Consider the following 221618-nt stretch of genomic DNA (forward strand, 5'->3'; position numbering starts at 1 on the left):
CGCGTCGCCGCCCCGGGCGTGACCATCGTCGACGACGGCACCCTGGAAGGCCGCCGCGGCTCGCTCACCATCGACGACGAAGGCACCCCGACCCGGTGCACGACGCTGATCGAGGACGGCATCCTGGTCGGCTACATGCAGGACACGCTCAATGCGCGCCTGATGGGCGTGGCGCCCACCGGCAACGGCCGCCGCGAATCGTTCGCGCACCTGACCATGCCGCGCATGACCAACACCTACATGCGCGCCGGCAGCCACGACCCGCAGGAAATGATCCGCTCGGTGAAGAAGGGCCTGTACGCGGTCAACTTCGGTGGCGGCCAGGTCGACATCACCAGCGGCAAGTACGTGTTCTCGGCGACCGAGGCCTACCTGATCGAGGACGGCCGGATCACCGCCCCGGTCAAGGGCGCGACATTGATCGGCAATGGCCCGGAAACCATGCAGAAGGTGCGTATGGTCGGCAACGACCTGGCGCTGGACGAAGGCGTGGGCATCTGCGGCAAGGACGGCCAGAGCGTACCGGTCGGCGTCGGCCAGCCGTCGCTGCTGATCGACGGGCTCACCGTGGGCGGCACCCAGGCCTGAGCCGTGGCGTGGTGGCTACCGCGCCGCCCTAGCCGTTGTACATGTAGATCACCCGTTGCCGCGCCGGGTCGATGACGATCACCCCGCTGCGGCCGATGGCGTAGTAGCTGCCGGGGGTGGAGATGGCCTGCTGCACCGCGCCCCAGACCCGGGCGTCGATGGTGATGCAGAAGCCGCCCTCGTCCTGCGCGCAATGGCGGGTGACATGGCGGCGCGCGTCTTCGTCGAGCGGCGTCTCATGCCACGGTCCGTAGCGGCCGCGGGTACGCGGGTCGTCGAGGCGCAGCGGCATGTCCGGCAACCCGCGCAGGTAGCCGATGCCGTGCTGCCGCAGCGCCTGCGCCGCACGCGGTGGCAGCGGGAAGACGCGGATGCCGGTCTCGTTGTCGCCGGGCAGGGCGAGCAGCGGCAGCCCCCAGCGCTGTTCCTTGCGGTAGGCGATGTCGTGCACGTCCAGCTGCCAGGGCACCACGGCCAGATAGGCGCTGCGCAGCTTGAGCTGGACGCCGGCGGCCAGCGCCAGCGGCGGCAGCAGCAGCGCGCAGGCCAGCGCCAGCGCGAAGGTGCGCCGCGAGCAGCGGCGGTGGATGGCCGACAGGCCGGCAATGGCGACCCCGGTGGTGCCCAGCAGCGCGGCCGTGCCCAGGCACAGCCCGCCGAGCACGCTGCCGTAGAACCCCGCCAGCGCGGACCGCAGCAGTAGCCCGAGGCCGGCCAGCAGCATCGCCGCCAGCAGCATGGCCAGGGCCCATTCGCGGCGCATGTCAGGCGGTCGGCTGGTCCGTGTCGTCGGCCTCGTCCGCGGCCGGCTCGGCATCGGCGCCGGCCAGGGCCGGCAGCATCAGCTCGCGCAGCGCCTGGTAGATCTCGCGGTACGCGCGCGGCGGCTTGTTGCGGGCCTTCTCCGCCAGCGCATTGCGGACCAGGGTGCGCAGGGCCTGGCGGTCGGCATCCGGGTACTCGTCCAGCAGCTCGGCCAGGGCGGCGTCGCCCTCGGCCAGCAGCCGCTCGCGCCAGCGCTCGATGCGGTGCATCAGCGCCACCGCGCGCTTGGAAGTCTCGCTGTTGGCTTCCATCGCGTCGCGGATGGCGTCCAGGGTGGCGTCATCCTCGCGGCGCATCTGCTTGGCCAGGAACGCCAGCTGGCGCTTGCGCGCGCCATGCGAGGTGATGCGCTTGCTGTATTCGATGTGCTCCAGCAGGTCGGCGGGGATCGGCAGGCGCGCCAGTTGCGCGGCCGTCAGTTCCACCAGCTTCTCGCCCAGCGCCAGTACTTCCAGCGCCTCGCGCCGGTTCTGGCTGCGGCTCTCGCTGAAAAATTCGCCGGTCTCTTCGTCGCGTCCGCGCATTGCCTTGTTACTCGATTAAAGTTGATCCGTTGTGCCCCTCTGCCACCGGGGAGAGGGGGGAGGGCATGGGCAAAGTCCCGCGATGCCGGGTGGCATGGGGCCTGGCCCGTACCCGCATCCGGCGCTTCACGCCACCTTCCCCGGCCGGGGAAGGAAACGGCCGGCTCCGGCCTGATTCGTTGAAAGGATAAAGCATTGAACACCATCACCACCGGAACCTTCGCCGCCGACGACAGCCTGCAGCGGCTCGAACACCTGGCCGGCATCTCGCAGCGGCTGCTGGACAAGGCCCGCGCGCTGGGCGCCAGCCAGGCCGAGGTCAGCTGCAGCGAGGACCGCGGGCTGGACGTGAATGTCCGCCTGGGCGAAGTGGAAACGGTCGAGTCCACCCACGACCGCGGTATCGCCGTCACCGTGTATTTTGGCCAGCGCAAGGGCAGCGCCAGCACCGCCGACCTGCAGGACGGCAGCCTGGAGGCGACCGTGGCCCAGGCCTGCGCCATCGCCCGCCACACCGAGGACGATGCGGCCGCGGGCCTGGCCGACGCGGCGCTGATGGCGCGCGACTTCCCCGACCTGGACACCTGGCACCCGTGGGCGCTGGACGCGCATGACGCGGTGGAACTTGCCCTGGCCTGCGAAGCGGCCGGGCGTGGTGCCGATCCGCGCATCGCCAATTCCGATGGCGCCTCGGTGGCCACCGCGCAGAGCCTGTCGGTCTACGCCAACTCGCATGGCTTCATCGGCCGCGAACGCAGCAGCCACCATTCCATCGGCTGTGCGCTGATCGCCGGGCAGGGCGACGGCATGCAGCGCGACGGCTGGTACAGCAGCGCCATCGCCCGTGCCGACCTGCAGGACCCGGAGGCCATCGGCCGCCGCGCGGCCGAGCGCACCCTGGCACGGCTGCAGCCGCGCTCGCTGGCGACCGGGCAGGTGCCGGTGCTGTTCGCCGCGGAAGTGGCGCGCTCGCTGATCGGCCATCTATTGTCGGCCGTTTCCGGCGGCGCGCTGTACCGGCGCGCCAGCTTCCTGCTCGACAGTGCCGGGACGCGGTTGTTCCCGGAGTGGTTCGCCATCGACGAGCGGCCGCGGCTGCGCCGTGGCCTGCGCTCGAGCGCGTTCGACGGCGAGGGCGTGGCCACGCGCGATTCGGCGCTGGTCAGCGGCGGCGTGCTGCAGCGTTACATCCTGGGCAGCTATTCGGCGCGCCGGCTGGGCCTGCAGACCACGGCCAACGCCGGCGGCGTGCACAACCTGGCGGTCGCGGCCAATGCCGGCGACCTGCGCTCCATGCTCTCGGGTATGGGCAGCGGCCTGCTGGTCACCGAGCTGATGGGCCAGGGGGTCAACGGCGTGACCGGCGACTACTCGCGCGGCGCCAGCGGTTTCTGGATCGAGAGTGGCCAGATCGCCTGGCCGGTCGACGGCATCACCATCGCAGGCAATCTGAAACAGATGTTCGCCAGCATCGAGGCGGTGGGCAATGACGTCGACCCGCGTTCACATATCTCGACAGGATCGATCCTAGTCGGGACAATGACGGTCGCGGGCGACGAGTGACGTAATTCTTCGGCTGCCGCCGCTGCGGGGCACTCCGGAGGACCGCGGATGACAGCACCCCACACATTCCACAGACCAAGGTAAAGGGAAACACCATGAGCGATTACGAGAACAGCACTCCGCCGGCGGCAGGTTCCGACGACAACACCATGGCCATGCTGGTGCACCTGTCGGGCATCATCCTGGGCTTCATCGTGCCGCTGATCATGTGGCTGGTGAACAAGGACAACCCGCAGAAGTCGTTCCTCACCGACCAGTCCAAGGAAGCGCTGAACTTCCAGCTTACGCTGCTGGGCATCTACATCGTCGGCACCATCCTGTCGATCATCCTGATCGGCGCGCTGATCAACCTGGCCGCCTGGATCGCCTGCATCGTGCTGAGCATCGTCGCGGGTCTGGCGGCCAACAAGGGCCAGGCGTACCGCTATCCGTTCGCGATCCGCCTGATCAAGTAATCCGGCGGCAGCATGCGGCAGCGAAAAGGCCCGGGATTCCCGGGCCTTTTCCGTTGCGGGGGTGCATGTGGCCGGACGCGTGCGGCGCGTGCCCGCTGGGGCCTCAATGCGAGCGCCGGATCGCCAGCTCGGCCAGGGCCGACAGTGCGTTGGCACCTGCACCGAACGGTGCCAGCGCGTCATGCATGTCGACCGCCAGCGCTTCCAGCCGTGCCTTGGTGCCGTCCATGCCCAGCAGTGCCGGGAAGGTGGACTTGTCCTGCGCCGCGTCCTTGCCGGCCGTCTTGCCCAGCTGCTCGGAGCTGGCCTCGACGTCGAGGATGTCGTCGCGCACCTGGAAGGCCAGGCCCAGCGCGTCGGCGAAGCCGTCCAGCCGTGCCAGCTCGGCATCGCCGGCGCCACCGCACAGTGCGCCCATGCGCACCGCGGCGCGGATCAGCGCGCCGGTCTTGAGCGCGTGCATGCGTTCCAGGCCGGACAATGGCTGCCGGCGGCCGGTGGCGTCGATGTCCAGTGCCTGCCCACCGCACATGCCGGCCGCGCCGGACGCGGTGGCCAGGGTGCGCAGGCAGGCCACCGCCAGCGCCGGTGGCAGCGGAGCGTCGGCAAGCAGCTCGAAGGCGCGGGTCTGCAGCGCATCGCCGGCCAGGATCGCGGTGGCCTCGTCGAACGCGACGTGGGTGGTGGGACGGCCACGGCGCAGCGCGTCGTCGTCCATCGCCGGCAGGTCGTCGTGCACCAGCGAATAGGCATGGATCAGCTCGACCGCGCTGGCCGGTGCGTCGAGCAGCGCCGGGTCGGCGGCGAACAGGTGGCCGGCGGCGCGCACCAGCAGCGGCCGCATGCGCTTGCCGCCGCCCAGCACGGCGTAGCGCATGGCCTGGTGCAGGCGCTGCGGCGCGGCGTCGGGGTCGGGCAGGGCGGCGTGCAGGTGCTGTTCGGTACGTTCGATCCAGCCGGCGAACAGGGCCTCAGTCGACATCGCCGGCCTGTTCGAACGGTTCGGCCTTCTCCGGCTGCGCCGGATCGGTGAGCAGGCGTACGCGCAGTTCCGCCTGCTCCAGCGCCTGCTGGCACTGGCGGTACAGGCCGACGCCGCGCTCGTAGGCGGCCAGCGACTGTTCCAGGCTCAACTCGCCGGTTTCCATCTTCTGCACCAGCTGCTCCAGCTCTTCCAGCGACTGCTCGAAGTGGGCGACCGGCGAGGTCTCGTTGGGGGACTTCTTGGGCATGGGGGAAGTGTGAGCGGCGGGCGCTGACGGGTCAATTCGCGCTGCCCGGGGGCTGCCAGCGCAGCTGCGCGCGGCGGGACTGCAGCCAGTCCCGCAACGGTGCGGCGACGATGCCGTCGCCGGCGGCGAGCACCTGCGTGCCGTCGCACAGCAGCGGCAGCTGCGGGCGCAGCCACGGCGGGATGTCCGACGCCTGCAGGCGGTGCTTGAGCAGGTGCGAATGGGCGCGGCCGGGCAGGCGGATGCGCTCGCCGCCCCGGCGCTGGCGCACCTGCAGCGGCGCGTCGAAGCCGGGCGCGCCATGCAGCGCCAGTACCCCGCCATCGGGCAGCGGCAGCGGTGTGCGGCCGTCCCAATCGGCCTGCCAGCCGTCGGGCCAGGGCGGGTACACGGCGGCGACCTGCAGGCGGTCGCGCCAGCGCACGATGCGCGCCTGCTGCCAGCGGAACTCCGCCTGCCGGTCATGGCCGGCGCCGAGCAGGTCGTGCTGGATGCGGGCCACGCCATGGCCCGGCAGCGGTGGCAGACCGCATTGCCGCGCCCACAGGCGCAGCACGCGGGCGCAGGCGGGCGCCGGCAGCGCCGCCAGCGCGGCGACCGACAGCGCGTGGCCGTCATCGCCATCACGGCAGGCGTGCAGCCATCGTTCGTCCTGCGCCTGCAGCAGGGTCGTGGCCTCGCCGGCGAGCGCTGCGCTGCGCGCGAACACGGCGGCCGCGTCGGGCCAGCGCGTGGCCAGCAGCGGCATCACCGCGTTGCGAAGGAAGTTGCGGTCGAAGGCGTCCTCGCCGTTGCTGGGGTCGTCGATCCACGGCAGGCCGTGCCGGCGCGCATGCGCTTCCAGTGCGGCACGCGGAACGCGCAATAGCGGCCGCCACAGCTGGCCGGCGCCGAACTCGCGGTATTCGCGCATCGCCGCCAGTCCCTCCACCCCCGAGCCGCGCAGGGCGCGCAGCAGGAAGGTCTCGGCCTGGTCGTCGCGGTGGTGCGCCAGCGCCAGCCGTTCGCCCGCCTGCAGCAGGCCGGCGAACGCCGCGTGGCGGGCGCGGCGCGCGGCGGCTTCCAGGCCTTCGCCGGCCGCCACGTCCACCTGCACGTGCACCACCCGCAGCGGCACCTGCCATTGATCGCAGACGCGCTGGCAGTGTGCGGCCCAGGCGTCGGCGGCGGGCTGCAGCCCGTGGTGCACGTGCACGGCGCGCAGGCCAAGCGCGCGCGCCGCCGGGGCGTGCGCCAGCAGGTGCAGCAGCACGGTCGAGTCCAGCCCGCCGCTGAAACCGACCAGCACGGGCGTGGTGAGGTCCGGTAGCGGTGGCAGGGCGGATTCCATCGGCGCCATTGTAGGAGGCGCACCGATGAGGGGGCGCAGGTCCATCCCGCTGCCATGCACGTCGGGCGACGGACGCGCGGGCGGGCGCCGTCCGCTACGGGGAATCGGGCAGCGCGTTGCCCTGCCGGTCGATGCGCAAGCGCGTGCCGCCGACGATGTCCGTGTGGCCGCCGGCGTCTGCCGCGCCTTCGCGGCAGCCGTCGCAGACCTCGACGCTGCGGTTCCGGAAGGGGAAGCCCCCGTCGAAACGCGCGGCGAAGGCCGGCTGCAGGGGGGGCGTAGTAGTCGATCCGGCCGTCCACGCGCGCGGACCAGGCCTTGGGCGAAGTAGTCCGGGCCGTTGTCGCAGGTGATGACCGGCAGGTGGGCGCCGTCGCGGCGCACGTAATAGCATTGGCTGCCGGCCTGCAGCGCGGCCAGTCCGCTTTCGTCGAAGCGTAGCCGTGCCCGTGCGCCGGCACTGGGCGCGAGCGCGCCCGGCGCCGTCTGCGTGCAGCCGGGCAGTACCTCCAGGCGCTGGGTGTCGCGACGATGGCAGGCCTCCCCCGCGCAGGCCAGGGCGGGCAGCAGGGCCAGCGACAGCAGTGCCGCCGCTGGCCCCGACACGTGCCGTCGCGCGTGGTTTACGGCGCCTTGCGTTCGAACTTCGCCGGCTGCGGCAGTTCCACCGGCACGCCCTGCGCGTCGCAGGTACCCTGTTCACACAGGCGCTCGCGCAGGCGCGGGGTGGCCTGCACGATCAGGTGGTAGATGGCGTTCTGCTCCAGCGTGCCGCGCACCGCGGTGCTGCCGGGGCCGCGCGCCCAGATGCCGACGTCCTCGCCGCCGTGCGATTCGGCCTTGGCCGGGACCAGCGCTTCCTGCATGTAGTCCGGGTGCTCGGTGTCGACGTGGGTCAGGTCGGGGCGGCCGCGCGCCGGCTCGTAGCTGCTGGGCGCGTGCGGGAAGGTCTTGGGGCCTGCCGGCTGGCGGTTGCTGGCGCCGGTGTAGCCGGGACCGTTGGCATAGCTGAGCGTGGTGTAGGGCAGGCCGGTGGCGTCGCGCGCCAGGTCGAGGCCGCCGGCACCGTCCTCGCCGCCCTTATCCTTGACCTTGCCCAGGATCGGGTTGCCGCGCGCCGGGTAGCCGACGAAGTTGAGCGTGTGCGAATGGTCGGCGGTGACGATGATCAGGGTGTCATCGGCCGAGGTCGCTTCGGCCGCCGCGCGCACCGCGTCGGACAGGGCGATGGTGTCGCCCAGTGCGCGCGCCGCATTGCCGCTGTGGTTGGCGTGGTCGATGCGCGCGCCCTCCACCATCAGCACATAGCCTTCCGGATGCCGGGACAGGTTGGCGATGGCCGCGCGGGTCAGCTCGGCCAGCGACGGCTCGCCGGCGGGGTCGCGGGCGCGGTCGTGCTCGTACTGCATGTGGTCCGGCTCGAACAGGCCCAGCAGCGCCGGGGCATCGGCCGCGGCCTTGAGCTGCGCGGCATTCCACACGTAGGCGCCCTGCGGGTGCGCGGCCTGCCATTCGGCCACCAGGTTGCGGCCGTCCAGGCGCAGGCCGACCTTGTCGGCATACTCCGGATCCTGCTCGTTGACGGTGGTGAACTGGCCGCGGCCGCCGCCCAGCGCGACCAGCGGGCCACGGCCGTAGCGCGTGGTCGACAGCAACTGCTGGGCGATGTCCACGCAGCCGGCGGCGCGGGCCGCTTCGGGCACGTCGGTGTCGTTCTCCCAGTTGCGGTCGGGCGAATGCGCGTAGGTCGCCGCCGGGGTGGCGTGGGTCAGGCGCGCGGTGGACACCACGCCGGTGGCCATGCCGGCGCTGTCGGCCAGCTGCAGCCAGGTCAGCGCATGCTTGCCCAGGCTGTCGGCGCAGTCGCTGCGGCTGCCGGCGCTGACGCCAATGGCGCCCATGTGGGTCTTCACGCCCGTGGTGATGGCGGTCATGGTGCCGGCCGAGTCCGGCGTCTGCGAGTCGGTGTTGTAGGTCTTGCTGAAGGCGGTCGCCGGGAAGCGCTCCCAGGACAGCAGGTTCTCCTCGCCCGGGTTGCCGTGGCGCTGGCCCTCGAGGATGCGCGCGGCTGCCACGGTGGTCAGGCTCATGCCGTCGCCCAGGAACAGGATCACGTTCTTCGCCTTGCCGGCCATGGCGCCATTGCCGGCCGCCTGCGCGGCGCCGGCGCGGTACCACCATTGCGGCGTCTCGCCCTGTGGGTGGCTGACCGCCGGCACCTCGACGGCGAGGGCCTGCGGCGCGCGGGGCGCGGCGGTGCTGGCGCAGGCGCCGAGCAGCAGGGTGGACAGGGCGGCGAGCAGGGAAGGGGCGTGGCGCATGCGATCGACCATGAATCCGGAACAGGCCGCCATTATGACGATCCTGAAAAGGCATGCCGATGACACGCAGCTTTTCCGCGCTGGCGTCGTGCCGCCCGCGGGCTTGCGCTATCGTGCCGGTTCCTGAAAAAGTCCCCGGATTCCCCTATGAAGCTGGTTTCTGCCTGGTTGCGGATTCCGTTCTGGCAGCGCGTGGCAGGCGGCTTCGTGCTTGGCGCGCTGGCCGGCTGGGCGCTGGGCCCGGCCGCCGAGCTCTGGTTCGGCCCGCTGGGCGAGCTGTACGTCACCCTGATCAAGATGATCGCCGTGCCGCTGGTGTTCTTCGCGGTGATCAGCGCCATCGGCTCGCTGCACGGGCAGAAATCGGTGGTGGCGCTGGGCGGGCGCACCTTCCTGTGGTTCATCATCACCGCGGCGCTGGCGGTATGCGTCGGGCTGGGCGTTGGCACGCTGATGCAGCCGGGCACCGGCGGCCTGAGCCTGGCCATGGACAGCGCCTATACCCCGCGCGACGTGCCGTCGGTGGCCAAGGTGCTGATGGACGTGGTGCCGTCCAACGTGTTCTATGCGCTGTCGGGCATCGGCACCAAGGTCAATGCCGCCGGCGAGACCGTGCTGGCCGCCGGGCGTGGCTCGATCCTGCCGGTGATCTTCTTCGCCGGCCTGCTCGGCTTCGCCATGGTCAAGCTCGGCGACAAGGTCGGCGAGGCGCGCAGGCTCACCGGGCAGCTGAGCGAGGTCATGATCCAGGTCACCCGCTTCGTGCTGGAGATGACCCCGCTGGGCACCTTCGGCCTGATCGCCGGCCTGGTCGGCAGTTATGGCTTCGAGAAGCTGCTGCCGCTGGGCAGTTTCGTGCTGGCGCTGTACGTGGCCTGCGCGTTGCACATCCTGGTGGTCTACAGCGGCCTGCTGCTCGTCCACGGGCTGAACCCGATCAAGTTCTTCCGCGGTGCCGCGCCGGGCATGCAGGTGGCGTTCGTGGCCTCGTCGAGCTTTGCGGCGATGCCGGCGGCGATGCGCTCGATCACCGCCAACCTGGGCGTCAACAAGGACTACGCGTCGTTCGCGGTGCCGCTGGGCGCGAGCATCAAGATGGACGGCTGCGGGGCGATCTACCCGGCGCTGTGCGCGGTGTTCATCGCCCAGTACACCGGGGTGCCGCTGACCCCGGAGCAGTACGTGGTGGTGCTGATCGCTTCGGTGCTGGGCAGCTTCGGCACCGCCGGCGTGCCGGGTACGGCGGTGGTCATGGCCACCGTGGTGCTGAGCGCGGCCAACCTGCCGCTGGAGACCATCGGCTACCTGTACGCCATCGACCGCGTGCTGGACATGATGCGCACCATGACCAACGTCACCGGGCAGATGGTGGTGCCGGTGATCGTGGCCAAGGAAACCGGGCTGCTGGACCGGCAGGTCTACGACGCCCCGGTCCGTCCCGGCGTCGGGGTGGACTGACCGCCCGTCGCCGGGGCCTGCCCGGGGACGGCCATCCGCGCGAGGCGGGTGCATCATGGGGGCGGCGGCCATCCGGCCCGTCCATGACAACGAAAGGAGTCGCTCCATGATGCTGCAACGAATGCTCCTGCTGGCCGGCTGCGCGCTGGCCGGCACGGCCGCTGCCGCCGACGCCGACCAGTGGCGGGTGCCGGTGGCGGTCGAGAAACTCGACAACGGCCTGACCGTGCTGGTGTCCGAGGACCACAGCGCGCCGGTGGTCGGGATCAGCGTGGTCTACCGCGTCGGCATGCGCCTGGAACCGCGCAACCGCACCGGCTTCGCGCACCTGTTCGAGCACCTGATGTTCCAGGGCACGCCGCAGGCGCGCAAGGGCGTGTTCGACAGCGTGATCACCGGCGGCGGCGGCCGCAACAACGGCTCCACCCGCGCCGATTTCACCAACTACATCGAGACCGCGCCGGTCTCGGCGCTGGAGCCGATGCTGTGGCTGGAAGCGGACCGCATGCGCACGCTGGACTTCAACCCGGAAACGCTGAAGAACCAGCAGGACGTGGTCAAGGAGGAGATCCGCAACAACGTCCAGAACCAGCCCTATGGCGGCTTCATGTGGATCGACATCGGCCAGCACGCGTTCTCCAAGTGGGAGAACAACCATGACGGCTACGGCAGCTTCCACGACCTGGAGAACGCCAGCCTCGATGACGTGCGCGCCTTCCACCGCGATTACTACGGCCCCAACAACGCGGTGCTGTCCATCGCCGGCGACGTCACCCCGGAACAGGGCTTCGCCCTGGCCAAACGCTACTTCGGCGACATCCCGGCGCGGCCGACGCCGCCGCGGCCGGATTACACCGAAGGCCTCAATACCCGCGAGGTCCGCCTGCAGCAGTCCGATGCGCTGGCGCAGGTGCCGGCGCTGGCGGTGGGCTGGAAGATGCCCGACCGCGGCAGCCGCGACCAGGCGCCGATGGCGGTGCTGGGCGCGCTGCTGGCCAATGGCGAGGCTTCGCGCCTGCACCAGGGCCTGGTCAAGGAGCGCCAGCTGGCGTTGAACGTCGACTCGCTCTATGGCCTGACCAGTGCCTGGGAGTACGACGGTCCCACCCTGTTCGTGGTGTTCGCCATGTACAAGCCCGACCACGATGCCGACGCGGTGTTGTCCGGGATCGACGCGGAGATCGCCCGGGTCGCCAGCGAGGGCGTGGACGCAGCCACGCTGGCGCGGGTCAAGACCCAGTTGCTGGCGCAGTGGTACGACGGCCTGGAAATGTTCCTGGACCGCGCCGACGCGCTGGCCAAGCTGCAGGCGCTGTGGGGCGATGCCCAGGTGGTCAACCGGATCCCGGGATGGATCGAAGCGGTGGACGCCGCCGACGTACAGCGCGCCGCGCGCACCTACCTGACCACCGCCAACCGCACCGTCATCGACCGCAAGCCGGCGGCGATGCTGGCCCCCGCCGCGCAGAAGTGAGGACACCGCCATGATCAAGCCGATACCCTGCCTGCTCGCGATGGGCCTGGCCCTGTCGCTCGCCCCGACCGGCGCGGGCGCCGCCCCCGCGGCGCTGCCCGCCGGCCTGCCGGACTATGCCGCCGACAAACCGCTGCCGGTGCCCGAAATATCGCGCAGGACCCTGGCCAATGGCCTGGAAGTGTGGGTCGTGCCCCGCAACGGGCTGCCGCGCGTGGACTACGTGCTGGCCATGCGCGGTGCCGGGCTGGCCGCCGATGCCGCCGCCACGCCCGGCTTCGCCACCGTGCTGGCGCGGCTGTTGAGCGCCGGCACCCAGGCGCACGACGCGCGCCAGATCGCCGAGCTGGCCCAGGGCATGGGCGGCAGCGTCAGCGCCGTCGCCAGCGTCGACGGCCTGCTGCTGAGCGGCTCTGCACTGGCCTCGCAGGCCAAGCCGATGCTGGCGCTGCTCGCCGAAGTCGCCCGTACCCCGGCCTTCGCCGACAACGAAGTGGAACTGGCCCGGGCCAATGCCGCCCAGGAGCTGAAGGCGGCCGAGGCGCAGCCGGGCTTCCGTGCCTCGCGCGCGCTGTTGCAGGCGGTCTACGGCGACCACCCGTATGCGCGCAGGCAGCTCGACCACGCCACCTTGCCGGCCCTGACCCCGGCCGCGCTCAAGCACGAACACGCGCGTCGCTTCCACCCCGGGCATGGCCTGCTGGTGATCACCGGCCGGATCGACGCTGCGACCGCGTTCGCCGAGGCCGAGCGTGCCTTCGGCGACTGGCGGGGGCAGGGCGATGCGGTCGCCGACACCGCGCCCGCGCCGCGCCAGGCCCCGGCGCAACGCACGATACTGCCGCGCCCGGGCAGCGTGCAGTCGACATTCCGGATCGGGCGCCCGGCCATCGCCGCCACCGACCCGGACTACGTGCCGCTGCAACTGGCCAGCACCGTGCTGGGCAGTGGCATCAGCAGCCGCCTCAACCAGAACCTGCGCGAGGAAAAGGGCTACACCTACGGTGCCGGCGCGGGCCTGGCGGCGCTGCGCGCCGGCGGCAACCTGGTGGCGTCGGCCGACGTGCGCAACGAGGTCACCGGCGCGTCCCTGCACGAGTTCATGAAGGAGTTCGACCGGCTGGGCAAGGAGCCGGTACCGGCCGCCGAACTGGAATCGACCAAGCGCTATGTCGCCGGCGGCTACCTGATCAGCAACCAGTTGCAGGCCGCGGTGGCCGGCACCCTGGCCAGCAACTGGCTCGCCGGGCTGCCGCCGGAGTTCCTGGGCCAGTACGTGGGCAGGATCCGTGCGGTGGACGCGGCGGCACTGCAGGCGGTGGCCGCGCGTTACTACGCACCGGACACGCTATCGGTGATCGTGGTCGGTGACCGCGACGCGGTCGCACCGCAGCTGGAGCCGTTCGGCCCGTTCGGCGTCGAGCAGCGCTGAGGCACCCCATCCGGGCCGGAGCGACTCCGGCCCGGAGACACGGCGGCCAGGTGGCTGGCGCCATCCGGGGACAGGCATGAAAAAAGCCGCGGCGGAGCCGCGGCTTTCGATGAGCCAGCGCGGCGCGCCGGTTACAGGTCCAGGCGGCGCGCCTGCATGAACTTGTCGCCCCAGTAACCGCTGAGCAGGGTGTCGGTGCGCACGTCCTTGCCGGTGCTCGGCGCATGCAGGAAGCGGCCTTCGCCGACGTAGATGCCGACATGATCGACGCGGCCCTTGCGGCCGAAGAACACCAGGTCGCCGGCGACCAGCGCCGAACGGTCCTTGATCAGCTCGTTGCTGGCCTGGCTGGCCATCTCGCGCGACACCCGCGGCAGCTCGATGCCCAGCGCGGTGCGGAACACGTAGCCGACCAGGCCGCTGCAGTCGAAACCGGCGTCCGGCGAGGTGCCGCCCCAGCGGTACGGGGTGCCCAGCAGGGTCATGGCGCGGCGCAGGATCGACTGCACCTTGCCGTCGCTGTCGTTGGCCAGCGCCGTGTCGGTGGCGCCGGCCACGCTCTTGGATGCGTCGTAGGCCGAGAGCAGGCGGCCGAGGTCGCCGGCGAACATCGCCGAGCGGTCCATCAGCGGAATGGTGTCGTTGGCGGCCAGGTGCGGGAGCAGGGCGGCCAGGGTCGCGGTGGCGGCGGCGTCGGCCTTGCTGCGCTGGGTGTCGGGCTTGGCCGCGGCCGGGCGGGCGGCGGGCTCGGCATCGGTAGCGCTCTGGGCGAGCGCCGGCATGGCGGTGATGGCCAGGACCGCGGCGCACAGCAGCCGGCGGAAGGCGGGGATTCGGTGACCGGGTTGACCCGGATGGGACGGATTTTCGTTCGTCACGCGGCAGTCACGGGAAAAAGCGATGGGCGATCATGCCCTGTGAAAAGTGTGCGTAGGTACAAATTTCGTTAAATTTTCATTATTTCCTATGACTTTTTTCACACTTCAATGCAGCACGCGCTTGGCGCCGGTGTAGTGGTCGCGCCAGTACGGGCCTTCCAGATGGTCCAGCCGCACCGTGCCACCGGTGCTCGGCGCATGCACGAAACGCCCCTCGCCGACATAGATGCCGACGTGCCAGACGTTGCCCTTGTCGCCGAAGAACACCAGGTCGCCGGCCGCCAGCTGCCGCGGCTCGATGCGGGGCCCCTGCACGGCGGCCAGCTCGCGCGAGGTGCGCGGCAGGTTCAGCGCCAGCATGTCGCGGTAGACATAGCTGACCAGCCCGCTGCAGTCGAAACCCGATTCGGGCGTGTTGCCGCCATAACGGTACGGCGTACCGACCAGCCCCAGCGCCCGCATCAGCACCGACGAGGCCGCGGCCGGATCGGCCGGGGTCACCTGTGGCCAGGCATGGCTGGCCGGGGGCGGGGCGGGGCGCCTGGCGGGCGCATGGCCGCAGGCGGCGAGAACCGAGGCCGCGGCGAGCAGGGCCGGCAGCCGCCAGCGGCGGTACCGGAAAACTGGCGTGATGTGCATGGAGCCCGGATAATGCGCCACCTCAAGACGGCTGCCATGATGGCCGCCTCCCCGTCGGCCGGCAAGGCCGTCCCAACGTCTGCCAGCGGGCAGCCACTGAAGAGTTGCGCATGAAGATCGAAAAAGACCGCGTCGTCCGTTTCCACTACACCGTTTCCGAAGTCGGCCAGGCGCCGATCGAAAGCTCCCGCGAGCGTGGTGAGCCGCTGGCGATCCTGATCGGCCACGGCAACATCATCCCGGGCCTGGAGGCGGCGATGATGGACAAGGAGGCCGGCGAGAGCTTCGGCGTGGACGTGAAGTCGGCCGACGCCTACGGCGAACGCCGCGAGGGCCTGACCCAGCGCGTGCCGAAAAAGCACTTCGGCAACACCCGCCTGGTGCCGGGCCAGCAGGTGATCCTGCAGACCAACTTCGGCCCGCGCGCGGTCACCGTCGAGAAGGTCGGCATGACCGTGGTCGACGTCGACCTGAACCACCCGATGGCCGGCAAGGACCTGCACTTCGACGTGGAGATCGTCGAAGTCCGCGAGGCCAACGAAGAAGAAGTGCAGCACGGCCACGTGCATGGCGACGGTGGCCACCACCACTGATCGTCCGACCGGCGATTCCGCAGCGAACGGCCCGCCCTGTGCGGGCCGTTTCGTTTTCCGGCGCCGCGGACGGTGGCCGTGGCCGCATGCTCTAATCGCCGGTCCATCCACGGGGGAACCACGGACGTGTCCAACGCCACTTTCCAGCCGATCGCGCCGGACGAGCGCATCGCCACGCTCGATGTCCTGCGTGGCTTGGCGCTGCTGGGCATCCTGCTGATGAACATGGAGGCCTTCGTCGGCCCGCTGGACCTGTCCACCAGTGGCATCGACCCGCACTGGCAGGGCGTGGACCGCTGGGCGGACGCCTTCGTCTACATCTTCGTGCAGGGCAAGTTCTTCACCCTGTTCTCGCTGCTGTTCGGCGCCGGCTTCGCGGTGATGGCGCAGCGCGCCGAGGTTGCCGGGCGCGATTTCACCCGCTTCTACCTGCGCCGCAGCCTCGGCCTGCTGGGCATCGGCCTGGTGCATGCGCTGCTGCTGTGGTCCGGCGACATCCTGGTCGCCTACGCGCTGTTGTCGTTCCTGTTGCTGGCCTTCCGCGACGCGCCGCGTGCCTGGCTGCCGGCAATGGGCGTGCTGGCCTACCTGGCGGCGGTCGGGCTGATGCTGCTGCTGGGCGCGCTGATGCTGCTGGTGCCGGCCGACACCACGGCCGCGCAGGCGACCCACGCGCAGGCCGCGATCGAGGCCCAGCGACAGGCCTACGGGCACGGCACCTATGGCCAGGCGGTGCTGCAACGGCTGCGCGATTTCGGCGCATCGCTGGGCGCGCTGCTGGTGGTGGGGCCGCAGGTGCTGGGCATGTTCCTGATCGGCAGCTGGTTCGCGCGCAGCGGCGCCATCGCCGATCCCGAGGCGCACCGGCGGCTGTTCGCGTGGCTGCGCTGGGGCGCGCTGCCGCTGGGCCTTGCGCTGATGCTGGCCTGTGCCTGGTACCAGCCGTGGCTGGCGCCGGGGCGTTTCGACCTGCGTTCGGCCGCGGCCTACGGCGGCACCGCGGTGGCCGGCCTGCTGATGTGCCTAGGCTACCTGGCCTGGGGCGTGCGCTGGAGCCACGCGCTGCGCGGGCTGGCCCCGGCCGGGCGCATGGCGCTGAGCAATTACCTGGGGCAGTCGCTGGTATGCACGCTGCTGTTCTACGGCTATGGGCTGGGCGGTTTCGAGCAGATGGGACGCGTGTGGCAACTGCTGTTCGCGGTGGCGCTGTTCGCGGTGCAGCTGCTGCTGAGCCGGGTCTGGTTGCGCCATTTCCGTTTCGGGCCGATGGAATGGCTGTGGCGTGCGATCACCTACTGGCGGTTGCCGCCCCTGCGCCGCGATCCGGCCGACGCGCGTCCGCGGTAGCCGCGCCGCGGGCGACCACGCCCGGCTGCGCACGCTGCCCGCGCGTTGCCTGATGCCCGCCCGGCGGCGTCGGTGGCGCATGGTCCCGGCCGCGTGGATCGGTTTCGCCGGGGCATTTACAGGCCGGCAACGGCACGGCATGGCATGCTCGGGGCCCGCATGGACAACAGGAGTGGACGCGCAATGACCGACCTCATCAGCGGGCATGTGGCGGTGATCGAAACCGCATCCCGGCGCATGGGAGCGGCGCGGTGAGCGGGCAGTCATTCGATCTGGTCGTGCTCGGCGGTGGCTCCGGCGGGCTGGCCGCGTCGTTCCGTGCCGCGTCGCACGGCGCGAAGGTGGCGATGCTGGAACCGGCGTTGCTGGGCGGTACCTGCGTCAATGTCGGTTGCGTGCCGAAGAAGGCCATGTGGCTGGCGGCCGACCTCGCCGAGCGCATCGCGCTGGCCTCGGCGCTGGGCTTCGACGTGCCAGCGGCGCCGCGCCTGTCATGGCCGCGGCTGCTGCAGCGCCGGCAGCAGTACATCGATGGCATCCATGCCAGCTACCGGCAGCGGCTGCAGGACAGCGGCGTGGTGCACATCGCGCAGCGCGGCCGCCTGCGCGACGCCCGCACCGTGGAATGCGAGGACGGCACCCGGCTGCACGCCGGACATATCGTCATCGCCACCGGCTCGCATGCGTTGAAGCCGGACCTGCCCGGTGCCGGGCTGGGCGGGATCTCGGACGATTTCTTCGCCCTGCGGGCGGCACCGGCGCGGGTGGCCATCGTCGGTGGCGGCTACATCGCGGTAGAACTGGCCGGCGTGCTGCATGGCCTGGGCAGCGAGGTGACGCTGCTGGTGCGCGGCAAGGAGCTGCTGTCGCAGTTCGACGCCGAGATGACGGCGCAGTTGGTGCAGAACCTGCGCCAGCAGGGCATCACGGTGCGGTTCGGGTGCCAGTTGCAGGCCCTGGAGCGGCGCGCGGGCGGCATCCACGCGCGCCTGCGGGACGGTGCCGCAGACGCGCTGTTCGACACCGTCCTGTTCGCCACCGGCCGTGCCCCGAGCACCCGCGGGCTGGGGCTGGAGACCGCCGGGGTGGCGCTGGACGACAACGGCGCCATCGTGGTCGATGCGTTCCAGGACACCTCCGTGCCCGGCATCAGCGCGATCGGCGACGTCACCGCGCAGGCGATGCTGACGCCGGTGGCGGTCGCCGCCGCGCGCCGGCTGATGGACCGCCTGTACGGCGGCCAGCCGGAGGCGCGGCTGGACTACGACAACATCCCCAGCGTGGTGTTCTCGCACCCGCCGCTGGGCAGCGTCGGCTTGAGCGAGGCGCAGGCACGCGGGCGCTTCGACACCGTCACCACGTACCACAGCCGCTTCCGGCCGATGCTGCAGGCGCTCGGCGAGGGCCAGACCCGTTCGCTGTTCAAGATGGTCTGCGTCGGCGCGGACGAGAAGGTCGTCGGCATCCACCTGCTGGGCGAGGGCGCCGACGAGATCCTGCAGGGCTTCGCGGTGGCGCTCAAGGCCGGGGTGACCCGCCGGCAGATGGCCGACACCGTGGCGATCCACCCGACCTCGGCCGAGGAAGTGGTGCTGATGCGCTGAGCGCGCCGCAGGCGGGATAATGCCGGGCTCATCTCCCCCGGATGCGGTCATCCCGTGAATGCTCCCCCCAGCGGCGCCGCTGCGGCGCCGCCGCCGGCGCCGGTCGCTTCGTCGCTGCCGACCACGTCGCGGCGCCTGCTTGCCAGCGGCCTGCTGCTGGCCGGCGTGGGCGCCATCGCCGCATCCGGCAAGGCGGTGATCGTCAAGCTGGCCTACCGCCACGGTGCCGATGCGACCACGCTGCTGGCGCTGCGCATGCTGGTCGCGCTGCCGTTCTTCGTGACCATGGGTGCGTGGGCCGCGCGCCGGGCGCCGGCGCTGTCGCGCGGCGACCTGGGGCGGGTGGCGCTGCTGGGCTTCAGCGGCTATTACCTGTCCAGCTACCTGGATTTCTTGGGGCTGCAGTACATCAGCGCCACGCTGGAGCGGCTGATCCTGTACCTGAGCCCGACCCTGGTGGTGCTGATCGCGCTGCTGGTGCTGCGGCAGCGGCCGACGCGGCTGCAGGTGCTGGCGTTGCTGGTCAGTTACCTGGGCGTGCTGCTGGCCTTCGGCCACGACATCCAGCTCGATGGCCGGCGCACGCTGCTCGGCGCGGCGCTGGTGTTCGCCAGCGCGCTCAGCTACGCGGTCTACCTGTTCGGCAGCGGCCAGGCGGTGGCGCGGATCGGTGCGGTGCGCCTGACCGCCTACGCCAGCACCGTGGCCTGCGTGCTGTGCATCGGCCAGTACCTGTTGTTGCAGCCACTGGCGGCGCTCGGCAGGCAGCCGCCGCCGGTGTACTGGCTGTCGCTGCTCAACGGCACTGTGTGCACGGTGCTGCCGGTGCTGGCGATCATGCTCGGGGTCAAGCGCATCGGTTCCTCGCTGGCCGCGCAGGTGAGTATGCTGGGCCCGGTCTCCACCATTGTGCTGAGCGTATGGCTGCTGGACGAACCGATGGGCCCGTGGCAGGGCGCCGGCACCGTGCTGGTGCTGCTGGGCGTGCTGCTGGTGGGCAGCGGCGTGGCCCGCAGGCGGTGAGCGCGGCGACCGATGCGGCGGCGGCACAGGCACGCATCCTGGCGGTGATCCGCGCCATCCCGCGCGGGCAGGTGATGGGCTACGGCGAGGTCGCGGCCAAGGCCGGGCTGCCGGGCCGCGCGCGGCTGGTGGCGCGGCTGCTCGGCGGCAACGGCGACCGGACCCTGCCGTGGCACCGGGTACTGCGTTCGGATGGGCGCATCGCCCTGCCCGAGGGGTCGGCCGGCTGGCGCGAGCAGGCCCAACGCCTGCGCGCCGAGGGCGTGGTGGTCGAGAACGGCCGGGTCCGGCGCGCACGGCCGCCGCCCGACCTGGATGCCCGGATCTGGGGGCCTGCCTGAAGCAGGAACGGGTAAAGAAGCGCGGGGAACCAGGACACCGCGGCCGGTTTCAAGTGAGCGGATCAAGCGCGCAGCCGACAGCCGGCACCCGCCTATATATCTGGAACAAAGCCCCCTGAGTCAGGGGGCGGCCGCGAAGCGGCGGGGGTCTGGAAGCACGAGATGGGGCCCACGGTTTGCGTTGCAAGCCGTGGGGCGTCAGCGCGAAGGCGATGACGCATTCCCCCTGAGTCAGGGGGCGGCCGCGAAGCGGCGGGGGTCTGGAAGCACGAGCTGGGGTCCGCGGTTTGCGTTGCAAACCGTGGGGCGTCAGCGCGAAGGCGATGACGCATTCCCCCTGAGTCAGCGGGCGGCCGCGAAGCAGCGGGGGTCTGGAAGCGCGAGCTGGGGCCCGCGGTTTGCGTTGCAAACCGTGGGGCGTCAGCGCGAAGGCGATGACGCATTCCCCCTGAGTCAGGGGGCGGCCGCGAAGCGGCGGGGGTCTGGAAGCACGAAATGGGGCCCGCGGTTTGCGTCGCAAACCGTGGGGCGTCAGCGCGAAGGCGATGGCGCATCAGCGAAGGTGGCGGCGCGTCCCCGGCTATCATGGCGGAAGTTCCCAAGGATGCCGCCATGTTTCCCCGATTGCCCACCGTCACCAAGGCGCTGCTGATCGCCAACGTCGTGCTGTTCATTCTGCAGCAGCCGTTCCTGCTGGGGATGGAAACGTTCGAGCCGTTCATGTTGTGGCCGCTCAATACCGGTGGCTTCGACCCGTTCTCGCCCGGGCAGAACTTCCAGCCCTGGCAACTGCTGACCTATGGCTTCCTGCATGGCGGTTTCACCCACTTGTTGTTCAACATGCTGGCGCTGTACATGTTCGGCGCACCGCTGGAGCTGACCTGGGGCGAGAAGCGCTTTGCCACGTATTACCTGGTGTGCGTGGCCGGCGCCGGCCTGTGCCAGCTGCTGGTGGCGGCGCTGATCGGCGAGGGCGGCCCGGTGCTGGGCGCGTCCGGTGGCGTGTTCGGCCTGCTGCTGGCGTTCGGCATGCTGTTCCCGAACCAGCGGGTGATGCTGCTGTTCCCGCCGATTCCGATGAAGGCGCGCACCTTCGTCATCGTGTTCGGCGCCATCGAACTGATGCTGGGGTTCACCGGCTGGCAGCCGGGGGTGGCGCATTTCGCGCACCTGGGCGGCATGCTGTTCGGCTGGCTGCTGATCCGCTACTGGCGTGGGCAGCCGCCGTTCAACCGCCGCGGTGGTGGCGGCCGTCCCAACCACCTGCGCCGGGTGAAGTGACGCGCGGCGCGCGTCACGCGTAGGTGCCGGGCTTGCCCGGCACAGGGCTGTCCAGGCGAGGCGTCATCCAGGGGTCATGCGCGGCGAGCCCCGCCTCTACCGGGCAGGAAACAAAAAAGGCGCGGAAATCCGCGCCTTTTTCGTGGGTCGAGGAGGGCGTCAGCGCCAGATCCGGATCTGCTCCGCGTCGGTGCGCTGCATCGGCTGGCCGGGCTTGCACTGGAACGCCGCGCCGAAGGCCGGCAGGTTGGCCAGCGGGCCGTTGGTACGCCAGCGGCCCGGCGCACGCGGTTCGGCGCCCAGCCGCTGCACCGCCTCGTTGGGCGAGAGCTGCTGCGGCCACAGCGATGCCCAGGCGCGGAAGAAGGCCTGGCGGTCGGCCGGGCTGGCGTCCGGCTGCGCGGCGGCGAACGCCTCCCAGGCGATCTCCACGCCGGAGATGTCGGCCATGTTCTCGTCGCGGGTCAGTTCGCCGTTGACCTTGGCGTCCTTCACCCCCGGGAACGGGTAAGCGCCGTATTGCGTGGCGACGCGGTTGCCGATCAGGGTCCAGGCGCTCTTGTCCGCCGGCGTCCACCAGCTGCGCAGCTCGCCTTTCGCGTCGACCAGCGCGCCCTTGGCGTCGATCGCGCGGCTGATCTCATGCGCGACCAGGCCGCCGTAGGCGCCGAACTTGCCCGGCAGGCCGTCGGCATCGGTGAAGATCGGCCCCTGCAGCGCGGCGGCGGTGACGATCAGGCGGTTCTGCGCCAGGTCATAGGACAGCGCTGGCTGCTGCGGCAGCACGTCCCAGCGGCGGTCGGCGTTGCCCTTGCCGATGCGCTTCATTTCCTGGGCATGGCGCCAGGTTGAGGCGATCAGCATGTTGCCGCCGAAGCTGCCACGGCCCATCGGCTGCACGGTGTAGTCGAGGTCGCGCAGCGGCTTGCCGATCTCGATCTTCAGCGCGGCCAGCTTGGCCTCGGCCTCGCTCCTGGCCTCGGCGCTCATCCAGGTGCTGCGCTTGACCGCGGCGATCTGCGCTTCACGGATCTGGTCGACCATCAGCCCGGCCTGGCGCAGCGCGTCGCGGCTGACATGGGCGGCGGCGTATTCATGGCCCAGCATCGGGCCGGCGGCGACGTTGATCGCGTCGAGCACCTGTTCCCAGCGCGCCGGCGCGATGGCCTGGCCGCGCAGCACGCGGCCGCGGAACTCGAATTCCGCGTCGCGGTAGGCCTTGGACAGGTACGGCGCCATGGCATCGCCCACGCGCCAGCGCAGGTAGGCCTTCCACTGCTCGGCCGGCAGCCGGGTGATCATGCCGTTGAGCTGCTGGAACAGCGCCGGATCGGACAGCGACACCAGGTCGTCGTTGACGCCCTGCGCCTTGAGGAACGCGTCCAGTTGCAGGTTGCGGTAGCGCCTGTTCAGGTCCTTGGTGGAGACCGGCGCGTAGTTGTTGAACGGGTTGTTGATGCCGGCCAGCGGCTGCGCGTTGCGCGCCAGTTCGGTCTCCAGCTGGATCACCAGCGCCGACTCGGCGTCGAGCCTGTTGGCCGGGGTACCGGTCAGCGCCAGGATCTGCTTCACGTAGGCGCGGTAGCGACCCATCAGCGCCACCGTGTCGGCGTCGGTGCGGGTGTAGAAGGCCGGGTCGGGCAGGCCCATACCGCCCTGCATGAAGTAGCCGATGTGGCGGTCCAGCGCCTTGAGGTCGACGTCCGGGGCGAAGTTGAACGCCACCGGGATGCCGACCTGGTGCAGCGCGGCGATCGAGGCGGGGATGTCCTTCGCTTTCTTGATCGCATTGATGCGGCCCAGCAGCGGCGCGATCGGCTTGGAGCCGTCGGCTTCCACCGCGGCTTCGTCCAGGCCGCTGGCCCAGAAATCGCCCAGCAGCTTCTGCACGTTGCCCTGCGGCGCGGTCATCGCGCGTTCCAGCAGCTGGCGCTGCTGGGTGCGGGCGTTGTCGGCCAGTTGCCCCAGCGCGGTGACGGCGCCGACCTGCGGGACCGGATTGGCCTTGAGCCAGTCTGCGTTGGCCTGCTCGTAGAAGTCGGTGCAGGCGGGGCTGACCGCGGGCGCGCGCGGGGCAGCCTTCTTGCGCGCGGCATCGGCGCCAGGCGCCGACAGCGCGGCGGCCACGCCAAAGGCCAGTGCCAGGGAAAGCGGGCGGAGGGTGGGCATGTGCAGCGGATCCGTCGAGGACTGAAAGTGGGCGGAGTTTAGCAGCGGGCGGCGCAGACGGAGGAGCGTGCCACGCCACCAGTGCAGGCAGGCGCCGCGGTTGCGTCGGCGCCGCGCGCGTGGCGCCTTCGTGCGTGCGCGGCGCGTGGAAAAACGAAAGGCCCGGGAAATCCCGGGCCTTCGTTGGCTGGCGCGTGGTGCGCTGGCCGATTACCAGATCACCACCTGCTTGTCGCCGGTGCGGACCATCGGCGAGCCGGCCTTGCACTGGAACGCGGCGGCGAAGGTCGGCAGGTTCGACGGCGCACCCATGGCGCGGAACTGCGCCGGGGCGTGCGGGTCGGTGGCCAGGCGGACCTTGGCGTTCTCCGGGGTGTACTTGGTGCGCCACACGGTGGCCCAGTTGAAGAAGAAGCGCTGGTCGCGGGTGAAACCGTCGATCTTCGGGTCTTCCTTGCCGGCGCTGGCCTTCTGCAGGGCGTCGTAGGCAGTGGCCAGGCCGCCGAGGTCGGCGATGTTCTCGCCCAGGGTCAGCGAGCCGTTGACGTTCTGGTCGCCCACCTTGTACTCGTCGAACTGCTTGACCAGCTTGCCGGTCAGGCTGGAGAAGCCCTTGGCGTCGGCCTCGGTCCACCAGTTCTCGAAGTTGCCGGTCGGCCCGAAGCGGCTGCCCTGGTCGTCGTAGCCGTGGGTCATCTCATGGCCGATCACCGCGCCGATGCCGCCGTAGTTGAGCGCGTCGTCGGCCTTCGGGTCGAAGAACGGCGGCTGCAGGATGGCGGCCGGGAACACGATCTCGTTCTGCAGCGGGTTGTAGTAGGCATTGACCGTCTGCGGGGTCATGCCCCACTCGGTCTTGTCGACGGGCTGGCCGATCTTGGACAACGCGAACTTGTAGTTGAAGGCGTTGGCGGCGCGGATGTTGCCCAGGTAGTCGTCGTGCCTGGTCTGCAGGCCGCTCCAGTCGCGCCACTTGTCCGGGTAGCCGATCTTCGGGGTGAAGGTCTCCCACTTGGCGATGGCCTTGGCTTTGGTCTCGGCGCTCATCCACGGCAGGTTCTGGATGCGGTCCTTCAGCGCCGCGGCCAGGTTCTTCACCAGTTCTTCCATCTTGGCCTTGGCTTCCGGCGAGAAGGCGACCTTGACGTACATCTGGCCGAAGGCTTCGCCGGCGTCGTTCTCGATGGTCCCCAGCACGCGCTTCCAGCGCGGCTTGATTTCCTTCTGGCCGTTGAGTTCCTTGCCGTAGAACGCGTAGTTCTCCTGCACGAACGCATCGCTCAGGTACGGCGAGGCGCCATCGACGGTGTGGAAGCGCAGGTAGGCGCGCCATGCGGCCGGGTCGGTGTCGCCCAGCATCTTGCTCACTTCCTGGTGGAAGCCGGGGATGGCCAGCGAGAACTTCTCCGGCGCGGCGATGCCCTGCGCCTCGAAGAACTTGCTCCAGCTGAAGTTCGGGGTCAGCTTGTCGGCGTCGGCCACGGTGACCGGGTTGTAGTACAGCGAGACATCGCGCGACAGCTCGACGCTGGACTTGGAGGCCTTGGCCAGGCGGGTCTCGAACTTGACCACGTCCTCGGCCTGCTTGGCGGCGTCGGCCGCGGCCACGCCCGACAGTTCCAGCACCTTGGCCACGTGCGCCTGGTAGGCCTTGAGCTTGTCGGCCTTCTTCGCGTCGGTGTAGTAGGTGCTGTCCGGCAGGCCCAGGCCGCCCTGGCTGGCGTAGGCCATGTTCATCGACGAGTTCTTGAAGTCCGCTTCGGGGCCGAAGCCGAACAGCACGTTCTCGCCCTTGGCGGCGCTGGTGCGCAGGTAGTTGGCGATGGCGTCCTTGTCGGCCAGCGCGTCGATGGCCTCCAGGTCGGCCTTCAGCGGGGTGATGCCCAGCGCGTTGATCTTGGCTTCGTCCATGCCCGAGGCCCAGAAGTCGCCGACGATCTTCTCCACGCCGGTCGCGTTCTTCATCGCCGCGGCCTGTTCGGCCAGCTGGTGCTGCACGGCGACCGAGCGCTCGTCGAGGATGGTGAAGGCGCCCCAGCTGGTGCGGTCGCCCGGGATCTCGTTGGCGCTGAGCCACTTGTCGTTGACGTAGCCGCCGAAGTCGGTGCAGGCGTCCTTGCTGGGATCCAGGTCGGCCACGCTGAAGGCGTTGTAGGCCGGCAGCTTGGACTCGTCCAGCTTCAGTTCGGCGGCGGCCTCGGGGGCCGGCGCGGTGGCGGCCGCGGCCGGGGCTTCTTCTTTCTTGCAGCCGACCAGCGCGGCCGAGACGGCCAGGGTCAGCAGGAGAATCTGGGGTTTGCGAACGATCACAGGAGGCCTCCGGGCCGGATTCGGTGCATGGGTGAGACCCCGATCACGGGGCGTGCGCAGAAGATACGCCTGTAACCGTTGCCGAAAGGGTGTCGAAGGTCATGCCGGTCGCCGGGTCCGGCGGCTGCCGCGGAGTGATATACAGGGTGGATGACAGACAACGCTTCGCGGCAGTGGGATGCGGTCCTGGTCGGCGGCGGCCACAACGGACTGGTGTGCGCGGCCTACCTGGCCAGGGCCGGCAAACGGGTACTGGTGCTGGAGCGGCGCGAGGTGGTCGGCGGCGCCGCGGTCACCGAGGAATTCCACCCCGGCTTCCGCAATTCGGTGGCGTCCTACACGGTGTCGCTGCTGCAGCCGCGGGTGATCGAGGACCTGCAGCTCGAGCGCCATGGCCTGCGCGTGGTGCCGCGGCGGATCAACAATTTCCTGCCGCTGCCCGGCGGCCGCTACCTGCTGGCCGGCGGCGGGCGCACCGGCCTGGAAGTGGCGAAGTTCTCCGCCCGCGATGCCGAACGCCTGCCGGCCTACGAGCAGCGCCTGGAGATCTTCGCCGACGTGCTGCGCGCGGTGGCGCTGCAGCCGCCGCCGAACGTGACCGGCGGCGGCTGGCTGCATGCGCTGCCGGAACTGTGGAAGGCCGGCCAGCTGGGGCGGCGCCTGCAGGGCCTGGACATCGCCTTGAAACAGGAATTGCTGGACCTGTTCACCCTGTCCGCGGCCGAATACCTGGACCGCTGGTTCGAAAGCGAACCGATCAAGGCGCTGTTCGGCTTCGACGGCATCGTCGGCAACTACGCCAGCCCGTATGCGCCGGGCACCGCCTACGTGCTGCTGCACCACGTGTTCGGGCAGAGCAACGGGGTCAAGGGCGCCTGGGGCCATGCCATCGGCGGCATGGGCGCCATCACCCAGGCGATGGCGCGTTCGGCGATCGAGGCCGGCGCCGTGATCCGCACCGGCGCCGGCGTGGAGCGGGTGCTGGTGGAAGGAGGGCGGGCGACCGGCGTGGTGATGGGGAGCGGCGAGGTGATCCCCGCCCGCGCGGTGGTCGCCAACGTGAATCCAAAACTGCTGTACGAGCGGTTGCTGGAACCGGCGGACGTGCCCCCGGCCACCCGCGAGCGGATGGCGAACTGGCGCTGCGGTTCGGGCACGTTCCGCATGAACGTGGCGCTGTCGCGGCTGCCCGATTTCAGCGTGCTGCCGGGGCAGGGCGACCATCTCACCGCCGGCATCATCATCGCCCCGAGCCTGGACTACATGGACCGTGCCTGGCAGGACGCGCGCCGCCACGGCTGGTCGCGCGAGCCGGTGGTGGAGATGCTCATTCCCAGCACGCTGGACGATTCGCTGGCGCCACCGGGCCAGCACGTCGCCAGCCTGTTCTGCCAGCACGTGGCACCGCAGCTGCCGGACGGGCGCAGCTGGGACGACCACCGCGAGGAGGTGGCCGACCTGATGATCGCCACCGTCGAGCGCCACGCCCCCGGCTTCGCCGCCTCGGTGCTGGGCCGGCAGATCCTCAGCCCGCTGGACCTGGAACGCACCTTCGGCCTGGTGGGTGGCGACATCTTCCACGGCGCGCTGAGCCTCAACCAGCTGTTCAGCGCGAGGCCGATGCTGGGCCAGGCCAACTACCGCGGCGCGATCCCCGGGCTGTACCTGTGCGGTTCCGGCACCCATCCCGGCGGCGGCGTGACCGGGGCGCCGGGGCATAATGCGGCGCGGGAGATACTTCGGGGGCGCTGATGATATGCGCATGTAGGCCACGTTATATGGCGATGGATTTTTTCAGGTGATTTGATGAACCAGCAGGTGGTAGAGCTTTACCGGCAGGCCGTGGCGGCGCTGAACAGGAAAGAATGGCGGCAGGCATGGGCGATAGCACAGCGTGTTCTTGAAATGTCTGGAGAGCATGGCGGGGTACATTTTGTTGCTGGTGTGGCGGCAATGGAACTGGGGCAGATGCCGGCTGCTGTTGTTCACTTGCGGCGTGCGACCCAGCTCAGTCCTGGGCGTGCTGACTATGCGACACAGATGGCGCGGCTATTGGTCTCGTTGCGTGCTTTCCAGGAGGCGCACAGCTACGCGGACCATGCGGCACGACTTGAACCAGATGATGCCTATACGCTGGATACGTTGGGCGTCGTCTTTACTCGTATCAACGAGCATGCACGTGCGTTGGCGTTGTTTGAAAAAGCGGTGCTCATGGTGCCGGATGAGGCCACGTTTCGTTACAACTATGGAACGTCACTGCTCTTTTCCGGTCGAGCCGAAGAGGCGGAGGCCGAGTACAGGGAGTGCCTTGAGTTGGCGCCGGGTTATTGGCGTGCCTATACCTCGCTGGCGAATGTCAAACGTTGGGGGAGTGGTTGCAATAATATCTCTCTGTACGAGCGGGTAGCCAAGGCCGCAGAGCGGAGTGCGGAAGGATGTTTGTATGTAAATCTTGCATTGGCTAAGGAGCAGGAGGATGTCGGTGATTATCCCGCTGCCTTTGCCAGTTATGTTCGGGCAAAGAGCTCACAGAAAGCGCTCCGTAACTATGTTTCTGAAGCCGATCTGAAATTGTTCGAGGGGTTGCAAAAAGCATTTGACGGCGTTGACGATTTCGAGGGCGGGGCGGATTGTGATGAGCCGATCTTTGTGCTGGGTATGCCACGCAGCGGAACCACGCTGGTAGAGCGGATTATTTCCAGTCATCCTGATGTCTACTCGGCTGGTGAGTTGCAGAATTTCCCGATGATGGTCAAGCGCCTTTCGGGCACTAGGACCAATGCGGTCACTGATGTAGCGACGCTGACAGCGATTGACAGTATGGACTGGAAGGCCTTGGGAGAGGGCTATGTCAAATCGACGCTGCCCGGGACGGCTGGGGCGCGTCGATTCGTCGACAAGCTGCCCCATAATTTTCTATATGTCGGGCACATTGCGAAGGCCTTGCCCAAGGCGCGGATAATCCTGTTGCGGCGTGACCCTGTCGATACATGCCTGAGTAATTTCAGGCAGCTTTTCTCCCTGAGTTCTTCCGTCTATGACTATTCTTTTGATCTGCTGGACACCGGGCGCTACTACTTGATGTTTGATCGGTTGATGGACTACTGGTGCCAACGGCTTGGGGAGCGCGTACTGGTCGTCCGCTATGAGAAGCTGGTCGAGCAGCAGGAGAGTGAGACGCGCAGGATCATCGGATTCTGTGGCTTGGAATGGACGGATGCCTGCTTGCGCTTCGAGGAGAACAGCGCGCCAGTGGCAACTGCCAGCGTCGTGCAGGTGCGCTCCAAATTGACCAGGGAGTACATGGGGCGTTGGCAGCGTTATGGTGAGGCCATTGATCCATTGCGGCAGCTGCTGGAGATGGCGGATGTGACGTAAGTCGCTTCCTGCTTTTGCTGGAATGACTTGCAGCACCAAACATGGTGGGAATTATTTGTCAGTGCTGCTTCTTCCATGGATTGGCCTCCCCCGTAGGCGGTGGCTAGTTATTCCCATGCAAGCCGGGTGGCAGTTCGTCCTGCAAGGTGCCGAGTATGTGTTGGGCGATGATCCTGCGTTGTCATCGAGCAGTTCCGTTGCCTGTGGCAGGTTGATCCATTGGGTACGCGCTTTCCTGCAAAAAGCGCCAAATCAAATCTCGTTAGGGCTGGAATGAAAAAGGCCCCGTCACGCGGACGGGGCCTTTTTGAAGGTGGTGCAGTTAATTACTTGTTGCCGAATGCATAACGCATTTCGATGTAATAGGCACGGCCATATACGTCGAAGTTGTACGAGTTGTACGGCGCACTCGAGGTGCCAGGGTACGAGAAGTCATACGGCGGCATCTTGTTGAATACGTTGTTGACCATGAGCGACAGGTCCATGCCGTCGAACAGACGGTAGGAGACGCTGGCGTTGTGGCGGCTGTATGAGCCGAACTTCTGCGCCCTGTTGCCGGCGTAACCCTTGTCGCTGATGGTTGCCGCGTAGTTCGGCGTCGCATCGAACCAGTTGACATACCACGTCGCGGAGAAGTCGCCCTTCTGCCAGGTCAGCGAGCCGTCCGCCTTGCGCTTCGGATCCGCACTCCAGTAGGGATCGTTGAGCAGGTCGGCGTAGCTGTCTTCGGCATACTGCTGGTACTTGTGGCGCAGCTTCTGGGTGAAGCTGGTACGCAAGTTCAGGTCGCCCCAACTGCCGAAATCGTAGCCGTAATTGAACGATGCGTTGATGGCTTCCAACTGCTGGTTGGAGACGTTGATCTTGGGCGTATAGATCGACGTAATCATACCCGCGGCGTTGCGAGTAACCTGCGACAGGGTGCTCTGGCACAGCGGCGAGTTGATGTCATCGATGCCGGTACGGCAGCGATAATCCTGCAGGGACAGGCCGTTGGCGCTCTGCTGGGTGACTTCATCGCTGATGTCCCAGTTGAAGTAGTCAACGGTCAGGGCCATGCGGTCGACCGGCGACCAGACCACGCCGGCACTCCACACATCAGCATTGATCGGCTTCAGGCCCACGTTGCCAGACTGGGTGCCAAAGAACTGGCGATTGGAAAGGGCCGCGGGGCAGGCATCGATATTGTCCGGGCCGAAACCGATCTTCGAGCACTGATAGTAGTCAGGGACGGAGCTGTAATAGCCGCTATTGCCCTGGTACAGATCGGAGAGTGTCGGGGCACGGAAGGCAGTGCCGTACTTGCCGCGAACCAGCAGCGAATCGAACGGGCGATACTCGAAGCTCACGGCGTAGGTCGGCTTGTCGATGGTGCGGCTTCCGGCCTTGAATGCATCATAGCGGCCCGACAGCGAGATGGTCAGGGGCTCCCAGATCGGCAGGCGCAGCTCGGATGTCACGGCATAGCGGTCACGGTCACCGCCGCCAGCAACGGACGTCTGGCCCCAGATGGAACCATCCAGGTAGCCGGGGTCCGGGTTGTAGTCCCACTTCTGCTTGCCGAATTCCGCAACAACGGCCAGTCCGGCATCGCCACCCGGCAGGGTGAAAAGCGTACCGTTGGTCACCTGGGCGCGGATCATGCTATCCGAGGTTTTGCTCTTGGTAATGGCGCGGCCGGTGAAGCTGGCGAATTCCTCGGCAGTAATGGGCCGGTAGAACGCCGCGTAGTTCGGAGTGAAGACCGGATATGCATCGTAGTACGGGTCCAGGCCCTGCTGCGGGCCAAGTACACGGTTGATGAAGAAGTTGTCCGCTGCCTCGGCATAACGAACGAAGCTGTTTTCATCCAGCTTGTACTCGGTGTAGGTGCCGCCGAGGTCGTAATCCCAGTTCGAGCCGCCGAACACGCCCTTGGCGCCGAACGTCACGCGCAACGACTTGCTCTTGTCGCGGGACATGGTGTTGTTGAATCCACCTGGGCCCATTTCTTCCGGAGCGAAGGCGCGCTGCAAATTCAGCAGATCGTCCAGGTTCGGGTCGTAGAAATAGCCGAAATCGGCACCAGTGCCCCACCAGAGATAGCCCGAACCGGAGTGGTACTTGACCTGGTCGTAGCTGTAGAGCGCATCGGCGTACAACTGCATGTTGTCATTGACGTCGAACGTGCCATGGATATAGGCCTGCGTCGAAGTCTTCTCGTTCATGATCGTGCGGTAGCCAGCGGTGTTAAACGAGCCGCAATACTTGCCATCGCCGAATCCAGGGCGGTTCTGCAGGCCCTCGGTTCCACCGAACAGGCCCGTCACGTTCTGGCAGTTGTTCGGGTCAAGGAATTTGTAGCTGGTGAAGGGGCTGTAGACGAGAAAATCACGGCTCGCCAGCGCGGGCGAATAACCATTCGGATTGAACTGCTTGGTCAGATCGCGCTGATACCCCCAGATCGGGTCGCGCTCCTCATGCTGGATGCCGCCAAGGACGCTGACCCGGCCGTCGGCCGAAGTCCAGCCATCGGCGATGCTGGCACGGAAGCTGCCGCCGCCGCCTTCTGAGTAGCCGCCGCCACGGATCGTGAATACCGCACCATCCATAGACTTTTTCAGGATGACATTGATAACGCCGGCGATAGCGTCTGAACCATAGAGCGAAGACTGGCCGCCCGGCAGGATCTCGATGCGCTCGATCAGGTCGACCGGAATGCCGCTGATGTTGTTGAAGGTGTCGCTGCCGTTGTACAGCGCCGGGTAGTTGGACATGGGGCGGCCGTCAATCAGGTATTTGACGTAGCCCGGCGGCAGGCCGAAGAGGCTGACGGTTTCAGCGCCCTGGGTAAAAGATGCGGAGGTCTGGGCGCCCTGAACGCCACCCGTCGACATGGAGTTCTTCTGCAGCACCTCAGTGACCGAGCTGAAGCCACGCGCCTTGATGTCCTCGGCACTGATGACGGTCACCGGGGTGGCGGTCTCAATCTGGGTCTGTGGGATCAGCGAGCCCGTTACCGTGACCTTATCGAGCGTTTTAGCGGCAGGCGTGTCGTCCTGGGCCATTGCTGCGGCTGGAACAAGAAGCGCGGTCAGCAAAGCGCTGGTCAGCGTGCTGCGCTTGAAGGAGTTCGTGTTACGGGTCTTCACTTATGTATCCCCTGCGTGGCTGAAAGTGACTGCCTGGCTTGGGGGGCCCGGTGAGGGTCATATCCAGACCCTCGAGCCCGACGAAGCTGAGCGTAACCGGACTTTAACGAAGAGTTGGTGCAATTGCACTCTATGTCTCAATGTTTCAGTGCTGGCCCTGTTGGTGGGTCATGCGTTCTTCTTAAGTTATTGATTTTTTTAATTTTTGCGCAATATTGTGTGGGTGGACCTGCTGGGCGACAGAGGGGCGAGGGCAGCCGGCGCGCTATAGTTGACGCATTTTTCAGCGTAGAGGTTTGCTGGTGAGTCAGTCCATTCGTGCAGGTGCCCACCGCGTCCAGAAGGGCCTTTCGCCCCATCCCCGCATCCGCAACGTCATCGCCGTGGGTTCCGGCAAGGGCGGGGTCGGCAAGTCGACGACGGCGGTTAACCTGGCTGTGGCGCTGCAGCAACTGGGCGCGCGGGTGGGGGTGCTGGATGCCGACATCTACGGGCCCAGCATGCCGGCGATGCTGGGGCTCAGCGGGCGCCCGGAGAGCCCGGACAACAAGTCGATCGAGCCGATGCGGGCGTTCGGGGTGGAGACCATGTCGATCGGGTTCCTGGTCGATCAGGACTCACCGATGATCTGGCGCGGGCCGATGGCCACGTCGGCGCTGACCCAGCTGTTCAACGACACCCGCTGGGACGACCTGGACTACCTGCTGGTCGACCTGCCGCCGGGCACCGGCGACATCCAGCTGACCCTGGCGCAGAAGATCCCGGTGGCCGGCGCGGTGATCGTGACCACGCCGCAGGACATCGCCACCCTGGACGCGCGCAAGGCGCTGAAGATGTTCGAGAAGGTCGAAGTGCCGGTGCTGGGCATCATCGAGAACATGGCGGTGCATACCTGCTCCAGCTGCGGCCACGTCGAGCACCTGTTCGGCGCAGGCGGCGGCCAGCGCATGGCCGCCCAGTACGGGGTGCCGCTGCTGGGCTCGCTGCCGCTGGAGATCGGCATCCGCGAGCAGGGCGACGCCGGCACGCCGATCGTGGCGGCGGCGCCTGATTCGGCGGCCGCCAAAGCCTATGTGGCCGCGGCGCGGCGCATGGTCGAGGAGCTGGGCAAGCGCCCGCGGGCGGGCATTCCCATCGTTTCCTCGCTGGTCTGAGCCGGCGGCCGCTACCACCCCCGGGCGCCATGCCAGGCGCCGGGCTTGGGCTAGAATCGCCCTCCCTCCGGCCCGCGGGCCGGGTTCCATCGCCACCAGGAACGTCGAATGAGCATCAAGAGTGACCGCTGGATCCGCCGCATGTCCGAGCAGCACGGCATGATCGAGCCGTACGAAGCCGGGCAGGTCAAGCAGCTTGATGGCCAGCGCATCGTCAGCTACGGCACCTCCAGCTACGGCTATGACGTGCGCTGTTCGCGCGAATTCAAGGTGTTCACCAACATCAACTCGACCATCGTCGACCCCAAGCACTTCGACCCGAAGAGCTTCGTCGACATCGAGGCCGACGAGTGCATCATCCCGCCGAACTCGTTCGCGCTGGCGCGCACGGTGGAGTATTTCCGCATCCCGCGCGACACGCTGGTGGTGTGCCTGGGCAAGAGCACCTATGCGCGCTGCGGGATCATCGTCAACGTGACCCCGCTGGAGCCGGAGTGGGAAGGTCACGTGACCCTGGAGTTCTCCAACACCACGCCGCTGCCGGCACGCATCTATGCCAACGAGGGCGTGGCGCAGATGCTGTTCTTCCAGGCCGACAAGGACGATGTCTGCGAGACGTCCTACCGCGATCGCGGCGGCAAGTACCAGGGCCAGACCGGGGTGACCCTGCCGCGTACCTGAGCGGGGGACTGCGGCAGACGAAAAGGGCGCGGAATTCCGCGCCCTTCGTGTTTGCGTCGGCGGCCCGGGCCTACTTGCCGCGCCCGAACAGCATGCCGATGCCCACGGCCACCAGGATGGCCGGCCACCAGGTGGCCAGCATCGAGCCGATGTTGCCGTTGATCCAGCCCAGGTTCTTGGCCAGGAAGAACAGGCCGACGACGATCAGGATCAGGGCGGCGATCAGGTTGGAGCGCATCGACTTGCGGGTCCTTGGTTGAAGTGGTGGCTATCGTAGCCGCTGGCGCCAGATTTCGACACGCTCGGCCAGTACCCCCGGGTCGAAGCGCTGTGCCGGGCCGCTGCCCCAGACCGGTCCGGGCCAGGCGGCATCGCCCTCATGGCGGCCGACCAGGTGGATGTGCAGCTGCGGCACGATGTTGCCGAGCGCGCCGATGTTGAGCTTGGTGACGTTGGGCTTCTGCTTCAGGTGGCGGGAGACCTGGTTGATCTCGGCCAGCAGCAGCCGCTGCTGGTTGCCGTCCAGGTCGATCCACTCGCTGGCGCCGGCGACGCGCGGCACCAGCACGACCCAGGGGAAGCGGTCGTCGTTCATCAGCCGGATCTGGGACAGCGGGCCGTCGGCGATCAGCACGCTGTCGGCGGCAAGGCGGGTGTCAAGCTCGAAATCGGACGTCACAACGTCGGTCATCGCAGGTTCTCGCTGAGGAAGGCCAGGGTGCGTTCGCGCGCCAGCGCGGCGCTCGGAGCGTGGTAGTGCGCGCCGACCTCGCGGTTGAAGGCGTGGCCGGCCGGGTACACGTATACCTGCATCGACGGTTGCTTTTCACGGTGCGCTGCAACGGCGGCCGCCGGGATCGAGGGGTCCTGCGCGCCGAAATGGAAGATCGCCGGGGCCTTGAACGGCGCATCCAGGAACGGCACGTTGCGTGCGCCGTAATAGCTGGCCGAGGGCAGGCCCAGCCGCTGCGCGGCGAGCAGGGCGATAGTGCCGCCCCAGCAGTAGCCCACGGTCCCGACCTTGCCGTGCCCGGCCAGGGCGTGCGCGGCGGCATCCACGATATCGACGGCGCGGTCCACGCCCAGCGCGTCCACCAGCGCCCTGCCGCGGGCGGTGCCGGCGGCGTCGTAGTCCAGCTCGAGCCCCGGTTCGATCGGGTCGAAGAAGGAGGGGGCCAGCACCGCGTAGCCCTCGGCTGCGTACTGCTCGGCGACATGGCGGATATGGGCGTTGGCGCCGAAGATCTCCTGGATCACCACCAGCCCGGCGCGCGCGGGGGCGTCGGGCAGGGCCTGCCAGGCGCGTACCGGGCCATGGGCGGTTGTGAGGGTGATCCAGTGGTTCATGGGAGGGCTCCGTGGCGCACGCGGGAATGATTCCCGCCGATGTTAAGGCCACTGCCGGGTAGTGCCGGCACCCGGCCGGTATAATCGCCGCCCTCACGGCCCCGCGGCCATTCCGGCCCCGGCCTTCCAGAACCGCCAGACCCCATGTCCCAGCTGAACCCCAAAGTCGGCTTCGTCAGCCTTGGCTGCCCGAAGGCCCTCGTCGATTCCGAGCGCATCCTCACCCAGTTGCGGGTGGAGGGCTACGACATCGTGCCGTCCTACGACTCGGCCGACGTGGTGGTGGTCAACACCTGCGGCTTCATCGATTCGGCCGTGGCCGAATCGCTGGACGCCATCGGCGAGGCGATGAACGAGAACGGCAAGGTCATCGTCACCGGCTGCCTGGGCAAGAAGTCGGAGATGATCCGCGAGCAGTACCCGGACGTGCTGTCGGTGTCCGGGCCGCAGGATTACGCCAGCGTGATGGACGCGGTGCATGCCGCGCTGCCGCCCAGGCACGACCCGTTCGTGGACCTGGTGCCGGACTACGGCATCAAGCTGACCCCGCGCCACTATGCGTACCTGAAGATTTCCGAAGGCTGCAACCACCGCTGCAGCTTCTGCATCATCCCGTCGATGCGCGGCGACCTGGTCTCGCGCCCGGTGGAGGACGTGCTGCGCGAGGCCGAGCGGCTGGTGAAGGGCGGCGTGCGCGAACTGCTGGTGGTGTCGCAGGACACCTCGGCCTACGGCGTGGACCGCAAGTACGCGCCGGGCACCTGGCGCGGCAGGGAATACGCCACGCGCATGAAGGCGCTGTGCGAGGGGCTGTCCGAGCTGGACGCCTGGACCCGCCTGCACTACGTCTACCCGTATCCGCACGTGGACGATGTCGTGCCGCTGATGGCCGAGGGCCGCATCCTGCCGTACCTGGACATCCCGTTCCAGCACGCCAGCCCGCGCATCCTCAAGCTGATGAAGCGCCCGGGCGCGGTCGACAAGACCCTGGAGCGGGTACTGCGCTGGCGCCAGATCTGCCCGGACATCACCGTGCGTTCGACCTTCATCGTCGGTTTCCCGGGCGAGACGGAAGCCGAGTTCGAGCAGCTGCTCGAGTTCCTCGACGCCGCCCAGCTCGACCGCGTCGGTGCATTCGCCTATTCGCCGGTGGAAGGCGCCACCGCCAACGAGCTGCCCGACCCGGTGCCGGAAGACGTCAAGCAGGAGCGCCTGGCCCGCTTCATGGAAAAGCAGGCCGCCATCTCCGCGGCCAGGCTGGAAGCGAAGGTCGGCAGCGTGCAGCAATGCCTGGTGGACGCCATCGAGGACGGCATCGCGGTGGCGCGCTCCCGGGCGGACGCGCCGGAGATCGACGGTCTGGTGCATATCCAGAATGCCGATGCAGCGGGGCTGCGCGTGGGCGATTTCGTCGACGTGGAGATCACCGACAGCGACGAGCATGACCTGTTCGGCGACGCCCGGATCAAACCCGCCACGACGCCGTTCGATCTCAAGGTACTGTGACCGGCCAGCCGGGAGGCGGGGGCGGTGGCGCGGACGGCACCGGCGCGGCACCCGGGCGGCGCCGTTTCATCGCGCCGTCGCGTGTGCAGGTCGATCCGGCGTGCTTCCGGCATCCGCTGTTCGATGGATATGCCGCCCATCGCGGATGGATGACCGCCGCAGAGTGGCCCGGGATCGACGCACTCAACGCTTTGCTGCCGGCGCACGGGCCGCGCTTCGTCGTGCAGGACGAGGCGCTGCTGGCCGATGGCCTGCACTACGAAACGCGCATCGCCACGCAGGGGCGCATCGCCACCCGCCCGGAGAACTGGCACGACCTGTTCAACGCACTGGTCTGGGCACGTTACCCGGCGATCAAGTCGGCGCTCAACGCGCGCCAGTGCCTGCATGTCGCCGCGATGGGGCCGCAGCGGCGCAACCGCGCGCAGCAGGCGCTGACCCAGTTCGACGAATGCGGGGTGATCGTGCGCATTGCCGATCCGGGGCTGCTGCCGCTGTGGGATGGCCATCACTGGCATGCGCTGTTCGCCGCGCTGGCCGCGCGCTGGCAGGACGGTGGCATCGGCGTGGCCGCGGTGATCGGGCACGCGCTGATGGAGCAGGCACTGGTGCCCGGGCGGCGCCTGGTCGGGCGCTGCGTGGTGGTGCACGGCGCGGACGATGCGGCCTGCGTGGCGCGCGTGGCCGGGGCGCTGGCAGCTGGCGAGATCCTCGGCGATCCGCTGCAGCTGCGTCCGCTGCCGCTGGCCGGTGTGCCCGGCTGGCAGCTGCGGCAGGACGATGCCCTCTACGCCGAAGCCGGCTATTTCCGGCCGTTGCGCGAAGGGCGCACATACCCCGCGCCGCTGCGCTGAAGCGATCCGGGTTCGCCGGCCATGACCGGTGCGCCCCGCTTTGCGCGGGATGCCGTGCCGACGTGCCGGCCCGGCGGCCTGGCCGGCGCGAAGCCGCAGGCGGGGATGGGCGGCTCGCACCCGCCGCTGTGGGGCATCACCCGGCGGCGTAGTCGATGCCGATGATGGCGAACCCCTGCCGCCCGCCCGGCAGTTCCACTTCGAATTCGTCGTCGATGCGCTTTTTCAGCAGCGCACGGGCCAGCGGCGAATCGATGCTGATCCAGCCGGCGGTCGCATCGGTTTCATCCGGGCCGACGATGCGGTAGACGTGGACCTGGCCGGACTGGACGTTCTCCAGTTCCACCGTGGCGCCGAAGAACACCGCGTCGGGGTCGCTGGGGCGGGTGTCGACCACGCGCAGCGCTTGCAGGCGCTTGCTCAAATAACGCACGCGGCGGTCGATCTCGCCCAGCTGCTTCTTGCGGTAGGTGTACTCGGCGTTCTCCGAGCGGTCGCCCTCGGCCGCCGCGGCCGCCAGCGCCTTGACCACCTCGGGTCGCCGCTGCCGCCACAGCTCATCCAGCTCGGCCTTCAGCCGCGCATGCCCCTGGGCGGTGATCAGGGCGGTACTTTTTTCTGCAGGGGGGCGCCAGCGGCTCATTGCGATGGAACATCGGGAAGACCGGGCGCATGGTAGCCGCGCACGCTTGCGCCAGGCCAATCGATGGCTGACGTCGCGGCACTTCGATGGAGCGCGGGCACGCCGTGCAAGCTGCCCACGGCGGCCACGCCGCCGGGTTGGGGCGCTTGCCGAGCGCGGCGTGACCCGCGGTGGCACAGGCATCCGGCGACGTCCGCCAGCGGGCGCCGTGGCGGTCGCGGATACCGGTCAGCGCTTGCCGCCGAAAATCCCGCCGAGGATGCCGCGCACGATCTGGTTGCCCAGCTTGGTGCCGACCGTGCGCGTGGTCTGTTTGGCCATGGTCTCGATCATGCCCTGGCGGCGCTTGGTACCGAAGATGGCGTCCTTGATGGCCTGGCCGAAGCCGCCTTCCTGGCTGTCGTCCTGCTCGCGGGTGCGCGCCGCCGGCGCCTTGGCCTGGTCGGCGGCCTGTTGCGCGCGACGCGCCAGGATCTCGGCCGCCGATTCGCGGTTGACCGCGGTGTCATAGCGGCTGCCGACCGGGCTGCCGGCGCGGACCTGGGCGCGCTCGGCGTCGGTGATCGCGCCCATGCGGCAGCGTGGCGGCGCCACCAGGGTCTTCTGCACCGGCGCGGGCACCCCCTTGTCCTGCAGGGTGGACACCAGCGCCTCGCCGGTGCCCAGCTGCGACAGCGTGGCGACCACGTCCAGCTTCGGGTTCGGGACGAAGGTCTCCGCCGCGGTCTTGACCGCCTTCTGGTCGCGTGGAGTGAAGGCGCGCAGCGCGTGCTGCACGCGGTTGCCGAGCTGGCCAAGGATGTTGGCCGGCACGTCATCGGGGAACTGCGAGCAGAAATACACGCCCACGCCCTTGGAGCGGATCAGCCGCACCACCTGCTCGATGCGCTGCACCAGGGCGGGCGGGGCATCGTCGAACAGCAGGTGCGCCTCGTCGAAGATGAAGACCAGCTTCGGCTTCTCCAGGTCGCCCACTTCCGGCAGTTTCTCGAACAGTTCGGACAGCAGCCACAGCAGGAAGGTCGAATACAGGCGCGGCTTGAGGATCAGCTGCGCCGCGGCGAGGATGCCGATCACGCCGCGGCCGTCGTGGTTGACGCGCATGATGTCGGCCAGTTCCAGCGCCGGTTCGCCGAAGAACCCTTCGCCGCCGTCCTGCGACAGGCGCAGCAGCGCACGCTGGATCGCCGCCACCGACTGTGCGCTGACCAGCCCGTACTCGGTGGACACGTCCTTGCGCTCCTCGGCCACCAGGTTGAGCAGGGCGCGCAGGTCGTCCAGGTCGAGCAGCAGCAGGCCGCGGTCGTCGGCCAGCTTGAACACGATGTCGAGCACCCCGGCCTGGGTGTCGTTGAGCTCCAGGATGCGCGCCAGCAGGGTCGGGCCCATCTCGCTGACCGTGGTCCGCACCGGGTGGCCGAGCTGGCCGTACAGGTCCCAGAACACCACCGGGCTGGCGGCCGGGGCGTAGCCGGGCACGCCGATGTCGGCGGCGCGCTGGGCCAGCTTCTCGCCGCCGTCGCCGGGCACGGCCAGGCCGGCCACGTCGCCCTTCACGTCGGCCAGGAACACCGGCACGCCCAGCCGCGAGAAGCCCTCGGCCAGGGTCATCAGCGTCACTGTCTTGCCGGTGCCGGTGGCGCCGGCCACCAGGCCATGGCGGTTGCCGAAGCGCGGAAGCAGGGTGACGGCGATGTCGTCGGTGATGCCCTTGCCGATCAGGATGGGGTCCATGCAGTGCTCCCGGGTGTTCGTGGGGGTGATTCTAGCTGCCGACTGTATCGCCTGGCCGTTCCGGTTGCCGGGCAGCGAGGCCGGCGGCTACCCTGCCAGCCTTTCCGCCCGTAAAGCCGCTGATGCCTGCTTCCGTTCCGTCCTTCCGTCGTTGCTCGCTGCTGGTCGCCGCCTCGCTGCTGATCGCCATTCCCACCGCGCACGCGCAGCGCGTGTCCGCCCGCGACAAGGCCCGGGTCGAGGCGATCGAACAGCGCATGGCCGCGGCTGAGAAGCGTTATGCGGATGCCCTGCTGCTGGTTGCCAACGCCGACCCCAAGGGCACCGCCGAGGGCAATGCCGCGCTGGAGGACATGGAGGACGTCATCAATGCCTGCATCGGCCAGAAGGGCTGCCAGGTGGGCAACCTGCTGTCCACCTACAAGCGGCTGCTGAAGAAGCAGGCCGACGACAGCGCCGGCGACAGCGCCGACGAGGCCGGCGATACGCTCGAGGCCGATCCCGACCACGTCGGTCCGCTGGTCGCCGACGTGCCCGAGGCCGCGCGCGCGGCGGCACTGCTCAACGACCACCGCCACGCCTTCGATGAGATGGTCGAATACAACCCGGCCATCCAGGCCGGCATCCGCCGCTGGCTGACCGACATGCGCCCGGCGCTGCTGACCAGCTACGAGAACTACATGAACCTGCGCGCGGTGATGTGGCCGGAGTGGGAAAAGCGCGGCCTGCCCGAGGCGCTGCTGTTCGGCATCATGGCCAAGGAGTCCAACGGCCGCGTGCACGCCTCCTCGCGCGCCGGCGCGGCGGGGCTGATGCAGTTCATGCCGGCCACCGGCCGCCGCTTCGGCCTCGGCCCGGACGGCAGCGGTTTCGATACCCGGTTCGACGCGCGCAGCGCCGCCGAGGCCAGCGCCTCCTACATGAACGAGCGCATGGGCCAGCTCAACCGCAACATCGAGCTGGCGCTGGCTGCCTACAACGGCGGCGAGGGCCGCGCGCAGCGGGTGTTCAACCAGGGCGGCGGGCAGGGCTTCTGGACCGATTCGATCTACAACCAGTTCCCGGGCGAGACCAAGGACTACGTGCCGATGGTGATCGCCGCGGCGTGGATCTTCCTGCACCCGCAGCAGTACGGCGTCGAGTTCCCCAAGGTCAACGCGCAGCCGGCGACGATCCGCCTGGCCAGGTCCACCACGATCTACGAGCTGACCATCTGCCTGGGCAGCGCCGGTACCCGCGACGGCTACATGCGCGTGCTGCGCAACCTCAACCCGCGCTACGAGGCCGATGGCTGGATTCCCGCCGGCACCACCATCAACGCCACCACCCGCATCGCCGGGCTGTACAACCGGCATTGCGTGAACGGGCCGCGCGCGGACCTGGCGCGGGCATTGATCACCGCCGACGTGAATGCCGCGATCAAGCGGCCGCAGGCCGCCAGCTACACCGGCAACGTGGCGGTGGGCGACGTGCAGGCGATGCAGGCGGCCGCGCCTGCCGCCACCGCGCCGGTCGCCCCGGCACGCCCGGCACGGCGGCCCGCCGCGCGCAGTTACAAGGTCGCCAAGGGCGACACCCTGGGCCGCATCGCCGCGCGCTTCCAGTGCGAGCTGCCGGCGCTGGCGCGCGCCAACGGGCTGCGCGCCCCGGCCTATGCGATCAAGCCCGGGCAGGCGCTGAAGCTGGAAGGCTGCGACCGCTGAACGCGGCGGGCGCACGGCGGCGGTTTCGCCGCCGCGGGTTTTTCGTTACAACGGGGTAACCCTTTACGCAGGCGACGACATGGCCACCACGCCCGACGATCTGGAACTGGAGCGCCTCGCCGCCCGCATCGGTGAGCGCCTGCGCGCCGCGCGCGACCGCGTGGTCACCGCCGAGAGCTGCACCGGCGGCTGGATCGCCAAGGCCATGACCGGCGTGGCCGGCTCCTCGGACTGGTTCGACAGCGGCATGGTGGCCTACAGCTACGAAGCCAAGCAGGCGCTGCTGGGCGTGCGTCCGCAGACGCTGGAAAGCCAGGGCGCGGTGAGCCGCGAGACGGTGATCGAGATGGTTTCGGGTGCGCTGGTGCATTCCGGCGCCAGCGTCGCCGTGGCCGTCACCGGCATCGCCGGGCCCGGCGGCGGCAGCGCCGACAAGCCGGTCGGCACGGTATGGATCGGCTGGAAGCGGCGTGGCGGTTACACCCATGCCGAGCGCTTCCACTTCGACGGCGACCGCGAGGCGGTGCGGCGGCAGACCGTGGCGCGCGCGCTGGAGGGGCTGGAGGCCCTGCTGTGATGGCTGGCCGGCGGCTCCCCTGTGGAGGGCGCGGCTGATGTGGGAGGCGCTGGGCACCGTGCGCGACCTGGGGCGGCTGCAGGAGATCGCCGCGGTCCTGATCCGTTATGGCTTCGGCGACGTGGTCCGCCGCGTCGGCCTGGCCGACGTCCTGCAGCGCGCCGGGCGCCTGCTGCACTGGAACGATTCCGGCCAGATGCTGCAGATGTCCGCGCCGGTGCGGGTGCGGCGGGCGATGGAGGAACTCGGCCCGACCTTCGTCAAGCTGGGGCAGGTACTGGCCACGCGCGTGGACCTGTTCCCGCCGGAATGGATCGACCAGTTCAGCGAGCTGCAGAACGCGGTGCCGGCGCTGCCGTACGACCAGGTGCGCGGGCAGCTCGAGGCCGACCTTGGCGAGCCACCGGAGCAGGCCTTCGCCCGCCTGGAGCAGCGGCCGATGGCCGCCGCGTCGCTGGCGCAGGCACACCGGGCCTGGCTGCACGACGGCACCCCGGTGGTGTTGAAGGTGCGCCGGCCCGGCATGCGCGACGTGGTCGAGGCCGACCTGCGCCTGCTGGCGCGGCTGGCCGAGATCATCGAGGCGCGCCTGCCTGACCTGCGCCGCTACCGGCCTTCGGAAGTGGTGCAGCAGTTCACCCGGTCGCTGCGGCGCGAGTTGGACTTCGCCGCCGAATGCCGCAATGCCGAGCGCATCGCCGGCAACTTCGCCGGCCATCCGGAAGTGCTGATCCCGCGCGTGCACTGGCAATGGACCTGCGAAAGCCTGAACGTGCAGGACTTCGTCGACGGTATTCCCGGACGCGACCTGCAGGCCGTCGATGCCGCCGGCCTGGACCGCGTGGCGCTGGCGCATACCGGCGCGGCGATCATCCTCAAGATGGTGCTGGACGACGGCTGCTTCCACGCCGACCCGCACCCGGGCAACATCTTCTACCTGCGCGATGGGCGCATCGGCATCATCGATTTCGGCATGGTCGGGCGGCTGTCCGAGCAGCGCCGCTTCCAGGTCGCGAGGCTGCTGCACGGGCTGGTGACCCAGGATCCCGAGGCGGTGACCGACGTGCTGCTGGAGTGGGCCGGTGGCGTGGAAGTCGACGAATCGCGCCTGCAGCAGGACCTGGGCAGTTTCGTCGACCAGTACCGCGGGGTGCCGCTCAAGGACCTGCGCATCGGCCTGATGCTGGGTGACGTGACCGCACTGCTGCGCCAGTACGGGCTGACCCTGCCGGCCGACCTGGCGCTGATGATCAAGACCTTCCTGACCCTGGAAGGCATGGGCCGGCAACTGGACCCGGATTTCGACATGGCCGGCGCCGCGCGCCCGTTCCTGGAGCGGATCATGCGCCGCCGTTACGCGCCGCGCGCGGTGCTGCGGCGTGGCCGTCGCAGCCTGCTCGGCGCGCTGGACCTGGCCGGCGACCTGCCGCGCGACATGCGCCGCCTGCTGCAGGCCGCACGCCGCGGGCGCATGCGCCTGATGGTGGACACGCCGGGACTGAAGGGCTTCGGCGACCAGGTCAACCGCGCCGCCAACCGCCTCACCGTGGGCATCGTCACCGCCGCGCTGATCATCGGCTCGTCCATCGTCATGAACAGCATCGGCAGCGGCAGCAACCGCTGGCTGCTGGCGCTGGGCGTGGCCGGTTTCCTCGGCGCCGGGCTGTGCGGAGTGTGGATCCTGTTCTCGATCTGGCGCAGCGGCAGGCGCTCCTAGCGGGCCGACGACCGCGTACGGCAAGGGCCGGGAGCCGGCCTGGTGGCCTGGCCGCCAGGCACTTGCGATGGCTTTCGTTAGTAGTAATACTACTAACCATGGACCTGACCCAGACCCAGCAGGCGATCCTGCAGATGATCGCCGAGCGCATCGACAGCGAGGGCATGCCGCCCTCGCAGACCGAGATCGCCCGCGCTTTCGGCTTCAAGGGGGTGCGCTCGGCGCAATATCACCTGGATGCACTGGAAGCGGCCGGCGCCATCGAGCGGGTACCGGGCCGGGCACGGGGCATCCGCCTGGTGCGGCCCGCCGGTGACGACGAACCGGCGGTGACGGTCGCGGCGATGGCCGAGGACCCGGTGCTGCGCCTGCCGGTACTGGGGCGGGTCGCCGCCGGCCTGCCGATCGGCGCGGACATCGGCTCGGGGGCGGACGATTTCGTGGTGCTCGACAAGGTGTTCTTCTCGCCGGCGCCGGACTACCTGCTGAAGGTTCAGGGCGATTCGATGATCGACGAAGGCATCTTCGATGGCGACCTGATCGGCGTGCACCGTACCCGTGACGCGCGGTCCGGGCAGATCGTGGTGGCGCGCATCGACGACGAGATCACGGTCAAGCTGCTCAAGGTCGGCAAGGACCGCATCCGCCTGCTGCCGCGTAATCCGGACTATGCGCCCATCGAGGTGCTGCCGGACCAGGACTTCGCCATCGAAGGCCTGTATTGCGGGCTGTTGAGGCCGAACCGGTGACCGCATTTCTCCCATCGCAGGGGCGATGGTTTTCCTACGGGCGGCAGGTGCCGGCGCGGCTGCCGGTATCCTTCCCGTCCCGATAATCTGGCCGCCCGCACTCGTCTCAGCCTGTGCGATACGCCCCCGCTACAGTGGACCCATGACGAAATCCATGACATCAACGACGAGGAAGACCCCGATGGACGATAACAAGAAGCGCGCGCTCGCTGCCGCCCTGGGCCAGATCGAAAAGCAGTTCGGCAAGGGGTCGGTGATGCGCATGGGCGACCGCGTGGTCGAGCCTGTCGAGGCGATTCCCACCGGTTCGCTGATGCTGGACATCGCGCTGGGCATCGGCGGCCTGCCCAAGGGCCGCGTGGTCGAGATCTACGGCCCGGAGTCCTCGGGCAAGACCACCCTGACCCTGCAGGCCATCGCCGAATGCCAGAAGCAGGGCGGTACCGCCGCCTTCATCGACGCCGAGCATGCGCTGGACCCGATCTACGCCGCCAAGCTGGGCGTGAACGTGGATGACCTGCTGCTGTCGCAGCCGGATACCGGCGAGCAGGCGCTGGAGATCGCCGACATGCTGGTGCGTTCGGGCTCGGTGGACATCTTGGTGATCGACTCGGTCGCCGCGCTCACCCCCAAGGCTGAAATCGAAGGCGAGATGGGCGACCAGCTGCCCGGCCTGCAGGCGCGACTGATGAGCCAGGCGCTGCGCAAGCTCACCGGCAACATCAAGCGCTCCAACACCCTGGTGATCTTCATCAACCAGCTGCGCATGAAGATCGGCGTGATGATGCCCGGCCAGAGCCCGGAAACCACCACCGGTGGCAACGCGCTGAAGTTCTACGCCTCGGTGCGCCTGGACATCCGCCGCATCGGCTCGATCAAGAAGGGCGACGAGATCATCGGCAACCAGACCAAGATCAAGGTGGTCAAGAACAAGCTGGCGCCCCCGTTCAAGCAGGTGGTCACCGAGATCCTGTACGGCGAAGGCATCAGCCGCGAGGGCGAGCTGATCGACATGGGCGTGGACGCCAAGCTCGTGGAGAAGGCCGGCGCCTGGTACAGCTACGGCGACGAACGCATCGGCCAGGGCAAGGACAACGCCCGTGGTTACCTGCGCGACAACCCGCAGGTGGCAGCCAGGCTGGAGGCCGAGCTGCGCGAGAAGTTCCAGCCCGCCGACGCCGCGCGCGATGCCGGCGACGACGCGGACGAGGAATGATTTTCCCGCGGGGACGGGCGGCGCATCGTCAGTGACGTCGACCCGTCCCCGCGGTTTCATGGAGGTAAAGGGATGCTCCGCAGCAGGGTTGCCAGCAGGTAGGTACGGGGCATGCCCCGTACGCGCGCGATGGCAGGTAACGCAATGAACGACAGCGAAGATCGGCCTGGCCGCCGCAGCCGGCGGCCACGTGAACAGACGCCGCTGCAGCGCGCACTTGGGCTGCTGGTGCGGCGGGAACATTCGCGCAAGGAGTTGGGGCGCAAGCTCAAGGCCCGCGGGGTGGACGCCGACGCGGTGGACGCCGCGGTGGCGCGGCTGGCCGAGGAAGGCTGGCAGGACGACACCCGGTTCGCGGAGGCCCTGGTGCGCAACCGCACCGGCAGCGGCTACGGCCCCCTGCACATCCGTGCCGAGCTGGGCACCCACGGCCTGGACAGCGAGGCGATCGAGGCCGCACTGGCTACCTTCGAGGGCGATTGGGCAGCGCTGGCCAGGGACCTGGTCTGCCGCCGTTTTGGTCCGGACGGGCCGCTGGACCTGGCCCAGCGGCGCAAGGCCGCGGACATGCTGGCCCGGCGCGGCTTCGACGGCGGCTGCATCCGCGCCGCTACCCGCTACGATCCTGAGGACTGACGCGACCGGGCCTGATACCCTTTCAGGGTTTCGGCTGTCCCGGGTCCACGCACCGCGTGGGGTGCCGGCTGCCGCCAGCCCGCCTATCGCCAGTCCTCATGAATACACCCGTCAAGTTCACTACCTCTCAGATCCGCGCCGACTTCCTCGACTTCTTCAAGGGGAAGGGCCACACCATCGTGCCGTCGGCGCCGCTGGTGCCGGGCAACGACCCGACCCTGCTGTTCACCAACTCCGGCATGGTGCAGTTCAAGGATGTGTTCCTGGGCGCCGAAAAGCGCAGCTATGTCCGTGCGGCCGATGTGCAGCGCTGCCTGCGTGCCGGCGGCAAACACAACGACCTCGACTCGGTCGGTTACACCGCCCGCCACCACACCTTCTTCGAGATGCTGGGCAACTGGTCCTTCGGTGACTACTTCAAGAAGGACGCGATTGCGTGGGCGTGGGAACTGCTGACCCAGGTCTGGAAGCTGCCGGCCGAGCGCCTGCTGGTCACCGTCTACCACAACGACGACGAGGCCTACGCGCTGTGGCGCGACATGATCGGCGTGCCGGAAGACCGCATCGTGCGCATCGGCGACAACAAGGGCGCGCCGTACGCCTCCGACAATTTCTGGCAGATGGCCGATACCGGCCCGTGCGGCCCGTGCACCGAGATCTTCTTCGACCATGGCGAGCACATCGCCGGTGGCCCGCCGGGCTCGCCGGACGAGGACGGCGACCGTTTCATCGAGATCTGGAACCTGGTGTTCATGCAGTTCGACCGCCAGCCGGACGGCACCCTGGTGCCGCTGCCGGCGCCGTGCGTCGACACCGGCATGGGCCTGGAGCGCCTGGCGGCGATCCTGCAGCACGTGCACACCAACTACGAGATCGACCTGTTCCAGGCGCTGATCCGCAAGGCCGCCGAGCTGACCGGCACCGCGGACCTGGAGAACAAGTCGCTGCGCGTGATCGCCGACCACATCCGTGCCTGTTCGTACCTGATCGTCGATGGCGTGCTGCCGTCCAACGAAGGCCGCGGCTATGTGCTGCGCCGGATCATCCGCCGCGCCCTGCGCCATGGCTGGATGCTGGGTGTGCGCCAGCCTTTCTTCCACAAGCTGGTGCCGACTCTGGTCGAGCAGATGGGCGAGGCCTACCCCGAGCTGCCGGCCGCCGCCACCACGGTGCACAAGGCACTGCTGGCCGAGGAAGAGCGTTTCGCCGAGACGCTGGACGCGGGCATGAAGATCTTCGACGACGTCGCCGCCCGGGTCGGCGATGGCGTCATTCCCGGTGTCGACGCCTTCCGCCTGTACGACACCTACGGTTTCCCGGTCGACCTGACCGCCGACATCGCCCGCGAACGCGGCATGACGGTGGACATGGCCGGCTTTGACAGTGCCATGGAGCACCAGCGCGAGATGGCGCGTGCCGCCGGCAAGTTCGGCGGTGGCGTGACCCTGCCCGCCGAACTGGTCGCGACGCTGTCGCCCACCGTGTTCCTGGGTTACGACCAGCAGCAGGCGGAGGGCCTCAAGGTCGTCGCCCTGCTCAAGGGGGGGCGCCCGGTGGAGGAGGTGCAGGCTGGCGACGAGGTGATAGTGTTCACCGACAGGACGCCGTTCTATGCCGAATCCGGCGGCCAGGTTGGCGATACCGGCATGCTGTCCGGCAATGGCGTAGCGCTCGCGGTTTCCGATACGCAGAAATTCGCCGGCCAGTTCCACGGCCACGTCGGTACCGTGGAGCAGGGCACGATCAAGCTCGGCGACGTCCTCGCCGGCGCAATCGATGCCGCCCGTCGCAGTGCCACCATCCTCAACCACTCCGCCACCCACCTGCTGCATGCCGCGCTGCGCGAAGTGCTGGGCAGCCATGTGCAGCAGAAGGGCTCGCTGGTGGCGCCGGACCGCCTGCGCTTCGACTTCTCCCACTTCCAGCCGATCAGCAGCGACGAGCTGGCGCTCATCGAGCGCAAGGTCAACGAGCAGGTCCGTGCCAACAACGCGGCCGAAGTGCACCACATGGGCATGCAGGAAGCGCTGGATTTCGGGGCGATGGCGCTGTTCGGCGAGAAGTACGGCGAGAACGTGCGCGTGTTGAAGATGGGCGACTACTCGACCGAATTGTGCGGCGGCACCCACGTGTCGCGCACCGGCGACATCGGCCTGTTCAAGATCACCGCCGAGGGCGGTGTCTCGTCCGGCGTGCGCCGCATCGAGGCGGTGACCGGGCAGGGGGCGCTGGACCACGTGGACGCCGAGGAGGCGCGCCTGGCCGAGGCCGCGAGCCTGCTGGGCGGGGCGGCGGCCGATGTGGTGGACAAGATCCGCCAGCTCGGCGAACGGCAGAAGAAGCTCGAGCGCGAGCTGGAGGCCCTCAAGGCCAAGCTGGCCTCCGGCGCGACCGCCGACCTCGGGGCCTCGGCGGTCGAGATCGGCGGCGTGAAGGTGCTGGCCGCGCGCCTGGAGGGCTTCGACGCCAAGGCGCTGCGCGAGGCGATGGACCGGCTCAAGCAGCAGCTGGGCGACGCGGTGATCCTGCTGGCGGGCGCCCAGGACGGCAAGGCCTCCCTGGTCGCGGGCGTGAATGGCTCGGCAATGGGCAGAGTCAAGGCCGGGGAACTGTTGTCCCATGTCGCCGGTCAGATCGGGGGCAAGGGCGGTGGTCGTCCCGATCTGGCACAGGGTGGCGGTGAAGACGGTCCCAGGCTGGTTGCCGCGCTCGACGGCGTGCTGGAATGGATCAAGCCACACTTGGCATGAACGTAGGCAGCCGCGCGCCTTGAAGGCGCCTGCTGCCTGCCATTAACATTGGGAGTCTTTTCCCTTTGTCGTGGGGCGCAGGTTCTTGGCGCGCCAATGCCGGTGGGAAACCCCCACCGGTTCCATGGAGACTCGCACAATGTTGATCCTGACTCGCCGTGTAGGCGAAACCCTGATGATTGGTGACTCGGTCAGCGTGACCGTGCTCGGCGTCAAGGGCAACCAGGTACGTATCGGTATCACCGCGCCCAAGGACGTGGCGGTGCACCGTGAGGAAATTTTCCAGCGTATCCAGCGCGGCGACGAGCCGGCTGCACAGGGAAGTGAAGAAACTTCCGAATAAGGGTTTACCTTTCACCCCGTTAAACGGTATTCTTCGCGCCCTGCCACGGAACACGCGGCAGGGCGAAAGAAAACGGAGTGATGCCCGAGAGGCCGAAGGGGCTCCCCTGCTAAGGGAGTATAGGGTCAAAAGCTCTATCGAGGGTTCGAATCCCTCTCACTCCGCCAGTTGAAGAACGTCTGCAAGCCCCGGGTTTGCGGACGTTTTTCGTTTCCGGGGCATGCCTGAGCGGGCCGCGATGCAAGCCACGGGCCAGGCATGACTGGAAGATGTCCGCCGGAGCACGCGCAGGTGACGCATCGCGCCACATCGCGTACCATGGCCGCTGTCGAGCATCGTCCACGCCGCATCGCGGATGCGGGCGATCAGTACGGAAGAATTCTTGAAGAAATCGGGGGTGCACTGGTTTCGACGGGGGTTGTGAAGTCGCTTGGCGCATGCCGAGGGGGTAGCTTTCCTCGTAAATCCAGCTGCACAACTCATAGTTGCCAACGACGACAACTACGCTCTGGCCGCTTAAGGCCTAAGCCCCGAAACAGCTTGTGTCCGTGCTCGCTGCGTAGGGTCATCATCACGGAATCGCATGGGGTGGCTGCCCGTCAGCCCCAAGCTAGATAAAGCGGGCTGGTTCTGGGATGCGCTTTGCGCGCCGTGCTGTTCCGGGGCGAGATACAACGGCGAGCTAAGCATGTAGTGCCGGGGATGGAGTGCCTTCGGACGGCGGTTCAATTCCGCCCACCTCCACCATAAACCGGGCCGAATCGGTCCGAATCAGGCCGGGAACCCAGCGGTATCAAGGGTTCCCGGCCTTTTTTGTGTCCTAAGCAGTCCGACCCGATCCGTTTCAATCCGTGCGACGGTGGGGGTACAAAGTGGGGTACCGGGGGCCATACCCCGAACTGATACCCCCAGCCATGCCCTTGTCAGACGCCGCCATCCGCCGCGCCAAGCCCGCCGACAAGCCCCAGAAGCTGTCGGACGGGGGCGGGTTGTACCTGCTCGTGCAGCCCACAGGAGGGCGCTACTGGCGGTTGAAGTACCGCTTCGGCGGGAAGGAGAAGCTTCTGGCGGTCGGTGTGTACCCGGACGTTCCGCTTGCCCTCGCCAGGCAGCGCCGCGACGAGGCTCGGCAGCTCCTGGCCAAGGGCGTCGATCCCGGGGAGCATCGCAAGGCCGTCGCCGCGGCGCGCGCCGAACTGGGCGCCAACACATTCGAGGTGATCGCCCGGGAGTGGCTGGGGAAGCGAGACTGGGTGGAGTCGTACCGCGTGAAGGTCGAAGCGTGGTTCGCCAATGACGTGTTCCCGTGGATCGGGAGCCGGCCCGCGGCCCAGTTGGAGGCGCCAGACTTCCTGGCTGTCGCGCGGCGCGTGGAGAAGCGCGGAGCGATCGAGTCGGCTCATCGGATCATGCAGAACTGCGGCCAGGTCATGCGCTACGCGATCGCCACAGGCCGAGCGGTGCGCAACCCCGTGGCCGACCTCAAGGGTGCGCTGGCGCCGGCACCCGATAACAACTTCGCCGCGGTGACCGACCCCAAGGAGCTCGGGCCACTGCTGCGGGCGATGCATGGCTACCGGGGAACTCCGATTGTCCAGGCGGCGCTGCAGCTGGCTCCCATGGTGTTCCTCCGCCCCGGGGAGCTACGCATGGCGCAATGGCGGGAATTCGACCTTCAAGAGCGCACCTGGACGATCCCAGCAGAGCGCATGAAGATGCGTCGCCCTCACACGGTCCCCCTGTCGGACCAGGCCATGGCAGTGCTGGCCGAGCTTCAACCCCTGACTTCGCGGAGCAGCTACGTGTTCCCGTCCGCGCGGTCACGAGACCGACCGATGTCGAGCAATGCTGTGTTGGCTGCCCTGCGACGGATGGGCTACGAGGTTGGGACGGTAACCGGGCATGGCTTCCGTGCGACGGCCCGAACAATTCTGGACGAGGTGCTGGGGTTCCGGCCGGACATCATCGAGCACCAGCTGGCACACGAGGTGAAAGACCCGAACGGGCGCTCCTACAACCGCACCGCACACCTGGCTGAGCGCCGGAGAATGATGCAGGTGTGGGCGGATTACCTGGACACGCTGAGGGGTCAGGCGGCCTGACCCCGTTTCTCCATCCTGGCGATGATCCAGGCATCGATCTCTGACTCCACCCAGGCCACGGATCCGCCCACGGGAATGGACGCGGGAAAACCATCGGTGGAGATGAGCTTGTACAGGGTCGACTTGCTGATGCCGACCTTCTTCAGCACGTCATCGCGCCGCAGGAGCTGCAGTTCGCTCATCGGCTACCTCCATTGCGTTGCAGGTTGGGGCGCTTGAACGGCGCCATGACCTTGTGGGCCTCGGCCTTGTCGCCGGCGGCCAGGTGGAACAGGGCGAGCGCGCGGGCCTCCCACAGGCGGCAGGTGCGCGGTGGCGCCCGCTCCAGGTCGACGCCAGACATACCGGCCAGCTGCCGGGCATGGTGCTGGATCTCGGCGAAGTCACGCATCGCTCGCCTCCTGCGGGCTGTCCGCTTCCTCTCCGCAGTCCGCGTCGCACCATGGCTCGCCGCACAGCGGGCAGCCGATCTCCTCTACCAATTCCGGCGCGCAGTTGTGGCAGGCATGTTCGCCGCCATACCACCCACCGCAACCAGACCAGCAGAAGCCTTGGCCACAGGTCTTGCAGATGCCTGCATCGCTCAGGTCCAGCGGCTCGTCGCACACGGCGCACAGTCCGATTGGCATATCACCGGCCATCCTTCACCCCCTGCGGGCGGGCCGCTCGAGCGCGCGGACGCATGGCAGAATGCCGCCCAATCCACAGGGGGACCAGGGAATGAGCATGCTGGATGGAGTGAGCCAGTGCTGGTGGTTGGGCAAGCAGTGCGTTGCCGACTGGGATGGCTGGGGTGCCGCGGTCGCCTTCCTCGGGGTAGTCGCTACCTCTGTCCTTGGGTTCTTTACATACCGCCTTGGCGTCGCAGCCAAGAATGCGAGTCAGGATGCTTTGGCCATTTCCGAAGCGAATCACAAGATTCAGGAGAGTGATCGGCGACGTGAAGCGCGCGTGATCCTTCAGTTCTTGCGTGGGGAGTTCATCTGGACCGCGGCGAGGATCGAGCGCTTTTGTGAAACTCTGGAAGCCGAGCAAATTGGCACGGACAGTCTTGATGACAGCCAGAGGATGAAGCTTGCCGAGATGGTTAGGTTTCTGGAAATGCCAGAAACCCAGTCCCTTATGTCTCGCCTCCACGTGCTCGACGATGCGAACGGAATGCTCCTTGCTCGAGTGCTTGGAGACTCGCGGGCTCACTACCGTGCCTTCGCGAAGTTCATTGACCCCGCCTTCGATCCGCCGGTGCACATGTACTTGGGGGGATTTAAGGCCGATGCCCTCCAGCTGTCTGAGGATCTTCGAAGACTCGCTGGCGTGTCGATTGCGCAACGGCCGGTAGAGATTGGATCGGCATAGTGCTCTGTACGAATAGCTAGCCACCGGGCACCCCCGCGCCGTGGCTGTTGGTCTGCGCCGCGTCCCGAGCGGCACGGAGTCGGTCCACCAGGTCGTCGGTAAGCTCGCCGTCCGCATCCGCGCGTTCGACCGCAGTCGCCGCTTCGACCAACGCGGCCAGAACTGCATCCCGCGCCTCGCTGCCGTCCTTGGGGCTGTCCAACCCACAGATGCACTCGGCACTTGAGGGCTGGGCATTGCAATAGTGCGCATGCAGCGGCTCGGCGGCGTCGCCCTTGGGGCTGGCGTCGAGTAGGGCCGCATGTAGCTTGCGGGCAACGCTTTCAGCATCGTGGGAGCACAGCATCTGGCACAGGAGCGGCATTGCGACCTTGCGGAACGCTTGAAGACCGATCCCCGGCGCTGCGGGGGTGCTGGCCGCGGCAGCCCTGGCAAGGATTCGGAACGCCTCGCGCGCGGTCTCCTTTTCCGCGATCTGCAGCGGGTCATGCTCGTCGGGCCACCGGGCGTTTGCGTATGCGCGCAGCGCGTCGCCAGGGAGAACTCCGGTCCTCTGCCACGCGAGAATTTCCTTGCAGCGCTCGATCAGATCGGCCGGCGCTGCGGTGACGGGGGCCGCGAACAACTGCGTGCCGGCATCGACGTTCTTGTGCCAACGCAGCTTGTAGTTGCGATGGTAGCTGCCGTTGGTGAAGCTCTCGACCGTCGCCACCGCCTCCTGCGCTGCGGTGACGGGGGCGGCGTAGAGCTTGCGCGCATCCGCAGGGCGGCTTGCCGTCACAACGTCGAAAGCCGCGCGGTCGCATTCTTTCCACGGCTCGCCGATGCCTCGACGCACCTGATACGCCGCCTCCTGCGCGGCGGCGGGCTGAGTAGTCAAGTTTTGCTTGACTACTGGCGAGGGCTGGGCATCCAGTGCGGCGGGCTGGGCTCCCAGCACTCTCGCGGCGGCAGCGCACAAAGCCATCATGCGTACCGTCGTCGTGTTCCCGGTCGCGGCGTCCTGCAGTCCTGCTATCAAGCTCTGCTGCTCGTTGTGTGCGTTCATGCGGCTTGCTCCATGGCGGCCAGGTCGATCTCGTCCACGCGGTCGCGCAGCTGGCGCTTGGCGTGGCGCAGGACCTTGGCGATGTAGGTGGGATCGGCGGTGGTGAAGAAGGTCCGGGCCTCCATGTGCAGCGCGCCTCGGTGGTCGCGGCGGAACAGGCGGTAGGTCACCGCGGATCCGTCGTCAGTCGGGAAGCGGCCCCAGCTGAGGCCTTCATTGCGCTTCGGCGCGCGGCGGGTGAAGTGGCGGTTCACGGCTTCACCTCCGCCGGCAGCAGCTTCTGCTGGTGCATATGCTCGATGACCGTCTGCCCATTCGGCAGCAGAATGTGGGATAGGAACGCGGCTTCGAACGTCAGCATCCCGATTTCGATGGCCGTGACCTGGCCCTTCACCCAGTCGCGGAGGATTGAGTAGACGGCGATGCCGCCGATCTTCAGCGCCTTGGCTTCGTGGTCCGCCCTGGTTCCGCGTGTCCTGCTGGTGAACGGGTGTGCCCTCAGCCATGCCACGGCGTAGCCCTTCGCACTGGCGCGAAGTTGCACCTGCCGGCCGTGATGCTCGAACTGAACGAACAACTCGCCGGTCTCGTAGTCCTCGCCGGTGGCGAACCGCTGGCAGCCGAACGCGCGCAGCATCTTCTGGATTTCGCCGATGGCCTTGTCGCCGCTGGTGGCGTTCTCGTAGGGCAAGTTCACGCTGCCTTCCTCCACTTCGTAGCCAGGGAATCCCACGTCAGCGGGTGCGGGCGCTTCTTGATCCGCTGGTAGGCGGCGTCGGGCGAGATGCCCAGCCGGCGCGCAATCTGGGCTGTCGTGCAGAGCTGTCCCTCGACCACGTGCGCGTACAGCGCAGCCCGGGCGGTACCGCCGCGGCGCGATCCGGCGCGGCTCTCTTCGGGTTGGAAGGTGACGGTGCCCATCAGGCGGCCTCCGGCATGCGGCGCAGCTCGTCAACGATCTTCTCCACGTCCAGGTCGGCCGCCTTGATCGCGGCGCGAAGCTCGGCGATGGCCGCCTCGTCGCGCTCCACGCGCGTGATGGCCAGCTGCAGGCGGTCGGGGAAGCGCGGGTCGTAGCTCACCGCGTCCACCCAGGGCGCGCCGACGACCAGCATCTGGTGCTGCAGCTGCCAGCGGTACTCGACCGCATGCGCGCCGGTGCGCAGGGCTTCCACGTGCTTCTGCATGCTGGCCGGGCACTTGATCTCAACCAGTCCGTCGCCCACCAGCCCATCGGGGCTGCACCCGGTGTTCGGGAGCTCGCTGCACAGCACGAAGCCGGCTTCCTCGACGGCGCGGCCGGTGATGAAGCTGTAGGCGTCCCGCGCCTCGGCCTCCAGTTCGATGCCCCGATCCATCGCCGAGTTGCGGTAGGTCTCCACCGGTTGGCCGGTCAGGCGCTCAACGGCCAGTAGCGCGAGCAGGTTGGCCCGGGACGCGCTCGGGCCGGACTTCGTGCGGGCCATCAGGTCAGCGGCGCGCGAAGCGGTGAACATGCCGCAGCGCGCCAGCATCCAGTCCTGCGATTCCTGAGCCTCGTTCGCCTTCATGCCTTGACCTCCTTCGCCCGGGCGGCCCACAGGGCGCGGATCTGGCGCATGGCCGGAGCAGGGATGCCGGTTTTGGTGCGCAGGTCCGCGGCGATCCGGTCCAGGTCATCCTTGTCCAGGGCGTCCTTGATCGCGTCCGCCCAGCTGGTGATGTCGAAGCCGGTGGAGGCGGTGAAGGCGTCGTCGTCCTCGCCGTGGCTGGTGAGGTTGAGCAGCGCGCCGGCGGTGTACCGCTTGCCGTAGCTCACGCTGGAGGCCACCGCCTGCACAGCGTTCTTGTTGCCGCTAGGGTCGGCCGGCAGCTTGATCGTGGTTTCCTCCCGGTGGCCGCCCTTGTGCGACAGGACGCCGGTGACGGCAATACCGTCGGAGAAGTCGGTGCGGAATGAGAGGGCAAAGCCGAACTGCTTCATGATCGGCTTGATCGCGGCGTTGATGTCCTCCCACAGGGCGTAGGTGTAGCGCCCCGCAGCGTTGCCGCGCTCGCCGATGCTGGGCAGGGCGTCCTGCATCTCGGCCAGGTCCGCGGCGAAGTCGGCGGCGGCCTGGCGCTGCTGGATGCGCTCGTGCATCTGCATCAGGCGCTCCATCTTCTCGATGTCGCAGTTCGGGTCGGCCGCTGCGCGCGAGATGACGGAAAGGATGGTCGCGCCCTCATTCCGGGGCTGCGGGTAGTTTTCGGGTGCGGCTGCGACTACAGCGTTCATCGATAGCTCCTGCCGGCGTTGCCGGCGTTGCGGGAATAAGTGCCGGGATTGCCCGCCCGGCCGGGGTGCGGAACTGAGGGGATGGCAGTTCCGCGGGTGCCGCCCGAGGGGAGCGGGCGGCAGGGGGATCAGCGGGTGTCGCGCTTGCGCTGCTCGGGGAAGCTGCGCGGGCGGATGAAGTCGGTGCGGCGACGGGTGAGCCGGCGATGCTCACGGCGGCAGGCGCGGACGATCAGCACCAGCAGCCAGAGGCACAGGAGAGCCAGAGGCAGCACGAAGGAGTCGGCGCGCACAATTACGGCGCGGCGGGCCATGTCGGCGAAGAACACCAGCGCCGCGGTGTAGAGGGCGAGGCGGATCACGGCTGCACCTGCACTGCGCACCACAGCGCGGTCAGGTACATGGCGGTCATTGCCGAGTAGCCGAGCGCGGCCCATGCGAGGCGCTTCATGCGGCACCTCGCTTGGCCTTGCTAACGTAGTAGTCCAGCCGCGTGGCTTTTGCGTTCTTGTTTGCTGCAAACGCATTCGCTTCGACTCGCGTGTCGAAAACGGCAACTGGGTACGGAACGTTGAAGGCGCAGGGGGAAGTGGTGACAGCCATCACGACGTAGACGGTGCTCATCCCATCGCTCCCAGCAGCAGAGCGAATCCAGCACCAGCGACAAACGCCAGCACAGCGATGACGACCATGTCGCGCGCGGTTTGCTTCGCCGCGGTTTTGAGGGCTTGTTCGAAGCTCATGCCGCGGCCTCCACCTGGCGAGCGATAGCTCGCTGTGCACCCCACACCCGGAAGTCCATCGCTTCCTCGTGGTATGCCTGCGCATGAGCCAGCATGGTGCGGAATCCGTTCATCGCGGCGTGGTCGCCACGGTCGCCGCGCTCCTGGATCTCGCGGACAACGCCGGCCATCTGCACGCACAGCTTGTAGCCGGCGATCTCGTCCAACTTGGCGAAGAAGTCAGCCTGCTGGCTAGCGTCCATCTCCCAGAACACCTCGGCCAACTCGGCCGGGCCGAGGTCCACGCTGGTCATCACGTCGATAGCGCTCATGCCGCAGCCTCCGGAGCGAACCGCGATTCGCTGTTCGCCGCTGCCTCGGCAAGGTCGCGCAGGTACACCGACCGGCTGGCCGACGCCTCGCGGGCAACCGCGGCGATCTTGTCGATCACAGGCTGGGGCAGGGATTCCAGGTCGGACCCAAGGATCTTCCCGGTCGGGGGGATACGGTCGCCAATGTCCGCGAACATCGACTCGATGCCGGCATAGGCGCCCTCGCTCAGGGTCCCGGACATCCACTGGTCCGCCTCGGCGACCTTCGCCGGGTTTGCCCGGTACTGCTCGATCAGGGCGTCAATGCGCTCGGCAAGCGCTTCGCCATCCTCAGACGGCGCCTGGTCGTCGTAGGCCCGCTGTGCGGACCGGCTCATCGTCTGGTGCTGCAGTGCCATCCCAGTCTCCAAGCCCCTCCGGGTATCCGGGTGTCGTGGGGCGTCGGAGCAAGTAAATCATCGTTGACCGATGTCGGTCAACAATAATTTACTGTTTCGATGCGCCAAGCCTGAATGACTAACATCCCGTTCAGAAATGTAAGGCCCTCATCCTGATTTCACTGAATTGGTTACGATGCGTTCTACGGGGTGTGCCCTTTATGGGATCGTTACCATGTTTCGGTAACTATTTTTTAGTTACACTAAGTCAACGGAGCACGACTGGATGTCGAAGCACGACAAGACCTTGGAGAGGATGCGGCGGCGGCCCCCGCCATCCGATGTGAGTTGGGACGCGATGGCCGCATTGCTTGAGAGCCTCGGATACAGGCCGCTGAAGGCGGGAAAGACAGGGGGATCTCGGCGCAAGTTCTACAACAAAGAAAAGGATGCTCTGATTTGTTGTCATGAGCCCCATTCACCGGCCAAAGTTGACAAAGGCTGCGTGGCAGATGTGGTAGATCACCTAACAACGTATGGCTTCATAAAGGACGTTGAACAAAAATGAACATCATCAAGTACGCCGGCTACGAAGGGACTGCAGAGCTGGATCTTGAACTTGGCGTGTGCAGAGGAAAGATCCTGTTCATTGATGACCTGGTCACGTATCAGGCTGACACACCGAAGGCGATTGAGACTGCCTTCAAGGAAGCTGTTGACGACTACGTGGAGACATGTAAGGAGCTTGGTCGTCAGCCCCAGAAGCCTTTGAGTGGGGTCTTCCAAGTTCGTGTTGGGGCTAATTTGCACAAGATGGCCCGCTTGCGCGCGACAGCTGATGGGGTCACTTTGAATGAAGTTGTGTCCGCGGCTCTTGATTGCTATGTGAATGGGACAAGCCACGTCACCAACAATCATAGCTATCAGCACATCACGGTTGCTGACGCTGACACCTTTGCGCTCTACACCGCGTCGATCGCTACCAATAAGGCAATCAAGGGAGCACTGACCAGTGTCATCCACTAAGGCTCCTGAGATGTCTAGTTCTTTGCCCAGCAACATGGCTACGAGCATCTATTCGATCAAAGAGCTTGGCAGCCTGATCGCCGAAAGCAACGATTTGGATTCGGGGAAGTATGAAGTTGTCATTGAGTTCAAGCTTGGCAGCATCCAGCTTGGTGATGAAAAGCAGATAGATGCGGCAACAGTTCCTGCTATGGCTGTCGGCATCGGTGGAGTTGGGCTCAGGCCTTTCTCTGGAAATGACGATGGAGCTTTCATCATCGACCATGTGAAGAAAGCCAAGGCGAAGAATCCAAAATAGATCTGCAGAGCCCCGCTTCGGCGGGGCTTCTTGTTGCCTGTCGTAAATTGGGATGCCGCTGACGAAAAGCCCGGCCGTAGCGGGGCGCAGGTCAGCTCACTGGCAGTGCATCTTCCAAGCAAGCCCCGGTCTCGGCGGCATCGACATAGCCATGCATGCGGTCAAGCAGGTCGTCTAGCTGCGGGCCTGTCAGGTCAGACAGGTAGGGCGCGCCCTTGGTCATCAGGAAGTGGGTGACCGCGATCTGCCAGCCGTGCGTATTTGCGATCACCATGATCTTGTGCATCTTCCAGGCGCGCTCGGAGACGTCGACGGGCTGGTGAGCCGACCAGTCGGGTAGTCGAGTGGGGGAGCCCTCTGCCGAGTCCTCGATCGACTCCCTCACAAGCGTGAGTCGCGGCGACGCTCCACGTTCTGCATGCAGCTCAGCGCTTCTTGCCGCCAGCCTTTTTGCCAGTTCCTCGAACTTGGTCTTCCCCATCCTTTGCCCTCCTCACCCTCTCTTCCAGAATCTTGGTGAGGTCGATGACGTTGGCGCCCGTCACGGGCTTTCCGAACTCGATCACGACCTCATAGGCCGCCTCGAGCATGATGGGATCCTCCACGAAGTCTGGTGGGTCACCAACTTCCTGTAGGTACTTCCTCAGCACGACGACGGTCCCGGCCATGATGTCGAAGTCGGGTCGCTGAGGTTGAGACTCTTCAGAGCCGGCGGAAGAAGCGGCCGCCGAGGCTTCCTTGGGCAACTTGCCGGACGTAATCCACTCCATCCGCACCTGGAAGTGACTGGCCCAGCGCTGGATGTACTCGGGGTTCGGCTTCTTGTTCAGGCCGTTCTCCAGGCGCCAGACGTACTGCTTCGTCGTGCCAGCAATCGCGCCGAACTCCGGCTGTCCAAGGTTGTGCTCGAGCCGCAGCTCTTTGAGTCGGTCGCCGATCATGTCAAGCATGATTGACTGAATACGGTAAATGATGGTTGACGGCCATCGGTAAACGATGATTTACTGACTGCATGGACATGACCAAGCAGGCAGTCAAAGCGGCCCTCGGATTCCAGAAGGACACCGAGCTGGCCACCTTCTTCCAGACCACGAAGCAAGCCGTCGGAAACTGGCCCGACGACGAGCCGCTGCCCGAAGGTCGACAGTGGCAAGCGAGAGCGCTCCGCCCGGACCTGTTCCCTGCGCCCGCGAAGGGCGAGGCGGCCTAGTGTTCGCCTTCGCTCAACAGCCTGGCGAGCTCCTTCTCCAGGGCAGCGACCAGATGCGCAGCCATCGCGTAGTGGTGGTCGCTGCGACCTTTCCAGCTGTCCCTCTCGGCCTTGGCTCGTTCCAGCCTCGCCAGTGCCGCGTCGATCTGTTCGGAGGTGGCCATGTCTGAGAAGACCTCGGATCGGTTGCTCACGGCCCATGGCCGCATGTTGGAGTGGTGCGCCGCCAATGGCGGGGTGCCTGCCGGCTATGCAGAGGATGCCATGGCCGAGATCGGTTTCTGGGCCTTGGTCGAGCAGCGTACCAATGCCGAGTTCGCGGCGGCGATGTTCGCCCAGTGGCAGCAGACGCAGCTGGCACGTGAAGGGGTGGCAGCCTGACATGGCCACGTCAGCGCCCCGGGAACGGCACGACCACGCCGGGCCGGGTGGGGCGCTGCCTTTCGCGCTTCGGGATGAAGCGCACGGACACCCGATCACCGCGGCGGCTGATGGCGTAGAGCCGGCCGCACATGCGCTGCAGCACTACGACGTTCTGCGGGCACTTCTCCACTGACTCCACGCGGCTCGGTCCTTCGGGGCTGGGCCTTTATTTCGACCTGATGAGCCTGTCCCACGCAGTCCCACGCGGTGGGACCACCGAGGAAACCACCATGGCGGACCACCAACTGCCCCTGTTCTACGAGACCTACGAGGACGCCATCCGCGACTGCGTTACCGCCTTGGGCGGGAACAAGGTCGTGGGCTCGACGCTCTGGCCGGCCATGCCGGCGGACGAGGCCGGCCGGAAGCTGGCGCACTGCCTGAACCCCGACAAGCGCGAGAAGCTGGACCTGGGCGAGCTGCGGCTGATCCGCCGTGCCGCGCGCAAGGCCGGCGTGCACATCCTGGCGCACTACGAGGCCCGGGACGCGGGCTACACCGAGCCGCAGCCGCTGAACCCTGAGGACGAGGCCGCCCAGCTGCAGCGCGAGTTCATCGCCGCGGTGAAGGGGCTGGAGGCACTACAGGGCCGCATGGCGCGGCTGGGCGGGGTGGCGGCATGAGGCACATGACCGATCCCCTGGAAAGGGCCATCTGGCTGGTCCAGCAGCGCTGGCACATCGCCGGCTGCCTGCAGCTGCTGCGGGGTGCTGGCCATGCGTGACTACGCCAAGGTGATGCCCACCTTCTGGACGGGCGAGACCGGCAAGGCGATCCGCCGAAGGGGTCCGGAAGGGGTCATCTGCGCTCTGTACCTGATGTCCTCGCCAGCCTCGAACATGCTGGGCCTGTACTACCAGCCCATCCTCTACATGGCTCACGAGACCGGGCTAGGGGTCGAAAGGGCCTCCGAAGGGCTGAAGGTGTGCATCGAAGAGGGCCTTTGTAGCTATGACGAAGGGTCCGAGTTCGTGTGGGTACACGAGATGGCTACCTTCCAGATTGGCAAGGGTTTGAAGGCCTCGGACAACCGTTGTGTGGGCGTGCAGCGGGACTACGACAGCCTGCCGGACAACCCGTTCCTCGGTGCCTTCTTCGACCGCTACAAGGCCGATTTCCACCTGACGCGCAGAAGGGGTTCGGAAGGGCCTTCCCGACCCCTTTCAAGCCAAGAGCAGGAACAGGAGCAGGAACAGGAAGAAGAGCAATCCTCACTTCGTTCGGATTCGCAGCCGCCGGCCGACGCCGTCGACCTGCTGCCGGACGCCCCGCAAGCCGCAACCGTGCATCCGCACCCTGGCGGCAAGACGGCCGAGATCGTCCTGGCTGCCTACCACCAGCTGCTGCCGAGCTGCCAGCGCATCGTGGTGCTGAACCCGAAGCGCCAGCGGCGGGTGCTGGCCGCGGACAAGCTCGCCCGCCAGCTGTGCCGGCAGTTGGGCTGGGAGTACGACGCCACGGCCTTCTGGCAGGCCTACTTCGAGCAGTGCGCCGCTGACCCGTGGCTGCGCGGCGACGTGCCGAACCCGAACAATCCGCGGTGGAAGCAGAACCTGGACGTGCTGCTGGCCGAGGACCGCTTCGCGCAGATCATGGACCAGGCCGTGACCGCGCTGGGGGATGCGGCATGACCGCGCCGATCGACACCCAGGGCGAGCTGGAGCGGATGGCGGCTCTGTACGCCGGCGCCAAGGCGTCCCCGGCGCCGCAGGGCGCCCGTGTTCCCCCGCACAGCATCGACGCCGAGCAGGCCGTGCTGGGCGGCCTGATGTTGGTGGCGCGGGCCTGGTGGAACGTGGCGGACGTGGTGACGGCCGAGGACTTCTACCGCCGTGACCACCAGCTGATTTTCCGGGCCATCGCCGAGTTGGCCGCCAAGGAGCAGCCATTCGACGCGGTGACCATCGGCGAGTGGTTCGAGTCTCGCGGCAAGCTGGATCAGGTGGGCGAGGGTGCCTACCTGCTGGAGCTGGCCAGCACCACGCCGTCGGCGGCGAACATCCGGGCCTATGCCGAGATCGTGGCCGACAAGGCCAGGCTGCGGCAGCTGATCGAGGTTGGCACGGCCATGGTGAACGATGGGTTCGCCCCGGACGGCCGCAGCAGCGTGGAGCTGGTGGGCGAGGCACAGAGCCGTATTGGCGGCCTGCTGGACAGCGAGCCGTGCGAGCTGGAGTCGGTCGCGCCTGTGATGCAGCGGGTCTACGACCGCCTATCCGAGCGCGCCACGGCCGGCACCCAGGTGCATGGGCTGTCCACGGGCATCACGGACCTGGACGCACTGCTGGGCGGCCTGCAGCCGGGCGGGCTGTACGTCCTGGCAGCACGCCCGAAGATGGGCAAGACCACCTTGGCGCAGAACATCGCCGAGTGGGTGGCGCTGCAGCAGCACAAGGCCGTGGCGGTCTTCAGCTTCGAGATGCAGCCCGAGGAACTGGGCGATCGCATGCTGGCGAGTATCGGCGGGATCGACGGCCAGCGGATCCGATCGGGCGAGCTGGACGACAACGACTGGAGCAACGTCACCCGCGCAATGAAGCGTCTGCGCGAGGCCGCCATCTTCGTGAGCCGGCCGCGCAATGCTCGCGTGGAGCATGTGGTCGCGCAGGTGCGCCGGCAGCATGCCCGCAACCCGCTGGGCCTGGTGGTGATCGACTACCTGCAGCTGATGACCGTGGTGGGAGACAACCGTGCGGCCGGCATCGGCGAGATCACCCGGGCGCTGAAGCTGATGGCGGCCGAGTTGAAGGTGCCGGTGCTGCTGCTGTCCCAGCTCAACCGGGACCTGGAGAAGCGGCCCGACAAGCGCCCCATCGTCTCGGACCTGCGCGACTCCGGCTCCATCGAGCAGGACGCCGACGCGGTGGTGTTCATCTACCGCGACGAGATCTACGACCGGCACACCCGCTACCGCGGCACGGCCGAGCTGATCGTGGGCATCCAGCGCAATGGCCCGTCCGGCGACGTGCGTGTGCTGTACCAGCCCGAGCAGTTCCGGTTCTCGAACCTGCCGGAGTACTGGCAGCCGGCGCCCATCGCCACCACGCCCGACAAGCCCGCGAAGGCGGCCGGCTTCGGCCGGATGAAGACCACGGCTGCTGCGGCAAGGGCAGGTGACCAATGAGTACCTTCATCCTCCGGGCCGAGAACGCCAGGGACCGCATGGCCGCGGCCTGGCGCTTTGCCTGCCAGTACCTGGAGCTCGGCCGGGCCGTCCGCGTCGAGGTCAAGGAGTGCAAGTCCACCCGTAGCCTGGAGCAGAACGCGATGCTCCACGCCATCTGCGAGGACATCGCCCAGCAGCGGCAGTGGGCCGGCCGCTGGATCGACAAGGAAGGCTGGAAGCGCCTGCTGGTCGACGCCTGGGCGCGCACCGAGAGCCGACAGCAGGGCGACATCGTGCCATCACTGGACGGCGCGAGCGTGGTGAACCTGGCCGTGCAGACCCGGACGATGTCCGTGGGCGACATGGCGGACCTGATCACCTTCGCGCAGGCCTGGGCCGTGGACAACGGCGTGCGGCTCAACGAGCCGCGGTATCGGGACTACGGCGAGCAGCCGCGGAGGGTGGCATGAAGCGCGGACGTTCCACTGGCAACCCTACGGTCGCCCAGCAGCAGCGTATGGACGCGATCCGCGAGATCGGCTGCATCGTCGCGCACTCGCTGGGCCTCGGGCATGTCCCCTGCGAGGTCCACCACCTGACCATCGGCGGCAAGCACGGCGCCAAGCGACGCGGCCACGACTTCACCGTGGGCCTGAACCTCTGGAGCCACCGCGGCGAGCCCTTCGGCGGCATGTCGGCCGAGACCTGCGAACGCCTGTTCGGCCCTTCTTACGCCAAGCAGCCCCGCCGGTTCCGGCAGGAGATCGGCAGCGACGACTACCTGCTGGACCTGCAGAACACCCTGATCGAGAAGCACACGAAGGAGGGCCGCCCATGGGCAGCATGAGCGAGAACGAAACCAAGCCGGTGGTGGTGGACCACACTGTTGCGGCGCAAGTTGCCTGCGAATCGCACGGAGAGGGCTACGGCATCGATTGGATTTGGCATCACGACGGCATTGGCCTATTGCACCCGCAATCCGCCATCGACCGCCTGACCGCAGAGCGGGATGCAACTTTGGCGGATGCGAGACGGCTTCGTAGCGTGATCGACTACGCGCTCGCGCAACACAACTATGGTGCTCATCCTCGGCAGAATCACTGGGCGGCAAAGGCAATGAGTGAGCTTGCCGCCATGGACGCCGCGCGCTTGGAGCGTGGGGCATGACCGCTCTACGCCTGACCTTTGGCATAGACCCGGGCCTGACCGGTGCGATCGTGACCCTGCTGGACGGGGTGGCCGGCCCGATGATCGACATGCCCACCCGGCGTGTGGATGGCTGGGGCGAGATCGACGCCCGGGCCCTGGCCACCTTCATTCGCGAGCAGCGCAGTGCGCACCCCGGCGCCTACGTGTCGGCCTGCGTCGAGAAGGTTGGCGCCATGCCGGGCGACGGCGGTACAAGCGCCTTCAGGTTTGGCGAGACCAGCGGCGGTATCCGTTTCACGCTCGACGTACTGGGCGTGCCGTACACCCGCGCCATCCCGGCGGTGTGGAAGCGTCAGTTCGCCCTGATTGGCAAGGAGAAGGACGCGGCGCGGCAGCTGGCTATCCAGCGGTTCCCTGAGGCCGCCCACATGCTGACCAGAAAGAAGGACAACGGGCGGGCTGATGCCCTGCTGATCGCGCTGTACGCGGACCAGCGCATGGCCAGCGGGGTGGCCGCTTGACCGACGCAACGGCCCGCATGTGGAAGCGCTACCGAGCCCGGGTTCGCCGCCATGGGCGCTGCTCGGTGTGCCAGTTCCGTGAGCTGAGCGACGGGGTGTTCCACTGCCGGCGCCAGCCGGACCGGCAGGGTGCGTGCGACATCGACGGTCGCCTGCCGGCGTTCCGATTGGACGACGAGGTCCTGGACGAGCTGCGAGATGCGTAGAGCGGGAGGATGCGATGGCCACTTCGAACCACGACACCAACCGAGACCCCACGCCGCGTAGGCAGGTGGAGCGCCGCATCAAGCCGGCCTTCTGCCTGGATGACTGTGCCACGGTGCAGGAGTTGGCCCAGCGGCTCCAGAAGCGCATCCGCCAGACGCTCTACGCCCGAGGGGCCGGCACGGTGGTGGCCATCAACAGCCAGGCCGAGGTCTACCTGCTCATGGCGGGGGAGGCCAGGACCGAACGCTTCTACGCCGAGCAGTACGACTGGGTGATGGGCACCTATGCGGAGTTGCCGATGGGCGGGGGCAATGCGGCGGTCCCTGACCTGCACGCCCTGGAAGAGGACATCCGCTTCCACCTGCCGGCATGGGCACTGGACGATGAGCCTGCCCAGTTGGACCAGGGAGCCGAGCGGCCCGTGCAGCTCCAGCTCCCGTTCCCTCCGTTGCATGAGATGGCCGCTGCCGCGTAATGGCGGCATGAGCGACCGCCAGACGCCCAACACCATCGATCCGTATCTCGAAGCGCCGGCCGGGGCGCTCTCTGCAGTACCGGCCCGACCAGCGGGCAGGTGTCGACAACAGCCCGCAGCCGACACGGAAGAGGCCGCGTGCGGCCGGCCGGGGGGCATGACCCTCGGTGACGCCATGACTTCCGGGAATCGGCGATCCACCACATCGGGAGGCTGAGCCCATGACGGGACTCACCCCCAAGCAGGAGGCGTTCTGCCAGCGGTACCTGGAGAGCGGCAACGCCAGCGAGGCCTACCGGCAGTGCTACAGCGCCGAGAAGGCCAAGCCCGAGACCATCAACCGCTCGGCGAAGGAGCTGCTGGACAACCCCAAGATCGCCGCAAGGCTTGATGAGCTCCGTGGGGTGGCACTGGCCGCACATGGGGTGACCATCGCCAGCCTGGTCGCCGAGCTGGAAGAGGCGCGCCAGGTGGCCAAGAAGCGGGAGCAGGGCGCCGCGATGGTCCAAGCAACCATGGGCAAGGCAAAGCTGGCCGGCCTGGACGAGGGCGAGAAGGACGACGACGACTTGCCACCACCGGTTGCCGTGACGGTCAACGTGGTCAGTGGGCGAAAGCGTGCCGACGCTCAATGAGCCCCAGGCGGCGTTCCTCCAGCTGCCGCACAAGTTCCGGGCGTTCGTAGGGGGCTTTGGCTCGGGCAAGACCTGGGTGGGGTGCGGGTCACTGTGCCGCCATGCCTGGGAGTTCCCGCGGATCCCCACGGGGTACTTCGCGCCCAGCTACCCGCAGATCCGCGACATCTTCTACCCGACGATCGAAGAGGTGGCCTTCGACTGGGGCCTGCGAGCGCAGATCAACCAGTCGAACAAGGAGGTGCACCTGTACGCCGGCCGGCAGTACCGCGGCACGGCCATCTGCCGGTCGATGGACAACCCGGCCAGCATCGTGGGCTTCAAGATCGGCCGCGGTCTGGTGGATGAGATCGACACGCTGAAGAAGCGGAAGGCACATGACGCCTGGCGGAAGATCATCGCCCGCCTGCGCGTGAAGGCGCCCGGCCTGCAGAACGGGATCGATGTGACGACGACGCCCGAGGGCTTCAACTTCGTCTACGAGCAGTTCGAGCAGATCCCGGGGCAGGAGCCGGCCAAGGCCGAGCTGTACGGCAAGGTCCACGCCAGCACCTACGACAACGAGATCAACCTGCCGGACGACTACATCGAGTCCCTGTTCGAGACGTACCCGGCGCAGCTGGTGAAGGCCTACATCAACGGCCTGTTCGTCAACCTGACCAGCGGCTCGGTGTACGCGGCCTACGACCGCAAGCTCAACGGCACCCTGGCCACGATCAGCGACGACGACCGGCTCCACGTGGGCATGGACTTCAACGTGATGAACATGACGGCCATCGTCTGCGTGATCCGGGCCGGCCAGCCGCTGGCGCTGGAAGAGTTCACCGGCGTCAGGGACACCCCGGCCATGATCGTGGCGCTGCGCGAGCGGTTCGGCGATCGGCGCATCGCGGTCTACCCCGACGCCAGCGGGGAGAGCTCGCACACCAACAACGCCAGCGTGTCCGACCTGGGGCTGTTGCGGGCGGCCGGGTTCGTCGTCCGGGTGCCGCCGGCCAACCCTCGCATCCGCGCTCGCGTGGTGAGCGTCAACGCGATGCTCTGCAATGCCAGGGGCGTGCGCCGCCTGCGGGTGAACCCGGTGGGCTGCCCCAAGTTGACCGAGGCGCTGGAGAAGCAGGCCTACGACGCCAACGGCATGCCGGACAAGACCACGGGCTTCGATCACCCTCCGGACGCACTGGGCTACTTCATCCACAGCCGGTTCCCGGCCATTGCCAGCGCAAGGGCGCCGACCTCCGTTGAACGGGGTCGGGTCATCACGCCTTATAGCCGCCAATGGCTCGAGCACAACGGCGAGGCAGCCGACGCGATGGAACGGAAGAGGAAGATGCTATGACCGGTCCAGGCGACCAGCTGGCCCAGGCGATCGAAGCAGACGAGATGGAGCAGGCGGAAGCCGAGCGCCGCGCTGCTGCCCAGATGGAGGAAGAGGGCGCGGTCAAGGCCTGGCTGAAGCGGATCGAGGAAGCACGCGAGTTCGACAAGGGCGCCCGGGAGGGCTACGCCAAGGACCGCACCTACTGCCAGGAGCAGGCCAACACCGACGTGTACGACGTGCGCGTGCCGATCGCCGGTACCTACGTCGGCATCCTGACCACGTTCCTGTATGCCCGTGACCCTGAGGTCAGCGTGGAGTTGGCCGAGGCCGTCTCACCGCGCATCAAGCAGGAGGCCAAGGCCTTCGCCACCACGCTGGAGATCGTCGTCGGCAGGCTCTGGAAGAAGGGCAAGCTGAAGGCCGCGGCCGACCCGCTGGTTCGCTCGGGCCTGAGCGTGGCAATCGGCTGGCTCAAGGCCGCGTGGCACCGGGAGACGGGCAGCAACCCGGCCCTGCAGCAGGAGATTGCCGGGCTGCGCTCCAGCCTGGCGGCGATCAGCCAGCTCCAGAGCGCCCTGGCCGAGGGCATGGTGGGCGACGACTCCGCGCAGCGCGCAGAGCTCGAGCAGCGCCTGCAGCAGGCCGAGGACGAGGCCGAGCGCATCATCTTCAACGCCCTGTGCATCGACTTCGTGCGGGCAGAGGACATCCAGGTGGCGCCCGAGTGCGCGTGCCTGCAGCAGTACGTGGACAGTCCGTGGATCGCACAACGCTTGTTCATGCCGATGGACAAGGCCAAGGCAGCGTACCCCGAGGTCGCCGACGTGCTGGGATCGGCAACGGCCTACTTCCGCATTCCGGGCAAGGCTGCAGACGGTGCGGGCTTCGGCGGTGCGGCCAGGGGCGACCAGGCTGACGCATTCTCCAAGGGGCCGGCCGGTGCCACTGACACCAGCAAGGCCTGCGTCTGCGTGTGGGAGGTGTGGAACAAGGAGACGGGGCACGTCATCACCCTGGCCGAGGGCTGCCCGCGCTACCTGCGCCAGCCGTTCAAGCCCGAGCAGCGGACCACGCGCTTCTACCCGTTCTTCAGCTGGGCCGTGATCTGGAACGACGGCGCACGCCACCCACAGTCCCTGGTCGATCGCTCGCGCTCGCTGCTGGACGAGTACAACCGCACGCGTACCAACTACCGGACCCACCGCAGCCGCGCGATCCCGAAAACCGGCTTCGATCGTGGAGCCCTGGACCCGCACGACGCCAAGAAGCTCGAAGGCGCAGTGGTGAGCGAGATGGTGGGGCTGGACCTGCAGGGCCAGCGTCCGGACCAGGTGGTGTTCCCGATCAGCTACAACCAGATCGACCCGGCGCTCTACGACACCCAGCAGATCCGCGCGGAGCTGGAGATGATCTGGGGTGTGCAGGAGGCGCTGTCCTCCAGCATCCAGACCGCCAAGACCGCGACCGAGGCCGACATCCAGCAGCAGGGCACGGAGTCTCGCATCGGCTACGCACGCGACAGCCTGGACGAGATGCTCTCCGAGCTGGCCGTCTATACCGCCGAGCTGGCGGTTTCACCCAACGGGCTGACGCAGGACGAGGCGGCGAACTGGGCCGGCGCCGATGCGCTGTGGTTCAACGTCCCCGAGCCGGAGATGCTGGACATGGTGGTGCAGGTGGACATCCGGGCGGGCTCGTCCGGCAAGCCGGCCACGGCCCTGCGCCAGCAGCAGTGGTCGATCCTGCTGCCGCAGCTGCAGCAGTCCGCCATCCAGATCGGTCAGATGCGCGGCTCGTCGCCGTTGGACATCGCCAACTGCCTCGAGCAGCTGGCCGTGGAGACGGTGAAGCGCGCCGGCGATACCAGCATCGACCCGTACAGCTTCATTCCGCAGGCGCCGGCACCGGTTGACCCTGCGCTCGATCCGATGGGTGGTGCCGCCATTGATCCGGCGATGGCTGCCGGTGCCGCCGACGGTGAGCCGCCGATCGATCCCGCAATGCTCGACCCGGCTGCGATGACGCCGCCGGCAATCACCCCTGTTTGACCCCACACGCCGCCAGCGAGGACACACACGTGCGTATTGACCAGAACGAACCCGACACCACCGCCATCGAGGATGACGGCGCTGCCGCCGCTGCCGCCCAGGCCGCGGCGACCGTCGCCAGCAACGACGGCAACCCCAACACCGAGGCGCTGGACGCCTTCAGCCAGGGCGTGGAGAAGGCCCGCGAGCAGGAAGTGCTGGAGGACGGTGGCGCGCCGGCTGCCGCCGCCGAAGGGGCGGCTGCAGACACCGCGGCTGCCGCTGATGGAGGCGCTGCCGCTGCCGGCGCTGGTGCACCTGGCGCCGAGGGCGGGGAGGGGGGTGAGCCGGACCCGGCGGCTGCAGCTGCCGCTGCGGAGGCTGCGAACCAGCCCGATGCGATCGACGCCGAGATCAAGGACCTGGGCATTTCGAACGAGCGTACCCAGAAGCGCTTCCGCGAACTGAGCGAGCGCGCGGCTGAGGCCGAGACGCTGCGACCGGACGCCGAGCGCGGCCGGCAGTGGGAGGAAACGATCAAGTCCACCGGTGCCGATCCGCAGCAGATGGGCAACGCGCTGAACTACCTCGCGGCGATCAACTCGCGCGACCCGGCGGCGATGGCGCAGGCCTACGACTTCATGCAGCAGGAAATGGCCTGGTTGGCGAAGGAGCTGGGCCGGCCGGCACCGGGCTACGACCCGCTGGCCGAGTATCCCGAGCTGGCCAAGCAGGTGGCCGACGGCGACATGACCAAGGCGGCAGCGGAAGAGCTGATCCGCACCCGTCGCGCTTCGGCCCTCCAGCAGGACAGCCAGCAGCGCCAGCGGCAGGCCATGGAGCAGTCGCACGCTGCCACCCAGGCGCAGGAGCAGGCGATGCAGGACGTGCAGGCGCTGGGCGCCCAGTTGCGTGCCGCCGACCCGCAGCACTTCGACGCCAAGTTCAAGGCCATCCAGCCCATGGTGGCGGTCATCCAGGACAGCCTGCCGCCCCAGCAGTGGGCCGTGGCGATCCAGAAGGCCTACCTGGCCGCACCCGCTCAGGTGGCACCTCCCGTGCAGCGCCAGCCGGCAGCGGCGCCCAACAACCCGGCCCGCGCCACTGGCGTGGACCTCAGCAAGGCCCCGACGAAGGAGAACGCCTTCGACTTCGGGGTGCAGCTGGCCAAGACGCAGGGCCGCTGATCCACCGTTGACTGACGTGCCGGCTGGCGCATATTGCGATCCAGCCGGCCAAAGCCGGCATCGCGAGTGACGTAAGCCGGGTTCGCCGCCGGTAGCGCTGAAACGAGAGTCGCGCCCTCGGAACGCGAGAGACCACGCCCATTCGGGCTTCCTCTTTCCCTCCGAGGTGCGATATGCCTTTGACTCCCGCCCAGTTGGCGTCCGGCGCCAACTACCAGATGCAGTCCTATGCGACTGACGACCCGATCGACCAGTTCACCAGCGAGCGTCCGCTGGCCAAGTGGCTGATCGAAAAGAAGACCGAGACGGTCTTCGGCAACGGCATCTTCAACGAGAAGGTGCGCTTCACCAACGACAGCAACTACCAGAACTACTCCGGCGATGACCAGGTCACGTTCAACCGGAAGGACACGGTGCGCCTTGCGCCGTTCCAGCACTACGAGGCCCACGACGGCTTCAGCCTCAACGAGACCGAGCTGGCCAACAACGGCATCATCCTGACCGACGACAAGTCGGCGCAGATGACCGATGCCGAGAAGATCCAGATCGTGGACAAGCTGCAGGAAGGCTGGACCACGCTGAAGGACGGCTTCCAGGAGAACTGGGACCGCGAGGTCCACCTCGACGGCTCGGCGAACCCGAAGGCCGTGCCGGGCCTGGACGCGCTGGTCAGCACCACCCCGAACGCCGGCGTCATCGGTGGCATCGATGCGTCGACCACCCCGTGGTGGCGCAACTGGGCGGTGATGGGGATCAGCACGGCCACGGCCGGCAACCTGATCTCCACGCTGGAGACCCTGTGGCGTCAGACGATCACCTACGGCAAGTTGGGCAACCCCGACTTCATCGTCGTGGGCTCGGCGATGTACGACGCCATCCAGGCCGACGCGCTGAAGGTCATGGGGCGCCAGATCAACCTGGGCCAGGCGTCCACCGGCGGCGTGACGCTGGACCCGAGCACCAAGGCGCTGGCGTTCAAGGGAGTGCCGGTGGTGTGGGATCCGACCTTCGATGCCCTGGACGAAGAGCTGGGTGCGATCACGTATCCGTGGAAGAAGCGCGGCTACTTCCTCAACAGCAAGGCCCTGCGCCTGCGCCCGGTCAAGGGCCGCTGGATGATCCGCCGCACCCCGCCGCGCGTGTACGACCGCTACACGTACTACTTCGGCCTGACCGCGGACTACGGCCTGACCTGCCGCAAGCGCAACTCGAACGCGGTTTTCAGCATCGCCTGATCACCCCCAACGTGCCGGCGGGGTCCGCCTCGCCGGCCAGGAGAAAGAAATGCCGAACACCATCACCGTACAGGGCACGAACATCGTGGCCCTGAAGAAGACCCCGCTGCTGGGCGGGGAGGGGCGCGAAGGGCTGGCCCATCTTGGCGGCAACGCCTCGGTCAGCAGCGGCGTGCTGCTGCAGGGCCACCCCGGTCTGGCCAGTGGTGCCACCCCGGCCAGCGGCGACGCGGGCTGGGTCACGCTGCTGAGCGCGACCGCGACGCAGGGTCCGGTGGTCGAGATCGCCGACCTGCCGAAGTTCGTCAAGCTGGGTGCCGCTGCCACGGGCCCCATCACCCTGGAGGGCGTGCAGTAATGGCCAAGTCCATCATCCTCACCTTCGTCACGCTCCTGATCGACCGTGACGCCAGCACCAAGCTCCCGACCACCGTGCCGGAGTTCGAACAGCCCATCCTCGAAGAGATCTACGGCGAGGAGCTGGTAACCGAGCTGGAGTCCAAGGAAATGCAGGTCGAAGACTTCGACGTCGGCGCTGCATTCGCCGGCCTGGTCAAGAAGTACGGCGGCAATGCCGACTCCGACGCGGCCCGCGCCCGCTACTTCAACCGTCAGCGGGACCTGGAGAGGTTCATCGACAGCCGCCAGCCGTCGAGTGCCAAGGCCGCGGCGAAGGCCACGACCACTGCACCGGCCAAGACTGCTGCCGAGAAGAGGGCGGAGAAGAACGCTGCCAAGGCCGCGGCGAAGGCTGCCGAGGACGCGGCGGTGGCTACCGACTTCACCGAGCTGCTGGCCGGCGATGTGGCCTCCATCACCGAGAAGCTGAAGGACCTGAGCGATGCGGACCTGGTTGCCATCGAGGCGGCGGAAGCCGAAGGGCAGGGCCGTGAAGATCTGCTGGCCGCGATCGATGACGAGAGCGAGTCCCGCAAGCAGTAACCCGACCCGCTGGCGGCGGTGACGGCGGCCGGCCGGGGGCAACTCCGGCCGGCCATTTCAGTATCTGGAGGGAACATGGCGACGTGGACAACCAATGAAATCGCGGTCGATGACTTCGTGCTGCTCGCATCGGGCATCGCCGACAAGGCGTGGTGGCGATACCTGCCCGAATTCGATGGAGAGCTCCCGGAGGGCAGCTACATCCACCAGATCCTCGGCAGCGCGGCGTTGCGCCTGGACCCGATCTCGGAGGCAGATGTCGACATCTCCGTGGGTATCAGGACGGCCGTGGGCGGGAATCCGGTAATCGCGACGCTTTCGCCTGGTCAGTCCGGGACCTTCCCATTCGACCAGACCCTCAACCCGGTAGTCGGGCCGCTGGGGGAGTGGGACACGGTCGTGATCGTCAAGGAGCAGCCTGTCGGTGGCGGTACTCCTGTTGTCCGGCTGGAGGTGACGGGCATGCGGGTGCGCTTCGTCATTTCCGACGAGCCGCCGGGTCCCGGCCCTGATCCCGAGCCGGAGGGCCCCACGGCCTACAACTGCGCATGCGACGACGACTACCCGCGCACCACGCTGAAGCAGATGCGTGGCCGCATTGCAACGCGGCTCGGCTTTGCCACCCAGGTCGCGATGGGCGCTCTTCCGCCTGGCATGGCTGAGCTGCTGGACGACTTCATCCGCAATGCCCAGGAGATGCTCTACCGCCGTTACCCGGTATTCCGGATGGAGCGGTTCTACGCATGGGAGATGCAGCCGGGCGTTCGGTTCTACGATTTCTCGGCCAACGAGGACGCATGCCAGAAGCGCATGGATCCCCGCATGGTCACCTGGGTGGGCATTTCCCAGGGCGATCTGTGCTGGCGTCCCTTGGCCTGCGGGATCGATCCGGTGATGTATGGCAGTCCCGGTCCGGGCATCCCCACGCACTACGAGGTCCGGCAGTGCATCGAGGTGTGGCCTGCGCCGGTCGACGGCACGTGGGTCCTGCGGATCAAGGGGCACTTCGGGCTGTTGCCGTTGGACAGTGAGGGCGACGAGACCACCATCGATCCCGAAGCGATCTTTCTGCAGGCCCTGGCCAATGCCAAGGCGCACTACGGCCAACCCGACGCTGGCAACTACGCCGCGCAGGCGACGGCCTACGTGCGCAGCCTCATTGCCGGCTCCCATCACACCCGGCGGTACATCCCGGGGAACGCCGTGGTGCCGCCTGCCGTGCGTCCCGTGATGAAGGAGAGCTGAGATGCGCAGTCAAGCACTGACGACGGTCAAGGCCGGCATCACGCGCCTGCGCGACAAGGGTGGGGCGTCCGCTGACTCGCTCTATGACCTCCTGAACGGCTACGTCACCGCGGCGCGCACGATCCACAGCCGGCCTGGCACCCGGATCGACGTCGTGCTTCCTCCGGGCACGAAGGGGCTGGTCTGGTTCCAGGGCAAGTTCGTCGTGTTCTCGCATCAGGTGATCGATCCTGAGGACGAGCGCGTGGAGGTGGAGGTGATTCGCCACCCGGAGGTCGCGGAGATGCCCATCCGCGACATCCACTTCGCGCTCCCCTTCCTTGGCTATCTGTATGTGGTCGCCGAGTTCGCCGACAGGCTGGTGCGGCACTACTGGCTGGAGAAGGGCGAGATCTGGCAGCCGAACCACGTCTACCTGCCTGGCACGTTGGTGCGGCCGACAAAGGGAAACGGCATGGCCTATCGCGTCGAATCGGACCGCGCCGGCTATGAGCCGTGGGCACCGAACGTGGCCCGTGCGCTGGGCGATATCGTCGTTCCCACGGTCGACAACGGCTTCCGCTACGTCGTCACCGAGACGGTGGGTGAAACCCCGAGGTCCGGAACGGCCGAGCCCGAGTGGCCGACCAACTCTGGCGAGACCGTGGTGGAAGACGTGAGCAACCGGAAGCCCTACGGCGTTGATTCGCAGACCCAGACGCCGAACACCAACGTCCCGCCGGCCGTTAAGGACCGCTACGGGCGTGGCTCGAACTCCGACACGGCCAACAGCGAGGTGCAGTAATGGCATATCCCGTCTGGAGCGCCGGTACCCTCTACCAGCCCGGCGACATCGTCGTTCCGATCACCGCGCCGGCGCCCACCGCCACCGCGGTCGCAAACGGGGACTTCAGTTCCGGTTCGGCCTCCTGGGACTTCACCGGCTCAGCCTTCTACTCCGAACACGTCTCCAAGGGGGGCTGGCGCACCTATGTGGAGCTGCCGGGAAACCAGGCGTCCGGCGGCGCGCTCAACCAGACCAAGCTGGTCGTGCCCGTCGGCAAGAAGATCACCGCGGCATGTCTGATCGATCAGGGGGCATCGGCTGCCGGCGCCACCCGCGGCTGGGTCGAGATCCATTGGTTCAGCGCATCGGAGGTGCTGCTGCGGATCGACAAGGGCAACCAGGTCGACAGTGGGGCCGGCGGCGCTGTCCATCGATCCACCTGCGAGTCCACTTGCCCGGACGGTGCGGCCTACTGCCGAGCCGGGATCGAGCTGTGGTCGGTTGCCGACCACAACCATGCGATCTGGGGTGGGAACCTCTGGGTCGAGGGCACTTTCGCCGGCATCCCTGCCGATCTGGCCTACAAGGCTGTCCAGCCCGAGTCGGGCTTCTCCGACGCCAGCGAGCCGGCCTGGCCGCCGGTCCTTGGCCAGCAGGTGGTCGACAACGAGGTCATCTGGGAGGCGATCGCGGCCACCCGCGTCGTGTGGACCGCCGAGCCGCTGTACGTGAGCGGCGCGACGGAACCGCAGTGGCCGGAGGTGGAGGGCGGCATGGTCAAGGACGGGACCGTAACGCTGAGGGCCGTGTCCAGGCGCGTGGAGGATCCGAACTGTCCGAACACCAAGATCGTGGCGATCGCCGCATCCAAGGTCTTCTGCGGGGACGATGACATCGTGCGCTACTCGGCGACCGTCAACCCGCTGGATTGGTCGACCGACAACGATGCTGGCTACCTGCCCACCGGGCTGCAGAACTACGGGTCGAACCCGGTCACGGCCATGGGGCTCTACCGCGGCAACCTGATCGTGTTCAACGCCGAGGCCTTCCAGCTCTGGCAGGTGGACGAGGACCCGGCCAACATGGCGCTGCTGGACGCGTTGCCGATGGGCAGCACCGAGCACCACGCCATCGCGCCGGTGTCCAACGACCTGTTCTTCCTGGCCTCCCAGGGCGTTCGCACGGTTGGAATCGCTGCCAGCAGCACGAACTTCCAGGCCGGCGACGTCGGCATGCCGGTGGACACCCTGGTCCAAGATTTCGCGCAGTCTCATGACAAGGAGCCTGCTGCCCTGTACTTCCCCGCGATGGGGCAGTACTGGCTGATGTTCGCCACCGGTGGGGCACAGCCGCCCGAGCCTCCGCCGCCGCCACCACCCGCCCAGGTTGCCCGCATGTTCGCGGTTGCTCCGGCCAACGATCCCGTGGCGGGCACGCCTGTCCGCGTGAATCAGGAGGGCGTTGTCGATACCGAGTTCGACGTTCTGGTGAACAGCGGCCTCAATCTGTGCGAGGCACACGAGGTCATCCAGAGTGGCGACTACTACCTGTTCGCCGGCAACTTCCGCATCGACACGAGCCTCTACAACTTCATCACCACGGACAAGTTCGGTCGCATCATCAATGTGCTGGGCGCGCAGGGAGGCGGGCTCGCCAACTACGCCATCAACACCGGCAAGGGGCTGGCACTGACGACCCCAGACGGCGACCGCAACATCATCAATCACTGCGGGGTTTCGCCAGCCGACGGCAGGATCATCCAGTTGATGTCGGACAAAGAGATTCCGTGGCCTCTCAGTGGCCCGGATGGCACCTTCCTGTTCAGTCAGGTCTCGACCTTCTTTCGGGAGCGAGTGCTGCCAAGCGGCGAGATTGAGAGAGCGTTCCTCCACATTGACTTCCCTTGGATCGGCGTGCCGCAGTGGAGTGTCCATGTAATGCCCGCATACGATGGCTGGGTAGGTCCATGGCAGAGGCTTCCAGACGATCGCGCGATTCGTGGCGTCAATTCCGGTGGGGATACCAGCGTCGTGATCTACACGTTCATGGGGGGAGCCGTCAGCAGTTCGTTCTTCCTGCCTGGCATCACGACGCCAGTACAGGCATTCGCAATCGACATTCCGCGTGACTGGCTCTACTTCGCCTTCGCACTTGACGCTGCAGTGGATGCAGCGACCTTGTGGCGTGTGGGCCGAGTCGGGCTCTCCGACCGTGTTCTCGACACGGAGTTCACCTTCAACTCGATCCAGGGCGAGGCCGACATTCCCGAGGGCTATCGAGAGATCCTGGGCATTGAGGTCGAGAGCGGGAGCATCGTGGTGCGGCGGAAGGCCCCGCAGCCCTACGTGAGCGCGCGCCCCGACGAGCAAGGGGGATTCAACGCGGAGTACACGTTTTCGGCGCCGGCCGGCTCGTCCGGCTGCTACGCGGTGGTCGACGCTAGGACGTCCGAGCCGCTCACCATGAGCACTGTCCTTGCCGACGATGGAACCTACGATCCGGGGGCGACCTCGATCCTCGTCTACTCGATGACGAAGCTGGGCAGCGTCGGCGCATGGTCGAGATACCAGCTGCCGTTTGCCACGGACGATTGGGCCATTGCGGGAAACTCGCTGTACCTGCGCTCGGGGGACTTCATTCACCGCCTGGATGGCTCTGTGGTGGGCGATGAGGTCGGTGTTCCCGGCGAGGTGTGGCAGTTCGAGATCGTGCCGTTCCCTGGGGTGATTCAATGGCCGTGGCTGGAGTTCGGACAGCCAGGGGTGACGAAGATGCTGTACGGCTTCGACATCGTTGGCCAGGGGGAGGTGTCGGTCTCCTTCGGCATCGACCAGAGCAACGGCGGCCTGTTCACGCCGGGCTATGCCGTCCCGGCGGACACGGTGCCGGGAATGGTGATCCCGATGCCGTTGGCCGCCCCGTCGCTGTCGGTGAAGCTGACCTACGACGGCAGCGAACCCTGGCAGTGGAACGCGCTGGGCCTGTACCTCCAGGACCTGCGCGGCATGTCCTGACTCCGTTGAACCCCCTCCGGCGGGCAGCAGCATAGGTCCATGCTGCCCGCTCGCCTTCCCTCGAACATCGTCCCCTGCCGTCCGGCGCATCTGGTGTTCCTTTCGGACCGGATGCGCGCGGACGAGCAGGCGCAGTTCCTGGCCGTCACGGGCCTGGCTGAGTTCTCGCCGGACGTTGCTGCGGCGTTCTTCATCGAGACGGCGCAGAAGTCGCAGGGGTTCGCCTTCACCGTCCTGCAGGGCGACAACCTGCCCGCCGCCGCGGGCGGCTTCCAGCCGGCGGGTGCCGGCGTGTGGCAGGCCTGGATGGTCGGCACCGAGGACGGCTGGGCCCAGCAGTGGCGCGCCATGACCAAGGCCACGCGCTGGCTCATGGATCGGCTGTATGAGGCGGGCGCGCATCGTCTGCAGACCAGCGCCCTCACCACCCGGGAGAAGGCCGTGGAGTGGTTCGAGCGGTCGCTGGGATTCCGGCCGGAGGGCGTCTGGCGCCACTTCGGTGTGCGGGGCGAGGACATCGCCCATTTCTCGAAGCTGAGGGGTGAGTAATGGGCGCCGGTGGCGGTTCCAACAAGGCAGCACAGCAGGCGGCCCAGCAGGAAGGGTTGCGGCAGGCCAACATCAACCGTTCGATGCAGCAGATCAACCAGATCTACGGCAGCCCGCAGCGGGAGGCCGACATCAACGACTTCCTGTCGGCCAGCCGCAGCTTCTACCGGCAGAACCTGGACCGGCAGCACGACGCGGCGGATCGCAGCCTCCGCTTCGCAATGGCGCGCAACGGGCTGACCGGCGGCTCGGCGTCCGTCGACGCGAACCGGCAGCTGGGCCAGGACTACCAGCAGGGCATCCTTACCGCCGATCGACTGGCGCAGAGCGCGGCCAACGAGCTGCGCAACGCCGACGAGACCAGCCGGATGAACCTGATCCAGCTGGCGCAGACGGGCGCGGACATGACCACCGGCGCGAACAACGCCGCGCTGTCGCTGCGCAACAACCTGGCTGGCGCACGCTCGCAGCTCAACGCCGACGCGCTGGGCGAACTGTTCTCGGGCGTCGGGACCATCGCCAAGGCCAGCCGTGACCAGGCGGAAACGCGCCGGGCAAACCGGGACTTCTACAACCTGTACTACTCGCCGGGCTTCGGCTACGGCGCTGGGGGCCGCTGATGGGTACTGAGGCTATTTGGGTTCCGCTGGCGCTCACGGCACTGAGCGCGGGCGCGAACTACTACAACACCCGGCAGACGCAGAAGAAGCAGGACAACATCGTGGCCGGCCAGATCCGGCAGCAGGGCGTCCGGCAGCAGGAAGCCGATCAGGCGATCGCCGAGGCCATGCGCGAGCGCGCGGCGCAAGGCGCGGAGAACGAGCGCGCCGCCATCGGCAGCCAGTATCTCGACCAGGTGCGCGCGGCTCAGGCCAACGCACAGCGCGGGTTGGGCCAGGTGGGGCAGGTGAGCCGTGCGTACCAGGTCGACGCCAACAACGCTGCCCTGGGCATCGGCGACTACGGCGCCAAGACCGCAGGCCTGATGGCCCGCATCGACGCGCCCACCCAGCAGCGCCAGCGCGAGGGCATCGCCGACTCCCGTGTGGCCATGGACTTGGACCAGATCGGCCGCCGGAGCCGCGCAGACGACTACCTGGCCCAACTGCGCCTGCGCGGCGTCCAGCGCAATCCGTGGATCGACTTGGCGTCGTCGCTGATGGGCGCGGGCGCCGGCTTCGCTGCGCAGTCCGGTGGCGGCCAGAGCCTTGCCGGCATCCAGACGCAGGCCAAGGCGGGTGCCGACTTCGGCGCCGCCAACAACGCATTGAATCGCCAGCTGCAGGCGAAGTGGGGGCTGATGAATGGCTGACCTGAGCCGATTGATCCAGGGCGGTATGGACCTGGCCAGCGCGTTCGGCCGGGGCGACAGCGCCTACAGCCGATCGATGACCGATGCCGCGCGCATGGAAGGGCTGGTCCTCGATGCTGCCAAGAAGCGCGAAGAGATGATGGCTCGCCGCGGTCTGGGCAGCGCCATCCAGGCGCTGGGCGGCAGCCCGGATCTGGCCACCCTGTTCGCCGCAGGCGTCGACCCGACCAAGCTCTCCGGCTACCAGGGCGACATGCAGGAGCAGGGCTTCCGGTCCGATGCGGCCTCTCGCGCCGCCGCGGGAGACTGGGACAGGGCCAACGCGGCGTTGATGGGCGTCGCCAACGGTCCGCAGCAGCTGGCCACCGTGGAAGGTCAGAACCTGCTGGCCAACCGGTTCCTGGCCGGCGCCAACGGCGTCACCACCACCGAGCAGGGCCGCGCCAGCATGGCGGCCGACGCCGCACGCGCCCGTGCTTCCGATGCCTCGGCGGCGAGCAGCTACGCCAGCGCCGCACGGACCCGCCAGGCCACTGGCATCGACGCTGCCGAGTTCGGCCTGAAGCGGTCGGGACAGTGGAACCCGGGCGGGGCGTCTGCGGCAGGCTCGAAGCCGCTGCCGGTGGGCGCTCTGAAGGAGCTGCTGAACGTCGAGGACGCGCTGGGCTCTACCGAGGTGATGAACGACATCATCCAGAAGCACACCGGACGCATCCAGGACGGGAGCCTGAGCATTTCTCCCGCCGGCGCGATGCTGGGCAAGGTCAGAACGTCGCTTGGCTTCTCCACGCCGAACGACGTGGCGCTCACGGAGTGGGATGCCGACAAGACCAAGATCGTCAACGAGTCGCTCCGACTCAATAAGGGTGTGCAGACCGAGGGCGACGCCCAGCGTGCAGCGAACGAGCTCATGAGCGCGAACGACGCGGCCACCGCGGCGCGCGCCCTCCAGCGCCTGGCTGAGATCAACCGCCGTGCGGTGGACCTGCAGCAGCGCAAGGCCGGCATGATCCGGGGCAACTACGGGCAGGCACCGGTTGGTGACACTACCGGGCAGCCATCGCTGAGTGGCGCCTTCAGTGGTGGCCCGACTGGCAGGGCTCCGGCTGTCGGCACGATCGAAGGCGGCTACCGCTTCCGCGGTGGCAACCCGTCCGATCCCAGTAGCTGGGAGAAGCTGTAATGGCTGGTCCGTGGGAGAAGTACCAGCAGCCCGGGCTGCAGCCTGGCCCGGCCGCCCAGGAAGGGCCGTGGTCGAGGTATGCCACTGAGGCGCCAGCCGCCGCCCCGCAGGCCGAGCCGGAGTACCGAGCCACCGACGAGATGAGCGGGCTCGATCGGTTCCGTGCGGGTATAGGCAAGGGCTTAGTGGACACGGGCGAGGGCGTTGTCCAGGCGGTGGTCGACCAAGCCAGCCGGCCCATTCCCGCGCTGGCCGACATCTTCGCCAACATCAACCCCGAGGCGGCATCGCAGGCAAAGGAGATCCTGCTGCGTCCCCAGCAGGCCATGCGCGAGCATGTGGCCGAGCGTCGGATGATCGATGCGGATCTGGCGAGCACCGGTGCAGGGAAGTTTGGCGAGTTGGTGGGAGCCTTTGCAGGATCCGCCCCGGTAGGGGGCGTTGGAGTAGCTGCTCGCGGCGTTGGCGCAGCGCGAGCCATCGGCCAGAGTGCATTGGCCGGCGCCTTCCAGAGCGGCCTGCAGCCAGTGGTGAGCGATGAGGAGCGGATTAAGAACAGCGCTCTCGGTGCTGCGTTCGGCGGCGGCCTGTCCGCTCTCGGTCGTGGCGCGATGCGGGTGGCCGAAGAGGTCCTCCCCTCCAACTTCCTCGCCAGGACCATGAACTACTTCGGCGAGCGGGCCAATCGGCAGCCCTACGCGCAGGAAAGCGAGGCACTGGCAGCACGGACCGGCATCGACTTCACGCCAGGCATGGTCTCTGGCGGGAAGGCGCAGACGGCGATGGAGAACATGGCCCGCCAGTCCGTGTTCTCGGCCGATACCGCATTCAAGGCGGACGAGCGGATCGCCACCCAGGCCGTCCAGTACGTCCGGCGAGTGATGGACCGGATCAGCCAGGACAACCTGTCTCCCCAGAGCATCGGCGAGGGCATCCAGAAGACCGTCCGCGATGCCGTGGAGAAGATCGCCACCAGCCGGGAGCAGATGGCCGCCCGACAGTTCGGCGCCATCCGGAACCTGGTTGGCGACAAGCCGGTGGTGGACTACTCGGCCACCAAGAAGGCGCTGAACGACATCATCGGCGAATACGGCGATGTGATCGGCAGCGACGCCGGCAAGATCCGTGCGCAGGCACAGAGTCTGCTGGACGAGATCGTGCAGAAGGGCGATGGTGTCTCGCTCGATGCGGCGCGTAGGGCGCGCGGCTTCTACGGTGCCGCGGCCCGCGGGAAATCCAACCTGTTCGAGAACGTCAGCCCCGACCTCAACCGGAGGCTCGCGGCCAAGATGTACGGGGCAATCTCTGACGATCTCGATGCCGCCGCCGGACGGATCGATGAGCTGGCCGGATTCGGGCAGAACATGCCCGTCCAGGATGGCGTCCAGGCTATGCGCCCCAGCGAGCTGCTGAAGCAGGCCAACGACGATTACCGGCGCCACTCGCAGCTTCTGGAGGCCGTGAAGAACAGCCCGCTGAAGCGGCTGCTGGGCGACGAGTTCAACGTGGACGACTTCATGACCGTCAACACGCTGCCACCTGAGACCGTGATCGCCCGAATGGGGTCCATGAAGCCGACCGAGTTGAACCTGGTCCGCGACTTCATGGAGAAGAACGCCCCGGACACCTGGCAGCAGTACAAGCGCATGCTGCTGGACGATGCGCTGGCCGCCGCCGAGACGGTTCCGACTTCTGGTGGCGCGAACTCGCTACCGTTCAACGCGAGCGGGTTCATTCGAGCCATCGGTGGCGACAAGCCAGAGAAGATCGAGAAGCTGCGCGCCATCTTCAACCCAAAGGAGATGCCCGAGGTTCTGGATGCCATGCAGGCGGCCCGCCGCTTGGGGGACAAGTTCGGTGCAAATTTCAGCGGCACCGGGCCCTACGCTGAGGTGTCGCAGGCTGCGCAGAGCTTCGTGGACTCGATCAAGAACATGAGCATCCGGGGGATCGCCGGTGCGGCCTCGCCGGTCATAGGCTTGAATGGCGTGGCGAGGATGATGCTCAACTCGGACGGCCGGAAGGCCTTGATTGAGCTGGCGAAGCTCCCGCCAGGCGCGAAGCGGGCAAACGATCTCGCCGCGTATCTGGCCAGTGTGGCCGCGGTCAGCACCAGCGAGAAGGAGCCCTTGGAGATCAGCGTGGAGGGTGGAACACCCGGGGCAGCGCCGACCGAGGAAGAGCTACAGGCGCTCCGCGCTCGGAACGCCGGTCAGTGACGGTAGCGGCGGGTGTGCCACCACCCGCCAACCGACAGCGTGAGCAGGATGACCAGCAGGGCGGCCACACAGCACAGCGCCCACGCGCCGATAGCTGGGAGAATCCAATCAGCTGCATTTCCGTAGGTACGCATTCGCACGGCTGCCATGGCAGGGACGCCGATGCTGATGATCCCTACCCATCGCCGCGCCCAGTAGCCGAACTTGGCCTGGACATACTGGCCCACGGTGGTGGGGACGATCTCGGCGTCTTGGATAGGGGCAGGCGTGACCATGGCTTCTTAGTAGCACACGCCGGCCGCTGACGAAACCGCATCCTCATATTCATCCGCCGCGTACCTGGCTGCACGGGCCTGTCTCGAGCAGTCGTCAGCCAGATCGCCCCAAGAGGCGCACTTTGCGAGGTTGTTTGCTGCGTCGGCCAGTTCTCGTGCCTTGTCAGCGGCGATTTGGCATTCGTGACGGCCGTACTCCTGGCGCGGGACGGATACTGCCCTCGAGGCGGCCGAAGTTGGAGGTGGGAGCATGGGCCACGCAATGAGGATCGCGCTAACCCACTCTTTCGGAGGAAGGGACTGCTGAATCTCCCGAATCCGCGGTTGGATCATTGCGAACTTGCTATCAAAGTCTGGATCTGATTCCCTAAGGCGCCTGCCTAGTTCTTGAACCGCAGCGAGGGCCGCTTCTTCATCCGTAGGCTGCGCATACGCCGCTCCGTGCCCGATGCTCTCCCGGGCAATGCCAGCAGGGTTGGAATAGTCGGATTGAGGGCTGCCGTAGTTCCGCCAGCCAGATGAAGCGGAGGGTTGAGGTGCGGGCATTACGGCGGGGCTTGGAGCAACGTACGTAGGCGCTATATAGGTGCTCGATCGAGTCGGCCACCCGAGCCTATAGGGGTCTACCGTTCCAGTCTTCCCCGTGTATGGGTTGTAGTTCCCGCGCGTCGAGTAGTTGTCGAGCTTGCTGGAGTTGGGAGCCGACCGATAGTGCGGCGCCACGTAGGTTCCGTCCTTCCGGGTGTACCCCCTGACACGTACTCCGCCAGCTTCAGCCAAAGAAGCGAACAGCATGGCGCAGAGCGCCAGCAGCAAAGCTATGACCTTCATCCCGGAGGTCCCCCCATCCCTAGACCCGGCAACCCTACCACCAGGGCGGCGGGGAGGGCAGCGGGGCCGGTCTGCCCGGCGCTCACCCGGGCTGTGCGCCGGCTATAGGTGGCGCTGACCCGGGGTCAGTGCCGGGAGAAGCTGGTGTTCCTCTTCCCCCTGTAAAGGGGGCGTGACTCGACTGGAACTGGCGGGATATGATCCGCCCGCCCAGGACGGGCTTAACAGGGGGACATTGATGAGTGACGAAAAGGTGCCGGAGGGGAAAGTTGCCATAAGGCACGAGCGTGTCGCTGGCTACAGAACCGAGTTCATAACCGGCGGCTCGGTGGCCGGCCCGTTACAGGACGGGTTCTTCCGGATGACGCTCTTCCGCGACGCCATACCGCCATTGACCGAGATCTTCGATGCCTTGCCCGATGATCCCGACTCTGTTGACATGAGCAAGTCCAAGCCCGTGAAAGTCCAGTTGTTTCGCGAGGATGTATTCACGCTGGTCCTTCCTCCCGAAATTGCTTTGAAGATGGGACAGGACCTTATTGAACGGGCGAATTCGGTCTTGACGAAGGCTTGACATGAGCGTGGATTGTGATTTGGGACAGACTGTTTCAGTCGATTCTTATTCGCCATTCACAGTCAATGCACTGGTGGGCGTTACCATCGGAGGCGTCAGAAAAGTAACGATTACCCACAGCATTGGTGGACAGTCGACTGAGCTGACGAGCCTTAGTAGTGGCGATCCTCCAGCAGGGGGAAATATGGAAAAACTGAACGAAATCGACGGTAGGCTTCGAGTCGTCGAGCAGGCTGTAACGCGCATTGATGAACGTCTCAAGCACATGCCGACTACAGTCATGGCGTGGGGGATGGTCGCTGCGTTGGCGTGCGCAGTGTGGGCAATTGTTACGTTGGCCGGTCCAAGTGTTGTTGCGACTGCTGTAAAGGCGCAGCTGATTGAGCAAGCAGAGAAGGCATCTGCATCCCCACCCGGTAAGTAGCTTCCATTACAAGGGCCCCGCTTCGGCGGGGCTTTTCTTTGCCCGTTGAACCCACTTCCCGCTGCCCCAGCATGTCCGAAACGGAACGGGGCAGGGCATGAAAGATCAGGCGGCGGAAGCAACGATTGCGGCGGTGGCGCAGAAGGTCGCCTACGGCGGCGGGGGCGTTGCGGCCTTTGGCGGGCTGACGGCGAACGAGATTGCCGCGTTCGGCGGCCTGTTCATCGCCTTCCTGGGCCTGCTGGTGCAGGTCTACTTCAAGGTCCTGGACAACCGCCGGAAGAGTGAGCTGCACAAGCTGATGCTCTCCGGCCGCCGGTTCGACCCGGTGCAGGGGGACTCCGATGACTGACGCCAAGACCAAGGTGGTTGGCGGAGGCGTCGCCGCGGTGGCGCTGGCGGGTGTCCTCGCCTTGGCGGCCCCGCTGATCCAGAAGTGGGAGGGCGTCCGCTACGAACCCTACCGTGACAGCGTCGGGGTGCTGACCGTCTGCTACGGGCACACCAAGACCGTGCAGGCCGGCAAGCGGTACACCCGTGCCGAGTGCGACGCGCTGCTGGCACAGGACATGGCCGAGGCGAACGGGTACGTCCGCCGGTGCATGGGCGTGCCGATGCTGCGGCATGTCGAGGCGGCCCTGACGAGTGCGGCCTTCAACCTGGGCCCGAAGGTCGTCTGCGGCTCGACCCTGCAGCGCAAGGCCCAGGCCAACGACTGGCCGGGGGCGTGTGCGGAGCTTGGCCGATGGAACAAGGCCGGCGGCCGCGAGCTCCGTGGGCTGACCCTGCGGCGGGGCGATGAGCGCGCGATGTGCGAGGGGCCGCAGTGAACCGGGTCTACGCCGCTGCCGCCGCCCTGCTCGTCGGGCTGTCCTTCTGGGCGGGCTGGGAATGGCGCGACCGCTCCGCCGACCTGGCCCAGAGCCGGCAGGCCACCAAGCAGGCCCAGGCCGAGACCAAGGCCGTAGAAACCGCTCGCAGCGCCGAGCACCAGCAGGCCGACACCTTGGCCACCATCGGAGAGACCCATGAACAAGCCCGCGCCGCGGCCCCGGCCGTCGCTGATGCTGTTGTTGCTGACCTGCGTGCTGGCAATCTCCGGCTGCGCGACGGCTGGGCGAGCTGCGAAACCCAGCGTCTGTCCGACGCCAGTGCCGCCGCCCGCGAACGTGATGCGGCCGCCCAGCGCCGAGCGGAATTTGCGGGAGCTGTTGTTCGAGTCGGCCGCGACGCAGACGACCAGCTCGCGGCTTGCCAAGCCGTAATCCGGGCCTACGTGGCGCAGTGATGGCCGGGACGAAGATCAAGCTGAAGGACCAGCTCGGGCGCGTTGTCCGGGTCGGCGGCGATGGCACCAACGGGGCAACCGTCGGCAAGAATCTGCGCTGGCCGGACGGCTCTCTGGTCCAGGAGTCTCAGATCCGCAACTCCGGCGGCCAGGCCGGCGGGAGCTCGGGCAGCAGTACCGGTGGCTCCACGGGCGGCATCGCGTCGACCGTCTGGAGGCTTGTCCGCGAGGTGCCGGCGAACCTGCAGAAGCTGGCCGCTCTGGTGGGGGCGGGGCTGGCCGTGCGCGGGAGCGATGGGACTTGGCACCAGCGATCGATCGCTGCCGGCGAGGGCATCCAGGTCGAGAACGCCGACGGCGCCGCCGGTGATCCGGTCGTCTCGCTGGCACCTCTGGTTCGCCCTGCTGCGGCCACGGTATCGGCCCTGCGGCTGGTCTCGGAGGGCGCCGATGGCGTCCGCCACCTGGATCCCACCGACGCGGCGTCGGTCGCCGGGATGCTGGGCGTATCGATCACCGCGGGCGATGCAGGGGCCGCGATCAGCATCAAGGCCGGCGGATCGATCGACGACGCTGGCTGGTCATGGTCCCCCGGGTTCGTGTTCGCCGGACCCAACGGCGCGCTTACCCAGGTCCCGCCGGCCACCGGCTGGGAAATCGTGGTCGGGTACGCCCCTTCGCCGACCCGCCTGAACCTCACTTTCGATGAGCCAGTGAAGCTGGCATAGGAGCACGCAAATGGTGGACAAGGTCCTCTATCGGAACGCCGGCGAGACCAAGCAGTACACGCCGATTACCGCGTCGGCCGGTGCTGGCGACGCCGGCAAGATCCCGGCCCTGGGCAGCGACGGCAAGCTGGATCCGTCGATGTACGACCCGGGCGCAGATCCCAGCGAGCCGATCACCGCCAGCGAGGCGATCGGCGCCGGCAAGTTCTACAACCGCTTCTCCGACGGCGGGGTCCTCAAGGCGCGCCTGGCCGACAACTCCAACGCGCGCCCGGCCCACGGCTTCGTGCGTGAGTCCATCGCCGCGGATGCAGAAGGGACGGGCTACCCGCTCGACTCGGTCAACGACGCGCTCACCGGCCTGACCGTCGGGACCAACTATTACCTGGGCACTGCCGGGGGCGTCATCGCAGTGCCCCTGGACGCGGCGGACGCCGGCAACACCGGCAAGATCGACCAGAAGCTGGGCATGGCCAAGAGCGCCACGGAGCTGGTCACGGACGACTACGACTACGTGGTGCTGTAAATGGCCGAGCGTCGCCCCTTGGTCCGCATCAACGGCCAGAGCGTGCAGCTTCCAATGGGCGACTTCCTGCCGCACCGGCCGCTGTACCCCAAGACGTACGTTGGCACGACCAGCGGCACGTTCACGCTTCCGGCAACCGCGCTTCCGGCGGTAGATGCGCTGGCCGTTGGGGGCGGTAGCGGCGGGCACACCAATGGCGGCAACGGTGGGAACACCACGATCTCGGATGCCCTCGGCAACGTGCTCCTGGAAGCCGAGGGGGGCGCGGTCAACCGGCCTGGCCGCGGTGGTGGAGTCGGCGCATACCAAGGGACGGCCAATGCAACGTCTGGCGGCGCTCCAGCGCAGCGCGGCGTCATGGGTTTCAGCAGCGGTGGCGGCGTGGGCAACTGGACGGCTGCCGGCAGTGGGTTGAGCGCCACCAATGCCGCCGCTGGCACCGGTGACGGGGGTGGGGGCAACCCTGGCGCCACGTCACGAGGTGGATGCGGGGGCGGGGTGGCCAAGAAGACCCTCTCCCTTACCCCGGGAGCCACCTACACGCACGCTATCGGGAGTGGGGGAACCGCTGGAACATCGGCCGGCGCCGGCGGTTCGGGTCGAGTGGAGTATCAGTACTGGGACACTGTGCCATGAGTCGCATCGCGCTGATCCGTGGCGGAAGGGTCGCCAACGTCATCGAGGCAGAGCTTGCGTTCGCGCAGACGCTGCCGGGCTACGACCACGTGATGGAGGCCGGGGGCGCCGGCCCTGGCTGGCTTCTGATCGATGGCGTGCTCGTGCACCCCGCGCAGGTCGGGTCAGAAGACCTGGCGGAGGCGAAACGCCGGCTCCGCGAACGTGCCACCGCGCTGCGCTGGGAGCACGAAACCGGCGGAATCACGGTCGGCGGGGTGCGGGTGCTGACCGGAATCGAGGACCAGAATCGGATCGCCACCGCCTTGATCGGTGCGCCGGCCACGCTTGATTTCAAGGCGGAGAGTGGTTGGGTGACGCTCACCCTGGCCGACCTGCAGGGCATCGCCGACGCGATCACCACCCACGTGCAGGCGTGCTTCAGCGCTGAGCGCGCGCACCATGAAGAAATTGGTCGAATTTCCTCCATGGAAGCGGCGAAGGCCTACGATGTTGACGCCGGGTGGCCAACTTCCTAACGACGATATGGGCGAGCCGTGGTGGCGTTTGGAATTTTCGCCCGTAATGGTGAGAGTAGAAGGGCGAGGCCCACGCATCGTTTTGCTAGCAAGGCGCTTGGAGCAAGATCGCTCGCGGCAGCACTCCCATCCGCTCCGCCACGCCCGCAAATTCGTTTACTACGTCAACCTTCGCACCCGCATTTCGTTGGGACGCCGTATGCAGCAGCTTCTGATACACCTGCCAGAAGCCGGGCCCGTTCCCGTGAAGCCGGTATGCCGCCTGCAGCTGAAGCCATTCTTCGTTCGTCAGGTATTCCGCGCTGTATCCCATATCAGGCTCCTTGCCGCCTTCCCCCGCAGGTCGAACTTAAGTCGAACACGCGGGGGTGGGAGTGAAGGTGTCGTGATCGGCTCGTATGCCGTGCGTAAACGGTCCCGGCAACTTGCATGGTGGGGTCGGAGCGGAAGTGTCCGCAGCGCAGCCGCCTAGGGGATTTACGGATTCACGTAGGAGCCGGTTCGGCACGGTCGCTTGTTCGACCAACGAAAGTCCCGAAGTGCGACGGAGAACACACGGAAGCCTGGCCATGTGCGCCGGATTCGCGCAGCGACAAGGGCCTACTCCGATAGCGCGGTGCTGGGTTCGCTGACATTTCGTGGACCTCGGGCCGGTTACTGTGAGCCGGCCAGCACCAGCGCGCCGACTGACAGTCCAGGCCAAACCCCGCCGGGCTCCCGCATGGACGTGGGGGCAGCTGGCGCCCATGGACCTCACCGGGACGTGGTTCGCTACGTGCGCGGAGAGCGCTTGCCGGAGACGTGGCCGTGGTCCCGTACGTGCCACCGCCACGGGAGGTCGACCGCTTTGCTGATGCCGATGCGGGGGCTCACCACGGGGTCCACCGGTGGCGGTGTGCCGTCGCTCACGATGGAGACGCCCCGGTCCATGGTGACAAGGTCGGCACCGTCGAACGAGCGATCCAGGCCCATGGCCTGAGAGAGCTTCCCCGGCCCGCTGGCCAGGTCGCGGTCGCGCTTGGCGGCAGCCCGAGCCTCCCGCATCAGGTCAAGACCCGAGAGCGGCTCGGCGGCCCGCAGAAGCACGCCCGCGCCATCGTCAACGTCGCCACACACCGCATTGCTGCCCCAATGGATGCCGTAGGAGAAGTAGACGTACAGGTGGCCAGGCGGGCCGAACATCGTCGCATTCCGGGCGGTCTTGCCGCGGTGCGAATGGGCGGCGGGGTCTTCACTGCCCGCGTAGGCCTCAACCTCGACTATGCGGGCAGCTCTCCCGTCAGCGCGCACGAGAATCTTGTTCAGCAGTTCAGGCGCTACCGCGGTGGGATGCCTCCGGTAGAACTCGCGGGGCAGCGGGGACCAGGGCTCACCCATTGATGCCGGCACGGTCGACCATCTCTCGCAGGCGGTCGAGCACGTACTCCTGCTGGTCATCGCGGACGTCTTCACAGAGTCGGTCCGTCCGGTCCTCAAACTCCCGGTAGAACGTGTTCATGTCCAGGCGGAGCCTGGGTATCTCTGCTTCGATTTCCGCTAGCCGGTTCTCGATCTCCTGTTGGCTCAACATGGCAACCTCAAATGAAGCCTTGCAGGCTGGTCTGGACACGCAGGGTGACCAGCCACGACGCAATCAGCTCATGGATCGCGTGCTCGTCCTCCGGATACCGGCCGATGAGGCGGTCCTCGATCGCTCCCAGGACTGCATCCAGCTCTGGGCCGGGACCATGCTCGGACACCGCATGCCGCAGCTCGTTGAATGCCAGGTCGTAGTCGGCCTGCTGGCTATTCATGGCCTTCCTCCGTCTCCACCGCCCCCACCGAGTGCATGATCGCCACCACCTCGTTGTGGAAATAGTCGGCATCGTTCGCCGAAATGCGGTGCTCCAAGGCCTCGGCCTCGCCGGCGATGGCATCGGCCAGGTCTGCTGCAGGCAGTTCCTGGGCAATTCGGGCGGCCTGGTTCCGCAGGCCTTGGAGCAGCTCATCGAGCTGTGAACGGGTCAGGTGGGTCATGGCATCGATCCTACGGCGGTGGCGTTATCCTCCGGTCAACACCGGAGGCTCCCATGTGCTACTCAGCCCAGATCGAAGCGGCATACACCAAGTTCGTTCGCAAGTTCGGTGCTGTGCTCGACAAGAAGGCGTTCGCCAAGATGTGGTTGCGCGACGAGGGGAAGGAGCGCAGGCCCAAGACGCCGCGGGCGCTGGACCTGTCGTTCCTGGCCTCGGACGACCCCGACGTGGCTGGGATAGCGCAGGAGATTCGCCAATGGGACGCCGAGGACGTCGCACAGCTTGAGACCGAGCTGTTCCGCCAGGCCAAGCGCCTGGCCGATGCTGAGCGGAAGCTGGCCACCAAGCCGACCAAGACCGCGGAGAACGAGAAGCGCATCGCCGGCAACAAGATCGAGCAGATCAAGGGGCGGATCGCTGACCTGAAGCGGGCGCGGCCTGAAGCCAAGGACTCGCGAATGTTCCCCGGGTACTACTGCCCGGTCCTGGTGAGCGAGGGCGGCCGGCTGGTGGTCAAGCCCATGCGCTACCAATGCCGCCTGGCTGGCAAGCCGGCCTTCTACGACACCAAGTTCCCGGGCACCTACAACGCCCGCCGGGACAGCCTGGAGAAGTTCTGGGCGCCTGCCTTCGGCCGAACCCACGGCCTGATCGTGGCCGACCGCTTCTACGAGCACGTCGAGGTCGACGGAGAGAACCGCGTGCTCGAGTTCGCCCCCCGGACCGGGGAGCAGATGCTGATCGCCTGCCTGTGGTCCCACTGGACAGACCCGAAGGGGCAGGAGCCCGACCTGCTGAGCTTCGCCGCGGTCACGGACGACCCGGAGCCGGAGGTCGCCGCGGCCGGCCATGACCGGACGATCATCAACATCAAGCCCGAGCACGTCGACGCCTGGCTCAATCCGGACCCTGCGAACCTGCAGGCCCTGTACGCCATCTTCGATGACAAGCGGCACCCCTACTACGAGCACCGCATCGCTGCGTAGCTGGCCCAGCTTTACCGCCGCCTTCGCGGCTTCCTCGCCGGAACCTGGAACGGCAATGTCTGCGGCTCAGTGGGTGGCTGGGGCACGAGGGGCGATCCAACTCCAAGCCCGTCGTACTGGGCCACGATCTGGTCCCGCCACTTCGCTGCCCATGCGTTGATGAAGCGGGTGGCAGCCTCCCCGTCGCGGTGAGACTTCCGGGTCAGGTTTCTGGTGCCCACGTTGCGCGTCGACAGGGCCACAGGGCCATCTGGGTCCACCATGGCGATCATGTGCCGGCCGTACTGCAGCGCCTTGGTCTGCCCGACGTGGGGGCGCCAGTGGAACTCAGGGGGGAGGGCGGGGGTGTCCATGGCGGCATGGTGCGCGCCGCCCCGATCACGGCGTGAGACGGTTGCGCATTTTGCGCTGCGGCGCATGGTCGATTCTTGTGACTTTTATGTTGCAACTATTTGATGGATATGAATTTTATGGACCTTCTCGCCGTAAGGGCATACCGTCTGGCCACCAATCGATAGTCAGGAGCGGATATGTCCACCCCAGTGGAGCAACGTAAGGTTGAGAGCAGGTTTGATGCGGACTACTGGATCACAGTGGCCAAGCGTGAAGGAAAGACCCTTCGGGACTTGGATGGCTTCATTGCTACGACCCTGTGGGCGCCGGGTTTGAAGGAATACTTCGTCCAACGGGCCACGGAGGAGCTCGCCCCCGATTGATGCTTGCTCGTGAGCACCGATCCCTGGGGGTACGGATGGGGGTATATACGGCCACTTCGACCATGCGACTGCAGTTAAATCAATGAGTTGAAGTGCGAAGATCGTAGAGCCCACCTCCACCATCTGTAGAGCCCAGCCTTCATCGGCTGGGCTTTTCTTTTTGCGCCCGCCGACGCGCTCCCGGAGCGTGCGTCGCAGGCCTGCGCAAGGGCGCTGCGTGCAGCCTGCAGTCCGTCGCGTGTGGCCGTGATGCCGTGAGGCCCAATCGCGCGACGGGCGTGATCGGGCGCGGTTCCCGCGTCGTCGCATCGCCAATCAAGGCGGCTGGCACCCGGTATCCGCGGCTGGGGTGATCGCCATCTTCCGCGACTGCCCAGGAGCCACTGGAGGGCATCTATCAGGAGATACGCCCGCGCAGGGGTGCTTGTGCTGACGCCGCCTGCGCCAGCTGTGCGGCATGCACGCCGTTCTCCTAGCCTTGCAGGTGTGCCGGCTGCGCTGATGCGCAAGTCGGTGGTGCCAGCAGGCACGGTTCGCGGCCGGCAGCGGCATGCGATGCCAGCGGCCCCGCGTCGCTGGCGGCAATGCCGGAAAGCGGGGGCGCTTCCATCGCTGGTGGTCAGATCACGCGCGGCGTGCCGCACAGGGCGCTGACGCATGCGGGCGTCGCCCGGCGCGCGGTGCTGTCATACCCGCGCGATGCCGGGCCCAGCAGGGCGGGCAGGGCCGTCTGCGTGGGCAGGCGGGCGGCTGGGCCGCCGCCGTGCTCAGGCGTTGCGGTTGTGGGCGCGCAGGGCGCGCTGCTTCTCGCGGGCCCAGTCGCGGTCCTTGGCCGCATCGCGCTTGTCATGCGCCTGCTTGCCCTTGGCCAGTGCGATTTCCAGCTTGATGCGGTTCTTGCTCCAGTACATCGCGGTCGGCACCAGGGTGTAGCCGTCGCGCTCCACCCGGCCGATGAGCTTGTCGATCTCGCGCCGGTGCAACAGCAGCTTGCGCTGGCGCCGGTCCTCCGGGACGGTATGGGTCGATGCCTGGATCAACGGTGTGATCTGCGCGCCGATCAGGAAGATCTCGCCGTCCTTCACGTAGGCGTAGGCGTCGGTCATGTTGCCGCGCCCGGCGCGGATGGCCTTGATCTCCCACCCCTGCAGCACCAGCCCGGCCTCGAAGCGTTCTTCCAGGTGGTACTCGTGGCGCGCGCGCTTGTTGAGCGCGATGGTTTTGTCGGCCTGCGCGTTCTTTGCTTTATCCTTACCGGGTTTCTTGCTCATTTCCGTATTGTCTCCGATTCGGAGGCTTTCCGAACATCCGTCCGTATCCCGCATGCCTATCATCCGCCGCAGCGCCCTGGTCGAACAGCCGGCCGAGCGCATGTTCGACCTGGTCAACGACGTTGCCGCCTATCCGCGGCGTTTCCGCTGGTGCGAGGCGGCGCAGATCCTGGAAGCGGGCCCGGAGCGGCTGGTGGCCCGCCTCGACCTGGGGCTGGGCTCCTTCCGCACCTGGTTCATGACCGAGAACACCCTGCAGCGCCCGGGCAGCATCGACATGCAGCTGAAGGACGGCCCGTTCAAGCGCCTGCATGGCCGCTGGCAGTTCCAGCCATTGTCCGACGCCGCCTGCAAGGTGAGCCTGGAGCTCGAGTTCGAGCCGACCTCGCGCCTGCTCGGGCCGGCGCTGGCGCTGGGCTTCCAGGGCCTGGCCGACCGCATGGTCAACGATTTCGTGCGCGTGGCCGAGCAGGGGGGCTGAGGCGTGCGGGTGGAGGTGGTGCTGGCCTGGCCGGAGCGCTACCTGCGGCGCGAGCTGGTATTGCCCGAGGGGGCGACGGTGGCCGACGCGGTGGCGGCGGCGCTCGATCCCGGTGGTCAATCCCGGGCGGTGGCCGTGCATGGCGTGCTGGCGCGGCCGCAGCAGTTGCTGCAGGACGGTGACCGCGTCGAGCTGCTCAGGCCGTTGTTGGCCGACCCCAAAGAAAATCGCCGCCGGCGGGCGCGCGGCGGCGATTGATCCGGTGCGCGGTGGCGGGCGTCAGCGGCCGCCGCGCTTCTTCTTGTCCTTGGCCAGGTTGGGGCCGAACTGGCGCACGCTGCGCTTGGCCAGTTCGCCGTCCTCGTTGGGGAAGTAGTCGCCTTCCCAGCGGGTGACCCGGTCGTTCTCGAAGAACACGGTGAAGTTCTTCACCTCGGTCCTGCCCAGGCGGTTGACGCGCTGGCTGGAGGTGTAATCCCAACGCTGGGCGTGGAACGGGTCGGGGATGGACGGCGTTCCAAGCAGCGCGTTGACCTGCTGCTTGCTCTGGCCCACCTGCAGCTGTGCGACGGACTTTTCTTGCAGCAGGTTGCCCTGGTAGATGGGCTGCTTGTAGATGATGCCGCACCCGGTGGTGGACAGGGCGACAACGGCGATCAGCAGGAGGTTGCGCATTGGGACGGGCGAATGAGGAAATCCCGGCGATGATACACTCCCCGGCACCCAGCGCGATCTGACCGGAGGCAACTGGCGTCAAACCGCCAATGAACACGATGGCCATGGAATCCAACGACCTGCGCAAAGTCGGCCTCAAGGTGACGCATCCGCGGATGCGCATCCTGGCGCTGCTCGAGCAGAACACCCCCCACCACCACCTGACCGCCGAGGACATCTACCGGCAGCTGCTCGACTGCGGCGACGAGATCGGCCTGGCGACGGTCTATCGCGTGCTGACCCAGTTCGAGGCGGCCGGCCTGGTGCTCAAGCACAATTTCGAGGGCGGGCAGGCGGTCTACGAGCTGGACCGGGGTGGCCATCACGACCATATGGTGGACGTGGATACCGGCAAGATCATCGAGTTCGAGAGCCGCGAGATCGAGGAACTGCAGAAACGGATCGCGGCCGAGCACGGCTACGAACTGGAAGAGCATTCGCTCGTGCTCTACGTGCGCAAGAAGCGCCGCTGAGCAGCCATTGGGCGCCCGTACCTGACGACACCGGCCTTGTGCCGGTGTCGTCGTTTCAGCGGGTCTGCGCCTCCTCCCGCACCCGGGGCGGGGAAGGGCATGCAGGGGCAGCGCCGGGGCGTGACGCCCGGCGGCTGCGCTGGCCTGCACCGGCCCGGTAGCGGCAGCGAGGCGGCCGCTGTCAGGTGGGTCAGGCCCGGCGGCGCGGATGGGGCCCGTGCGGCGGGTCCCGGCCCTGGCCCGGCAGTGCCGTGCCGGGCCGGCTCAGGCCTCGGAGGCCTCGGCGAGCAGTTTGCGGGCCGCGGCGCGGGCTTCCTTGCTGACTTCGGCGCCGCCGAGCATGCGTGCCAGCTCTTCCTCGCGGCCCTTGGCATCGAGCAGTTCCACCGCGCTCTGGGTCATGCCTTCCACCGGCGCCTTGCTGACCCGGTAATGGGCATGGCCCTTGGAAGCGACCTGCGGCAGGTGGGTCACGCACAACACCTGGCGGCGCTCGCCCAGGGCGCGCAGCTTCTTGCCGACGATATCGGCCACGGCACCGCCGATCCCCGAATCAACCTCGTCGAACACCATGGTCGGTACCGCATCCAGGCCCAGTGCCGCCACTTCGATGGCCAGCGAGATGCGCGACAGTTCGCCGCCGGAGGCGACTTTGCGCAGCGCCCTGGGCGGCTGCCCGGCGTTGGCGGCGACCAGGAATTCGACCCGTTCGGCGCCATTCGGGTCCGGGCGCGGCTGCGGCTGCGGTTCCAGCTCGATCAGGAACTGGCCGCCGCCCATGCCGAGCTCGCCGATCAGCGCGGTGGTGGTGTCCGACAGCGCGCTGGCCGCGGTGGCGCGGCTGGCGGTGAGCACGGCGGCCTGCGCCTGCCAGTGCGCGGCCGCCTTGTCGATCTCGCCCGCCAGTTGCGACAGCCGCGCGTCGGCGCCGCGCAGTTGTTCCAGCTCCGCGGCGATGCGCTCGCGGGTGGCCGCCAGCTCCTCCATCGACACCCGGTGCTTGCGTGCCAGGTCGTGCAGGCGGCCGAGCCGGCGCTCGATGTCCTCGAACGCCTCCGGGTCGCTGTCCAGATCGTCCTGCACCCGGTCCAGCTGGGCCAGCGCCTCGTGCAGCTGGATGCCGGCGGCGTCGAGCATGCCGTCGATCTCGCCCAGCCGCGGGTCGTGCTGGCTGACCCGCGACAGTTCGTGCCGCACCTGTTGCAGCAGGCCGAGCAGGGACGGGCCATCGTCGCCGTTGAGCGCGCCGCCGGCGTACTGGCAGGCTTCGATCAGCGCGGTGGAATGCGCCTGGCGGCGGTGGCTGGCGGCCAGCGCCGCCACCGCGGCCGGTTCCAGTTCCTCGCGCTGCAGTTCGCCCAACTGGTGCTCCAGGAAGGCGATGCGGTCGGAGACGTCGCCCTGCTGCGACAGCGCGTCGCGCTCGTCGACCAGCGCCTGCCAGCGGCTGCTGGCGGCGCGTACCGCGGCGCGCTCGGCGTCGTTGCGGGCATAGGCGTCGAGCAGCGCCAGCTGGCTGGGGCGCGACAGCAGCGCCTGCTGTTCGTGCTGGCCATGGATCTCGACCAGGAAGGCGGCCAGTTCGGCCAGCTGTGACACCGGTACCGGGCGACCGTTGATGAAGGCGCGCGAGCCGCCGTCGGCGCGGATCACCCGGCGCAGCTGGCACTGGTCCTCGTCGTCCAGTTCGTTGTCCTGCAGCCAGCGGCGGGCCGGGGCGCCGTCGTCCAGGTCGAATTCGGCCGAAAGCTCGGCCCGGCTGGCGCCGTGGCGGACGACGCCGCTGTCGGCGCGCAGCCCGGACAGGAAGCCCAGGGCGTCGACCATCAGCGACTTGCCGGCGCCGGTCTCGCCGGAAACCACGGTCATGCCTGGCCCGAACTCCAGTTCGGTGGCGCGGACGACGGCGAAATCCTTGATCGAAAGATGTCTGAGCATGGTCGGCAGAAGATGGGGCCGCGCAAAACTAGCATGTGCATGCGGCGGGTCAATCCGGGAAGGGCGCTCCGGGCGCCACATTAATGCGCGGCCGTCGCACCGGATGAGCCGGAACCTTGAAACCCGGGGGGCAGCCCACATACGGGGGAGCAGGCAGGCGGCAGAACGACCGCCAGGGAACCGGAAATGAACCAAGACCACCCCGAATTCGAGACCGACAACAGCGCCGACGGCATGGCCGCGGCGCAGGACGCGCAGGTCCAGGCGCTGCGCGCCGAGATCGAGCAGCTCAAGGGCGAGTCGCTGCGCGAGCGCGCCGACCTGGAAAACCAGCGCAAGCGCGTGGCGCGCGACATCGAACAGGCGCGCAAGTTCGCCAACGAGAAGCTGCTGGGCGAGCTGCTGCCGGTGTTCGACAGCCTGGACGCGGGGCTGGCCGCCGCCGGCAGCGAGCCCAGCCCGCTGCGCGAAGGGCTGGAGCTGACCTACAAGCAACTGCTCAAGGTCGCTGCCGACAACGGCCTGACCCTGCTCGACCCGGTGGGCCAGGCCTTCAATCCCGAGCATCACCAGGCCATCAGCCAGGTCGACGCGCCGGCCGGGATGGCCCCGGGCGCGGTGGTGACCGTGTTCCAGAAGGGCTACCTGCTCAACGAGCGCCTGCTGCGGCCGGCGCTGGTGGTGGTGGCCCGGGTCGACTGACCCCGGCCGGCTGGCCGCCGCCTTAACGCCGGCGGCCAGCGGCAAACAGCGTTCCGGGGGTGGCTTGAATGTCATCCGGCCATCCCCCACATCCCATTCATACCCGGCGGCTGCCGGCACACGAATCCTCAGGAGTCCCCCATGGGCAAGATCATTGGTATCGACCTCGGCACCACCAACTCGTGCGTGGCGATCATGGACGGCGGCAAGGCCCGCGTCATCGAGAACTCGGAAGGCGACCGCACCACGCCTTCCATCGTCGCCTACACCAAGGACGGCGAAGTGCTGGTGGGCGCCTCGGCCAAGCGCCAGGCCGTCACCAATCCGAAGAACACCTTCTACGCGGTGAAGCGCCTGATCGGCCGCAAGTTCACCGACGGCGAGGTGCAGAAGGACATCGCCCACGTGCCGTACGGCATCCTGGCCCATGACAACGGCGACGCCTGGGTGCAGACCAGCGACGGCCGCAAGATGGCGCCGCAGGAAATCTCCGCCAAGGTGCTGGAAAAGATGAAGAAGACCGCCGAGGACTTCCTCGGCGAGAAGGTCACCGAGGCGGTCATCACCGTGCCGGCGTACTTCAACGACAGCCAGCGCCAGGCGACCAAGGACGCCGGCCGCATCGCCGGCCTGGACGTCAAGCGCATCATCAACGAGCCGACCGCGGCTGCGCTGGCCTATGGCCTGGACAAGGGCGACAACAAGGACCGCAAGATCGTCGTCTACGACCTGGGCGGCGGCACCTTCGACGTGTCGATCATCGAGATCGCCAACGTCGACGGCGAGAAGCAGTTCGAAGTGCTGGCCACCAACGGTGACACCTTCCTCGGCGGCGAGGACTTCGACAACCGCGTCATCGAGTACCTGGTCGACGAGTTCAACAAGGACCAGGGCATCGACCTGCGCAAGGACCCGCTGGCCCTGCAGCGCCTGAAGGACGCGGCCGAGCGCGCCAAGATCGAGCTGTCCAGCGCGCAGCAGACCGAGGTGAACCTGCCGTACGTCACCGCCGACGCGTCCGGTCCGAAGCACCTGAACATCAAGCTGACCCGCGCCAAGCTGGAAGCGCTGGTGGAAGACCTGATCAAGAAGTCGATCGAGCCGTGCCGCACCGCGCTGAACGATGCCGGCCTGCGTTCGAGCGATATCCACGAGGTGATCCTGGTCGGCGGCCAGACCCGCATGCCGAAGGTGCAGCAGGCCGTGGCCGAGTTCTTCGGCAAGGAGCCGCGCAAGGACGTCAACCCGGACGAGGCCGTGGCGCTGGGCGCCGCGATCCAGGGCGGCGTGCTGGCCGGCGACGTCAAGGACGTGCTGCTGCTGGACGTGACCCCGCTGTCGCTGGGCATCGAGACCCTGGGTGGCGTGTTCACCAAGATCATCGAGAAGAACACCACCATCCCGACCAAGGCCTCGCAGGTGTTCTCCACCGCCGAGGACAACCAGTCGGCGGTGACCGTGCACGTGCTGCAGGGCGAGCGCGAACAGGCCCGCTACAACAAGTCGCTGGCCAAGTTCGACCTGACCGGCATCGAACCGGCGCCGCGCGGCCTGCCGCAGGTCGAGGTGTCCTTCGACATCGACGCCAACGGCATCCTGCACGTCTCGGCCAAGGACAAGAAGACCAACAAGGAGCAGAAGGTCGAGATCAAGGCCGGCTCGGGCCTGTCCGAGGACGAGATCAACCGGATGGTCGCCGACGCCGAGGCGCACCGCGAGGAAGACAAGAAGTTCCAGGAGCTGGTGCAGGCGCGCAACCAGGCCGACGGCCTGATCCACGCCACCCGCAGCGCCATCACCGAGCACGGCAGCAAGGTCGGCGGCGATGTCATCGGCAAGGTGGAGGCGGCCCTGGCCGACCTGGAAACCGCGATGAAGGGCGACGACAAGGCGCAGATCGAGGCGCGTTCCAAGGCGCTGGAGGAAGCCGGCCAGTCGCTGTACGCCGCCGCTTCGGCCGGCGAGCAGGGTGGCCCGGCCCCGGGTGCCGGTGCGGCCGGCCCGTCGAACGACGACGTGGTCGATGCCGAGTTCACCGAGGTCAAGGACGACAAGAAGTCCTGACGTCCGGTGCCCCTCTCCCTGCGCGGAGAGGGGCCGGGGTGAGGGTTCGGGACCGCATCGCGGTCCCGGGCCCTTGTCGCATCCACGAACCCCCGCCCCAGCCCTCCCCTGGAGGGGGAGGGAGAGGTAGAGCATGAGCAAGCGCGATTACTACGAAGTACTGGGTGTCTCCCGCGACGCCGGCGACGAGGAACTGAAGAAGGCCTACCGTCGCTGCGCGATGAAGCACCACCCGGACCGCAACCCGGGCGATGCCGCGGCCGAAGCCGCCTTCAAGGAGTGCAAGGAGGCCTACGAGGTCCTGTCCGACGGCAACAAGCGGCGCATGTACGACGCCCACGGCCACGCCGCGTTCGAACACGGCATGGGCGGCATGGGCGGCGGTCCCGGTGGCCCGGACATGGGCGACATCTTCGGCGACATCTTCGGCAACATCTTCGGCGGGGGCGGCGGCGCCCGCCAGGCGCGTCGCGGCGCCGACATCGGCTACGTGATGGAGCTGGACCTGGAGGAAGCGGTGGCCGGCGTGGAACGGCGCATCGAAATCCCGACCTTGGTCGAGTGCGGCGACTGCGACGGCAGCGGTTCGGAGGACGGCAAGGTCGAGACCTGCAACGTCTGCGGCGGTCGTGGCCAGGTGCGCATGCAGCGCGGCATCTTCGCCATGCAGCAGGCCTGCCACAACTGCGGCGGCCGCGGCCAGATCGTCGCCCGCCCGTGCAGGACCTGCCATGGCAATGGCCGCGTCGAGGAAGACAAGGTGCTGTCGGTCAAAGTGCCGGCTGGCGTCGATACCGGCGACCGCATCCGCCTGCAGGGCGAGGGCGAGGCCGGTCCGGCCGGTACCCCGCCGGGCGACCTCTACGTGGAAGTGCGCGTGCGCGAGCACCCGATCTTCACCCGCGACGGCGACGACCTGCACTGCGAAGTGCCGATCCGCATTTCGCAGGCGGCGCTGGGCGACGCCGTGCGCGTGGCCACGCTGGGCGGCGAGGCGGAGATCCGCATTCCCGCCGAGACCCAGACCGGCAAACTGTTCCGCCTGCGCGGCAAGGGCGTGCGCTCGGTGCGCAGCCGTACCGAGGGCGACCTATACTGCCGCATCGTGGTGGAGACGCCGGTCAACCTGACCGCCGAGCAGCGCCGGCTGCTGGAGCAGTTCGAGGCCACCTTCAGTGGCGAGGAGGCGCGCAAGCACTCGCCCAAGTCGGCCACTTTCCTGGACGGCGTCAAGGGCTTCTGGGACCGTATGACCTCGTCCTGACCCGGCGCGATCGCTGCAATGCCATGACCAGGCCGCAGTCCGCTGCGGCTTCGTCGTTTCCGGCATTTGGTTGCGTGCGCATCCATGCCGCCGGCCACCGTTTGTGCAGGCGTAGAATGCGGCGATGAACGACGTCGACCACAGCCATCTCGTGCACGGTCGCCGGCAACGCCCGGACGGGCCTTCGCCGGTGGACGTGATTTCCGTACAGTCGCAGCTGGTCTACGGCCATGCCGGCAACAGCGCAGCGGTGCCGCCGCTGCGCGCGCTGGGCCTGCGCGTGGCGGAGATTCCCACCACCCTGCTCAGCAACGCGCCGTTCTACGCGACGCTGCGCGGCCGCGTGCTGCCGGCGGACTGGTTCGCCGAACTGCTGCAGGGAGCCAGCGAGCGCGGCCTGCCGCAGCGCGCCGGCGCGCTGGTGTCCGGTTATTTCGGCAGCGTGGCCAACGGCGCGGCGTTCGCCGACTGGCTGGACACGGTGCTGCCCGCCTGCCCGGACCTGCGCTACTGCCTGGACCCGGTGATCGGCGATACCCACACCGGTCCCTATGTCGAGCCGGGGCTGGAGCGCATCTTCGCCGAGCGGTTGCTGCCGCATGCCTGGCTGGTCACCCCCAATGCCTTCGAACTGGGCCGCCTGACCGGCATGCCGGCGCTACGCCAGGACGACGCCATCGCCGCTTCGCGCGTGCTGCTTGAACGCGGCCCGCAGTGGGTGATCGCGCATTCGGTGTCCGGCGTGCCGGGCGAACTGGTGACCCTGGCGATCGGCCGCGACGAGGTCTGGCGCTGGGCCTCGCCGCACCTGCCGGTGGACGTGGCCGGCACCGGCGATGTGCTGATGTCGCTGCTGGTGGCGTTCCTGCTCAAGGGCCATCGCTTCGACGACGCGGTGGGGCGCGCCATCGCCGGCGTACATGCCGCGCTGGAAGCGACGCTGGCGCACGGCGTGGAGGAATTCGACGTATTGGCGGCGGCGCCGGCGGCACTGGGTACGCCGCACCGGTTCCGCGCCGAGCGGCTGGCGTGAGCGCGGCGCAGGCGCCGGTCGTCGGCATCGTCGGCAGCGGCGGCGCCTATGGCCGCTGGCTGCGCGGGTTTTTCCAGGCACGCATGGGGCTGGAGGTGATCGGCCACGATCCGGTCGACGCCGCCTCGCAGACGCCCGAACAGCTGCTCGAGCGCGCCGACGTGCTGTTGTTCTCGGCGCCGATCCGGCATACGCCGGCCCTGATCGACGAGTACGTACGGCGCTCGGGCGGGCGCGAACGCGGCAGGCTGTGGCTGGACGTGACCTCGATCAAGAGCGCACCGATGGCGGCGATGCTGCGCTCGCAGGCCTCCGTGGCCGGGCTGCATCCGATGACCGCGCCGCCCAAGGCGCCCACGCTCAAGGGCCGGGTGATGGTGGTGTGCGAGGCGCGCGTGGCCGCGTGCTGGCAGCCCTGGCTGGAACGGCTGTATGCCGCGCTGGAGGCCGAGTGCGTGCCGGCCACGCCCGAGCACCACGACCGGGTGATGGCGCTGGTGCAGGCGCTGGTACATGCCAGCCACCTGGCCCAGGCCGGCGTGCTGCGCAGCTACGCGCCGCTGCTTGGCGAACTGCAGGCGCTGATGCCGTACCGCTCGACCGCATTCGAACTGGATGCGGCGGTGATCTCGCGCATCCTGTCGCTCAACCCGGCGATCTACGAGGACATCCAGTTCGGCAACCCGCACGCGGGCGAGGTGCTGGACCGCATGCTGGAGCAGCTGCGGCAGCTGCGCGCGCAGCTGGCCGACGGCAGCGATGCGGCGCGGGCGGCCTTCCGCAGCCAGTTCCTGGACGACAACCGCCAGGCGGTGGGCGAGCAGGTGCTGCGCGATGGCAATTACAGCTTCGAGCGCCTGGGCTACCTGCTGGCCGACCTCACCGACACGCGCGCGATGAGCGTGCACCTGCCCGAGGATCGTGCCGGTTCGCTGCGCGAGCTGCTGCACATTTTCGAACGGCACGGCATCAGCCTGTCCTCGATCCATTCCTCGCGTACGCCTGCGGGCGAGGTGCATTTCCGCATCGGCTTCGCCCAGCGCTATGCGCCGGACCTGCTGGACGCGGCCGCGCGCGAGATCGACCACACCGGCATCGGCCGGGTACTGCAGCACTGAACGTGCGTCATCCACAGCGGGTGTGGATGACCTGCGCACAAGCCTGTGGATGAATGCCGGCAGCCGTTGTGGCGCAAGGCTGTCAAGATGGATGGCGAATTTTTGGCCGGCGCGCATCGGCGATCCGGGGAAAGCACCGGTTGCGGTCGCATCGCCGGCAGCACCGCTCCGCCAGGCGTTGTCGGCGGTGTCCCGCGCATTCATCCACAGCGGGTGTGGATGACCTGCGCACAAGCCTGTGGATGAACGCCGGCAGCCGTTGCGGCGCAAGGCTGTCAAGATGGCTGGTCAATTATTCGCCAGCTGGATGCGCGCACCGGCGGTGATGCCGGCGCGTGTGGCGACAAGGCCGGCGCACGCACGGAAATCGTGCGCGCGGGTGCCCGCCGGTTGTTCAGATGTGCAGCCGCACCTGTCCGTCGAGCGTGACGAATTCGCGCGCGTTGCGCCGCAGGTGGCGGCCATCGTCCAGTTCATAGCGCGGCGTGGTATCGCCGTTGCCGGCGCTGCCGGGCTCGGGAACGAACTCGATGATGATGCGGCTCTCGCCGTTGCTGTCGGTGGCGGGGAACTGACGGAACGACATCGGCAACCTCCTGCGTGGCATGCAACCCGGTACGTCCGGGCCAGCCTGCATCGGCGCGCGTTAGCGTGGCGTCGTCAGTCGATGAACTGCAGCCGCGCCAGTTCCGCGTACAGGCCGCCCTCACGCAGCAACTGCGCGTGGGTACCCTGCGCCACGATGCGGCCGTGGTCCATCACCACGATGCGGTCGGCCTTGAGCACGGTGGCCAGGCGGTGCGCGATCACTAGCGTGGTGCGGCCGGCCATCAGCCGTTCCAGCGCCTGCTGCACCGCGCGTTCGCTCTGCGCGTCCAGCGCGCTGGTGGCTTCGTCCAGCAGCAGGATCGGCGCGTCCTTGAGCAGGGCGCGGGCGATGGCGATGCGCTGCTGCTGGCCGCCGGACAGGCGCGCGCCGCGCTCGCCGAGCTCGCTGGCGTAGCCCTCGGGCAGGGCACGGATGAAATCGTCGGCCTCGGCGGCGCGGGCGGCGGCATGCACTTCCTCGTCGCTGGCCTGCAGGCGTCCGTAGCGGATGTTGTCGGCGGCACTGGAGGCGAACAGCGCCGGTTGCTGCGGCACCAGCGCGATCCGTTCGCGCAGCGCGGTCGGTTCGGCCTGGCGCAGGTCGATGCCATCGACGCTGATGGTTCCCGCCTCGGGATCGTGGAAACGCAGCAGCAGCGACAGCACCGTGCTCTTGCCGGCCCCGGAGGGGCCGACCAGCGCCACGGTCTCGCCCGGCCGCACGTGCAGGGTGAAGCCGTCCAGCGCCGGCTGCCCGGGGCGCTGCGGGTAGTGGAAGACCACGTCCTGGAAGCGGATATCGCCGCGCAGCGGCGTGGGCAGCGCCAGCGGCGCGGGCGGCGCGCTGACGCCCGGGCGTTCCTGCAGCAGTTCGGCGATGCGGCCCATGCCGCCGGCGGCACGCTGCAGTTCATTCCACACCTCGGCCAGTGCGCCTACCGAGCCGCCGCCGATCAGCGCGTAGAACACGAACTGGCCCAGCTCGCCCTTGCTGATGCGCCCGGCGATCACGTCATGCGCGCCCGACCACAGCACCAGCACCACCGCGCCGAACACCAGGGTGATGACGATGGCGGTGACCAGCGACTGGGTGCGGATGCGTCCGCGCGCGGTGGCCACCGCTACCGCCACCGCGTCGGCGAAGCGGCCGGTTTCGTAGCCTTCGCGCGCATGCGCCTGCACCGTGCGGACCGCGCCCAGGGTTTCGCTGGCGAGGTTGTTGGCATCGGCGACGCGGTCCTGGCTGGCGCGCGAGGCCTTTTCCAGCCGGCGTGCGCCGAGGATGATCGGCAGGACCGCCAGCGGGATGCCGACCAGGGTGAACGCCGCCAGCCGCGGGCTGGTGACGAACAGCATGGCCACGCTGCCGACCACCGTCACGGTGCTGCGCAGCGCCACCGACATGCTGCTGCCGACCACGCTGCGCAGCAGTTCGCTGTCGGCGGACAACCGCGAGACCAGTTCGCCGCTGCGGTTGCGGTCATGGAACTGCGCGTCCAGCGCGATCAGGTGCGCGTAGAGCTGGCGCCGGAGGTCGGCCACCACTTTTTCGCCCAGCAGCGACACGAAGAAGAAGCGCGCGGCGCTCGCCACCGCCAGCACCACCACCACCGCGAACACCAGCAGGAATACCTGGTCGATGTTGCTGCCGTTGCTGAAGCCGTCGTCGATCATGCGCCGGAACGCGACCGGGAAGCTCAGCGTGGCCACCGAAGCCACCGCCAGCGCCGCCAGCCAGGCGGTGAACAGCGCCATGTGGCGGCGCACGAACGGCCACAGCGCCCGCAGCGTGCCCAGCCGTGCCTTGGCGGAAGAAGAGGGAGCGGTGGCGGTATCGGTCATGGGCGTGGCAGTGGAAAAAGGAAGGGCGGTGCCGGCGTCAGCCGCCGGCGTCGAGCCAGCGCACCCTGTCACGGGTGGCGTCGCGCAGATGGGTTTTCAAGCCGTCCACCCGCTCGGCGGGCAGTTCGATGGCCAGTTGCGCGCCATGCTCGTCGAATTCCTCGCCGAGCTTGTCCGCCGCATGCGCGGCCAACTGCGCATGCACGGTGCCCAGCTCGGCGAACGGGCACGCCAGCCGCAGCCTGCGCATCGCCACCAGCGGCAGGCGCGGCGCCAGCCGCAGGCATTCGGCGGCGGTGCCGCCGTAGGCGCGCACCAGCCCACCGGCGCCGAGCTTGATGCCGCCGTACCAGCGGGTCACCACCACCACGACACGGTCGTAGCCCTGGCCATCGATCGCCGCCAGGATCGGGCGACCGGCGGTACCGGCGGGCTCGCCGTCGTCGCTGGAACGGTATTCGTTGCCGCAGCGGTAGGCCCAGCAGTTGTGGGTGGCGTCGGCCACCGAGACCGTGCTGACGAAGGACAGTGCATCGGCCGCATTGCCGATCGGCATGGCCTGGGCAAGAAAACGGCTGTGCTTGATCTCCAGCAGGTGGCTGGCGGGTGCGGCGAGGGTGTCGGGCATCGCCCACATTCTAGGCCGCCGGGCAATCATTTGCCGGACGGGACCGGGCCCGCGCGCGGCAACCGCCGGCGGGATGCCGCTCAGTCGCCCAGCAACGGCCGCAGGTCGCGCGGGATACGGGCTTCCGGATAGACCTGCATGAAACGCTCCAGGCTGGCACGTGCGTTGTCCAGGTCACCGTCGGCACGCCGCGCGCGGATGCGCTGCAGCCATTGCCGACGCGGCAGGCGCGCGTCCCCGTCGATGGCGGCCGACGCGGCGGGCACGACCTCCGCTGCGGTCGGTTCGGGCCGCCTGGCGGCGGACGCCTGGACCGGCGCAGCCGCGCGTGCGTCCTGGGGGGGCGAATGCAGACGCAGTTCGGCTTGCACCGCGGCCTGCTCCGCCGCGGCGGCGGGTTCCAGCGCGTAGCTGGACGCCGTGGGGCCAACCCGCGATGCCGTGGCAGTGGCAGGGGCAGGCGCAGGCGCGGCGGGTGCCGGCGGCGGCGAAGGCGGCGGAGGCGGCACGGAGGCGACCGGCGCGCGCGCCGCTGCCGGTGCGGCCCGCGCGGGCGCTGCTGCTTTCCGTGCGTGGCTGTCGACAGGGGCCTGGCTTGGCGGTGGCGCTGCCATGGGGGCGGGAATGGACGGCGGCGGCGGGGGCGATGCCGCCGCGTCGCGCGCCTCCGTGGCGGCCATCGGCGCCGGTACCACCGCCGCGGGCAGCGGTGGTGGCGTGGGCCGCAGCTGCCAGGCCAGGCCGACAACCAGCACCAGCGACGCGGCGGCGGCGAGCGAGGACACCAGGCCGCGGCGCCAGCCGCGTCGTGCCGGGCGCGCGCCGGTAGTGAAAGTGGCCGGGGGCGCGGACGGCCGCGGCGCCGGTTCCGACCCGGCCGGTTCGCGCGCGAGCGCGGCGATGGCCGCGTCGATCCGCGCCGACGGCGCGATGCCCGCGGCGGGACGGCCCAGCAGCCGTGCCAGTTCGCGCTCTTCGGGAGTCAGGGGTTCGGACCTGTTCATTCGCTCAACCTCGCGCGCAGCTTGTCCATCGCATAGCGCAGCCGCGACTTGACGGTTTCCCGGCCCACGCCGGTGATCTGCCCGATCTCCTCCAGGCTCAGTTCCTGCTCCAGGCGCAGGATCAGGACTTCCTGCTGCTCCTGCGGCAACTCGGCCATGGCCTGGCGCAGCCGCAGCCGTTCGTCCTGTTCGTGGGCCAGCAGTTCCGGGGTGCAGGCATCGGCCAGGCGCGCGGTGCGCTGTTCGGCATCGTCCGGGGCGGCGGGCCGGTGCCGCGCTGCGCGCCAGTGGTCGTTCAGGCGGTTGTGGGCGATGCGGAACAGCCAGGTGGCGAAGCTCGCCTCCGGCTTCCAGCGCGAGCGGGCCAGGATCATCCGCTGCCATACGTCCTGGAACAGCTCCTCGGCCAACGCGCGGTCGCGCAGCTGGCCCAGCAGGTAGTGGAACAGCCGCGCGCGATGCCGCGCATACAGCTCGGCGAAGGCTTCGCCATCGCCTTCGGCGTAGGCCAGCATCAGCGCTTCGTCGGTCGGGGCTTGGAGGGCGGTGTCCACGCGCCCCAGCCTAAGCGCTGGCCGCGCCACTGCCTAGTCGCCGCCGGGCGCGGGCCGGCGCCGATTCAGCCAGCCCCGGCGCGGGCGCACCGCAGGCGGTGGTTGCGGCATTATGCTGCGACAGGGGAGTTCCGGAGTGCCGGAACCCGGAACACGCATGGAGATCATGTCCCACCGCCAACTCGACCTGCATGCCGGCAGCGGCCGCGTGGACACCGATTCGCCGACCAACCGCGTGGTGGCGACGCTGCACGGCCTGCTGCCCCAGGGCAGCGCCGTGGCGCTCGCCTGGGACGATGCGGTGCTCGGGCAGGGCGACTGCGTCAGCCCGGGGGCCGATGGATTGCGCGGACCGGTGCGCGCATTGCTGGCGGGCGAGCCGCTGCCGGACGGCCTGCGCCAGGCCGTGGTGGAACGCTGGACCGACGGGGAAGGTGGCGCCCGCATCGTGGTGCTGGCCGAGATCGACGCCAGTTTCTCCGACGCGCAGCGGCAGGCCTGGCTGGGCACCGCGCACGCGCTGGTCGCCGCGGTGCTGGTGTCGCTGCGCCAGGGCGTGCAGATCGAGCAGCTCGAACGCGCCAAACGCCTGCAGCGGGCCCTGTTCGAGATCGCCGACCTGGCCGGCAGCGACCTGGAAATGCCGCAGATGCTGGCCCATTTCCACCGCATCCTGTGCACCCTGATGTACGCGGACAACTGCTACATCGTCGAATGCGACGAGCACCAGAGCAGCCTGCGCTTCCTGTATTTCGCCGACGAACTGGACAACTTCGCGCCGCATCCGGAGCGGCGTTTCCGTTTCGAGGAAATGCAGGACAGCCTGACCTTCGCGGTGCTGCGCCTGGGCAGGACCATGCATGGCCCTTCGCGCGAGCTGCTGCAGGTGCTGGACCACCAGCATTCCGTGCACAGCGGCCCGGACAGCGCCGATTGGCTGGGGGTGCCGATGTGGCGCGACGGTACCGTGTGCGGCGCCATCGTGGTGCAGAGCTACGAGAGCGGCGTGCAGTACGGCGACGAGGACCGCGACGTGCTCAATTTCGTGGCCAAGCACATCCTGACCGCCATGGACCGGCGCCAGGCGCACGTGCAGCTGGAGCAGCACGTGCAGCGGCGCACGCTGGAGCTGGAGCGGGCCAACGCCAGCCTGCAGGAGGAAATACAGGAGCGGCGGCGCGCCGAGGCCCTGCAGGCGGCGCTGTTCAATGTCTCGGAACTGGCGATGAGCGCAGGCAGCCAGGCGGTGTTCCATGCCGAGGTGCACCGGGTGATCGGCGGCCTGCTGGACGCGAGCAATTTCTACATCGCGCTGGTCAACGAGCAGGGCGACGGGCTGGATTTCGTCTATTCGGTGGACGAGTTCAACCGGGTGCGCGCGTCGCGCGCCTTCAGTGGCGGCCTGACCGAGTACACCCTCCGCAGCGGCCAGCCGCTGCTCGCGACCCGGGCCGAGATCGACCAGCTGATCGCGCGCGGCGAGGTGCGCGAATTCGGCGCCAAGTCGCAGTGCTGGCTGGGCGTGCCGCTGTTCAGCGACGACGAAGTGGTGGGCGTGATCGCGGTGCAGAGCTACAACCCGCAGGTCAGCTTCACCGCCCACGACCAGCGGCTGCTGGCGTTCGTGGCGCGCAACATCGGCAACAGCCTGGCGCGCCAGCGCGACCGCAATCGCCTGCTGCAGGCGCATGCCGAGCTGGAGCAGCGCGTGGCCGAGCGCACCCGCGAGCTGGGCGAGGTCAACCAGAAACTGCTGGCGCAGATCGGCGAGCGCATGCGCGTGGAGCAGCGCCTGACCCACCTGGCGATGCACGACGTGCTGACCGGCCTGCCCAACCGCCTGCAGTTGCTGGAGAAGCTGGAAGAGGCGATCGAACACGCGCAGCTGGGCATGGGCCCGATGTTCGCGCTGCTGTTCCTCGACCTGGACCGCTTCAAGTGGGTCAACGACAGCATCGGCCATGCCGCCGGCGACCGCATGCTGGTGGAAGTGGCGCAGCGCCTGGTGGGCATGCTGCGCAGCGACGACGTGGTGGCGCGCCTGGGCGGCGACGAATTCGCGCTGCTGGTGCGCTGCGACGGCGCCAAGGAGGCCATGGACGTCGGCCGGCGCCTGCTGCGTTCGCTGGAGCACTCGATGTGGGTCGACGGCCGCGAGCTGTTCCCGTCGGGCAGCATCGGCATCGCCCTGTGGAGCCCGCGCTACACCTCCGGCGCGGAACTGCTGCGCGACGCCGATGCGGCGATGTACCGCGCCAAGGGCATGGGCCAGGATCGCTGCATGCTGTTCGACGAGGCCATGCGCGAGCAGTCGCTGCAGAGCCTGGAACTCGAGGCGGACCTGCGCCGGGCGATCATCAACAATGATTTCCTGCCGTTCTACCAGCCCATCGTGTCGCTGGCCGATGGTGCCGTGGTCGGCCACGAGGCGCTGCTGCGCTGGCAGCACGAGGGCAGGGGCCTGCTGCTGCCGGGCGAGTTCATCTCGCTGGGCGAGGAAAGCGGCCTGATCGAGCAGGTGGACTGGCTGATCTACGAGCAGGTGGTGCGCGACCTGGCCGGCACCGGTTCGGGCTATGTTTCGGTGAATGTCTCGCCACGGCATTTCCGCTCGTCCGAGTTCGCCGCGCGCCTGCTGGGGCTGCTGGAAGCGGCCGGCGCCGACCCGGGGCGGCTGCGGGTGGAGATCACCGAGATGGCATTGCTGGAGGACGCCCCGCGCACGCTGCGTACCCTGTACCAGCTGCGCGAGCGCGGGATCGTGGTGCAGCTGGACGATTTCGGCACCGGCTATTCGGCGCTGTCCTACCTGCACCGCTTCCCGATCAGCGCGCTGAAGATCGACCGCAGTTTCGTGGCCGGGCTGCACGCCGACAACGGCAAGAGCACGCAGGCGCTGGTCGAGGGCGTGGTGTCGCTGGCGCGTACCCTGGGCATCGAGACCATCGGCGAAGGCGTGGAGGACGAGCGCCAGCTGCGCACGCTGTTCGACATGGGCTGCAATTTCGGCCAGGGCTATCTGCTGGGCCACCCGCTGCCACGCGAAGCGACGCTGTACCGGATGGCGTGAACCGCCGCACCGCCGCGTGGTCGATGCCGGCACCTGCCGGCGCCCACCGCAATGCCGTGCGGCGTTCGTCGAACCGCGCCAGGCAGGAACGGCCACGCGCCGACAGCGATCGCGTCGCCACGCGCCGGGCACCGTGCGGAAACGCGGCGCGGGGTGCTCCGTCAAACCGCACCGTGCTGGACCACGGTCGCGCGGATGCCTGCCGCCGCGGCACGTGCCGGTGGGCTGTCCGCAACGCAGGGCGCGGTTATTCCGCGCCAGGGCAGGGAGGCGGCGCCAGCAACGCCTGCCGCATCGTCACGCGCCTGTGTTCCTGCCGCAACGCAGTGCCAGTGGACTTACCGCAACGCCGCGCGCAGCTTTTCGTCGAACCGCGCCCTGCTGGAAGTGAGGCGCCGTTGATTCCTGCCGTGTCGCCACGCGCCAATGGCCTTACCGCAACGCCGCGCGCAGCTTCTCGTCGAACCACTTGTCCGCCTGCGCCGGCGAATAAGCCCGCATCCACGCCAGCATCTGCCCGGCGTCGTCGCCGTACCACAGGTCCTGGCGTTGTTCCGGGTGCAGGAAGCGTTCTTCCACCATGTGGTCGATCATGCCGATCAGCCTGGCGTAGAAGCCGTTGACGTCGAGGAAGGCGCAGGGCTTGTTGCAGATGCCGAGCTGGCGCCAGGTCAGCATCTCGAAGATCTCTTCGGCGGTACCGAAACCGCCGGGCAGGGCGACGAAGGCGTCGGACAGGTCGAACATGCGCGATTTGCGCTCGTGCATGGAGCCGACGACCTCCAGCGTGGTCACGCCCTGGTGCGCCACTTCCAGGTCCACCAGGTGCTGCGGGATCACCCCGGTGACCTGGCCGCCGGCGGCCAGTACGCCGTCGGCTACCGCGCCCATCAGCCCGGTGCGGCCGCCGCCGTAGATCAGGCGCAGGCCTTCGTGGGCGATGCGCGTGCCCAGTTCGGTGGCGCGCTCGATGTACAGGGGATTGGCGCCGGGGTTGGAGCCGCAGTAGACGCAGATCGATTTCATGGGAGGTCCTGGGGAGGTGTGCGGATCGCGTCGATGAACAGGGCGCGATCGGGGGAATGCAAAAGCAAGAAGGCTCCGCCGGGGCGGAGCCTTCTGGGTCAGGCCGGTGGCGCTCAGTTGGCCTTGTGGATGGCGCGCTTGCCGACCGCCATGGCCGCGTCGTGGATCACTTCCGACAGCGACGGGTGGGCGTGGCAGATGCGGGCCAGGTCGTCGGCCGAGCCGCTGAACTCCATGGTCAGCACGCCTTCGTGCACCAGTTCGGAGACATTGGCGCCGACCAGGTGCATGCCCAGCACGCGGTCGGTTTCGGCGTGCGCCAGCACCTTGACGAAGCCGGCCGGCTCGACCATCGCCACGGCACGGCCGTTGGCGGCGAACGGGAAGCTGCCGGCCTTGTACGGGATGCCCTCGGCCTTGAGCTGGGCTTCGGTCTTGCCGACCCAGGCCAGTTCCGGCTCGGTGTAGATCACCCACGGGATGGTGTCGAAGTTGACGTGGCCCGGCAGGCCGGCGATCAGTTCGGCCACCGCGATGCCTTCCTCGAAGCCCTTGTGCGCCAGCATCGGCCCGCGCACGCAGTCGCCCACCGCCCAGACGCCGTCGACGCCGGTGTGGCAATGGTCGTCGACCACGATCTGGCCGCGCTCGTTGACCTGCACGCCGGTGCCCTCGGCCAGCAGGCCCTGGGTGGCGGCGCGGCGGCCGACGGCCACCAACAGCTTGTCGACGGTCAGGGTCTTCTCGCCTTCACCATCGGTGTAGGTGACCACCACTTCCTTCTTCTTGCCCTTGCCGGTCACTTCGGTCTTGCTGACCTTGGCGCCGAGCTTGATGTCCAGGCCCTGCTTCTTGAATTCGCGGGCGGCGACCTTGGCCACTTCGGCGTCGGCGGCGGCCAGGAACTCCGGCATCGCCTCGAGAATGGTCACTTCGGCGCCCAGGCGCTTCCACACGCTGCCCAGTTCCAGGCCGATCACGCCGGCGCCGATCACCGCCAGACGGCCCGGTACTTCGGTGAAGTCCAGCGCGCCGACGTTGTCGACGATGGTCTCGCCGTCGAACTTGGCGAACGGCAGTTCGATCGAATCCGAGCCGGCCGCGATGATGACGTTGGTGCCCTTCAGCTCGACCTCGCTGCCGTCATGCTGCTTGACCTTGACGACGTTGCCGGCCTGCAGCTGGCCGAAGCCGTAGTAGGCGGCGACCTTGTTGGCCTTGAACAGCTGGGCGATGCCACCGGTGAACTGCTTCACGATGGCGTCCTTGCGGCCGACCATCTTCTCGACGTCCATCTTGGCGTCCTTGAAGCTGATGCCGTGGTCGCCAAAGATGTGGCCCATGTTCCAGTACTGGCGCGAGGAGTCCAGCAGTGCCTTGGACGGGATGCAGCCCACGCGCAGGCAGGTACCGCCCAGTGCCGGCTTGCCGTCCTTGCCCAGCGCCGCGTCGATGCAGGCGGTCTTCAGGCCCAGCTGGGCGGCGCGGATGGCGGCGTGGTAGCCGGCCGGGCCGGCACCGATGACGACGACGTCGAATTGTTCAGCCATTTGAGGTTCCTTGGTGCTTTCCTTCGGCTTCGGGGACGAAGCCGGTGGCGCGGGGCGCCGGGGAAGGGGCGGGCGCTGGGCCGGCCCCGGAGCGACCGACCCCTCCGCGGGGGGAGGGGTCGGCGGGTGTTACAGACCGAACAGCATGCGGCCCGGGTTTTCCAGCTGGTTCTTGATGTCCACCAGGAACTGCACCGCGTCCTTGCCGTCGATGATGCGGTGGTCGTAGGACAGCGCGATGTACATCATCGGCGCGATCACGACCTGGCCGTTCTCGGCGATCGGGCGCTCCTTGATCGTGTGCATGCCGAGGATGGCGCTCTGCGGCGGGTTGACGATCGGGGTCGACATCAGCGAGCCGAAGGTGCCGCCGTTGGTGACGGTGAAGGTGCCGCCCTGCAGGTCGTCCAGCGCCAGCTTGCCGTCGCGCGCCTTCTTGGCGTAATCGGCGATGCCCTGCTCGATGTCGGCGAAGGACATGCGCTCGACGTTGCGCAGCACCGGCGTCACCAGGCCCTTGTCGGTGGACACGGCGATGGAGATGTCCGAGTAGCCGTGGTAGATGATGTCGTCGCCGTCGACCGAGGCGTTGACCAGCGGGAAGCGCTGCAGCGCGTTGGCCGCGGCCTTCACGAAGAAGCTCATGAAGCCCAGCTTGATGCCGTGGGCCTTCTGGAACTCGTCCTGCAGTTCCTTGCGCGCGGCCGAAACCTTGGCCAGGTTGACTTCGTTGAACGAAGTCAGCATGGCGATGGATTCCTTGGACTGCATCAGCCGCTCGGCGATGCGCTTGCGCATGCGGGTCATCGGCACGCGTTCTTCCGGACGCGCGCCGCCGGCCTTGCCGACGCCGCCGTTGCGGGCGAAGTTGACGATGTCTTCCTTGGTCACCGCGCCATGGCGGCCGGTGCCGGCCACGTCGGCCGGGTTCACGCCTTCGGTGATGGCCGAGAAGCGGGCGCCCGGGGGCAGGTTGTCGGCGGCGGACTTGGCGGCCGGGGCCGGGGCCGGCGCGGCGGCCGCAGCGGCCGGTGCCGGGGCTGCGGCCTTCGGTGCCTCGGCGGCAGCCGGGGCCGGCGCGGCGGCGACGGCGCCTTCCTCGATGATCGCCACGACCTGGCTGCTGGTCACGGTGGCGCCTTCGGGGAACTTGATCTCCTTGATCACGCCATCGACCGGCGACGGGACCTCGAGCACGACCTTGTCGGTTTCCAGGTCAAGCAGGTTTTCGTCACGCTTGACCGCGTCGCCGACCTTCTTGTGCCAGGTGGCAATGGTGCCGTCAGCGACGGATTCGGGCAGTACCGGGGCTTTGACTTCGGTGGCCATGCAGGGGCTTCCTGGTTCGTATTCTTGGTGAAAGGGGGAGAGTTATTCAGCGAACTGGTCGTTGAAGGGGTTGACCAGCGCATCGGCGAGCAGCTGTTGCAGTTCGCGCAGGTGGTCGGCCATGTGGCCGACGGCCGGCGACGGCGAACGCGGGCGGCCAGCGTAGTGCAGGTTCTGGCCATCGGCCAGGCAGGCCTGCAGGTGGTGGCGGATCTGGTACCACGCGCCCTGGTTCATCGGCTCTTCCTGGCACCACACCACGTCGGCGGCCTTGCCGTACTTCTTCAGTTCGGCGGCCAGCTGCGGGCGCGGGAACGGGTACAGCTGCTCCACGCGGATGATCGCCACGTCGTCCTGGCCACGCTTGGTCTGGTCTTCCAGCAGGTCGTAGTAGACCTTGCCCGAGCACAGCACCACGCGCTGGACCTTCTTGGCGTCGGCGCTGGCGTCGCCGATCAGGTGCTGGAACTCGCCGTTGGCCAGTTCGTCCAGGGTCGAAACGGCCAGCTTGTGGCGCAGCAGCGACTTGGGCGACATCACCACCAGCGGCTTGCGGGTGGTCATGCACAGCTGGCGGCGCAGCATGTGGAACGCCTGGGCCGGGGTCGACGGCACGCAGACCAGCATGTTCTCCAGCGCGCACAGCTGCAGGAAGCGCTCCAGGCGCGCCGAGCTGTGTTCCGGGCCCTGGCCTTCGTAGCCGTGCGGCAGCAGCAGGGTCAGGCCGGAAATGCGGCCCCACTTGGCCTCGCCGGAGGCGATGAACTGGTCGATCACCACCTGGGCGCCGTTGGCGAAGTCGCCGAACTGGCCTTCCCAGATGCACAGGGTGTTGGGATCGGTGGTGGAGAAGCCGTACTCGTAGGCCATCACCGCCTCCTCGCTGAGCAGCGAGTCGATGACGGTGGCCTGCTCCGGCGACTGCACCAGCTGGCGCAGCGGCAGGTAATAGGCGTCGGTCTTCTGGTCGTGCAGGATCGCGTGGCGGTGGGTGAAGGTGCCGCGGCCGACGTCCTGGCCGACCAGGCGCAGGCCATGGCCCTGGTCGAGCAGGGTGGCGTAGGCCAGGTTCTCGGCGAAGCCCCAGTCGCCCGGGATCTCGCCGGCCGCCATCTTGCGGCGGTCGTCATAGACCTTGGCCACGCGCGAGTGCAGTTCCACGCCCTCGGGGATGGTGTTGATCAGCTTGGCCAGGCGGGTCAGTTCGGCCATCGGCACCCGGGTGCTGACCGGGTCGGACAGCTTGCCGGCCAGCAGCTTCGGCCAGTCCACGTACAGCTTGCTGGTCGGCGGAGTCTTCTCGACCTGTGCCAGCTCGGTGGTGACTTCGCCCGAATCGAGCTTCTCGCGGTAGGCATCGACCAGCGCCTTGCCGCCATTGGCCGGGATCACGCCCGCGGCCTCGAGCTTCTCCGCGTACAGTTCGCGGGTGGTCTTGTGCTTGCGGATCACCTGGTACATCAGCGGCTGGGTGATCGCCGGCTCGTCGGCCTCGTTGTGGCCCCAGCGGCGGTAGCAGACCAGGTCGATCACCACGTCCTTGTGGAACTGCTGGCGGAAGTCGTAGGCCAGCTTCGCGGCGAACACCACCGCCTCCGGATCGTCGCCGTTCACGTGCAGGACCGGCGCGCCGACCATCTTGGCGATGTCGGTGCAGTACAGGGTCGAGCGCGAGTCGTCGCGGTTGGAGGTGGTGAAGCCGACCTGGTTGTTGATGACGATGTGTACGGTGCCGCCGACCGCGAAGCCGCGCGCCTGCGACATCTGGAACAGCTCCATCACCACGCCCTGGCCGGCGAACGCGGCGTCGCCGTGGATCAGGATCGGCATGACCTGCTTGCGCGCGGTGTCGCCACGGCGTTCCTGGCGCGAACGCACCGAACCGGCGACCACCGGGTCGACGATCTCCAGGTGCGACGGGTTGAACGCCAGCGCCAGGTGCACCGGGCCGCCGGCGGTGGCGACGTCGGCCGAGAAGCCCATGTGGTACTTCACGTCGCCGGCCACGGCACGGTCGTCGTGCTCGAAGCGGCCTTCGAACTCGTCGAACAGCTTGCGCGGGTTCTTGCCCAGGGTGTTGACCAGCACGTTCAGGCGGCCGCGGTGGGCCATGCCGATCACCACGTCCTTGACCCCGTCCTTGCCGGCGCTGCGGATCACCGTGTCCATCATCGGGATCAGCGAATCGCCGCCTTCCAGCGAGAAGCGCTTCTGGCCGACGTACTTGGTGTGCAGGTAGCGCTCGAGGCCCTCGGCCGCGGTCAGCCGCTCCAGGGTGCGGCGCTGGGTGTCCGCGTCGAGGTTGTAGTTGCCGCCGGCGCTTTCCAGGCGCTGGTACAGCCACTGGCGCTGGTCGACTTCGGCGATGTACATGAACTCGGCGCCGATGGAGCCGGTGTAGGTCGCCTTCAGACGCGCCAGCAGGTCGCGCAGCTTCATGCGCGGCTGGCCGCCGACGCCGCCGGTGCTGAACTCGTCGTTGAGGTCGGCATCGGACAGGTGGTGGAAAGCCAGGCCCAGGTCGGGCGGGTTGACCGGCGGGGTCAGGCCCAGCGGGTCGAGCTGCGCGCCGAGGTGGCCGCGCGAGCGGTAGGCGGTGATCAGGCGTCCGACGTTGCGCTCGCGCTCGTCGCCGCCGCCGGCACTGGCCACGGCGCTGGACGCGTTGCGGCCGGCCTCGGCGATGTGGGCGATGACGGCCGAATGCGGGACATCACCTGCCTCGCGGCCCTTGAAACCGTCGAAGTAGGACTTCCATTTGGGGTCCACACTGTCCGGGGAGACGAGGTACTGCTCGTACAGGTCCTCGATATAGGAGGCGTTGCCGCCGGCGAGTTGCGATGACTGCGCAAACTGCTTCAGGAGATTGTCCACGATGGAGGGTCGGATTCGCTTGTGGGGTATGGCTTCTGGAACCGGCGGGGACCTTGCAGCAGGGCGCCGCGCGGGCGTGATGAAACCGCTGAATTATACCCTCGCGGGGACAGGAAGGGGCACACACGCTGTCCCCCGGGTTAATGCCGGGCCATGCCTTGTCCGCACCCGACAGCGCTCACATGCCGAGTGTCCGCAGCCCTTCGCAGAGCGCTGCGGCGTCCCATGCGCGCTGGAACAGCGCGTCCTGCTGGCGGGCCGTCGCGGGCATGTCCAGGCACAGCTCGCCTTCGAAGCGGTCGCCCATTGGACGAAAGTAGCAGTCGCCGTTGTCGTTGCTGGCGCTGGCCGGCGCCAGCGCCGGGTCGCCCGGGTCCACCGGCTGGCGTAGCGCGAACACGCTGGGCAGGCGCTGCAGCAGTGCCTGCAGCGCGGCCGGCATGGCCGCGGGTTCGGCATCGTGCAGCAGCACCAGCGCCTGCTTGTCGTGGCGGCGGGTGGCGAAGCGGCGCAGGGCCTGCAGCACCGCCGGCTGCGCGAGCAGCGCGGTGTCGCCGCCGCGGCAGCCGAGCAGGAGCCTGCGGCGGGCGCGGTGGATCACCGCCGCCAGGGCCGCCTCGGCCTGGGCGGCATCCTGCACGCGCATGGCGCCGCCCATGCGGCGGCGCATGGTCTGGTGGACGATGCCGGCCTCGGTGAACGCCGCGCCTTCGGGCAGGAAGCCGTTGCGGGCATAGAAATCGCGGGCGTGGAGCTGGGCATGCAGGGTCACCTCGTCCCAGCCGCGGTGCGCCGCTTCGGCCACCAGCGCCTGCAGCAGCGCCTCGCCGACACCGTGGCCGCGCCAGCCGGGCAGCACCGCCATGCGGCCGATGCGGCGCTGCGGCGTCAGCCGGCCGGTGCCGATGGCGTGGCCATCGGCATCCAGCGCGAGGACGTGGTGGCTGAGCGGGTCCAGGTCATCGCTTTCCAGCGCCGCCGGGACCTGCTGCTCGCCGACGAACACGGCCTGGCGCACGCCGTGCAGCAGCGCCTGCCGGGCGGCGTAGTCGGCTGCCTCGACGTGGAACGCCGCCGGGGTCATGCCGCCGGGCCGTCCTCGTCGCCGTCGTCGCAGATCACCACCACCTCGACCCCTTCCTCGTTCACCTGCACGGTGTCGATGGCGCCACTGGCCGGCTCGCCTTCGCCGGCCTGGGCGTACTCGAACACCTCGATTTCCAGCTCCGGTGCGTCGGCTTCGTCGTCGAACGCGTCTTCCATGACATCGAGCGCATCCTGCTCGGCCTGCATCGCCGCCAGGGTCTCGGCGTCCAGCAACTGGTAGTGGCCGCCGGCCAGCAGTTCCATCACCGCGCTGCGGCCCTTGGCCGACAGCTTGCGGAACAGCGCTGCGTCGATCCGTTCGGCCGCGGCCAGGCCCTGCGCGTCCTTGACCGGCAACGGGAAGGCATGGCCGCTGCTGTACAGCACCGCGCCGCGGGTGGCGCGACGCCAGGCCAGCCGCGCCCACGGGTGGCGCTCGAGCAGGCCGCCCTCGTCCAGCACCGCGTCCACGTCGGCGGGGGCGGGCGGGGCCTGCGAGGGCAGGATGTCGCCGGCGGCGCGGTAGGTGGTGATGAAGCGGCCGAACCAGTCGCCCAGGCGGTCGGGGTCGTTCATGCGCAGCGCATTGAGCGCGGTGACCACGCGCTTCATCGCCGCCGCGTCGATCTCGTTGGGGTCCTCCGGCAGCTTCAGGTCCGGGTCCTGGTAGCGGATGGCCTCGTCGGCGTCGGCCACCAGGTCATCCAGCCAGTCGCTGATCAGCTCGGCCGAGGACGGCGCGCGCATGCCGAAGGAGAACGTCAGGCACGGGTCCTCGGCCACGCCGTGGTGCGGCACGTTCGGCGGCAGGTACAGCATGTCGCCCGGTTCCAGCACCCAGTCGTGGGTCGGCTTGAACCTGCGCAGCAGCTTCAGTTCGACGTCGGGGCGGAAATCCAGCGGCGGGCGCTTGCCCCGGGTCGATTCGCTGGCGTCGATCTGCCAGCGGCGGTGGCCGTGGGCCTGCAGCAGGAACACGTCGTACTGGTCGACATGGGCGCCGACCGAGCCGCCGGTGGCGGCGAAGCTGATCATCACGTCATCCATGCGCCAGCGCGGCAGGAAGTTGAAGTGCTCGATCAGCGCGCGCACGTCCGGGTCCCACTTGTCCACGTCCTGTACCAGCAGGGTCCAGTCGTGGTCGGGCATGCCCGGGAAATCCTCCTCGCGGAACGGGCCGTTGCGCAGGGTCCAGCCATCGGTGGCGCGGTCATGGGTGACCAGGCGCGCCAATGCGCCTTCCTCGCAGGCCAGCCCGGCCAGGTCTTCGGGCATCACCGGGGTCTGGAAATCCGGGAACGCGCCACGGATCAGCAACGGGCGCTTCTGCCAGTAGTCGCGCAGGAAGCGCTCGGCGGGCATGCCGAGCGGATGGCGGGCGCTGGCCCTGATCTCGAGGGGCAGGGAGGAGGAAGTCTTTTTCATCGCGCGCAATACCATTGGAAAACGGGGGCGGCGGAGTCCGCCGACGGAAATCGCATTGTCACCCAGCCGCCGCCGACGCGCCTAGCACCGCCGCGGGCGGGGCCAGCGGCGGGAGCGGCGCGGCGCCGCCTTCGAGCAGGCGCTCCAGCACCGCGGCCGGGCAGGGCGGGCTGAAGCCGTAGCCCTGGGCCAGCGGGCAGCCTTCGGCGCGCAGGAACTCCAGGTGGCGGGCGTGCTCGACGCCCTCGGCCACGACCTCCAGGCCCAGGCTGTGGCCGAGGCCGATGATGGCGCGGCTGATTACCCCCAGCTCGGCGTCGCCGGGCAGGCCGGCGATGAAGCTCTTGTCGATCTTCAGCATGTGCAGCGGGAACCGCTTGAGGTAACCCAGCGACGAGTAGCCGGTGCCGAAGTCGTCCAGCGCCAGCCGCACGCCGAGCGCGGCCAGGCGCCGCAGTGCTGCGCCCAGGGTGGCGTTGCTGTCCTGCATCAGGTGGGTTTCGGTGATTTCCAGCACCAGGCTGGCCGCGGGCAGGCCGGTGTCGTCGAGGATGGCCACCACGCGTGCCACGAAATCGTCCTGCTGCAGCTGGCGCCGCGAGAGGTTGACCGAGCAGTACAGGTGCCGGTGCCCGGCCAGCTGCCAGGCCCGGGTCTGCCGGCAGGCCTCGCGCAGCACCCAGTCCCCCACCTGGACGATTTCCCCGGATTCCTCCAGCGAGGGGATGAACTCCAGCGGCGGCACCAGGCGGCCATCGTGGCGCCAGCGCAGCAGCGCCTCGACCCCGGCCATCGGCGGGTCGTGCGCGTCCAGGCGGTGGATCGGCTGGTAGTGCAGCACGAACTCGCCACGCGCCAGCGCCTGGCCCAATGCGCTCTCCAGTTCCAGCTGGCGCTGCGCGCTGGCCTGAAGCCCGACGCTGTAGTGGGCGAACTGGGCCTTGCCGGCCTGCTTCGCCTGGTGCAGGGCAAGGTCGGCGGCCTGCAGCGCATCGTTGAGGTCGGCGCTGGCATGCAGGGTGGCGATGCCGATGCTGGCGTTGACCACCAGGGTGCGGTCGTCCACGCGCATCGGCTGGTGCAGGTGGCCGAGGATGCGCTGGGCGACCTGTTCGGCGCACCCGGCGCTGCCGGGGTCGACCAGCAGCACCACGAATTCGTCGCCGCCGAAGCGGAACAGGTGGTCAGCGGCGCGCAGGCACTGCGCGAGCCGGCGGCCGACCTCGACCAGCACGCCGTCGCCGAACAGGTGGCCGAAGCTGTCGTTGATGAGCTTGAAGCGGTCCAGGTCGATGAACAGCACCGCTGCCTGGCCGCTGCCGGTGTCGTGCAGCTGGCGCTGGGTATGCAGGAGCAGCTCGTCCAGCCGCAGGCGGTTGGCCAGCCCGGTCAGCGGGTCGTGGCGGGCGGCGTGGTGCAGCTGGTGTTCGACGGCCTTGCGCCGGCTGATGTCGCTCTGCGAGCCGGTGATGCGCAGCTGTCCGTCGCGGTCGGCCTCGGCCACGCCGCGGCTAAGCACCCACAGCCAGTCGCCATTGCGGCAGCGGATGCGGTACTCGTGGTGGATCCAGTCCGATTCCCCGTGCAGGTGCGCGTTGATGGCCTGGTGCAGGCCGGGCAGGTCGTCGGGATGGACCCGGGAAAACCAGGCGTCGCTGGTCTGGCCCAGGGCCTGCCGCTCCAGCCCGATCATGTCTGCCCAGCGCTCGGACACGTACAGGGTGTCCGCCCCGGGATGCCAGTCCCAGATCCCGTCATGGGCGCCACGCAGGGCCCGCGCGAAGCGCGCCTCGCTGTCCTCCAGCGCCTTGCGCTGGGCGGCGCTGTAGGTGTCGATGGCCAGGGTCATGTCGAAGAACACGGCCTTGAGCAGGCTGGAGAAAAGCTGCACGTCGGCGCCCTGGCCGCACAGCGGCGCCAGCATCTGCTCCAGGTACAGCCGGTAGGCGGCCAGGTACCACTTCAGCTCGACGCCGTTGATGTGGTGGATCAGGCCGATGCGCAGGCGGTTGTCGATGTAGTCGCGGTCGTAGGGCCCCTGCCACAGCCGCTGGTAGTACTCCAGTTGCCGTTGCTTCAACCGGTGCACGGTGCCCGCGTCGCCGAGCAGCGCGGCCGGGGCGGGGAAGTCATCGAGGTGGCGGTACAGCCGCTCGATGAACGCGGCCTGCGCGGCGGCCATGCGCGCGGCGTTTTCGTTCAGGCGCCGCGCGTCGTCCTGCCCCCATTCCAGCAGGCGGCCGCGTTCGCTGATTTCCGCCTGCTCCAGCCCGATTCGCCGCATCAGCTCCTGCAGTGTGTCGACGGCACCCATGGTTCCCTCTTGCGTTGAAGACCAGCATGGAAAAAGCGCCACGGCGGCGGTTCCGTCCGGAACGGCCCCCGCAGCGCCTCGTCTTGCAGGCCCGTGCGTCCTGCCCGGCAAAGCGGGTCCGCGCGTGGCGCGGCACCCGGGTCAAGCGGCGCCTGCCAGATCCTCCAGCAGGCGGGTAAGGCGTTGCCGCAGTTGCCCCATCTCGCGCGAGCGGAAGGCATGCCGGCTGCGCTCCAGGGTTTCGATGGCCTCGTACAGGGTGGCCTGGACCTGCCCGGTGGGACCCAGCGGGTCCGGATCGAGCCACCGGCACAGTGGCGCGCGGTCGCAATCGCAGCTCTGCTGGATGACCTCGGCGTCACCGGTCGCGGCCATGAGCGCGCGCAGCCGCGCGGCCAGGGCCGGGTCGGTGCAGATGATCCGGGCCACGCCGCTGTCCTGTGCGGGGCGCGGGGGCGGCGCGGTGGGCGCGGCGTCCGGTTCCGGACCGCCTGCGGCACCGGCGGAGGTGGGGGGCATGCTCGACATCTGTTCCTGTTCCATGTTTGCGTGAAAAGCGTCCATCGTTTCCCGCCACGCGGGCCTTTCGTCACCATGCCACCGTCGACACCGCACGCGGTAGCGCGGTGGCCGTGCCCGCTGCTGGCGCCAGCCGGAACCGGGCGGCGGCCTGCGCCAGCCGGGCGGCCTCATGCTCCATGTCGTGGGTGGCGCGCCCGGTTTCCTGCACCAGCAGCGCGTTCTGCTGCGTGCTCCTGTCCATCTGCGCGATGGTCTGGTTGAGTTGTGCGATGCCCGCGCTCTGCTCGCGCGAGGCGCTCGCTATCTCCGCGGTCAGGGCGGTGACGTGCTGCACCGAGGCCACGATGTCGACCATGGTGCGGCGCGCCTTTTCCACCTGCGCCGAGCCGTCGGCGACCTTCTCCACCGAGTTGCCGATCAGGTCCTTGATCTCGTGCGCGGCGACGGCCGAGCGCTGCGCCAGCGTGCGCACCTCGGCGGCGACCACGGCGAAGCCGCGCCCGCTGTCGCCGGCGCGGGCGGCCTCGACCGCCGCGTTCAGGGCCAGGATGTTGGTCTGGAAGGCGATGCCGTCGATCACCCCGATGATCTCGCCGATCCTGCGCGACGCGGTTTCGATGGCGCGCATGGTCAGCACCACCTCGTCGACCACCTGGCCGCCCTGGCGGGCGACCGCCGCGGCGCCCTCGGCCAGCTGGCTGGCGTGGTGCGCGGCCCCGGCATTGTCGCCGATGGTGGCGGTGAGCCGGTCCATCGAGGCGGCCGCCTCGCGCAGCGTGGCCGCCTGCCGCCCGGTGCGCGCGGACAGCTCGTCGTTGCCGCCGGTGATGCTGCCGGCCGCCGCCGCGATGCGGTCGGCGGACTGCTGGATGCCGGCGACGATGCCGGCCAGTTGTTCGGCGGTGGCGTTGGCGTCGGTCTTCATCTGCCCGAACACCCCGTCGAAGTCGCGGGTGATGCGTCGCCCGAGGTCGCCGCGCGACAGTGCCGACAGCAACTGGCGCATTTCGTCGGCGCTTTCGGCGGTGGCGTCGAGCAGCCGGTTCACGCCCCGGGACAGCCGCCCCATCAGGCCGGCCTCGCCGGATGCCTGCAGGCGCTGGTCCAGCCGGCCCTGCGCGGCGCCGTCGATGATCGTGGCGATGTCGTGCTCCATGCGCGCTTCGGCGGTGCGGTCGTGCCATTCGACGACGAAGCCGTGGCGCTGGCCGTCGGCGTCGACCATCGGGGTGACGTTCAGGCTGAAATGCGCCTCGCCGATCTGGATGCGGCCGGAGTGAGCGCCGTCGAGGGTGTCGAGCAGGGCGCGGATGCGCGCCGGGTCGCGGTGGAAACAATGGATGCTGGCGCCGATCAGGCGCTCGGGGTCGAAGTCCGGGAACGCCTTGAGCAGTTCCGCGCGCTGGTTGCGCAGGATCGCGATGACCGCCTGGTTGGCATAGACGATGTGGTGTTCGCGGTCGGCGATCATCATGCCGGTGCGCAGCGCGCACAGCGCGGCTTCGACATGGAAGCCGGGCGCGGCGCTGGTGGCGGCGGGCAGCGGTGCAGCCGCGGCGGCTTCCTGGTCCGCGTGCGGTCGTGGTTCCGTACCGGAACCGCGCAGCCGCACCGCGAATACGCAGGCAATCCCGGTTACCACCGAGACCGCGGCCATCCGTGGCAGTGCCGCGGCCAGCATCGGCTGCAGCGCCGTCAACCACAGCAGCAGGCCGGTCGCCGCCAGCGCCAGCGGTACCCAGTCGCGATAGCACAACAGCAGGGCGACCACGGCCACGCTGCCGGCGGGGCCGAGCGCGGGCGGGGCGGCAGCCAGCGCCGCGACCAGCGCCGCGGAGATCGCCAGGCGGCTGCGGCGGGTGCCCGGCGCACGCCGCGCCTGCAGCACCGCGAACGCGGTGGTGGGCAGGTACACGGCCACGAACAGGATCCAGCCACCCGAATCCAGTGCATGCGCCAGCGCCGCCACCCCCAGCAGCGCCAGCATCGGCAGGAACAACCGGTCGGCCTCGATGGCCTCCGCATCCCGCGTCAGCGATGTCTCGACAGCACCCATGAATCCCCCTGTTGAAAACCTGGGCATGAAAAAAGCGCCATGACAGCCACCCCGAGGGAGTGGCTGTCATGGCGCTTCGTCTTGCAGGCCCGTGCGTCCTGCCCGGCAAAGCCGGTCACCGCGTCTGGCGGTACCTCAACCGCGCTTTTCTACACGATTGGCGGTCATTGTTCCAGAGGTCCGCCGGGCGCTGGCGGCGGCAGCCCGGCGGGCACATGCGGCAACGGCCAGGCGGGTGCCTGGCCGTTGCATGCGGGAAGCCCGGCCCGGGGCCAGCGGCCGGGGCCGGGGTCAGATTGCCTTGGCCAGCGATGCGGCCAGGCCGGCGTAGCCGCCGGGGGTGAGCTCGCGCAGGCGCTGCTTGGCCTCGGCCGGCAGGTCCAGCGATTCGATGAACCCACGCATCGACTCGGCGGTGATGCCCTGGCCGCGGGTCAGGGCCTTGAGCTGCTCGTACGGGTTGGGCAGGCCGTGGCGGCGCATCACCGTCTGCACCGCCTCGGCCAGCACTTCCCAGGCCGCGTCCAGATCGGCGTCCAGCCGCTGGGGGTTCACTTCCAGCTTGCCCAGGCCCTTGGCCAGCGATTCCAGCGCCACCTGGGTGTGGCCGAACGCGGTGCCCAGCGCACGCAGCACGGTGGAGTCGGTCAGGTCGCGCTGCCAGCGGCTGATCGGCAGCTTGGCGCTGAAGTGCTCGAACAGCGCATTGGCGATGCCGAAGTTGCCCTCGGCGTTCTCGAAGTCGATCGGGTTGACCTTGTGCGGCATGGTCGAGGAGCCGACTTCGCCCTCCTTGAGCTTCTGCTTGAAGTAGCCCAGCGACACGTAACCCCAGATGTCGCGCGCCAGATCGATCAGGATGGTGTTGGCGCGGCGCGCGGCATCGCCGATCTCGGCGACGTTGTCATGCGGCTCGATCTGGGTGGTGTAGGGGTTGAACACCAGGCCCAGCGAGGTGACGAAGCGTTCGGCGAAGGCCGGCCAGTCCACGTCCGGGTAGGACACCACGTGGGCGTTGTAGTTGCCCACCGCGCCGTTGATCTTGCCGGTCAGCTCGACCGCGCCGATCTGGCGGATCTGCCGTTCCAGGCGCGCGACGACATTGGCCACTTCCTTGCCCAGCGTGGTCGGCGAGGCGGTCTGGCCGTGGGTGCGCGAGAGCATCGGCTGCGCGGCCTGGGCGTGGGCCAGCTGGCGCAGCGAGGCGGCGATGCCCTGCAGGGCAGGCAGCAGCACGGTGCCGCGCGCCTCGGCCAGCATCAGCCCGTAGGACAGGTTGTTGATGTCCTCGCTGGTGCAGGCGAAATGCACGAATTCCAGCGCCGGCGCCAGTTCGGCGTCGTCCTTGAGCCGCTCCTTGATGAAGTACTCCACCGCCTTGACGTCATGGTTGGTGGTGCGCTCGATCTCCTTGACCCGGGCGGCGTCGGCCACCGAGAAGCCATCGGCCAGCGCGCGCAGGCGCGCCTTGCCGGCGGCGGAGAAGTCGGCCAGTTCGCCGATGCCCGGCTCGGCGGCCAGCGCCAGCAGCCACTCGATCTCCACCTTCACCCGCGCGCGGATCAGGCCGTACTCGGAGAAGATCGGGCGCAGCGCGTCGACCTTGGACGCGTAGCGCCCGTCGAGCGGGGACAGGGCGAGCAGGGCGGCTTCCGGGCGGGACGGTTCGGTCATGTCGGCAGGCAGGGGCAAGGGGCGGGGGCGCATATTCTACGGCCTGTCCGGAACGGCCGCCCGCGCACGCCGCGCACACGCCGGCATGCGCAGCTGCGGCGTATCCTCGGACGCCTTATTCGACGAGGGCTGGGAGAATGCCGATGGGCGGGAAATTCCGGATCGAACACGACAGCATGGGCGAACTGCAGGTGCCGGCCGAGGCCCTGTGGGGGGCGCAGACCCAGCGTGCCGTGCAGAACTTCCCGGTGTCGGGGCAGCGCATGCCGCGCGCCTTCATCCGCGCGCTGGGGCTGATCAAGGCCAGTGCCGCCGAGGTCAACACCGGGCTCGGGCTGCTGCCCAAGGGCGTGGGCCGGGCGATCCGCGCCGCGGCCCTGGAGGTGGCGGCCGGTGCGCACGACGCGCAGTTCCCGGTCGATGTCTACCAGACCGGCTCGGGTACCTCGTCGAACATGAACGCCAACGAGGTCATCGCCACGCTGGCCAACCAGAGCGGCAAGGCCGGCAAGGCCGGCAAGGCCCACGTGCATCCCAACGACCACGTCAACCTGGGGCAGAGTTCCAACGACGTGATTCCCACCGCCATCCGCGTCTCGGCGCAGCTGGAAACGGTGCAGACCCTGCTGCCGGCGCTCCGGCACCTGCGGCGCGCCATCGACAGGCGCGGGCGGGCGTTGGGCAAGGTGGTGAAGACCGGCCGCACCCACCTGATGGACGCGATGCCGCTGACCTTCGCGCAGGAGTTCGGCGCCTGGTCGGCGCAGCTGGAATCGGCGCAGGGGCGCATCGAGGACGCACTGAAGCGGCTGCGCCGGCTGCCGCTGGGCGGCACCGCGATCGGCACCGGGATCAATGCCGATCCGCGCTTCGGCGGCAAGGTGGCGCGGGCGCTTTCGAGCGCCACGGGCACCCGTTTCGAGAGCGCGCAGAACAAGTTCGAAGGCCTGGCCGCGCAGGACGACGCGGTGGAGCTGTCCGGCCAGCTCAACGCGCTGGCGGTGGCATTGATCAAGATCGCCAACGACCTGCGCTGGATGAATTCCGGGCCGCTGGCCGGGCTGGGCGAGGTCGAGCTGCCGGCGCTGCAGCCGGGCAGTTCGATCATGCCGGGCAAGGTCAACCCGGTGATCCCGGAAGCGACGGTGATGGCCGCCGCGCAGGTGATCGGCCACCACACCGCGATCACCGTGGCCGGGCAGACCGGCAACTTCCAGTTGAACGTGGCGCTGCCGCTGATCGCGGCCAACCTGCTCGATTCCATCCAACTGCTGTCCAGCGTGATGACCCTGCTGGCCGACAGGGTGCTCGCCGGGCTGGTGGTCAAACAGGAGCGGGTACGCGAGGCGCTGGCGCGCAACCCGATCCTGGTCACCGCGCTCAACCCGATCATCGGTTACGAGAAGGCCGCGGCCATCGCCAAGCGCGCCTACCGGGAACAGCGCCCGGTACTGGAGGTCGCCCGCGAGGACAGCGGCCTGCCGGAAGCCGAACTCAAGCGCCTGCTGGACCCGGCAGCGTTGACGCGTGGGGGCATCCACGACCATTGAGGGCGCCGGAACCCGGCAGTCCGCGGCACGACGCGTGGGCGAGCATCGGCGCCGGCGCGATCGCGGCATCCGCGCATCCATGATCGCCGCGCGCTGTCCGGCATCCTGTTTCCGCGCAGCTCGCGTGGGCGGTGCCGGCATTGCTGGAGGCCGGCGTCCTGCCTGCATGCCGGGTTCACCGCATCGCCGGGAGCGGGCGGGCCCGGGCGGTGCGTCGGCACCCGGTGGCCTGCGCTGACGGCCCGCGCGGTTCATGCCACCGCGGCCGGGTGAGCGGCCGCGGCGCGGGATTCAGCGCAGTGCGCGCGGGTTGGCCAGCGCTTCGCCGTACTGCTTGAACTCGGGAATGCGCTCGGCCAGGTCCGGCGGGAACGGCGTTTCGCCGGCGGGCACGTCCAGCGGGATGGTGCGGCCGCTGGCATCGGCGGGCGCGGTGGATTCGGTCAGGGTGTTCTGGCGCAGGATCTGCAGCTTGACGAAGCTGGTCCGCAGCAGCGCGCGCTGCGCCTCGTCGAGCGGGATCTCGATGTCATCCACGCGCAGCCTGCCGTCGGGCAGGATGTCCAGGTTCGGGTAAGGCGCACGCCGCACCGACACCATGTTGGCGCCCACCTCCATCTTCGGCTTGCTGCGCTCGGCGCGGTGGGCGGTGTACTGCTCGCGGTCGCCGCAACCGGCGATGGCGGCGATGCAGGCCAGCAGGAGGGACAGCAGCAGCTTGTTCATGGCGGGGTGGAGCGGTACGGCGGGGGAGCGCCGATTCTACCGCTCCCCCGCCGCTGGCGGTCAGCGCGTCGTCACCCGGCCGTTGCGGCATTCATCGATGTCGCTCTGGTCCATCTTCGCGTAGGGCTTGAACTCGGGGATGGCCGCGGCCAGCCGCTGCTGGGTGGCGAGCATCGCCGGCAGCTGGTCGCAGATGCGGGTGGCGCTCTGCTCGAGCTTCCTGGCCTCGTCCTCGATCCGCTTCTCGATCTGCTCGGTGTCGCCGGAGAGGACGCCCTTGAGCGCCTCGCCGGCGGCGCGGACGCCAAGGTTGGCGCCCTGCACGCCGATCTCGATGCCGGCCTCGGCGACCTGGACCACCTGCGCGCGGTACTCCAGCAGGAGCTTGCGCTGGGCGTCGTCGACCGCGATCTTGCGGCCATCGATCAGCAGGTCGCCGGCGGGCGAAATCTCCACCTTGGCGCCGCCATCGCTGGAAATGCTGATGTTCTTCTCGGTGATTTCCTTGCGCGCGCGGTTGGTCGCTTCGCGCACCTTCTGGCCAATGCTGGCTTCGCCGAGCGGATCATCGGCCTGCGGGCGTTCGCCGCAGGCAAGCAGCGGCAGGCACAGCGCCAGCGCGAGCAGGGGGGCTTTAAGGGTTTTCATGGGAGTGCTTCCGTTGCTGGCAAGAAGGGAATATCACCGCTTTTTCGGCAGTTCCACGGTGCCGCGGATGCCGGAGTGGTCGATCGAACCGCTGCCGCTATGCCGGACCCGCAGGCCGCCGGCATCGCGCACGCGCAGGTCGCCCGAGCCCAGGGTGCCGAGGCCGACCGTGCCGCGGACGCCGCCGATGTCGGCGTCGCCCGAGCCGATGCTGTCGATCTCCACGTTGCCCTGCACGTCGCGCAGTTCCAGGTCGCCCGAGCCGATGCTGCCGACCCTGGCATCGCCGCGCACCCCGCCGACGCGGACATCGCCCGAGCCGATCGAGACCACGTGCAGCGCGCCGACGTTGTCCAGCTCGATGTCGCCGGAGCCGACCGCGGCGGTGGCCAGCGCCTTGATGTCGCGGGCCTTGACGTCGCCGGAGCCGACATCGGCGCTCATCGCCTGGGCGCCGCTGAGCGAGGCATCGCCGGACCCGACCTTGAGCTGCACCAGCAGCGTGTCGGGCAGCGTGCCGGTGATGTCCAGCCACGCATAGCTGGAGCCGAAGCCGATGTTCAGCCCGCGGCTCTCGCGCTGCAGGCGGACGACGAGCTTGTCGCCGACCTTTTCCTGGGTGAGCGAGAGCTGGCCGAGCAGGTCCTGGCTGGACGCGCAGGCGCGGCCGGACAGGGCGGCGCGGGCGCCGGGCGATGCCTGCAGCCGCAGGTCATGGCTGTTGACCTCGAACACCACGGCCTTGACCCCGGCCAGCGCCAGGTCCATTGCCTGCGGCTGGCTGAACTTGCAGTGTTCGTCGGCCAGGGCCACGCCCGGCAGCAGGGCCAGGGCGAACAGCAGGGGCTTGATCGTCGCGTGCTTGATGTCCATCGGGTTCCTCGGGGTCACGGCGGATGGGGGGGCGGATCGACAGCGGGGGATCAGGTGTCGTCGCGGCGCTGGCGCAGCCAGATCGCCGCGGCGATGAACACGGCGCCGACCACGACGCCGACCCACAGCTCGGGGTTGGCCAGGCCCGCCAGCTGCACGCCGGGCGAGAAGCCATGCAGCATCGACTTGACCGACTCGCCGGTCGGCGTGGGGCTGCGGTAGGCCAGTTCGATGCCCGGGGTGGCGCTGAGCAGCAGGCGGCTGACCACGTGGCCCCAGAACCAGCCGCTGTTCAGGCCGAACAGCTTCATCAGATCGAACCAGCTGACGATGACGCCGGCGAACACCGGCAGCATCACCGCCCACAGGAACGGCTTGCTGCGCGCCCAGGCCGAGCACAACAGCAGCCAGCCGGCGGTGGGCAGCGCCCACAGCGCGTAGACCGGGATCCAGGCCAGGTGGCTGGCGGCGATCGAGAACGGATTGGACGAGGCCCAGATCAGGGTCACCGGGTTGCCACCGTGGAACAGCACCACCAGGCTGATCATGACCATGAAGCCGAACATGGTGATGATGGCCGCGACCACCGCCAGCAGCGGGGCGATGACCAGCGCCCCGACAAGCTTGGACAGCACCGTCTGCGTGTCCGAGACCGGCATCGATTTCCAGAACAGCACGCTGCGGTCGCGGCGGTCGTCGTACAGCGCGCCCAGGCAATAGAAGAACACCACGAACGCCAGGGTGATGAACGGCCAGGCCGAGCTGAGCAGCAGGGTCATGTTCATGCCCTCGCCGAACTTGGCGATGTCCGCGGGGGTCATGTGCTGGGTCAGCATGCCCAGGTCCAGGCCGTTGACCTGGATGCCGTTGATGTGCAGGTCGCCGTTCTCGGCGGCGCGGCGGGCGGCGATCAGGCCGGCGATGATCGCCATCAGCGATAGCAGCAGCGAGATGCCGCCGGCCACCAGCGGCGCGCGCAGGAAGCCGCCGCGGTTTTCCCAGTACTCGCGCTTGAGCAGCCACTTGAACTTGCCCAGCGGGGTGATGTGATGGACGGCGTTCATGCGTAGGTTCCCTTCATGATGGCCACGAACAGGTCGGCAAGGCCGGGGTTGCGGGTTTCGCCCAGGGCGTCGAGCTGGGTGCGGTCGGCGCCGTCGTAGAGCAGCACGGTCTTGCCGAACGGCAGCGCGCGCTCGTCGATGGGCGACAGCTCGCGTGCGGCCTGCAGGGTGTCGGCCGATGCCAGCAGCTCGGTATAGCGCTCGGACACGTTCTCCATGTCGGCCGAGAGCACGATCCGGCCGTCGCGGATGAACAGCACGTCGGTGAGGATGTGCTCGATCTCCTCGACCTGGTGGGTGGTGATGATGATGGTCTTCTGTTCGTCGAAGTAGTCCTCCAGCAGGCGCTGGTAGAACTCCTTGCGGTAGAGGATGTCCAGGCCCAGGGTCGGCTCGTCCAGCACCAGCACGCGCGCGTCGATGGCCATCACCAGCGCCAGGTGCAGCTGCACCACCATGCCCTTGGACAGCTCGGACACGCGCTGCTTCGGCTGCAGCTTGGTGTTGGCGAGGAAGCGCTCGCAGCGGGCGCGGTCGAAGCGCGGGTGCACGCCGGCGACGAAATCGATGGCTTCCTTGACCCGGATCCAGCGCGGCAGCACCGCCACGTCGGCGATGAAGCACACGTCGTTCATCAACGCGTTGCGCTGGGTGCGCGGGTCCATGCCGAGCACGCGCAGGTCGCCCTCGAACGCGGTCAGCCCGAGCAGGGCCTTGAGCGCCGTGGTCTTGCCGGCGCCATTGGGGCCGATCAGGCCGACGATGCGGCCCGGGGCGATGGTGAAGCTGGTGTTGTCCAGTGCCGGCTTCTGCTTGTAGGCCTTGCGCAGGCCCTGGGCGGAAACGACGGCGTCGACGGCGGCATTCATGGTGTGGTCCCCGGTGGCAGCAGATCTTCCAAGGTCAGGCCCAGGCGCTGGATGCGTTCCAGCACCCCGGGCCACTCTTCATTGAGAAAACGGTCGCGCTCGCTGCCGCGCAGTTTGCGCGCGGCTTCCTCGGTCATGAACATGCCCAGGCCGCGGCGCTTCTCGACCAGGTTCTCGTCGGCCAGTTCCTGGTAGGCGCGCGAGACCGTGATCGGGTTCAACTGGTACTCGGCCGCCACCTGGCGTACCGAGGGCAGGGCGTCGCCCGGCTTGAGGACCCCGTCCAGCATCATCGCGATGACGCGATCCTTCAGCTGGCGGTAGATGGGAGCGCCATCGCTCCACTGGATATCGCTCATGGTCAGCTCCGTGGATTCAGCGACTGTGCGAATGAGAAGTAGGGCAGGGAAAGGCTGGTCCGCATCCGCCGGATGGGGCGCTTCTTCTCCTGCACGTTGGCCTCCTGCTCTTCGCCGGTGGTCCCGGCGGCATAATCCTGGACCGCGCCACGGCCGGCAGGCAGGGACAGCGTGCAACCGATCAACAACAACGTGCCGGCAGCGGTCAGTGCCGGGAGAAGATGTCGCTGGTGCCTTCGGTTCATGGCGGTCCCCCTGTGTAGGGTGGCTGGTGTTGTATGCAACTATAACACCGACACGCCGACATGCAACTCCCCTGTAACCCAACTGATGGCCTAGTCTGCGCACGAGCCGCGCACACACCCAGGAGAATTCCGATGTCTATCCGCAAATACCTGATTGCAGTGGCATTTGCCATGTTCATGGCCGGGGGGGCGGGCGCCGCCGACGGTGCCTTGCTGGACCGCGACTACCGGCCGCTTGCCGGAAAGGACCCGGTGAACCTGAACCGCGAGTACGGCGGCAAGGTGCTGCTGGTGGTGAACACCGCCTCCAAATGCGGCTACACGCCCCAGTACGAGGGGCTGGAAGCCCTGCACCAGGCGCTTGCCGGGCGCGGTTTCGCGGTGCTGGGCTTTCCCTCCAATGACTTCAAGGGCCAGGAGCCGGGCAGCGAGGCGGAGATCCAGGAGTTCTGCACGCTGACCTACGGGGTCAAGTTCCCGATGTTCCAGAAGGTGCACGTGACCGGCGCCGAGGCCACGCCGCTCTACCGCGACCTCGCCCGCCTGACCGGCGTGGCGCCGGGCTGGAACTTCCACAAGTACCTGATCGCGCGCGACGGCCGGGTGGTGGCGCAGTTCCCCAGCAAGGTGCGCCCGGACGACCCGGAACTGCGCGCGGCGATCGAGCGCGAACTCGCGCGGCCGGTGCCGGGCCGCCGCTGATGCGCGCGGCGGCGCACCGCCTCGACATCGCCGGTGTGCGTGCGACAATGGCGCCCTTCGCGCCGATGCCGGCGTCTGTTCACTTCCAGGAAAGCAGCGAATGAAGATGGGAAAGCGCGGCGCCGTGGCGTCGCTGATGATTCTGGCGTTGGCGGTCCCCGCGGCCGTGATCGCGCAACAACCTGCCGCCCCGGCGGCCACCAAGGAGAAGTCCGTTTTGACCTCGGAACGTGAAAAGATCGGCTATGCCATCGGCGTGGACGTCGCCAGTTCGTTCGAACCCATCGCCTCGGAAGTCGACGTCGCCGCGCTGCGCCGTGCCGTGGAAAACGCCTTCGCCGGCGGCCAGCCGCTGCTGTCGCAGGAAGAAGCGCAGAAGACCGACCAGGCGCTGCGCATGGCGATGATGATCCGTTCCGGCCAGCAGGTGCCGGGCATGGCGCCGGGCAGCCAGCCGCCGGCGGTGGACCGCGAAAAGGTCGGCCTGATGCTGGGCAGCTACGCCGTCGGCCCGTCGCTGGCGCCGATCCGCGGCGACATCGACCTGGACGCGGTGTTCCAGGCCATCGGCACCATCTTCGCCAAGGGCACGCCGCTGATGGACCGCCAGCAGGCGCAGGCCACGCTGCAGGCGTTCAGCACCGCCAAGCAGGCCGCCGCCGCCGGCAAGAACCGCGAGGAAGGCAATGCGTTCCTGGCCAAGAACAAGACCCAGCCGGGCGTGGTGACCACCGCCTCGGGCCTGCAGTACCAGGTGCTGCGCGCCGGCAGCGGCGAGCGCCCGATGGCCACCAGCCGCGTGCGCGTGAACTATGAGGGCAAGCTGCTGGACGGCACCGTGTTCGACAGCAGCTACCAGCGCGGCCAGCCGGCCGATTTCGGCCTGAACCAGGTGATCAAGGGCTGGACCGAAGGCGTGTCGCTGATGCCGGTCGGTTCCAAGTACCGGTTCTGGGTCCCGTCCGAACTGGCCTATGGCAGCAACGGCACCCCGGGCGGCCCGATCGGCCCGGACGCGACGCTGACCTTCGACGTCGAGCTGCTGGGCGTCCTGCAGTAACCCCACGGAGCCCCTGCACCCATGCGCGTTGCGATTTTCGGTACCGGCTACGTCGGACTCGTCACCGGGACCTGCCTGGCCGAGGTTGGGCATGACGTGGTCTGTGTCGACATCGACCAGGCCAAGGTCGACGGCCTGAACCGGGGCATCATCCCGATCTACGAACCGGGACTGGAACCGATGGTCAAGGCCAACCATGCCGCGTCGCGGCTGGCCTTCACCACCGACGCGGCCTCCGCGATCGCGCATGGCCAGGTGGTCTTCATCGCGGTCGGCACGCCGCCGGACGAGGACGGCAGCGCCGACCTGCAGTACGTGCTGGCGGTGGCCCGCACCATCGGCAGGCACCTGCAGGTGCCGACCGTGGTGGTCAACAAGTCGACGGTGCCGGTGGGCACCGCCGACAAGGTCCGCGCGGCGATCGCCGAGGAACTGGCCGCGCGCGGCGTGGAGATCGCGTTCGACGTGGTCTCCAACCCCGAATTCCTGAAAGAGGGCGATGCGGTGGCCGACTGCATGCGCCCGGACCGCATCATCATCGGCGCCGCCAGCGACGCGCCGGTGGCGGTGATGCGCCGCCTGTACGCACCGTTCAACCGCAACCACGACCGCGTGGTGGAAATGGACGTGCGTTCGGCCGAGCTGACCAAGTACGCGGCCAACGCGATGCTGGCGACCAAGATTTCGTTCATGAACGAAATCGCCAACATCGCCGAGCGCGTCGGCGCCGACATCGAGCACGTCCGCCAGGGCATCGGCTCGGACCCGCGCATTGGCTGGCACTTCATCTATCCCGGCGCCGGCTACGGCGGCTCGTGCTTCCCCAAGGACGTGCAGGCGCTGGCCCGCACCGCCCTGCAGTACGGCCATGCGCCGCGCCTGCTCGAGGCGGTGGAAGCGGTGAACGAGGCGCAGAAGGGGCACCTGTTCGAACTGGTCCAGCGTCACTATGACCGGGGCGAGGACGAGGGCGTGCGCGGCAAGACCTTCGCGGTGTGGGGGCTGGCGTTCAAGCCCAATACCGACGACATGCGCGAAGCCTCCAGCCGCCGCCTGCTGGCGCAGCTGTGGGAGGCCGGCGCGCGGGTGCGCGCCTACGACCCGGAGGCGATGCACGAGGCCCGCCGTATCTTCGGCGAACGCGACGACCTGGTGCTGTGCGACTCGGCGTTCGCAGCGCTGGAAGGCGCCGATGCGCTGATCGTGGTCACCGAATGGAAACAGTTCCGCAGCCCGGATTTCGCCCGCATCCGCCAGGCGCTGGGCGACGCGGTGGTGTTCGACGGCCGCAACCTGTACGACCCGCGCGAGATCGAGGCGGCCGGGCTGGCCTATTACGGCATCGGCCGGGGGCGCTCCCTGCATGTCTGACCTGCTGCCGAGCGCCCGCGAACAGGCCCTGGAAGAACGCCTGGTGGAACTTGAAATGCGTGTGTCCTTCCAGGAGCACGCGCTGGCCGAGCTGAGCGAAGCGCTGGCCGATGCGCGCATGCAGGGCAGTCGCAACGCCGACGTGCTGCGCGTGCTGCTCGAGGACCTGGGCAAGGTGCGCAATGCGCTCAATGCCTCCGACCCGGCGAGCGAACCGCCGCCCCCGCACTACTGATACGACGTACCGCACGCATGAGCGACACTCTCCGCGACCAGCTCCTCGGGCTGGGCTTCAAGCCCGCGCCCAAGCCGGAGCGCAAGCCCGACACCCGCCGCGACGGCCGCCCGCAGGGCAGGCCGGCGCAGGCCGGCAACAAGCCCGCTGGCAAGCCCGGCCATGCCGGCAAGCCGGCGCACGCCAACAAGCCCGCCCATGGCGGCCCGCAGGGGCCGCGCAAGCCGCGTTCGCAGGAAGACATCGACCTGGCCAAGGCGTATGCGATCCGCGCGCAGAAGGAAAAGGACGAGCGCATCGAGGCCGAACGCCGGAAGCAGGAAGAAGCCCGCCTGCGCCGCGAGGCCAAGGCCCGGCTGGACGAGCTGATCAAGGACAAGGGGCTGAACGACCCCGACGCCGATATCGCCCGCCACTTTCCCTATGGCGGCAAGATCAAGCGCATCTACGTCACCGCCGACCAGCTCAAGGCGCTCAATGCCGGGCAGCTGGGCGTGCTGCAGCAGAACGGGCGCTATCTGCTGGTGACGGCCGAACTGCTGGCCGAGGCCGAGAAGATCTTCGCCCCGGCCGTGGCACTGAAGGTCGACCCCGACGCACCGGCCGGGGACGACCCCTATGCCGACCCGATGTACCAGGTACCCGACGACCTGGTCTGGTAGGTGCGGGGCTTGCCCCGCACGTTGCCTCAGGGGGCGTCGCGATGCCCGCCAGGGCATGCGGGGGACGCCCCGCGTCCACGGCGGTTCCTTTCCGGTACGAAGCAGAACGCGATCACCGCGCCGGCCAGCGCGAAGCAGCCGCCGGCGATGAAGGCCACCTTGCCGTCGCCGAACGGCCACAGCTGGCCGGCGATCAGCGCGCCGAGCACGCCGCCCAGGCCCGACGAGAACCCGTAGAACAGCCCCTGGCCGTGGCCGTTGAGGTTGCCGGGGAAGTAGCGCGCCAGCAGCTGCATCGCCGAGGCGAAGAACGCGGCGAAGCCCAGGCAGTGGGTGGCCTGCGCCACCAGCATCACCGGCAGGTCCTCCGGCCACAGCGCGGTGGCCCACCAGCGCAGTGCGGCGCTGGCCATGGAGATGATCAGCAGCCAGCTGGCGTCCCAGCGCCGGAAGAAGCCGGCGATCAGGAAGAACACCGCCACCTCGAACACCACGCCCACCGTCCACATCAGGCCCAGCAGCGAGGTGCTGTAGCCATGCTGGTCCATGTACAGCGAGAAGAACGTGTAGTACGGCCCGAACGAAAGCTGCTCGAGGAATGCGGCGATGAAGAACGCCAGCACCGGCGGCCGCCGCACGATCGACCAGAAACCCTGCACGTGCGCAGCATGGGTGCCGACATGGCGGGCATAGCGGTTGGCGAAGGACGCGCCGGTCATCAGTACGAACAGCGGCAGCATCAGCCACGGCAGCAGACCGGCGCCATGGCGTTCGATGACCCAGCCGAACAGCGTGACCACGGCGATGAAGCCCAGCGAGCCCCATACCCGGATCATGCCGTAGCGGTGGCTGTCGCTGCCCAGGTGGGTGAGGGTGATGGACTCGAACTGCGGCATCACCGCGTTGTAGAAGAAGCAGAACCCGACCATCACCGCATACAGCGTCCACGTCGGCTGCGGCAGCAGGAAGCCGGCGAAGCTGATCACCGTCAACACGCAGCCGACGCGCAGCCAGCGGATCGGGCGCGGCGAGACCGCCGCCAGCGAGGTCCAGGTGCTGGGTGCGACCACCCGGGTGGCGTACCACAGGCTCATCATCACGCTGATCGCGGTGACGCCCATGCCGCGCGACTGCAGGTACAGGCTCCAGTACGGAGTGAACGCGCCGAGCGCGGCGTAGTAGAAGAAATAGAAGCTGGACAGCCGGGCGACGGGGACCGTGGGCTGCAGCGGGGTCGGGGAGGTCATGAACAGGCGCGCGGGCGCGTAAAGCAGGGTGCCTATTGTGCGCCCTGCGCCGCGCCGCGTCCCGCCGTATTGCGCGCGGAAGGCGCGCTTGCGCCGTCCGCGCGGGGGCGGGGCCGGAGCGGCCGCTAAAGCGCCGCAGGCATCCGCTGATCAGGGGCTGGCTTCGGCGTTCCAGATGGCGACCTGGGCACGGATTCCGGCGAGCATCGCATCCAGCGCGGCGCGGTCGTAGACGGTGCCGCGCAACACCACCGTGTCGATGCTGCCGGTCGCGGTGATGTCCTGCAGCGGGTTGCGCTCCAGCAGCACCAGGCCGGCGGCCTTGCCGGCGGCGATGGCGCCATAGCGGTCCAGCCTGCCGAACCACGCCGGGCCGTTGCGGGTGGCCGTGGCCAGTGCCTGCGCCGGCGTCAGCCCATGGCGCACATACAGCGCCAGTTCGTTGTGCAGGCCAATGCCGGGATAGTTGTAGGAATTGAGGAAGCCGGCATCGGTACCGGCCATGATGCGCACGCCGGCCTCCTGCAGCAGCGGCAGCACCGCCGCGACCCGGGCATGGCGCGCGTGCCGCGCCTGGACCTGTTCCGGCGTGGCGCTGGCGGCGCGCTCCACGCGCCAGGCGTAGGTCTTGCGCAGGCCCGGGCCGATGTAGGCCAGGTACGGGTCATCGGCATGCGCTTCGCTGTCGAGGAAGCTGAGGATGCGGCTGCCGTCGAGCGTGGGCGTGACCGCGACCCCGCGTTCGGCGAAGCGGCGATAGGCGGCCAGCGCGGTGGCGCGGTCGAAGCCCTCGTGCAGGCGGCGGCTGGCCTCGGCGCGGTCGATGCGGCCAGCGGCGAAATCAGCGGCGATCCGGGCCTCGTCCGGAACGCCGGCCTGGAACGCGTAGTCCAGGTGCTCGATGGAACTGAGCCCGGCGTCGATGGCCTGGCCGACGGTCAGCGCCATCGGGATGTGGCCCGAGGTGCGCAGGCCGCGCTTGCTCGCCTCGGACACTGCGTACAGGAACAGCTCCGGCTTGAGCGTGCTGTCGGTGATCTTGACGAAATCGACCTGGTCGCGCTGTTCGCGGTCCAGCGCGGCGTCCACGCCGGCCTCGTCGCCGGCTTCCAGGGTGCCCTTCCAGACCGGGGCGATGCCTTCGATCTTGGCGCCGGAGGTGAACAGTTGCGGCCCGAACAGCTGGCCGTCGGCGATCTGCGCCCGCCACGCCAGCACCTGCCCGGGCAGGTCGCCGGACGCGTCGCGCACGCTGGTGATGCCATGGGCGACGTACAGCGGCAGCAATGCCTTGTTCTCCTCGACCAGCGCCGGGCCGCCGCCGAAATGCACGTGCATGTCCCACAACCCCGGGATCAGGTAGCGGTCGCGCGCATCGAGCGTTCTGTGCGCGCGCCACTGGCCGGCCAGCGTCGCGTCCGCGCCGACCGCGACGATGTCGCCGCCGCGGATCGCAACGGCCTGGCCGGGCAGGGTGCGGGCGTGCTCGACATCGACCACGGTGGCGTGGCGGATCAGCACATCGGCATCCAGGCGTGCGGCCAATGCCGGCGACGCCAGCGCCAGCAGCGAGGAAAAGGCGAAGCGGAGCGTGGTGTTCATTCGGTGCGTTCCAGGGCGGGCGTGGCTGCCCGCACGGCGGGAGGAGAGGGCGGCAGGCACCGGCCGGGCACGCGCCGGGTCGCGGTACGTCGAGCCGATGCGGGGTGGTCGCCGCCTGTCCGGGTCTGCGCTGCGCGCGGCGCCGGGAGGAGCGCGGCGGGCGGGTGTTTGCATGCGCTCCGGGGCGATGCTACAAGCCGGTGCGTCCATCCAGAAATGAAATGTACCGATGGAAAACAGTCCGAAATCGAATAGGGTGCTGTTCGACCTCGATCTGCTGCGCGCCCTGTTGACGGTGGCCGACTGCGGCAGCTTCACCGCCGCCGCCGCGCGCCTGCATTCCACCCAGTCCACGATCAGCCAGAAGGTGCGGCGGCTGGAGGAGCTTGCCGGGCACCGGCTGCTCGACCGTGGCGTGCGCGACGTGCGCCCCACCGATACCGGCGAGACCGTGCTGGGCTATGCGCGGCGCCTGCTGGCGCTGAACGAGGAACTGGGCGAGGCGCTGTCCGGCGCGGGGGTGGCCACCACCCTGCGCCTGGGCGTGCCGGAGGATTTCGCCGGCGGCCGCACCACGCACCTGTTGGCCGATTTCAGCCGGCGCCACCCACGGGTGAAGCTGGAGGTCAGCAGTGGCCTGAGCCGCGCGCTGGCCGAGGGCTATGACCGTGGCGAGCTGGACCTGGCGCTGGTCAAACAGCGCCGCGGCAGCCGCGAGGCGCTTGCGCGCTGGCCCGAGCCGATGCGCTGGATCGACAGCGCGGCCAGCCCCGCGTTCGCACTGGACCCGGTGCCGCTGGTGGCCTTCCCGCCACGCGGCCTGTACCGCGAGGACATGATCGACGCGATCGAGGCGCTGGGCCGGCGCTGGCGCATCAGTTTCACCAGTTCCAGCCTCGGCGGCATCCAGGCGGCGGTCGCCGATGGGCTCGGCATCAGCCTGCTGCCGGCGCGCACGGTGACACCGGCGCATGTGGTGCTGGGCGCGGAAAGCGGCCTGCCGGAGATCGACAGCATCGAACTGGCGCTGCTGATGCGGCCCTCGGCCGACCCCGAGGTGCGGGTGCTGGCCGACATGCTGGTGGAGATGCTGGCGCAGCCGCAGGCATAAGCGCGCGGAGGCCGTAGGTGCGGGGCTTGCCCCGCACGAGGCTTCACCGGACGGCTGCGTGCGGGGCAAGCCCCGCACCTACGGGAGCGGGCGTGCCGCTCCGGGGCGATCGCTCAGGCGTCCGGCCCGAGCCGGCCGCGGCGCACGATGCCGCGGCGGCACGGTACCCCGGCCACCGCGGCCGCGGCATTGGGCGCGTCCAGCACCAGGAAGGTGGCTTCGTTGCCCACGGCCAGGCCGTAGTCCTGCAGGCCAAGCACGCGCGCGCCGGCGCCGGTGGCCATCTGCAGCGCCATGCACAGCTCCTCGTCGGTATGGAACCCGGAGCGGTAGCCCAGCAGCATCGCCCGCTGCAGCATGTCGCCGTTGCCATACGGCCACCAGGCGTCGCGGATGTTGTCGTTGCCCAGGAACACCTCCACGCCGGCCGCGCGCAACTGCCGCACCGGCGGGAACGGGCGGTCGCCCGGGGCATTGGTCATGATCGCCACGCCGGCATCGGCAAGCGTCGTGGCGATGCGCTCCAGCTGCGCGGTATCCACTTCGCCCAGCGCATAGGCATGGCTGACCGCGACGCGTCCGTGCATACCCAGCGCGCGGCTGCGTTCGGCGATGCGCCGCAACTGTTCGATGCCGCCCAGGCCGGGTTCGTGCAGGTGGATGTCGACCTTGGCGCCGTGGCGCTCGGCAATGCCGAACACCACGTCGAGCTGGCCGGTGCTGTCGCCGTCGAGCGTGTCCGGGTCGATCCCGCCGACCACCTGCGCGCCTTCGCGCATCGCCGCGTCCAGCACCTGCGCGGTGCCGGGGCAGGACTGCACGCCGGCCTGCGGGAACGCGACCAGTTCGATGTCGACGATGCCACGCCAGCGCTCGCGCACCGCGTTCACCGCGTGCAGGTGGTCCAGGCCGGTGGTGGCGTCGACGTCGACATGGCTGCGCATCGCCACGGTGCCGAACGCGGCCGCCTGCGCCACCAGGGCGTCGGCGCGCTCGACGATGGAGGGCGCGGCCGCCAGTTCCTGCTTTTCGATGGACAGGCGCTCGCGCAGGGTGTGTGCGGGACGGTGCGGGTGCCAGCGGTCGCCGACGAAGCTCTTGTCCAGGTGGATATGGCCGTCGACCAGGCCCGGCAGCACCAGCTGCCCGCCCAGGTCGATCTGTTCCACGCCGTCGCAGCGCGGCAGGGCCGGGCCGATGGCGGCGAAACGGCCGCCGGCCACGGCCAGTTCCAGCGGCGTACCGTCGGGGCCGATGGCGTTGATGAAGAGCTGGTCGAACATGGCGGTGTCGCGGGGCAGGGGAGCGGGGCCGCCACGATAGGGCCGCCGTCGGCGCGGCGGAAATGAAGTATCGCGATGGGCGGCATTCGCCACGGTGATGGCGGGCTGCCGGCGGCACCGGCCCGTGCACGGAACGCCCGCGCGCGCAGCTCAGTGCCCTGCGCCGCATGCGCCACGGGGTGTCGCCCGCGCCACGGCGCCCTGGCGATTCCCGGGCGCACGCCCCGCACGCGTGCGCTCAATCCGGGTCGTAGTCCAGGTTCGACGCCAGCCAGCGCTCGGCCTGCGCCCGGTCCACGCCCTTGCGCCGCGCATAGTCGGCCACCTGCTCCTTGGACACCCGCCCGACCACGAAATACTGGCTCTGCGGGTGGCTGAAGTAATAGCCGGACACTGCCGCGGTGGGCAGCATGGCGAAGCTTTCGGTCAGCGACATGCCGATGCCTTCGGCGCCGAGCATGGCGAACAGCGTGCGCTTCTCGCTGTGCTCCGGGCAGGCGGGATAGCCGGGGGCGGGACGGATGCCGACGTACTGCTCGGCGATCAGCGCTTCGTTGTCCAGCGCCTCGTCGGCGGCATAGCCCCAGTAGCCGGTGCGCACGCGGTGGTGCAGGCGCTCGGCCAGCGCCTCGGCCAGGCGGTCGGCCAGCGCCTTGAGCAGGATCGCGTTGTAGTCATCGTGGTCGGCCTCGAAGCGCGCCACGTGCGGCTCGATGCCGATGCCGGCGGTGACCGCGAAGGCGCCGATCCAGTCCTGCCGGCCGCTGTCCTCGGGGGCGATGAAATCGGCCAGGCAGAAGTCCGGGCGCTCGGCCGGCTTGTCCACCTGCTGGCGCAGGAAGTGCAGGGTGGTCTCGCCGTCGGGCAGCGAGACCACCACGTCGTCGCCGCGGCTGTTGGCCGGCCACAGCCCGAACACGGCACGGGCGGTCAGCCATTTTTCCTTGATGATCGTGTCCAGCATCGCGCGGGCGTCGCGGTACAGCGCGCTGGCCTGGGTGCCGACGATCTCGTCGTCGAGGATCGCCGGGAACTTGCCGGCCAGTTCCCAGGCGCTGAAGAACGGGGTCCAGTCGATGAACGGCAGCAGGTCCTGCAGCGGCCAGTCCTCGAACACGTGCACGCCGGGCCGGGCCGGCACTGGCGGAACGTACTGCGCCCAGTCGCAGTGGAAGCGCTGGCCGCGTGCGTGTTCCAGCGACACCAGCCGCTTGGCGTCGCCGCGGTTGCGGTGGCGCTGGCGGATGTCGGCGTAATCGGCGTCGTTGGCGGCGACGAAAGCGCCGCGCAGCTCCGGCGAGATCAGCGACTGCGCCACGCCCACCGCGCGCGAGGCATCCTTCACCCACACTGTCGGCGCGGCGTAATGCGGGTCGATCTTCAGCGCGGTGTGCGCGCGCGAGGTGGTGGCGCCGCCGATCAGCAGCGGCGTGCTGAAGCCCTGGCGCTGCATCTCGCGGGCGACGTGGCTCATTTCCTCCAGCGAGGGCGTGATCAGCCCGGACAGGCCGATCAGGTCGGCGTTCTCGGCGCGCGCGGTGTCCAGGATCTTCTGCGCCGGGACCATCACCCCCAGGTCGATCACCTCGAAGTTGTTGCAGGCCAGGACCACGCCGACGATGTTCTTGCCGATGTCGTGCACGTCGCCCTTGACCGTGGCCATGACGATCTTGCCGTTGCTCTTGCCGACGTCGCCGGTGCGCAGCTTCTCGGCCTCGATGAAGGGCAGCAGGTAGGCCACCGCCTTCTTCATCACCCGTGCCGACTTGACCACCTGCGGCAGGAACATCTTGCCGGCGCCGAACAGGTCGCCGACCACGTTCATGCCGTCCATCAGCGGCCCTTCGATCACGTCCAGCGGCCGGCTGGCCTGCTGCCGCGCCTCCTCGGTATCCGCCTCGACCCAGCTGTCCAGCCCATGCACCAGCGCATGCGCCAGCCGCTCGCGCACCGGTCTGTCGCGCCAGCCCAGGTCCTCGGCCTTCTTCTCGCCCTTCCTGCCCTTGTAGCGCTCGGCGATCTCCAGCAGGCGTTCGGTACCGTCGCGGCGGCGGTTGAGGATCACGTCCTCCACCCGCTCGCGCAGTTCCGGTTCCAGGTCGTCGTAGATCGGCAGCGCGCCGGCGTTGACGATGCCCATGTCCATGCCGGCGCGGATGGCGTGGTACAGGAACACCGCATGGATCGCCTGGCGCACGGTCTCGTTGCCGCGGAAGGAGAACGAGACGTTGGACACGCCGCCGGACACGTGGCAATGCGGCAGCGTGCGCTTGATGATGCGGGTGGCCTCGATGAAGTCCACCGCGTAGTTGTCGTGCTCCTCGATGCCGGTGGCGACGGCGAAGATGTTCGGATCGAAGATGATGTCCTGCGGCGGGAAGCCGACCTGCTCGACCAGGATGCGGTAGGCGCGGGTGCAGATCTCCACCTTGCGCGCGCAGGTGTCGGCCTGGCCGTCCTCGTCGAAGGCCATCACCACCGCGGCGGCGCCATAGCGGCGCACCAGCCTGGCGTGCTCGACGAACGCCGCTTCGCCCTCCTTGAGCGAGATCGAGTTGACCACGCTCTTGCCCTGCAGGCATTTCAGCCCGGCCTCGATCACGCTCCACTTCGACGAATCGACCATCACCGGGATGCGGGCGATATCCGGCTCGGACATGATCAGGTTGAGGAAGCGGGTCATCGCCTTCTCGGAGTCGATCAGGCCCTCGTCCATGTTGACGTCCAGGATCTGCGCGCCGCTGGCGACCTGCTGACGCGCCACCTCCACCGCTTCCTCGTAGCGCTCCTCCTTGATCAGCTTGCGGAACTGCGCGCTGCCGGTGACGTTGGTGCGCTCGCCGACGTTGACGAACAGCAGGTCCGGGGTGATGACCAGCGGCTCCAGGCCGGACAGGCGGGTATACGACGGGGTGTTCATGCGGCCAGCTCCCGGGCCTGCGGCAGCGCCCGCGGCGGCACCCCGGCCACGGCCTCGGCGATCGCCTTGATGTGCGCCGGGGTGGTGCCGCAGCAGCCGCCGACCAGGTTCAGCAGCCCGGAGGTGGCGAACTCCTTCAGCGTGGCGGCCATTTCCTCCGGGGTCTCGTCGTACTCGCCGAAGGCGTTGGGCAGGCCGGCGTTGGGGTGGGCGCTGACGTAGCCATCAGACACCTGCGCCAGGGTTTCCACGTGCGGCCGCATGTCGCTGGCGCCCAGCGCGCAGTTGAAGCCGATCGACAGCGGTTGGCCGTGCGCGACCGACGCATGGAAAGCCTCGGCGGTCTGCCCGGACAGGGTGCGGCCGGAGGCGTCGGTGATGGTGCCGGAGATCATCACCGGCAGGCGCCCGCCGCGCGCATCGAAGGCTTCCTCGATGGCGAACAATGCGGCCTTGGCGTTGAGCGTGTCGAAAATGGTTTCCACCATCAGCGTGTCGGCGCCGCCGTCGATCAGGCCGTCGATGGCCTCGCGATACGTCGCGCGCAGTTCGTCGAAACTGGTGTTGCGGAAGCCCGGGTCGTTGACGTCGGGGCTGATCGAGGCGGTGCGGCTGGTCGGGCCGAGCACGCCGATCACGAAGCGCGGCTTGTCCGGGGTCTTCGCCTCGATCGCGTCGCAGCATTGCCGTGCCACCTGCGCGCCGGCCTTGTTCAGTTCGTACACCAGGTGCTGCAGGTGGTAGTCGGCCTGGCTGATCGAGGTGGCGTTGAAGGTATTGGTCTCGACCAGGTCGGCGCCGGCCTCCAGGTAGGCGCTGTGGATGCCGGCGATGATGTCCGGCCGGGTCAGCAGCAGCAGGTCGTTGTTGCCCTTCAGGTCATGGCCGCAGCCGGCACCATGGACGTGCGCCTGCGGCGCTGCCGTGGCAGTGCCGGGCGCGGCCGGTGGCTGGGCGTCGTGGCGCGAATCGAAACCGCCGGCGAAGCGCTGCCCGCGGTAGTCGGCCTCTTCCAGCCCATGGCGCTGGATCATCGTGCCCATGGCGCCGTCGATGACCAGGATGCGCTGCGCGAGGGCCTGCAGCAGCAGGGCGACGCGTTCGGGATGGAGCCAGGGGAGGGCGTGCATGGGCGGACCGTAGGCTGGAATCGGGGGCGAGGGCGGGTATGCCGGCTCAGGGGCGGTGGGCGATCAGCGAGATCACCTCGAAATGCGGCGGGCGCTTCTCGCGGGTGACGGTCTCCAGGCTGGATACCTCCAGCCCGGCCTTCTCGACGAACCTGCGCAGCTCCTTGCCGGTGAAGCCCAGGTTGACGTGGCCGTAGGCTTCCACCGCCACCTTGTGCTCATGGCGGGCCAGGCTGCACAGCATCAGCCGCCCGCCCGGGCGCAGCACCCGCGCGCCTTCGGCCACGGCCTTGGCCGGGTGGCTGGCATAGGTGAGGGCGTGCATCAGCACCACCAGGTCGAAGCTGCCATCGTCGAACGGCAGCTGGTGCATGTCGCCCTCGCGCACTTCCACGTTGGGCAGCTTGCGCAGGCGTTCGCTGGCCGCCGCGACCACGCGCGCGCTGGTGTCGATGCAGACGTAGCGCTGCGCATGCGGGGCCAGCAGTTCGGCCAGCACGCCGTCGCCGGAGGCGATGTCGAGCACGTCGCCGGTTTCCAGCAGCGGCAGCGCGCTGCGTGCCAGCGCCTCCCAGGTGCGTCCGGGCGAGTAGTGGCGTTCCATGTCGCCGGCCACGCTGTCGGCCCAGTTCTGGTCGGCCGCGCGCATCGCCAGCACCGAGGGCACCCGCTCGGCGTCCTGGCGCAGCAGCGGGTCGTCGCTGCCGTTGCTCAGCGCATGCCACAATGCGCGCTGCGCCGGATCCAGCGCGGCGTCGTCGAAGCGGTAGTAGGCCGATACCCCCGCGCGGCGGTCGCGGACCAGCCCGGCTTCCTTCAGCCGGGCCAGGTGGGTGGACACGCGCGGCTGCGCCAGCGTGGTGATGGCCGACAGCTCGGCCACGGTCAGCTCTTCCTGCTCCAGCAGCGTCAGCAGGCGCACGCGGGTGGCGTCGGCGAACACCTTCAGGCGGGTCGACCAGTCTTCCAGATCCATAAATATCTACCTATCGAGATAGAGAGATATTTTGCTGCTGCGGCGCGGCAGGGTCAAGGCGCGGCCCGCGTGGGCCAGGCGAACGGGCGCGCAGGTCGACGTGAATGGCGCTGCCCACCCAACGCCGTCTGCCGCGGCCAGCCCCCTCTTTGCCAGTCACGGCAACAGTTACAATCGCAACTTCGTAATGCCCTGGGAGGGGTGTAGTGGATTTCAGCTTTTCCGACGAACAACTGATGCTGCAGGACGTCGCCCGCCGCATCGCCCAAGAGAAGATCGCGCCCAGCGCCGAGCACCACGATGCCACCGGCGAATACCCGCTGGAGAACATCCGCCTGCTCGGCGAGAACGGCCTGATGGGTATCGAAGTGCCGGTCGAGTACGGCGGTGCGGGCATGGACCCGGTGTCCAGCGTGCTGGCGATCATCGAGGTGTCCGCCGCCGATGCCGCGCACGCCACCATCATGTCGGTCAACAACTCGCTGTTCTGCAACGCCGTGCTCAGCCACGGCAGCGAGGAACAGAAGCAGCTGTACGTGCGCGCGATCGCCGAGGGCCGCGAGATCGGCGCCTTCGCCCTGACTGAATCGCAGTCCGGCTCCGACGCCACCGCCATGCGCTGCCGCGCGGTGAAGCAGACCGACGGTTCCTACGTGATCAACGGCCAGAAGAGCTGGATCACCTCCGGCCCGGTGGCGCGCTACATCGTGCTGTTCGCGATGACCGACCCGTCGCAGGGCGCGCGCGGCATCACCGCCTTCATGATCGACACTACCCGCCCGGGCTTCGGCCGCGGCAAGACCGAGCCCAAGCTCGGCGTGCGTGCGTCGGCGACCTGCGAGATCGAGTTCCAGGACTACGTGGCGCGCGCCGAGGATGTGATCGGCGCCGAGGGGCAGGGCTTCAAGATCGCCATGAGCCTGCTCGATTCCGGCCGCATCGGCATCGCCGCGCAGGCGGTGGGCATCGCCCGCGCCGCTTACGAGGCGTCGCTGGCCTACGTGCGCGAACGCAAGTCCTTCGGCGCGCCGATCGGCAGCTTCCAGATGATCCAGGCCAAGATCGCCGACATGAAGTGCAAGCTGGACGCGGCGCTGCTGCTGACCCTGCGCGCGGCCTGGACCAAGGCCCAGGGCAAGCGCTTCTCCACCGAAGCCGCGGTCGCCAAGCTCACCGCCTCGGAAGCGGCGATGTGGATCGCCCACCAGGCCGTGCAGATCCACGGCGGCATGGGCTATTCGAAGGAAATGCCACTGGAGCGCTACTTCCGCGACGCCAAGATCACCGAGATCTACGAAGGCACCAGCGAGATCCAGCGCCTGGTCATCGCCCGCAACGAAACCGGCGTGCGCTGAGCGGCGGCGGATGCCGGGCGGGCCCGGTGTAGCCGGAGCGGATGGTCCAGCCGCCGTTTGAGAAAAAGAGAAGCCCCGGCAATGCCGGGGCTTCTTCGTAGTTTCAGGATCGACGTCCTTATCAACGATCCTGCTGCACCGTACGCACCTTGTGCTGCTCAATGAACTGCCTGGAGGGCTCGTCCAGCTTGTCGCCGAGCACGCGGCGCACGGTGACGAAGAACAGCGGGATCAGCAGCACGCCGATGACGGTGGCGAACAGCATGCCACCGATGACGCCGGTGCCCAGCGAGTGGCGGGCGTTGGCGCCGGCGCCGGTGGAGATGGCCATCGGCAGCACGCCCAGGATGAACGCGAACGAGGTCATCAGGATCGGCCGGAAGCGCAGGTGCGCCGCTTCGATCGCAGCCTCGCGCAACGTCTTGCCGGCGGCGCGCTGTTCCACCGCGAACTCCACGATCAGGATCGCGTTCTTCGCGGCCAGCCCGATCACCGTCACCATGCCGATCTTGAAGTACAGGTCGTTGGGCAGGCCGCGCAGCAGCGAGAACACCACCGCGCCGAGGATGCCGACCGGCACCACCAGCAGCACCGAGACCGGGATCGACCAGCTTTCGTACAGCGCGGCCAGGCACAGGAACACCACCACCACCGACAGCACCATCAGCAGCGCCGCGGCGTTGCCGGCCAGGATTTCCTGGTAGGACATGCCGCTCCAGTCGTAGCCGAAGCCGTTGGGCAGGTCGTTGCGCACCAGGTTTTCCATGGTCGCCATCGCCTGGCCGGAGCTGCCGCCCGGGGCCGGCGAGCCGACGATGTTCACCGCCGAGTAGCCGTTGTAGCGGCTCAGCGCCGGCGGCGCGTAGATCCACTCGGACTTGACCACCGTGCTGAGCGGGATCATCGAGCGCTGGCCGTCGGCGTCCTTGCTCAGCGAGCTGGGCACGTAGTAGCTGCGCAGCGATTCGGGGCCGGTGCGGTAGGCGGCATCGGCCTGCATGTTCACGCGCTTGATGCGGCCGCCGTAGAAGAAGTCGTTGACGTATACCGGCGCCAGCATCATCTGGATCGCGGTGTAGACGTCGTTGACCGACACGCCCATGGCCTGGGCCTGCACGCGGTCCACCTTCAGCTGCAGCTGCGGCGAATTCTCGAGGGTGTTGGGGCGCACGCCGACCAGCGACTTGTCGGCCGATGCCGCGCCGATGAGGGTGTTGCGTGCCTCCATCAACGCCTCCTGGCCGGCGCCGGCGCGGTCCTGCAGCCACATGTCGAAGCCGCCGAACTGGCCCAGGCCCTGCACCGTGGGCAGGTTGACGAAGAACACCTGCGCGTCCTTGATGCCGACGAACGCCTTGCCGTTCATCTTCTGGATGAACTCCGGCGCGGTCTCCTCGCGCGCGTCCCAGTCCTTGAGGCGGATGAAGGCCATGCCGACGTTCTCGCCGGAACCGACGAAGCTGAAGCCGGTGACCTGCATCATGCCCTCGAACGACGGGTCGTCCTTCATCATCCCGTACAGCTGGTCGAACACCACCGTGGTGCGGCTCTTGGTCGCGCCCGGCGGCAGCTGCACGATGGCCAGCGCATAGCCCTGGTCCTCTTCCGGCAGGAAACTGCCGGGCAGGCGGGTGAACAGGAAACCGCACAGCACCAGCAGCAGCGCGAACACCATCAGCCAGCGCGGGCTGTGGCGGATGACGCTGCCGACGCTGCCGACGTAGCTTTTTTCCAGCTTGCCGTAATAGGTGTTGAAGGTGCGGTAGATCCAGTTCGGCCGTTCATTGTGGGTCGGCTTCAGGAACGCCGCGCACAGGGCCGGGGTGAAGCTCAGCGCCAGCAGCGCCGAGAAGCCCATCGACATGGCGATGGTCAGCGCGAACTGCTTGTAGATCTCGCCCGAGGCACCGGGCTGCATGGCGCTGGGGATGAACACCGCCGCCAGCACCACGGTGATCGCCACCACCGCGCCGGTGATCTGGCCCATCGCCTTCTGCGTGGCCGGCTTGGGGTCGAGCTTGTCCTCGCTCATGATGCGTTCGACGTTCTCGATCACCACGATCGCGTCGTCGACCACGATGCCGATCGCCAGCACCATCGCGAACAGGGTCAGCTGGTTGATGGTGAAGCCGATCGCCAGCATGCCCATGAAGGTGCCGAGCAGGGCCACCGGGATGACCAGGGTGGGGATGATCGTCGCGCGGAAGTTCTGCAGGAAGATCAGCATCACCAGGAACACCAGCACGATGGCTTCCACCAGCGTGTGCACCACTTCCTTGATCGAGATGTTGACGAAGGTGGTGCTGTCGAACGGGGTGAACCAGCTCACCCCGGGCGGGAAGCTGGGGGCCAGGTCGTCCATCTTGGCGCGCACCGCCTTGGACACGTCCAGGGCGTTGGCGCCGGGCAGCAGCTGGATGGCGAAGGCCGCCACCGGCTTGCCGTTGTAGCGGGTGTCGAAGCCGTAGTTGGAGGCGCCGAAGGCGACGCTGGCCACGTCCTTGAGCCGCACCACGCTGCCGTCGGCGTTCGCCCGCAGGATGGTGTTCTCGAATTCTTCCGGCGTGCTGTAGCGGCCCTCGGCGGCGACGGTGGCGGTGAACGCCTGGCCGTTCGGCGCCGGGTCGCCGCCCACCGAACCGGCGGCGAACTGCAGGTTCTGGGTGCCGATGGCGTTGTACACGTCGGTGGCCGACAGGTGGTAGCCCTGCAGCTTCTCCGGGTTGAGCCAGATGCGCATGGCGTACTCGGAGCCGAATTGCTGGGTGCTGCCGACGCCCGGCACGCGCGAGATCTGGTCCAGCACGCGCGAGCCGACGATGTCGTTGAGCGCGTCGCGGTCCACCGAGCCATCGTCCGAACGCACGCCGATGGCCATCAGGAAGCCGGCGTTGGCCTTGGCCACCACCACGCCCTGCTTGGTGACTTCCGATGGCAGGCGCGGGGTCGCCAGGGCGACCTTGTTCTGCACCTGCACCTGGGCGATGTCCGGGTCGGTGCCGCTGTCGAAGGTCAGGGTGATGGACACGCGCCCGGTCGAGGACGAGGACGAGCTGAAGTAGACCAGGTTGTCGATGCCGGTCAGCTGCTGCTCGATCACCTGGGTGACCGATTTCTCCGCGGTGGCGGCGCTGGCGCCCGGGTAGGTGGCGCTCACGGTGACCTGCGGCGGGGCGACGCTGGGGTAGGACTCCACGCCCAGGTTGAGGATCGAGATCACGCCGCCCAGCGAGATCAGGATGGCCACCACCCAGGCGAATACCGGGTGTTCGATGAAGAATTTAGGCATGGCGGGTTCCCGTTTCCCTTACTTGGCCGGCGCCGGCGCGGCGGCTGCGGGCTTGGCGGCGGGCTGGGCCGGGCCCGGCTGCCACGGCGAGGGCTTGGCCGGCGCGCCCTCCTTGACCTTCTGCACGCCGGAGACGATCACCTTGTCGCCGGCGGCCAGGCCGGAGGAGACCAGCCAACTGCCGTTCTGCTGGCCGTCCAGCGCCACGTCCTTGCGTGCCACGTTGCCGTCCTTGCCCACCACCAGCACGTACCCGCCGCGGGTGTCGCGCAGCACCGCCTGCTGCGGGATCAGGAAGGCGTTGTTGCGCTCGCCCAGGTTGGCCTTGAAGCTCACGAACGAACCCGGCAGCAGGCTGCGCTCGGGGTTGGGCAGCTGCGCCCGCAGCGAGACCGCGCCGGTGGCCGGGTCGACCGTGGTCGCCGAGAAGTCCAGCGTGCCCTGGTGGGCGTACGGGGTGCCGTCGGGCAGGTTCACCTGCACCGTGGTCTTGCCGTCGCCGGCCAGGGCCACCGCGCCCTTGTCCTGGGCGGCGCGCAGCGCGCTCAGTTCGTCGGCGGTCATCGAGAAATTGACGTACAGCGGGTCGATCTGGTCGACCGTGGTCAGCAGCGTTGCCTCGCCCTGGCCGACCAGCGCACCTTCGGTCACCTGCTGCTTGCCGGCCACGCCGGCGATCGGCGCGGTGACATTGGCGTAGCCCAGGCTGATGCGGGCGCTGGCCACGGCGGCCTGCGCCTGCTGCACGGCCGCCGCGGTGGTGCGCTCGGCGGCCTCGGCGTTGTCCAGGTCGGACTTGGATACGTAGTTCTGCGGCGCCAGCGAGCGCGCGCGTTCGGCGGTGGTCCGGGCGTTGGCGTGGCTGGCGCGGGCCGCCGCCAGCGCGGCTTCGGCCGAGGCCAGCGTGGCGCGCAGCGGCGCCGGGTCGATCTGGAACAGCAGCTGGCCTTCCTTCACCGCGCTGCCTTCTTCGTAGGCGCGCTTGAGCAGTACCCCGGACACCCGTGCGCGCACGTCGGCCGAGCGGAACGGCGACAGCCGGCCGACCAGTTCGCGCTGCAGCGGAAGCGTCTGTGGCCTGGCTTCGATGACCCCGACATCCGGCGGTGGCGGGGCGGCCTGTTCCTGTGGCTTCTTGCAGGCGGTCAGGCCCAGGGCCAGGGCACCGGTCAGGGCGAGGATGCGCAGCGGGGAGGTCATCGGGAAACTCCGGAGGTTGTTTTCAGCGGGTGCCGGGGATGCCGGCCGGCGGCGCCGGGAAGGCGCGCAGGAAGGCATCGACGGCGAATTCGGCCCACCGGCGGCGCAACTCGGGGGCGTCGCGGTGGGGAGCGTGGAACCGTTGTCGTTCGAAATCCTGACCAGCGATCATGCTTATTAACATTTCAGCCATGAAATGCGCATCGTCATGGATGATCCGGCCGCGCGCCATCTCGGTTCGCATCCATTCAGCCAACTGGTCGCGCACCACGTCGGCGCTGTCATGGTAGAGCGCGCGGGCTTCGTCGCGGAATTCCAGGGTACTGCTGGCGATCACCTGCGCGGCCTGGCGCACGCGTGGCTGGTTGCGGTGCTCCAGGTAGTGCACGGCGAAATCCAGCAGTACGTCGCGCAGCGGGCGTTCGTCGCCGGCGGCCAGCGGCGCGGCGGCGACGCTGGCGTGGCGGCGCATCGCCAGGCTGAGCAGCTCGCGCTTGCTGCCATAGCGGCTGTACAGGGTCTGCTTGGAACAGCCCACGTAGGCGGCCACCGCGTCCATGCTCAGGTGCATGCCCTGGGTCGCCAGCAGCTCGCGCACGGCGTCGAACACGCGCTGGTCGCGTGCTTCGGCGGGCCTGGATCGGGGGCGGGTGGGATGCACGATTTGGACTATACCGTCCAGTTTACAATTGGTAAAGCAGCGCGGAAATGCGCTTTTCCAGCTTGGCCGTGGGTCGCGCGGGGAAATGCTTTTGTTGCCTTTTTATTGTTTTAATTCAGTGACTTGTGCTTGTTCCTGGGGGTGTTCGAAGGGGCCGATTGCGGCCCTGCAACAATGCTCTTTGAATGGCGGGGGCTACAATCGCGCCTCCCCAGGAGCCCACTGAAAGCTCAACCATGAAATCGCAAAACAACGCTGCCAAGTCCGCAAAAACGAAATCCCAACCGGCTGCCAAGCAGAGTGTTTCCGAGGCCGGCCTGTCCCTGGAGCCGGTTTTTGCGGCCTTGCGCAAGCGTTACCCCGCCGCGGCCCAGGCCCAGGCGGTCGCCTTCGCTTCGGCCTTCTACAAGCGCATGGAAGCGGATGAGTTCGGCGCGCACCGTGCCGAGGACTGGGCGGCGCTGGCCGCCGGCATGCTGGAGTTCGCCCGCGTGCGCAAGCCGGGCAAGGCCAACGTCCGCGTGTTCAATCCGGGCCTGAAGACCGATGGCTGGGAAACCGCCCACACCGTGCTGCAGATCGTCAATGACGACATGCCGTTCCTGGTGGACACCGTTTCGCTGGCGCTGGCCGACATGGGCGTCGGCGTGCACGTGCTGGGCCACCCGGTGATCGCGCTGGGCCGCGACAAGTCCGGCAAGCTGACCAGCGTCGGCGACGGCCCGCTGGAGTCGGTGATGCTGCTGGAGATCGACCGCCAGCCGGCCGAGGCCATGGACGCGGTGGCCAAGCGCGTGGGCGAAGCGCTGGAGGACGTGCGTGCCATCGTCAAGGACTGGGAGCCGATGCGCGACAAGGCGCTGGCCCTGGCCGAAGACCTGGGCCAGCGCACCCTGCCGGTGAGCGATGAGTCGCGCCACGAGGCGCAGGAGTTCCTGCGCTGGGCCGCGGACAACCATTTCACTTTCTTCGGCTACCGTGAGTACAAGGTGGAGAAGCAGGGCCGCGAGGACGTGCTGGCCGCCCAGAACGGCACCGGCCTGGGCCTGATGCGCGGCAAGGACACCTCGGTGGCGCGCCCGGTCAAGGGGCTGGCCGCGCAGGGCCTGAACACCACCAGCGGCCTGACCGACGCGCTGATCCTGACCAAGACCAACGCCCGCTCGCGGATCCACCGCGGCGGCTACATGGACTACATCGGCGTGCTGGAATTCGACGCCAAGGGCCGCATCGTCGGCGAACAGCGCTTCCTCGGCCTGTTCACCTCCAGCGCCTACAACCGCCGTCCGTGGGAAATCCCGCTGGTGCGCCAGCGCTATGAGAACGTGATGAAGCGTTCGGGCCTGAGCCCGTCCAGCCACAGTGGCAAGGCGCTGCGCCACATCCTCGAGTCGCTGCCGCGCGAGGAGCTGTTCCAGTCCAGCGAGGACGAACTGTTCCGTACCGCGATGGGCGTGCTGGGGCTGCAGGAGCGCGTGCGCAGCCGCCTGTTCCTGCGCCGCGACAAGTTCAGTCGTTTCATTTCCGCACTGGTGTTCCTGCCGCGCGAACGCTTCAATACTGACGTGCGCCTGCGCATCGAGGGCCTGCTGCGCGAGGCGCTGCAGGGTGAGTACGTGGATTCGAGCGTGGTGCTGGGCGATTCGCCGCTGGCCCAGGTGCACCTGATCGTGCGCCCCAAGGCCGGGCAGAGCCTGGATCTGGACACCGAGGGCCTGGAGAAGCGCCTGGCCCACGTGCTGCGCAACTGGCAGGACGACCTGCGCGAGGCGCTGGTCGCGCGCCACGGCGAAGGCGAGGGCCTGCGCATCGCCTCGCGCATCGGCAAGGCGCTGCCGGCCGGCTACATCGAGGACTCCAGCGCCGAGATCGCCGCCGCCGACGTGGCCCAGCTCGATGCGCTCACCGGCCCGGACGACCTGCGCCTGAGCCTGCAGGCCATCCACCGTGACGGCGGCGACGGCCTGCGCATGAAGCTGTACCGCCAGCTCAAGGACATCCCGCTGTCCGACGTGCTGCCGATGATGGAGAACATGGGCCTGCGCGTGATCGCCGAGCGCCCGTACCGGCTGATGGTGGACGACGCGCCGGTCTACGTGCAGGACTTCGAGGTCGAATCGACCGTCGGCGCGATCGACGCGGCCGCCGCCAGCGCCGCCTTCGCCGAGGCCTTTGCCCGGGTGTGGCACGGCGAGGCCGAGAACGACGGCTTCAACCGCCTGGTGCTGGCCACCGGCCTGGACTGGCGCCAGGTGTCGATGCTGCGCGGCTACTGCAAGTACCTGCTGCAGATCGGCGTGCCGTTCTCGCAGGCCTACGTCGAAGGCACCTTCAACCGCTACCCGCTGCTGGCGCGGCTGATCGTGGAGCTGTTCGAAGCCCGCTTCGACCCGGCGCCGGCCGCCGACAAGGCCACCGCCGACGCGCAGCTGGCGCAGTTCAAGGCGCTGGCCGGCGGCGATGCCGCCACCATCAAGCTGCTCGAGGGCGTGGTCAAGGCGCGTGGCGGCAACCGCGATGCGCGCATGGCGCTGGTGCACGACACCCTAGTCAAGCTGCTGGACGGCGTGTCCAGCCTGGACGAAGACCGCATCCTGCGCAGCTTCATCGGCGTGATCCAGGCCACGCTGCGCACCAGCTACTACATGCCGCGCAAGGACGGCCTGCGTGCCGACGGCGGCCCGGCCGACTACATCAGCTTCAAGTTCGACGCCGCCAAGGTGCCGGACCTGCCCAAGCCGCGCCCGTACCGCGAGATCTTCGTGTGCGGCCCGCGCGTGGAGGGCACCCACCTGCGCTTCGGCCCGGTGGCCCGTGGCGGCCTGCGCTGGTCCGACCGCCGCGAGGATTTCCGCACCGAGGTGCTGGGCCTGGTCAAGGCGCAGATGGTGAAGAACACGGTGATCGTGCCGGTCGGCTCCAAGGGCGGTTTCTACGCCAAGCAGCTGCCGGACCCGGCGCTGGACCGTGACGCCTGGTTCGCCGAGGGCGTGGCCTGCTACAAGCGCTTCATCAACGGCCTGCTGGACATCACCGACAACATCGTCGGCAACAAGATCGTGCCGCCGCAGGGCGTGGTGCGCCACGACCAGGACGACCCGTACCTGGTGGTCGCCGCCGACAAGGGCACCGCGACGTTCTCCGACACCGCCAACGGCATCGCCCGCGCGCATGGCTTCTGGCTGGACGACGCCTTCGCCTCGGGTGGCTCGGTGGGTTACGACCACAAGGGCATGGGCATCACCGCGCGTGGTGCGTGGGAGTCGGTCAAGCGCCACTTCCGCGCGCTGGGCCGCGATTGCCAGAAGCAGGACTTCACCGTGGTCGGCATCGGCGACATGTCCGGCGACGTGTTCGGCAACGGCATGCTGCTGTCCGAGCACATCCGCCTGGTGTGCGCGTTCGACCACCGCCACATCTTCCTCGACCCGAACCCGGTGGCCGCGACCTCCTTCAAGGAGCGCGCGCGCATGTTCAAGGTGCCGCGTTCGAGCTGGGCGGACTATGACGCCAAGCTGATCAGCAAGGGCGGCGGCGTGTATCCGCGCTCGCTCAAGTCGATCGAGATCACCCCGCAGGTGCGCGAGGCGCTGGGCATCGACGCCGGCATCAAGTCGATGACCCCGACCGAGCTGATCAACGCCGCGCTCAAGGCGCCGGTGGACCTGGTGTGGAACGGCGGCATCGGCACCTACGTGAAGTCGGCCAGCGAGAGCAACGCCGATGTCGGCGACCGCGCCAACAACGGTCTGCGCGTCAACGGTGGCGAGCTGCGCTGCAAGATCGTGGGCGAGGGCGGCAACCTGGGCATGACCCAGCTCGGCCGCATCGAGGCCGCGCACAACGGCGTGCTGCTCAACACCGACTTCATCGACAACTCCGCCGGCGTTGATACGTCCGACCACGAGGTCAACATCAAGATCCTGCTCAACGACGTGGTGCGCGCCAAGAAGCTCACCGTCGAACAGCGCAACAAGCTGCTGGCGTCGATGACCGACGAAGTCGCCGGGCTGGTGCTGATGGACAACTACCGCCAGAACCAGGCCATCAGCCTGATGGAGCGGATGAGCGTCAAGCGCCTGGGTTCCAAGCAGCACTTCATCCGCACGCTGGAGCAGCAGGGCCTGCTCGATCGCCAGATCGAGTTCCTGCCGTCCGATGCCGAACTGTCCGCGCGCAAGGTGCGTGGCCAGGGCCTGACCCGTCCGGAGCTGGCGGTGCTGCTGTCCTACTCCAAGATCGTCGCCTTCCAGCAACTGCTGGAATCGGACATCCCGGAGGACCCGTACCTGTCCAAGGAGCTGCTGCGCTACTTCCCGCAGCCGCTGCAGAAGAAGTACGCCGACGCGATGAACGGCCACCGCCTGAAGCGCGAGATCATCGCCACCGCGGTGACCAACCAGACCATCAACCGCATGGGCGCCACCTTCCTGATGCGCATGCAGGAAGACACCGGCCGCAGCGTGGCCGAGGTCGCCAAGGCCTACACCATCAGCCGCGAGACGCTGGACGCGCGCGCGCTGTGGACCCAGATCGACGCGCTCGACGGCACCCTGCCCGAGGCCGTGCAGGTCGATGCCCTGGAAGTGATCTGGAAGCTGCAGCGTTCGTTCGTGCGCTGGCTGCTGAACCGTCCGGGCGCGATGCCGGGCATCACCGCCGCGGTCGAGCGCTACCAGGGGCCGTTCAACGACATCCGCGTCGCCTCGGGCGTGCTGCCGGATTCGCAGCGCCCGGCCTACGAGGCCAGCGTCAGGCAGTGGAAGGAGAAGGGCCTGCCGGCGGCGCTGGCGCAGCAGCTGTCCGAGCTGCAGTTCCTGGAGCCGGCGTTCGACATCATCGAACTGGCCCGCACCCGCAAGCTCAAGCCGGTGGACGTGTCCAAGGTCCACTTCCGCCTGGGCGAAGCCCTGCAGATGCCGTGGCTGTTCGAGCAGATCGACGCGCTGGAGGTCAATGGCCGCTGGCACGCGGTCGCCCGTGGCGTGCTGCGCGACGAACTGGCTGCGCACCAGCGCAACCTGGCCGGCCAGGTGCTGTCGATGAAGGGCGGCAGCGCCGAGGCCAAGGTCGCCGCGTGGCTGGGCCGCGACGACAGCAGCCTGCGCTTCACCCTGGCGATGCTGGCCGAACTGGCCGAGCAGAAGACGCTGGACTACCCGACCGTGTCGGTCGCGGTGCAGCGCCTGGGCCAGCTGGCGGCGCACGGGGTCTGACCCCGTGGTCGGGCCGGTTTTACCGGCCCGACCCAGAAGTCCGCGGCGCGAACTTTTGGCACCGCTCTGGGTCTGCCTGTCCCCGCGGCTGTCGCCGTGCCTCCTTGACAAAGGGGGCTTTGCGCCAGAGCGTTGACAGAGGGGTGCCGACCGTTGGTCGGCCCCTGCCGGATATGAACATCGCGGCCAGGGTCGCTCCTGCAGAAGCAACGGCTGTTGCGGCAGGAGCGGCCCTGGCCGCGGTGCTTTCCGGCTCCCGGCTGCCGGCAAAGGCAGGGTTGGCGATTGCGGGTTATCCTCGGTAATCCCCACCGCAACCGACGATGGCCATGTCCCCCCGCATCGCCTTTCTCGCCAGCACCACCGACGCCGCGCAGCAGGCCCGTGAACGCTTGGCCGCGCGTTACGGCGACCACGCCCCGGAGGCGGCCGACGTGCTCTGCCCGCTGGGCGGCGACGGCTTCATGCTGCAGACGCTGCACCGCTTCGGCAGCATGGGCAAGCCGGTGTTCGGCATGAAGCTGGGCACGGTCGGCTTCCTGATGAACCACCATCGCGACGACGACCTGCTGCACCGCCTGTCGCAGGCGGAGCCGGCGCACCTGCGTCCGCTGGAGATGATCGCGCGCACCGAGTCCGGCACCACGGTCGGTTCGCTCGCCTACAACGACGTGTCGATGCTACGGCAGACGCGGCAGGCGGCGCACATCGGCATCGACCTCAACGGCCAGCAGCGCGTGGAGGAGCTGATCTGCGACGGCGTGCTGGTCTCCACGCCGGCCGGCAGCACCGCCTACAATTACTCGGCGCACGGGCCGATCCTGCCGCTGGGTTCGAACACCATCGCGTTGACGCCGCTGGCGCCGTACCGGCCGCGGCGCTGGCGCGGGGCCATCCTCAAGGCCGAGACCGAAGTGCGCTTCCGCGTACTCGACCCCTACAAGCGGCCGGTCAGCGTCACCGCCGATTCGCACGAGACCCGCGACGTGGTGGAGGTCACCATCCGCGAGTCGCGCGAACGCCAGGTGACGCTGCTGTTCGACCCCGAGCACAATCTGGAAGAACGCATCCTCAGCGAGCAGTTCATGTTCTGAGCGGGTGCGCGGCAACAACGCCGGAAACGGCAAGGCAATGGATCAGGAACATGGGTGACAACACTCCCAGGCTGTTGACGGTGGCGGTGACCTCGCGGGCGCTGTTCGACCTGGAGGAAGGGCATGCGCTGTTCGAGCGCGAGGGCGTGGAGGCCTACGCCGCTTACCAGCGCGAGCACGAGGACGACGTGCTCAAGCCGGGCGTGGCCTTCCCGGTGGTGCGCAAGCTGCTGGCGCTGAACGAGGGCGCGCCGCTGGAGACGCCGCGGGTGGAGGTGATCCTGCTCTCGCGCAACTCGGCCGACACCGGCCTGCGCATCTTCAATTCCATCCAGCACTACGGGCTGGGCATCGTGCGCGCGACCTTCACCGCCGGCGAGCCGACCTGGCCGTACGTCAAGCCGTTCGGTACCGACCTGTTCCTGTCGGCCAACCCGGAATCGGTGCGGCGTGCGCTGGTGCATGGCATCGCCGCCGCCACCATCCTGCCGCGCGGCCCCGGCGAGGTCTCGGCGGCCGCGGCGGCCACCGATACCGGGCGGCCGCCGACGCAGCTGCGCATTGCCTTCGATGGCGACGCGGTGATCTTCGGTGACGAGGGCGAGCGCATTTCCCGCGAGCACGGGGTGGAAGCCTTCGGCCGGCACGAGCGCGAGCACGCGCATGCACCGCTCAGCGGCGGGCCGTTCCGCAGTTTCCTGTCGGCCCTGCACGCGTTGCAGGCCGCGTTCCCGGCCGGCGAGGAGGCGCCGATCCGCACCGCGCTGGTCACCGCGCGCTCGGCGCCGGCGCATGAGCGGGTGATCCGTACCCTGCGCGAGTGGGGCGTGCGCCTGGACGAGGCGTTGTTCCTCGGTGGCCGCCACAAGGGGCCGTTCCTGGAAGCATTCGGCGCCGACATCTTCTTCGACGACTCGCAGCACAACATCGACAGCGCGCGCCAGCACCACAGCGTCGCCGCCGGCCACGTGCCGCACGGCATCGCCAACGCCGACCGCGGCGGATGAGCGGCGGCGGAGGCGCTTACGTCCGGCGGACCTGGCGGCACGTGGAACTGCAGTTCCGGGGCGATGTCACCCAGACCCGGATGTCGCGCTGGTTCCCGCAGCGCCTGCAGGTGGGTTACACCCGCAGCATGCTCGCCGCGCTGTGGCTGCACCCGGCGCCGCGGCATATCGGCATCATCGGGCTCGGTGGCGGCGCGCAGGCCAAGTTCTGCCACCGCTATTTGCCGCAGGCATGCATCGAGGTGGCCGAGAGCGACGCCACGGTGATCGCCCTGCGCGATGCGTTCCGCATTCCGGCCGACGATGCGCGGCTGCGGGTGGAGTGCATCGATGGCGCGCGCTGGCTGCGCCGCCATCGCGGCCGCTTCGACCTGCTGCTGCTCGATGCCTACGACGCGCAGGGCATTCCCGCGGCGCTGTCCACCCAGGCGTTCTACGACGATTGCCACGCGGCGCTGGGGGCGGACGGGGTCATGGCCAGCAATCTGTACGACACCGATACCCGCGGTCACCTGACGCGGCTGCGGCGCAGTTTCGACGGCCGCGTGCTGAAGCTGGACGAGCCGGGCATGAGCAACAAGGTCGCGATCGCCTGGAACGGCGCGCCGCATCCGGCGCCGGTGGGCGTCGCACTGTCGGCGTTGCCGTGGGGCGCACGCCGACAGTTGCACGCCGGTTTCCAGCGCCTTGCGCAGGCATGGGGGCGGGTCGCGCAGCACTGAGTCGTGTGTCTCCGGCGCCTTGCCCGGTGCCGGCGGCTGTGGCCATGCAGCGCCGGCCACAGGCCGCAGCCTGAACCGCGGCCGGCGCCGGATTTGCTTTACGCGCGCCAAGCCTCTACCGTGGCCGTGCTGAATGACAAGGGTCACCTTGAATCGTGGCCCGATGCTGTAGAGGTTGCCTTCTACATTGTTGCACCCGCTTCTCAATTCTCCTTGGAATCAGCGTCCTGCCGCAGTCCGCGGCGCCCATCCGCAACAAGGAGTATTGAAATGTCCCAGTCCCAGACCGGTACCGTGAAGTGGTTCAACGACGCCAAGGGTTTTGGCTTCATCACCCAGGACGGCGGCGGTGAAGACCTGTTCGTCCACTTCCGTTCGATCGAATCGTCCGGCTTCAAGTCGCTGCAGGAAGGCCAGAAGGTCACCTACGTGGCGGTGAAGGGCCAGAAGGGCATGCAGGCCGACCAGGTCCGCGTGGTCTGACCGATCGGCGATCGCCCTGATCAGGAAGCCCGGCCTCGCGCCGGGCTTTTTCGTTGGGCCCCGGTGCGCCACGGATACCGCGCAGCCCCGGCGCTTTCGCGCAAGGCAGGCGCGTGGGCGAGGGTGCCGTGCATGGTCTGCGGGGCGACCCGCAGGCAGGCGCAGGTCGCGCGGGCACGGGCAGCGGTGGCAATGCAGGGGCGCGGCCGCTGCGTTGCGGTTTCAGGGCATCTGGCGCTTCCCTGCCGGGCGCCATGCGCGGTTGCGGCTGCACGCCCGCTGCACGGGCGTGGCCAGGGCGATCAGGACGCGGACGTCGGCGGGTCGGGCGTATCGGTCGCCTGGTTTGCGTTGGACGCGCGCTTCCTGGCGAGCTTCTCGTCTTTCTGCTTTTTCTTGGCCAGCTCGCGCTGGCGTTTCTCGTATGAGTAGTTGATCTTGGCCACGGTCGTCGTCTTCCGTTGGGGGAGGGGAGGTCAGGCCTTTTCCGGCGCGGGGGTGGCAACCGCTGGCTTGGCGCCGCGGCCGGACGGCTTCGGGCTTTCTGGCTTGCCGCGCAACGGGGTGTTGCCGAGCGTTTCTATCTTTCCGCCGGCACGGTCGAACGCGGCCAGGTCCTCGGCGATGCGTTCGCGGGTCAATGGCCCCGACGAGGCTGGGCCGGCGAAGGCCGACGTCGTTTTCCTCGGCGCGGTGGAGCTGGATTTGCGGGGCGTGCTCATGAGCTTTCCTCAGGCCAGTGTGGATTCGATGGTGCGGCTTCCGCCGTGCGCGTAGGCCGCGCGCAGCGAGCGGCAGCAGGCGCCGCCCATGACGAAGGTTCTGCAGACCGCCGGCCGGCTTGCATGGATCCGGCAGTTCATCCGCTGCCCGTCCACCGCCACGCACCAGCCTTCGGGGTCGCGGGCCATGACCCGCAGGCCGTGGACCCGGGTGGTCAGGTGGGCCGGCACGTCGTCCTCGCCGCCCAGTACCACGGTCTGTCGGCAGCACACCGCATCGCAGGACGTGCAGTGGATCGCGGCAGCCGCTTGACCGGCTGAGGGCTTCAGACCCGGTCTCCGTCGGGGCCGGCAGGCGCCGCGGGCAATGCCGGCGCCTGCCCGCGCGGATCGGCGGCGACGCCGCTGCCGGGCCGGCCGGGTGCCGGTGTGTGGAAAGTGGAATGCGTGGTCATGGAGACTCCCGTTGAGCGGCCGTCCGGCGGTACCGGGCGGATGACGCAGGAAAGGGAGCGGAGCGGGCAACTGCCTGGGCGGCTGCGCGGAACGCGCGGGGCAGGCAGTGCCTGCATGGCCATGCTATCACCTGGCGACCCGGCCGGCTTCACGGAGTATGCCGTTTCCGGCAGGCACCGCTCTGGTGGCGAGTGCGGCCGACGCCGTGCGCTGCGGATATCGGCCTGCCGTGATGCCGTTGCGGGGCCCTGGAGGCGACGTCCGGCCGGCACCTGTCGGGTCGGTGGCAGCGTCCTCAGCCAGGTGCGTCCAGCGGCAGGGTGATGTCGGTCAGGCGCCAGCGCAGCCCCTGGCGGGACAGCACGAAGACCACGCGGCCGCCGCCCTCCAGCTGCCGGGTGGCGGTGAAGCGCGACAGCGATTCGTAATGCCCGCGTGCGCCCTGCAGCGGACGCGCCGGCGCCGGTGGGCCCCAGGTGTCGCCGTCGGCGGTGTCGCCGGTGGCGCGCTTCCACACCCCGTGTCCCTGCAGCAGGGCGGCAACCCCGGCGGGGGTGACCATCACGTCCACCGCGGCGCCGCTCAGGCGACCGGCGACGCCCAGCGCCATGGCGCCGAGCAGGCTGGACTGCATGTCGCTGCCGGCGCGCCGCACCAGCTGGTCGTCGAGTTGCGCCTTGAGGTTGATCCGCAGCGCGGGGAAATCGACATGACGGGCAAGCCGCGCGGCGTCGCGCTGTGCGATCGCCTCGGAGATGCCATGGATCGCCAGCCAGGGCCCGGCGGCCACGTAGCCGGCGAGCAGCACCAGCAGCAGGGCGAGGGTTGCCAGCAGCCACTTCTTCATCAGCGGGCTCCGTGGCTCAGGCCGGCAGGTCGGGGTGGGACTCGGCCCAGCGCCGCAGCAGCACCAGGGTCTCGGCCCAGGCCTGGCTGCAGAAGCCCAGGAACTCGCTGTCCGGATCCCAGCCCAGATGGCGGAACTCGAGTACGGTCATCGGTTCGCCCTCATGCGGCAGGCCGCGCCACGCGCCGGGGCTGGCGCGGCGCGACAGCTCGAAGCGGATCTCGGTGCCGGTCCAGGCCGAGGCGGGGCTCTGTGCCGGGTGCCGGCTGATCACCTCCCAGCGCACGCAGTGCGCCGAGGTTTCCAGCACCTTCATGGCGACCACGCCATGCGCCGGCCCGGGGTTGTGGCTGAGCACGGCATCGCCGTCGATCACGCTGGCGGTATGGGCGACCCACCAGTACCCCAATCCGCGTGCGGTGGCCAGGCCGGCATGCACGGTGGCCAGTGGTGCGTCGATCCAGAGCTGGTGATGGATGGCGGCCATGGCGGCGGCTCCGTCGGGCGTTGCCCGCTAGGGTGCCGCAAATCCACCGGCGTGGCGTGAATCCCGGTGCGCGGTCAGAACTCCAGGTCCAGCGCCGCGCACAGGTAGTCGACGAACGGCCCCAGCGCGGCGAGGTCGGCGGCGAGGGTCTGGCGCAGGCGCGGGCCGGTCATCACCGTGTCGTCCAGCGGGCGCCACAGCACCCAGTTGCGGTGCTTGAGGTCGTCGATGAACGCGAAATCGGCGGGAAAGCCACGCGGCGCGCGCACCAGTTTCTCGCTGGTCTCGAATGCATAGCGGCGGCGCGTGGCCGGCGCGTGCGCGGCGGCGCTCCAGCTGCCGGGGTTGTCGAAGATGAACTGGCGGATGCGGCGCTGCGTATCCGGCTCCGGGTGCCAGATGCCGGCACCCACGAAGCTCTCGCCCGGTGCCAGGTGGATGTAATACGACGGCGCCGGCACCTGCTTGCGGCGCTCGTGGAACAGGCGCGCCCCCTGCCAGGTCTTGTACGGCGTCTTGTCGCTGGAGAAGCGCGAGTCGCGGTAGATGCGGAACAGCGAGCCGCCGACGGTGCGCGGGTCGGCGCGGAAATGCGTGCTGACCTGCGCCAGGTCCGGCTGCAGGTCGGCGATCAGGCGCAGGAACGGCTGCCGCACGTGCTCCTCGTACTCGTGCTTGTGCTCGGCGAACCACGGCTTCTCGTTGTGGCGGGCGAGCCCGCGCAGGAAGGTGAAACTGGCGTCGCTGAAGTATCGGCTCATAGCGATTGCTGCAGGTTCTGGCCCCACTGGTCCAGTGCATCGAGCAGGGCCAGCGCGGCGGGGTTGTCGTGGTGTTCGGTGCGCAGGGTAAGCACCTGCGCGAAGTAATCGGGCAGGGTCTGTTCGCCGAGCCCGGGGCTGTCCAGCAGGCGCTGGCGGCGATAGCGGTTCCAGCGCGTGCGCTCGCCGGGGTCCAGGGTCTGCGGGTGGTTGCGCGCGCGATAGCGGAACAACAGCTCCGGCAGGCGCGGGTCGCGGAAGCTGGCGGCCATCTGCGCCAGCGCCTCGGGCGGGCAGGCGCGCACGCGCGCCAGCTGCGCGCGGTCACCCTCGGCCAGGAAGCCGTCGTACAGCGCGCCATCGGGATCGGGCGGGCCCTCGGCCGGGCGCTCGCGGGCGAATACCCGGCGCACCTTCTCGGCCAGCGCCGGGCCATGCGCGCGCAGCTGCGCGGCGCGCACCTCGGTCGCCGCCGGGTCGATGCCCAGCCGCTCGAAATCGGGCGCGCGCAGATGGTTCCAGGCCACCAGTGCCGGCACCTTGTTCAGGTGCACTTCCTTGAGCGGAATGCGCTGCTGGCCCTCGGGCAGGTCGGCGGTGCGGGTGTACAGCCGCTGCGTGATCTCCTCCACCGACAGGTCGAGCAGCATCTGCGGATCGGCGTCCAGGTCGAACACGATCACCCGGTTGCCGATGTGCGGGTGAGTGGCCAGCGGCAGCACCGGCGCCGCGCACAGGCGGCTGGCGGGGTAGCGCATCGAGATGTGCAGCGCCGGCTGCATCGCCACCACGTCCAGCAGGCCGGCGACGAAGCGCTTGTCGCGCAGCTTCAGCGCGTAGTCCCACATGCGCGGCTGCGCGCGGCGGAACGCGCGGGCCATGCCGATGGTGGCGTACACGTCGGACAGCGCCTCGTGCGCATCGCCCTGGCGCACGCCGTTGGCGAGCGCCAGATGTTCCAGCTTGAACGAGGTGGCGCCGTCCTCGCGCCGTGGCCAGTGGATGCCGTCGGGGCGCAGCGCGTGTACCAGCCGCAGCATGTCCAGCAGGTCCCAGCGCGAATTGCCGCCGCGCCACTCGCGCTCATAGGGGTCGAAGAAGTTGCGGAACAGGCCGTGGCGGACGAACTCGTCGTCGAAGCGCAGGGTGTTGTAGCCCAGCGTGCAGGTCTGCGGGCGCGCCATCAGTTCGTTGATGCGCGCGAATGCCTCGGCCTCGCTCACGCCCTCGGCCAATGCACGCTGCGGGGTGATGCCGGTGATCAGGGTGGCGACCGGCGAGGGCAGCAGGTCGTCGGCCGGCCTGACGAAGAAGCTCGCCGGTTCCTCCACCACCTGCAGCTGCGCGTCGGTACGCACCGCGGCGAACTGCGCGATGCGGGTGCGGCGCGGGTCCTGGCCGAAGGTTTCGAGGTCGTAGAACAGGAAGGTCTCGGGCATGGGGCTTACCGTCGGGCTGCCGCGCCCGCCGGGCGTGGCGGCGGTGGCGTCCCCTGGCGAATGCGGCGCTGCGGGGCAGGGATCATCAGTGCGCGCCCTCCAGCACCGGCAACTGCGCGTGGATGGTCTTTTCCAGCGCGGACCAGTCGATGCCGGCCAGGCTGGCATGGCCGGCGGTGGCCTCGGCCAGGATCCGCTGCTGCAGCCGGGTGCGTTCCAGCGCCAGCGCGTAGGGCGTGTGCAGGAAGGTCACCATGGTGTAATGCGGCACGAAGCGCGTGGGCCAGCGCCGCTGCAGTTCCTGTTCCAGCTCGCGCTGCAGCAGGAAAGCCGGATCGGCGACGCGGTCGCGCATCTCCAGGTAGTTGTCCAGCGCCATCTGCTGGATCGCCGCGGCGTTGGGCTTGCGCTCGGCCTCGAACGCGGCGAACGCCCGGGCGCTGTCCGGGTGCGTTTCCAGCAGCTCGGCCAGCGCCACGCAGTCCTCGAAGGCGCAGTTCATGCCCTGGCCGTGGAACGGCACCATCGCGTGCGCGGCGTCGCCCAGCAGCACCGCCTTGCCGCCGAGGTGCCAGCGTTCCAGGTACAGGGTGCCGAGCAGGCCCGGTGGGTGCTGCTCCCAGTCGCGGCGCAGGTGCGGGATCAGCGGCAGCGCATCGGCGAACTCGCGCGCGAACAGCGCCTCGGCCTCGGCGCCGCTGCGCACGCTGGAAAACCCGGGGTCGCCTTCATTGGGCAGGAACAGGGTGACGGTGAAGGTGCCTTCGTCGTTGGGCAGGGCAATGCACATGTAGCGGCCGCGCGGCCAGATGTGCAGGGCGTTGGCCTCGATCTGGAAGCTGCCATCGGCCCCGGGCGGGATCTCCAGCTCCTTGTAGGAGTGGTCCAGGAACTCGGTGCGTTCGCCCAGCGGCGACTTGCGGTTCATCGCCGCGCGCAGCGCCGAACCGGCGCCGTCGGCACCGACCAGCGGAGTGTCGAAGTGGATGTCGTGCGGGCTGTCGTCGCGGTCGTCGATGAAGCGCGCATAGCCGGCATCGAAGTCCACCGTGTGCAGGCGATGGTGGAAATGGAAGCGTGCGCCGGCGTCCTCGGCCAGCTGCAGCAGGGTGACGTTGAGGTCCTTGCGGTGCACCGACCAGATCACTTCGCTGTCGTCGCGGCCGTAGCGCTGCAGTTGCGGCGGGGCGCCGTCGCGCGAATGCACCATGCGCCCGCGCATCATCACCGTGCGCGCCATCACCGCGTCCTCCACGCCGGCGCGGCGCAGCGCGTTGCGCCCGCGCTCGGCCAGCGCCAGGTTGATCGACCGGCCACTTTCATAGTCGGCCACCCGCGGATCGCCGCGGCGTTCGTAGACGGTGACGCGCCAGCCGCGGCGCGAGAGCAGGATCGCCAGCAGGGAGCCGGCCAGGCCGGCGCCGATCAGGGTCAGGTGACGCGGGGGGGAAGCGTTCAAGTCATTGTTTCCGGGGAATCAGGGGCCGGCCCATGCCTCCACTTCCTCGACGAAGCGCAGCACGTCGCGGTAGCGGTTGTACATCGGGGTCGGGGAAATGCGGATCACGTCGGGTTCGCGCCAGTCGCCGAGCACGCCGACCGACTGCAGGTATTCGAACAGCGAGCGTCCCTGTTCGCGCCCGCCGGCCACGCGCAGCGACAGCTGGCAGCCGCGCCGCGCCGGCTCGGCGGGGGTGATGATCTGCAGCACGTTGGGCAGGCGCGCGCGGACCAGGGTCTCCAGGTAGCCGGTCAGGCGCAGCGACTTGGCCCGCAGCGCCTGCATGCCGGCCTGGTCGAACAGCTCCAGCGACGCGCGCAGCGGCGCCAGGCCGAGCACCGGCGGGTTGCTCAGCTGCCAGCCTTCGGCACCGGCTTCGGGCACGAACTCCGGCGCCATGCGGAAGCGCGTGGCCTGCTCGTGGCCCCACCAGCCGGCGAAGCGCGGCAGCGTGGTGTCGTGGGCGTGGCGTTCATGCACGAAGCAGCCGGCGACCGCGCCCGGGCCGCCATTGAGGTACTTGTAGTGGCACCACACCGCGAAATCGGGGGCGACCTCATGCAGCGCCAGCGGCACGTTGCCGACCGAGTGCGCGAGGTCGAAGCCGATGTTGGCGCCATGCGCGCGTGCCAGCCGGGTAATCGCCTCCAGGTCGAATGCCTGCCCGGTGCGGTACTGCACGCCGGGCCACAGCACCAGCGCCACGCGCCGGCCATGCTCGGCCATCGCCTGCTCGATCGCGGCCATCGACAGCGTGCCATCGGCTTCGTCCGGGCGGACTTCGATCAGGTCGGTGGCCGGGTCGAAACCGTGGAAGCGGATCTGCGCCTCGACCGCGTGGCGGTCGGTGGGGAACGCGCCGGCTTCCATCAGGATCGCCGGGCGCTCGCGGGTAGGCCGGTAGAAGCTGACCATCATCAGGTGCAGGTTCACGCTCAGCGTGTTCATGGCCACCACTTCCAGCGGCTGCGCGCCGACCACGCGGGCCAGCTGGTCGCGCACCAGGCGGTGGTAGTTCATCCAGTGGGTCGGGCCGGTGAAGTGGCCCTCGACGGCGATGCGCGCCCACAGGTCCATGACCTCCTGCACCATCGCCTGTGCGCCGCGCGGCTGCAGGCCGAGCGAATTGCCGACGAAGTAGGCCTGGTCGGCGCCCTGGTGCTGCGGGAACAGGAACTGGCCACGCAGGTGGCGCAGCGGATCGGCGGCATCGAGCGCAGTGGCATGGGCCGGGGACAGGCGTTCGTTCATCGGGGCGCGTGCATTGAAAACGTGCCCGCAGTGTACCGCCCGCTCGCGGCACGCGGTTGCCACCGGGGCCGCGGCCAGGCGCCCGCGCCTGGTCGTGGTGGCTGCCGGGCGCGGCTCAGTCCTGCGCGGCCGGCAGCGGATGCACCGTGCCGCAGGCCGCGCAGGTTCGATGCGCCAGCGAGGAGTGGAAGCGGTCGAACACCTTGGGCAGGTCGGTTTCGATGTTGCCCAGGTGGAAGAACTCCTCGTACAGCTTGTGGTTGCAGTGCTCGCAGTGCCAGGCCACGCCGTCGAGCTCGTGCGGCAGGCGCTTGCGCTCGACCACCAGGCCGATGCCGCCGGGCGGGCGCCGCGGCGAATGCGGCACCCGTGGCGGCAGCAGGAAGATCTCGCCGGCACGGATCGGGATGTCGCGCACCCGGCCGTCTTCCTGCACCTTCAGCACCATCTCGCCCTCGAGCTGGTAGAACCACTCCGGGCCTTCGTCGTAGTGAAAGTCGGTGCGCGCGTTGGGGCCGCCGACCACCATGACGATGAAGTCGCCGTTGTCGATCATCCGGTTGCCCACCGGTGGCTTGAGCAGGTGGCGGTTGTCCTCGATCCAGGCGTGCAGGTTGATCGGCGCGGCGAGCATGGTCGGTTCCTGTGGCTCAGTCGCGCCGGCCCTGGCGCGGTACGAAGGCCAGGGCGTTTTCGTAGGCCTGCTTGAGGTCTTCGGCCGCGCCCACGTCGATGCCCATCTCGCTGACGCGTCCGTCCTTCAGGCTGTAGACCCAGCCGTGCACCATCAGCTTCTGGCCGCGGGCCCAGGCATCCTGGACGATGGTCGAGCGGCACAGGTTGGCGACCTGCTCGATCACGTTCAGCTCGCACAGGCGCGCATGCCTGAGCTCGTCGTCCTCGATCGCGTCCAGGATCGCCGCGTGCTTCTGCACCACGTCACCGACATGGCGCAGCCAGTTGTCGGCCAAGCCGACGCGGGTGTTGTGCAGGCAGGCATGCACGCCGCCGCAGCCGTAGTGGCCGACGATCAGGATGTGCTTCACCTTCAGCTGGTCCACCGCGTACTGGACCACGCTCAGGCAGTTCAGGTCGCTGTGCGCCACCACGTTGGCCACGTTGCGGTGCACGAATACCTCGCCCGGCGCCATGCCGATGATCTGGTTGGCCGGCACGCGCGAGTCGGAGCAGCCGATCCACAGGTATTCGGGGTGCTGCTGCTTGGACAGCTGCTGGAAGAAATCGGGATCCTCGCGGGCGATGCGGTCGGCCCATTCGCGGTTGTTCTGCAGCAGCTTGCGGATGTCTTTCATTTCGGGTGTTCCTGACGTTGAGGGGTGGAAGGCGCGGCGGTGGCCGCGTCGTCGGGAAACGGGGCGTTCAGTGGCCCGCGGCGGCCTGTTCGCGGTAGCGGCGCATCCACTGCGCCAGCTCCCGGGAAGCGGGGCCTGGCAGCCGTTCCAGCGCGGAGATCACCGCCTGCTGGTTGGCGTCCGGTTGGTTCTGGCTCAGTTTCAGCTTGATCTGGACCTGCTCGACCTGGAAGCGGAAGCCGACGATGCCGCGCAGCTGGCGGCGCTGTTCGTCGCGCTCCGGTGCGAAGCGCCACTCCTGGCCGACGCCGGCCTCGAAGCGCGCGCTGAGCGCGCCGACCAGTGCGGCCAGCGCGTCCTCGCCGTCGAAGGGTTGCAGGCGTCCGCGCAGTTCGGCGCTGGCGTAGTTCCAGGTCGGCACGCGCGCGGCCGCTTCCTGGTGCGCACCCCGTCCAAGGGATGCGCCCTCCGGGCCAGCCTGCGGCTGTCCAGCGCCGTTCCCGACGGCGTTGTCCGGATACCAGCTCGCCGACACGTAGCCGTGCGGGCCATCGACCAGCACCTTGGCCGCGCCGGCATGGCGCGCCTGCGGGTTCGCCCGGGCCCAGTGGCCTAGCAGTTCGATGCGTTCGCCGTCGCGCCGGTACAGTACCGGCAATCGGGTCAGTTCGGGCAGGCCGTCGGCGCCGGTGGTCAGCACGGTGACGAACGGATCGCGCTCCAGCAGGCGGTCCAGCCAGACCAGATCATGCTCGGCGAAGGCGCGTGGGGTGAACATCGGCCGCTCAGGCGCGCCCGCCCAGCGACTGCACCATGCGTCCGCGCAGCTCGGCGTCGCTGCCGGCCTGCGGTGGCTGCACTTCGTGCAGCGAGAAGCCGCGCGCCAGCGCGTCCTCCTCGTCCAGCCCGTCCCAGGCGACGAACTCGGCGTCGAACAGTTGCGCGCGCGCGGTGTCCTCGCTGTCGTAGCTCAGGGTATTGCCGTCGCTGTCCAGCACCTCGGCGGTGCCGGCCGGGCGCACGCGCAGGCGCGCCCATACCAGGGTGGTGCCGAGGCTGGCCAGCCACCACTGGTCGGTGCAGGTGTCGATGTCGTTCATTTCAGTCCCAGGGAATAGAGCCAAAGCAGTCCGGCCATGCCCAGCCCGGCCCAGATCACCCACATCGCGATCCGCGCCGGGGTGGCCAGGCCGCTGAGCGCGCGGTCGTCGAGCGCGCGGTAGGCGCCGCCGACCAGCCAGCGCAGTGCCTTGCCGTCGAGGAAGGCGAAATCGCCGAAGCCGGCGGCGACCGCCGGGTGGCGGTCACGGACATGCACCAAGGTGAGCGGCCAGAAGATCAGGAACGCGCTGAAGCCGGCGATGGCCACGCCGACGAAGCACAGGGCGAGGAAGAGCGTCATGGCAGGAGTGAGTGAAAAGGAGTGAGAAGTGAGAAACAGCGGCTGCTGCCCACTGCCGGGAGGTCTGCTTTTTTCTCTCTTCTCACTTCTGTTTCCTCACTTCTGCTCCTCAGAATTCCGCCGAGCCCGGCGCGCGCGGGTAGGGGATCGCATCGCGGATGTTGGACAGGCCGCAGACGTAGACCACCAGCCGCTCGAAGCCCAGGCCGAAGCCGGCGTGCGGCACCGAGCCGTAGCGGCGGAAATCGCGGTACCACTGGTAGTGCTCCGGATCCAGGCCGAACTGCGCCATGCGCGCGTCGAGGATGTCCAGGCGCTCCTCGCGCTGGCTGCCGCCGATGATCTCGCCGATGCCCGGGGCCAGCACGTCCATCGCCGCGACGGTCCTGCCGTCGTCGTTCAGGCGCATGTAGAAGGCCTTGATGTGCTCGGGGTAGTTGGTCACCACCACCGGGCGGCCGACATGCTCCTCGGTCAGCCAGCGCTCGTGCTCGGTCTGCAGGTCCAGGCCCCACTCGACCGGGTAGTCGAACTTCCTGCCCGACTTCTGCAGCAGGCTGACCGCATCGGTGTACTCGATGCGCTCGAACGGCGCGTTGACGAACGTCTCCAGGCGGGTGATGGCGTCCTTCTGCACGCGCTCGGCGATGAAGGCCATGTCGTCGGCGCGCTCGTCGAGCACCGCGCGGAACAGGTACTTCAGGAAGTCCTCGGCCACGCGCGCGTCCTCGGCCAGGTCGGCAAAGGCGATCTCCGGCTCCACCATCCAGAATTCGGCCAGGTGGCGGGTGGTGTGGCTGTTCTCGGCGCGGAAGGTCGGGCCGAAGGTGTAGACCTTGCTCAGCGCCAGGCAGTAGGCCTCGACGTTGAGCTGGCCGGACACGGTCAGGAAGGTTTCCTTGCCGAAGAAGTCGCGGCTGAAATCGATGCCGCCGTTCTCGCCGCGCGGCAGGTTGGCCAGGTCCAGGGTCGAGACGCGGAACATCTGCCCGGCGCCCTCGGCGTCGGAGGTGGTGATGATCGGCGTGCTGATCCAGTAGTAGCCGTTCTCGTGGAAGTAGCGGTGCACGGCCTTGGCCAGGCAGTCACGGATGCGGGTGACCGCGCCGAACAGGTTGGTGCGCGGGCGCAGGTGCGCCACTTCGCGCAGGAACTCCGGTGACATCGGCTTGGGCTGGATCGGGTAGGTCAGCGGGTCCTCGACCCAGCCGACGATCTCCAGGTTTTCGCCCTGGATCTCGAAGCTCTGGCCCTTGCCCTGCGACTTGACCAGCTTGCCGGTGGCGATGACCGAGCAGCCCGGGGTCAGGCGCTTGATGTCGTCGAAGTTGGCCAGCGCGTCGGTGGCCACGACCTGGATCGGGGCGAAGCCGGAGCCGTCGCTGACATTGACGAAGGCCAGCCCGTTGGAGGCACGGACCGTGCGAACCCAACCGCGAACCGTGACTTCTCCGCCTTCCGGGATCTTCCCGGCCAGGGCGTGCGCAACGCTGACCACCGTCATGACTTGAATCCTCTGCTGATCGACTCGATCTATGAACGCGGAATTCTAGCGGCTGCGCGGCCGGACAGGCGAGGGATCCGCCATCCGGGGCCGGTACAGCCGGGTTTTCCTATAATTGCCCCGCAATCCCCGGAGTCGCTTGCCCATGGCCATCCACCTCACCCCTGTCGCCTTTGCCCGCGTGCAGCGCTTCGTCGCGCAGACCCCCGGCGCGCTGGGCCTGCGTTTCGGCGTGACCCGCACCGGCTGTTCGGGCTGGGGCCATACCACCGACCTGGCCCGTGAGCAGCGCGAGGACGACACGGTGTTCGAGCAGGACGGCGTGCGCATCTTCGTCGACGCCGAGAGCCTGGCCCTGGTGGACGGCACCGAGATCGATTACGGCAAGCAGGGCCTGAGCGAGACCTTTTTGTTCAGGAATCCGAACGCCACCGCCGAGTGCGGGTGCGGCGAGAGCTTCACCACCGACGCCGACAAGGCCTGATCCGGCGTTCCCTCCGGTTGCCGGGTCCAGGCGGCTGCCGGCCGCGGCCCGGGCATGTCCATGGTCAGGCGGGCAGGGCCGGGCGGCACCCGGTTCAGGTTGTCCGGTGGCCGCTCGATTGCCCGGCCACCCCATCTGCGCCATAATGCGCGGCTTCCTGCCTTCCGGGGCGGGAGTCCTTGCCCCACCGCGGTCTCAACGGCGGGGGGCTGTCCGGCCCGAGAGGGCTACATCCGAAAGGTAGAAAAACATGAGTCGTCATTACGAAGTCGTGTTCCTGGTCCACCCGGACCAGAGCGAACAGGTCCCGGCCATGGTCGAGCGCTACAAGGCGCTGGTCGAGGGCGGCAACGGCAAGATCCACCGCCTGGAAGACTGGGGCCGCCGCCAGCTGGCTTACCCGATCCAGAACCTGGTCAAGGCCCACTATGTTCTGATGAACATCGAAGCCGACCAGTCGGTGATGAACGAACTGACCGAAAGCTTCCGTTTCAACGACGCCGTGCTGCGCAACCTGGTCATCAAGCGTGACGAGGCCGAGACCGAGCAGTCGCTGATCATGAAGAGCAAGGATGAGAAGGGCGACAAGCCCGAGCGTGGCGAGCGCCGTCGTCGTGACGACGAAGAAGCTGCCAATTCCAACAATGAAGAAGCCGGCGACGACGCCGCCTCTGCCGAATAAGGAGTCAGCTCATGTCCAAGTTCTTCCGTCGCCGCAAGTTCTGCAAGTTCACGGCTGAAGGTGTGAAGGAGATCGACTACAAGGATCTCAACACCCTGCGCCAGTACCTGACCGAGAACGGCAAGATCGTGCCGAGCCGCGTCACCGGCACCAAGTCCAAGTACCAGCGTCAGCTGTCCACGGCGGTCAAGCGCGCCCGTTTCCTGGCGCTGATCCCGTACACGGACAACCACGACGTCTGAGTGCAGAAGTGAGTGCGGCGCATGCGCCGTAGAAGTGAGGAGTGAGATGTTTTCTCTCGCTTCTCACTCCTCTTGACTCACTCCTGACCCCACCCGTCCATTCGGACAGCAAGCGTTGCGGTGTCCTGCGGGGCATCGCTAACGAATAACGGAGCAAGAAAAATGAAGCTGATTCTGCTGCAGAAGGTGACCAACCTGGGCAACCTGGGCGACCTGGTCGACGTGAAGCCGGGCTACGGCCGCAACTTCCTGGTGCCGCACGGCAAGGCCGTGCCGGCCACCGAAGCCAACGTTGCCGCCTTCGAAGCCAAGCGCGCCGAGTACGAAGCCAAGGCCAAGGCGTCGCATGACGAAGCCGAAGCCCGCGCCGCCAAGTTCGCCGACGCCAGCGTCACCATCGGTGCGCATGCCTCGACCGAAGGCAAGCTGTACGGCTCGGTCGGCCCGCGCGACATCGCCGAGGCCTTCACCGCCGCCGGCCTGCCGCTGGAGAAGAGCGAAGTCATCCTCGGCGAGGGCGCTTTCCGTGCCGTCGGCGAGTACGACGTGCTGATCAAGCTGCACGCCGACGTGGAAGCCACCGTCAAGGTCATCGTCGAAGCCGACGCCTGATCCCTGCGGTTCACGTTGTACCCGGAACGGGCGCCGCAAGGCGCCCGTTCTTTTTTTGTCCGGTCGCGCGCGGCCCGGCCGCGGCCGGCCCCGGGCTGCCCGGGCCCCGCGCCACGGTGGAAGAGGGGCTTATACTCCCCGCAGACTGCTGTTCCCAAGCCCCGATTCCCCGCAGAACCCACGGTGCCGCCCCCCGGCCCGGCACTGGAACCTTGCCTGCCCCATGCGTCTATCCACGATCAAGCTCTCCGGTTTCAAGTCGTTCGTCGATCCCACGACGCTGCACCTGCCGACCAACATGACCGGCGTGGTCGGGCCCAACGGCTGCGGCAAGTCCAACATCATCGACGCGGTGCGCTGGGTGATGGGCGAGAGCTCGGCCAGCCGCCTGCGTGGTGACTCGCTGACCGACGTGATTTTCTCCGGCTCGGCTGGGCGCAAGCCGGTGTCGCAGGCCACGGTCGAGCTGATCTTCGACAACACCGACCACACCATCGCCGGCGAATACGCCTCGTTCAACGAGATCTCGGTCAAGCGCACGGTCAGCCGCGACGGCAGCAGCAACTACTACCTCAACGGCACCAAGTGCCGGCGCCGCGACATCACCGACCTGTTCCTCGGTACCGGCCTGGGCCCGCGCAGTTACTCGATCATCGAGCAGGGCATGATCAGCCAGATCATCGAGGCGCGCCCGGAAGACCTGCGCGTGTATCTGGAAGAGGCCGCCGGCATCTCCAAGTACAAGGAACGCCGCAAGGAAACCGAGACCCGCATCCGCCACACCCGCGAGAACCTGGACCGCCTGAACGACCTGCGCGAGGAGATCGGCAAGCAGCTCGAACACCTGCGCCGGCAGGCGCGCCAGGCCGAGCAGTACCAGGCGCTGCAGGAAGAGCGCCGGGTCAAGGACGCCGAATGGAAGGCGCTGGAATACCGCGGGCTGGACGGCCGCCTGGGCGGGCTGCGTGAAGCGCTGGCGCGCGAGGAGACCCGGCTGCAGCAGCTGGTGGCCGAGCAGCGCGAAGCCGAGAGCCGGATCGAGACCGGGCGCGTGCGCCGCGAGGAGGCCGCCGAAACCCTGTCCCGGGCGCAGGCCGACGTCTACCAGGTCGGCAGCACCCTGGCGCGGCTGGAACAGCAGATCCAGCACCAGCGCGAGATGGCGCAGCGCCTGCACAAGGCGCGCGACGAGACCCGCCAGGCCTTGGCCGAGCTGGGCCAGCACATCAGTGGCGACGAAGCCCGGCTGGCGGTGCTGCGCGAGGCGGTGGAGAACGCCGAGCCGCAGCTGGAGCAGCTGCAGGAAGAGAACGAATTCCGCCAGGAAGGACTGCGCGAAGCCGAGGCCGCGCTGCACGACTGGCAGCAGCGCTGGGAAGCGCACAACCGCAACACCTCCGAGGCCACCCGCTCGGGCGAGGTGGAGCGCACCCGTGTCGATTACCTCGACCGGCAGATACTGGAAGCCGATCGCCGCCGCGAAGCGCTGCTGGCCGAGCGCGCCGGGCTCGACGTCGAGGCCCTGGCCGAGGCGTTCGAGCAGCTGCAGCTGCAGCACGAATCGCAGGCCACCGTGCTCGATGAGCTGAACGAGCAGGTAGAGCTGCGCAGGGAAAGCGCGGCGGCACTGCAGGAACGGCAGCGCGCCAGCCAGGCCGAACTGGCCGAGGTGCGCAAGCAGGCGCAGGCCGCGCGCGGCCGCCTGTCTTCGCTGGAAACCCTGCAGCAGGCCGCGCTCGGCCAGGAGCAGGGCGCGGCGGTGGCCTGGCTGAAGGCGCAGGGGTTGGATTCGGCCGCGCGCGTGGGCGAGCGCATCACCGTCGAGAGCGGCTGGGAAAACGCGGTGGAAAGCGCGTTGGGCCAGTTGATCGAAGGCGTGCTGGTCGATGCGCCCGAAGCACTGGTCGATGCACTGGGCGAGCTGGGCGAGGGCCGCATCGCGCTGGTGGCTGATGCCGCGGGCGATGCGGATTTCGCGCCGACCTCGCTGGCCGCGCGGGTGCAGGGGCCACTGGCGATCCGCCGCCTGCTGGCGCGCCTGCATGGCGCCGAGGACCTGGCCGCGGCGCGCGCGCTGCAGCAACGCCTGGGCGAGGGCGACTCGGTCATCACCCGCAATGGCGAGCGCCTGGGCGAGGGCTGGGTGCGGGTGTCGCGGCAGGGGGCGGCCAAGCAGGGCGCGCTGCTGCGCGAGCGCGAGATCGTCACCCTGCGCGGGCAGATCGAGGAACTGCAGGAGCGCGAGGGCGGGCTCGAACGCCAGCTCGGCGCGTTCCGCGAGCAGCTGCTGGCCGCCGAGCAGCAGCGCGAGGAAGCGCAGCGGGCGTTGTACCAGGCGCATCGCAGTGCGTCCGAACTGGCCGGGCAGGTGCAGAGCCAGCGCGGCCGGCTGGAGTCGGCGCGCACCCGCATCGAGCGCATCGAGACCGAGCTTGCGCAGCTGCTGGAAGCGCTGGACGCCAGCCGCGAGCAGGCTGGCGAGGCGCGCGTGCGGCTGGAGGACGCGGTTTCCAGCATGGGCGACCTGGAAACCACGCGGCAGGCGCTGGAGGGCGAACGCCGCCAGCTGACCGAGGCCCGCGACCTGGCCCGCGACGCCGCGCGCAACGTGCGCGACAGCATGCATGCGCTGGCGCTGACGCTGGAGTCACAACGCGCGCAGATCGCCTCGCTGTCGCAGTCGCTCGAGCGCATGAGCACCCAGCGCGGACAGCTGGACTCGCGCCTGGGCGAGCTGCATTCGCAGCTGGACCAGGGCGACACGCCGGTGCAGGCGCTGGAGGCCGAACACCAGAACGCGCTGGCCGAGCGCGTGCGCGTGGACCGGGTGCTGGCCGAGGCGCGCGCGCAGCTGGACGGCATCGACGCCGAACTGCGCACGCTGGAGCAGACCCGCCACCAGCGCGACGAACAGGCGCTGGCGCAGCGCGAGCGCATTTCCCAGCGAAAGCTCGACCAGCAGGCGCTGGTGCTCAGCGCCGAGCAGCTGCAGGCGGCGGTGGAGAAGGCCGGCTTCGTGCTGGAGGACGTGGTCAACGCCCTGCCGGAGGACGCGCGCATCGGCGAATGGGAGCAGGCGGTGCAGCAGATCGACGCGCGCATGCGCCGGTTGGAGCCGGTCAACCTGGCCGCCATCCACGAGTACGGCGAGGCCTCGCAGCGCTCGGAGTACCTGGAATCGCAGCACGTGGACCTGACCACCGCGCTGGAGACGCTGGAAGAGGCGATCCGCAAGATCGACCGCGAGACCCGCGGCCGCTTCAAGGACACCTTCGACCGCGTCAACGCCGGCGTGCAGGCGCTGTATCCGCGCCTGTTCGGCGGTGGCCACGCCTACCTGGAGCTGACCGGCGAGGACCTGCTCGATACCGGCGTGACCATCATGGCGCGCCCGCCCGGCAAGCGCGTGTCCAGCATTTCGCTGCTGTCCGGTGGCGAGAAGGCGATGACCGCGGTGGCGCTGGTGTTCGCCATCTTCCAGCTCAACCCGGCGCCGTTCTGCCTGCTGGACGAGGTGGACGCGCCGCTGGACGAGGCCAACGTCGGCCGCCTGGCCAACATGGTCAAGGAAATGAGCGAGAAGGTGCAGTTCCTGTTCGTCAGCCACAACAAGGCGACGATGGAGGCCGCGCACCAGCTCTCCGGCGTCACCATGCGCGAGCCGGGCGTCAGCCGCCTAGTCAGCGTGGACCTGGAGGAAGCGGCGCGTTTGGCGGGCGCGGCCTGACGTGCCATGCTAGTTACCTGAACGAACCAGCCGGAGAACCTATCGAATGTCCGACACGGCACTGTTGCGTATCGGCATCCTTGCCGCCGGGCTGCTGCTGATCGCGGCGATCCTCCTGTTCGGGCGGCCGCGGAAGCCGGCGCAGGGCAAGCGCCGCGAACCGGCCGAAAGTGGCGAGCGGCCGCGGCGTGAGCCGGTGCTGGCGGCAGGCGAGGAGGGCGCCGACGCGGTCGCCGTGCCCGAGGCGGGCCAGGAGGCCGCCCAGCAGGAGCTGGGGCTGCCGGACGTGGACGCGCCGGGCAGCGAACTGGGCAAGCGCGCGACCCAGGATTTCGACAAGATCGTCTCGCTGTACGTGGCCGCGCGCGCCGGGTTGTCGCTGCGCGGCGAGGACATCGTGGTCGCCGCCGAAAAGACCGGGCTGGTGTTCGGCTACATGAACGTGTTCCACCGCATGGTCGAAGGCCACCCCGAGCGCGGGCCGATCTTCAGCATGGCCAGCATCATGAAGCCGGGCAGTTTCGACATGGCCCACATCCGCGAGATGGAAACCCCGGCCATCGCCTTCTTCCTGACCCTGCCGGCGCCGATGACCGCGCTCGACGCCTGGGAAAAGATGCTGCCCACCGTGCAGCGTATGGCCGAGCTGCTGGACGGCGTGGTCCTGGACGACAGCCGCAACGCGCTGGGGCGCCAGCGCATCGCCCACATCCGCGACGAACTGCGCGCCTACGACCGCCAGCACCAGGCGCCACCGCTGACCAAGCCGCCGCGCTGGTGAGCGCGCCGCGCTGACCACGGCAAGGGGGCGTCGCATGCGGCGCCCCTTGCTGTTTGCGCGGCCGGCCACACGCGTTGCATGCACCCGTGCGCGGGTAAAATCCGGGCATGACTTCCGAAGCCACCGCCCGCCGCCGCATCGCCGAACTCCGCCAGCAGCTGGCCACGGCCGCGCAGGCCTACCACGAGCATGACGAGCAGCTGATTCCCGATGCCGATTACGACCGGCTGCTGCGCGAACTGGAAGCGCTGGAGGCGGCCCATCCGCAGCTGGACAGCGCCGATTCCCCGACCCACCAGATCGGCGGCAGGCCGTCCTCGCGCTTTCCCGAGGTGGTGCACGCAATGCCGATGCTGTCGCTGGGCAATGCCTTCAGCGACGAGGAAGTGCGCGACTTCGTGCGCCGCATCGACGAGCGCCTGCAGCGCCGCACGCTGCTGTTCTCGGCCGAGCCCAAGCTTGATGGCCTGGCGATCAGCCTGCGCTACGAGGACGGCGTGTTCGTGCAGGGCGCGACCCGCGGCGACGGCAGCCGCGGCGAGGACGTCACCGCCAACCTGCGCCAGATCAAGGTGATCCCGGCCCGGCTCGAAGGCGCGGGCTGGCCGGCGGTGCTGGAGGTGCGAGGCGAGGTCTACATGCCGCGCGCCGATTTCGAGAAATACAACGAGCAGGCGCGGCTGCACGGCGGCAAGGTGCTGGCCAACCCGCGCAACGGCGCCGCCGGCTCGCTGCGCCAGCTCGATCCGCGGGTGAGCGCGCAGCGGCCGCTGAGTTTCTATGCCTACGGCACCGGCGAGGTCGAGGGCGGCGAGCTGCCGCCCACCCATTCGGCGACGCTGGCGCGGCTGGCGCAGTGGGGCTTCCCGGTGAGCGACCTGTGCCGGGTGGTCGAGGGTGTCGATGGACTGCTGGACTACTACCGCGACATCGGCGCGCGCCGCGACGGGCTGGCATTCGACATCGACGGCGTGGTCTACAAGCTCGACGACCGCGACGGCCAGCGCGAGATGGGCTTCGTCGCCCGCGCGCCGCGCTGGGCCATCGCCCACAAATTTCCGGCGCAGGAGCAGACCACCACGGTCGAGGCGATCGAGATCCAGATCGGCCGCACCGGCGCGGCCACGCCGGTGGCGCGCCTGCAGCCGGTGCAGGTGGCCGGGGTGACCGTCACCAACGCCACCCTGCACAACGCCGACCAGATCGCGCGGCTGGACGTGCGCGTGGGCGACAGCGTCATCGTGCGCCGCGCCGGCGACGTGATCCCCGAAGTGGTCAGCGTCATCCCCGGGCGCCGCCCGCCCGGCGCGCTGCCGTGGACGATGCCGGCGGCGTGCCCGGTATGTGGCGCCGAGATCGTGCGCGAGGAGGGCGCGGCGGTGTGGCGCTGCTCGGGCGAGCTGAGCTGCCCGGCGCAGCGCAAGGAGGCCATCGCCCATTTCGCCTCGCGCCGCGCGATGGACATCGACGGGCTCGGCGACAGGTACATCGAAATCCTGGTCGACGCCGGCATCGTGCGCGGCGTGGCCGATCTCTACCGCCTGCAGCGCGACACCCTGCTGCTGCTCAAGCTGGCGCTGGACGCGGCCGACCCCTCGGCGCTGGCCAACGGCATCGCCCCGCACCTGCCGGCCGAGGGCAGCGGCGAGTGGCTCAAGGCGCTGCTGCGCCTGGACGGCACCGATCCGCGGTGGCGCGCGCAGGCCCTGGCATTGCCGGCACGCTTCGAGTGGAACCCGAAGAAGATCGCCACCCGCTGGGCCGACAACCTGATCGCGGCCATCGACGCCAGCCGCACCACCACGCTGGAGCGGCTGCTGTTCGCGCTGGGCATCGAGCATGTCGGCGAGAGCACCGCCAAGGCGCTGGCGCAGTGGTTCGGCGACCTGGAACTGATCCGCCAGCTGCCGTGGCCGCTGTTCAAGCGGGTGCCCGATATCGGCGGCGAGGTGGCGCGCTCGCTGGGCCATTTCTTCGAGCAGGAAGGCAACCAGCAGGCGATCGACGCGCTGCTGCAGGTCGGGCGCGTGCGCATCGGCGATACCCACCTGCCGTCGCCGCGGCTGCGCGAAGGGCTGGACCTAGCGCAGCTGCTGGTCGAGGCCGAGATACCGGGCATCACCCGGCTGCGTGCGGAGAAGCTGGTGGCGGCGCTGCCGTCGGCGCAGCAGATCCTGGACGCCGAGCCGCAGCACCTGCTTGCCGCCGGGCTGCCCGAGGACACCGCGCACGGCCTGGCGCAATGGCTGGACAGCGACAACCACGGGCAGCTGCTGCTCAGGGGCGAGGCGCAGATGCGGCGCCTGCTGGAACTGGCCCCGGAGGCGGCCGCGCAGCCGGCCGGGCCGCTGGACGGCCAGACCGTGGTGCTGACCGGTACGCTGTCGGCGCTGACCCGCGACGCCGCCAAGGCCCGTCTGGAAGCGCTGGGCGCCAAGGTCGCCGGCAGCGTTTCGAAGAAGACCGCCTTCGTGGTTGCCGGCAGCGAGGCCGGCTCCAAACTGGACAAGGCCACCGAACTGGGCGTGGAGGTGTGGGACGAACCGCGCCTGCTCGCCTTCCTCACCGAACACGGACAACACCCATGAACCTGCGTTTCCGCCTCGCCACGCCCGAGGATTTCCCGCGCCTGCTCGCCATGGTGCGGGCGTTCTATGCCGAGGACCAGATCGCCTACGACGCGGCGCTGGTCGAGCCCGGCCTGCGCACCCTGCTGGCCGAGCCGGCCTGCGGCGCGGCCCTGCTGCTGGAGGGCGACGACGTGGCCGAGGCCGGCTACATCACCCTGGGCTGGTGCTTCAGCGTGGAGCAGGGCGGTCGCTTCGTGCTGCTGGACGAGCTGTACCTGGCCCCCGCCGCGCGGGGCCGCGGCTGGGGGCGGCAGGCGCTGGCGCTGGCGCGCGACTGGGCGATCGTCGAGGGCGCCAGCGTGATGCGGCTGGAAGTGAACCACCACAACGCCAGGGCCAGGGCGTTGTACCTGTCGGCCGGCTACCGCGACGACCAGCGCGACATCCTGACCCTGCCGCTGGCGGTGTCGCCGACGGGCCTGCATCCGTGATCGAGGCGCTGCAGCGGCGCGCGCGCCTGAACGCGCTGATCCGCGATTTCTTCGCGCGCCGCGGGGTGCTGGAGGTGGAAACGCCGATCCTGTCCGCGGCCGGCAACACCGAGCCGAACATCGACGGTTTCCAGACCCGCTTCAGCGGCCACGTCGACGCCGGCTCGCCGCTGCGCTGGCTGCGCACCTCGCCCGAGTACCCGCTCAAGCGGCTGCTCGCCGCCGGCGTCGGCGACTGCTATGAGCTCGGCCGGGTGTTCCGCAACGGCGAGGCCGGCGGCCGCCACAACCCCGAATTCACCATGCTCGAGTGGTATCGCGTCGGCTGGGACCACCATCGCCTGATCGAGGAGACGGTGGCGCTGGTGCGCGAGGCGCTGGCGATGGTCGGGCGCGAGGCGGCGCTGCAGGTACTGAGCTACCGCGAACTGTTCGTCGGCACGCTCGGCGTGGACCCGTTCAGCGCCGACGAGGCGCAGCTGCGCGCGCCGTTGGCCGGCGTCGGCCTCACTGCCGGCGGCCTCACCCGCGACGACTGGCTGGACCTGCTGATGACCCATCGCATCCAGCCTTGCTTTCCCGCCGACCGCATCACCGTGGTCCACGATTGGCCGGCGACGCAGGCCGCGCTGGCCCGCATCCGCCCCGGGCAGCCGCCGCTGGCCGAGCGCTTCGAGCTGTACCTGGGCGCGGTGGAGCTGGCCAACGGCTACCACGAGCTGAACGATGCGGTGGAGCAGCGCCAGCGCTTCCAGCGCGACCTGGCGGTACGCGCCGCGCGCGGTGACGTGCAGCCGCCGCTGGATGATCGGTTCCTGGCCGCGTTGCCGGCCCTGCCGCATTGCGCCGGCGTGGCGGTGGGCGTGGACCGGCTGTTGATGGCGCTGGCCGGAACCGGCCGCATCGCCGACGTGCTGGCCTTCGATTTCGCCCACGCCTGAGCGCGCGGCCGGCGCGGCAGCGCCCCCGGCATGCGGGCATTGCACGCGCGCGTGCCCGGTTGCCGGTGCCGTGCCCGCTGCGCGCATGTATTGCCTGCGCACCGCCGATGATGCTCTGATCACGCCTGCGGGCGCAGTGTGTGTGCCGGCGGAGTCCATCCGATTGCAGCGCGGGAAGGTCTGATGAAGGGTGTGTGCGGCCTGTTGCCAGCACTGTGGCTGTTGCCGATGCCAGCCATGGCGGGGCCCGACGACACGGCGCCAGCGCCGGCGCAGGTGGTGCGTTGCGAATCGGAAGATGGCGTGCGCCAGCGCTGCGCGATGGATGTCTCGCGTGGCGTGCAGCTGGTGCGCCAGCTGTCCACCCAGAGCTGCATCCGCGAGACCAGCTGGGGCGTGGACGAGCGCGGGATCTGGGTCAGCCGCGGCTGCCGCGCCGAGTTCGCGCCCGAACAACCGGCGCCCGGGCAACGCCTGGTGCGGCGCATGGTCCGCTGTGAATCCAAGGGCCGCACCGTGACCTGCCCGGTGCTGCTGCGTGGCGCGCCGGTACGCCTGATCCGCCAGCAGTCGCTGCTGCCCTGCAGGGAAGGGCGTACCTGGGGATACGGGCGCAACGAGATCTGGGTGAGCCGTGGCTGCGAGGGGCAGTTCGAGGTCGGTGCCGAGGATGGCTCCGGATTCGTCGACGTCCCGCGCCAGGTCATCTGCGAGTCGAAGAGCGAGATGCGCCGCGAGTGCGGAGTAAGCGTGGAGCGCAAGGTCACGCTGGTCAGGCAGTTGTCCAACGCGGCCTGCGAGGAAGGACGCAGCTGGGGCTGGGACCGCGCCGGCATCTGGGTGGACAAGGGCTGCCGCGCCGAGTTTTCCGCCGATTGACGGCGGCCCGTACAATGGCGCGATGAACGACAACCACGCCATCGACTACGCCCGTTACGACCACATCCGCCCGATCCGCTGGACCGGCGACGCCTTGGAGCTGCTGGACCAGCGCAGACTGCCGTTCGTCGTCGAGCACGTGCTGTGCGGCGACAGTGATGCGGTCGCCGCCGCCATCCATGCGCTCACCGTGCGTGGCGCGCCGGCGATCGGCATCGCCGCGGCCTGGGGCGTGGTGCTGGCCGCGCGCGAGGTCGATGCCGGCGATGGCGCCGCCGCGCTGCAGGCGCTGGAACCGGCGATGGCGCGGCTCAATGCCGCGCGCCCGACCGCGGTCAACCTGGCGTGGGCGCTGGCGCGCATGCGCCGCGCACTGGCCGCGGCCGGCAGCGACTGGCGGCAGGTGCTGGCGCTGGAGGCGCAGGCGATCGCCGACGAGGACCTGGCCGCCAACCGGCACATGGGCGAGCGCGGGGCGGCCCTGATCGCGCCCGGCAGCGGCGTGCTGACCCACTGCAACACCGGCTCGCTGGCCACCGCCGGCTTCGGCACCGCGTTGGGCGTGATCCGCGCGGGCGTGGCCCAGGGGCGCATCGCCCGGGTGTTCGCCGGCGAGACCCGGCCGTGGCTGCAGGGCGCGCGCCTGACGGTGTGGGAGCTGCAGCAGGACGGCATCGATGCCACCCTGGTCGCCGACTCGGCGGCGTCGCACCTGATGAAGACCGGCGCGGTGCAGTGGGTGGTGGTCGGCGCCGACCGCATCTGCGCCAACGGCGACACCGCCAACAAGATCGGCACCTACCAGCTGGCCATCGCCGCGCGCCACCACGGGGTCAAGTTCATGGTGGTGGCGCCGTCCTCGACCGTGGACATGGGCACCGCCCATGGCGATGCGATCGAGATCGAGCAGCGCGACCCGGGCGAACTGTTCGGGGTCGGCGGCGTGCGCACCGTGGCCGAGGGCATCCAGGCCTGGAACCCGGTGTTCGACGTGACCCCGGGCAGCCTGATCGACGCCATCGTGACCGAGAAGGGCGTGATCCTGGACCCCGACAGCGCGGCCATGCGCGCGGCGTTCGGCGGCTGACCCCGGGGCTGGCGCGGGCGCCGGCGGCGGGCTGCCGGCGGCGGTGCGGTAAAACCGCTGCTGACGCTGCCGCGCAGCAGCTAAGTCCCTGATTTATTCCGTTAAAAGTGCTGCCGCCCGAGGCGGCAGACGGCGCCGTGTGGTAAACTCGGCCACTTGAATCGGGCTTGTGCCGGGACCGCCCACAAGGGCCGTCGGCGCTGCTCCGGACCGCTACCAGAATACGGAATCCGAATGGCAGAAACCGCCAAGGAAATCATCCAGGTCAACCTGGAAGACGAGATGCGCAAGAGCTACCTCGATTACGCCATGAGCGTGATCGTGGGCCGCGCGCTCCCCGACGCCCGCGATGGCCTCAAGCCGGTCCATCGCCGCGTCCTCTACGCGATGCAGGAGCTTGGCGCGCACGCCAACAAGCCGTACTACAAGTCGGCGCGCATCGTCGGTGACGTCATCGGCAAGTACCACCCGCACGGCGACAGCGCGGTCTACGATACGCTGGTGCGCATGGCGCAGCCGTTCTCGCTGCGCTACATGCAGATCGACGGCCAGGGCAACTTCGGCTCGGTCGACGGCGACAGCCCGGCGGCGATGCGTTACACCGAATCGCGCCTGTCGCGGATCAGCCACGAGATGCTGGCCGACATCGACAAGGAAACCGTCGATTTCCAGCCCAACTACGACGAGAAGGAACTGGAGCCGACGGTCCTGCCGACGCGCTTCCCGAACCTGCTGGTCAATGGCTCGGCCGGCATCGCGGTGGGCATGGCCACCAACATCCCGCCGCACAACCTCACCGAATCCATCAACGCCTGCATCGCGCTGATCGACAACCCGTCGATCGACGTGGACGGGCTGATGGAGTACATCCCGGGGCCTGATTTCCCGACCGCCGGCATCATCAACGGTACCGCCGGCATCATCGCCGGCTACCGCACCGGCCGTGGCCGCGTGCGCATCCGCGCCAGGGCCGACATCGAAGTGGCCGACAACGGCCGCGAGTCGATCATCGTCACCGAGATTCCCTACCAGGTGAACAAGGCGCGGCTGATCGAGAAGATCGCCGAGCTGGTCAAGGAAAAGAAGCTCGAGGGCATCAGCGAGCTGCGCGACGAGTCCGACAAGGACGGCATGCGCATCTACATCGAGGTCAAGCGCGGCGAATCGGCCGAGGTGGTGCTGAACAACCTGTACCAGCAGACCCAGATGGAGTCGGTGTTCGGCATCAACATGGTGGCGCTGGTCGACGGCCGCCCGAAGCTGCTGAACCTCAAGGAGATGCTGGAGGCGTTCGTCCGCCACCGCCGCGAGGTGGTCACCCGCCGCACCATCTTCGAACTGCGCAAGGCGCGCGCCCGCGCGCACGTGCTGGAAGGCCTGACCGTCGCGCTGGCCAACATCGACGAGATGATCGAGCTGATCAAGACCTCGTCCAACCCCGCCGAGGCCAAGGAGCGCATGCTCGCCAAGGTGTGGGAGCCGGGCCTGGTCGGCGCGCTGCTGGGTGCCGCCGGCGCCGAGGCCTCGCGTCCGGAAGACCTGCCCAGGGGCATTGGCCTGGTCGACGGCCACTACCAGTTGTCCGACGTGCAGGCCACCCAGATCCTGGAAATGCGCCTGCACCGCCTCACCGGCCTGGAGCAGGACAAGCTCACCGAGGAATACAGGCAGCTGCTGGACGTGATCGCCGGGCTGATCCACATCCTGGAAAATCCCGATCGCCTGCTGCAGGTGATCCGTGAGGAGCTGGAGAGCGTGCGCGCCGAGTACGGCGACGAGCGCCGCACCGAGATCCGCCACAGCGAGGAAGACCTGGACATCCTCGACCTGATCGCGCCGGAGGACGTGGTGGTGACGCTGTCGCGCGCCGGCTACGTCAAGCGCCAGCCGGTGTCGGCCTACCGTGCGCAGAAGCGCGGCGGCCGCGGCCGCAGCGCGGCGGCGACCAAGGACGAGGATTCGATCGAACAGCTGTGGCTGGTCAACACCCATGACACGCTGCTGACATTCACCAGTTCCGGCAAGGTGTTCTGGTTGCCGGTGTACCAGCTGCCGGAGGCCGGCTCCAACGCGCGTGGCCGCCCGATCATCAACTGGATCGCGCTGGAGAACGGCGAGCGCGTGCAGGCGGTGCTGCCGGTGCGCGAGTACGACGACAACCACTTCGTGTTCTTCGCCACCCGCAACGGCACGGTCAAGAAGACCCCGCTGAGCGAATTCGCGTTCCGCCTGGCGCGCGGCAAGATCGCCATCAACCTGGACGAGGGCGATGCGCTGGTCGGCGTCGGCCTGACCGATGGCGGGCGCGACATCCTGCTGTTCGCCTCCAACGGCAAGACCGTGCGCTTCGGCGAGGACCGGGTGCGTTCGATGGGCCGTACCGCCACCGGCGTGCGCGGCATCAAGATGGCCAAGGGCGAGGAAGTGGTCAGCCTGATCGTGGCCGAAAGCGCCGGCGGCGCCGAGGACGAGAACGAGGACGACAACGGCGTCGAGGAGATCGCGGCCGAGGGCGGCGAGATCATCGAGTCGGCCGACGATGCCGGCGTGCAGTACATCCTCACCGCCACCGAGAACGGTTACGGCAAGCGCACGCCGCTGGCCGACTACCCGCGCAAGGGGCGTGGCACGCAGGGCGTGATCGGCATCCAGACCAGCGAGCGCAACGGCAGGCTGGTCAGCGCGGTGCTGCTGGGCACGGGCGACGAGGTGCTGCTGATCTCCGATGGTGGCACCCTGGTGCGCACCCGCGGTTCGGAAATCTCGCGCGTGGGCCGCAACACCCAGGGCGTGACCCTGATCCGCCTGTCCAAGGGCGAGAAGCTGCAGGCGGTCGAACGCCTGGATGCGTCGCTGCAGTCGGGCGACGACGCCGACGAGGATCCGGTGTCCGACGGGGCGGAGCAGGGCGTGCCGGTATCGGAGGGCTGAAAAGCCACCGTCCGCGTTGCATGAAAGCGCCGGCGCAAGCCGGCGTTTTTTTTGCCGCCCGTCCGTCCAAGCGGGTTGTCGCGCGGCGTTCGCCAGGCAGGCCTGCCGGTACGGTGGCCGTGGCCGCTGCGCTGGACCTGTCTTGAGGCATCGCGTGCGGTGTGTTGAAGGCTGGTGCGGCAGCGGGCCCGTCGCGCTCGCGGCTTTTCCGGAGCGCAAAAAAAACAGCAGGCAATGCCTGCTGTTCGGTGTAATGGCGCGCCCGGAGAGATTCGAACTCCCGACCGCCTGGTTCGTAGCCAGGTACTCTATCCAACTGAGCTACGGGCGCGTTTTACCTTTATTGTTCTGACGGGGAGCACTGTATGTGCAGTGTTCCAAACTGGCGCGCCCGGAGAGATTCGAACTCCCGACCGCCTGGTTCGTAGCCAGGTACTCTATCCAACTGAGCTACGGGCGCGTCGTCAGGAGCGGAATTATGCGGATATGACGCGCAGGCGTCAACGCTTTTGTGAAATTTTCCTATAACGCTGCCGATGCCAGCGCATCGGCGACGATGGCCGGTGATTTCATCCAGCTGAAATGGTCCGCGCGGGTGCCCAGCTCGCTGCCGGACAGGATCCGCAGCGTCGCCGGCGCGGCCGGCAGCTTGGACAGCAGGTGGCGCATGGATCCGGCCGGGGCCAGCCAATCGGCCTCGAACAGCAGCGCGTTCACCGGCAGCGCGAGCGCGCGCATCGCCGCCTCCAGGTCGACCGCCAGCCCCGCCGCGGCGTAACGGCCGCTGAGGCCCACCCGGGCCCAGTCCTGGATCAGGCCGCGTGCCTCGTTGCCGCCGAAGCCGAGCTGGCGCCCGGGCAGCGCCCCGCGCCGGTGCGCCAGCCAGGGCAGGAAACGGTAGGCCGACGGCAGCAGCCAGCGCCGCGGCGCCGGGAAACCCGGCCACCACGGGGTGCCACTGGCGACCAGCCAGAGCGCGGTGAACGCCTCCGGGTGCAGGCCGGCATGGCAGCACGCCAGTTGTCCGCCGAGGCTGTGCCCGCCCAGCCGCAGCGCGAGCCCGGGCAGCGCCGAGCGGACCGCTGCCTCGGCGGCGGGGAGGTCGTGCAGCAGCAGCTCGCGATAGCCCCAGTCGTCGCGCCTGCCGGCGCGCAGGCTGCTGCTGCCGTTGCCGCGCCATTCGTGCACGAATACGGCGACGTCGCGTGCGCCCAGGGCCTCGGCCAGCGCCAGATAGTGGCGGGCGGCCACGCCCAGGGCGGGCAGCCACAGCACCGCCGCCCGCGGCTGCGCGGGTACCTGGGCGAGCAGCTGGAAGCGGTGTCCGTCGGCCGCGGCGACGTCGATGACGGTATGCGCGCTCATGCCGGCCCGGCGGCGCCGAAGTGATCCAGCACCATGACCTCGCCGCGCCCGGGGTGGTAGCCGTTGCGCAGCCCGCGGGCCACGTAGTCGATGGCGGCCCCGCAGGCATTGGGCAGCGACAGCCCGCGGCACAGCTGCGCGGCGATGGCCGCCGCGAGGGTGCAGCCGGTGCCGTGCGCATTTACCGGCAGCCGGGCGTGGCTGAACTCCTCGCCGGTGACGCCATCGAAGTAGCGGTCGATCACCCGCGGGCCTTCATCCAGGTGCCCGCCCTTGAGCAGCACCGCCCCGGCGCCGAGCCCGAGCAGCGCGGCGGCGGCGTCCTCGGCCTCGCCGGCGTTGCCGATGCGGCGACCGAGCAGCAGTTCGGCCTCGGGCGCATTCGGCGTGAGCAGCGTGGCCAGCGGCAGCAGGCGCTCGCGCAGCGCGCGCAGCGCGCTGGCTTCCAGCAGGCGCGCGCCGCTGGTGGCGACCATCACCGGGTCCAGCACCACCTGCGGCGGCCGGCGCGTTTCCAGCACGTCGGCGACCAGGTGGATGACATCGGCGTTGGCGAGCATGCCGAGCTTGACCCCGTGGATGTCGAAATCATCGAAGCAGGCGTCGAGCTGGGCCTGCAGGAATTCCAGCGGCGGCACGTGCACGGCGACGACGCCGCGGGTGTTCTGTGCGGTCAGCGCGGCGATCGCGGACAGGCCATGCACGCGGTGCGCGGCGAAGGCCTTGAGGTCGGCCTGGATGCCGGCGCCGCCACCCGAATCGGAGCCGGCGATGGTGAGGACGGAAACGGGAGTGGAAGGCGTCATGGCACGATTGTGCCGCGTTTGGCCTGCTGCTGCCGTCAGGGCGCGGGGTACAGGTGCTGCGACAGCCGGTAGATGATGTAGGTGGCGCCGGTGCAGCCGGTCAGCAGCGCCGGCGCGAGCAGCGCGTCGTACCCGTAACGCTGGAACAGCCAGGCGCCGATGATGCCGCCGGCGAGGAAGCCGCTGATGATCAGCCCGCTCAGCGTCAGCCGCCGCATCTGCAGCGGCAGCCCGCGCAGCAGATGGCCCAGGCCGATGCCCAGGTCGGTGAACATGCCGCTGAGGTGGGTGGTGCGCACCACCGCGCCGCTGAAAGTGGTGACCATGGCGTTCTGCAGGCCGCAGGCCATGGCCGCGGCCAGCGCGCCCCATATCTGCTGTTGCTTGAACAACGGGATCGCCACCAGCAGCAACAGCGATTCGATGGTCAGCACCACGCCGTAGCGCCGGCCCAGCCGCAAGGTGCCGTCCTGCACGATCAGCCCGCTGAGCATGGCGCCCAGCGAGAAGGCGATCAGCATGCCCCACAGGTGCGACACGCTGCGCCAGTCGCGCTGCGCCAGGGCCATGCCGAGCTGGCTGGTGGTACCGGTGAGGTGGCTGACCGCCTGGTGCTCGAAGCCGAGGAAGCCGACCACGTTGACCATGCCGGCCACGCAGGACAGCGCGATCGCGCCGATCCATACCCAGCGGGGGAGCTGTATGCCCATGGCGCTGACGGTACCGCCGGCCCGCTCAGAAACCGCCGTTGCGGGCGATCTCGGAGAAGCTGCCGGTCTGCGGGTCGTACACCGCCCCCCAGAAGGCCGCGCCGCCGTCGCAGACCCGCACCGCCTCGCGCGCCGGGTTGGTCTTGTCGTGGTCGGGCAGGGTGAAGGCGTTGATGTAGATCAGCTGCCGGCCCCGCGCGATGAAGCCCACGTACTGGCGGTTGGAGCGTGCCGGCTCGGCGATGGTGGGCTGCAGCTGCTGCAGGCGGCTTTCCAGCGCGTCGATCTGCGCGCGGCTGGGCGCCCAGTAACCGCTGACGCCATCGGGCTGCCTGGCGGGACTGTCGCGCGAGCAGGTGTCGAGCACCTGCGCGGCGACGAGCGGGCGCGTGACCACCCACGACTGCCCGGCCTTGATCGCTGTCGGCACGGTGGCGCCGGGCTTCACGTTGGCCGGCGTGCAGGCGGCCAGCGCGAGCAGGCCGGGGACGAACAGGAGCAGGGAACGGGCGGCTTTCACGGCGACTCCGGGCAGTGCGTGGCGGACTTCAGGCAGTGGTGGCAGGGGCGGGCGCGTAGCTCTCAAGGTAACCACAACCGGTGCAGCGATAGGTGCGCGTGGCCAGTTTCTGGCGCGGCGTCTTCAGGCCCATCCAGAACGACTTCTGCGGCTGGCCTTCCACCCAGGCCGTGATCGAGCGTTCATTGGCATGACCCTCCTCCAGCAGATAGCCGGGGTGCATCGGAGCGTGGCATTTGCAGCATTCCAGTTCGGGATGGGTCATGGGCATGGGCGCTCGGGAGGGCGGGGCATCGCGTCGGCGACGTTACAGTACTTCGGATGCGTAATCGGCCAGCCGCGAGCGCTCGCCGCGGCGCAGGGTGATGTGCGCGCTGTGCGGCCAGTTCTTGAAGCGGTCCACGGCGTAGGTCAGGCCCGAGGTGGTCTCGGTCAGGTAGGGCGTATCGATCTGTTCGACGTTGCCCAGGCAGACGATCTTGGTGCCGGGGCCGGCGCGGGTGATCAGCGTCTTCATCTGCTTCGGGGTGAGGTTCTGCGCCTCGTCCAGGATCAGGTAGCGCGACAGGAAAGTGCGCCCGCGCATGAAGTTCAGCGAACGGATCTTGATGCGCGAGGCCAGCAGGTCGTTGGTGGCCGCGCGGCCCCAGGCGCCGCCTTCCTGGTTGTGGGTGAGCACTTCCAGGTTGTCGGTGAGCGCGCCCATCCATGGCGTCATCTTCTCTTCCTCGGTGCCGGGCAGGAAGCCGATGTCCTCGCCGACGCTGACCGTGGCGCGGGTCATGATGATCTCGCGGTAGCGCTGGGTGTCCATGGTCTGCGCCAGGCCGGCGGCCAGCGCCAGCAGGGTCTTGCCGGTGCCGGCGGTGCCGAGCAGGGTGACGAAGTCGATCTCCGGGTCCATCAGCGCGTTGAGCGCGAAGTTCTGCTCGCGGTTGCGCGCGGTGATGCCCCACACCGAATGCGCGCCGTGGCGGAAGTCATCGACCAGGGTCAGGGTGATGCGGCCATCGGCCTCGACCCGGGCGACCTTGAGTTCGACCTCGTCATCGCCCGGCAGGTAGACGTACTGGTTGGGGAACCACTGTTCGTCGTCAGTGGCGCGGATCTCGTAGCTGGTGCGGCCCTTGTCGCTCCAGCTGCGCAGGTCGCTTGCGTGCTTCTTCCAGAAATCCTCGGGCAGCGCGGTGGCGCCGGTGTACAGCAGGCTGAAGTCGTCCAGCGCGCGGTCGTTCTCGTAATCCTCCGAGTTGATCCCGGCGATGGCCGCCTTGATCCGCAGGTTGATGTCCTTGGACACGAACACCACCGGCACGTCCGGGGTCTGTTCCTTCAGCGCCAGGATCGCGCCGAGGATCGCGTTGTCCGGGATCACCGCGCCGAAGCTCTTGCCGGCCTCGAAATGGCTGGTCTGGAAGTACAGGTGGCCGGCGCTGCGCGCGCCGCGCAACTGCAGTCCCTGCGGCAGCACCAGCGGCACGCCTCTGGCGATGCCGCCGATGCCGGAGGCCTCGATCAGCTCGTTGAGGAAGCGGCTGACCTGGCGCGCGTTGCGGCTGGCCTCGGAGGTGCCCTTCTTGCCGTTGTCCAGTTCCTCGATCACCTGCATCGGCAGGTAGACGTCGTGCTCCTCGAATTTGAACAGCGCGGTCGGATCGTGCATCAGCACGTTGGTATCCAGCACGTAGATGCGCTTGCCTCGGGTCATCGTCGATTCCTGGTTACGGGCAGGGAAAAACCGCCACGACCTGCGGGGCAGGGGCGCGGCGAACGAGGTGGGCGATGGGACTCACGTGGACCGGGCGGCCTTCAGGGCGTCGAGCACGGCCTGGGCATGGCCGGCGACCTTGACCTTGCGCCATTCCTGCACCAGGGTGCCGTCGGGCGAGACCAGGAAGGTGCTGCGCTCGATGCCGCGCACCTGCTTGCCGTACATGTTCTTCATGCGGATCACGTCGAAGGCATTGCACAGCGCCTCGTCGCCATCGCTGATGAGCGGGAACCCGAAGCCCTGCTTCGCGCAGAAGTTGTCGTGCGACTTCACCGAGTCGCGGGAGACGCCGAACACCCGCGCGCCGGCGCGCTTGAACGCCGGCAGCAGGGCGTTGAACTCCAAGCCTTCGGTGGTGCAGCCGGGGGTACTGTCCTTCGGGTAGAAGTACAGCACCAGCCAGTGGCCGGCCTGCGCGGCGAGGGTGGTAGTGGCGCCGCCGGACAAGGCCAGCGGCAGCTCGAGGGTGGTGCGGTCCAGGGTATCGCCGATGTTCATCAGATCCTTTCCGGAGCCTGGGGTACTTCCATTGCAGCTACATGAAACGCCGCACGCCCGTGACGGACGCGCGAATGTTCAGAACTTCATCGGGTCCATGATCGCGTCCAGGTTGAGGTGGTCGCAGAACTCGAGGAAATCGTCGCGCAGCGCGGCGATGTGCATGTTGGCCGGCACGCCGATGGTGATCTGCGCCGAGAACATCTCCGCGCCGGTCTGCATGGCCTGGTAGCGGGTGCTCTGCAGGTTCTCGATGGTGATGCCCTGGCGGTCGAAGAAGTCGGCCAGCTGGAACAGGATGCCGGGCTTGTCCGCGGCGATCACTTCCACGATGTAGGGCAGCAGGTTGGACTGGGCCTGCTTGGCGGCGGTGCGGTACCACACCAGCTTCAGGCCTTCCTCGCGCTCCAGCCGGGTCAGCATCGCCTCGAGCTTGGCCACCGCGTCCCACGAGCCGGTGGCCAGCGTGGTGACCGAGACATCGCGCCCCACCGTGGACAGCCGCGCGTCGACCAGGTTGCAGCCACTGTCGGCGATGCGGCGGGTGACGGACAGCAGCGGGGACTCCGGATGCGTCGTGTAGGCGTTGATCAGGAGGTGGTTTTCGGTCGGCTGCGGCCGCGGGGTGCTGTTGGTCAAGGTGGTTCCGGGGTGCTCTGTGAGTCTGAACGGCGCCGGCGCGGGCACGTTCGCTGGCACCCAGCATACTTGCCCGTGCTTTCGACCGGCAAGTAACATGCCCCCGGTCACGAACCCGCCGCCAGGCGGGATTCCCAGCCCCCTCGAAGAACGGCGTTCCCCTTGTCCATTTCCGGCCTCATCACCGCCCTGGCGACGCCTTTCCTTGCCGACGGCGCACTGGATGGCGCCGGTTGGCGGCGGCTGCTGGCGCTGCAGGAAGCCGGGGGCGCGCAGGGCGTGGTGGTGGCCGGCTCCACCGGCGAGGCGGCCACCCTGTCCGACGCCGAATACGACACCCTGCTGCGCACCGCCGTGGAGGTCCTCGGTGGCCGCATGCCGGTGCTTGCCGGGACCGGCCATTCCGGTACCGCCCGCACCATCGAGGCGACCCGCCGTGCCGCGCGCAACGGTGCCACCCATGCGCTGGTGGTCACCCCGCCCTATGTGCGCCCGACCCAGGACGGTCTGTGCCAGCATTACCTGGCCGTGGCCGAGCAGGGCGGGCTGCCGGTGGTGCTGTACAACGTGCCCGGCCGCACCGGCTGCGACCTGCTGCCCGACACCGTGGCGCAGCTGGCGGCGCATCCGCGGATCGTCGGCATCAAGGAAGCGGTCAGCGACCCGACCCGCATGAAGGCGCTGCTGGAACTGCGCGGCGACGGCTTTGCCGTCCTCGGCGGCGACGATGCCAGCGCCGCGCGCGCGCTGCTGGCCGGTGCAGACGGCCTGGTGTCGGTCGGTTCCAACGTGCTGCCGGGGGCGTTCCGTACCCTGTGCGACCTGGCGCGCGCCGGCAACCATGCCGCCGCCGAAGCCTGGGACGCGCGCTTGCAGCCCTACCACGATTTCTTCACCCTCGAGTCCAACCCGATCCCGGTCAAGGCATTGCTGCAGCGCCTGGGCATCGGCCATGGACTGCGCCTGCCGCTGTTGCCCCTGTCCGCCCCGCACCACGCCGCCGCCGACCACCTGGCGGCCGACGTGGGCGCCCTGGAAGCACTATCCAGCCACTGAACCTGCAGTGGCCAGAACCTGGAGATCCACCATGCGTCATTCCCGTTCCGCCGTCCGCGCACTTTCGCTGGCCCTGCTGGCCATCGCCACCACCGTCACCGCGACCGGCTGCTTCAAGCGTGGCGCGCGCGGCGACTACGCGCTGGCGCCGGAAATGCGTCCGCTCGAAGTGCCGCCGGACCTGACCCTGCCCAACACCGCCGGCGCGTCGCAGGTGCCGGCGCTGGCATCGGCCGCGCGTCCGGCGCAGCCCGCCGCGGCGCAGCCGGCGCAGGGCGGCTTCACCGCCAGCGGCAGCCGCGACGAGGTGTTCGGCAAGGTCGGCGACGCCCTGGCCACGGTCGAGGGCGTGACCATCGCCAGCCGCGCGCAGCTGCTGGGCTCGTACGACGTGGCCTATGAAGGCAGCAATTTCCTGGTGCGCGTGGTCGGCGTCGATGCCGGCGCCTACGTGTCGGCGGTCGATCCGCGTGGCCTGCCGGCCACCGATCCGGCGGCGATCAAGCTGCTCGGTGCGCTGAAGGCCAAGCTGGCGCCGTAAGTACGGTTGCCGTTGCCCATGGCGGCATGCCGCCATGGGGCCCCGGGGCGCGGGGCCGGCCGGGCCCGCGCCAGCGCGCGGAAACGAAAAGGGCGCCGACGGCGCCCTTTTTTCGTGTCCCGCCTGGCGGGTCAGCGTTCCAGCAGCTTGAGCTTGTCCGGCTTGCCGTCCCACTCGGCGGCATCGGCCGGCGGGTCCTTGCGCACGGTCAGTACCGGCCAGGCCTTGGCCAGCTCGGCGTTCAGCGCGACGAAGGCTTCCTGGCCCGCCGGCACATCGTCCTCCGGATAGATGGCGTTGACCGGGCATTCCGGCTCGCACAGGGTGCAGTCGATGCACTCGTCCGGGTCGATCACCAGGAAGTTGGGGCCTTCATGGAAGCAGTCCACGGGGCAGACTTCGACGCAATCGGTGTGTTTGCACTTGATGCAGTTTTCGGTGACGACAAAGGGCATGACGGGGTCCGGCGTTGAACGCGCCAATTCTAGAGCAGGATGCCGTCGCTGGGCGGGACCATTTTCATTCGCGCCGGCTGTTGCGCGCCGGCCATGCCCGTGGCGTGTGCCAGGGCGCGGCGGCCGGCCTGCGCTGGTGGCGCCGCCGCGATGCGCCGGTGGCGAGGGCGCGGGCAACAAAAAACCCCGCACGGGCGGGGCTTTTTGATTTCGCGGACGGAGTTGGCGCTCCCTAGGGGACTCGAACCCCTGTTTTAGCCTTGAGAGGGCCACGTCCTAACCACTAGACGAAGGGAGCGTTTGGTCGCGTCCGGCGAGCGCGCTAGTATATGCACCTGTTTGCCGTCAGGCAACCCTGCAACCCCAACCGGAATCGCCAACATCAATTCCACAGTTACAACGCCGTTCACCCTGCGCGTCATCCCGCGCGACCAGCACACCATTTCGCGCAAGGACGTCAGTCCCAACGCCCTGCGTGTGCTCTACCGCCTGCGCGAGGCCGGGTTCGGTGCCTACCTGGTCGGCGGCGCCGTCCGCGACCTGCTGGTAGGGGGGCGGCCCAAGGATTTCGACGTGGCCACCGATGCCACGCCGGAGCAGATCAAGCAGCTGTTCCGCAACTGCCGGCTGATCGGCCGCCGCTTCCGCCTGGCGCACGTGGTGTTCGGCCGCGAGATCATCGAGGTCGCGACCTTCCGCGCCAACATCGACGACGGCAGCGGCGACCGCGAGGTCGAGAACGGCATGCTGGTGCGCGACAACGTCTACGGCAGCATCGAGGACGACGCGGTGCGCCGCGACTTCACCTGCAACGCCCTGTATTACGCCATCGAGGATTTCTCGGTACGCGACTACGTCGGCGGCTTCGAGGACGTGCTGGCGCGGCGCATGAAGCTGATCGGCGACCCCGAGCAGCGCTACCGCGAGGACCCGGTGCGCATGCTGCGCGCGGTGCGGCTGGCGGCCAAGCTCGATTTCGGGATCGAGCCGGCCACGGCCGAGCCGATCCCGCGCCTGGCCGGGCTGCTGGAAGAGGCGGCGCCGGCACGGCTGTTCGAGGAAGTGCTCAAGCTGTTCCTGTCCGGGCACGGCGTGGCCAGTTTCGAGGGCCTGGAGCGCCATGGCCTGCTGCCGGTCCTGTTCCCGGAGAGCGCGGCCGCGCTGAAGAGCAACCGCAGCGGGGCCCTGCGCCGCTTCGTGATCGAGGGGCTGCGCAGCACCGATGAGCGCGTGGCCAACGACGAGCCGGTGTCGCCGGCGTTCCTGTTCGCGCTGCTGCTGTGGCCGGCGTTCTGCCGCACCCTGATCGCCCTGCAGCGGCAGGGGCTGGCGCCGGAAGAGGCGCAGCGCCGCGCCGCCGACCGGGTGACCCTGCACCAGCTCACCACCATCGCGCTGCCGCGCCGGTTCTCGTTGCCGATGCAGGAAATCTGGCTGCTGCAGTCGCGCTTCGCCTCGCGCCAGCGCAAGCGCGTGTTCCGCACCCTGACCCATCCGCGTTTCCGCGCCGCGTTCGATTTCCTGGTGCTGCGCCAGGCCGCGTCCAGTGAACATGCCGCCGACATCGCGTTCTGGCGCGAGGCGCAGCAGCAGTCCGGGCGCGAACTGGAGTCGTCGCTGGACTCGCTGCAGGCCGAGGGCGCTGCCGAGGAGGGCGCGGCCCCGCGGCGTCGCCGCCGCCGTCGCCGCAGCAGCGCCGCCGCGGGCGAGTAAGCGCCATGGTCATGGCGTGCGTGGGCCTGGGCGCCAACCTCGGCGATGCGCCGGCCACCGTGCGTGCGGCGGTGCAGGCGTTGGCGACGCTGCCGGGCTGCCGCCTGCTGGCCGCGTCGCGGCTGTACCGCACCCCGGCCTGGGGCAACGAGGACCAGCCGGATTTCATCAATGCCGCGGTGGCGCTGGAGACCACGCTGCCGGCGCCGGCCCTGCTGGAGCGCCTGCTGGCGACCGAGCAGGCGTTCGGCCGCGTGCGCATGGCCGGCGAGCGCTGGGGCCCGCGCACGCTCGACCTGGACCTGCTGCTGTACGCGGCGCAGGTGATCGACCTGCCGCAGCTCAAGGTGCCGCATCCGCACCTGCATGAGCGCGCTTTCGCCCTGCTGCCGCTGGCCGAGGTGGCGCCGGAGGCGGTGATTCCCGGCCATGGAACGGTGCGTGGCGCGCTGGCTGCCATCGAAACCTGCGGTATCACGCCGATAGGGGGATAATGCGCGGCTCATCACCGATCGTTATCCCCACATGAGCACCCACGCAGACAGCAAGCCCTGGACCGTCCCGGCGCTGGCCGAGGCCAAGCGCAATGGCCAGAAGCTGGTGATGTTGACCGCCTACGACGCCGGTTTCGCCCGCACGTTCGATGCCAACGGGGTCGACCTGATCCTGATCGGCGATTCGCTGGGCATGGTGGTGCAGGGGCATGATTCGACCCTGCCGGTCACCGTGGCCGACATCGCCTACCACACCACCGCGGTGGCGCGGGTACTGCAGCGCGCGCTGCTGGTGGCCGACCTGCCGTTCGGCGCCGATGCCACCCCCGAGCGTGCGTTCGAGGCCTCGCTGCAGCTGCTGCGCGCCGGCGCGGAGATGGTCAAGATCGAGGGCGCCGGCTTCAAGCTGGACGTGATCCGTTACCTGGTCGAGCGCGAGATCCCGGTGTGCTCGCACCTGGGCCTGACCCCGCAGTCGGTGCTGACCCTGGGCGGCTTCAAGGTGCAGGGGCGCGGCGAAGCCGCCGAGCGGCTGCGGGCCGACGCCCGCGCGGTGGCCGCCACCGGCGCCGCGCTGCTGGTGCTCGAATGCGTGCCGTCGCCGCTGGCCGCGCAGGTCACCGCCGACGTGGCGATCCCCACCATCGGCATCGGCGCCGGCCCCGGCTGCGACGGCCAAGTGCTGGTGATGCACGATTTCCTCGGCCTGGACAGTGGCCACCGCCGGCCCAAGTTCGTCAAGGATTTCCTTGCCGAAGGCGGTTCGGTGGCCGGCGCCGTCCGCGCCTACGCCGACGCGGTCCGCGCCGGTACCTTCCCCGACGCGGAGCATGCGTACGCATCATGATCGAGACCGTCACCGAACTTTCCCGGCTGCGCGCCATCGTCGGCGGCTGGAAGCGACAGGGGCTGCGGGTGGGCTTCGTGCCGACCATGGGCAACCTGCACGCCGGCCACTATTCGCTGGTCACGCTGGCGCGCCGGCACGCCGACCGGGTGGTGTCCAGCGTATTCGTCAACCCGACCCAGTTCGGCCCGAACGAGGACTTCACCCGCTACCCGCGCACCCCCGAGGCGGACACCAGCGGGCTTGAGCAGGCCGGCTGCGACGTGCTCTGGCTGCCCACGGTCGAATCGATGTATCCGTTCGGCGTGGAGCTGGCGGCCAAGGTGCACGTGCCGGGGGTCAGCGCGCTGCTCGAGGGCGCCCACCGCCCGGGCCATTTCGACGGCGTGTGCACCGTTGTCGCGCGCCTGTTCAACCAGGTGCAGCCGGACATGGCCGCGTTCGGGCGCAAGGACTACCAGCAACTGGCGGTGATCCGGCAGATGGTGGCCGACCTAGCATTCCCGATCGAGATCGTCGGCGGCGACATCGTGCGCGAGGACGACGGCCTGGCGATGAGCTCGCGCAACCAGTACCTGACCGCCGATACCCGCCCGCAGGCCGCGGTGATCCGCCAGGTGCTGCTGGGCATGCGCGACGCCAGCCGGGCCGGCACCCCGCGGGCCCAGGTCGAGGCCGAGGGCGCGGCACGGCTGCAGGCGGCCGGGTTCCAGGTCGACTACGCGGTGGTGCGGCTGCCGGACCTGGGCGAGCCGGGCGAGGACGCAGGCGCCCGCGTGGCCCTGGTCGCCGCCCGCCTGGGCAGCACCCGGTTGATCGACAACATCGAGTTCTGACCCGCCCCGGCCGGGACCGCCGTTGTCCCGGCCGATGCGCTCCGATGTCCTGCAATGGCGCCCTCGTGGCGCCATTTCGCTGCCCGCGCGGGCGGGCAGGGCCGCTCATGTTGCAGTGCGGGCAAGGGCCCCCGCCGGTGCTAGACTGCGTGCTTTCTATCGCAGTTTCCCGGCATCGCCATGCAACTTTCCCTGCTCAAGACCAAGATCCACCGCGCCACCGTCACCCACTCGGAGCTGAACTACGAAGGCTCCATCGCGATCGACGGCGACCTGCTGGAAGCCACCGGCATCCGCGAGTTCGAACAGGTGCACATCTGGGACGTGACCAACGGCGCGCGTTTCTCCACCTATGCCATCCGCGCCGAGGCCGGCAGCGGGGTGATCTCGCTCAACGGCGGCGCCGCGCGCCACGTGCAGGTGGGCGACATCATCATCATCGCCGCCTTCGCCGGCATGAGCGAGGCCGAGGCCGACAGCTTCCAGCCCAAGCTGGTGTATGTCGACGGCAACAACCGCATCACCCACACCAACCACTCCATCCCCACACAGGCCGCATGACCACGCACAACGGATTGACCGCATTGCACGCCCACGCCCAGCGTCTGCAGGGCACGGGTATTCCCTCGCTGTTGGCCGCCGAGCCGGACCGGGTGAAATCCTTGGCGTTCAAGGTCGGTCCGTTGTACGTGAACTTCGCGCGGCAGACATATGACCGCGCCGCCCTGCAGGCACTGCTGGACCTGGCCGCCGCGCGCGACGTCGCCGGCGGCTTCGCGCGCCTGTTCGGCGGCGCTCGGATCAACCTGACCGAAGACCGTGCGGTGCTGCACAGCGCGTTGCGCGGTGCTGCCAGCGATGCCCCCGCGGCGGTGGCGGCGCATGCCGAAGCGGCGGCCGTGCAGGCGCGCATGGGCGCGCTGGTGCAGGCACTGGAGGCCAGCAACGTCACCGACATCGTCAGCGTCGGCATCGGCGGTTCGGACCTCGGCCCGCGGCTGGTGGCCGATGCGCTGCGCCCGGCCAGCGGCGCGCGCTTCCGCGTGCACTTCGTCTCCAATGTCGACGGCGCGGCGATGCAGCGCACGCTGGCCACGCTCCATCCGGCCACCACCGCCGGCATCCTGATCTCCAAGACTTTCGGCACCCAGGAAACGCTGCTCAACGGCGCGATCCTGCGCGACTGGCTGGGCGGCAGCGACCGGCTGTACGCGGTCAGCGCCAATCCCGACCGCGCCGCCGGCACGTTCGACATCGACGCCGCGCGCGTGCTGCCCATGTGGGACTGGGTCGGCGGCCGCTATTCGCTGTGGTCGGCGGTGGGGTTCCCGATCGCGCTGGCGATCGGCTTCGAGCGCTTCGGCCAGCTGCTGGCCGGCGCCGCGGAAATGGACGCGCATGCGGCCAGCGCGCCGCTGGAGCGCAACCTGCCGGTGCTGCACGCGCTGACCGACATCTGGAACCGCAACGCGCTGGGTTACGCCACCCACGCGGTGATGACCTACGACCAGCGCCTGGCGCTGCTGCCGGCGTACCTGCAGCAGCTGGTGATGGAAAGCCTGGGCAAGCGGGTCCGGCTCGACGGCAGCCCGGTCGAAGCCGACACCGTGCCGGTGTGGTGGGGCGGGGCGGGCACCGACGTGCAGCACAGCTTCTTCCAGGCGCTGCACCAGGGCACCAGCATCGTGCCGGCCGATTTCATCGGCTGCGTGCGCGGCGACGACCCGTACACGCTCAACCACCAGGCGCTGCTGGCCAACCTGCTGGCGCAGACCGAGGCGCTGGCCAACGGCCAGGACAGCGACGATCCGCACCGCCGCTATCCCGGTGGCCGCCCGAGCACGCTGATCCTGCTCGACGCGCTCACCCCGCGCGCGCTGGGCGCGCTGGTGGCCATGTACGAGCATGCGGTCTACGTGCAGTCGCTGGTGTGGGGCATCAACGCCTTCGACCAGTTCGGCGTCGAGCTGGGCAAGCAGTTGGCCAACCAGCTGTTGCCGGCGCTGCAGGGCGGGGCGGTGGAGATCGCCGATCCGATGACGCGCGAGGCGCTGGCCCAGCTGCGCGGCTGAGCGGTCGCGCCCGGCGCTGGGTGCCGGGCCATGGAGGCAGGACCGACGCCGCGCAGTGATGCGCGGCGTCGTCCGTCCTGCCGCCGGCATCCGTCAAGGTGCGCTGCACCCGCGGCCCTGCCTGCCTTCAATCGCCGGCGCGCCGTGCCTGGCTCGGTGCGCGCCCAGTCCAGCGCTTGAACGCGCGGCGGAACTCGCGGGCGTCGTTGAACCCCAGCCGGCCACCGATGGCGACGATGGACAGCGTCGGGTCGCGCAGCAGTTCCATCGCCCGCTTAGTGCGCACGCGGTCGTGGATCGCGCTGAACGAGGTGCCTTCCTCGGCCAGCTGCCGGCGCAGGGTGCGTTCGCTCAGGTGCAGCGCCGCGGCCATCTCTGCCATCTGCGGGTTCTCGCGCAGGCGCGTGCGCAGGTGGCTTTCCAGCGCGGCGGTGGTCTCGCCGCAGACCGGCCGCGCATCCATCTGCATGCGGCACAGGGTCATCACCTGGTTCGAGGTCACCGGGTTGTAGCTGGTGAAGGGCAGCTCCAGCCAGCGCCGGTCGATCACCAGCGCATGCCGCGACTGTTCGAAACGCACCTCGCAGCCGAACAGGTCGCGGTAGCGCTGTGCATGGCGCGGCGCCGGGTAGCCCAGTTCCAGGCGCTGCGGCTGGAACCCCGGGCCGACCAGCTCGCGCACCAGTTGCAGCACGCTTGCAAACAGCTCCTCGCACAGGAACGGCTGCAGGTCGTGGGCTTCGTCCGGCGCGCTGGCGACCGCCGCCACGCAGCCGTCGCCATGCTCGGCCAGGGTGATGTCCATCAGCGCGCCGCTGTTGCGCTGGTAGGCCAGGCCGACGCGCACCGCCTCGCCGAAATCGGGGGCGGTCTTCATCGCCAGCCCGAGCAGCCCGAAGTTGCCCAGGTTCTGGCGGCCGCCGAGCTCCAGGCCCAGGCCCTCCACGGCCAGTGCCGCCAGCGCGCGGCGGATCACCGTGCTCGCCTGGCGGTACGAGATGCGGGTGTCGGGATTGCTGATTTCCTCGGGTTGCAGGCGGGTGCCGGCGAACCAGGCGCTGCAGTCGATTGCCCTCTCGGCGGCGAACTGCATCAGCCCGCAGAGGATGTTGGTCGGTCGGTCGGCGGAGGACAGGTCATCGCCGATTGCGGTGGTCAAACGCATCCGAGGTCCTTCCGATTGTCCGGTTTGCCCCCCTTTGTATGCCGCTTATGCCCTTCGCGCAATGTGCCCCGCCGCACCAGACTGCGGCCCAGACTTGGCGAGCACGTACGGGAGAGAATTCATGCAGCGCAGCATTCTTGTCGGCACGATCGGCGCACTTGCGCTATTGCTCTCCGCTTGCCAGAAGACTCCCGAGGCCCCGGCAACGGCGCCCGGCGATGCCGGCTTCGCCAGGCTGTTGCAGCAGAAGCTGCTCGACGCCCAGCCCGGCGACGTGATCGAGGTGCCCGAAGGCACCTTCCGCTTCGACCGCAGCCTCAGCCTGCGGGTGGACAACGTCACCCTGCGCGGCAGGGGCATGGACAAATCCATCCTCAGCTTCAAGGGGCAGAAGGCCGGCGCCGAGGGCCTGCTGGTGAACGCCAATGGCTTCACCCTGGAGAACCTGGCGATCGAGGACAGCAAGGGCGACGGCTTCAAGATCAGCCAGTGCGAGAACGTCACCGTGCGCGGCGTGCGGGTGGAGTGGACCGGCGGGCCCAGCACCAGCAACGGTGGCTACGGCCTGTACCCGGTGCTGTGCAGGAACGTGCTGATCGAGGACTCGGTGACCATCGGCGCCTCGGACTCGGGCATCTACGTCGGCCAGTCGCGCGACGTCATCGTCCGCAACAACCGCGCCGAACGCAACGTGGCCGGCATCGAGATCGAGAACACCATCAACGCCGACGTCCACGACAACCAGGCCACCGGCAACACCGGCGGCATCCTGGTGTTCAACATGCCGGCGCTGACCCAGCAGGGCGATGCGATCCGGGTGTTCCGCAACAAGGTGGTGGAGAACAACCACGACAATTTCGGCGCCAAGGGCACGCCGGTGGCCAGCGTGCCGGCCGGCAGCGGCGTGGTGATCAACTCCAACGACAACATCGAGATCTTCGACAACGATATCGCCGGCAACCGCACCGCCAACATCATCGTGTCCAGCGTGTATTCCACCGGCTACAAGGACGACAAGGCCTCCGGTGCGTTCGATCCGTATCCCGAGCGGATCCACGTGCACGGCAACCGCCTGTCCGGTGGCGGCGATTCACCCGACCGGATGGACTTCAAGGCGCTGAAGGTGGCGATGTACGGCCTCACCGGCAGCTTCCCGGACGTGCTGTTCGACGGTTACGTCAACCCGCGCCGCGCCGAAGGCCCGCAGATCTGCCTGCGCGACGTCTCCGGCGTGCTCAACGCCGACGGCCCCGGCGGCTACAAGAACCCGAGCAAGGACGCCAGGCCCTACGACTGCACGCTGCCGTCGCTGCCGGCGGTCGACCTGAAGCGTGGTTGAGGGGGTGCGCATGCCGTTGCATCGCCCGCTGCTGGCGCTGGCCGCACTGCTGCTGGCGGGTTGCGCCCGCGCCCCGGCGCCGGAGCCGGTACGCTTCTTCGCCGACGGCCAGCCCGAGCGCCTGGCCGAGTGGAACGTGCTGTACGTGGCCGATGGCCGGCTGCGGCTCAACGCGCGGGTGCTGCCGTACGACCTGGATTCGGCGCTGTTCACCGACTACGCGCACAAGCTGCGCACGGTGTGGATGCCGGCGGGCAGCGCCGCGCGCTACCAGCCGGACGGGGCGCTGGATTTCCCGGTCGGCACCATCATCAGCAAGACGTTCTACTACCCGCGTGGCGATGACGGCACCGTGCTGCGCAGCGCCGACACCGGCGCCGAGCCCGATGGCGGGCTGACGCTGGACAGGGTGCGGCTGGTGGAGACGCGGCTGCTGGTGCGCCGTGCCTCGGGCTGGCTGGCATTGCCCTATGTGTGGAACGACGCGCAGACCGAGGCGCGGCTGATGCGCACCGGCGACCTGGTGCCGCTGACCCTGGCCGGTGCGGATGGCCGGCGGCAGCAGCTGGACTACCTGGTGCCGGACGAGAACCAGTGCGCCGGCTGCCACGGCACCGACCTCAGGTCCAGGCAGATTTCCCCGATCGGGCCGAAGGCGCGGCATCTGAACCACGACTTCGCCTACGCCTCCGGCAAGGCCAACCAGCTGCGGCACTGGCAGGCGCTCGGCCAGCTGGTCGACGTGCCGGCCGGCACGCTGCCGCGCAACGTTGCCTGGAACGACCCGCAGGCGCCGCTGGAAGCGCGCGCCCGCGCGTACCTGGACATCAACTGCGGGCACTGCCACAGCGACAAGGGCGCGGCCCGCACCTCGGGCATGTGGCTGGATGCCAACACCCACGATCCGCTGCGCATCGGCCGCTGCAAACTGCCGATCGCCGCGGGGCAGGGCACCGGCAACCGGGCCTGGGACATCGTGCCCGGCGCGCCGGACGATTCGATCCTGACCTACCGGATGGAAAGCACCGACCCGGGCGTGATGATGCCGGAACTGGGGCGCGCGCTTGTCCACGAGGAGGGCGTGGCGCTGATACGGCAGTGGATCGCGGCGATGGCCGCGCAGGACTGCGGCGCCTAGCGCCGGACGGGGCACACACCGGGAACCGGCGGTGCTGGCCGTGCCGCGTCCCGGGTCGCAAGGGGGCAACTCACATGGGAAAGGGGAACGCGATGACGTACAACAGATTGTCGCGCGGCGTCCGCAGGGCGCTGCTGACCTCGTTGCTGGCCACGCCGGCGCTGGCCGTGCAGGCGCAGGCGCAGCACCCGCCGCCGGAGGCGGTCGAGCTGGACCGGATCGTGGTCACCGCGCAGAGCCGCGAGCAGGAACTCAAGGACGTCCCCATCGCCCTGCAGGTCGTCGGCGAAAACGTCATCGAACAGACCATGGCCGAGAACCTGGGCGACCTGGACAGCTTCGTCCCCGGGCTGTCGATCAGCGACGACCAGCCGACCCAGGCCAGTTTCAAGCTGCGCGGGCTGAGTACCGGCGACTTCGGCATCGGCACCGACCCCACGGTCGGCGTCTATGTCGACGGCGTCTATGCCGGCCGCGGCGGCGGCACCGTGCTGCCGTTCCTGGACGTGGAACGCATCGAGGTGCTGAAGGGGCCGCAGGGCACCCTGTTCGGTCGCAACACCGCCGCCGGCGCGGTGTCCATCGTGACCAAGCGCCCGGGCGACACGCCTGAAGGCCGCGCGCGGGTACGCCTCGGCAACCATGGCAAGCAGTACGTCGATGGCATGCTCAACCTGCCGGCCGGCGACACCGTGGCCTTCCGCCTCAATGCCATGGACAGCCGCAGCGACGGCTGGATCAGGGACGCCGCCACCGGCCGGCCGCTGGACGACGGCCGCAACTGGGCCGCGCGCGCCGCGTTGCGCTGGGACATCGGCGACAACACGCAGATGCTGCTGAGCTGGGACCACGAGGACCTGGACCAGCGCTCGCGCCCGGCGATCGGCATCGTCGCGCTGCCGCCGGCGCCGGGCGTGCCACCGGTGCCCGCCGACCCGGCCGGCTATCAGGACCCGGTCGGCCACGCCGCCTACACCGACGTGGTGGACAACAACGAAACCCGCACCTTCGATGGCGCGACGCTGATCCTGGACCACGCGTTCGAATGGGGCCACCTGGTGTCGACCAGCGCCTGGCGCAGCTTCGACACCTACAACCGCGCCGAGGAAGACGGCACCCGCCGCCGCGAGCTGTACCTGGACACCATCAACATCGAGGACAACACCACCTGGTACCAGGAGTTCAAGTTCAGCGGCACCAGCGGGCGACTGGACTGGGTGGCCGGCACCAGCTGGTTCCAGGAAAAGGCCAGCCAGTCCAGCGTGGTCGACCTGACCAGCGACAGCATCAACACCGCCGCCGCCGGACTGTACGGCCTGCCCCTGTTCGGCATGCTGCAGGACGCGGCCGACTACTACGGCATCCCGGTGCAGCTGTTCGGCCATCCGTGGCGCGAAGCCTACGACAACACGCTCGATTCGACCGCCTACGCGGTGTTCGGTGACGTGATCTGGCATGCCACCGACACCCTCAACCTGACCCTGGGCCTGCGCTATACGCGCGACCGCAAGGCCTTTACCTGGTTCAACGACCACCACCGCGCCGACGCCCTCAACCAGGCGCTGCAGACCTTGGAGCAGTACGGCGTGCTGCCGCAGCCACTGCCCTGCGCGGTGCTGGGCCTGTGCGCCCTGGACGGGGATGGCGATGGCCTGATCGCGATCGACGCGGCGTTCCTGGCGGGCTTCGACCTGGCGTTCAGCGACCCCGTGTCGATGGCCAACAAGGGCGTGACCAACCGCGCCCGCCACGCCTGGAGCGACTGGAGCCCGCGGCTGGTCGTCGACTATCACCCGTCGGCCGACACCATGCTGTTCGCCTCGGTGGCCAAGGGCTACAAGGCCGGCGGCTACAACGCGTTCTCGCCGGGCGCCAGCTTCGCCAACGAAAGCGTGTGGAACTTCGAGGCCGGCATCAAGCGCGACCTGCGCGACCTGCGCATCCAGTACGAGGCGTCGGTGTTCCACTATGTCTACGACAACCGCCAGGCGATCCGCCTGGACACGACGTCCGAGATCCCGCGCTACATGGTCAGCACCAGCGACCTGGCCGCGCGCGGCATCGACTTCAGCGCGCGCTGGCAGGCCAGCGACCGGCTGAGCGTGGATGTCGCCGCCGAGTGGATCGACTCGACCTACAAAAACTACGTCACCCCCGAGGGGATCGACCTCGACGGGCAGCCGACCGGCGAGCCGAGCCTGTCCTTCGCCGCTGGCGCCGCCTACACCGTGCCGCTGGGCGCGCATGGCGAGCTGACGCTGTCGGCGCGCCACGCGTATGGCGGCAGCGCGCGCTGCAACGCCGGTTCGCTGAGCCAGGGCAACTGCGGCCGCTACCCGGCCTTCAGCATCGGCGAGGAGCGCAACCGCACCGACCTATACCTGCGCTGGCGCTCGCCGTCCACGCACTGGAGCGTGGCGGCCTACGCCAACAACGTCTTCGACAACCGCTATGTCAACGGCCTGTATACCTATGGCACCACGGTGGTCGGCACCACCGCGGCCGGCATCAGCGAGCCGCGGTTCTACGGCATGGAACTGATGTACCGCTTCTGAGCCGGCCGGGGCGCGGGTGCGGCAGCGGCCCCCCGCAGCCCCGGCATGCCGCCCGATGCAACCGCCGCTCGCGCCGGTCGCGGCGCAGCCTCTAGACTCGAGCCCATGGACACCACCACCACGCCCATTGCCGAACTGCGCCCCACCCTGGACCGCCTGCGCGCGGCCTGGCAGGCGCGCAAGCCGGATCGCGCGCAGCGCAGCGCCGACCTGCTGCGCCTGCGCCAGGCCCTGAAACGGCGGCTGGACGCGATGGCGCAGGCCATCGCCGCCGATTTCGGCCATCGTTCGCTGCATGAGTCGCGCATCGCCGACGGCATGGCCGTGCTCAACGAGATCGACCACCTGCGCCGGCACCTGCGCCGCTGGATGAAGCCGCGCCGGGTCGGCGTGGGCTGGCGGTTCCTGCCGGCGCGCGCGGAGATCCGCGCCGAACCGGTCGGCGTGGTCGGCGTGATCTCGCCGTGGAACTACCCGGTCAATCTGGCGTTGATCCCGCTGGCGACCGCCATCGCCGCCGGCAACCACGTCTACCTGAAGCCCTCCGAACACACCCCGCGCACCAGCGCATTCCTGCGCGAGCTGCTGGCCGAGGTGTTCCCGGACGGGCGCGTGGCCATCGCCGAGGGCGCTGCCGAGGTCGCCGCCGCGTTCGCCGCGCTGCCGTTCGACCACCTGGTGTTCACCGGGTCCACCGCGGTCGGGCGCAAGGTGATGGCGGCCGCCGCGCCGAACCTGACCCCGCTGACCCTCGAACTGGGCGGCAAATCGCCGGCGATCGTCTGCGACGACTATCCGCTGGAGCTGGCCGCCGCGCGCCTGGCCACCGGCAAATGGTTCAACGGCGGGCAGACCTGCATCGCCCCGGACTACGTGCTGGTGGGCGCGGCGCGGCGCGACGCGCTGGTGCAGGCGCTGCGCGCGCAGGTGCGTGCGCGCTATGGCCAGGCCCTGGCCGGCAACGACGACTACAGCCGCATCATCAACGCCGGCCAGTACGCGCGCCTGCAGGGCTACGTGGACGACGCCCGCGCCCGTGGCCTGGAGGTGATCGAACTGGGCCAGGCCGATCCGGCGCAGCGGCTGTTCCCGCCGACGCTGGTGCTGGAGCCGGGCGATGACGCCACGGTGATGCAGGAAGAGATCTTCGGCCCGGTGTTTCCGATCCGCAGCGTGCGCTCGCTGGACGAGGCCATCGCCTACGTCAACGCGCACGACCGGCCGCTGGCCCTATACCCGTTCAGCCACGACCGTGCGCAGGTGGAGCGGATCCTGGGTGCCACCCTGGCCGGCGGCGTCTGTGTCAACGACACGCTGTTCCATTTCGCCATCAACGACCTGCCGTTCGGTGGCATCGGGCCCAGCGGGATGGGCGCCTACCACGGCCGCGCCGGCTTCGACGCGATGAGCAAGCAGCTGCCGATCCTGTGGCAGGCGCGGCGCAGTGGCGGCGACCTGCTGAAGCCGCCCTACCGGCAGGCGCAGTGGCTGATCGACCTGATCGTGCGCTGAGCGTGCCGCTGCCGGCTCCCCCCGTTCGCGGCGCAGGGCAGGCGCCACGGCCTGGGGAACGGGCACAAAAAACCCGCCATCCGGCGCCGTGAGGGGAGGGAGACAAACGGCGCGGTACTGCTGGCGGGTGTAGGGATTCTTGCTCAGTTGATGTTGCTTTGCAACATCACGCTTGGTCGGGGGAGGGCCGGGTGCTGGCCTGCGCTTCGGCCCGGTTCAGGCGCGCATTGAGCGCGTCCAGGCGTGCGTTGAGTGCCTCGATGTCCGAGCGGCTGGGAATGTCCATGCGTCGCAGCACCCGCTGCACCCGGTCCTCGAACGATTTTTCGATCCGGTCCCAGGTGCCGGCCGCGCGCTCGCGGGCGTTGCCCAGGGTGTTCTCCACGGAATCGCGCAGGCTTTCGCCGCGCGGCGATTCCTCGCGGCTGCGGGCCTCCATCGACTCGCCTTCGCGGACCAGCGATTCGAACAGCCGGCTGCCGCCGGCCTGGGCCCGCGACAGCGCGCCAAGCCCGGCCAGCCAGACCTGCTGCGCCGAGCCGCCCAGCGTGCGGCCGCCGCGGGCGCCACGCTCCTGCGCGGTCGCGCCCGGCTCGTGGCCCGGATTGCGGTGTTCATGGGTAGTCATTGCGGGTGTTCCTCCGTTTGCGGCGAGCGGGGACCACCGTAGCGCCGGCGGCGCAAGCGCGGCGTGATGGAAGCGGCGCCCGTGCCGGCCGTTCAGCCCAGCTTTTCGGACAGCACCCGCCGGATCTCCGATTCCACCGTGCCCTTCATGGCCGACAACAGGAAGCCGAGCTCGGCCTTGACCCGGACCGCGCCCGGCAACAGTTCAATCACTCCGTCGACCCCGGAACGGGCGAAATGCAGGTTGTCCCCCTCCCAGCGCGCACTCACGTCGAAGCGCTCCTGCAGCTTCCGCGCGACCTCGGCGATGGCGTCGCGGGCCCGCTCGTCGGTCAGCGGGTGGGCATGGCGGATATCGATGGTGGACATGCGGGGCTCCTGGCAATCGGGCGTGGAACGCGGGTGCGGCATTGTGCGGACCGGCGCGCCACAGTCCAAGCCCCGTGTCCGGCTTCTGCACGCTCTGCCAACCTGCTAGGCTGCCGCCGGTGCGCACCCTGCAAGTCCATTTCAGCAATCGCCAGCAACCGGATCAGCCCCTAGCGCCGGGGGTGCAGCGCATCGTCCGCGATGCCAGCGGGCAGGTCCGCCTGGGCGACGACAGCGTCGGCCCGTTGCTGCTGGCCCGCTTCTGCACCGACGAGCGCGGGGTCTGGCTGCAGGTGGCCAGCGGCAGCCGCGGCATCCACGTCAATGGCCGCCCGGTGCGGCGCATGGCATTGCTGCGCGCCGGGGATTCGGTCTATGCCGACGGCGTGGAGATGCTACTGCGCGGCGAGTGCGAAGCCGTCGCCCAGCCGCCGGCCGCGGGCGGCGACCACGGCGACGACCTGCGCGTGCTGCTGCGCGGCGTCGGTGGCCGCCACCACGGCCGCTGCTACCCGCTCGACCGGCCGCGCACCCTCGGCCGCGACGGCAGCGCCGACGTGGTGATCGACGACCCGGCCTTTCCCGAGCGGCAGGCGCGGTTCGAGCGCCATGGCGACCGGGTGCTGCTGCGCGACCTGGGTTCGCCGGAGGGATGCCGGGTCAACGGCGTCGCGGTTCGCCACTGCTGGCTGCAGGGGGGCGACCAGGTGGTGTTCGAAGGCAACCAGCGTTTCGTGCTGGAAGTGCCGCTGGACGTCCACGCGGCCGCGTTCTCCACGGCGCCCGATAGCCCCGGCGTGGAGCCGGAGACCGCCACGGACGACACCCGGCCGCGCGCGCGGCGCTGGCCCTGGCTGCTGCTCAGCGCGCTGCTGCTGGGCGCTGCGATCAGCGCACTGCTGCTGTTCGGCGCCCGTTGAACCACCCCGGCGGCCGCGCATGGCGGCCGCGCCATCGCGCCACGCGCGGCCCCGCGAATTGGCTGCAGATGCAACTTTTTCCGCGCCCCCAAAGCCTGTTGCGCTGCGGCATACTTGGGGTTCCCCTCGGACAGGTGTGACATGACGCGCGCGTTCAATTTCAGTGCCGGCCCCGCGACGCTGCCGGAATCGGTCCTGCGCCAGGCGCAGGCGGAAATGTTGGAATGGAACGGCGTGGGCGCGTCCATCGTCGAGATCAGCCACCGCAGCGCCGACTTCATGCAGGTGGCGGCGCAGGCCGAAGCCGACCTGCGCACCCTGGTCGGCATTCCCGATGACTACGCCGTGCTGTTCCTGAGCGGCGGCGCGACTACCCAGCAGGCGCTGCTGCCGCTGAACCTGGCCGCGCCGGGGCAGCGCGTGGACTACGTGGTCAGCGGGCACTGGGGCAAGACCGCGGTCAAGCAGGCGCGGCCGTACGTGGACGTGAACATCGCCGCCGACGGCGAGGCCGATGGCTTCCGCGACATCCCCGCGCGCGCGCAGTGGCGGCTGTCCGACGCCGCGGCCTACGTGCACATCACCGCCAACGAGACCATCCATGGCGTCGAATTCCGCGATGCGCCGGACGTGGGCGCGGTGCCGCTGGTGGCCGATTTCAGCTCGTCGATCGCCTCCGAGCCGATCGATGTCACGCGCTACGGCGTGATCTACGCCGGCGCGCAGAAGAACCTCGGCCCGGTCGGCATCGCCGTGGTCATCATCCGCCGCGACCTGCTCGAGCGCGCCGGGCAGCCGCGCGCGGACATCTTCGACTACCGCTCGCACGCCGCGCGCGACTCCATGCTCAACACCCCGCCGACCTGGAACTGGTACCTGCTCGGCCTGACCGTGAAGTGGATGCTGGCGCAGGGCGGCACCACCGAGTTCGCGCGCCGCAACGCCGCCAAGGCATCGCTGGTGTACGCCACCATCGACCAGTCGGGCGGCTTCTACCGCAACCAGGTGGCGCCGGCCGTGCGCTCGCGCATGAACATCCCGTTCTTCCTGCCCAGCGCCGAGCTGGACGCGCGCTTCGTCGCCGAGGCCAGGGCCGCCGGGCTGCTCGCGCTCAAGGGCCACAAGGCGGTCGGCGGCATCCGCGCCTCGCTGTACAACGCCATGCCGCTGGAAGGCGCGCAGGCGCTGGCGGCGTTCATGCGCGACTTCCAGCAGCGCAACGGTTGAACCCACAGGCCGCCGCCCGCGGGCGGCGGAAAGCAGACGTCATCGAGGAAGGCAACGTGGCCGCAAAGCCGAAGAAGACCCCCGCAGACAAGCCGCCGGCGCGCGCCGCCGAAGCGGCGGCCGCGCCGCCGGCGCTGGCCGACGTGCGCGCCAAGATCGACCAGATCGACCGCAGCATCCAGTCGCTGATCGCCGAGCGCGCGCGGTTCGCGCACCAGGTCGGCAAGGCCAAGGGCAAGCTCGCCGCCGCCGTCGACTACTACCGCCCCGAGCGCGAGGCGCAGGTGCTGCGCATGGTGGTCGACCGCAACGAAGGCCCGCTGTCGGACGAGCTGCTGGTGCACGTGTTCCGCGAGATCATGTCCGCCTGCCTGGCGCAGCAGGAACCACTGAAGATCGGCTACCTCGGCCCCGAGGGCACCTTCAGCCAGCAGGCCGTGCTCAAGCATTTCGGGCGCTCGGCGCTGGGCCTGCCGCTGGCCAGCATCGAGGAAGTGTTCCAGGAAGTGGAAGCGGGCAACGCCGACTTCGGCGTGGTGCCGGTGGAAAACTCCGGGCAGGGCACGATCCAGATCACCCTGGACATGTTCCTGACCTCCAGCCTCAAGATCTGCGGTGAAGTGGAGCTGCGCGTGCAGCAGTTCCTGATGTCGCGCAGCGGCCGGCTGGAGGACATCGAGCGGGTCTACGCGCACCCGCAGTCGTTCATGCAGACCTCGGCCTGGCTGCGCGCCAACCTGCCCGCGGCGGAGAAGGTGCCGGTGTCCAGCAACGCGGAGGGCGCGCGCCGCGCGCGCAACGCCGACGACGCGGCGGCCATCGGCGGCGAGAGTGCCGGCCACGTGTACGGGCTGAAGAAGGTGGTCACCAAGCCGATCCAGAACGACGCGGACAACACCACGCGCTTCCTGGTGATCGGCCGCCGGTTCTTCCCTTCCTCGGGCCACGACCGCACCTCGGTGCTGGTGTTCATCCACGACAAGCCCGGCGCCCTGTTCGACGTGCTCAGCCCGTTCGCGCGCCACGGCATCAGCATGAACCGGATCGAGTCGCGCCCGTCGCACCAGGCCAAGTGGGAATACGCGTTCTTCATCGACCTGGCCGGGCATATCGAGGACGCCTCGATGCAGGCGGCACTGGCCGAACTCGAGGCTCATTCGGCGCAGATCAAGGTGCTGGGTTCCTATCCGGTCGCGGTGCCGTGAGCTGACCCCGCTCCGCCGCGTGGACGGTACTCCGCGCCCCTTCCGGCCGCCGCCTGGCACCGCCGCTGCCGGCCAGGGCGGCATGGACAACGCCATGCGCGGCCTGCGCCGGCATGGCAGACGCACAACCAACGAGACCCGCATGACCTCCCAGCCCCACTGGATCGCAAGCAAAGGCCAGCCCCTGCAGGGCACGCTCGACATTCCCGGCGACAAATCGGTGTCGCACCGCGCGGTGATGTTCGCCGCGCTGGCCGACGGCGTATCGCACATCGACGGTTTCCTCGAGGGCGAGGACACCCGCGCCACCGCGGCGATCTTCGCGCGCATGGGCGTGCGCTTCGAAACCCCGTCGCCGTCGCGGCGCATCGTCCATGGCGTGGGCGTCGATGGGCTGAAGGCGCCGGACGGCGAACTGGACTGCGGCAACGCCGGTACCGGCATGCGCCTGCTGGCCGGGCTGCTGGCGGCGCAGCCGTTCGACAGTGTGCTGGTCGGCGACGCATCGTTGTCGCGGCGGCCGATGCGCCGCGTCACCGGCCCGCTGGCGCAGATGGGGGCGCGCATCGACACCCGCGACGACGGCACCCCGCCATTGCGCATCCACGGCGGCCAGCCGCTGCACGGCATCGACTACGCGCTGCCGGTGGCCAGCGCGCAGGTGAAATCGGCGCTGCTGTTGGCCGGCCTGTATGCCAGCGGCGAAACCAGCGTGGTCGAGCCGCACCCGACCCGCGACTACACCGAGCGGATGCTGCGCGCGTTCGGCGTGGAGATCGAGTTCGAACCCGGCAGGGCACGCCTGCGCGGTGGCCAGCGGCTGCGCGCCACCGATATCGCGGTGCCGGCGGATTTCTCCTCGGCCGCGTTCTTCATCGTCGCCGCCAGCGTCATTCCCGGCTCACAGGTGCGGCTGCGCTCGGTGGGGCTCAACCCGCGCCGCACCGGCCTGCTGGCCGCGCTGCGGCTGATGGGCGCGGACATCGTCGAGGAGAACCCTGCCGAGCACGGCGGCGAGCCGGTGGCGGACCTGGTCGTGCGCCATGCGCCGCTCAAGGGTGTCCGGATCCCCGAGGCGCTGGTGCCGGACATGATCGACGAGTTCCCCGCGCTGTTCATTGCCGCCGCCGCGGCCGACGGCCCCATCGTGGTGAGCGGCGCCGCCGAGCTGCGGGTGAAGGAATCGGACCGCCTGGCGGCGATGGCGACCGGGCTGCGCACGCTCGGCCTGCGCGTCGACGAAACCGACGACGGCGCCACCGTCCATCCCGGCGTGCTCGGCAGCGGCACCATCGAAAGCCATGGCGACCATCGCATCGCCATGGCGTTCTCCATCGCCGGCCAGTTGAGCCGCGGGCAGGTACGGATCAACGATGTCGCCAACGTGGCCACCTCGTTCCCGGGCTACGACCGGCTGGCACGCGAGGCGGGGTTCGCGCTGACCTCCGCCTGAGGGCGGTAAACCGACGTACCGGGCCGGCCACGCGGCGCGGCCGGCCCGTGTCCGTGGCACCGGAGCCGATCAGCGGCCGGTGCGGAAATCCACCGGCACCCGGACCACGCTCGCCACCGCGCGGCCATCGCGCACCGCCGGCTCGAAGCGCCAGCCGCGCAGCGTGTCCAGCACCGCGCGATCGAGGTCGCGGCTGCGCTGGCCATCGTGCGCGACGATGCTGGCATCGGTGACCTTGCCGTGGGCGTCGACCTGCAGGCTGGCGACCACGCTGCCTTCAATGCCGGCGCGGAGCGCGGCCGGCGGGTAGGTGGGGGCAGGGTTGCCAGCCAGCGGCCGCGCCTGGTGGTCGCGCGCCATGGCCGGCCTGCGCTCGCCGGCGGCAGGCGCCTCCAGCGGCGTTGCCGCGGCCGGCGCCGCGTCCGCCGGTACGGCTGCCATGGGCGCGGTTTCGGTGGCCGGCGGCAGTGCCGGCGTGGGCTCGGCGTGGCGCCGCACCAGGGCGAACACGCCGAGCAGGATCGCCAGCAGCAGGGCAACCCACAGGACGGGCGACACCGCGTGACGGGGCGACTGCCCGCTCTGCGTGGCGTTGTTCAGTTCATGGGCATGGGTGGCACTCATGGTCGGCTCCTTCTGCGTCCAGTGGCGCTTGGAGTCTGGCCCGATGCGCGCCGCGCAGGTGTCAGCGGAACGTCAATGCGGCGCCGCCGGGTCCGCCACAGTTCAGCGTGCGGCGCAGGTGCCGTTCAGCTTATTGCGCCGGCTGGAAGTCGAAGGGAATTTCCAGGCTGCCGGCCATCGGCTGGCCGTTGCTCTGCGCCGGCTGGAAGCGCCAACCGCGCACGGCCTCCAGTGCCGCGCGGTCGAGATCGCGCGAGCCACTGCGCTGGATGATCCGCGCATCCAGCGGGGTGCCGCTGGCATCGACCTCGACGCGCACCACCACGGTGCCGCTTTCGCCACGGCGCAGCGCCGCCGGCGGATAGGACGGCGGCGGACTCTGCCCCGGCAGTGGCACCGGGCGGTCGCCCGGCGCGGCGGCGGCGGGCGGCGCGGCCGGGTTGGCCGGCGCCGTGGCCAGCGGGGTCTCGGGCAGCGGCTGCGGTGGCGCAGGCGCGGTCTCCACCATCTGCGGCGCGTCCTCCGCCGGCGCTTCCGGGCGCGCATCGGGCATGTCGCTGGCGCCGGTGCCGGCCGGCAAGGGCTCGGGCAACGGCATGGCCGCATTGGCCTGGGCCTGCGGCTGCGTCGGATCGACCGGGTGGGCGTCGTTGTGCCGGCGCGCGTTCAACCACACCACCACGAACAGCAGCAGGCCGGCGCAGAAAGCGATGCCGGCGACCTTCAGGGCGTTGTGCGGCAACACGAAGGCGGGGGTATGGTCGGAGCGGGAAGCGGGCATGGGCGGCGCGTGCGGGGGGCGTGACCGGGAGGGTGACCATCGGATTCTGGCACAGGACCGCAGCGGCGCGCGGCAGAGCGGCGCGGTTCGGGCGATAATCGCGTTCCGTATCCGTTTACAGTGCCGCCCCATGCTCGATCCCGCCCTTCTCCGACAGCAGCCCGCCGAACTGGCGCAACGCCTGCGCGACACGCGCGGCTTCGAACTCGACGTGGCCGCGATCGAGTCCCTGGAGGCCGACCGCAAGCGCATCCAGGTGCGTACCCAGGAACTGCAGAACCTGCGCAACAGCCGCTCCAAGGCGATCGGCCAGGCCAAGGCCAGGGGCGAGGACGTGTCGGCGATCATGGCCGAGGTGGCTGCCTTCGCCGATGAGCTGAAAGCCTCGGAGGTCCAGCTGGACGAACTGCGCGCGCGGATCGAGGCGATCTCGATGGGCATCCCGAACCTGCCGGCCGATGACGTGCCGGCCGGGGCCGACGAGAACGACAACGTCGAGCAGTCGCGCTGGGGCACGCCGCGCACGTTCGATTTCGCGGTGCTCGACCACGTCGAACTGGGCGCCCGCAACAAGTGGCTCGACGGCGAGACCGCGGCCAAGCTGTCCGGTTCGCGCTTCACCGTGCTGCGCGGTCCACTCGCGCGCCTGCACCGTGCCTTGGCCCAGTTCATGCTCGACCTGCACAGCGGCGCGCATGAATACCAGGAAACCAACGTGCCGGTGATCGTCAATGCCGACAGCCTGTACGGCACCGGTCAGCTGCCCAAGTTCGAGGAAGACATGTTCATCACCCACCTGGGTGAGCAGAAGCGTTACCTGATCTCGACCTCGGAGATCTCGCTGACCAACATCGTGCGCGACGAGATCGTGGAGGCCGAGCGCCTGCCGCTGCGGATGACCGCGCACTCGCTGTGCTTCCGTTCCGAGGCCGGCAGCGGCGGCCGCGACGTGCGCGGCATGATCCGCCAGCACCAGTTCGAGAAGGTCGAGCTGGTCTCGGTCTGCCGCCCCGAGGAAAGCGACGCCGAGCACCAGCGCATGACCGCCTGTGCCGAGGCCGTGCTGCAGAAGCTGGGCCTGCCGTACCGCAAGATGCTGCTGTGCACCGGCGACATGGGTTTCTCGGCGGTGAAGACCTACGACCTAGAGGTGTGGCTGCCGTCGCAGCAGACCTATCGCGAGATCTCCTCGTGCTCGAACTGCGGCGATTTCCAGGCGCGGCGCATGCAGGCGCGCTGGCGCAACCCCGCCACCGGCAAGCCGGAGCTGGTGCATACCCTCAACGGCTCCGGCGTGGCCGTGGGCCGGGCGATGATCGCGGTCATGGAGAACTACCAGAACGCGGATGGCTCGATCACCGTGCCCGAGGCGCTGCGCGCGTACATGGGCGGCGTGGAGCGGATCGGCTGAACCTGGCCGTCGTCCTGGTTGTCCCGGAGGCCCGCAGCGATGCGGGCCTCTGCGTTTTTGGGGCGAGCAGGGGGCGGGAAGGTCGCCCATACAGGACCGTTTGAGGCCTGATTTGTAAAATCAGGACAAAGGTGGTTGAATCTTTCCATTCGTTCCAGTTGTGGGATCAATCCATGCAGGACCTCAACGACCTCTACTACTTCGCGATGGTGGTGGACCATGGCGGTTTTGCCGCCGCCGAGCGTGCGCTGGGCATCCCCAAATCGCGCCTGAGCCGGCGCATCAGCCAGCTGGAAACCGACCTGGGCGTGCGCCTGCTGCAGCGCTCGAC

General features: G+C 68.8%; 219 protein-coding genes, 4 tRNA genes, 1 other RNA gene and 1 pseudogene (2 of these 225 running past the window's edge). 121 read left to right on the forward strand and 104 right to left on the reverse strand.

Features of this window, described 5'->3' with window-relative positions; all coding sequences use genetic code 11:
- Nucleotides 1–588: the 3' portion of a metalloprotease TldD gene (gene tldD / locus MKP15_RS03895; protein WP_161613593.1), read on the forward strand. Its footprint begins 873 nt before the window's first position; the window shows 588 of its 1461 coding nt (coding positions 874–1461); the start codon falls outside the window, past its left edge; the stop codon is at nucleotides 586–588.
- A gap of 28 nt (nucleotides 589–616) precedes the next feature.
- Here tldD and MKP15_RS03900 read toward each other — a convergent pair whose 3' ends face one another.
- Nucleotides 617–1351 carry a hypothetical protein gene (locus MKP15_RS03900; protein WP_240211834.1) on the reverse strand — a complete coding sequence of 245 codons (735 nt, stop codon included), beginning with the start codon at nucleotides 1349–1351 and terminating at the stop codon, nucleotides 617–619.
- A 1-nt stretch (nucleotide 1352) separates the two neighbouring features.
- Nucleotides 1353–1937 (reverse strand): ribosome biogenesis factor YjgA, encoded by a 585-nt coding sequence (yjgA, locus tag MKP15_RS03905; RefSeq protein ID WP_104939134.1) that lies wholly within the window; start codon nucleotides 1935–1937, stop codon nucleotides 1353–1355.
- Between the two features lie 195 nt (nucleotides 1938–2132).
- Here yjgA and pmbA point away from each other — a divergent pair, with 195 nt between their 5' ends.
- Together pmbA and MKP15_RS03915 are read left to right on the forward strand one after the other, a co-directional pair.
- Nucleotides 2133–3500: a metalloprotease PmbA gene (gene pmbA, locus MKP15_RS03910; protein WP_240211835.1), complete on the forward strand. Its 1368-nt coding sequence runs from the start codon at nucleotides 2133–2135 to the stop codon at nucleotides 3498–3500.
- 95 nt (nucleotides 3501–3595) lie between these two features.
- Nucleotides 3596–3955, forward strand: coding sequence for a DUF4870 domain-containing protein (locus MKP15_RS03915; RefSeq protein WP_104939132.1), 360 nt, complete (start codon nucleotides 3596–3598; stop codon nucleotides 3953–3955).
- 103 nt (nucleotides 3956–4058) lie between these two features.
- Here MKP15_RS03915 and MKP15_RS03920 read toward each other — a convergent pair whose 3' ends face one another.
- From MKP15_RS03920 to MKP15_RS03935, 4 genes are all read right to left on the reverse strand, one after another.
- Nucleotides 4059–4937, reverse strand: a complete 879-nt coding sequence (locus tag MKP15_RS03920) for a farnesyl diphosphate synthase (RefSeq protein WP_240211836.1) — start codon at nucleotides 4935–4937, stop codon at nucleotides 4059–4061.
- On the reverse strand, nucleotides 4927–5187 hold the full coding sequence (locus MKP15_RS03925; protein ID WP_104939130.1) for an exodeoxyribonuclease VII small subunit: 261 nt from the start codon (nucleotides 5185–5187) through the stop codon (nucleotides 4927–4929). The genes MKP15_RS03920 and MKP15_RS03925 overlap by 11 nt, the downstream gene beginning before the upstream one ends.
- 31 nt (nucleotides 5188–5218) lie before the next feature.
- Nucleotides 5219–6517, reverse strand: coding sequence for a tRNA lysidine(34) synthetase TilS (tilS, locus tag MKP15_RS03930; protein ID WP_240211837.1), 1299 nt, complete (start codon nucleotides 6515–6517; stop codon nucleotides 5219–5221).
- 623 nt (nucleotides 6518–7140) lie between these two features.
- Nucleotides 7141–8838 (reverse strand): alkaline phosphatase, encoded by a 1698-nt coding sequence (locus MKP15_RS03935; RefSeq protein WP_161613598.1) that lies wholly within the window; start codon nucleotides 8836–8838, stop codon nucleotides 7141–7143.
- Nucleotides 8839–8985: 147 nt separating this feature from the next.
- Here MKP15_RS03935 and MKP15_RS03940 point away from each other — a divergent pair, with 147 nt between their 5' ends.
- The 3 genes from MKP15_RS03940 (at nucleotide 8986) to MKP15_RS03950 (ending at nucleotide 13202) form a co-directional block, all read left to right on the forward strand.
- A complete protein-coding gene (locus MKP15_RS03940) occupies nucleotides 8986–10296 on the forward strand; it encodes a dicarboxylate/amino acid:cation symporter (RefSeq protein WP_240211838.1) in 1311 nt (436 codons plus the stop codon).
- Between the two features lie 106 nt (nucleotides 10297–10402).
- Nucleotides 10403–11770, forward strand: a complete 1368-nt coding sequence (locus MKP15_RS03945) for a pitrilysin family protein (RefSeq protein WP_240211839.1) — start codon at nucleotides 10403–10405, stop codon at nucleotides 11768–11770.
- 10 nt (nucleotides 11771–11780) lie between these two features.
- Nucleotides 11781–13202 (forward strand): pitrilysin family protein, encoded by a 1422-nt coding sequence (locus MKP15_RS03950; RefSeq protein WP_240211840.1) that lies wholly within the window; start codon nucleotides 11781–11783, stop codon nucleotides 13200–13202.
- Nucleotides 13203–13333: 131 nt separating this feature from the next.
- Here MKP15_RS03950 and MKP15_RS03955 read toward each other — a convergent pair whose 3' ends face one another.
- Entirely contained in the window at nucleotides 13334–13984 is a 651-nt protein-coding gene (locus tag MKP15_RS03955) for a C40 family peptidase (protein ID WP_240211841.1), read from the reverse strand.
- A gap of 201 nt (nucleotides 13985–14185) precedes the next feature.
- Nucleotides 14186–14719, reverse strand: coding sequence for a C40 family peptidase (locus MKP15_RS03960; RefSeq protein WP_240211842.1), 534 nt, complete (start codon nucleotides 14717–14719; stop codon nucleotides 14186–14188).
- A 110-nt stretch (nucleotides 14720–14829) separates the two neighbouring features.
- Between MKP15_RS03960 and MKP15_RS03965 the strand changes: the two genes are divergently transcribed.
- The 6 genes from MKP15_RS03965 (at nucleotide 14830) to MKP15_RS03990 (ending at nucleotide 20908) form a co-directional block, all read left to right on the forward strand.
- On the forward strand, nucleotides 14830–15312 hold the full coding sequence (locus tag MKP15_RS03965; RefSeq protein ID WP_240211843.1) for a peptidylprolyl isomerase: 483 nt from the start codon (nucleotides 14830–14832) through the stop codon (nucleotides 15310–15312).
- A gap of 126 nt (nucleotides 15313–15438) precedes the next feature.
- The gene (locus tag MKP15_RS03970; protein ID WP_240211844.1) at nucleotides 15439–16659 is read left to right on the forward strand and encodes a DUF418 domain-containing protein; all 1221 of its coding nucleotides are present in this window, start codon (nucleotides 15439–15441) and stop codon (nucleotides 16657–16659) included.
- A 251-nt stretch (nucleotides 16660–16910) separates the two neighbouring features.
- Nucleotides 16911–18263, forward strand: coding sequence for a glutathione-disulfide reductase (gene gorA / locus MKP15_RS03975; RefSeq protein WP_240211845.1), 1353 nt, complete (start codon nucleotides 16911–16913; stop codon nucleotides 18261–18263).
- Between the two features lie 114 nt (nucleotides 18264–18377).
- Entirely contained in the window at nucleotides 18378–19286 is a 909-nt protein-coding gene (locus MKP15_RS03980) for a DMT family transporter (protein ID WP_240212073.1), read from the forward strand.
- On the forward strand, nucleotides 19283–19627 hold the full coding sequence (locus tag MKP15_RS03985; protein ID WP_240211846.1) for an MGMT family protein: 345 nt from the start codon (nucleotides 19283–19285) through the stop codon (nucleotides 19625–19627). The genes MKP15_RS03980 and MKP15_RS03985 overlap by 4 nt, the downstream gene beginning before the upstream one ends.
- Before the next feature lie 612 nt (nucleotides 19628–20239).
- The gene (locus MKP15_RS03990; RefSeq protein ID WP_161613609.1) at nucleotides 20240–20908 is read left to right on the forward strand and encodes a rhomboid family intramembrane serine protease; all 669 of its coding nucleotides are present in this window, start codon (nucleotides 20240–20242) and stop codon (nucleotides 20906–20908) included.
- 159 nt (nucleotides 20909–21067) lie between these two features.
- Here MKP15_RS03990 and MKP15_RS03995 read toward each other — a convergent pair whose 3' ends face one another.
- Both MKP15_RS03995 and MKP15_RS04000 read right to left on the reverse strand, forming a co-directional pair.
- The gene (locus tag MKP15_RS03995; protein ID WP_240211847.1) at nucleotides 21068–23077 is read right to left on the reverse strand and encodes a M13 family metallopeptidase; all 2010 of its coding nucleotides are present in this window, start codon (nucleotides 23075–23077) and stop codon (nucleotides 21068–21070) included.
- Between the two features lie 210 nt (nucleotides 23078–23287).
- The gene (locus tag MKP15_RS04000) at nucleotides 23288–25384 is read right to left on the reverse strand and encodes a M13-type metalloendopeptidase (RefSeq protein ID WP_240212074.1); all 2097 of its coding nucleotides are present in this window, start codon (nucleotides 25382–25384) and stop codon (nucleotides 23288–23290) included.
- A gap of 153 nt (nucleotides 25385–25537) precedes the next feature.
- On the opposite strand from MKP15_RS04000, the gene MKP15_RS04005 reads away from it, so the two are divergent.
- Both MKP15_RS04005 and MKP15_RS04010 read left to right on the forward strand, forming a co-directional pair.
- The gene (locus tag MKP15_RS04005; protein ID WP_240211848.1) at nucleotides 25538–27139 is read left to right on the forward strand and encodes an NAD(P)/FAD-dependent oxidoreductase; all 1602 of its coding nucleotides are present in this window, start codon (nucleotides 25538–25540) and stop codon (nucleotides 27137–27139) included.
- Nucleotides 27140–27193: 54 nt separating this feature from the next.
- Nucleotides 27194–28765 carry a sulfotransferase gene (locus tag MKP15_RS04010; RefSeq protein WP_240211849.1) on the forward strand — a complete coding sequence of 524 codons (1572 nt, stop codon included), beginning with the start codon at nucleotides 27194–27196 and terminating at the stop codon, nucleotides 28763–28765.
- Between the two features lie 326 nt (nucleotides 28766–29091).
- Here the strand turns inward: MKP15_RS04010 and MKP15_RS04015 are convergent, their stop codons facing one another.
- Nucleotides 29092–31812 carry a TonB-dependent receptor gene (locus MKP15_RS04015; protein WP_240212075.1) on the reverse strand — a complete coding sequence of 907 codons (2721 nt, stop codon included), beginning with the start codon at nucleotides 31810–31812 and terminating at the stop codon, nucleotides 29092–29094.
- A 386-nt stretch (nucleotides 31813–32198) separates the two neighbouring features.
- Here MKP15_RS04015 and apbC point away from each other — a divergent pair, with 386 nt between their 5' ends.
- Both apbC and dcd read left to right on the forward strand, forming a co-directional pair.
- A complete protein-coding gene (apbC, locus tag MKP15_RS04020; protein ID WP_240211850.1) occupies nucleotides 32199–33050 on the forward strand; it encodes an iron-sulfur cluster carrier protein ApbC in 852 nt (283 codons plus the stop codon).
- A gap of 108 nt (nucleotides 33051–33158) precedes the next feature.
- The gene (dcd, locus tag MKP15_RS04025; RefSeq protein ID WP_054666666.1) at nucleotides 33159–33731 is read left to right on the forward strand and encodes a dCTP deaminase; all 573 of its coding nucleotides are present in this window, start codon (nucleotides 33159–33161) and stop codon (nucleotides 33729–33731) included.
- 70 nt (nucleotides 33732–33801) lie between these two features.
- Here dcd and MKP15_RS04030 read toward each other — a convergent pair whose 3' ends face one another.
- Genes MKP15_RS04030 through MKP15_RS04040 form a run of 3 tightly spaced genes read right to left on the reverse strand, consistent with a single transcriptional unit; the run spans nucleotide 33802 to nucleotide 35078 of the window.
- Nucleotides 33802–33969, reverse strand: a complete 168-nt coding sequence (locus MKP15_RS04030; protein ID WP_162838910.1) for a DUF5668 domain-containing protein — start codon at nucleotides 33967–33969, stop codon at nucleotides 33802–33804.
- 30 nt (nucleotides 33970–33999) lie between these two features.
- The gene (locus MKP15_RS04035; RefSeq protein WP_104939115.1) at nucleotides 34000–34422 is read right to left on the reverse strand and encodes an HIT family protein; all 423 of its coding nucleotides are present in this window, start codon (nucleotides 34420–34422) and stop codon (nucleotides 34000–34002) included.
- Nucleotides 34419–35078 (reverse strand): dienelactone hydrolase family protein, encoded by a 660-nt coding sequence (locus MKP15_RS04040; protein WP_240211851.1) that lies wholly within the window; start codon nucleotides 35076–35078, stop codon nucleotides 34419–34421. Before MKP15_RS04040 ends, MKP15_RS04035 begins: the two co-directional genes overlap by 4 nt.
- 144 nt (nucleotides 35079–35222) lie before the next feature.
- Here MKP15_RS04040 and rimO point away from each other — a divergent pair, with 144 nt between their 5' ends.
- Together rimO and MKP15_RS04050 are read left to right on the forward strand one after the other, a co-directional pair.
- A complete protein-coding gene (rimO, locus tag MKP15_RS04045; protein WP_240211852.1) occupies nucleotides 35223–36584 on the forward strand; it encodes a 30S ribosomal protein S12 methylthiotransferase RimO in 1362 nt (453 codons plus the stop codon).
- 149 nt (nucleotides 36585–36733) lie between these two features.
- Entirely contained in the window at nucleotides 36734–37438 is a 705-nt protein-coding gene (locus MKP15_RS04050; RefSeq protein ID WP_240211853.1) for a DUF3025 domain-containing protein, read from the forward strand.
- Nucleotides 37439–37574: 136 nt separating this feature from the next.
- Here MKP15_RS04050 and greB read toward each other — a convergent pair whose 3' ends face one another.
- The gene (gene greB, locus MKP15_RS04055) at nucleotides 37575–38081 is read right to left on the reverse strand and encodes a transcription elongation factor GreB (RefSeq protein ID WP_104939111.1); all 507 of its coding nucleotides are present in this window, start codon (nucleotides 38079–38081) and stop codon (nucleotides 37575–37577) included.
- 228 nt (nucleotides 38082–38309) lie between these two features.
- On the reverse strand, nucleotides 38310–39815 hold the full coding sequence (locus tag MKP15_RS04060; protein ID WP_240211854.1) for a helicase HerA-like domain-containing protein: 1506 nt from the start codon (nucleotides 39813–39815) through the stop codon (nucleotides 38310–38312).
- A 122-nt stretch (nucleotides 39816–39937) separates the two neighbouring features.
- Here MKP15_RS04060 and MKP15_RS04065 point away from each other — a divergent pair, with 122 nt between their 5' ends.
- From MKP15_RS04065 to MKP15_RS04115, 11 genes are all read left to right on the forward strand, one after another.
- Complete coding sequence (locus MKP15_RS04065; protein ID WP_240211855.1) at nucleotides 39938–41518, forward strand: transglycosylase SLT domain-containing protein; 1581 nt, start codon at nucleotides 39938–39940, stop codon at nucleotides 41516–41518.
- A 79-nt stretch (nucleotides 41519–41597) separates the two neighbouring features.
- On the forward strand, nucleotides 41598–42095 hold the full coding sequence (locus MKP15_RS04070; protein WP_161613623.1) for a CinA family protein: 498 nt from the start codon (nucleotides 41598–41600) through the stop codon (nucleotides 42093–42095).
- 37 nt (nucleotides 42096–42132) lie between these two features.
- Entirely contained in the window at nucleotides 42133–43812 is a 1680-nt protein-coding gene (ubiB, locus tag MKP15_RS04075) for a 2-polyprenylphenol 6-hydroxylase (protein WP_240211856.1), read from the forward strand.
- 98 nt (nucleotides 43813–43910) lie between these two features.
- Nucleotides 43911–44561 (forward strand): transcriptional repressor LexA, encoded by a 651-nt coding sequence (gene lexA, locus MKP15_RS04080; RefSeq protein WP_161613625.1) that lies wholly within the window; start codon nucleotides 43911–43913, stop codon nucleotides 44559–44561.
- A gap of 181 nt (nucleotides 44562–44742) precedes the next feature.
- Nucleotides 44743–45777: a recombinase RecA gene (gene recA / locus MKP15_RS04085; protein WP_104939106.1), complete on the forward strand. Its 1035-nt coding sequence runs from the start codon at nucleotides 44743–44745 to the stop codon at nucleotides 45775–45777.
- A 144-nt stretch (nucleotides 45778–45921) separates the two neighbouring features.
- Nucleotides 45922–46413 (forward strand): recombination regulator RecX, encoded by a 492-nt coding sequence (gene recX / locus MKP15_RS04090; protein WP_240211857.1) that lies wholly within the window; start codon nucleotides 45922–45924, stop codon nucleotides 46411–46413.
- A 98-nt stretch (nucleotides 46414–46511) separates the two neighbouring features.
- On the forward strand, nucleotides 46512–49163 hold the full coding sequence (alaS, locus tag MKP15_RS04095) for an alanine--tRNA ligase (protein ID WP_240211858.1): 2652 nt from the start codon (nucleotides 46512–46514) through the stop codon (nucleotides 49161–49163).
- 139 nt (nucleotides 49164–49302) lie between these two features.
- Entirely contained in the window at nucleotides 49303–49506 is a 204-nt protein-coding gene (csrA, locus tag MKP15_RS04100) for a carbon storage regulator CsrA (RefSeq protein ID WP_054668711.1), read from the forward strand.
- A 74-nt stretch (nucleotides 49507–49580) separates the two neighbouring features.
- Nucleotides 49581–49673, forward strand: a tRNA-Ser gene (locus tag MKP15_RS04105).
- Between the two features lie 226 nt (nucleotides 49674–49899).
- Nucleotides 49900–50253: a transfer-messenger RNA gene (gene ssrA / locus MKP15_RS04110) on the forward strand.
- A 104-nt stretch (nucleotides 50254–50357) separates the two neighbouring features.
- Nucleotides 50358–51608 carry an integrase arm-type DNA-binding domain-containing protein gene (locus tag MKP15_RS04115; protein ID WP_240211859.1) on the forward strand — a complete coding sequence of 417 codons (1251 nt, stop codon included), beginning with the start codon at nucleotides 50358–50360 and terminating at the stop codon, nucleotides 51606–51608.
- Here MKP15_RS04115 and MKP15_RS04120 read toward each other — a convergent pair.
- From MKP15_RS04120 to MKP15_RS04130, 3 genes are read right to left on the reverse strand one after another with little or no spacing between them, the layout of a single operon-like run.
- Nucleotides 51596–51790: an AlpA family phage regulatory protein gene (locus MKP15_RS04120; RefSeq protein ID WP_240211860.1), complete on the reverse strand. Its 195-nt coding sequence runs from the start codon at nucleotides 51788–51790 to the stop codon at nucleotides 51596–51598. The genes MKP15_RS04115 and MKP15_RS04120 overlap by 13 nt on opposite strands.
- Nucleotides 51787–51999, reverse strand: coding sequence for a hypothetical protein (locus MKP15_RS04125; protein WP_240211861.1), 213 nt, complete (start codon nucleotides 51997–51999; stop codon nucleotides 51787–51789). Before MKP15_RS04125 ends, MKP15_RS04120 begins: the two co-directional genes overlap by 4 nt.
- Complete coding sequence (locus MKP15_RS04130) at nucleotides 51992–52237, reverse strand: hypothetical protein (protein WP_240211862.1); 246 nt, start codon at nucleotides 52235–52237, stop codon at nucleotides 51992–51994. The genes MKP15_RS04125 and MKP15_RS04130 overlap by 8 nt, the downstream gene beginning before the upstream one ends.
- 91 nt (nucleotides 52238–52328) lie before the next feature.
- Between MKP15_RS04130 and MKP15_RS04135 the strand changes: the two genes are divergently transcribed.
- On the forward strand, nucleotides 52329–52964 hold the full coding sequence (locus MKP15_RS04135; protein WP_240211863.1) for a hypothetical protein: 636 nt from the start codon (nucleotides 52329–52331) through the stop codon (nucleotides 52962–52964).
- A 16-nt stretch (nucleotides 52965–52980) separates the two neighbouring features.
- Here MKP15_RS04135 and MKP15_RS04140 read toward each other — a convergent pair whose 3' ends face one another.
- From MKP15_RS04140 to MKP15_RS04185, 11 genes are all read right to left on the reverse strand, one after another.
- Nucleotides 52981–54012, reverse strand: coding sequence for a hypothetical protein (locus MKP15_RS04140; RefSeq protein ID WP_240211864.1), 1032 nt, complete (start codon nucleotides 54010–54012; stop codon nucleotides 52981–52983).
- On the reverse strand, nucleotides 54009–54266 hold the full coding sequence (locus MKP15_RS04145; protein ID WP_240211865.1) for a hypothetical protein: 258 nt from the start codon (nucleotides 54264–54266) through the stop codon (nucleotides 54009–54011). Before MKP15_RS04145 ends, MKP15_RS04140 begins: the two co-directional genes overlap by 4 nt.
- Entirely contained in the window at nucleotides 54263–54709 is a 447-nt protein-coding gene (locus MKP15_RS04150) for a hypothetical protein (protein ID WP_240211866.1), read from the reverse strand. The genes MKP15_RS04145 and MKP15_RS04150 overlap by 4 nt, the downstream gene beginning before the upstream one ends.
- Entirely contained in the window at nucleotides 54706–54933 is a 228-nt protein-coding gene (locus MKP15_RS04155; protein ID WP_240211867.1) for a sigma-70 region 4 domain-containing protein, read from the reverse strand. Before MKP15_RS04155 ends, MKP15_RS04150 begins: the two co-directional genes overlap by 4 nt.
- A complete protein-coding gene (locus tag MKP15_RS04160; RefSeq protein ID WP_240211868.1) occupies nucleotides 54933–55562 on the reverse strand; it encodes a lambda exonuclease family protein in 630 nt (209 codons plus the stop codon). The genes MKP15_RS04155 and MKP15_RS04160 overlap by 1 nt, the downstream gene beginning before the upstream one ends.
- The gene (locus MKP15_RS04165) at nucleotides 55559–56269 is read right to left on the reverse strand and encodes an ERF family protein (protein ID WP_240211869.1); all 711 of its coding nucleotides are present in this window, start codon (nucleotides 56267–56269) and stop codon (nucleotides 55559–55561) included. The genes MKP15_RS04160 and MKP15_RS04165 overlap by 4 nt, the downstream gene beginning before the upstream one ends.
- A 128-nt stretch (nucleotides 56270–56397) precedes the next feature.
- Entirely contained in the window at nucleotides 56398–56631 is a 234-nt protein-coding gene (locus MKP15_RS04170; protein WP_240211870.1) for a hypothetical protein, read from the reverse strand.
- 85 nt (nucleotides 56632–56716) lie between these two features.
- On the reverse strand, nucleotides 56717–56893 hold the full coding sequence (locus tag MKP15_RS04175; RefSeq protein ID WP_240211871.1) for a hypothetical protein: 177 nt from the start codon (nucleotides 56891–56893) through the stop codon (nucleotides 56717–56719).
- Complete coding sequence (locus MKP15_RS16955; RefSeq protein WP_275692470.1) at nucleotides 56890–57012, reverse strand: hypothetical protein; 123 nt, start codon at nucleotides 57010–57012, stop codon at nucleotides 56890–56892. The genes MKP15_RS04175 and MKP15_RS16955 overlap by 4 nt, the downstream gene beginning before the upstream one ends.
- Nucleotides 57009–57323, reverse strand: coding sequence for a hypothetical protein (locus tag MKP15_RS04180; RefSeq protein WP_240211872.1), 315 nt, complete (start codon nucleotides 57321–57323; stop codon nucleotides 57009–57011). Before MKP15_RS04180 ends, MKP15_RS16955 begins: the two co-directional genes overlap by 4 nt.
- On the reverse strand, nucleotides 57320–57721 hold the full coding sequence (locus MKP15_RS04185) for a hypothetical protein (protein ID WP_240211873.1): 402 nt from the start codon (nucleotides 57719–57721) through the stop codon (nucleotides 57320–57322). Before MKP15_RS04185 ends, MKP15_RS04180 begins: the two co-directional genes overlap by 4 nt.
- Before the next feature lie 265 nt (nucleotides 57722–57986).
- Here MKP15_RS04185 and MKP15_RS04190 point away from each other — a divergent pair, with 265 nt between their 5' ends.
- The 3 genes from MKP15_RS04190 to MKP15_RS04200 are packed head-to-tail and all read left to right on the forward strand — an operon-like array spanning nucleotide 57987 to nucleotide 59024.
- The gene (locus tag MKP15_RS04190; protein WP_240211874.1) at nucleotides 57987–58268 is read left to right on the forward strand and encodes a hypothetical protein; all 282 of its coding nucleotides are present in this window, start codon (nucleotides 57987–57989) and stop codon (nucleotides 58266–58268) included.
- The gene (locus MKP15_RS04195; protein ID WP_240211875.1) at nucleotides 58265–58726 is read left to right on the forward strand and encodes a type II toxin-antitoxin system HicB family antitoxin; all 462 of its coding nucleotides are present in this window, start codon (nucleotides 58265–58267) and stop codon (nucleotides 58724–58726) included. The genes MKP15_RS04190 and MKP15_RS04195 overlap by 4 nt, the downstream gene beginning before the upstream one ends.
- A gap of 10 nt (nucleotides 58727–58736) precedes the next feature.
- The gene (locus tag MKP15_RS04200) at nucleotides 58737–59024 is read left to right on the forward strand and encodes a hypothetical protein (RefSeq protein WP_240211876.1); all 288 of its coding nucleotides are present in this window, start codon (nucleotides 58737–58739) and stop codon (nucleotides 59022–59024) included.
- 91 nt (nucleotides 59025–59115) lie between these two features.
- On the opposite strand, the gene MKP15_RS04205 is transcribed toward MKP15_RS04200, so the two are convergent.
- Nucleotides 59116–59505: a hypothetical protein gene (locus MKP15_RS04205; protein ID WP_240211877.1), complete on the reverse strand. Its 390-nt coding sequence runs from the start codon at nucleotides 59503–59505 to the stop codon at nucleotides 59116–59118.
- Nucleotides 59450–59974, reverse strand: coding sequence for a helix-turn-helix transcriptional regulator (locus MKP15_RS04210; protein WP_240211878.1), 525 nt, complete (start codon nucleotides 59972–59974; stop codon nucleotides 59450–59452). Before MKP15_RS04210 ends, MKP15_RS04205 begins: the two co-directional genes overlap by 56 nt.
- Before the next feature lie 62 nt (nucleotides 59975–60036).
- Between MKP15_RS04210 and MKP15_RS04215 the strand changes: the two genes are divergently transcribed.
- Complete coding sequence (locus tag MKP15_RS04215) at nucleotides 60037–60234, forward strand: hypothetical protein (RefSeq protein ID WP_240211879.1); 198 nt, start codon at nucleotides 60037–60039, stop codon at nucleotides 60232–60234.
- Here MKP15_RS04215 and MKP15_RS04220 read toward each other — a convergent pair.
- Complete coding sequence (locus MKP15_RS04220; protein WP_161809409.1) at nucleotides 60231–60398, reverse strand: hypothetical protein; 168 nt, start codon at nucleotides 60396–60398, stop codon at nucleotides 60231–60233. The genes MKP15_RS04215 and MKP15_RS04220 overlap by 4 nt on opposite strands.
- Here MKP15_RS04220 and MKP15_RS04225 point away from each other — a divergent pair.
- From MKP15_RS04225 to MKP15_RS04345, 25 genes are all read left to right on the forward strand, one after another.
- Nucleotides 60397–60615 carry a hypothetical protein gene (locus MKP15_RS04225; protein WP_240211880.1) on the forward strand — a complete coding sequence of 73 codons (219 nt, stop codon included), beginning with the start codon at nucleotides 60397–60399 and terminating at the stop codon, nucleotides 60613–60615. The two genes, MKP15_RS04220 and MKP15_RS04225, sit on opposite strands and share 2 nt — an antisense overlap.
- 272 nt (nucleotides 60616–60887) lie before the next feature.
- On the forward strand, nucleotides 60888–61280 hold the full coding sequence (locus MKP15_RS04230) for a hypothetical protein (protein WP_240211881.1): 393 nt from the start codon (nucleotides 60888–60890) through the stop codon (nucleotides 61278–61280).
- A gap of 93 nt (nucleotides 61281–61373) precedes the next feature.
- Nucleotides 61374–62288, forward strand: a complete 915-nt coding sequence (locus MKP15_RS04235; RefSeq protein WP_240211882.1) for a hypothetical protein — start codon at nucleotides 61374–61376, stop codon at nucleotides 62286–62288.
- On the forward strand, nucleotides 62285–63781 hold the full coding sequence (dnaB, locus tag MKP15_RS04240; RefSeq protein ID WP_240211883.1) for a replicative DNA helicase: 1497 nt from the start codon (nucleotides 62285–62287) through the stop codon (nucleotides 63779–63781). The genes MKP15_RS04235 and dnaB overlap by 4 nt, the downstream gene beginning before the upstream one ends.
- On the forward strand, nucleotides 63778–64233 hold the full coding sequence (locus MKP15_RS04245) for a recombination protein NinB (protein WP_240211884.1): 456 nt from the start codon (nucleotides 63778–63780) through the stop codon (nucleotides 64231–64233). Before dnaB ends, MKP15_RS04245 begins: the two co-directional genes overlap by 4 nt.
- Entirely contained in the window at nucleotides 64230–64610 is a 381-nt protein-coding gene (locus MKP15_RS04250; RefSeq protein WP_240211885.1) for a Ref family recombination enhancement nuclease, read from the forward strand. The genes MKP15_RS04245 and MKP15_RS04250 overlap by 4 nt, the downstream gene beginning before the upstream one ends.
- Complete coding sequence (locus MKP15_RS04255; RefSeq protein WP_240211886.1) at nucleotides 64607–64930, forward strand: hypothetical protein; 324 nt, start codon at nucleotides 64607–64609, stop codon at nucleotides 64928–64930. Before MKP15_RS04250 ends, MKP15_RS04255 begins: the two co-directional genes overlap by 4 nt.
- Entirely contained in the window at nucleotides 64927–65433 is a 507-nt protein-coding gene (locus MKP15_RS04260) for a hypothetical protein (RefSeq protein ID WP_240211887.1), read from the forward strand. Before MKP15_RS04255 ends, MKP15_RS04260 begins: the two co-directional genes overlap by 4 nt.
- Before the next feature lie 65 nt (nucleotides 65434–65498).
- Complete coding sequence (locus MKP15_RS04265) at nucleotides 65499–65639, forward strand: hypothetical protein (protein ID WP_240211888.1); 141 nt, start codon at nucleotides 65499–65501, stop codon at nucleotides 65637–65639.
- Between the two features lie 14 nt (nucleotides 65640–65653).
- Nucleotides 65654–66115, forward strand: coding sequence for a hypothetical protein (locus tag MKP15_RS04270; RefSeq protein WP_240211889.1), 462 nt, complete (start codon nucleotides 65654–65656; stop codon nucleotides 66113–66115).
- Between the two features lie 221 nt (nucleotides 66116–66336).
- Nucleotides 66337–66750, forward strand: a complete 414-nt coding sequence (locus tag MKP15_RS04275) for a terminase small subunit (protein WP_240211890.1) — start codon at nucleotides 66337–66339, stop codon at nucleotides 66748–66750.
- Complete coding sequence (locus MKP15_RS04280; protein WP_240211891.1) at nucleotides 66734–68089, forward strand: terminase family protein; 1356 nt, start codon at nucleotides 66734–66736, stop codon at nucleotides 68087–68089. The genes MKP15_RS04275 and MKP15_RS04280 overlap by 17 nt, the downstream gene beginning before the upstream one ends.
- On the forward strand, nucleotides 68086–70119 hold the full coding sequence (locus MKP15_RS04285) for a hypothetical protein (protein WP_240211892.1): 2034 nt from the start codon (nucleotides 68086–68088) through the stop codon (nucleotides 70117–70119). Before MKP15_RS04280 ends, MKP15_RS04285 begins: the two co-directional genes overlap by 4 nt.
- 29 nt (nucleotides 70120–70148) lie before the next feature.
- A complete protein-coding gene (locus MKP15_RS04290) occupies nucleotides 70149–71285 on the forward strand; it encodes a hypothetical protein (protein ID WP_240211893.1) in 1137 nt (378 codons plus the stop codon).
- Between the two features lie 173 nt (nucleotides 71286–71458).
- Nucleotides 71459–72520 (forward strand): phage major capsid protein, encoded by a 1062-nt coding sequence (locus MKP15_RS04295; protein WP_240211894.1) that lies wholly within the window; start codon nucleotides 71459–71461, stop codon nucleotides 72518–72520.
- Between the two features lie 49 nt (nucleotides 72521–72569).
- Nucleotides 72570–72878 (forward strand): hypothetical protein, encoded by a 309-nt coding sequence (locus tag MKP15_RS04300; protein ID WP_240211895.1) that lies wholly within the window; start codon nucleotides 72570–72572, stop codon nucleotides 72876–72878.
- Nucleotides 72878–73462 carry a hypothetical protein gene (locus MKP15_RS04305; RefSeq protein ID WP_240211896.1) on the forward strand — a complete coding sequence of 195 codons (585 nt, stop codon included), beginning with the start codon at nucleotides 72878–72880 and terminating at the stop codon, nucleotides 73460–73462. Before MKP15_RS04300 ends, MKP15_RS04305 begins: the two co-directional genes overlap by 1 nt.
- Nucleotides 73463–73537: 75 nt before the next feature.
- Nucleotides 73538–74707, forward strand: coding sequence for a hypothetical protein (locus MKP15_RS04310; protein WP_240211897.1), 1170 nt, complete (start codon nucleotides 73538–73540; stop codon nucleotides 74705–74707).
- A 1-nt stretch (nucleotide 74708) separates the two neighbouring features.
- Nucleotides 74709–75491, forward strand: coding sequence for a hypothetical protein (locus MKP15_RS04315; protein ID WP_240211898.1), 783 nt, complete (start codon nucleotides 74709–74711; stop codon nucleotides 75489–75491).
- Nucleotides 75491–78487 (forward strand): hypothetical protein, encoded by a 2997-nt coding sequence (locus MKP15_RS04320; RefSeq protein ID WP_240211899.1) that lies wholly within the window; start codon nucleotides 75491–75493, stop codon nucleotides 78485–78487. The genes MKP15_RS04315 and MKP15_RS04320 overlap by 1 nt, the downstream gene beginning before the upstream one ends.
- Nucleotides 78488–78526: 39 nt before the next feature.
- Complete coding sequence (locus MKP15_RS04325; protein WP_240211900.1) at nucleotides 78527–79036, forward strand: hypothetical protein; 510 nt, start codon at nucleotides 78527–78529, stop codon at nucleotides 79034–79036.
- Complete coding sequence (locus MKP15_RS04330; protein ID WP_240211901.1) at nucleotides 79036–79656, forward strand: hypothetical protein; 621 nt, start codon at nucleotides 79036–79038, stop codon at nucleotides 79654–79656. Before MKP15_RS04325 ends, MKP15_RS04330 begins: the two co-directional genes overlap by 1 nt.
- The gene (locus MKP15_RS04335; protein ID WP_240211902.1) at nucleotides 79656–80348 is read left to right on the forward strand and encodes a hypothetical protein; all 693 of its coding nucleotides are present in this window, start codon (nucleotides 79656–79658) and stop codon (nucleotides 80346–80348) included. Before MKP15_RS04330 ends, MKP15_RS04335 begins: the two co-directional genes overlap by 1 nt.
- Nucleotides 80341–81531 carry a hypothetical protein gene (locus MKP15_RS04340; RefSeq protein WP_240211903.1) on the forward strand — a complete coding sequence of 397 codons (1191 nt, stop codon included), beginning with the start codon at nucleotides 80341–80343 and terminating at the stop codon, nucleotides 81529–81531. The genes MKP15_RS04335 and MKP15_RS04340 overlap by 8 nt, the downstream gene beginning before the upstream one ends.
- Nucleotides 81531–83750 carry a hypothetical protein gene (locus tag MKP15_RS04345; protein ID WP_240211904.1) on the forward strand — a complete coding sequence of 740 codons (2220 nt, stop codon included), beginning with the start codon at nucleotides 81531–81533 and terminating at the stop codon, nucleotides 83748–83750. Before MKP15_RS04340 ends, MKP15_RS04345 begins: the two co-directional genes overlap by 1 nt.
- Here the strand turns inward: MKP15_RS04345 and MKP15_RS04350 are convergent.
- Nucleotides 83744–84025 (reverse strand): hypothetical protein, encoded by a 282-nt coding sequence (locus tag MKP15_RS04350; RefSeq protein WP_240211905.1) that lies wholly within the window; start codon nucleotides 84023–84025, stop codon nucleotides 83744–83746. The genes MKP15_RS04345 and MKP15_RS04350 overlap by 7 nt on opposite strands.
- 1069 nt (nucleotides 84026–85094) lie before the next feature.
- On the opposite strand from MKP15_RS04350, the gene MKP15_RS04355 reads away from it, so the two are divergent.
- The 8 genes from MKP15_RS04355 (at nucleotide 85095) to MKP15_RS04390 (ending at nucleotide 89550) form a co-directional block, all read left to right on the forward strand.
- Nucleotides 85095–85430 (forward strand): hypothetical protein, encoded by a 336-nt coding sequence (locus MKP15_RS04355; protein ID WP_240211906.1) that lies wholly within the window; start codon nucleotides 85095–85097, stop codon nucleotides 85428–85430.
- A 1-nt stretch (nucleotide 85431) separates the two neighbouring features.
- The gene (locus tag MKP15_RS04360) at nucleotides 85432–85854 is read left to right on the forward strand and encodes a hypothetical protein (protein ID WP_240211907.1); all 423 of its coding nucleotides are present in this window, start codon (nucleotides 85432–85434) and stop codon (nucleotides 85852–85854) included.
- Nucleotides 85855–85951: 97 nt separating this feature from the next.
- A complete protein-coding gene (locus tag MKP15_RS04365; protein WP_240211908.1) occupies nucleotides 85952–86206 on the forward strand; it encodes a holin in 255 nt (84 codons plus the stop codon).
- Nucleotides 86199–86684 (forward strand): lysozyme, encoded by a 486-nt coding sequence (locus tag MKP15_RS04370; RefSeq protein ID WP_240211909.1) that lies wholly within the window; start codon nucleotides 86199–86201, stop codon nucleotides 86682–86684. Before MKP15_RS04365 ends, MKP15_RS04370 begins: the two co-directional genes overlap by 8 nt.
- Nucleotides 86681–87142 (forward strand): hypothetical protein, encoded by a 462-nt coding sequence (locus tag MKP15_RS04375; RefSeq protein WP_240211910.1) that lies wholly within the window; start codon nucleotides 86681–86683, stop codon nucleotides 87140–87142. Before MKP15_RS04370 ends, MKP15_RS04375 begins: the two co-directional genes overlap by 4 nt.
- Nucleotides 87142–87870 carry a hypothetical protein gene (locus MKP15_RS04380; protein WP_240211911.1) on the forward strand — a complete coding sequence of 243 codons (729 nt, stop codon included), beginning with the start codon at nucleotides 87142–87144 and terminating at the stop codon, nucleotides 87868–87870. The genes MKP15_RS04375 and MKP15_RS04380 overlap by 1 nt, the downstream gene beginning before the upstream one ends.
- Nucleotides 87871–87880: 10 nt before the next feature.
- Nucleotides 87881–88396: a hypothetical protein gene (locus MKP15_RS04385; protein ID WP_240211912.1), complete on the forward strand. Its 516-nt coding sequence runs from the start codon at nucleotides 87881–87883 to the stop codon at nucleotides 88394–88396.
- 632 nt (nucleotides 88397–89028) lie between these two features.
- On the forward strand, nucleotides 89029–89550 hold the full coding sequence (locus MKP15_RS04390; protein ID WP_240211913.1) for a DUF4376 domain-containing protein: 522 nt from the start codon (nucleotides 89029–89031) through the stop codon (nucleotides 89548–89550).
- A 771-nt stretch (nucleotides 89551–90321) separates the two neighbouring features.
- On the opposite strand, the gene MKP15_RS04395 is transcribed toward MKP15_RS04390, so the two are convergent.
- The 4 genes from MKP15_RS04395 to MKP15_RS04410 are packed head-to-tail and all read right to left on the reverse strand — an operon-like array spanning nucleotide 90322 to nucleotide 91566.
- Nucleotides 90322–90927 carry a DNA-3-methyladenine glycosylase gene (locus tag MKP15_RS04395; protein ID WP_240211914.1) on the reverse strand — a complete coding sequence of 202 codons (606 nt, stop codon included), beginning with the start codon at nucleotides 90925–90927 and terminating at the stop codon, nucleotides 90322–90324.
- On the reverse strand, nucleotides 90920–91120 hold the full coding sequence (locus MKP15_RS04400; protein WP_240211915.1) for a hypothetical protein: 201 nt from the start codon (nucleotides 91118–91120) through the stop codon (nucleotides 90920–90922). The genes MKP15_RS04395 and MKP15_RS04400 overlap by 8 nt, the downstream gene beginning before the upstream one ends.
- Nucleotides 91121–91127: 7 nt before the next feature.
- Nucleotides 91128–91343, reverse strand: coding sequence for a hypothetical protein (locus tag MKP15_RS04405; RefSeq protein WP_240211916.1), 216 nt, complete (start codon nucleotides 91341–91343; stop codon nucleotides 91128–91130).
- Nucleotides 91336–91566, reverse strand: a complete 231-nt coding sequence (locus MKP15_RS04410; RefSeq protein WP_240211917.1) for a hypothetical protein — start codon at nucleotides 91564–91566, stop codon at nucleotides 91336–91338. Before MKP15_RS04410 ends, MKP15_RS04405 begins: the two co-directional genes overlap by 8 nt.
- A gap of 53 nt (nucleotides 91567–91619) precedes the next feature.
- On the opposite strand from MKP15_RS04410, the gene MKP15_RS04415 reads away from it, so the two are divergent.
- Together MKP15_RS04415 and MKP15_RS04420 are read left to right on the forward strand one after the other, a co-directional pair.
- A complete protein-coding gene (locus MKP15_RS04415; protein ID WP_240211918.1) occupies nucleotides 91620–92552 on the forward strand; it encodes an SOS response-associated peptidase family protein in 933 nt (310 codons plus the stop codon).
- Between the two features lie 530 nt (nucleotides 92553–93082).
- Nucleotides 93083–93268 (forward strand): hypothetical protein, encoded by a 186-nt coding sequence (locus MKP15_RS04420; RefSeq protein ID WP_240211919.1) that lies wholly within the window; start codon nucleotides 93083–93085, stop codon nucleotides 93266–93268.
- 767 nt (nucleotides 93269–94035) lie between these two features.
- Here MKP15_RS04420 and smpB read toward each other — a convergent pair.
- Nucleotides 94036–94539, reverse strand: a complete 504-nt coding sequence (gene smpB, locus MKP15_RS04425; RefSeq protein ID WP_054666626.1) for an SsrA-binding protein SmpB — start codon at nucleotides 94537–94539, stop codon at nucleotides 94036–94038.
- Nucleotides 94540–94591: 52 nt separating this feature from the next.
- Here smpB and MKP15_RS04430 point away from each other — a divergent pair, with 52 nt between their 5' ends.
- Nucleotides 94592–95020, forward strand: coding sequence for a type II toxin-antitoxin system RatA family toxin (locus tag MKP15_RS04430; protein ID WP_161613652.1), 429 nt, complete (start codon nucleotides 94592–94594; stop codon nucleotides 95018–95020).
- A gap of 3 nt (nucleotides 95021–95023) precedes the next feature.
- The gene (locus MKP15_RS04435; RefSeq protein ID WP_240211920.1) at nucleotides 95024–95278 is read left to right on the forward strand and encodes an RnfH family protein; all 255 of its coding nucleotides are present in this window, start codon (nucleotides 95024–95026) and stop codon (nucleotides 95276–95278) included.
- A 21-nt stretch (nucleotides 95279–95299) separates the two neighbouring features.
- Here the strand turns inward: MKP15_RS04435 and bamE are convergent, their stop codons facing one another.
- Nucleotides 95300–95695 (reverse strand): outer membrane protein assembly factor BamE, encoded by a 396-nt coding sequence (gene bamE, locus MKP15_RS04440; protein WP_104939099.1) that lies wholly within the window; start codon nucleotides 95693–95695, stop codon nucleotides 95300–95302.
- A 104-nt stretch (nucleotides 95696–95799) separates the two neighbouring features.
- Here bamE and fur point away from each other — a divergent pair, with 104 nt between their 5' ends.
- Nucleotides 95800–96207 carry a ferric iron uptake transcriptional regulator gene (gene fur / locus MKP15_RS04445; RefSeq protein ID WP_054668708.1) on the forward strand — a complete coding sequence of 136 codons (408 nt, stop codon included), beginning with the start codon at nucleotides 95800–95802 and terminating at the stop codon, nucleotides 96205–96207.
- Nucleotides 96208–96471: 264 nt separating this feature from the next.
- Here the strand turns inward: fur and recN are convergent, their stop codons facing one another.
- The gene (recN, locus tag MKP15_RS04450; RefSeq protein ID WP_240211921.1) at nucleotides 96472–98145 is read right to left on the reverse strand and encodes a DNA repair protein RecN; all 1674 of its coding nucleotides are present in this window, start codon (nucleotides 98143–98145) and stop codon (nucleotides 96472–96474) included.
- 186 nt (nucleotides 98146–98331) lie between these two features.
- On the opposite strand from recN, the gene grpE reads away from it, so the two are divergent.
- The 5 genes from grpE (at nucleotide 98332) to MKP15_RS04475 (ending at nucleotide 104326) form a co-directional block, all read left to right on the forward strand.
- Nucleotides 98332–98847 carry a nucleotide exchange factor GrpE gene (gene grpE, locus MKP15_RS04455; RefSeq protein ID WP_240211922.1) on the forward strand — a complete coding sequence of 172 codons (516 nt, stop codon included), beginning with the start codon at nucleotides 98332–98334 and terminating at the stop codon, nucleotides 98845–98847.
- A gap of 141 nt (nucleotides 98848–98988) precedes the next feature.
- Complete coding sequence (dnaK, locus tag MKP15_RS04460) at nucleotides 98989–100911, forward strand: molecular chaperone DnaK (RefSeq protein ID WP_240211923.1); 1923 nt, start codon at nucleotides 98989–98991, stop codon at nucleotides 100909–100911.
- A gap of 133 nt (nucleotides 100912–101044) precedes the next feature.
- The gene (gene dnaJ, locus MKP15_RS04465) at nucleotides 101045–102175 is read left to right on the forward strand and encodes a molecular chaperone DnaJ (protein WP_104939095.1); all 1131 of its coding nucleotides are present in this window, start codon (nucleotides 101045–101047) and stop codon (nucleotides 102173–102175) included.
- Between the two features lie 124 nt (nucleotides 102176–102299).
- On the forward strand, nucleotides 102300–103208 hold the full coding sequence (pdxY, locus tag MKP15_RS04470) for a pyridoxal kinase (RefSeq protein ID WP_240211924.1): 909 nt from the start codon (nucleotides 102300–102302) through the stop codon (nucleotides 103206–103208).
- On the forward strand, nucleotides 103205–104326 hold the full coding sequence (locus tag MKP15_RS04475; protein WP_240211925.1) for a prephenate dehydrogenase: 1122 nt from the start codon (nucleotides 103205–103207) through the stop codon (nucleotides 104324–104326). The genes pdxY and MKP15_RS04475 overlap by 4 nt, the downstream gene beginning before the upstream one ends.
- 394 nt (nucleotides 104327–104720) lie before the next feature.
- Here MKP15_RS04475 and MKP15_RS04480 read toward each other — a convergent pair whose 3' ends face one another.
- From MKP15_RS04480 to MKP15_RS04500, 5 genes are all read right to left on the reverse strand, one after another.
- Nucleotides 104721–104912 (reverse strand): hypothetical protein, encoded by a 192-nt coding sequence (locus MKP15_RS04480; protein ID WP_104939092.1) that lies wholly within the window; start codon nucleotides 104910–104912, stop codon nucleotides 104721–104723.
- Nucleotides 104913–104986: 74 nt separating this feature from the next.
- Nucleotides 104987–106756 carry an ABC transporter transmembrane domain-containing protein gene (locus tag MKP15_RS04485; protein WP_240211926.1) on the reverse strand — a complete coding sequence of 590 codons (1770 nt, stop codon included), beginning with the start codon at nucleotides 106754–106756 and terminating at the stop codon, nucleotides 104987–104989.
- Nucleotides 106757–106793: 37 nt separating this feature from the next.
- Nucleotides 106794–107384: a YigZ family protein gene (locus tag MKP15_RS04490; protein ID WP_240211927.1), complete on the reverse strand. Its 591-nt coding sequence runs from the start codon at nucleotides 107382–107384 to the stop codon at nucleotides 106794–106796.
- A gap of 80 nt (nucleotides 107385–107464) precedes the next feature.
- Nucleotides 107465–108388 (reverse strand): hypothetical protein, encoded by a 924-nt coding sequence (locus MKP15_RS04495; RefSeq protein WP_240211928.1) that lies wholly within the window; start codon nucleotides 108386–108388, stop codon nucleotides 107465–107467.
- On the reverse strand, nucleotides 108385–108903 hold the full coding sequence (locus tag MKP15_RS04500; RefSeq protein ID WP_233996379.1) for an RNA polymerase sigma factor: 519 nt from the start codon (nucleotides 108901–108903) through the stop codon (nucleotides 108385–108387). Before MKP15_RS04500 ends, MKP15_RS04495 begins: the two co-directional genes overlap by 4 nt.
- A 205-nt stretch (nucleotides 108904–109108) precedes the next feature.
- On the opposite strand from MKP15_RS04500, the gene MKP15_RS04505 reads away from it, so the two are divergent.
- Nucleotides 109109–112012: an EAL domain-containing protein gene (locus MKP15_RS04505; protein WP_240211929.1), complete on the forward strand. Its 2904-nt coding sequence runs from the start codon at nucleotides 109109–109111 to the stop codon at nucleotides 112010–112012.
- Between the two features lie 432 nt (nucleotides 112013–112444).
- Here MKP15_RS04505 and MKP15_RS04510 read toward each other — a convergent pair whose 3' ends face one another.
- The 10 genes from MKP15_RS04510 to purB form a co-directional block, all read right to left on the reverse strand.
- A complete protein-coding gene (locus MKP15_RS04510; protein ID WP_240211930.1) occupies nucleotides 112445–113038 on the reverse strand; it encodes a TIGR00730 family Rossman fold protein in 594 nt (197 codons plus the stop codon).
- A gap of 113 nt (nucleotides 113039–113151) precedes the next feature.
- Nucleotides 113152–114588, reverse strand: a complete 1437-nt coding sequence (lpdA, locus tag MKP15_RS04515; RefSeq protein ID WP_240211931.1) for a dihydrolipoyl dehydrogenase — start codon at nucleotides 114586–114588, stop codon at nucleotides 113152–113154.
- Between the two features lie 129 nt (nucleotides 114589–114717).
- The gene (sucB, locus tag MKP15_RS04520) at nucleotides 114718–115917 is read right to left on the reverse strand and encodes a dihydrolipoyllysine-residue succinyltransferase (protein WP_240211932.1); all 1200 of its coding nucleotides are present in this window, start codon (nucleotides 115915–115917) and stop codon (nucleotides 114718–114720) included.
- Nucleotides 115918–115959: 42 nt separating this feature from the next.
- Complete coding sequence (locus MKP15_RS04525; protein ID WP_161615484.1) at nucleotides 115960–118791, reverse strand: 2-oxoglutarate dehydrogenase E1 component; 2832 nt, start codon at nucleotides 118789–118791, stop codon at nucleotides 115960–115962.
- A gap of 178 nt (nucleotides 118792–118969) precedes the next feature.
- On the reverse strand, nucleotides 118970–119875 hold the full coding sequence (locus MKP15_RS04530) for a GNAT family N-acetyltransferase (protein ID WP_240211933.1): 906 nt from the start codon (nucleotides 119873–119875) through the stop codon (nucleotides 118970–118972).
- On the reverse strand, nucleotides 119872–121302 hold the full coding sequence (locus tag MKP15_RS04535; RefSeq protein WP_240211934.1) for a cupin domain-containing protein: 1431 nt from the start codon (nucleotides 121300–121302) through the stop codon (nucleotides 119872–119874). The genes MKP15_RS04530 and MKP15_RS04535 overlap by 4 nt, the downstream gene beginning before the upstream one ends.
- Nucleotides 121303–121360: 58 nt before the next feature.
- Nucleotides 121361–123616 (reverse strand): EAL domain-containing protein, encoded by a 2256-nt coding sequence (locus MKP15_RS04540; protein ID WP_240211935.1) that lies wholly within the window; start codon nucleotides 123614–123616, stop codon nucleotides 121361–121363.
- 141 nt (nucleotides 123617–123757) lie between these two features.
- Complete coding sequence (locus MKP15_RS04545) at nucleotides 123758–124045, reverse strand: hypothetical protein (protein ID WP_161615480.1); 288 nt, start codon at nucleotides 124043–124045, stop codon at nucleotides 123758–123760.
- 160 nt (nucleotides 124046–124205) lie between these two features.
- Nucleotides 124206–126194 carry a methyl-accepting chemotaxis protein gene (locus MKP15_RS04550; protein WP_240211936.1) on the reverse strand — a complete coding sequence of 663 codons (1989 nt, stop codon included), beginning with the start codon at nucleotides 126192–126194 and terminating at the stop codon, nucleotides 124206–124208.
- 291 nt (nucleotides 126195–126485) lie between these two features.
- The gene (gene purB / locus MKP15_RS04555) at nucleotides 126486–127868 is read right to left on the reverse strand and encodes an adenylosuccinate lyase (protein ID WP_240211937.1); all 1383 of its coding nucleotides are present in this window, start codon (nucleotides 127866–127868) and stop codon (nucleotides 126486–126488) included.
- 143 nt (nucleotides 127869–128011) lie between these two features.
- Between purB and MKP15_RS04560 the strand changes: the two genes are divergently transcribed.
- Nucleotides 128012–129418: a class II fumarate hydratase gene (locus MKP15_RS04560; protein ID WP_240211938.1), complete on the forward strand. Its 1407-nt coding sequence runs from the start codon at nucleotides 128012–128014 to the stop codon at nucleotides 129416–129418.
- Between the two features lie 291 nt (nucleotides 129419–129709).
- On the opposite strand, the gene MKP15_RS04565 is transcribed toward MKP15_RS04560, so the two are convergent.
- The 7 genes from MKP15_RS04565 to MKP15_RS04595 are packed head-to-tail and all read right to left on the reverse strand — an operon-like array spanning nucleotide 129710 to nucleotide 134202.
- A complete protein-coding gene (locus tag MKP15_RS04565) occupies nucleotides 129710–130144 on the reverse strand; it encodes a hypothetical protein (protein ID WP_240211939.1) in 435 nt (144 codons plus the stop codon).
- Between the two features lie 60 nt (nucleotides 130145–130204).
- Nucleotides 130205–130792, reverse strand: coding sequence for a DUF2884 family protein (locus MKP15_RS04570; RefSeq protein ID WP_240211940.1), 588 nt, complete (start codon nucleotides 130790–130792; stop codon nucleotides 130205–130207).
- A gap of 33 nt (nucleotides 130793–130825) precedes the next feature.
- On the reverse strand, nucleotides 130826–131665 hold the full coding sequence (locus tag MKP15_RS04575) for a DUF4097 family beta strand repeat-containing protein (protein WP_240211941.1): 840 nt from the start codon (nucleotides 131663–131665) through the stop codon (nucleotides 130826–130828).
- Between the two features lie 50 nt (nucleotides 131666–131715).
- A complete protein-coding gene (locus MKP15_RS04580; RefSeq protein WP_161614040.1) occupies nucleotides 131716–132729 on the reverse strand; it encodes a hypothetical protein in 1014 nt (337 codons plus the stop codon).
- A complete protein-coding gene (locus tag MKP15_RS04585; protein WP_104939075.1) occupies nucleotides 132726–133598 on the reverse strand; it encodes an ABC transporter ATP-binding protein in 873 nt (290 codons plus the stop codon). The genes MKP15_RS04580 and MKP15_RS04585 overlap by 4 nt, the downstream gene beginning before the upstream one ends.
- Complete coding sequence (locus MKP15_RS04590; RefSeq protein WP_240211942.1) at nucleotides 133595–133957, reverse strand: GntR family transcriptional regulator; 363 nt, start codon at nucleotides 133955–133957, stop codon at nucleotides 133595–133597. Before MKP15_RS04590 ends, MKP15_RS04585 begins: the two co-directional genes overlap by 4 nt.
- Nucleotides 133958–133959: 2 nt before the next feature.
- The gene (locus tag MKP15_RS04595; RefSeq protein ID WP_104939074.1) at nucleotides 133960–134202 is read right to left on the reverse strand and encodes a hypothetical protein; all 243 of its coding nucleotides are present in this window, start codon (nucleotides 134200–134202) and stop codon (nucleotides 133960–133962) included.
- 171 nt (nucleotides 134203–134373) lie between these two features.
- Between MKP15_RS04595 and MKP15_RS04600 the strand changes: the two genes are divergently transcribed.
- From MKP15_RS04600 to MKP15_RS04620, 5 genes are all read left to right on the forward strand, one after another.
- Nucleotides 134374–134904: a glutathione peroxidase gene (locus MKP15_RS04600; RefSeq protein ID WP_240212076.1), complete on the forward strand. Its 531-nt coding sequence runs from the start codon at nucleotides 134374–134376 to the stop codon at nucleotides 134902–134904.
- Between the two features lie 100 nt (nucleotides 134905–135004).
- Entirely contained in the window at nucleotides 135005–135964 is a 960-nt protein-coding gene (locus MKP15_RS04605) for an FKBP-type peptidyl-prolyl cis-trans isomerase (RefSeq protein WP_104939072.1), read from the forward strand.
- 21 nt (nucleotides 135965–135985) lie between these two features.
- Complete coding sequence (locus MKP15_RS04610) at nucleotides 135986–137335, forward strand: UDP-glucose/GDP-mannose dehydrogenase family protein (RefSeq protein ID WP_240211943.1); 1350 nt, start codon at nucleotides 135986–135988, stop codon at nucleotides 137333–137335.
- Nucleotides 137328–137570, forward strand: a complete 243-nt coding sequence (locus MKP15_RS04615) for a SlyX family protein (protein ID WP_104939070.1) — start codon at nucleotides 137328–137330, stop codon at nucleotides 137568–137570. The genes MKP15_RS04610 and MKP15_RS04615 overlap by 8 nt, the downstream gene beginning before the upstream one ends.
- Nucleotides 137571–137587: 17 nt before the next feature.
- Nucleotides 137588–138232: a DUF2058 family protein gene (locus MKP15_RS04620; RefSeq protein ID WP_240211944.1), complete on the forward strand. Its 645-nt coding sequence runs from the start codon at nucleotides 137588–137590 to the stop codon at nucleotides 138230–138232.
- Nucleotides 138233–138258: 26 nt separating this feature from the next.
- On the opposite strand, the gene MKP15_RS04625 is transcribed toward MKP15_RS04620, so the two are convergent.
- Nucleotides 138259–139479 (reverse strand): MFS transporter, encoded by a 1221-nt coding sequence (locus tag MKP15_RS04625; protein ID WP_240211945.1) that lies wholly within the window; start codon nucleotides 139477–139479, stop codon nucleotides 138259–138261.
- Between the two features lie 150 nt (nucleotides 139480–139629).
- Nucleotides 139630–141081, reverse strand: a complete 1452-nt coding sequence (locus MKP15_RS04630; RefSeq protein WP_240211946.1) for an amidohydrolase family protein — start codon at nucleotides 141079–141081, stop codon at nucleotides 139630–139632.
- Nucleotides 141082–141310: 229 nt separating this feature from the next.
- Between MKP15_RS04630 and MKP15_RS04635 the strand changes: the two genes are divergently transcribed.
- Complete coding sequence (locus MKP15_RS04635) at nucleotides 141311–142192, forward strand: LysR substrate-binding domain-containing protein (RefSeq protein WP_240211947.1); 882 nt, start codon at nucleotides 141311–141313, stop codon at nucleotides 142190–142192.
- A 113-nt stretch (nucleotides 142193–142305) separates the two neighbouring features.
- Here the strand turns inward: MKP15_RS04635 and MKP15_RS04640 are convergent, their stop codons facing one another.
- From MKP15_RS04640 to MKP15_RS04655, 4 genes are all read right to left on the reverse strand, one after another.
- Nucleotides 142306–143475, reverse strand: a complete 1170-nt coding sequence (locus MKP15_RS04640; RefSeq protein ID WP_240211948.1) for an amidohydrolase family protein — start codon at nucleotides 143473–143475, stop codon at nucleotides 142306–142308.
- A gap of 238 nt (nucleotides 143476–143713) precedes the next feature.
- Nucleotides 143714–146395, reverse strand: coding sequence for a methionine synthase (gene metH / locus MKP15_RS04645; protein WP_240211949.1), 2682 nt, complete (start codon nucleotides 146393–146395; stop codon nucleotides 143714–143716).
- On the reverse strand, nucleotides 146392–147525 hold the full coding sequence (locus MKP15_RS04650; protein ID WP_240211950.1) for a homocysteine S-methyltransferase family protein: 1134 nt from the start codon (nucleotides 147523–147525) through the stop codon (nucleotides 146392–146394). Before MKP15_RS04650 ends, metH begins: the two co-directional genes overlap by 4 nt.
- A gap of 46 nt (nucleotides 147526–147571) precedes the next feature.
- Complete coding sequence (locus tag MKP15_RS04655; RefSeq protein ID WP_161614050.1) at nucleotides 147572–148501, reverse strand: metalloregulator ArsR/SmtB family transcription factor; 930 nt, start codon at nucleotides 148499–148501, stop codon at nucleotides 147572–147574.
- Nucleotides 148502–148707: 206 nt separating this feature from the next.
- Here MKP15_RS04655 and MKP15_RS04660 point away from each other — a divergent pair, with 206 nt between their 5' ends.
- Nucleotides 148708–149856 (forward strand): acyl-CoA dehydrogenase family protein, encoded by a 1149-nt coding sequence (locus tag MKP15_RS04660; protein WP_240211951.1) that lies wholly within the window; start codon nucleotides 148708–148710, stop codon nucleotides 149854–149856.
- 121 nt (nucleotides 149857–149977) lie between these two features.
- Here MKP15_RS04660 and MKP15_RS04665 read toward each other — a convergent pair whose 3' ends face one another.
- The 3 genes and pseudogenes from MKP15_RS04665 to MKP15_RS04675 form a co-directional block, all read right to left on the reverse strand.
- Nucleotides 149978–153145, reverse strand: a complete 3168-nt coding sequence (locus tag MKP15_RS04665) for a multidrug efflux RND transporter permease subunit (RefSeq protein ID WP_104939061.1) — start codon at nucleotides 153143–153145, stop codon at nucleotides 149978–149980.
- A gap of 75 nt (nucleotides 153146–153220) precedes the next feature.
- A pseudogene (locus tag MKP15_RS04670) lies at nucleotides 153221–154345 on the reverse strand (efflux RND transporter periplasmic adaptor subunit); the annotation flags it as partial.
- 22 nt (nucleotides 154346–154367) lie between these two features.
- A complete protein-coding gene (locus MKP15_RS04675; protein WP_233996377.1) occupies nucleotides 154368–154916 on the reverse strand; it encodes a TetR/AcrR family transcriptional regulator C-terminal domain-containing protein in 549 nt (182 codons plus the stop codon).
- A 326-nt stretch (nucleotides 154917–155242) separates the two neighbouring features.
- Here MKP15_RS04675 and MKP15_RS04680 point away from each other — a divergent pair, with 326 nt between their 5' ends.
- From MKP15_RS04680 to MKP15_RS04700, 5 genes are all read left to right on the forward strand, one after another.
- Nucleotides 155243–160222, forward strand: a complete 4980-nt coding sequence (locus MKP15_RS04680; RefSeq protein ID WP_240211952.1) for an NAD-glutamate dehydrogenase domain-containing protein — start codon at nucleotides 155243–155245, stop codon at nucleotides 160220–160222.
- Between the two features lie 323 nt (nucleotides 160223–160545).
- Nucleotides 160546–161316, forward strand: a complete 771-nt coding sequence (locus MKP15_RS04685; protein ID WP_161614058.1) for an NAD kinase — start codon at nucleotides 160546–160548, stop codon at nucleotides 161314–161316.
- A gap of 50 nt (nucleotides 161317–161366) precedes the next feature.
- Entirely contained in the window at nucleotides 161367–162323 is a 957-nt protein-coding gene (locus tag MKP15_RS04690; protein WP_104939057.1) for a 5'-nucleotidase, read from the forward strand.
- Between the two features lie 41 nt (nucleotides 162324–162364).
- Entirely contained in the window at nucleotides 162365–163045 is a 681-nt protein-coding gene (locus MKP15_RS04695) for a transferase (RefSeq protein ID WP_240211953.1), read from the forward strand.
- Nucleotides 163046–163315: 270 nt separating this feature from the next.
- Complete coding sequence (locus tag MKP15_RS04700) at nucleotides 163316–163528, forward strand: cold-shock protein (protein ID WP_054666511.1); 213 nt, start codon at nucleotides 163316–163318, stop codon at nucleotides 163526–163528.
- A 302-nt stretch (nucleotides 163529–163830) separates the two neighbouring features.
- Here MKP15_RS04700 and MKP15_RS04705 read toward each other — a convergent pair whose 3' ends face one another.
- The 15 genes from MKP15_RS04705 to asnS all read right to left on the reverse strand — a co-directional run bounded on the left by MKP15_RS04705 (nucleotide 163831) and on the right by asnS (nucleotide 175211).
- Nucleotides 163831–163974 carry a hypothetical protein gene (locus MKP15_RS04705; RefSeq protein ID WP_199776709.1) on the reverse strand — a complete coding sequence of 48 codons (144 nt, stop codon included), beginning with the start codon at nucleotides 163972–163974 and terminating at the stop codon, nucleotides 163831–163833.
- Nucleotides 163975–164004: 30 nt separating this feature from the next.
- Entirely contained in the window at nucleotides 164005–164250 is a 246-nt protein-coding gene (locus MKP15_RS04710; protein ID WP_161614060.1) for a hypothetical protein, read from the reverse strand.
- A gap of 9 nt (nucleotides 164251–164259) precedes the next feature.
- The gene (locus MKP15_RS04715; protein ID WP_275692487.1) at nucleotides 164260–164580 is read right to left on the reverse strand and encodes a YkgJ family cysteine cluster protein; all 321 of its coding nucleotides are present in this window, start codon (nucleotides 164578–164580) and stop codon (nucleotides 164260–164262) included.
- Nucleotides 164581–165001: 421 nt separating this feature from the next.
- On the reverse strand, nucleotides 165002–165553 hold the full coding sequence (locus MKP15_RS04720; protein ID WP_240211955.1) for a DUF2939 domain-containing protein: 552 nt from the start codon (nucleotides 165551–165553) through the stop codon (nucleotides 165002–165004).
- Nucleotides 165554–165569: 16 nt separating this feature from the next.
- Nucleotides 165570–166040 carry a hypothetical protein gene (locus MKP15_RS04725; protein ID WP_240211956.1) on the reverse strand — a complete coding sequence of 157 codons (471 nt, stop codon included), beginning with the start codon at nucleotides 166038–166040 and terminating at the stop codon, nucleotides 165570–165572.
- Between the two features lie 74 nt (nucleotides 166041–166114).
- Nucleotides 166115–166801, reverse strand: coding sequence for a DUF2461 domain-containing protein (locus MKP15_RS04730; RefSeq protein WP_104939053.1), 687 nt, complete (start codon nucleotides 166799–166801; stop codon nucleotides 166115–166117).
- Nucleotides 166798–168240 carry an exodeoxyribonuclease I gene (gene sbcB, locus MKP15_RS04735; RefSeq protein ID WP_240211957.1) on the reverse strand — a complete coding sequence of 481 codons (1443 nt, stop codon included), beginning with the start codon at nucleotides 168238–168240 and terminating at the stop codon, nucleotides 166798–166800. Before sbcB ends, MKP15_RS04730 begins: the two co-directional genes overlap by 4 nt.
- Before the next feature lie 85 nt (nucleotides 168241–168325).
- Complete coding sequence (locus MKP15_RS04740) at nucleotides 168326–169699, reverse strand: NAD(P)/FAD-dependent oxidoreductase (protein WP_240211958.1); 1374 nt, start codon at nucleotides 169697–169699, stop codon at nucleotides 168326–168328.
- An 18-nt stretch (nucleotides 169700–169717) separates the two neighbouring features.
- On the reverse strand, nucleotides 169718–170992 hold the full coding sequence (gene kynU / locus MKP15_RS04745) for a kynureninase (RefSeq protein ID WP_104939050.1): 1275 nt from the start codon (nucleotides 170990–170992) through the stop codon (nucleotides 169718–169720).
- Between the two features lie 115 nt (nucleotides 170993–171107).
- Nucleotides 171108–171626 carry a 3-hydroxyanthranilate 3,4-dioxygenase gene (locus MKP15_RS04750; protein WP_161614065.1) on the reverse strand — a complete coding sequence of 173 codons (519 nt, stop codon included), beginning with the start codon at nucleotides 171624–171626 and terminating at the stop codon, nucleotides 171108–171110.
- A 16-nt stretch (nucleotides 171627–171642) separates the two neighbouring features.
- Nucleotides 171643–172305: a carbonate dehydratase gene (can, locus tag MKP15_RS04755; RefSeq protein WP_104939048.1), complete on the reverse strand. Its 663-nt coding sequence runs from the start codon at nucleotides 172303–172305 to the stop codon at nucleotides 171643–171645.
- Nucleotides 172306–172372: 67 nt separating this feature from the next.
- A complete protein-coding gene (locus tag MKP15_RS04760; protein WP_240211959.1) occupies nucleotides 172373–173083 on the reverse strand; it encodes an FMN-binding negative transcriptional regulator in 711 nt (236 codons plus the stop codon).
- Nucleotides 173084–173090: 7 nt separating this feature from the next.
- Nucleotides 173091–173405, reverse strand: a complete 315-nt coding sequence (locus MKP15_RS04765; protein WP_240211960.1) for a hypothetical protein — start codon at nucleotides 173403–173405, stop codon at nucleotides 173091–173093.
- Nucleotides 173402–173707, reverse strand: coding sequence for a hypothetical protein (locus MKP15_RS04770; protein WP_240211961.1), 306 nt, complete (start codon nucleotides 173705–173707; stop codon nucleotides 173402–173404). Before MKP15_RS04770 ends, MKP15_RS04765 begins: the two co-directional genes overlap by 4 nt.
- A 109-nt stretch (nucleotides 173708–173816) precedes the next feature.
- Nucleotides 173817–175211 carry an asparagine--tRNA ligase gene (gene asnS, locus MKP15_RS04775; protein ID WP_161614068.1) on the reverse strand — a complete coding sequence of 465 codons (1395 nt, stop codon included), beginning with the start codon at nucleotides 175209–175211 and terminating at the stop codon, nucleotides 173817–173819.
- Nucleotides 175212–175356: 145 nt separating this feature from the next.
- On the opposite strand from asnS, the gene MKP15_RS04780 reads away from it, so the two are divergent.
- The 12 genes from MKP15_RS04780 (at nucleotide 175357) to gyrA (ending at nucleotide 190638) form a co-directional block, all read left to right on the forward strand.
- On the forward strand, nucleotides 175357–175695 hold the full coding sequence (locus MKP15_RS04780) for an iron-sulfur cluster assembly accessory protein (protein WP_104939043.1): 339 nt from the start codon (nucleotides 175357–175359) through the stop codon (nucleotides 175693–175695).
- Between the two features lie 250 nt (nucleotides 175696–175945).
- Entirely contained in the window at nucleotides 175946–176377 is a 432-nt protein-coding gene (gene rpsF / locus MKP15_RS04785) for a 30S ribosomal protein S6 (RefSeq protein ID WP_104939042.1), read from the forward strand.
- 11 nt (nucleotides 176378–176388) lie between these two features.
- Nucleotides 176389–176619 (forward strand): 30S ribosomal protein S18, encoded by a 231-nt coding sequence (rpsR, locus tag MKP15_RS04790; protein WP_054666474.1) that lies wholly within the window; start codon nucleotides 176389–176391, stop codon nucleotides 176617–176619.
- A 162-nt stretch (nucleotides 176620–176781) separates the two neighbouring features.
- Complete coding sequence (gene rplI / locus MKP15_RS04795; RefSeq protein ID WP_104939041.1) at nucleotides 176782–177231, forward strand: 50S ribosomal protein L9; 450 nt, start codon at nucleotides 176782–176784, stop codon at nucleotides 177229–177231.
- A gap of 223 nt (nucleotides 177232–177454) precedes the next feature.
- Nucleotides 177455–180958, forward strand: a complete 3504-nt coding sequence (gene smc, locus MKP15_RS04800) for a chromosome segregation protein SMC (RefSeq protein ID WP_240211962.1) — start codon at nucleotides 177455–177457, stop codon at nucleotides 180956–180958.
- Between the two features lie 46 nt (nucleotides 180959–181004).
- Nucleotides 181005–181739 (forward strand): cell division protein ZipA, encoded by a 735-nt coding sequence (gene zipA, locus MKP15_RS04805; protein WP_161614071.1) that lies wholly within the window; start codon nucleotides 181005–181007, stop codon nucleotides 181737–181739.
- A 107-nt stretch (nucleotides 181740–181846) separates the two neighbouring features.
- Nucleotides 181847–184327 (forward strand): NAD-dependent DNA ligase LigA, encoded by a 2481-nt coding sequence (gene ligA, locus MKP15_RS04810; protein ID WP_240211963.1) that lies wholly within the window; start codon nucleotides 181847–181849, stop codon nucleotides 184325–184327.
- Nucleotides 184324–184800, forward strand: a complete 477-nt coding sequence (locus MKP15_RS04815; protein ID WP_161614073.1) for a GNAT family N-acetyltransferase — start codon at nucleotides 184324–184326, stop codon at nucleotides 184798–184800. Before ligA ends, MKP15_RS04815 begins: the two co-directional genes overlap by 4 nt.
- Complete coding sequence (gene epmA, locus MKP15_RS04820; RefSeq protein WP_240211964.1) at nucleotides 184797–185741, forward strand: EF-P lysine aminoacylase EpmA; 945 nt, start codon at nucleotides 184797–184799, stop codon at nucleotides 185739–185741. Before MKP15_RS04815 ends, epmA begins: the two co-directional genes overlap by 4 nt.
- 183 nt (nucleotides 185742–185924) lie before the next feature.
- The gene (locus MKP15_RS04825; RefSeq protein WP_240211965.1) at nucleotides 185925–186620 is read left to right on the forward strand and encodes a DUF3011 domain-containing protein; all 696 of its coding nucleotides are present in this window, start codon (nucleotides 185925–185927) and stop codon (nucleotides 186618–186620) included.
- A 22-nt stretch (nucleotides 186621–186642) separates the two neighbouring features.
- Nucleotides 186643–187707 carry an S-methyl-5-thioribose-1-phosphate isomerase gene (gene mtnA / locus MKP15_RS04830; RefSeq protein WP_240211966.1) on the forward strand — a complete coding sequence of 355 codons (1065 nt, stop codon included), beginning with the start codon at nucleotides 186643–186645 and terminating at the stop codon, nucleotides 187705–187707.
- A gap of 234 nt (nucleotides 187708–187941) precedes the next feature.
- Nucleotides 187942–190638 carry a DNA gyrase subunit A gene (gene gyrA, locus MKP15_RS04835; protein ID WP_240211967.1) on the forward strand — a complete coding sequence of 899 codons (2697 nt, stop codon included), beginning with the start codon at nucleotides 187942–187944 and terminating at the stop codon, nucleotides 190636–190638.
- 254 nt (nucleotides 190639–190892) lie between these two features.
- On the opposite strand, the gene MKP15_RS04840 is transcribed toward gyrA, so the two are convergent.
- From MKP15_RS04840 to MKP15_RS04885, 10 genes are all read right to left on the reverse strand, one after another.
- Nucleotides 190893–190969 (reverse strand) — tRNA-Arg (locus MKP15_RS04840).
- Nucleotides 190970–191021: 52 nt separating this feature from the next.
- Nucleotides 191022–191098 (reverse strand) — tRNA-Arg (locus MKP15_RS04845).
- Nucleotides 191099–191160: 62 nt separating this feature from the next.
- The gene (locus tag MKP15_RS04850) at nucleotides 191161–192003 is read right to left on the reverse strand and encodes an alpha/beta fold hydrolase (protein ID WP_240211968.1); all 843 of its coding nucleotides are present in this window, start codon (nucleotides 192001–192003) and stop codon (nucleotides 191161–191163) included.
- On the reverse strand, nucleotides 192000–192809 hold the full coding sequence (gene thiD, locus MKP15_RS04855; RefSeq protein WP_240211969.1) for a bifunctional hydroxymethylpyrimidine kinase/phosphomethylpyrimidine kinase: 810 nt from the start codon (nucleotides 192807–192809) through the stop codon (nucleotides 192000–192002). Before thiD ends, MKP15_RS04850 begins: the two co-directional genes overlap by 4 nt.
- Nucleotides 192810–192844: 35 nt before the next feature.
- Nucleotides 192845–193519: a YoaK family protein gene (locus tag MKP15_RS04860; RefSeq protein WP_104940213.1), complete on the reverse strand. Its 675-nt coding sequence runs from the start codon at nucleotides 193517–193519 to the stop codon at nucleotides 192845–192847.
- A 25-nt stretch (nucleotides 193520–193544) separates the two neighbouring features.
- Nucleotides 193545–194021 carry a hypothetical protein gene (locus MKP15_RS04865; RefSeq protein ID WP_240212077.1) on the reverse strand — a complete coding sequence of 159 codons (477 nt, stop codon included), beginning with the start codon at nucleotides 194019–194021 and terminating at the stop codon, nucleotides 193545–193547.
- Nucleotides 194022–194067: 46 nt separating this feature from the next.
- Nucleotides 194068–194304: a hypothetical protein gene (locus tag MKP15_RS04870; protein ID WP_158681870.1), complete on the reverse strand. Its 237-nt coding sequence runs from the start codon at nucleotides 194302–194304 to the stop codon at nucleotides 194068–194070.
- A 42-nt stretch (nucleotides 194305–194346) separates the two neighbouring features.
- Nucleotides 194347–195747: a PhoH family protein gene (locus tag MKP15_RS04875; protein ID WP_240211970.1), complete on the reverse strand. Its 1401-nt coding sequence runs from the start codon at nucleotides 195745–195747 to the stop codon at nucleotides 194347–194349.
- A gap of 81 nt (nucleotides 195748–195828) precedes the next feature.
- Nucleotides 195829–196308: a peroxiredoxin gene (locus tag MKP15_RS04880; protein WP_240211971.1), complete on the reverse strand. Its 480-nt coding sequence runs from the start codon at nucleotides 196306–196308 to the stop codon at nucleotides 195829–195831.
- Nucleotides 196309–196386: 78 nt separating this feature from the next.
- Entirely contained in the window at nucleotides 196387–196947 is a 561-nt protein-coding gene (locus MKP15_RS04885; RefSeq protein ID WP_056931767.1) for a glycine cleavage system protein R, read from the reverse strand.
- A 162-nt stretch (nucleotides 196948–197109) separates the two neighbouring features.
- Between MKP15_RS04885 and dapA the strand changes: the two genes are divergently transcribed.
- Both dapA and MKP15_RS04895 read left to right on the forward strand, forming a co-directional pair.
- Nucleotides 197110–198003 carry a 4-hydroxy-tetrahydrodipicolinate synthase gene (dapA, locus tag MKP15_RS04890; protein WP_240211972.1) on the forward strand — a complete coding sequence of 298 codons (894 nt, stop codon included), beginning with the start codon at nucleotides 197110–197112 and terminating at the stop codon, nucleotides 198001–198003.
- Between the two features lie 31 nt (nucleotides 198004–198034).
- Nucleotides 198035–198544 carry a hypothetical protein gene (locus MKP15_RS04895; RefSeq protein WP_161614082.1) on the forward strand — a complete coding sequence of 170 codons (510 nt, stop codon included), beginning with the start codon at nucleotides 198035–198037 and terminating at the stop codon, nucleotides 198542–198544.
- 131 nt (nucleotides 198545–198675) lie between these two features.
- On the opposite strand, the gene fdxA is transcribed toward MKP15_RS04895, so the two are convergent.
- Together fdxA and MKP15_RS04905 are read right to left on the reverse strand one after the other, a co-directional pair.
- On the reverse strand, nucleotides 198676–198999 hold the full coding sequence (fdxA, locus tag MKP15_RS04900) for a ferredoxin FdxA (RefSeq protein WP_161614083.1): 324 nt from the start codon (nucleotides 198997–198999) through the stop codon (nucleotides 198676–198678).
- A 223-nt stretch (nucleotides 199000–199222) separates the two neighbouring features.
- A tRNA-Glu gene (locus MKP15_RS04905) sits at nucleotides 199223–199297 on the reverse strand.
- Between the two features lie 41 nt (nucleotides 199298–199338).
- Between MKP15_RS04905 and pcnB the strand changes: the two genes are divergently transcribed.
- From pcnB to pgi, 6 genes are all read left to right on the forward strand, one after another.
- Nucleotides 199339–200712, forward strand: a complete 1374-nt coding sequence (gene pcnB, locus MKP15_RS04910) for a polynucleotide adenylyltransferase PcnB (protein WP_240211973.1) — start codon at nucleotides 199339–199341, stop codon at nucleotides 200710–200712.
- A gap of 5 nt (nucleotides 200713–200717) precedes the next feature.
- The gene (gene folK, locus MKP15_RS04915) at nucleotides 200718–201206 is read left to right on the forward strand and encodes a 2-amino-4-hydroxy-6-hydroxymethyldihydropteridine diphosphokinase (protein WP_104939025.1); all 489 of its coding nucleotides are present in this window, start codon (nucleotides 200718–200720) and stop codon (nucleotides 201204–201206) included.
- 31 nt (nucleotides 201207–201237) lie between these two features.
- Nucleotides 201238–202053: a 3-methyl-2-oxobutanoate hydroxymethyltransferase gene (gene panB / locus MKP15_RS04920; protein WP_240211974.1), complete on the forward strand. Its 816-nt coding sequence runs from the start codon at nucleotides 201238–201240 to the stop codon at nucleotides 202051–202053.
- Nucleotides 202050–202889 (forward strand): pantoate--beta-alanine ligase, encoded by an 840-nt coding sequence (gene panC / locus MKP15_RS04925; protein ID WP_104939023.1) that lies wholly within the window; start codon nucleotides 202050–202052, stop codon nucleotides 202887–202889. Before panB ends, panC begins: the two co-directional genes overlap by 4 nt.
- A gap of 180 nt (nucleotides 202890–203069) precedes the next feature.
- Entirely contained in the window at nucleotides 203070–203450 is a 381-nt protein-coding gene (panD, locus tag MKP15_RS04930; protein ID WP_104939022.1) for an aspartate 1-decarboxylase, read from the forward strand.
- Nucleotides 203447–204961, forward strand: coding sequence for a glucose-6-phosphate isomerase (pgi, locus tag MKP15_RS04935; protein WP_240211975.1), 1515 nt, complete (start codon nucleotides 203447–203449; stop codon nucleotides 204959–204961). The genes panD and pgi overlap by 4 nt, the downstream gene beginning before the upstream one ends.
- 127 nt (nucleotides 204962–205088) lie before the next feature.
- Here pgi and MKP15_RS04940 read toward each other — a convergent pair whose 3' ends face one another.
- Nucleotides 205089–206126 (reverse strand): AraC family transcriptional regulator, encoded by a 1038-nt coding sequence (locus MKP15_RS04940; protein ID WP_104939021.1) that lies wholly within the window; start codon nucleotides 206124–206126, stop codon nucleotides 205089–205091.
- Between the two features lie 121 nt (nucleotides 206127–206247).
- On the opposite strand from MKP15_RS04940, the gene MKP15_RS04945 reads away from it, so the two are divergent.
- From MKP15_RS04945 to MKP15_RS04960, 4 genes are all read left to right on the forward strand, one after another.
- The gene (locus MKP15_RS04945; RefSeq protein WP_240211976.1) at nucleotides 206248–207465 is read left to right on the forward strand and encodes a parallel beta-helix domain-containing protein; all 1218 of its coding nucleotides are present in this window, start codon (nucleotides 206248–206250) and stop codon (nucleotides 207463–207465) included.
- Nucleotides 207466–207475: 10 nt separating this feature from the next.
- Nucleotides 207476–208603: an SO2930 family diheme c-type cytochrome gene (locus MKP15_RS04950; protein WP_240211977.1), complete on the forward strand. Its 1128-nt coding sequence runs from the start codon at nucleotides 207476–207478 to the stop codon at nucleotides 208601–208603.
- 92 nt (nucleotides 208604–208695) lie between these two features.
- Nucleotides 208696–211158, forward strand: a complete 2463-nt coding sequence (locus tag MKP15_RS04955) for a TonB-dependent receptor (RefSeq protein WP_240211978.1) — start codon at nucleotides 208696–208698, stop codon at nucleotides 211156–211158.
- A gap of 105 nt (nucleotides 211159–211263) precedes the next feature.
- Complete coding sequence (locus MKP15_RS04960) at nucleotides 211264–212670, forward strand: coniferyl aldehyde dehydrogenase (RefSeq protein ID WP_240211979.1); 1407 nt, start codon at nucleotides 211264–211266, stop codon at nucleotides 212668–212670.
- Between the two features lie 166 nt (nucleotides 212671–212836).
- Here the strand turns inward: MKP15_RS04960 and MKP15_RS04965 are convergent, their stop codons facing one another.
- Both MKP15_RS04965 and MKP15_RS04970 read right to left on the reverse strand, forming a co-directional pair.
- Nucleotides 212837–213298, reverse strand: coding sequence for a phasin family protein (locus MKP15_RS04965; RefSeq protein WP_240211980.1), 462 nt, complete (start codon nucleotides 213296–213298; stop codon nucleotides 212837–212839).
- Nucleotides 213299–213390: 92 nt separating this feature from the next.
- Nucleotides 213391–213666 (reverse strand): polyhydroxyalkanoic acid system family protein, encoded by a 276-nt coding sequence (locus MKP15_RS04970; protein WP_240211981.1) that lies wholly within the window; start codon nucleotides 213664–213666, stop codon nucleotides 213391–213393.
- A gap of 119 nt (nucleotides 213667–213785) precedes the next feature.
- Here MKP15_RS04970 and MKP15_RS04975 point away from each other — a divergent pair, with 119 nt between their 5' ends.
- From MKP15_RS04975 to aroA, 4 genes are all read left to right on the forward strand, one after another.
- Complete coding sequence (locus tag MKP15_RS04975; RefSeq protein WP_240211982.1) at nucleotides 213786–214586, forward strand: FHA domain-containing protein; 801 nt, start codon at nucleotides 213786–213788, stop codon at nucleotides 214584–214586.
- 141 nt (nucleotides 214587–214727) lie between these two features.
- Nucleotides 214728–215813, forward strand: coding sequence for a phosphoserine transaminase (serC, locus tag MKP15_RS04980; RefSeq protein WP_240211983.1), 1086 nt, complete (start codon nucleotides 214728–214730; stop codon nucleotides 215811–215813).
- Between the two features lie 56 nt (nucleotides 215814–215869).
- Nucleotides 215870–217018 carry a prephenate dehydratase gene (gene pheA / locus MKP15_RS04985; RefSeq protein WP_161614095.1) on the forward strand — a complete coding sequence of 383 codons (1149 nt, stop codon included), beginning with the start codon at nucleotides 215870–215872 and terminating at the stop codon, nucleotides 217016–217018.
- A gap of 142 nt (nucleotides 217019–217160) precedes the next feature.
- Nucleotides 217161–218471, forward strand: a complete 1311-nt coding sequence (gene aroA / locus MKP15_RS04990) for a 3-phosphoshikimate 1-carboxyvinyltransferase (RefSeq protein WP_240211984.1) — start codon at nucleotides 217161–217163, stop codon at nucleotides 218469–218471.
- Between the two features lie 69 nt (nucleotides 218472–218540).
- Here the strand turns inward: aroA and MKP15_RS04995 are convergent, their stop codons facing one another.
- Both MKP15_RS04995 and MKP15_RS05000 read right to left on the reverse strand, forming a co-directional pair.
- Nucleotides 218541–219095: an energy transducer TonB gene (locus MKP15_RS04995; RefSeq protein WP_240211985.1), complete on the reverse strand. Its 555-nt coding sequence runs from the start codon at nucleotides 219093–219095 to the stop codon at nucleotides 218541–218543.
- 130 nt (nucleotides 219096–219225) lie between these two features.
- A complete protein-coding gene (locus tag MKP15_RS05000) occupies nucleotides 219226–219876 on the reverse strand; it encodes an energy transducer TonB (RefSeq protein WP_240211986.1) in 651 nt (216 codons plus the stop codon).
- Between the two features lie 130 nt (nucleotides 219877–220006).
- On the opposite strand from MKP15_RS05000, the gene serS reads away from it, so the two are divergent.
- On the forward strand, nucleotides 220007–221287 hold the full coding sequence (gene serS / locus MKP15_RS05005; protein ID WP_104939011.1) for a serine--tRNA ligase: 1281 nt from the start codon (nucleotides 220007–220009) through the stop codon (nucleotides 221285–221287).
- Between the two features lie 158 nt (nucleotides 221288–221445).
- Nucleotides 221446–221618: the start of a LysR family transcriptional regulator gene (locus tag MKP15_RS05010; protein ID WP_104939010.1), read on the forward strand. The gene runs 835 nt beyond the window's last position; 173 of the gene's 1008 nt are visible here — the first part of the coding sequence; it begins with the start codon at nucleotides 221446–221448; its stop codon lies beyond the right edge, outside the window.

It is taken from the genome of Stenotrophomonas sp. Y6 (assembly GCF_022436665.1).
Lineage (GTDB): Bacteria > Pseudomonadota > Gammaproteobacteria > Xanthomonadales > Xanthomonadaceae > Stenotrophomonas > Stenotrophomonas acidaminiphila_A.

What these genes read in the sequence shown, in the direction of transcription:
- MKP15_RS03900 (WP_240211834.1), bottom strand. Translation starts at nt 1,351, where the DNA reads ATGCGCCGCGAATGGGCCCTGGCCATGCTGCTGGCGGCGATGCTGCTG.
- yjgA (WP_104939134.1), bottom strand. Translation starts at nt 1,937, where the DNA reads ATGCGCGGACGCGACGAAGAGACCGGCGAATTTTTCAGCGAGAGCCGC.
- MKP15_RS03915 (WP_104939132.1), top strand. Translation starts at nt 3,596, where the DNA reads ATGAGCGATTACGAGAACAGCACTCCGCCGGCGGCAGGTTCCGACGAC.
- MKP15_RS03920 (WP_240211836.1), bottom strand. Translation starts at nt 4,937, where the DNA reads ATGTCGACTGAGGCCCTGTTCGCCGGCTGGATCGAACGTACCGAACAG.
- MKP15_RS03925 (WP_104939130.1), bottom strand. Translation starts at nt 5,187, where the DNA reads ATGCCCAAGAAGTCCCCCAACGAGACCTCGCCGGTCGCCCACTTCGAG.
- tilS (WP_240211837.1), bottom strand. Translation starts at nt 6,517, where the DNA reads ATGGAATCCGCCCTGCCACCGCTACCGGACCTCACCACGCCCGTGCTG.
- MKP15_RS03935 (WP_161613598.1), bottom strand. Translation starts at nt 8,838, where the DNA reads ATGCGCCACGCCCCTTCCCTGCTCGCCGCCCTGTCCACCCTGCTGCTC.
- MKP15_RS03940 (WP_240211838.1), top strand. Translation starts at nt 8,986, where the DNA reads ATGAAGCTGGTTTCTGCCTGGTTGCGGATTCCGTTCTGGCAGCGCGTG.
- MKP15_RS03945 (WP_240211839.1), top strand. Translation starts at nt 10,403, where the DNA reads ATGATGCTGCAACGAATGCTCCTGCTGGCCGGCTGCGCGCTGGCCGGC.
- MKP15_RS03950 (WP_240211840.1), top strand. Translation starts at nt 11,781, where the DNA reads ATGATCAAGCCGATACCCTGCCTGCTCGCGATGGGCCTGGCCCTGTCG.
- MKP15_RS03955 (WP_240211841.1), bottom strand. Translation starts at nt 13,984, where the DNA reads ATGCCGGCGCTCGCCCAGAGCGCTACCGATGCCGAGCCCGCCGCCCGC.
- MKP15_RS03960 (WP_240211842.1), bottom strand. Translation starts at nt 14,719, where the DNA reads ATGCACATCACGCCAGTTTTCCGGTACCGCCGCTGGCGGCTGCCGGCC.
- MKP15_RS03965 (WP_240211843.1), top strand. Translation starts at nt 14,830, where the DNA reads ATGAAGATCGAAAAAGACCGCGTCGTCCGTTTCCACTACACCGTTTCC.
- MKP15_RS03990 (WP_161613609.1), top strand. Translation starts at nt 20,240, where the DNA reads ATGTTTCCCCGATTGCCCACCGTCACCAAGGCGCTGCTGATCGCCAAC.
- MKP15_RS03995 (WP_240211847.1), bottom strand. Translation starts at nt 23,077, where the DNA reads ATGCCCACCCTCCGCCCGCTTTCCCTGGCACTGGCCTTTGGCGTGGCC.
- MKP15_RS04005 (WP_240211848.1), top strand. Translation starts at nt 25,538, where the DNA reads ATGACAGACAACGCTTCGCGGCAGTGGGATGCGGTCCTGGTCGGCGGC.
- MKP15_RS04010 (WP_240211849.1), top strand. Translation starts at nt 27,194, where the DNA reads ATGAACCAGCAGGTGGTAGAGCTTTACCGGCAGGCCGTGGCGGCGCTG.
- MKP15_RS04015 (WP_240212075.1), bottom strand. Translation starts at nt 31,812, where the DNA reads ATGGCCCAGGACGACACGCCTGCCGCTAAAACGCTCGATAAGGTCACG.
- dcd (WP_054666666.1), top strand. Translation starts at nt 33,159, where the DNA reads ATGAGCATCAAGAGTGACCGCTGGATCCGCCGCATGTCCGAGCAGCAC.
- MKP15_RS04030 (WP_162838910.1), bottom strand. Translation starts at nt 33,969, where the DNA reads ATGCGCTCCAACCTGATCGCCGCCCTGATCCTGATCGTCGTCGGCCTG.
- MKP15_RS04035 (WP_104939115.1), bottom strand. Translation starts at nt 34,422, where the DNA reads ATGACCGACGTTGTGACGTCCGATTTCGAGCTTGACACCCGCCTTGCC.
- MKP15_RS04040 (WP_240211851.1), bottom strand. Translation starts at nt 35,078, where the DNA reads ATGAACCACTGGATCACCCTCACAACCGCCCATGGCCCGGTACGCGCC.
- rimO (WP_240211852.1), top strand. Translation starts at nt 35,223, where the DNA reads ATGTCCCAGCTGAACCCCAAAGTCGGCTTCGTCAGCCTTGGCTGCCCG.
- MKP15_RS04050 (WP_240211853.1), top strand. Translation starts at nt 36,734, where the DNA reads ATGACCGCCGCAGAGTGGCCCGGGATCGACGCACTCAACGCTTTGCTG.
- greB (WP_104939111.1), bottom strand. Translation starts at nt 38,081, where the DNA reads ATGAGCCGCTGGCGCCCCCCTGCAGAAAAAAGTACCGCCCTGATCACC.
- MKP15_RS04060 (WP_240211854.1), bottom strand. Translation starts at nt 39,815, where the DNA reads ATGGACCCCATCCTGATCGGCAAGGGCATCACCGACGACATCGCCGTC.
- MKP15_RS04065 (WP_240211855.1), top strand. Translation starts at nt 39,938, where the DNA reads ATGCCTGCTTCCGTTCCGTCCTTCCGTCGTTGCTCGCTGCTGGTCGCC.
- MKP15_RS04070 (WP_161613623.1), top strand. Translation starts at nt 41,598, where the DNA reads ATGGCCACCACGCCCGACGATCTGGAACTGGAGCGCCTCGCCGCCCGC.
- ubiB (WP_240211856.1), top strand. Translation starts at nt 42,133, where the DNA reads ATGTGGGAGGCGCTGGGCACCGTGCGCGACCTGGGGCGGCTGCAGGAG.
- lexA (WP_161613625.1), top strand. Translation starts at nt 43,911, where the DNA reads ATGGACCTGACCCAGACCCAGCAGGCGATCCTGCAGATGATCGCCGAG.
- recA (WP_104939106.1), top strand. Translation starts at nt 44,743, where the DNA reads ATGGACGATAACAAGAAGCGCGCGCTCGCTGCCGCCCTGGGCCAGATC.
- recX (WP_240211857.1), top strand. Translation starts at nt 45,922, where the DNA reads ATGAACGACAGCGAAGATCGGCCTGGCCGCCGCAGCCGGCGGCCACGT.
- alaS (WP_240211858.1), top strand. Translation starts at nt 46,512, where the DNA reads ATGAATACACCCGTCAAGTTCACTACCTCTCAGATCCGCGCCGACTTC.
- csrA (WP_054668711.1), top strand. Translation starts at nt 49,303, where the DNA reads ATGTTGATCCTGACTCGCCGTGTAGGCGAAACCCTGATGATTGGTGAC.
- MKP15_RS04120 (WP_240211860.1), bottom strand. Translation starts at nt 51,790, where the DNA reads ATGAGCGAACTGCAGCTCCTGCGGCGCGATGACGTGCTGAAGAAGGTC.
- MKP15_RS04125 (WP_240211861.1), bottom strand. Translation starts at nt 51,999, where the DNA reads ATGCGTGACTTCGCCGAGATCCAGCACCATGCCCGGCAGCTGGCCGGT.
- MKP15_RS04130 (WP_240211862.1), bottom strand. Translation starts at nt 52,237, where the DNA reads ATGCCAATCGGACTGTGCGCCGTGTGCGACGAGCCGCTGGACCTGAGC.
- MKP15_RS04135 (WP_240211863.1), top strand. Translation starts at nt 52,329, where the DNA reads ATGAGCATGCTGGATGGAGTGAGCCAGTGCTGGTGGTTGGGCAAGCAG.
- MKP15_RS04140 (WP_240211864.1), bottom strand. Translation starts at nt 54,012, where the DNA reads ATGAACGCACACAACGAGCAGCAGAGCTTGATAGCAGGACTGCAGGAC.
- MKP15_RS04155 (WP_240211867.1), bottom strand. Translation starts at nt 54,933, where the DNA reads ATGGGCACCGTCACCTTCCAACCCGAAGAGAGCCGCGCCGGATCGCGC.
- MKP15_RS04160 (WP_240211868.1), bottom strand. Translation starts at nt 55,562, where the DNA reads ATGAAGGCGAACGAGGCTCAGGAATCGCAGGACTGGATGCTGGCGCGC.
- MKP15_RS04165 (WP_240211869.1), bottom strand. Translation starts at nt 56,269, where the DNA reads ATGAACGCTGTAGTCGCAGCCGCACCCGAAAACTACCCGCAGCCCCGG.
- MKP15_RS04175 (WP_240211871.1), bottom strand. Translation starts at nt 56,893, where the DNA reads ATGAGCACCGTCTACGTCGTGATGGCTGTCACCACTTCCCCCTGCGCC.
- MKP15_RS16955 (WP_275692470.1), bottom strand. Translation starts at nt 57,012, where the DNA reads ATGAGCTTCGAACAAGCCCTCAAAACCGCGGCGAAGCAAACCGCGCGC.
- MKP15_RS04180 (WP_240211872.1), bottom strand. Translation starts at nt 57,323, where the DNA reads ATGAGCGCTATCGACGTGATGACCAGCGTGGACCTCGGCCCGGCCGAG.
- MKP15_RS04185 (WP_240211873.1), bottom strand. Translation starts at nt 57,721, where the DNA reads ATGGCACTGCAGCACCAGACGATGAGCCGGTCCGCACAGCGGGCCTAC.
- MKP15_RS04190 (WP_240211874.1), top strand. Translation starts at nt 57,987, where the DNA reads ATGTCGAAGCACGACAAGACCTTGGAGAGGATGCGGCGGCGGCCCCCG.
- MKP15_RS04195 (WP_240211875.1), top strand. Translation starts at nt 58,265, where the DNA reads ATGAACATCATCAAGTACGCCGGCTACGAAGGGACTGCAGAGCTGGAT.
- MKP15_RS04200 (WP_240211876.1), top strand. Translation starts at nt 58,737, where the DNA reads ATGTCTAGTTCTTTGCCCAGCAACATGGCTACGAGCATCTATTCGATC.
- MKP15_RS04205 (WP_240211877.1), bottom strand. Translation starts at nt 59,505, where the DNA reads ATGGGGAAGACCAAGTTCGAGGAACTGGCAAAAAGGCTGGCGGCAAGA.
- MKP15_RS04210 (WP_240211878.1), bottom strand. Translation starts at nt 59,974, where the DNA reads ATGCTTGACATGATCGGCGACCGACTCAAAGAGCTGCGGCTCGAGCAC.
- MKP15_RS04215 (WP_240211879.1), top strand. Translation starts at nt 60,037, where the DNA reads ATGGACATGACCAAGCAGGCAGTCAAAGCGGCCCTCGGATTCCAGAAG.
- MKP15_RS04225 (WP_240211880.1), top strand. Translation starts at nt 60,397, where the DNA reads ATGTCTGAGAAGACCTCGGATCGGTTGCTCACGGCCCATGGCCGCATG.
- MKP15_RS04220 (WP_161809409.1), bottom strand. Translation starts at nt 60,398, where the DNA reads ATGGCCACCTCCGAACAGATCGACGCGGCACTGGCGAGGCTGGAACGA.
- MKP15_RS04230 (WP_240211881.1), top strand. Translation starts at nt 60,888, where the DNA reads ATGGCGGACCACCAACTGCCCCTGTTCTACGAGACCTACGAGGACGCC.
- MKP15_RS04235 (WP_240211882.1), top strand. Translation starts at nt 61,374, where the DNA reads ATGCGTGACTACGCCAAGGTGATGCCCACCTTCTGGACGGGCGAGACC.
- dnaB (WP_240211883.1), top strand. Translation starts at nt 62,285, where the DNA reads ATGACCGCGCCGATCGACACCCAGGGCGAGCTGGAGCGGATGGCGGCT.
- MKP15_RS04245 (WP_240211884.1), top strand. Translation starts at nt 63,778, where the DNA reads ATGAGTACCTTCATCCTCCGGGCCGAGAACGCCAGGGACCGCATGGCC.
- MKP15_RS04250 (WP_240211885.1), top strand. Translation starts at nt 64,230, where the DNA reads ATGAAGCGCGGACGTTCCACTGGCAACCCTACGGTCGCCCAGCAGCAG.
- MKP15_RS04255 (WP_240211886.1), top strand. Translation starts at nt 64,607, where the DNA reads ATGAGCGAGAACGAAACCAAGCCGGTGGTGGTGGACCACACTGTTGCG.
- MKP15_RS04260 (WP_240211887.1), top strand. Translation starts at nt 64,927, where the DNA reads ATGACCGCTCTACGCCTGACCTTTGGCATAGACCCGGGCCTGACCGGT.
- MKP15_RS04270 (WP_240211889.1), top strand. Translation starts at nt 65,654, where the DNA reads ATGGCCACTTCGAACCACGACACCAACCGAGACCCCACGCCGCGTAGG.
- MKP15_RS04275 (WP_240211890.1), top strand. Translation starts at nt 66,337, where the DNA reads ATGACGGGACTCACCCCCAAGCAGGAGGCGTTCTGCCAGCGGTACCTG.
- MKP15_RS04285 (WP_240211892.1), top strand. Translation starts at nt 68,086, where the DNA reads ATGACCGGTCCAGGCGACCAGCTGGCCCAGGCGATCGAAGCAGACGAG.
- MKP15_RS04295 (WP_240211894.1), top strand. Translation starts at nt 71,459, where the DNA reads ATGCCTTTGACTCCCGCCCAGTTGGCGTCCGGCGCCAACTACCAGATG.
- MKP15_RS04300 (WP_240211895.1), top strand. Translation starts at nt 72,570, where the DNA reads ATGCCGAACACCATCACCGTACAGGGCACGAACATCGTGGCCCTGAAG.
- MKP15_RS04305 (WP_240211896.1), top strand. Translation starts at nt 72,878, where the DNA reads ATGGCCAAGTCCATCATCCTCACCTTCGTCACGCTCCTGATCGACCGT.
- MKP15_RS04310 (WP_240211897.1), top strand. Translation starts at nt 73,538, where the DNA reads ATGGCGACGTGGACAACCAATGAAATCGCGGTCGATGACTTCGTGCTG.
- MKP15_RS04315 (WP_240211898.1), top strand. Translation starts at nt 74,709, where the DNA reads ATGCGCAGTCAAGCACTGACGACGGTCAAGGCCGGCATCACGCGCCTG.
- MKP15_RS04320 (WP_240211899.1), top strand. Translation starts at nt 75,491, where the DNA reads ATGGCATATCCCGTCTGGAGCGCCGGTACCCTCTACCAGCCCGGCGAC.
- MKP15_RS04325 (WP_240211900.1), top strand. Translation starts at nt 78,527, where the DNA reads ATGCTGCCCGCTCGCCTTCCCTCGAACATCGTCCCCTGCCGTCCGGCG.
- MKP15_RS04330 (WP_240211901.1), top strand. Translation starts at nt 79,036, where the DNA reads ATGGGCGCCGGTGGCGGTTCCAACAAGGCAGCACAGCAGGCGGCCCAG.
- MKP15_RS04335 (WP_240211902.1), top strand. Translation starts at nt 79,656, where the DNA reads ATGGGTACTGAGGCTATTTGGGTTCCGCTGGCGCTCACGGCACTGAGC.
- MKP15_RS04340 (WP_240211903.1), top strand. Translation starts at nt 80,341, where the DNA reads ATGGCTGACCTGAGCCGATTGATCCAGGGCGGTATGGACCTGGCCAGC.
- MKP15_RS04345 (WP_240211904.1), top strand. Translation starts at nt 81,531, where the DNA reads ATGGCTGGTCCGTGGGAGAAGTACCAGCAGCCCGGGCTGCAGCCTGGC.
- MKP15_RS04350 (WP_240211905.1), bottom strand. Translation starts at nt 84,025, where the DNA reads ATGGTCACGCCTGCCCCTATCCAAGACGCCGAGATCGTCCCCACCACC.
- MKP15_RS04355 (WP_240211906.1), top strand. Translation starts at nt 85,095, where the DNA reads ATGAGTGACGAAAAGGTGCCGGAGGGGAAAGTTGCCATAAGGCACGAG.
- MKP15_RS04360 (WP_240211907.1), top strand. Translation starts at nt 85,432, where the DNA reads ATGAGCGTGGATTGTGATTTGGGACAGACTGTTTCAGTCGATTCTTAT.
- MKP15_RS04365 (WP_240211908.1), top strand. Translation starts at nt 85,952, where the DNA reads ATGAAAGATCAGGCGGCGGAAGCAACGATTGCGGCGGTGGCGCAGAAG.
- MKP15_RS04370 (WP_240211909.1), top strand. Translation starts at nt 86,199, where the DNA reads ATGACTGACGCCAAGACCAAGGTGGTTGGCGGAGGCGTCGCCGCGGTG.
- MKP15_RS04380 (WP_240211911.1), top strand. Translation starts at nt 87,142, where the DNA reads ATGGCCGGGACGAAGATCAAGCTGAAGGACCAGCTCGGGCGCGTTGTC.
- MKP15_RS04385 (WP_240211912.1), top strand. Translation starts at nt 87,881, where the DNA reads ATGGTGGACAAGGTCCTCTATCGGAACGCCGGCGAGACCAAGCAGTAC.
- MKP15_RS04390 (WP_240211913.1), top strand. Translation starts at nt 89,029, where the DNA reads ATGAGTCGCATCGCGCTGATCCGTGGCGGAAGGGTCGCCAACGTCATC.
- MKP15_RS04395 (WP_240211914.1), bottom strand. Translation starts at nt 90,927, where the DNA reads ATGGGTGAGCCCTGGTCCCCGCTGCCCCGCGAGTTCTACCGGAGGCAT.
- MKP15_RS04400 (WP_240211915.1), bottom strand. Translation starts at nt 91,120, where the DNA reads ATGTTGAGCCAACAGGAGATCGAGAACCGGCTAGCGGAAATCGAAGCA.
- MKP15_RS04405 (WP_240211916.1), bottom strand. Translation starts at nt 91,343, where the DNA reads ATGAATAGCCAGCAGGCCGACTACGACCTGGCATTCAACGAGCTGCGG.
- MKP15_RS04410 (WP_240211917.1), bottom strand. Translation starts at nt 91,566, where the DNA reads ATGACCCACCTGACCCGTTCACAGCTCGATGAGCTGCTCCAAGGCCTG.
- MKP15_RS04415 (WP_240211918.1), top strand. Translation starts at nt 91,620, where the DNA reads ATGTGCTACTCAGCCCAGATCGAAGCGGCATACACCAAGTTCGTTCGC.
- MKP15_RS04420 (WP_240211919.1), top strand. Translation starts at nt 93,083, where the DNA reads ATGTCCACCCCAGTGGAGCAACGTAAGGTTGAGAGCAGGTTTGATGCG.
- smpB (WP_054666626.1), bottom strand. Translation starts at nt 94,539, where the DNA reads ATGAGCAAGAAACCCGGTAAGGATAAAGCAAAGAACGCGCAGGCCGAC.
- MKP15_RS04430 (WP_161613652.1), top strand. Translation starts at nt 94,592, where the DNA reads ATGCCTATCATCCGCCGCAGCGCCCTGGTCGAACAGCCGGCCGAGCGC.
- bamE (WP_104939099.1), bottom strand. Translation starts at nt 95,695, where the DNA reads ATGCGCAACCTCCTGCTGATCGCCGTTGTCGCCCTGTCCACCACCGGG.
- fur (WP_054668708.1), top strand. Translation starts at nt 95,800, where the DNA reads ATGGAATCCAACGACCTGCGCAAAGTCGGCCTCAAGGTGACGCATCCG.
- recN (WP_240211921.1), bottom strand. Translation starts at nt 98,145, where the DNA reads ATGCTCAGACATCTTTCGATCAAGGATTTCGCCGTCGTCCGCGCCACC.
- grpE (WP_240211922.1), top strand. Translation starts at nt 98,332, where the DNA reads ATGAACCAAGACCACCCCGAATTCGAGACCGACAACAGCGCCGACGGC.
- dnaK (WP_240211923.1), top strand. Translation starts at nt 98,989, where the DNA reads ATGGGCAAGATCATTGGTATCGACCTCGGCACCACCAACTCGTGCGTG.
- dnaJ (WP_104939095.1), top strand. Translation starts at nt 101,045, where the DNA reads ATGAGCAAGCGCGATTACTACGAAGTACTGGGTGTCTCCCGCGACGCC.
- pdxY (WP_240211924.1), top strand. Translation starts at nt 102,300, where the DNA reads ATGAACGACGTCGACCACAGCCATCTCGTGCACGGTCGCCGGCAACGC.
- MKP15_RS04480 (WP_104939092.1), bottom strand. Translation starts at nt 104,912, where the DNA reads ATGTCGTTCCGTCAGTTCCCCGCCACCGACAGCAACGGCGAGAGCCGC.
- MKP15_RS04485 (WP_240211926.1), bottom strand. Translation starts at nt 106,756, where the DNA reads ATGACCGATACCGCCACCGCTCCCTCTTCTTCCGCCAAGGCACGGCTG.
- MKP15_RS04490 (WP_240211927.1), bottom strand. Translation starts at nt 107,384, where the DNA reads ATGCCCGACACCCTCGCCGCACCCGCCAGCCACCTGCTGGAGATCAAG.
- MKP15_RS04495 (WP_240211928.1), bottom strand. Translation starts at nt 108,388, where the DNA reads ATGAACAGGTCCGAACCCCTGACTCCCGAAGAGCGCGAACTGGCACGG.
- MKP15_RS04500 (WP_233996379.1), bottom strand. Translation starts at nt 108,903, where the DNA reads ATGCTGGCCTACGCCGAAGGCGATGGCGAAGCCTTCGCCGAGCTGTAT.
- MKP15_RS04505 (WP_240211929.1), top strand. Translation starts at nt 109,109, where the DNA reads ATGTCCCACCGCCAACTCGACCTGCATGCCGGCAGCGGCCGCGTGGAC.
- MKP15_RS04510 (WP_240211930.1), bottom strand. Translation starts at nt 113,038, where the DNA reads ATGAAATCGATCTGCGTCTACTGCGGCTCCAACCCCGGCGCCAATCCC.
- lpdA (WP_240211931.1), bottom strand. Translation starts at nt 114,588, where the DNA reads ATGGCTGAACAATTCGACGTCGTCGTCATCGGTGCCGGCCCGGCCGGC.
- sucB (WP_240211932.1), bottom strand. Translation starts at nt 115,917, where the DNA reads ATGGCCACCGAAGTCAAAGCCCCGGTACTGCCCGAATCCGTCGCTGAC.
- MKP15_RS04530 (WP_240211933.1), bottom strand. Translation starts at nt 119,875, where the DNA reads ATGACCCCGGCGGCGTTCCACGTCGAGGCAGCCGACTACGCCGCCCGG.
- MKP15_RS04535 (WP_240211934.1), bottom strand. Translation starts at nt 121,302, where the DNA reads ATGAAAAAGACTTCCTCCTCCCTGCCCCTCGAGATCAGGGCCAGCGCC.
- MKP15_RS04540 (WP_240211935.1), bottom strand. Translation starts at nt 123,616, where the DNA reads ATGGGTGCCGTCGACACACTGCAGGAGCTGATGCGGCGAATCGGGCTG.
- MKP15_RS04550 (WP_240211936.1), bottom strand. Translation starts at nt 126,194, where the DNA reads ATGGGTGCTGTCGAGACATCGCTGACGCGGGATGCGGAGGCCATCGAG.
- purB (WP_240211937.1), bottom strand. Translation starts at nt 127,868, where the DNA reads ATGACCGAACCGTCCCGCCCGGAAGCCGCCCTGCTCGCCCTGTCCCCG.
- MKP15_RS04560 (WP_240211938.1), top strand. Translation starts at nt 128,012, where the DNA reads ATGGGCGGGAAATTCCGGATCGAACACGACAGCATGGGCGAACTGCAG.
- MKP15_RS04565 (WP_240211939.1), bottom strand. Translation starts at nt 130,144, where the DNA reads ATGAACAAGCTGCTGCTGTCCCTCCTGCTGGCCTGCATCGCCGCCATC.
- MKP15_RS04570 (WP_240211940.1), bottom strand. Translation starts at nt 130,792, where the DNA reads ATGAAAACCCTTAAAGCCCCCCTGCTCGCGCTGGCGCTGTGCCTGCCG.
- MKP15_RS04575 (WP_240211941.1), bottom strand. Translation starts at nt 131,665, where the DNA reads ATGGACATCAAGCACGCGACGATCAAGCCCCTGCTGTTCGCCCTGGCC.
- MKP15_RS04580 (WP_161614040.1), bottom strand. Translation starts at nt 132,729, where the DNA reads ATGAACGCCGTCCATCACATCACCCCGCTGGGCAAGTTCAAGTGGCTG.
- MKP15_RS04585 (WP_104939075.1), bottom strand. Translation starts at nt 133,598, where the DNA reads ATGAATGCCGCCGTCGACGCCGTCGTTTCCGCCCAGGGCCTGCGCAAG.
- MKP15_RS04590 (WP_240211942.1), bottom strand. Translation starts at nt 133,957, where the DNA reads ATGAGCGATATCCAGTGGAGCGATGGCGCTCCCATCTACCGCCAGCTG.
- MKP15_RS04595 (WP_104939074.1), bottom strand. Translation starts at nt 134,202, where the DNA reads ATGAACCGAAGGCACCAGCGACATCTTCTCCCGGCACTGACCGCTGCC.
- MKP15_RS04600 (WP_240212076.1), top strand. Translation starts at nt 134,374, where the DNA reads ATGTTCATGGCCGGGGGGGCGGGCGCCGCCGACGGTGCCTTGCTGGAC.
- MKP15_RS04605 (WP_104939072.1), top strand. Translation starts at nt 135,005, where the DNA reads ATGAAGATGGGAAAGCGCGGCGCCGTGGCGTCGCTGATGATTCTGGCG.
- MKP15_RS04610 (WP_240211943.1), top strand. Translation starts at nt 135,986, where the DNA reads ATGCGCGTTGCGATTTTCGGTACCGGCTACGTCGGACTCGTCACCGGG.
- MKP15_RS04615 (WP_104939070.1), top strand. Translation starts at nt 137,328, where the DNA reads ATGTCTGACCTGCTGCCGAGCGCCCGCGAACAGGCCCTGGAAGAACGC.
- MKP15_RS04620 (WP_240211944.1), top strand. Translation starts at nt 137,588, where the DNA reads ATGAGCGACACTCTCCGCGACCAGCTCCTCGGGCTGGGCTTCAAGCCC.
- MKP15_RS04625 (WP_240211945.1), bottom strand. Translation starts at nt 139,479, where the DNA reads ATGACCTCCCCGACCCCGCTGCAGCCCACGGTCCCCGTCGCCCGGCTG.
- MKP15_RS04630 (WP_240211946.1), bottom strand. Translation starts at nt 141,081, where the DNA reads ATGAACACCACGCTCCGCTTCGCCTTTTCCTCGCTGCTGGCGCTGGCG.
- MKP15_RS04635 (WP_240211947.1), top strand. Translation starts at nt 141,311, where the DNA reads ATGGAAAACAGTCCGAAATCGAATAGGGTGCTGTTCGACCTCGATCTG.
- MKP15_RS04640 (WP_240211948.1), bottom strand. Translation starts at nt 143,475, where the DNA reads ATGTTCGACCAGCTCTTCATCAACGCCATCGGCCCCGACGGTACGCCG.
- metH (WP_240211949.1), bottom strand. Translation starts at nt 146,395, where the DNA reads ATGAACACCCCGTCGTATACCCGCCTGTCCGGCCTGGAGCCGCTGGTC.
- MKP15_RS04650 (WP_240211950.1), bottom strand. Translation starts at nt 147,525, where the DNA reads ATGCACGCCCTCCCCTGGCTCCATCCCGAACGCGTCGCCCTGCTGCTG.
- MKP15_RS04655 (WP_161614050.1), bottom strand. Translation starts at nt 148,501, where the DNA reads ATGGATCTGGAAGACTGGTCGACCCGCCTGAAGGTGTTCGCCGACGCC.
- MKP15_RS04665 (WP_104939061.1), bottom strand. Translation starts at nt 153,145, where the DNA reads ATGCCTAAATTCTTCATCGAACACCCGGTATTCGCCTGGGTGGTGGCC.
- MKP15_RS04675 (WP_233996377.1), bottom strand. Translation starts at nt 154,916, where the DNA reads ATGCACCTGAGCATGGACGCGGTGGCCGCCTACGTGGGCTGTTCCAAG.
- MKP15_RS04680 (WP_240211952.1), top strand. Translation starts at nt 155,243, where the DNA reads ATGAAATCGCAAAACAACGCTGCCAAGTCCGCAAAAACGAAATCCCAA.
- MKP15_RS04685 (WP_161614058.1), top strand. Translation starts at nt 160,546, where the DNA reads ATGGCCATGTCCCCCCGCATCGCCTTTCTCGCCAGCACCACCGACGCC.
- MKP15_RS04690 (WP_104939057.1), top strand. Translation starts at nt 161,367, where the DNA reads ATGGGTGACAACACTCCCAGGCTGTTGACGGTGGCGGTGACCTCGCGG.
- MKP15_RS04700 (WP_054666511.1), top strand. Translation starts at nt 163,316, where the DNA reads ATGTCCCAGTCCCAGACCGGTACCGTGAAGTGGTTCAACGACGCCAAG.
- MKP15_RS04710 (WP_161614060.1), bottom strand. Translation starts at nt 164,250, where the DNA reads ATGAGCACGCCCCGCAAATCCAGCTCCACCGCGCCGAGGAAAACGACG.
- MKP15_RS04720 (WP_240211955.1), bottom strand. Translation starts at nt 165,553, where the DNA reads ATGAAGAAGTGGCTGCTGGCAACCCTCGCCCTGCTGCTGGTGCTGCTC.
- MKP15_RS04725 (WP_240211956.1), bottom strand. Translation starts at nt 166,040, where the DNA reads ATGGCCGCCATCCATCACCAGCTCTGGATCGACGCACCACTGGCCACC.
- MKP15_RS04730 (WP_104939053.1), bottom strand. Translation starts at nt 166,801, where the DNA reads ATGAGCCGATACTTCAGCGACGCCAGTTTCACCTTCCTGCGCGGGCTC.
- sbcB (WP_240211957.1), bottom strand. Translation starts at nt 168,240, where the DNA reads ATGCCCGAGACCTTCCTGTTCTACGACCTCGAAACCTTCGGCCAGGAC.
- kynU (WP_104939050.1), bottom strand. Translation starts at nt 170,992, where the DNA reads ATGAACGAACGCCTGTCCCCGGCCCATGCCACTGCGCTCGATGCCGCC.
- MKP15_RS04750 (WP_161614065.1), bottom strand. Translation starts at nt 171,626, where the DNA reads ATGCTCGCCGCGCCGATCAACCTGCACGCCTGGATCGAGGACAACCGC.
- can (WP_104939048.1), bottom strand. Translation starts at nt 172,305, where the DNA reads ATGAAAGACATCCGCAAGCTGCTGCAGAACAACCGCGAATGGGCCGAC.
- MKP15_RS04760 (WP_240211959.1), bottom strand. Translation starts at nt 173,083, where the DNA reads ATGTTCACCCCACGCGCCTTCGCCGAGCATGATCTGGTCTGGCTGGAC.
- MKP15_RS04765 (WP_240211960.1), bottom strand. Translation starts at nt 173,405, where the DNA reads ATGAACGACATCGACACCTGCACCGACCAGTGGTGGCTGGCCAGCCTC.
- MKP15_RS04770 (WP_240211961.1), bottom strand. Translation starts at nt 173,707, where the DNA reads ATGACGCTCTTCCTCGCCCTGTGCTTCGTCGGCGTGGCCATCGCCGGC.
- asnS (WP_161614068.1), bottom strand. Translation starts at nt 175,211, where the DNA reads ATGACGGTGGTCAGCGTTGCGCACGCCCTGGCCGGGAAGATCCCGGAA.
- MKP15_RS04780 (WP_104939043.1), top strand. Translation starts at nt 175,357, where the DNA reads ATGGCCATCCACCTCACCCCTGTCGCCTTTGCCCGCGTGCAGCGCTTC.
- rpsF (WP_104939042.1), top strand. Translation starts at nt 175,946, where the DNA reads ATGAGTCGTCATTACGAAGTCGTGTTCCTGGTCCACCCGGACCAGAGC.
- rpsR (WP_054666474.1), top strand. Translation starts at nt 176,389, where the DNA reads ATGTCCAAGTTCTTCCGTCGCCGCAAGTTCTGCAAGTTCACGGCTGAA.
- rplI (WP_104939041.1), top strand. Translation starts at nt 176,782, where the DNA reads ATGAAGCTGATTCTGCTGCAGAAGGTGACCAACCTGGGCAACCTGGGC.
- smc (WP_240211962.1), top strand. Translation starts at nt 177,455, where the DNA reads ATGCGTCTATCCACGATCAAGCTCTCCGGTTTCAAGTCGTTCGTCGAT.
- zipA (WP_161614071.1), top strand. Translation starts at nt 181,005, where the DNA reads ATGTCCGACACGGCACTGTTGCGTATCGGCATCCTTGCCGCCGGGCTG.
- ligA (WP_240211963.1), top strand. Translation starts at nt 181,847, where the DNA reads ATGACTTCCGAAGCCACCGCCCGCCGCCGCATCGCCGAACTCCGCCAG.
- MKP15_RS04815 (WP_161614073.1), top strand. Translation starts at nt 184,324, where the DNA reads ATGAACCTGCGTTTCCGCCTCGCCACGCCCGAGGATTTCCCGCGCCTG.
- MKP15_RS04825 (WP_240211965.1), top strand. Translation starts at nt 185,925, where the DNA reads ATGAAGGGTGTGTGCGGCCTGTTGCCAGCACTGTGGCTGTTGCCGATG.
- mtnA (WP_240211966.1), top strand. Translation starts at nt 186,643, where the DNA reads ATGAACGACAACCACGCCATCGACTACGCCCGTTACGACCACATCCGC.
- gyrA (WP_240211967.1), top strand. Translation starts at nt 187,942, where the DNA reads ATGGCAGAAACCGCCAAGGAAATCATCCAGGTCAACCTGGAAGACGAG.
- MKP15_RS04850 (WP_240211968.1), bottom strand. Translation starts at nt 192,003, where the DNA reads ATGAGCGCGCATACCGTCATCGACGTCGCCGCGGCCGACGGACACCGC.
- thiD (WP_240211969.1), bottom strand. Translation starts at nt 192,809, where the DNA reads ATGACGCCTTCCACTCCCGTTTCCGTCCTCACCATCGCCGGCTCCGAT.
- MKP15_RS04860 (WP_104940213.1), bottom strand. Translation starts at nt 193,519, where the DNA reads ATGGGCATACAGCTCCCCCGCTGGGTATGGATCGGCGCGATCGCGCTG.
- MKP15_RS04870 (WP_158681870.1), bottom strand. Translation starts at nt 194,304, where the DNA reads ATGACCCATCCCGAACTGGAATGCTGCAAATGCCACGCTCCGATGCAC.
- MKP15_RS04875 (WP_240211970.1), bottom strand. Translation starts at nt 195,747, where the DNA reads ATGACCCGAGGCAAGCGCATCTACGTGCTGGATACCAACGTGCTGATG.
- MKP15_RS04880 (WP_240211971.1), bottom strand. Translation starts at nt 196,308, where the DNA reads ATGAACATCGGCGATACCCTGGACCGCACCACCCTCGAGCTGCCGCTG.
- MKP15_RS04895 (WP_161614082.1), top strand. Translation starts at nt 198,035, where the DNA reads ATGCGTCATTCCCGTTCCGCCGTCCGCGCACTTTCGCTGGCCCTGCTG.
- fdxA (WP_161614083.1), bottom strand. Translation starts at nt 198,999, where the DNA reads ATGCCCTTTGTCGTCACCGAAAACTGCATCAAGTGCAAACACACCGAT.
- folK (WP_104939025.1), top strand. Translation starts at nt 200,718, where the DNA reads ATGGTCATGGCGTGCGTGGGCCTGGGCGCCAACCTCGGCGATGCGCCG.
- panB (WP_240211974.1), top strand. Translation starts at nt 201,238, where the DNA reads ATGAGCACCCACGCAGACAGCAAGCCCTGGACCGTCCCGGCGCTGGCC.
- panC (WP_104939023.1), top strand. Translation starts at nt 202,050, where the DNA reads ATGATCGAGACCGTCACCGAACTTTCCCGGCTGCGCGCCATCGTCGGC.
- panD (WP_104939022.1), top strand. Translation starts at nt 203,070, where the DNA reads ATGCAACTTTCCCTGCTCAAGACCAAGATCCACCGCGCCACCGTCACC.
- pgi (WP_240211975.1), top strand. Translation starts at nt 203,447, where the DNA reads ATGACCACGCACAACGGATTGACCGCATTGCACGCCCACGCCCAGCGT.
- MKP15_RS04940 (WP_104939021.1), bottom strand. Translation starts at nt 206,126, where the DNA reads ATGCGTTTGACCACCGCAATCGGCGATGACCTGTCCTCCGCCGACCGA.
- MKP15_RS04945 (WP_240211976.1), top strand. Translation starts at nt 206,248, where the DNA reads ATGCAGCGCAGCATTCTTGTCGGCACGATCGGCGCACTTGCGCTATTG.
- MKP15_RS04950 (WP_240211977.1), top strand. Translation starts at nt 207,476, where the DNA reads ATGCCGTTGCATCGCCCGCTGCTGGCGCTGGCCGCACTGCTGCTGGCG.
- MKP15_RS04955 (WP_240211978.1), top strand. Translation starts at nt 208,696, where the DNA reads ATGACGTACAACAGATTGTCGCGCGGCGTCCGCAGGGCGCTGCTGACC.
- MKP15_RS04960 (WP_240211979.1), top strand. Translation starts at nt 211,264, where the DNA reads ATGGACACCACCACCACGCCCATTGCCGAACTGCGCCCCACCCTGGAC.
- MKP15_RS04965 (WP_240211980.1), bottom strand. Translation starts at nt 213,298, where the DNA reads ATGACTACCCATGAACACCGCAATCCGGGCCACGAGCCGGGCGCGACC.
- MKP15_RS04970 (WP_240211981.1), bottom strand. Translation starts at nt 213,666, where the DNA reads ATGTCCACCATCGATATCCGCCATGCCCACCCGCTGACCGACGAGCGG.
- serC (WP_240211983.1), top strand. Translation starts at nt 214,728, where the DNA reads ATGACGCGCGCGTTCAATTTCAGTGCCGGCCCCGCGACGCTGCCGGAA.
- aroA (WP_240211984.1), top strand. Translation starts at nt 217,161, where the DNA reads ATGACCTCCCAGCCCCACTGGATCGCAAGCAAAGGCCAGCCCCTGCAG.
- MKP15_RS04995 (WP_240211985.1), bottom strand. Translation starts at nt 219,095, where the DNA reads ATGAGTGCCACCCATGCCCATGAACTGAACAACGCCACGCAGAGCGGG.
- MKP15_RS05000 (WP_240211986.1), bottom strand. Translation starts at nt 219,876, where the DNA reads ATGCCCGCTTCCCGCTCCGACCATACCCCCGCCTTCGTGTTGCCGCAC.
- serS (WP_104939011.1), top strand. Translation starts at nt 220,007, where the DNA reads ATGCTCGATCCCGCCCTTCTCCGACAGCAGCCCGCCGAACTGGCGCAA.